Origin of the sequence: Serratia marcescens, assembly GCF_001902635.1 — a bacterium.
GTDB lineage: Bacteria > Pseudomonadota > Gammaproteobacteria > Enterobacterales > Enterobacteriaceae > Serratia > Serratia marcescens_F.
On sequence record NZ_MJAO01000008.1, the window covers coordinates 1 to 221,167 of the forward strand.

The 221,167-nt window shown below is 58.8% G+C and carries 218 protein-coding genes, 4 pseudogenes and 1 riboswitch; of the genes and pseudogenes, 140 read left to right on the forward strand and 82 right to left on the reverse strand.

Features of this window, described 5'->3' with window-relative positions; all coding sequences use genetic code 11:
* Both BHU62_RS09445 and istA read right to left on the reverse strand, forming a co-directional pair.
* Window positions 1-215: pseudogene (locus BHU62_RS09445) on the reverse strand (IstB-like ATP-binding domain-containing protein); the annotation flags it as partial.
* A 23-nt stretch (window positions 216-238) separates the two neighbouring features.
* Window positions 239-1,774, reverse strand: a complete 1,536-nt coding sequence (gene istA / locus BHU62_RS09450; protein ID WP_073531684.1) for an IS21 family transposase — start codon at window positions 1,772-1,774, stop codon at window positions 239-241.
* Between the two features lie 383 nt (window positions 1,775-2,157).
* Between istA and BHU62_RS09455 the strand changes: the two genes are divergently transcribed.
* The 6 genes from BHU62_RS09455 (at window position 2,158) to BHU62_RS09470 (ending at window position 6,572) form a co-directional block, all read left to right on the forward strand.
* Window positions 2,158-3,063 carry a hypothetical protein gene (locus BHU62_RS09455; protein ID WP_073531685.1) on the forward strand — a complete coding sequence of 302 codons (906 nt, stop codon included), beginning with the start codon at window positions 2,158-2,160 and terminating at the stop codon, window positions 3,061-3,063.
* A 379-nt stretch (window positions 3,064-3,442) separates the two neighbouring features.
* A complete protein-coding gene (locus BHU62_RS24895) occupies window positions 3,443-3,886 on the forward strand; it encodes a hypothetical protein (protein WP_139282267.1) in 444 nt (147 codons plus the stop codon).
* Window positions 3,879-4,199 (forward strand): hypothetical protein, encoded by a 321-nt coding sequence (locus tag BHU62_RS24900; RefSeq protein ID WP_139282268.1) that lies wholly within the window; start codon window positions 3,879-3,881, stop codon window positions 4,197-4,199. The genes BHU62_RS24895 and BHU62_RS24900 overlap by 8 nt, the downstream gene beginning before the upstream one ends.
* Window positions 4,172-4,930, forward strand: a complete 759-nt coding sequence (locus BHU62_RS09460) for a hypothetical protein (protein WP_073531686.1) — start codon at window positions 4,172-4,174, stop codon at window positions 4,928-4,930. The genes BHU62_RS24900 and BHU62_RS09460 overlap by 28 nt, the downstream gene beginning before the upstream one ends.
* 390 nt (window positions 4,931-5,320) lie before the next feature.
* Window positions 5,321-5,569, forward strand: a complete 249-nt coding sequence (locus BHU62_RS09465; RefSeq protein WP_073531687.1) for a hypothetical protein — start codon at window positions 5,321-5,323, stop codon at window positions 5,567-5,569.
* Window positions 5,570-6,320: 751 nt separating this feature from the next.
* Window positions 6,321-6,572: a helix-turn-helix domain-containing protein gene (locus BHU62_RS09470; RefSeq protein WP_073531688.1), complete on the forward strand. Its 252-nt coding sequence runs from the start codon at window positions 6,321-6,323 to the stop codon at window positions 6,570-6,572.
* Window positions 6,573-6,587: 15 nt separating this feature from the next.
* On the opposite strand, the gene BHU62_RS09475 is transcribed toward BHU62_RS09470, so the two are convergent.
* The 5 genes from BHU62_RS09475 to BHU62_RS09495 all read right to left on the reverse strand — a co-directional run bounded on the left by BHU62_RS09475 (window position 6,588) and on the right by BHU62_RS09495 (window position 9,256).
* On the reverse strand, window positions 6,588-7,520 hold the full coding sequence (locus BHU62_RS09475; protein WP_078062038.1) for a LysR family transcriptional regulator: 933 nt from the start codon (window positions 7,518-7,520) through the stop codon (window positions 6,588-6,590).
* A 138-nt stretch (window positions 7,521-7,658) separates the two neighbouring features.
* Window positions 7,659-8,153 (reverse strand): lysis system i-spanin subunit Rz, encoded by a 495-nt coding sequence (locus tag BHU62_RS24675; RefSeq protein ID WP_073531690.1) that lies wholly within the window; start codon window positions 8,151-8,153, stop codon window positions 7,659-7,661.
* Window positions 8,150-8,590 carry a lysozyme gene (locus BHU62_RS09485; RefSeq protein WP_073531691.1) on the reverse strand — a complete coding sequence of 147 codons (441 nt, stop codon included), beginning with the start codon at window positions 8,588-8,590 and terminating at the stop codon, window positions 8,150-8,152. Before BHU62_RS09485 ends, BHU62_RS24675 begins: the two co-directional genes overlap by 4 nt.
* A complete protein-coding gene (locus BHU62_RS09490; protein ID WP_073531692.1) occupies window positions 8,577-8,876 on the reverse strand; it encodes a phage holin family protein in 300 nt (99 codons plus the stop codon). The genes BHU62_RS09485 and BHU62_RS09490 overlap by 14 nt, the downstream gene beginning before the upstream one ends.
* Entirely contained in the window at window positions 8,873-9,256 is a 384-nt protein-coding gene (locus tag BHU62_RS09495) for a putative holin (RefSeq protein ID WP_073531693.1), read from the reverse strand. Before BHU62_RS09495 ends, BHU62_RS09490 begins: the two co-directional genes overlap by 4 nt.
* A 262-nt stretch (window positions 9,257-9,518) precedes the next feature.
* Here BHU62_RS09495 and BHU62_RS24680 point away from each other — a divergent pair.
* The 10 genes and pseudogenes from BHU62_RS24680 to BHU62_RS09540 form a co-directional block, all read left to right on the forward strand.
* Window positions 9,519-9,716 (forward strand): annotated as a pseudogene (locus BHU62_RS24680) (RHS repeat-associated core domain-containing protein); the annotation flags it as partial.
* Between the two features lie 37 nt (window positions 9,717-9,753).
* A complete protein-coding gene (locus BHU62_RS24905) occupies window positions 9,754-10,044 on the forward strand; it encodes a hypothetical protein (RefSeq protein ID WP_171971308.1) in 291 nt (96 codons plus the stop codon).
* Window positions 10,045-10,587: 543 nt separating this feature from the next.
* The gene (locus BHU62_RS09505) at window positions 10,588-11,136 is read left to right on the forward strand and encodes a fimbrial protein (protein WP_073531694.1); all 549 of its coding nucleotides are present in this window, start codon (window positions 10,588-10,590) and stop codon (window positions 11,134-11,136) included.
* A 58-nt stretch (window positions 11,137-11,194) separates the two neighbouring features.
* Entirely contained in the window at window positions 11,195-13,759 is a 2,565-nt protein-coding gene (locus BHU62_RS09510) for an outer membrane usher protein (protein WP_073531695.1), read from the forward strand.
* Window positions 13,756-14,508 carry a fimbria/pilus periplasmic chaperone gene (locus BHU62_RS09515; RefSeq protein ID WP_073531696.1) on the forward strand — a complete coding sequence of 251 codons (753 nt, stop codon included), beginning with the start codon at window positions 13,756-13,758 and terminating at the stop codon, window positions 14,506-14,508. The genes BHU62_RS09510 and BHU62_RS09515 overlap by 4 nt, the downstream gene beginning before the upstream one ends.
* The gene (locus BHU62_RS09520) at window positions 14,505-15,035 is read left to right on the forward strand and encodes a fimbrial protein (protein ID WP_078062041.1); all 531 of its coding nucleotides are present in this window, start codon (window positions 14,505-14,507) and stop codon (window positions 15,033-15,035) included. Before BHU62_RS09515 ends, BHU62_RS09520 begins: the two co-directional genes overlap by 4 nt.
* Before the next feature lie 10 nt (window positions 15,036-15,045).
* The gene (locus BHU62_RS09525; RefSeq protein WP_078062042.1) at window positions 15,046-15,555 is read left to right on the forward strand and encodes a fimbrial protein; all 510 of its coding nucleotides are present in this window, start codon (window positions 15,046-15,048) and stop codon (window positions 15,553-15,555) included.
* Window positions 15,555-16,130 (forward strand): fimbrial protein, encoded by a 576-nt coding sequence (locus BHU62_RS09530; RefSeq protein ID WP_236720660.1) that lies wholly within the window; start codon window positions 15,555-15,557, stop codon window positions 16,128-16,130. Before BHU62_RS09525 ends, BHU62_RS09530 begins: the two co-directional genes overlap by 1 nt.
* 98 nt (window positions 16,131-16,228) lie before the next feature.
* Window positions 16,229-17,209, forward strand: coding sequence for a fimbrial protein (locus BHU62_RS09535; RefSeq protein ID WP_073531697.1), 981 nt, complete (start codon window positions 16,229-16,231; stop codon window positions 17,207-17,209).
* Window positions 17,210-17,284: 75 nt separating this feature from the next.
* Complete coding sequence (locus tag BHU62_RS09540; RefSeq protein WP_073531698.1) at window positions 17,285-17,935, forward strand: helix-turn-helix domain-containing protein; 651 nt, start codon at window positions 17,285-17,287, stop codon at window positions 17,933-17,935.
* 50 nt (window positions 17,936-17,985) lie between these two features.
* Here BHU62_RS09540 and BHU62_RS09545 read toward each other — a convergent pair whose 3' ends face one another.
* Both BHU62_RS09545 and BHU62_RS09550 read right to left on the reverse strand, forming a co-directional pair.
* On the reverse strand, window positions 17,986-19,452 hold the full coding sequence (locus BHU62_RS09545) for a C69 family dipeptidase (RefSeq protein WP_073531699.1): 1,467 nt from the start codon (window positions 19,450-19,452) through the stop codon (window positions 17,986-17,988).
* 249 nt (window positions 19,453-19,701) lie between these two features.
* Window positions 19,702-20,331: a helix-turn-helix domain-containing protein gene (locus BHU62_RS09550; protein WP_073531700.1), complete on the reverse strand. Its 630-nt coding sequence runs from the start codon at window positions 20,329-20,331 to the stop codon at window positions 19,702-19,704.
* Between the two features lie 775 nt (window positions 20,332-21,106).
* Here BHU62_RS09550 and umuC point away from each other — a divergent pair.
* Window positions 21,107-22,114 (forward strand): annotated as a pseudogene (gene umuC, locus BHU62_RS09555) (translesion error-prone DNA polymerase V subunit UmuC); the annotation flags it as partial.
* Between the two features lie 97 nt (window positions 22,115-22,211).
* Here umuC and BHU62_RS09560 read toward each other — a convergent pair.
* The 5 genes from BHU62_RS09560 to BHU62_RS09585 all read right to left on the reverse strand — a co-directional run bounded on the left by BHU62_RS09560 (window position 22,212) and on the right by BHU62_RS09585 (window position 27,038).
* Window positions 22,212-22,628 (reverse strand): RbsD/FucU family protein, encoded by a 417-nt coding sequence (locus BHU62_RS09560; protein WP_073531701.1) that lies wholly within the window; start codon window positions 22,626-22,628, stop codon window positions 22,212-22,214.
* A gap of 49 nt (window positions 22,629-22,677) precedes the next feature.
* Window positions 22,678-23,442: an SDR family NAD(P)-dependent oxidoreductase gene (locus BHU62_RS09565; RefSeq protein ID WP_073531702.1), complete on the reverse strand. Its 765-nt coding sequence runs from the start codon at window positions 23,440-23,442 to the stop codon at window positions 22,678-22,680.
* Window positions 23,443-23,463: 21 nt separating this feature from the next.
* Window positions 23,464-24,771, reverse strand: coding sequence for an MFS transporter (locus tag BHU62_RS09570; RefSeq protein WP_073531703.1), 1,308 nt, complete (start codon window positions 24,769-24,771; stop codon window positions 23,464-23,466).
* Window positions 24,772-24,970: 199 nt separating this feature from the next.
* Window positions 24,971-26,002: a LacI family DNA-binding transcriptional regulator gene (locus BHU62_RS09580; protein ID WP_073531704.1), complete on the reverse strand. Its 1,032-nt coding sequence runs from the start codon at window positions 26,000-26,002 to the stop codon at window positions 24,971-24,973.
* Between the two features lie 160 nt (window positions 26,003-26,162).
* A complete protein-coding gene (locus BHU62_RS09585) occupies window positions 26,163-27,038 on the reverse strand; it encodes a cupin domain-containing protein (protein ID WP_073531705.1) in 876 nt (291 codons plus the stop codon).
* Between the two features lie 223 nt (window positions 27,039-27,261).
* On the opposite strand from BHU62_RS09585, the gene rclA reads away from it, so the two are divergent.
* The 3 genes from rclA to sbmC all read left to right on the forward strand — a co-directional run bounded on the left by rclA (window position 27,262) and on the right by sbmC (window position 30,080).
* Entirely contained in the window at window positions 27,262-28,599 is a 1,338-nt protein-coding gene (gene rclA, locus BHU62_RS09590; protein ID WP_073531706.1) for a reactive chlorine resistance oxidoreductase RclA, read from the forward strand.
* 147 nt (window positions 28,600-28,746) lie between these two features.
* Window positions 28,747-29,589 (forward strand): tryptophan 2,3-dioxygenase, encoded by an 843-nt coding sequence (gene kynA, locus BHU62_RS09595; RefSeq protein WP_073531707.1) that lies wholly within the window; start codon window positions 28,747-28,749, stop codon window positions 29,587-29,589.
* Window positions 29,590-29,612: 23 nt separating this feature from the next.
* Window positions 29,613-30,080, forward strand: coding sequence for a DNA gyrase inhibitor SbmC (gene sbmC, locus BHU62_RS09600; protein ID WP_073531708.1), 468 nt, complete (start codon window positions 29,613-29,615; stop codon window positions 30,078-30,080).
* Between the two features lie 238 nt (window positions 30,081-30,318).
* On the opposite strand, the gene BHU62_RS09605 is transcribed toward sbmC, so the two are convergent.
* Both BHU62_RS09605 and BHU62_RS09610 read right to left on the reverse strand, forming a co-directional pair.
* On the reverse strand, window positions 30,319-30,819 hold the full coding sequence (locus BHU62_RS09605; RefSeq protein ID WP_073531709.1) for a hypothetical protein: 501 nt from the start codon (window positions 30,817-30,819) through the stop codon (window positions 30,319-30,321).
* A 740-nt stretch (window positions 30,820-31,559) separates the two neighbouring features.
* Complete coding sequence (locus BHU62_RS09610) at window positions 31,560-32,492, reverse strand: LysR family transcriptional regulator (RefSeq protein WP_073531710.1); 933 nt, start codon at window positions 32,490-32,492, stop codon at window positions 31,560-31,562.
* Between the two features lie 98 nt (window positions 32,493-32,590).
* Here BHU62_RS09610 and pcp point away from each other — a divergent pair, with 98 nt between their 5' ends.
* Complete coding sequence (gene pcp / locus BHU62_RS09615) at window positions 32,591-33,238, forward strand: pyroglutamyl-peptidase I (protein ID WP_073531711.1); 648 nt, start codon at window positions 32,591-32,593, stop codon at window positions 33,236-33,238.
* A gap of 35 nt (window positions 33,239-33,273) precedes the next feature.
* Here pcp and BHU62_RS09620 read toward each other — a convergent pair whose 3' ends face one another.
* From BHU62_RS09620 to ydgT, 3 genes are all read right to left on the reverse strand, one after another.
* The gene (locus tag BHU62_RS09620) at window positions 33,274-34,305 is read right to left on the reverse strand and encodes an NADP-dependent oxidoreductase (RefSeq protein ID WP_073531712.1); all 1,032 of its coding nucleotides are present in this window, start codon (window positions 34,303-34,305) and stop codon (window positions 33,274-33,276) included.
* Between the two features lie 85 nt (window positions 34,306-34,390).
* A complete protein-coding gene (gene uspC, locus BHU62_RS09625; RefSeq protein ID WP_073531713.1) occupies window positions 34,391-34,810 on the reverse strand; it encodes a universal stress protein UspC in 420 nt (139 codons plus the stop codon).
* A gap of 194 nt (window positions 34,811-35,004) precedes the next feature.
* A complete protein-coding gene (gene ydgT, locus BHU62_RS09630) occupies window positions 35,005-35,220 on the reverse strand; it encodes a transcription modulator YdgT (protein WP_073531714.1) in 216 nt (71 codons plus the stop codon).
* A gap of 1,341 nt (window positions 35,221-36,561) precedes the next feature.
* On the opposite strand from ydgT, the gene flhD reads away from it, so the two are divergent.
* The 15 genes from flhD to BHU62_RS09705 all read left to right on the forward strand — a co-directional run bounded on the left by flhD (window position 36,562) and on the right by BHU62_RS09705 (window position 52,604).
* Window positions 36,562-36,912, forward strand: a complete 351-nt coding sequence (gene flhD, locus BHU62_RS09635; protein WP_033643537.1) for a flagellar transcriptional regulator FlhD — start codon at window positions 36,562-36,564, stop codon at window positions 36,910-36,912.
* Window positions 36,912-37,496, forward strand: a complete 585-nt coding sequence (flhC, locus tag BHU62_RS09640) for a flagellar transcriptional regulator FlhC (RefSeq protein WP_171971310.1) — start codon at window positions 36,912-36,914, stop codon at window positions 37,494-37,496. Before flhD ends, flhC begins: the two co-directional genes overlap by 1 nt.
* 145 nt (window positions 37,497-37,641) lie before the next feature.
* Window positions 37,642-38,532 carry a flagellar motor stator protein MotA gene (motA, locus tag BHU62_RS09645; protein ID WP_015378266.1) on the forward strand — a complete coding sequence of 297 codons (891 nt, stop codon included), beginning with the start codon at window positions 37,642-37,644 and terminating at the stop codon, window positions 38,530-38,532.
* A complete protein-coding gene (gene motB / locus BHU62_RS09650) occupies window positions 38,529-39,599 on the forward strand; it encodes a flagellar motor protein MotB (protein WP_073531716.1) in 1,071 nt (356 codons plus the stop codon). The genes motA and motB overlap by 4 nt, the downstream gene beginning before the upstream one ends.
* On the forward strand, window positions 39,596-41,614 hold the full coding sequence (gene cheA, locus BHU62_RS09655; RefSeq protein WP_073531717.1) for a chemotaxis protein CheA: 2,019 nt from the start codon (window positions 39,596-39,598) through the stop codon (window positions 41,612-41,614). Before motB ends, cheA begins: the two co-directional genes overlap by 4 nt.
* A 32-nt stretch (window positions 41,615-41,646) precedes the next feature.
* Entirely contained in the window at window positions 41,647-42,147 is a 501-nt protein-coding gene (cheW, locus tag BHU62_RS09660) for a chemotaxis protein CheW (protein WP_073531718.1), read from the forward strand.
* A gap of 196 nt (window positions 42,148-42,343) precedes the next feature.
* Entirely contained in the window at window positions 42,344-44,014 is a 1,671-nt protein-coding gene (locus BHU62_RS09665) for a methyl-accepting chemotaxis protein (RefSeq protein WP_073531719.1), read from the forward strand.
* Between the two features lie 76 nt (window positions 44,015-44,090).
* Complete coding sequence (locus BHU62_RS09670; protein WP_073531720.1) at window positions 44,091-45,716, forward strand: methyl-accepting chemotaxis protein; 1,626 nt, start codon at window positions 44,091-44,093, stop codon at window positions 45,714-45,716.
* A gap of 28 nt (window positions 45,717-45,744) precedes the next feature.
* Window positions 45,745-46,617 carry a protein-glutamate O-methyltransferase CheR gene (cheR, locus tag BHU62_RS09675; protein WP_073531721.1) on the forward strand — a complete coding sequence of 291 codons (873 nt, stop codon included), beginning with the start codon at window positions 45,745-45,747 and terminating at the stop codon, window positions 46,615-46,617.
* Window positions 46,617-47,666 (forward strand): protein-glutamate methylesterase/protein-glutamine glutaminase, encoded by a 1,050-nt coding sequence (locus BHU62_RS09680; protein WP_073531722.1) that lies wholly within the window; start codon window positions 46,617-46,619, stop codon window positions 47,664-47,666. Before cheR ends, BHU62_RS09680 begins: the two co-directional genes overlap by 1 nt.
* A gap of 101 nt (window positions 47,667-47,767) precedes the next feature.
* A complete protein-coding gene (gene cheY, locus BHU62_RS09685) occupies window positions 47,768-48,157 on the forward strand; it encodes a chemotaxis response regulator CheY (protein ID WP_004934862.1) in 390 nt (129 codons plus the stop codon).
* 10 nt (window positions 48,158-48,167) lie between these two features.
* Window positions 48,168-48,812 carry a protein phosphatase CheZ gene (gene cheZ, locus BHU62_RS09690; protein ID WP_073531723.1) on the forward strand — a complete coding sequence of 215 codons (645 nt, stop codon included), beginning with the start codon at window positions 48,168-48,170 and terminating at the stop codon, window positions 48,810-48,812.
* A 165-nt stretch (window positions 48,813-48,977) separates the two neighbouring features.
* Entirely contained in the window at window positions 48,978-50,129 is a 1,152-nt protein-coding gene (flhB, locus tag BHU62_RS09695; RefSeq protein WP_073531724.1) for a flagellar biosynthesis protein FlhB, read from the forward strand.
* A complete protein-coding gene (gene flhA, locus BHU62_RS09700) occupies window positions 50,122-52,200 on the forward strand; it encodes a flagellar biosynthesis protein FlhA (protein ID WP_073531725.1) in 2,079 nt (692 codons plus the stop codon). Before flhB ends, flhA begins: the two co-directional genes overlap by 8 nt.
* Window positions 52,200-52,604 carry a flagellar protein FlhE gene (locus tag BHU62_RS09705; RefSeq protein ID WP_073531726.1) on the forward strand — a complete coding sequence of 135 codons (405 nt, stop codon included), beginning with the start codon at window positions 52,200-52,202 and terminating at the stop codon, window positions 52,602-52,604. The genes flhA and BHU62_RS09705 overlap by 1 nt, the downstream gene beginning before the upstream one ends.
* Window positions 52,605-52,606: 2 nt before the next feature.
* Here BHU62_RS09705 and BHU62_RS09710 read toward each other — a convergent pair whose 3' ends face one another.
* From BHU62_RS09710 to flgA, 5 genes are all read right to left on the reverse strand, one after another.
* Window positions 52,607-52,909, reverse strand: coding sequence for a helix-turn-helix domain-containing protein (locus BHU62_RS09710; RefSeq protein ID WP_073531727.1), 303 nt, complete (start codon window positions 52,907-52,909; stop codon window positions 52,607-52,609).
* A complete protein-coding gene (locus tag BHU62_RS09715; protein ID WP_033647787.1) occupies window positions 52,906-53,277 on the reverse strand; it encodes a type II toxin-antitoxin system RelE/ParE family toxin in 372 nt (123 codons plus the stop codon). The genes BHU62_RS09710 and BHU62_RS09715 overlap by 4 nt, the downstream gene beginning before the upstream one ends.
* Before the next feature lie 229 nt (window positions 53,278-53,506).
* Complete coding sequence (locus tag BHU62_RS09720) at window positions 53,507-53,941, reverse strand: flagella synthesis protein FlgN (RefSeq protein ID WP_073531728.1); 435 nt, start codon at window positions 53,939-53,941, stop codon at window positions 53,507-53,509.
* Between the two features lie 40 nt (window positions 53,942-53,981).
* Window positions 53,982-54,293: a flagellar biosynthesis anti-sigma factor FlgM gene (gene flgM, locus BHU62_RS09725; RefSeq protein WP_019452957.1), complete on the reverse strand. Its 312-nt coding sequence runs from the start codon at window positions 54,291-54,293 to the stop codon at window positions 53,982-53,984.
* A gap of 127 nt (window positions 54,294-54,420) precedes the next feature.
* Window positions 54,421-55,074 carry a flagellar basal body P-ring formation chaperone FlgA gene (flgA, locus tag BHU62_RS09730; RefSeq protein ID WP_073531729.1) on the reverse strand — a complete coding sequence of 218 codons (654 nt, stop codon included), beginning with the start codon at window positions 55,072-55,074 and terminating at the stop codon, window positions 54,421-54,423.
* A gap of 160 nt (window positions 55,075-55,234) precedes the next feature.
* Between flgA and flgB the strand changes: the two genes are divergently transcribed.
* The 11 genes from flgB to flgL all read left to right on the forward strand — a co-directional run bounded on the left by flgB (window position 55,235) and on the right by flgL (window position 65,525).
* Window positions 55,235-55,648: a flagellar basal body rod protein FlgB gene (flgB, locus tag BHU62_RS09735; RefSeq protein WP_073531730.1), complete on the forward strand. Its 414-nt coding sequence runs from the start codon at window positions 55,235-55,237 to the stop codon at window positions 55,646-55,648.
* A 5-nt stretch (window positions 55,649-55,653) separates the two neighbouring features.
* Window positions 55,654-56,058, forward strand: a complete 405-nt coding sequence (gene flgC, locus BHU62_RS09740; RefSeq protein WP_004934826.1) for a flagellar basal body rod protein FlgC — start codon at window positions 55,654-55,656, stop codon at window positions 56,056-56,058.
* Window positions 56,059-56,070: 12 nt separating this feature from the next.
* A complete protein-coding gene (flgD, locus tag BHU62_RS09745; RefSeq protein ID WP_073531731.1) occupies window positions 56,071-56,748 on the forward strand; it encodes a flagellar hook assembly protein FlgD in 678 nt (225 codons plus the stop codon).
* A 54-nt stretch (window positions 56,749-56,802) separates the two neighbouring features.
* Complete coding sequence (gene flgE / locus BHU62_RS09750; RefSeq protein ID WP_073531732.1) at window positions 56,803-58,026, forward strand: flagellar hook protein FlgE; 1,224 nt, start codon at window positions 56,803-56,805, stop codon at window positions 58,024-58,026.
* A 12-nt stretch (window positions 58,027-58,038) separates the two neighbouring features.
* Window positions 58,039-58,794 (forward strand): flagellar basal body rod protein FlgF, encoded by a 756-nt coding sequence (locus tag BHU62_RS09755; RefSeq protein ID WP_073531735.1) that lies wholly within the window; start codon window positions 58,039-58,041, stop codon window positions 58,792-58,794.
* An 18-nt stretch (window positions 58,795-58,812) separates the two neighbouring features.
* On the forward strand, window positions 58,813-59,595 hold the full coding sequence (flgG, locus tag BHU62_RS09760; protein WP_073531737.1) for a flagellar basal-body rod protein FlgG: 783 nt from the start codon (window positions 58,813-58,815) through the stop codon (window positions 59,593-59,595).
* 83 nt (window positions 59,596-59,678) lie between these two features.
* Window positions 59,679-60,380, forward strand: coding sequence for a flagellar basal body L-ring protein FlgH (gene flgH / locus BHU62_RS09765; protein ID WP_073531739.1), 702 nt, complete (start codon window positions 59,679-59,681; stop codon window positions 60,378-60,380).
* Window positions 60,381-60,525: 145 nt separating this feature from the next.
* Window positions 60,526-61,626, forward strand: coding sequence for a flagellar basal body P-ring protein FlgI (locus BHU62_RS09770; RefSeq protein WP_073531748.1), 1,101 nt, complete (start codon window positions 60,526-60,528; stop codon window positions 61,624-61,626).
* Window positions 61,626-62,570: a flagellar assembly peptidoglycan hydrolase FlgJ gene (flgJ, locus tag BHU62_RS09775; protein WP_073531749.1), complete on the forward strand. Its 945-nt coding sequence runs from the start codon at window positions 61,626-61,628 to the stop codon at window positions 62,568-62,570. The genes BHU62_RS09770 and flgJ overlap by 1 nt, the downstream gene beginning before the upstream one ends.
* A gap of 286 nt (window positions 62,571-62,856) precedes the next feature.
* Entirely contained in the window at window positions 62,857-64,506 is a 1,650-nt protein-coding gene (gene flgK, locus BHU62_RS09785; RefSeq protein WP_073531753.1) for a flagellar hook-associated protein FlgK, read from the forward strand.
* A 59-nt stretch (window positions 64,507-64,565) separates the two neighbouring features.
* Complete coding sequence (gene flgL / locus BHU62_RS09790; RefSeq protein WP_073531800.1) at window positions 64,566-65,525, forward strand: flagellar hook-associated protein FlgL; 960 nt, start codon at window positions 64,566-64,568, stop codon at window positions 65,523-65,525.
* Window positions 65,526-66,431: 906 nt separating this feature from the next.
* Here the strand turns inward: flgL and sra are convergent.
* The 14 genes from sra to fliF all read right to left on the reverse strand — a co-directional run bounded on the left by sra (window position 66,432) and on the right by fliF (window position 77,672).
* Window positions 66,432-66,566 (reverse strand): stationary-phase-induced ribosome-associated protein, encoded by a 135-nt coding sequence (sra, locus tag BHU62_RS25310; protein ID WP_088776047.1) that lies wholly within the window; start codon window positions 66,564-66,566, stop codon window positions 66,432-66,434.
* A gap of 359 nt (window positions 66,567-66,925) precedes the next feature.
* Window positions 66,926-67,708 carry a flagellar biosynthetic protein FliR gene (gene fliR, locus BHU62_RS09800; protein WP_073531838.1) on the reverse strand — a complete coding sequence of 261 codons (783 nt, stop codon included), beginning with the start codon at window positions 67,706-67,708 and terminating at the stop codon, window positions 66,926-66,928.
* A gap of 2 nt (window positions 67,709-67,710) precedes the next feature.
* On the reverse strand, window positions 67,711-67,980 hold the full coding sequence (gene fliQ / locus BHU62_RS09805; RefSeq protein WP_004934803.1) for a flagellar biosynthesis protein FliQ: 270 nt from the start codon (window positions 67,978-67,980) through the stop codon (window positions 67,711-67,713).
* A 21-nt stretch (window positions 67,981-68,001) separates the two neighbouring features.
* Entirely contained in the window at window positions 68,002-68,763 is a 762-nt protein-coding gene (gene fliP / locus BHU62_RS09810; protein ID WP_073531839.1) for a flagellar type III secretion system pore protein FliP, read from the reverse strand.
* Window positions 68,760-69,164, reverse strand: a complete 405-nt coding sequence (fliO, locus tag BHU62_RS09815) for a flagellar biosynthetic protein FliO (RefSeq protein ID WP_073531840.1) — start codon at window positions 69,162-69,164, stop codon at window positions 68,760-68,762. Before fliO ends, fliP begins: the two co-directional genes overlap by 4 nt.
* Window positions 69,164-69,580, reverse strand: a complete 417-nt coding sequence (fliN, locus tag BHU62_RS09820; protein ID WP_038876868.1) for a flagellar motor switch protein FliN — start codon at window positions 69,578-69,580, stop codon at window positions 69,164-69,166. Before fliN ends, fliO begins: the two co-directional genes overlap by 1 nt.
* Window positions 69,573-70,577, reverse strand: coding sequence for a flagellar motor switch protein FliM (gene fliM / locus BHU62_RS09825; protein WP_004934798.1), 1,005 nt, complete (start codon window positions 70,575-70,577; stop codon window positions 69,573-69,575). The genes fliN and fliM overlap by 8 nt, the downstream gene beginning before the upstream one ends.
* Before the next feature lie 5 nt (window positions 70,578-70,582).
* A complete protein-coding gene (gene fliL / locus BHU62_RS09830; protein ID WP_073531841.1) occupies window positions 70,583-71,068 on the reverse strand; it encodes a flagellar basal body-associated protein FliL in 486 nt (161 codons plus the stop codon).
* A 165-nt stretch (window positions 71,069-71,233) separates the two neighbouring features.
* Complete coding sequence (locus BHU62_RS09835) at window positions 71,234-72,454, reverse strand: flagellar hook-length control protein FliK (protein WP_073531842.1); 1,221 nt, start codon at window positions 72,452-72,454, stop codon at window positions 71,234-71,236.
* Window positions 72,451-72,897, reverse strand: coding sequence for a flagellar export protein FliJ (gene fliJ, locus BHU62_RS09840; protein ID WP_073531843.1), 447 nt, complete (start codon window positions 72,895-72,897; stop codon window positions 72,451-72,453). Before fliJ ends, BHU62_RS09835 begins: the two co-directional genes overlap by 4 nt.
* Before the next feature lie 21 nt (window positions 72,898-72,918).
* Window positions 72,919-74,280: a flagellar protein export ATPase FliI gene (fliI, locus tag BHU62_RS09845; RefSeq protein ID WP_073531844.1), complete on the reverse strand. Its 1,362-nt coding sequence runs from the start codon at window positions 74,278-74,280 to the stop codon at window positions 72,919-72,921.
* Complete coding sequence (fliH, locus tag BHU62_RS09850; protein ID WP_073531845.1) at window positions 74,280-74,984, reverse strand: flagellar assembly protein FliH; 705 nt, start codon at window positions 74,982-74,984, stop codon at window positions 74,280-74,282. The genes fliI and fliH overlap by 1 nt, the downstream gene beginning before the upstream one ends.
* Window positions 74,977-75,969 carry a flagellar motor switch protein FliG gene (gene fliG / locus BHU62_RS09855; protein ID WP_073531846.1) on the reverse strand — a complete coding sequence of 331 codons (993 nt, stop codon included), beginning with the start codon at window positions 75,967-75,969 and terminating at the stop codon, window positions 74,977-74,979. Before fliG ends, fliH begins: the two co-directional genes overlap by 8 nt.
* The gene (gene fliF / locus BHU62_RS09860) at window positions 75,966-77,672 is read right to left on the reverse strand and encodes a flagellar basal-body MS-ring/collar protein FliF (RefSeq protein ID WP_073531847.1); all 1,707 of its coding nucleotides are present in this window, start codon (window positions 77,670-77,672) and stop codon (window positions 75,966-75,968) included. The genes fliG and fliF overlap by 4 nt, the downstream gene beginning before the upstream one ends.
* Before the next feature lie 314 nt (window positions 77,673-77,986).
* Here fliF and fliE point away from each other — a divergent pair, with 314 nt between their 5' ends.
* Window positions 77,987-78,301 carry a flagellar hook-basal body complex protein FliE gene (fliE, locus tag BHU62_RS09865; RefSeq protein ID WP_073531964.1) on the forward strand — a complete coding sequence of 105 codons (315 nt, stop codon included), beginning with the start codon at window positions 77,987-77,989 and terminating at the stop codon, window positions 78,299-78,301.
* Window positions 78,302-78,419: 118 nt separating this feature from the next.
* Here fliE and BHU62_RS09870 read toward each other — a convergent pair whose 3' ends face one another.
* Entirely contained in the window at window positions 78,420-79,019 is a 600-nt protein-coding gene (locus BHU62_RS09870; RefSeq protein WP_073531848.1) for an FMN-dependent NADH-azoreductase, read from the reverse strand.
* A gap of 127 nt (window positions 79,020-79,146) precedes the next feature.
* Here BHU62_RS09870 and BHU62_RS09875 point away from each other — a divergent pair, with 127 nt between their 5' ends.
* A complete protein-coding gene (locus tag BHU62_RS09875; RefSeq protein ID WP_073531849.1) occupies window positions 79,147-80,070 on the forward strand; it encodes a LysR family transcriptional regulator in 924 nt (307 codons plus the stop codon).
* A gap of 488 nt (window positions 80,071-80,558) precedes the next feature.
* Here the strand turns inward: BHU62_RS09875 and BHU62_RS09880 are convergent, their stop codons facing one another.
* The 4 genes from BHU62_RS09880 to fliD form a co-directional block, all read right to left on the reverse strand.
* Window positions 80,559-81,428, reverse strand: a complete 870-nt coding sequence (locus tag BHU62_RS09880; RefSeq protein ID WP_073531850.1) for a helix-turn-helix transcriptional regulator — start codon at window positions 81,426-81,428, stop codon at window positions 80,559-80,561.
* A 308-nt stretch (window positions 81,429-81,736) separates the two neighbouring features.
* Entirely contained in the window at window positions 81,737-82,105 is a 369-nt protein-coding gene (gene fliT, locus BHU62_RS09885) for a flagella biosynthesis regulatory protein FliT (protein ID WP_073531851.1), read from the reverse strand.
* Window positions 82,105-82,515, reverse strand: coding sequence for a flagellar export chaperone FliS (gene fliS / locus BHU62_RS09890; RefSeq protein WP_038876901.1), 411 nt, complete (start codon window positions 82,513-82,515; stop codon window positions 82,105-82,107). The genes fliT and fliS overlap by 1 nt, the downstream gene beginning before the upstream one ends.
* 25 nt (window positions 82,516-82,540) lie before the next feature.
* Entirely contained in the window at window positions 82,541-83,941 is a 1,401-nt protein-coding gene (fliD, locus tag BHU62_RS09895; RefSeq protein WP_073531852.1) for a flagellar filament capping protein FliD, read from the reverse strand.
* 280 nt (window positions 83,942-84,221) lie between these two features.
* Here fliD and BHU62_RS09905 point away from each other — a divergent pair, with 280 nt between their 5' ends.
* The 7 genes from BHU62_RS09905 to tcyN all read left to right on the forward strand — a co-directional run bounded on the left by BHU62_RS09905 (window position 84,222) and on the right by tcyN (window position 90,195).
* Window positions 84,222-85,277, forward strand: coding sequence for a flagellin (locus BHU62_RS09905; protein WP_073531853.1), 1,056 nt, complete (start codon window positions 84,222-84,224; stop codon window positions 85,275-85,277).
* A gap of 181 nt (window positions 85,278-85,458) precedes the next feature.
* The gene (locus BHU62_RS09910) at window positions 85,459-86,181 is read left to right on the forward strand and encodes an RNA polymerase sigma factor FliA (RefSeq protein ID WP_004934752.1); all 723 of its coding nucleotides are present in this window, start codon (window positions 85,459-85,461) and stop codon (window positions 86,179-86,181) included.
* Between the two features lie 55 nt (window positions 86,182-86,236).
* A complete protein-coding gene (gene fliZ / locus BHU62_RS09915; RefSeq protein ID WP_073531854.1) occupies window positions 86,237-86,746 on the forward strand; it encodes a flagella biosynthesis regulatory protein FliZ in 510 nt (169 codons plus the stop codon).
* A 122-nt stretch (window positions 86,747-86,868) separates the two neighbouring features.
* A complete protein-coding gene (locus tag BHU62_RS09920; RefSeq protein ID WP_073531855.1) occupies window positions 86,869-87,861 on the forward strand; it encodes a D-cysteine desulfhydrase in 993 nt (330 codons plus the stop codon).
* A 115-nt stretch (window positions 87,862-87,976) separates the two neighbouring features.
* Entirely contained in the window at window positions 87,977-88,777 is an 801-nt protein-coding gene (gene tcyJ, locus BHU62_RS09925) for a cystine ABC transporter substrate-binding protein (RefSeq protein WP_073531856.1), read from the forward strand.
* Complete coding sequence (tcyL, locus tag BHU62_RS09930; protein ID WP_033643498.1) at window positions 88,777-89,439, forward strand: cystine ABC transporter permease; 663 nt, start codon at window positions 88,777-88,779, stop codon at window positions 89,437-89,439. Before tcyJ ends, tcyL begins: the two co-directional genes overlap by 1 nt.
* Window positions 89,440-89,442: 3 nt before the next feature.
* A complete protein-coding gene (gene tcyN / locus BHU62_RS09935) occupies window positions 89,443-90,195 on the forward strand; it encodes an L-cystine ABC transporter ATP-binding protein TcyN (RefSeq protein ID WP_073531857.1) in 753 nt (250 codons plus the stop codon).
* 37 nt (window positions 90,196-90,232) lie between these two features.
* On the opposite strand, the pseudogene BHU62_RS25575 reads toward tcyN, so the two are convergent.
* Together BHU62_RS25575 and putA are read right to left on the reverse strand one after the other, a co-directional pair.
* Window positions 90,233-90,313 (reverse strand): annotated as a pseudogene (locus tag BHU62_RS25575) (type II toxin-antitoxin system HicB family antitoxin); the annotation flags it as partial.
* 208 nt (window positions 90,314-90,521) lie between these two features.
* On the reverse strand, window positions 90,522-94,493 hold the full coding sequence (putA, locus tag BHU62_RS09940; RefSeq protein ID WP_073531858.1) for a trifunctional transcriptional regulator/proline dehydrogenase/L-glutamate gamma-semialdehyde dehydrogenase: 3,972 nt from the start codon (window positions 94,491-94,493) through the stop codon (window positions 90,522-90,524).
* 571 nt (window positions 94,494-95,064) lie between these two features.
* On the opposite strand from putA, the gene putP reads away from it, so the two are divergent.
* The 6 genes from putP to lpxO all read left to right on the forward strand — a co-directional run bounded on the left by putP (window position 95,065) and on the right by lpxO (window position 102,751).
* The gene (gene putP / locus BHU62_RS09945; protein ID WP_073531859.1) at window positions 95,065-96,549 is read left to right on the forward strand and encodes a sodium/proline symporter PutP; all 1,485 of its coding nucleotides are present in this window, start codon (window positions 95,065-95,067) and stop codon (window positions 96,547-96,549) included.
* A gap of 244 nt (window positions 96,550-96,793) precedes the next feature.
* On the forward strand, window positions 96,794-97,639 hold the full coding sequence (efeU, locus tag BHU62_RS09950) for an iron uptake transporter permease EfeU (RefSeq protein WP_073531860.1): 846 nt from the start codon (window positions 96,794-96,796) through the stop codon (window positions 97,637-97,639).
* A gap of 20 nt (window positions 97,640-97,659) precedes the next feature.
* Entirely contained in the window at window positions 97,660-98,796 is a 1,137-nt protein-coding gene (gene efeO, locus BHU62_RS09955; RefSeq protein WP_073531861.1) for an iron uptake system protein EfeO, read from the forward strand.
* Window positions 98,797-98,807: 11 nt separating this feature from the next.
* Window positions 98,808-100,106: an iron uptake transporter deferrochelatase/peroxidase subunit gene (gene efeB, locus BHU62_RS09960; protein ID WP_073531862.1), complete on the forward strand. Its 1,299-nt coding sequence runs from the start codon at window positions 98,808-98,810 to the stop codon at window positions 100,104-100,106.
* Between the two features lie 718 nt (window positions 100,107-100,824).
* Window positions 100,825-101,613, forward strand: coding sequence for a phosphate starvation-inducible protein PhoH (gene phoH / locus BHU62_RS09965; protein WP_015378226.1), 789 nt, complete (start codon window positions 100,825-100,827; stop codon window positions 101,611-101,613).
* Between the two features lie 235 nt (window positions 101,614-101,848).
* The gene (gene lpxO / locus BHU62_RS09970; protein WP_073531863.1) at window positions 101,849-102,751 is read left to right on the forward strand and encodes a lipid A hydroxylase LpxO; all 903 of its coding nucleotides are present in this window, start codon (window positions 101,849-101,851) and stop codon (window positions 102,749-102,751) included.
* A gap of 36 nt (window positions 102,752-102,787) precedes the next feature.
* On the opposite strand, the gene chaA is transcribed toward lpxO, so the two are convergent.
* Together chaA and BHU62_RS09980 are read right to left on the reverse strand one after the other, a co-directional pair.
* Entirely contained in the window at window positions 102,788-103,891 is a 1,104-nt protein-coding gene (chaA, locus tag BHU62_RS09975; protein ID WP_025303229.1) for a sodium-potassium/proton antiporter ChaA, read from the reverse strand.
* A 294-nt stretch (window positions 103,892-104,185) separates the two neighbouring features.
* Entirely contained in the window at window positions 104,186-105,004 is an 819-nt protein-coding gene (locus tag BHU62_RS09980) for a siderophore-interacting protein (RefSeq protein WP_073531864.1), read from the reverse strand.
* Window positions 105,005-105,439: 435 nt separating this feature from the next.
* Between BHU62_RS09980 and BHU62_RS09985 the strand changes: the two genes are divergently transcribed.
* Both BHU62_RS09985 and cbl read left to right on the forward strand, forming a co-directional pair.
* Entirely contained in the window at window positions 105,440-106,135 is a 696-nt protein-coding gene (locus tag BHU62_RS09985; protein ID WP_073531865.1) for a gamma-glutamylcyclotransferase, read from the forward strand.
* Between the two features lie 300 nt (window positions 106,136-106,435).
* Complete coding sequence (gene cbl, locus BHU62_RS09990; protein ID WP_073531866.1) at window positions 106,436-107,389, forward strand: HTH-type transcriptional regulator Cbl; 954 nt, start codon at window positions 106,436-106,438, stop codon at window positions 107,387-107,389.
* 44 nt (window positions 107,390-107,433) lie between these two features.
* Here the strand turns inward: cbl and BHU62_RS25520 are convergent, their stop codons facing one another.
* Entirely contained in the window at window positions 107,434-107,556 is a 123-nt protein-coding gene (locus tag BHU62_RS25520; protein WP_265341101.1) for a hypothetical protein, read from the reverse strand.
* A 58-nt stretch (window positions 107,557-107,614) separates the two neighbouring features.
* A complete protein-coding gene (locus BHU62_RS10000) occupies window positions 107,615-107,911 on the reverse strand; it encodes a hypothetical protein (RefSeq protein WP_073531867.1) in 297 nt (98 codons plus the stop codon).
* Between the two features lie 100 nt (window positions 107,912-108,011).
* Between BHU62_RS10000 and BHU62_RS10005 the strand changes: the two genes are divergently transcribed.
* From BHU62_RS10005 to BHU62_RS10030, 6 genes are all read left to right on the forward strand, one after another.
* The gene (locus BHU62_RS10005; protein ID WP_073531868.1) at window positions 108,012-109,580 is read left to right on the forward strand and encodes an ABC transporter substrate-binding protein; all 1,569 of its coding nucleotides are present in this window, start codon (window positions 108,012-108,014) and stop codon (window positions 109,578-109,580) included.
* Window positions 109,580-110,635 carry an ABC transporter permease gene (locus tag BHU62_RS10010; protein ID WP_073531869.1) on the forward strand — a complete coding sequence of 352 codons (1,056 nt, stop codon included), beginning with the start codon at window positions 109,580-109,582 and terminating at the stop codon, window positions 110,633-110,635. The genes BHU62_RS10005 and BHU62_RS10010 overlap by 1 nt, the downstream gene beginning before the upstream one ends.
* Window positions 110,632-111,501 carry an ABC transporter permease gene (locus BHU62_RS10015; RefSeq protein WP_073531870.1) on the forward strand — a complete coding sequence of 290 codons (870 nt, stop codon included), beginning with the start codon at window positions 110,632-110,634 and terminating at the stop codon, window positions 111,499-111,501. Before BHU62_RS10010 ends, BHU62_RS10015 begins: the two co-directional genes overlap by 4 nt.
* On the forward strand, window positions 111,491-112,333 hold the full coding sequence (locus BHU62_RS10020) for an ABC transporter ATP-binding protein (RefSeq protein ID WP_073531871.1): 843 nt from the start codon (window positions 111,491-111,493) through the stop codon (window positions 112,331-112,333). The genes BHU62_RS10015 and BHU62_RS10020 overlap by 11 nt, the downstream gene beginning before the upstream one ends.
* Window positions 112,330-113,001, forward strand: coding sequence for an ABC transporter ATP-binding protein (locus BHU62_RS10025; RefSeq protein ID WP_073531872.1), 672 nt, complete (start codon window positions 112,330-112,332; stop codon window positions 112,999-113,001). The genes BHU62_RS10020 and BHU62_RS10025 overlap by 4 nt, the downstream gene beginning before the upstream one ends.
* Before the next feature lie 132 nt (window positions 113,002-113,133).
* A complete protein-coding gene (locus BHU62_RS10030) occupies window positions 113,134-114,717 on the forward strand; it encodes an ABC transporter substrate-binding protein (protein ID WP_073531873.1) in 1,584 nt (527 codons plus the stop codon).
* Between the two features lie 62 nt (window positions 114,718-114,779).
* Here BHU62_RS10030 and BHU62_RS10035 read toward each other — a convergent pair whose 3' ends face one another.
* Together BHU62_RS10035 and BHU62_RS10040 are read right to left on the reverse strand one after the other, a co-directional pair.
* The gene (locus BHU62_RS10035) at window positions 114,780-116,048 is read right to left on the reverse strand and encodes an EpsG family protein (RefSeq protein WP_073531874.1); all 1,269 of its coding nucleotides are present in this window, start codon (window positions 116,046-116,048) and stop codon (window positions 114,780-114,782) included.
* Between the two features lie 230 nt (window positions 116,049-116,278).
* The gene (locus tag BHU62_RS10040; RefSeq protein ID WP_073531875.1) at window positions 116,279-116,929 is read right to left on the reverse strand and encodes a prepilin peptidase; all 651 of its coding nucleotides are present in this window, start codon (window positions 116,927-116,929) and stop codon (window positions 116,279-116,281) included.
* A 426-nt stretch (window positions 116,930-117,355) separates the two neighbouring features.
* Here BHU62_RS10040 and BHU62_RS10045 point away from each other — a divergent pair, with 426 nt between their 5' ends.
* A complete protein-coding gene (locus tag BHU62_RS10045; protein WP_073531876.1) occupies window positions 117,356-118,867 on the forward strand; it encodes a YchO/YchP family invasin in 1,512 nt (503 codons plus the stop codon).
* Here the strand turns inward: BHU62_RS10045 and narL are convergent.
* Both narL and narX read right to left on the reverse strand, forming a co-directional pair.
* Window positions 118,864-119,514 carry a two-component system response regulator NarL gene (gene narL / locus BHU62_RS10050; RefSeq protein ID WP_073531877.1) on the reverse strand — a complete coding sequence of 217 codons (651 nt, stop codon included), beginning with the start codon at window positions 119,512-119,514 and terminating at the stop codon, window positions 118,864-118,866. The genes BHU62_RS10045 and narL overlap by 4 nt on opposite strands.
* Before the next feature lie 10 nt (window positions 119,515-119,524).
* Window positions 119,525-121,309 carry a nitrate/nitrite two-component system sensor histidine kinase NarX gene (gene narX / locus BHU62_RS10055; RefSeq protein WP_073531965.1) on the reverse strand — a complete coding sequence of 595 codons (1,785 nt, stop codon included), beginning with the start codon at window positions 121,307-121,309 and terminating at the stop codon, window positions 119,525-119,527.
* Between the two features lie 352 nt (window positions 121,310-121,661).
* Between narX and BHU62_RS10060 the strand changes: the two genes are divergently transcribed.
* The 28 genes from BHU62_RS10060 (at window position 121,662) to BHU62_RS10195 (ending at window position 155,083) form a co-directional block, all read left to right on the forward strand.
* Window positions 121,662-123,062, forward strand: coding sequence for a NarK family nitrate/nitrite MFS transporter (locus BHU62_RS10060; RefSeq protein WP_073531878.1), 1,401 nt, complete (start codon window positions 121,662-121,664; stop codon window positions 123,060-123,062).
* A 765-nt stretch (window positions 123,063-123,827) separates the two neighbouring features.
* On the forward strand, window positions 123,828-124,727 hold the full coding sequence (locus BHU62_RS10065) for a winged helix-turn-helix domain-containing protein (RefSeq protein ID WP_073531879.1): 900 nt from the start codon (window positions 123,828-123,830) through the stop codon (window positions 124,725-124,727).
* A 179-nt stretch (window positions 124,728-124,906) separates the two neighbouring features.
* Complete coding sequence (locus tag BHU62_RS10070) at window positions 124,907-125,869, forward strand: NAD-dependent epimerase/dehydratase family protein (RefSeq protein ID WP_073531880.1); 963 nt, start codon at window positions 124,907-124,909, stop codon at window positions 125,867-125,869.
* Window positions 125,870-126,041: 172 nt separating this feature from the next.
* Window positions 126,042-127,091, forward strand: coding sequence for a UDP-N-acetylglucosamine--undecaprenyl-phosphate N-acetylglucosaminephosphotransferase (gene wecA, locus BHU62_RS10075; RefSeq protein ID WP_073531881.1), 1,050 nt, complete (start codon window positions 126,042-126,044; stop codon window positions 127,089-127,091).
* Window positions 127,092-127,136: 45 nt separating this feature from the next.
* Window positions 127,137-128,270 carry a polysaccharide export protein gene (locus tag BHU62_RS10080; RefSeq protein ID WP_073531882.1) on the forward strand — a complete coding sequence of 378 codons (1,134 nt, stop codon included), beginning with the start codon at window positions 127,137-127,139 and terminating at the stop codon, window positions 128,268-128,270.
* Between the two features lie 27 nt (window positions 128,271-128,297).
* Window positions 128,298-130,466: a polysaccharide biosynthesis tyrosine autokinase gene (locus BHU62_RS10085; protein WP_073531883.1), complete on the forward strand. Its 2,169-nt coding sequence runs from the start codon at window positions 128,298-128,300 to the stop codon at window positions 130,464-130,466.
* A gap of 4 nt (window positions 130,467-130,470) precedes the next feature.
* Window positions 130,471-131,760, forward strand: coding sequence for a flippase (locus BHU62_RS10090; RefSeq protein WP_073531884.1), 1,290 nt, complete (start codon window positions 130,471-130,473; stop codon window positions 131,758-131,760).
* Complete coding sequence (locus tag BHU62_RS10095) at window positions 131,750-132,598, forward strand: ATP-grasp fold amidoligase family protein (RefSeq protein ID WP_073531966.1); 849 nt, start codon at window positions 131,750-131,752, stop codon at window positions 132,596-132,598. Before BHU62_RS10090 ends, BHU62_RS10095 begins: the two co-directional genes overlap by 11 nt.
* A gap of 134 nt (window positions 132,599-132,732) precedes the next feature.
* A complete protein-coding gene (locus BHU62_RS10100; RefSeq protein WP_073531885.1) occupies window positions 132,733-133,638 on the forward strand; it encodes a glycosyltransferase family 2 protein in 906 nt (301 codons plus the stop codon).
* 1 nt (window position 133,639) lies between these two features.
* On the forward strand, window positions 133,640-134,695 hold the full coding sequence (locus BHU62_RS10105) for a glycosyltransferase family 4 protein (RefSeq protein ID WP_073531886.1): 1,056 nt from the start codon (window positions 133,640-133,642) through the stop codon (window positions 134,693-134,695).
* 10 nt (window positions 134,696-134,705) lie between these two features.
* Complete coding sequence (locus BHU62_RS10110) at window positions 134,706-135,449, forward strand: glycosyltransferase family 2 protein (protein WP_073531887.1); 744 nt, start codon at window positions 134,706-134,708, stop codon at window positions 135,447-135,449.
* Window positions 135,446-137,329 carry a carbohydrate-binding protein CenC gene (locus BHU62_RS10115; RefSeq protein WP_073531888.1) on the forward strand — a complete coding sequence of 628 codons (1,884 nt, stop codon included), beginning with the start codon at window positions 135,446-135,448 and terminating at the stop codon, window positions 137,327-137,329. Before BHU62_RS10110 ends, BHU62_RS10115 begins: the two co-directional genes overlap by 4 nt.
* A gap of 12 nt (window positions 137,330-137,341) precedes the next feature.
* Window positions 137,342-138,328, forward strand: coding sequence for a glycosyltransferase family 2 protein (locus BHU62_RS10120; RefSeq protein WP_073531889.1), 987 nt, complete (start codon window positions 137,342-137,344; stop codon window positions 138,326-138,328).
* A gap of 45 nt (window positions 138,329-138,373) precedes the next feature.
* Window positions 138,374-139,276 carry a glycosyltransferase family 2 protein gene (locus BHU62_RS10125; RefSeq protein WP_073531890.1) on the forward strand — a complete coding sequence of 301 codons (903 nt, stop codon included), beginning with the start codon at window positions 138,374-138,376 and terminating at the stop codon, window positions 139,274-139,276.
* Window positions 139,277-139,554: 278 nt separating this feature from the next.
* Complete coding sequence (locus BHU62_RS10130; RefSeq protein ID WP_073531891.1) at window positions 139,555-143,316, forward strand: nitrate reductase subunit alpha; 3,762 nt, start codon at window positions 139,555-139,557, stop codon at window positions 143,314-143,316.
* Entirely contained in the window at window positions 143,313-144,857 is a 1,545-nt protein-coding gene (narH, locus tag BHU62_RS10135) for a nitrate reductase subunit beta (RefSeq protein ID WP_073531892.1), read from the forward strand. The genes BHU62_RS10130 and narH overlap by 4 nt, the downstream gene beginning before the upstream one ends.
* Complete coding sequence (gene narJ / locus BHU62_RS10140; RefSeq protein WP_073531893.1) at window positions 144,854-145,576, forward strand: nitrate reductase molybdenum cofactor assembly chaperone; 723 nt, start codon at window positions 144,854-144,856, stop codon at window positions 145,574-145,576. The genes narH and narJ overlap by 4 nt, the downstream gene beginning before the upstream one ends.
* A gap of 2 nt (window positions 145,577-145,578) precedes the next feature.
* Window positions 145,579-146,256: a respiratory nitrate reductase subunit gamma gene (gene narI, locus BHU62_RS10145; protein ID WP_073531894.1), complete on the forward strand. Its 678-nt coding sequence runs from the start codon at window positions 145,579-145,581 to the stop codon at window positions 146,254-146,256.
* A gap of 274 nt (window positions 146,257-146,530) precedes the next feature.
* On the forward strand, window positions 146,531-147,538 hold the full coding sequence (locus BHU62_RS10150; protein WP_073531895.1) for a 3-oxoacyl-[acyl-carrier-protein] synthase III C-terminal domain-containing protein: 1,008 nt from the start codon (window positions 146,531-146,533) through the stop codon (window positions 147,536-147,538).
* Complete coding sequence (locus BHU62_RS10155) at window positions 147,535-148,551, forward strand: NAD-dependent epimerase/dehydratase family protein (RefSeq protein WP_073531896.1); 1,017 nt, start codon at window positions 147,535-147,537, stop codon at window positions 148,549-148,551. The genes BHU62_RS10150 and BHU62_RS10155 overlap by 4 nt, the downstream gene beginning before the upstream one ends.
* Window positions 148,544-149,350, forward strand: coding sequence for an MBL fold metallo-hydrolase (locus BHU62_RS10160; protein WP_073531897.1), 807 nt, complete (start codon window positions 148,544-148,546; stop codon window positions 149,348-149,350). Before BHU62_RS10155 ends, BHU62_RS10160 begins: the two co-directional genes overlap by 8 nt.
* Complete coding sequence (locus BHU62_RS10165) at window positions 149,347-150,633, forward strand: F390 synthetase-related protein (RefSeq protein WP_073531898.1); 1,287 nt, start codon at window positions 149,347-149,349, stop codon at window positions 150,631-150,633. Before BHU62_RS10160 ends, BHU62_RS10165 begins: the two co-directional genes overlap by 4 nt.
* Window positions 150,630-151,247 carry a phosphatase PAP2 family protein gene (locus tag BHU62_RS10170; protein ID WP_073531899.1) on the forward strand — a complete coding sequence of 206 codons (618 nt, stop codon included), beginning with the start codon at window positions 150,630-150,632 and terminating at the stop codon, window positions 151,245-151,247. The genes BHU62_RS10165 and BHU62_RS10170 overlap by 4 nt, the downstream gene beginning before the upstream one ends.
* Window positions 151,244-152,377 carry a sterol desaturase family protein gene (locus tag BHU62_RS10175; RefSeq protein ID WP_073531900.1) on the forward strand — a complete coding sequence of 378 codons (1,134 nt, stop codon included), beginning with the start codon at window positions 151,244-151,246 and terminating at the stop codon, window positions 152,375-152,377. The genes BHU62_RS10170 and BHU62_RS10175 overlap by 4 nt, the downstream gene beginning before the upstream one ends.
* On the forward strand, window positions 152,370-153,452 hold the full coding sequence (locus tag BHU62_RS10180) for a fatty acid desaturase family protein (RefSeq protein WP_073531901.1): 1,083 nt from the start codon (window positions 152,370-152,372) through the stop codon (window positions 153,450-153,452). Before BHU62_RS10175 ends, BHU62_RS10180 begins: the two co-directional genes overlap by 8 nt.
* Window positions 153,449-154,534 carry an acyl-CoA desaturase gene (locus BHU62_RS10185; protein ID WP_073531902.1) on the forward strand — a complete coding sequence of 362 codons (1,086 nt, stop codon included), beginning with the start codon at window positions 153,449-153,451 and terminating at the stop codon, window positions 154,532-154,534. The genes BHU62_RS10180 and BHU62_RS10185 overlap by 4 nt, the downstream gene beginning before the upstream one ends.
* Before the next feature lie 106 nt (window positions 154,535-154,640).
* Window positions 154,641-154,865, forward strand: a complete 225-nt coding sequence (locus BHU62_RS10190) for a hypothetical protein (protein WP_073531903.1) — start codon at window positions 154,641-154,643, stop codon at window positions 154,863-154,865.
* On the forward strand, window positions 154,862-155,083 hold the full coding sequence (locus tag BHU62_RS10195) for a hypothetical protein (RefSeq protein ID WP_073531904.1): 222 nt from the start codon (window positions 154,862-154,864) through the stop codon (window positions 155,081-155,083). The genes BHU62_RS10190 and BHU62_RS10195 overlap by 4 nt, the downstream gene beginning before the upstream one ends.
* A 179-nt stretch (window positions 155,084-155,262) precedes the next feature.
* Here the strand turns inward: BHU62_RS10195 and BHU62_RS10200 are convergent, their stop codons facing one another.
* Genes BHU62_RS10200 through BHU62_RS10210 form a run of 3 tightly spaced genes read right to left on the reverse strand, consistent with a single transcriptional unit; the run spans window position 155,263 to window position 157,840 of the window.
* On the reverse strand, window positions 155,263-155,415 hold the full coding sequence (locus BHU62_RS10200) for a DUF2474 domain-containing protein (RefSeq protein ID WP_073531905.1): 153 nt from the start codon (window positions 155,413-155,415) through the stop codon (window positions 155,263-155,265).
* Window positions 155,416-155,429: 14 nt separating this feature from the next.
* Entirely contained in the window at window positions 155,430-156,437 is a 1,008-nt protein-coding gene (gene cydB / locus BHU62_RS10205; RefSeq protein WP_073531906.1) for a cytochrome d ubiquinol oxidase subunit II, read from the reverse strand.
* 2 nt (window positions 156,438-156,439) lie between these two features.
* Window positions 156,440-157,840 (reverse strand): cytochrome ubiquinol oxidase subunit I, encoded by a 1,401-nt coding sequence (locus BHU62_RS10210; protein ID WP_073531907.1) that lies wholly within the window; start codon window positions 157,838-157,840, stop codon window positions 156,440-156,442.
* 144 nt (window positions 157,841-157,984) lie between these two features.
* Between BHU62_RS10210 and BHU62_RS10215 the strand changes: the two genes are divergently transcribed.
* The 6 genes from BHU62_RS10215 (at window position 157,985) to BHU62_RS10240 (ending at window position 165,147) form a co-directional block, all read left to right on the forward strand.
* Entirely contained in the window at window positions 157,985-159,403 is a 1,419-nt protein-coding gene (locus BHU62_RS10215) for a PLP-dependent aminotransferase family protein (protein ID WP_073531908.1), read from the forward strand.
* 154 nt (window positions 159,404-159,557) lie between these two features.
* Window positions 159,558-161,246, forward strand: coding sequence for an ABC transporter substrate-binding protein (locus tag BHU62_RS10220; protein WP_171971311.1), 1,689 nt, complete (start codon window positions 159,558-159,560; stop codon window positions 161,244-161,246).
* Window positions 161,247-161,294: 48 nt separating this feature from the next.
* Entirely contained in the window at window positions 161,295-162,251 is a 957-nt protein-coding gene (locus tag BHU62_RS10225) for an ABC transporter permease (RefSeq protein ID WP_073531910.1), read from the forward strand.
* Window positions 162,252-162,255: 4 nt separating this feature from the next.
* Window positions 162,256-163,206, forward strand: coding sequence for an oligopeptide ABC transporter permease (opp4C, locus tag BHU62_RS10230; RefSeq protein WP_073531911.1), 951 nt, complete (start codon window positions 162,256-162,258; stop codon window positions 163,204-163,206).
* Window positions 163,203-164,189 (forward strand): ABC transporter ATP-binding protein, encoded by a 987-nt coding sequence (locus BHU62_RS10235; protein WP_073531912.1) that lies wholly within the window; start codon window positions 163,203-163,205, stop codon window positions 164,187-164,189. Before opp4C ends, BHU62_RS10235 begins: the two co-directional genes overlap by 4 nt.
* Window positions 164,179-165,147 (forward strand): ABC transporter ATP-binding protein, encoded by a 969-nt coding sequence (locus BHU62_RS10240; protein ID WP_073531913.1) that lies wholly within the window; start codon window positions 164,179-164,181, stop codon window positions 165,145-165,147. The genes BHU62_RS10235 and BHU62_RS10240 overlap by 11 nt, the downstream gene beginning before the upstream one ends.
* A 2-nt stretch (window positions 165,148-165,149) precedes the next feature.
* Here BHU62_RS10240 and BHU62_RS10245 read toward each other — a convergent pair whose 3' ends face one another.
* Window positions 165,150-166,124: an alpha/beta hydrolase gene (locus tag BHU62_RS10245; protein WP_073531914.1), complete on the reverse strand. Its 975-nt coding sequence runs from the start codon at window positions 166,122-166,124 to the stop codon at window positions 165,150-165,152.
* A gap of 675 nt (window positions 166,125-166,799) precedes the next feature.
* On the opposite strand from BHU62_RS10245, the gene BHU62_RS10250 reads away from it, so the two are divergent.
* The 6 genes from BHU62_RS10250 to ompC all read left to right on the forward strand — a co-directional run bounded on the left by BHU62_RS10250 (window position 166,800) and on the right by ompC (window position 174,613).
* On the forward strand, window positions 166,800-168,014 hold the full coding sequence (locus BHU62_RS10250; protein ID WP_073531915.1) for an aspartate aminotransferase family protein: 1,215 nt from the start codon (window positions 166,800-166,802) through the stop codon (window positions 168,012-168,014).
* Window positions 168,015-168,066: 52 nt separating this feature from the next.
* Window positions 168,067-169,101: an arginine N-succinyltransferase gene (gene astA, locus BHU62_RS10255; RefSeq protein ID WP_073531916.1), complete on the forward strand. Its 1,035-nt coding sequence runs from the start codon at window positions 168,067-168,069 to the stop codon at window positions 169,099-169,101.
* Complete coding sequence (astD, locus tag BHU62_RS10260) at window positions 169,101-170,573, forward strand: succinylglutamate-semialdehyde dehydrogenase (protein ID WP_073531967.1); 1,473 nt, start codon at window positions 169,101-169,103, stop codon at window positions 170,571-170,573. Before astA ends, astD begins: the two co-directional genes overlap by 1 nt.
* A 52-nt stretch (window positions 170,574-170,625) precedes the next feature.
* Window positions 170,626-171,966, forward strand: a complete 1,341-nt coding sequence (gene astB / locus BHU62_RS10265; RefSeq protein WP_073531968.1) for an N-succinylarginine dihydrolase — start codon at window positions 170,626-170,628, stop codon at window positions 171,964-171,966.
* Between the two features lie 10 nt (window positions 171,967-171,976).
* Window positions 171,977-172,960: a succinylglutamate desuccinylase gene (gene astE, locus BHU62_RS10270; RefSeq protein WP_073531917.1), complete on the forward strand. Its 984-nt coding sequence runs from the start codon at window positions 171,977-171,979 to the stop codon at window positions 172,958-172,960.
* Window positions 172,961-173,530: 570 nt separating this feature from the next.
* A complete protein-coding gene (gene ompC, locus BHU62_RS10275) occupies window positions 173,531-174,613 on the forward strand; it encodes a porin OmpC (RefSeq protein WP_073531918.1) in 1,083 nt (360 codons plus the stop codon).
* 79 nt (window positions 174,614-174,692) lie between these two features.
* Here the strand turns inward: ompC and BHU62_RS10280 are convergent, their stop codons facing one another.
* Window positions 174,693-174,917, reverse strand: a complete 225-nt coding sequence (locus BHU62_RS10280) for a biofilm development regulator YmgB/AriR family protein (RefSeq protein WP_073531919.1) — start codon at window positions 174,915-174,917, stop codon at window positions 174,693-174,695.
* Between the two features lie 120 nt (window positions 174,918-175,037).
* Entirely contained in the window at window positions 175,038-175,229 is a 192-nt protein-coding gene (locus tag BHU62_RS10285) for a YebW family protein (protein WP_073531920.1), read from the reverse strand.
* Window positions 175,230-175,457: 228 nt separating this feature from the next.
* Here BHU62_RS10285 and lysM point away from each other — a divergent pair, with 228 nt between their 5' ends.
* The 5 genes from lysM to BHU62_RS10300 all read left to right on the forward strand — a co-directional run bounded on the left by lysM (window position 175,458) and on the right by BHU62_RS10300 (window position 179,129).
* Window positions 175,458-175,904 carry a peptidoglycan-binding protein LysM gene (gene lysM / locus BHU62_RS10290; RefSeq protein WP_073531921.1) on the forward strand — a complete coding sequence of 149 codons (447 nt, stop codon included), beginning with the start codon at window positions 175,458-175,460 and terminating at the stop codon, window positions 175,902-175,904.
* A gap of 917 nt (window positions 175,905-176,821) precedes the next feature.
* A complete protein-coding gene (locus tag BHU62_RS24920) occupies window positions 176,822-177,109 on the forward strand; it encodes a hypothetical protein (protein ID WP_139282272.1) in 288 nt (95 codons plus the stop codon).
* Window positions 177,110-177,132: 23 nt separating this feature from the next.
* Window positions 177,133-177,297, forward strand: a complete 165-nt coding sequence (locus BHU62_RS25220) for a hypothetical protein (protein WP_019452857.1) — start codon at window positions 177,133-177,135, stop codon at window positions 177,295-177,297.
* Window positions 177,298-177,404: 107 nt separating this feature from the next.
* Window positions 177,405-178,346 carry a pirin family protein gene (locus BHU62_RS10295; RefSeq protein ID WP_073531922.1) on the forward strand — a complete coding sequence of 314 codons (942 nt, stop codon included), beginning with the start codon at window positions 177,405-177,407 and terminating at the stop codon, window positions 178,344-178,346.
* Window positions 178,347-178,775: 429 nt separating this feature from the next.
* On the forward strand, window positions 178,776-179,129 hold the full coding sequence (locus BHU62_RS10300) for a DUF1304 domain-containing protein (protein ID WP_073531923.1): 354 nt from the start codon (window positions 178,776-178,778) through the stop codon (window positions 179,127-179,129).
* Window positions 179,130-179,154: 25 nt separating this feature from the next.
* Here BHU62_RS10300 and BHU62_RS10305 read toward each other — a convergent pair whose 3' ends face one another.
* Both BHU62_RS10305 and BHU62_RS10310 read right to left on the reverse strand, forming a co-directional pair.
* Window positions 179,155-179,541 carry a helix-turn-helix domain-containing protein gene (locus tag BHU62_RS10305; protein ID WP_063990191.1) on the reverse strand — a complete coding sequence of 129 codons (387 nt, stop codon included), beginning with the start codon at window positions 179,539-179,541 and terminating at the stop codon, window positions 179,155-179,157.
* A gap of 447 nt (window positions 179,542-179,988) precedes the next feature.
* A complete protein-coding gene (locus tag BHU62_RS10310; RefSeq protein WP_073531924.1) occupies window positions 179,989-180,201 on the reverse strand; it encodes a YccJ family protein in 213 nt (70 codons plus the stop codon).
* A gap of 184 nt (window positions 180,202-180,385) precedes the next feature.
* Between BHU62_RS10310 and BHU62_RS10315 the strand changes: the two genes are divergently transcribed.
* Entirely contained in the window at window positions 180,386-180,625 is a 240-nt protein-coding gene (locus tag BHU62_RS10315) for a DUF2766 family protein (RefSeq protein WP_025303170.1), read from the forward strand.
* A 39-nt stretch (window positions 180,626-180,664) separates the two neighbouring features.
* Here the strand turns inward: BHU62_RS10315 and BHU62_RS10320 are convergent, their stop codons facing one another.
* A complete protein-coding gene (locus BHU62_RS10320) occupies window positions 180,665-180,898 on the reverse strand; it encodes a YobH family protein (protein ID WP_038877047.1) in 234 nt (77 codons plus the stop codon).
* A gap of 161 nt (window positions 180,899-181,059) precedes the next feature.
* On the opposite strand from BHU62_RS10320, the gene mgrB reads away from it, so the two are divergent.
* Together mgrB and BHU62_RS10330 are read left to right on the forward strand one after the other, a co-directional pair.
* Window positions 181,060-181,218 (forward strand): PhoP/PhoQ regulator MgrB, encoded by a 159-nt coding sequence (mgrB, locus tag BHU62_RS10325; protein ID WP_171971312.1) that lies wholly within the window; start codon window positions 181,060-181,062, stop codon window positions 181,216-181,218.
* Window positions 181,219-181,299: 81 nt separating this feature from the next.
* Window positions 181,300-181,578 (forward strand): YebO family protein, encoded by a 279-nt coding sequence (locus BHU62_RS10330; RefSeq protein ID WP_073531925.1) that lies wholly within the window; start codon window positions 181,300-181,302, stop codon window positions 181,576-181,578.
* 39 nt (window positions 181,579-181,617) lie between these two features.
* Here BHU62_RS10330 and fos read toward each other — a convergent pair whose 3' ends face one another.
* A complete protein-coding gene (gene fos, locus BHU62_RS10335) occupies window positions 181,618-182,025 on the reverse strand; it encodes a fosfomycin resistance glutathione transferase (RefSeq protein ID WP_073531926.1) in 408 nt (135 codons plus the stop codon).
* Window positions 182,026-182,193: 168 nt separating this feature from the next.
* On the opposite strand from fos, the gene BHU62_RS10340 reads away from it, so the two are divergent.
* The 3 genes from BHU62_RS10340 (at window position 182,194) to BHU62_RS10350 (ending at window position 184,345) form a co-directional block, all read left to right on the forward strand.
* Complete coding sequence (locus BHU62_RS10340; protein ID WP_073531927.1) at window positions 182,194-182,496, forward strand: phage protein NinX family protein; 303 nt, start codon at window positions 182,194-182,196, stop codon at window positions 182,494-182,496.
* Window positions 182,497-182,571: 75 nt separating this feature from the next.
* On the forward strand, window positions 182,572-182,808 hold the full coding sequence (locus tag BHU62_RS10345; protein WP_025303167.1) for a DUF4060 family protein: 237 nt from the start codon (window positions 182,572-182,574) through the stop codon (window positions 182,806-182,808).
* A gap of 175 nt (window positions 182,809-182,983) precedes the next feature.
* A complete protein-coding gene (locus BHU62_RS10350) occupies window positions 182,984-184,345 on the forward strand; it encodes an amino acid permease (RefSeq protein ID WP_073531928.1) in 1,362 nt (453 codons plus the stop codon).
* A 45-nt stretch (window positions 184,346-184,390) separates the two neighbouring features.
* Here the strand turns inward: BHU62_RS10350 and BHU62_RS10355 are convergent, their stop codons facing one another.
* A complete protein-coding gene (locus BHU62_RS10355; RefSeq protein WP_073531929.1) occupies window positions 184,391-184,681 on the reverse strand; it encodes a hypothetical protein in 291 nt (96 codons plus the stop codon).
* A gap of 222 nt (window positions 184,682-184,903) precedes the next feature.
* On the opposite strand from BHU62_RS10355, the gene BHU62_RS10360 reads away from it, so the two are divergent.
* The 3 genes from BHU62_RS10360 (at window position 184,904) to cspE (ending at window position 186,989) form a co-directional block, all read left to right on the forward strand.
* Window positions 184,904-185,899, forward strand: a complete 996-nt coding sequence (locus tag BHU62_RS10360) for an MBL fold metallo-hydrolase (protein ID WP_073531930.1) — start codon at window positions 184,904-184,906, stop codon at window positions 185,897-185,899.
* Window positions 185,900-186,621: 722 nt separating this feature from the next.
* Window positions 186,622-186,738, forward strand: a complete 117-nt coding sequence (locus tag BHU62_RS10365; protein ID WP_002211058.1) for a DUF2627 domain-containing protein — start codon at window positions 186,622-186,624, stop codon at window positions 186,736-186,738.
* A 41-nt stretch (window positions 186,739-186,779) separates the two neighbouring features.
* Window positions 186,780-186,989 (forward strand): transcription antiterminator/RNA stability regulator CspE, encoded by a 210-nt coding sequence (cspE, locus tag BHU62_RS10370; protein ID WP_002221949.1) that lies wholly within the window; start codon window positions 186,780-186,782, stop codon window positions 186,987-186,989.
* Window positions 186,990-187,041: 52 nt separating this feature from the next.
* On the opposite strand, the gene BHU62_RS10375 is transcribed toward cspE, so the two are convergent.
* Window positions 187,042-187,758, reverse strand: a complete 717-nt coding sequence (locus tag BHU62_RS10375) for a polyphenol oxidase family protein (protein ID WP_073531931.1) — start codon at window positions 187,756-187,758, stop codon at window positions 187,042-187,044.
* Window positions 187,759-187,919: 161 nt separating this feature from the next.
* On the opposite strand from BHU62_RS10375, the gene rlmA reads away from it, so the two are divergent.
* The gene (rlmA, locus tag BHU62_RS10380; RefSeq protein WP_073531932.1) at window positions 187,920-188,738 is read left to right on the forward strand and encodes a 23S rRNA (guanine(745)-N(1))-methyltransferase; all 819 of its coding nucleotides are present in this window, start codon (window positions 187,920-187,922) and stop codon (window positions 188,736-188,738) included.
* 61 nt (window positions 188,739-188,799) lie between these two features.
* Here the strand turns inward: rlmA and mntP are convergent, their stop codons facing one another.
* The 5 genes from mntP to manX all read right to left on the reverse strand — a co-directional run bounded on the left by mntP (window position 188,800) and on the right by manX (window position 192,970).
* A complete protein-coding gene (gene mntP, locus BHU62_RS10385; RefSeq protein WP_073531933.1) occupies window positions 188,800-189,369 on the reverse strand; it encodes a manganese efflux pump MntP in 570 nt (189 codons plus the stop codon).
* A 7-nt stretch (window positions 189,370-189,376) separates the two neighbouring features.
* A riboswitch (yybP-ykoY riboswitch) is annotated at window positions 189,377-189,564 on the reverse strand.
* A 218-nt stretch (window positions 189,565-189,782) separates the two neighbouring features.
* Complete coding sequence (locus tag BHU62_RS10390) at window positions 189,783-190,241, reverse strand: DUF986 family protein (RefSeq protein ID WP_073531934.1); 459 nt, start codon at window positions 190,239-190,241, stop codon at window positions 189,783-189,785.
* A gap of 54 nt (window positions 190,242-190,295) precedes the next feature.
* Window positions 190,296-191,138: a PTS mannose transporter subunit IID gene (locus tag BHU62_RS10395; RefSeq protein WP_073531935.1), complete on the reverse strand. Its 843-nt coding sequence runs from the start codon at window positions 191,136-191,138 to the stop codon at window positions 190,296-190,298.
* Window positions 191,139-191,153: 15 nt separating this feature from the next.
* Window positions 191,154-191,954, reverse strand: coding sequence for a PTS mannose/fructose/sorbose transporter subunit IIC (locus BHU62_RS10400; RefSeq protein ID WP_073531936.1), 801 nt, complete (start codon window positions 191,952-191,954; stop codon window positions 191,154-191,156).
* 56 nt (window positions 191,955-192,010) lie between these two features.
* Entirely contained in the window at window positions 192,011-192,970 is a 960-nt protein-coding gene (gene manX, locus BHU62_RS10405; RefSeq protein WP_073531937.1) for a PTS mannose transporter subunit IIAB, read from the reverse strand.
* Window positions 192,971-193,533: 563 nt separating this feature from the next.
* Between manX and BHU62_RS10410 the strand changes: the two genes are divergently transcribed.
* Window positions 193,534-195,078, forward strand: coding sequence for a TerC family protein (locus BHU62_RS10410; RefSeq protein WP_073531938.1), 1,545 nt, complete (start codon window positions 193,534-193,536; stop codon window positions 195,076-195,078).
* Between the two features lie 16 nt (window positions 195,079-195,094).
* On the opposite strand, the gene BHU62_RS10415 is transcribed toward BHU62_RS10410, so the two are convergent.
* The 4 genes from BHU62_RS10415 to pabB form a co-directional block, all read right to left on the reverse strand.
* Entirely contained in the window at window positions 195,095-196,681 is a 1,587-nt protein-coding gene (locus tag BHU62_RS10415) for an EAL domain-containing protein (RefSeq protein WP_073531939.1), read from the reverse strand.
* 268 nt (window positions 196,682-196,949) lie between these two features.
* Window positions 196,950-198,314 carry an L-serine ammonia-lyase gene (gene sdaA / locus BHU62_RS10420; RefSeq protein ID WP_073531940.1) on the reverse strand — a complete coding sequence of 455 codons (1,365 nt, stop codon included), beginning with the start codon at window positions 198,312-198,314 and terminating at the stop codon, window positions 196,950-196,952.
* A gap of 446 nt (window positions 198,315-198,760) precedes the next feature.
* Window positions 198,761-199,339, reverse strand: a complete 579-nt coding sequence (locus BHU62_RS10425; protein WP_073531941.1) for a CoA pyrophosphatase — start codon at window positions 199,337-199,339, stop codon at window positions 198,761-198,763.
* Window positions 199,336-200,709 carry an aminodeoxychorismate synthase component 1 gene (pabB, locus tag BHU62_RS10430; RefSeq protein ID WP_073531969.1) on the reverse strand — a complete coding sequence of 458 codons (1,374 nt, stop codon included), beginning with the start codon at window positions 200,707-200,709 and terminating at the stop codon, window positions 199,336-199,338. The genes BHU62_RS10425 and pabB overlap by 4 nt, the downstream gene beginning before the upstream one ends.
* A gap of 529 nt (window positions 200,710-201,238) precedes the next feature.
* Between pabB and BHU62_RS10435 the strand changes: the two genes are divergently transcribed.
* Both BHU62_RS10435 and BHU62_RS10440 read left to right on the forward strand, forming a co-directional pair.
* On the forward strand, window positions 201,239-202,240 hold the full coding sequence (locus tag BHU62_RS10435) for a glycosyltransferase (RefSeq protein ID WP_073531942.1): 1,002 nt from the start codon (window positions 201,239-201,241) through the stop codon (window positions 202,238-202,240).
* Between the two features lie 70 nt (window positions 202,241-202,310).
* The gene (locus tag BHU62_RS10440; RefSeq protein ID WP_073531943.1) at window positions 202,311-202,553 is read left to right on the forward strand and encodes a YoaH family protein; all 243 of its coding nucleotides are present in this window, start codon (window positions 202,311-202,313) and stop codon (window positions 202,551-202,553) included.
* Window positions 202,554-202,587: 34 nt separating this feature from the next.
* On the opposite strand, the gene purT is transcribed toward BHU62_RS10440, so the two are convergent.
* The gene (gene purT, locus BHU62_RS10445; RefSeq protein ID WP_073531944.1) at window positions 202,588-203,766 is read right to left on the reverse strand and encodes a formate-dependent phosphoribosylglycinamide formyltransferase; all 1,179 of its coding nucleotides are present in this window, start codon (window positions 203,764-203,766) and stop codon (window positions 202,588-202,590) included.
* A 246-nt stretch (window positions 203,767-204,012) separates the two neighbouring features.
* On the opposite strand from purT, the gene cspC reads away from it, so the two are divergent.
* The 5 genes from cspC to yebF all read left to right on the forward strand — a co-directional run bounded on the left by cspC (window position 204,013) and on the right by yebF (window position 206,944).
* Window positions 204,013-204,222, forward strand: a complete 210-nt coding sequence (gene cspC, locus BHU62_RS10450; protein WP_004927572.1) for a cold shock-like protein CspC — start codon at window positions 204,013-204,015, stop codon at window positions 204,220-204,222.
* Window positions 204,223-204,369: 147 nt separating this feature from the next.
* Window positions 204,370-205,752, forward strand: a complete 1,383-nt coding sequence (gene dbpA / locus BHU62_RS10455) for an ATP-dependent RNA helicase DbpA (RefSeq protein ID WP_073531945.1) — start codon at window positions 204,370-204,372, stop codon at window positions 205,750-205,752.
* Window positions 205,753-205,841: 89 nt separating this feature from the next.
* A complete protein-coding gene (locus tag BHU62_RS10460; RefSeq protein ID WP_073531946.1) occupies window positions 205,842-206,165 on the forward strand; it encodes a YebG family protein in 324 nt (107 codons plus the stop codon).
* Between the two features lie 39 nt (window positions 206,166-206,204).
* Window positions 206,205-206,513: a N(4)-acetylcytidine aminohydrolase gene (gene yqfB, locus BHU62_RS10465; protein ID WP_073531947.1), complete on the forward strand. Its 309-nt coding sequence runs from the start codon at window positions 206,205-206,207 to the stop codon at window positions 206,511-206,513.
* 71 nt (window positions 206,514-206,584) lie between these two features.
* Entirely contained in the window at window positions 206,585-206,944 is a 360-nt protein-coding gene (gene yebF, locus BHU62_RS10470; RefSeq protein WP_073531948.1) for a protein YebF, read from the forward strand.
* A gap of 56 nt (window positions 206,945-207,000) precedes the next feature.
* Here yebF and BHU62_RS10475 read toward each other — a convergent pair whose 3' ends face one another.
* From BHU62_RS10475 to mdtH, 5 genes are all read right to left on the reverse strand, one after another.
* Window positions 207,001-207,564: a lipoprotein gene (locus tag BHU62_RS10475; protein WP_073531949.1), complete on the reverse strand. Its 564-nt coding sequence runs from the start codon at window positions 207,562-207,564 to the stop codon at window positions 207,001-207,003.
* 153 nt (window positions 207,565-207,717) lie between these two features.
* On the reverse strand, window positions 207,718-209,358 hold the full coding sequence (locus BHU62_RS10480; RefSeq protein WP_073531950.1) for an ABC1 kinase family protein: 1,641 nt from the start codon (window positions 209,356-209,358) through the stop codon (window positions 207,718-207,720).
* Between the two features lie 38 nt (window positions 209,359-209,396).
* Complete coding sequence (gene grxB, locus BHU62_RS10485) at window positions 209,397-210,044, reverse strand: glutaredoxin 2 (RefSeq protein WP_073531951.1); 648 nt, start codon at window positions 210,042-210,044, stop codon at window positions 209,397-209,399.
* Between the two features lie 127 nt (window positions 210,045-210,171).
* The gene (locus BHU62_RS10490; protein WP_073531952.1) at window positions 210,172-210,420 is read right to left on the reverse strand and encodes a hypothetical protein; all 249 of its coding nucleotides are present in this window, start codon (window positions 210,418-210,420) and stop codon (window positions 210,172-210,174) included.
* 73 nt (window positions 210,421-210,493) lie between these two features.
* The gene (mdtH, locus tag BHU62_RS10495; RefSeq protein ID WP_073531953.1) at window positions 210,494-211,699 is read right to left on the reverse strand and encodes a multidrug efflux MFS transporter MdtH; all 1,206 of its coding nucleotides are present in this window, start codon (window positions 211,697-211,699) and stop codon (window positions 210,494-210,496) included.
* 345 nt (window positions 211,700-212,044) lie between these two features.
* On the opposite strand from mdtH, the gene rimJ reads away from it, so the two are divergent.
* From rimJ to murJ, 4 genes are all read left to right on the forward strand, one after another.
* Window positions 212,045-212,629, forward strand: a complete 585-nt coding sequence (gene rimJ, locus BHU62_RS10500) for a ribosomal protein S5-alanine N-acetyltransferase (protein WP_073531970.1) — start codon at window positions 212,045-212,047, stop codon at window positions 212,627-212,629.
* Between the two features lie 9 nt (window positions 212,630-212,638).
* Window positions 212,639-213,283: a YceH family protein gene (locus BHU62_RS10505; RefSeq protein ID WP_073531954.1), complete on the forward strand. Its 645-nt coding sequence runs from the start codon at window positions 212,639-212,641 to the stop codon at window positions 213,281-213,283.
* A complete protein-coding gene (locus BHU62_RS10510; RefSeq protein ID WP_073531955.1) occupies window positions 213,276-214,196 on the forward strand; it encodes a Gfo/Idh/MocA family protein in 921 nt (306 codons plus the stop codon). The genes BHU62_RS10505 and BHU62_RS10510 overlap by 8 nt, the downstream gene beginning before the upstream one ends.
* A 106-nt stretch (window positions 214,197-214,302) precedes the next feature.
* Complete coding sequence (gene murJ, locus BHU62_RS10515) at window positions 214,303-215,838, forward strand: murein biosynthesis integral membrane protein MurJ (protein ID WP_073531956.1); 1,536 nt, start codon at window positions 214,303-214,305, stop codon at window positions 215,836-215,838.
* A gap of 60 nt (window positions 215,839-215,898) precedes the next feature.
* On the opposite strand, the gene argS is transcribed toward murJ, so the two are convergent.
* A complete protein-coding gene (argS, locus tag BHU62_RS10520) occupies window positions 215,899-217,629 on the reverse strand; it encodes an arginine--tRNA ligase (RefSeq protein WP_073531957.1) in 1,731 nt (576 codons plus the stop codon).
* 841 nt (window positions 217,630-218,470) lie between these two features.
* Here argS and BHU62_RS10525 point away from each other — a divergent pair.
* A complete protein-coding gene (locus BHU62_RS10525) occupies window positions 218,471-219,037 on the forward strand; it encodes a VOC family protein (protein WP_073531958.1) in 567 nt (188 codons plus the stop codon).
* Here BHU62_RS10525 and BHU62_RS10530 read toward each other — a convergent pair.
* Window positions 219,034-220,182, reverse strand: a complete 1,149-nt coding sequence (locus tag BHU62_RS10530) for a MalY/PatB family protein (RefSeq protein ID WP_073531959.1) — start codon at window positions 220,180-220,182, stop codon at window positions 219,034-219,036. The two genes, BHU62_RS10525 and BHU62_RS10530, sit on opposite strands and share 4 nt — an antisense overlap.
* Window positions 220,183-220,283: 101 nt before the next feature.
* On the opposite strand from BHU62_RS10530, the gene cutC reads away from it, so the two are divergent.
* A complete protein-coding gene (gene cutC / locus BHU62_RS10535) occupies window positions 220,284-221,042 on the forward strand; it encodes a copper homeostasis protein CutC (protein WP_073531960.1) in 759 nt (252 codons plus the stop codon).
* Window positions 221,043-221,167: the final 125 nt, after the last annotated feature.

Genomic DNA, 221,167 nt, shown 5'->3' on the forward strand with positions numbered 1-221,167 from the left:
TCCGGGGCTGCCTGGTACTTTAGGTTGGCGTTTTTTCTCAGCCTTGCAACACGACCGTTTTCTCTGTTAAGCAACTCATCATCGGCCAGCAGGGTCAGCCGTTCCTCGAACGACAGCTCTTCGTAGGTCTGGGGCGTTTCTCGCTGGCGTATCAGGCTACCGGTCATCGCCGGAAGCTTCAGTTTGGTCAGTTTATTCAACAGGTTATCGCTCATACAGTCTGTTCCTTTTGTCTGTGTTAGTGGTAGTAGCCCGGGCCGCGCAGGTTTTCATGCTCGAGTGACGTTGCTGAGTGTTGCTCGCTATGACGGGATAACGGCAGCTCCTGGTTCTCCCGGTGGTGACGCAGCAGGTTGTCGATGAACCGTCTGTCTGGCGCGTTATAGTGCCAGGCGACGCAACTGGCTTTTTCCAGCCGCTCTTTGCCATATTTTTTCTGCAGCGCGGTCAGGCCAAGGATTGCGCGGTAGGCCAGCTCCGGATGGGCCTTTGCCTTCAGCATTGCGTCAACCACCTTGCCGGTGAACGGGCCGATGCTGCACCCTATCTCGAGCAGACGTTCCGGTGTCCAGGTACCGTGCCCCCGGTGCTGAGCCGGCATGTGAAGCGGATTAGAGGTGTGCTTATACTCATGCGAGCTGCGCGGATGTTGCGCCACGCACTGCCCCTTGTGCCAGACCTGAACCACCGACTGACCTGCCTTCAGCGACAGGCGCTGGCCAACCAATTCGTGTGGGACCGAGTACCAGTGACGGGCATATTCAACATGGTAGTCAGGACCGACCTTCACCGTTTTGTATTCGGTGTACTCATACGTTGCCAGAGGTAGCGGTGAGAGTGCCGGCGCATCGAGCATGCGGAAGCGCTCTGCGCGGGTCTGATTGCCGTACCCTTTCATTGGCCGATTATTCATGTCCGTCAGTAGCTCCCGAAGTCGGGTATTCAGCGCCCTGAGCGTATAGAAGGTTTCATTGCGGATGCGGGCAAGCAACCATCTTTCAACGATGAGGACGCCGTTCTCCGCTTTCGGTTTATCTTTCGGCTTATAGGGGCGAGCAGGGATGATCACGGTGCCGTAGTGCTCTGCCAGCGCCTGATAGCTGTCGTTGATGACCGGCTCGTAGCGATCGGCCTTTTTCACCGCATTTTTGAGGTTATCGGGGATGAGCAGCTTCGGCACGCCGCCGAGGAAGGTCAGGCAGCGGCTGTTGGCGTTCAGCCAGGACATCATGTCCTGGCCTTCGCACGCCTCGACGTAGGTGTAGTTGGATGCCCCCATCACAGCCACGAAGATGGCTACCCGGCGTATTTCTCCGGTATCCGGGTTGACGACGGGGATCGTCGGGCCACAGAAGTCGATAAAGAGCTTTTCGCCGGCGCGGTGCTCCTGGCGCATGGAGAGGCGGCGCGTTTTTTTCCACTCCCGGTAGCAGCGGCAGAAGTGGGAGTACCCCATCGCCAGTTCACCCGCCTGAGCCTTGTATTCCATCCACAGCAGTTGCCGTGTCACACCAGGCTTTCTCATCTCGGTGTCGAAGTGAAGCAGGTCAGGCATCACCAGTTCTGATGCGGATGTGCCTTTGGCCGGGAAGATGAGTTCTTCAAGGGCGTCGTGGGACATCCCTGCGGGGAGGGGCCATGACAGAGAGGTGGCTTTAAAGCGGGCGAGGACTTCAAAAACCGTCGAGGAGCTGATTTTCATTGTCAGCCCGATACAGCGGTTAGTCAGCTTCTGGTCGAACTTGAGCTGAAGGATCTTAAAACAGGTTTCCATGGAACTCCTGGCTTTTCTCTTTTTGGACATCGATGTCTCCATTGGCTTAAAAATCAGCAATGAAGACTGTGATGGAAAGAGTTAATTCCCGGAGTGAGCGACAGGATGCCAATCAGTGATCGGATGCGTGCCAAATCGTGATCGATTGTGATGCCAAACCGCGATCGGAGATGCATACCAAATCATGATCGATTCGAATGCCAAACCGTGATCGATTCAGATGCCATTTTGCATTATGAGCGGTTCGTGTACTTTTCCTCGAAAAGTACACGAACCCCGTATAATAGCTTAAATTTATAGCATAACGGACTGATAATATATACCCCTATAAAATATCACTTTTTTCTCGAAAAGTGCACGAAAACTAAAATGAGGACAGTATTATGAAAAATAATGAGTTAATAGAAATTGCTCAGAATTTTATTCTGAAGGAGCATATGGCTGCGATCTCGGCTGCAGCCAAAAAAGGAAAATTCTGCATCAGCTTTCGTGAAGCTGGCTCTTTCACCATCAATGCTCTCCGTCAAGGGGCTAAAGCAAAAGGGCACGACATACTTGAAAAAACTATTAAACCCAGCTCGCTGGCATCGAAATATAAAACCCAAGAAGAGTATGACGAAAAGCTAAAATGGGCTAAGGAGCTTAATCTTATTGGTTATGTCGGTAACTGGGATAGTACTGGTTTGAGGGGTATCTATGTAGGTGATGTCAGAAAAACAGCCATTGCTCATGTCGTATCGAATGGTATTCTTGATATCACAAACCCAGAAAATATAAATCTACTACAGTCTCAGAATGGATGGAGATCAATACCTTATACCGGTGATTACGATGCGCATGACATGATCACTTTCCGGGGGGCAGGACGTCCGAGAACCGTCATGGTTAACTCAAAAGAAGAAAAAGAAATCATTGATTGCATCAATCTCCAGGTCGCAAAAGTTGACCCTGCACGTCCTTTTAATGATATTGAGCACAATGTGGTTCGCCACGGAGCCCAAGTTAACTTCTCCTCTTATATGCTTTCACATGAAAAAAGTGTCGTTGACCGAGAAGGAGGATTTATTGGTACGGTGGCCAGGCCAGGTGAATTTCCACTTGCGGTTTGCGACCGTGGCAACTGGTTTATTATCAGAAATATTCACCAGCTGGAAGCCTTTTATGGCTCAATTGGAGCTAAAATAAAAGAGATGTGGTCGACGGAAGGGGTCCGAAATTACCACGATACAGAGAATGGACGGGTGCGCTATGCCAGAACTGTGCCGCGACCTACTTACATGACTCGATAAGGATTGTTGGGAAAATATTCTGCTCGGCGACTGAAGCATTTACTGGGATAGTCACAATTTTTGTGTTTCTCCAGTAATATACAATCAAAAAGGAATAATATATATCCCAGCCCTTTTATTTTGACAAAGTGCTTAAGGCACTCCAGTCCGGTCAGACATTAACGGGAAAGATGGGATCTTAACGTCGTTAATTTAATTAAAAAGCGAGTCAAAGCTTCCCTGTCTACGGAGCTTGACTCTCATCTGGCTCAGGATCTCGAAGCCAACCATCAAAGGCTCCCAGCAGGCTCCTTTAGCTTTTCTCAGCCAAAATCGCTTAACGTGAGTTTTAGTTCCACTGAGCGTCAGACCCCTTATATAGCTTTATCTGAGGTGAATTATGCGTGCTGTAGATATGTATGAAAAAAATAAAAGGAATCGCGATGAAAAGCGTACTAGTGATGGTGAGTTGAATGCTGAGCAGGATTTAACTGTGCATGTTATTGGTTCGATATTAGAACGCATTACAAATCAAAATGGGGAGGCAGTGAGCAGTCCGGCTGGTGTTTTATTTAGTCAAAAAACAAAAGACTTTATGTTCCACAATAAAATATTAGAGGCATATCTATCGATTAGTATTTTGAATGAACCGGGTGAAATTGGCTCTTATTTAGACCAGTTTTCGAATAAATTAGATCTTGTTTTTCAAACTCTTAATCAAGAGAGTATCGCGAGTCTACCGGTCTTCTTCAATGGAGTAGAAAGAACACTAAAAGACGTTTTTATCACTACAACGTTTAACCCGCTTTCTGCCAGTTCAGATTGGTCGGATGCCCTTGGATAGTCAAGACAATGTAGAGCGCTGGCTGAGCGGTGAGTTGAAAGCGTTTACAGGTTCGAATAATTTTAAACGTGTACTGACAAAAATTAAAGCTATCAGTTCATTTGGTACCACAATGTGGCAACTTCTTTCCAGTGGTAATCCGATGAATATTAGTGCTATACAGTGCTTACTTGAAGCATCAGGATTAAGTGAGTCTGTTAACTCGCGTGGTTGGTTTGAGGCGTTTCGCAAAAAACACGGTCGTCTCTGTTTGATGATCCGGTCACGCGCGCCCGAAGTGAAAGAATGCCACTGCTCAACGGTATTCCCGTGAAAGGAATCTATTCTGATGCAGCGTCTCATGGTCTGGGATTTGGCCAAGTGGTTCAGGAATCGGAGGATCTGGCTGAAACCGAACAGCTACGCAAATTGCTGGCCGGAAGCGGTGCTAAAAACAGCCAGATTAACGCCATACTTCGGCAGAATGCTCCTATTGGCGACCTTGACCGGCCATATATGCTGAGTGAGGACGAATACGAAAATATTCCAAAGGCATATAGCCAATTTAATATTAAAGATAAAATTATCGAACATAGATTTAACCATGGAGTTGGCATTAACCGTTGGCAACCTTACGGGAGTTATGGCACTCAGGCAAATCTGTCTGGCTTCCCATCTGCTGGAGCACAATCAGGAGGAACCACAGATGTTATGTTGGCTTTACAGATGCTATGTGGCGGAAAAGCATATGATATGGAGAACCGTGAGGCGATAGAAGCAATAACCTTAGCTGTAGGGGCATTTATGAACTTTGGTGGCTATCATACCTTCTCTGAAGTTTATCCGGTGGGTATGTCAGTAGCCAGCAATAAAATTATGGAACCGGCTACCACGGCAGCGGGTTTCAAACATTCCCCGCTATACCTGGAGATGCTAGCAAGTTATACCAAATTCAGTAATGGAATGGCTCATCGTGATACTTGGAAGTTTTTCAATAAATATAGAGAGCAGACTATATCTCACCGTAATTCGACTATTGCAGAGGAAGCAGAGGAAAAAGAATAAATGACATAATCAGAATTGAAACAGTGATGGTGGTTCAGTCTAGACTGGAGGCGTGGTGAGGTGAGGTGAGGTGAGGTGTGGGCTGGATGGCTCTTCTTAAATAGTGAAAATTTCCACACTGGAAAACTGTTGAATAATAAATGTCATTGCAAGAGATTATTTTACCTACAACACTGAGAGTGAGAATTTGGTCTTTATGTTTTGGTTAAGAGGTCAACGCATAGATTTACCGTGCATATCATGCTTTGTAGACGCTAATGATAAATTCCGTGCTTCTTTTATTCGGGGCATACTCTAATGACTTGATCTATTTTCATGAAAATTGACATGCTGTTTTTTTGAATTTAATTGACTTTACATTTTTACTTTCGATATAAATGAGGGCAGGCAATGCCAAAAGAACCACAGCTATTACAACAAGCAATCGACGAATTTAATAAAGCCATTGCCCGCGCGGCACAGTATGAAGGGAATATTGAAAATATCATTCGGGATAAGGTTGACAGACTTTTTTCCAACGCAGAGAAGTCTCTGAAAGAGAGCATAGTTGCCCAAGCGGTAGAAAAAATAGCTGAGGCAAACCAGGTATTTGAGTTTAATCATCTTATCGAACAGTTAAAACGCCTTCTTGCTGAGTAAGATGCGTTAAACCGTAACCTGCAGGCAAAACTTGAAGAGCGCGAGCGGGAAATCGACAGGCTGCTGGTACAACTGGCTAATCACTCTTTCCAGTCTCATGGACCTAGCTGCTCACTTCTTGGTTATATTCAGACGTCTTATGGCCCGCGCAAATTGCTCAGCGGGAAAATCCATTTTGAAATACCACTTCACCAGTTCGGACGGTTTAGATCAAACCTACACTGACTTGCTCCATAAAAGGAGGCCATTCGCCCATTCAAGGTGAGGGTTTCCGCGTCAACGGTCAGGAGGAATGCAGATAATTTTTGAAGGTTTGCTCGGCATAGTCGATTTGCATGCAATATCTACAATGCAAGTACTTCGGAGGTGTATGCAGAGGAGGGAAATGCCAGCGTTAGAGCGGCATTCTTGAGGTTCAGTCTGTGTATGAGTAGGCATATGGATAAGTGTGCATCATGCTGCTGTTTTCACCGTGGTAGCGAACAAAGATTGCGCATCTGGAGGTAAGGATGCGACAAAATAATCGGCAATTCCGATCAAATCCCCCTTGTTAAGTAGTTATTAACTATCAATTGGTTGTAATTAATCGTTTTTGCTGATCGTTTCAAGCGAATACAGTACAGTGGGAACGGTGACAACTGCCTATAAGATCGAAGTGGCAGTACGGGCGAACTTGCCCCCGTTGACTGCCGTGATGATGCTGAGTACGTTTTGCCACTGACCCGATGGCGAACCCAAGGAGCCTGTGACGATGCCGATGAGCTGGCTGATTACCCCGGAGGCGCAACTGTTCGCCGCCATTGTGCGCGCCGGCAGCATTAGCGGTGTGGCGCAGCAATGGCGGCTGTGCACCGATGAAGTCAGCCGCCGCTTGCTGCACTGGCAGGCGGCGCTGCCCGCGCCACTGTTTTGCATCCAGCAGGACTGGCTGTTGTTGACGCTTGAAGGACAGCAGCTGTACCACTCGCTGTGCATGTTGCCCGACGAAACGCCCGGTAAATAACGCGGCCTGCCGCTCTCAGACAGGGACGTGCAGCGCCGGGTTCAGCCAGTGTTCTAGGCTGGCGTCCAACAACGACAGCGGGTCTTGTAGCTGTGAGTAATTGCTCTGCAGGCAATAAACATAGCGCCGCAGCGCCGGGCCGCCGTCCGGCAAATCCAGCAGCCGTATCTCGGTATCCTGCAAGATGCGGCTCACCGAGTGTGGTACCAGGCTGACAGCCAACCCCTGGCGCACCATGCGCAGGCGCTGGGCCATTTCCGGGAAACGCAACACCTTCGGCGTGATCCCCACCTTGTGCAACCAGTCCAGCACACGCCGGGCATGGCCGTTGTCCGGCACTACGTTGTACTGCGCCAGCGGCAGTTCTTGCATCAGCGTGACGGCGCAAGCGCTCGCCAGCTCCGCCGACACGGCGAGTTTGAGCGATTCCTGCGGCAACGGTCGTTTGTGCAGCCCGCGTTCCTCCAGCAGCGGATCGGAAACGAGGCAGCAGTCTATCTGGTGATTTCTCAACGCGGTCAGCATCGCTTCCACCGGCAGGATTTGCATCTGCAGGTATTGGGCGGGTATTAGGGCTGACAATTTATCGGCCAGGGTGGTGCAAAAGCCGCTGTACAAACCGTCCGTCGCCATTTTCAGCGTATGCAACGGCGCGGCGACTCCGGTGCGATGCTGCTGTTCCAGTTCCAGCAGCCGTTGATAGAACGGATAAACGTCCTGGTATAGCGCTTCGCCCTGGGGCGTCAGGCGCAGCCCCTCCGGCAAACGAACGAACAGCTTATACCCCAGGCGCTCTTCCAGCTGCATAATGCTCCGCCCCAGCGGGGAGGGCGTTATGCACAGCCGTTCGGCGGCTTTGGTCAGGCATAACATTTGTGTAGTAGTAATAAAGTAATGCAGTTGTTTCGATGCGAACAACATGGCGATATCCTTCTCCGAACCCAACATGAAACAGAACAACTCTGTTTGTTACCCTGGAGAAAAAAGGCGGGCGGCCACTTCTGCCGGTGGCCTGCGTGCCTGAAAGTAATACCCCTTATCATAGCGGGGGATCGCGTTTTGTCATGCCCTGAATCTAGCGATTGCTTATCTCTTCGGCGTCGGGAGGGCGGTGGATTGTAAACGAATGTATGCCTGCAACCCATTGATTTGCGCTTGAATGCGCGCTATTCGCCGCCGGAGGGTGAAATAATGCCGTTGAGCGGCGTCAGTAAGTCGGGCACCGGTTGCATCAGCCATGCCGGCGGCGCCGGCAGCGGTGGCGACGGCAACGGGGCAGCGTGCATGGAGCTGCAGGCGGCGCTGGCCAAGACGAACGCGCTGCTCCAGAAGAGCAATATGGTTTTTTTCATCGGTCAATTTCTCGGTGAGTTGTTTATCCAGGCTGGCCACTTTCGCCTGTTGCGCCCGTTGCTGGGCCAGCTGCTGGCCAGCCTGCGTCAGTTGCTGTTGCAGATGCGCATTGGCCTGGCTGGCCAGGGCAAAGCGGCGATGGTAGTGGTTGGCGGCGGAGAGGCTGGCGATAAACACCACGCCCAGTCCGCCCCACCATAGGATGCGCAATGACGGTAACAGGCTCATGATAAGAACATCTCCCGTTCTGCACGCCGGCGGCGCGCCAGGCCCGGCAAGGGATGTCCTGCTGCCTTGTCCCAGCGCAGCAGCTCATCGGCGGCGCCGTGATAATCTCCGGTGTTGAGGCGTTTGAGCAGCGTGGAGCCAGCCAGCGCCTGAATGCCGGCGTTATAGGTAAAATCAACCAGCGCATCGAACTGTGCCTGGCTGAGCGCAACGTGTACCAGCGATCGAACCGCATGTTCATAGTCGTCCAGCCCTTGGCTCAGCAGTTGGTCAGCGCGTGCCTTGCTGATGGTCATCCTGGCATGTATCGACACGCCATCTACCGGCTGAGTCCAACCGTAGCCGATGGTCCAGACGCCGACACAGTCCTGATAAGCCAGCGTGCGGCAGGTCTCGAACTGTTTGAGCAGTGCCAGCCCTTTATCACTCATCTGCATGGTAGTTCCCCCGAGTTAGCGTCAGACGCATCACATTGCCGCGGGCGGACAGTACCGCCAGGCACAGCGCCACGTTAATCAGCGTTTCGCCCCAGTTGCCACGGGCGTGCAGCCCGGTCAGGGAACGAATGACTACCGAGCCGCAGGCGACGATCAACAGCCAGGCGAACCAGGCCGCCACCGGGCGGTGGCGTTTGCCGCTTTTGCTGAAGGTCAGCAGCCGAAGTACGATCAAAAAACAGCTGATGGTGTCCAGCATTACCAGATAATCGTTAAACAGTGTCATTCTGATTTACCTCCCCCCATCCATTTACGCAGTAACCCATTGCTGTGTGTGCTCAGCGCCAGCAGCAAACGTACAGCGAGTGTGGAGGCCACCAGGGCCCCAACCTCTGGAGGGGCGACGATCAAGGTGGGGGTGAGCGCTGAAATGACCGTCGCGGTGAACGGTGCCGTCACAATGCCGGCTGTTAACGATACGGCGAACAGCAGCGTTTTTTGCAACAGCGTCAGATCGTGGGCGGAAATCACGAAAATCACCGCACCGGCGAACGCACTCAGCAAAATACCGGTAGATACGCTGGGAAACAGACCTATCAGGGTCGTGCCGCCAAGCAGGAGCCCGCCGCCATGTGAGGAAAGCGAGGGCGATTGTGAAGTGACCATAGTATTCATCTCTTTGACTTTATCGGTGCGTTTACCCTAAGGAAGATTGTGGTACGAAGGAAAATGCCATTTTCGTCGACCGGGCGACCTAAAAGGCGGTGGTTATCTTTTATCCCCGCGGTCACGCTCCGATGACGGCCACCGGCAACCGCACTTTGCAGTTCGCCAGCGCTGGCGCGGGACGGGTGTTGCACTGATGGTGGAATAGCCGGCCGGGCTGGGCAATGACCAGACGCGCTACTGTTACAGCTGGCAGACCGGAGCGGTGTACAACACGCTGCGGTCATCGGGCAAGGAGCGAGACGCGACGGGGCTGTATTATTACGGGTACCGGTATTACCAGCCGTGGGCGGGCCGTTGGCTGAGCGTAGACCCGGCGGGGACGGTGGACGGGCTGAACCTGTTCAGGATGGTGCGGGATAATCCGGGGGCCCTGCAAGATGCCGATGGACGCGCTCCGGTTATGCCCAATGGCTTTAGTTGGGTAAAGGGGCCAAATGGCGAAAAGTTACCTATTGCGGTATGTCGTTATTTTCGGCGAACAAACATATCAATGGATGAAAGCACAATATAATGCGTTAGCAAGATATGCTGATTATTTGAAAAAAATCCCCTCGGCTCCAATAGCTACTCTGGGGGGGCTCTGGGACGAAGAACATGGTGAGGATGGCATGCAGTTTGACCCAGGGCATAAAGGAAATTCGATAAAGGTGGAGTATGAATATGACCCTGATATTTTCGCGATAGATAAGAGGTCACCGATTAACGATTCCCCTGTGTTTATATAACTTCCTGCTCCAGGCAATAAGGCGTTAGTACTTAAAAAAGGTGTTTTGAAAAATAAAACATCTGTTCATGCAATTCCTCCGACAAAAACACACCCTAAATTGACCATGGTGATGAGGAACCGGTAAAAAAGTGACCCATTTATGGATATATGGCCAGTATGAATTTATTCGTTTTGCTTGAAGTGCACGGAGCACGGCTGGGTCATGTGACCGCCGTAGTAACATTAATAGGGCTGTGATGGGATGGTTTGTGTGGTTATTATTCCCTGGCTTACGATGTAATACTCCTTTATTGATTTATTCACGGTGTTTAATTCTGTGGTTTCAGTTTTTTTTTCATTTTCTAGTTATAAATTCCTGCTTGCTTGATGGTTTTCGTATGATGACGAATTCCGTTATTTCTCCTGTAAAGTTTTTTTAGGGTGCGAACCTGTTAACACAAGTGCTGACTCGATAATCATTTTTACGAGTGCACTTAGTGCGGTAGGTCAACGCCTGATCCTCTATTAACATTTATGTGGACGGAAAAAGGAAATCAGCAGCATGTTATTAAGTAAATTGGCACGAGCAATAAGTGTAGGAATTATTCTCGTGAGCGGAGCGGCAACGGCTGCCGGAGATACGCCAACCAATATTAAAGACGAGGGACATGGCACCGTGACATTTGTTGGGGCGATTATCGATGCCCCTTGCTCCATCAGCCCGGAGACGGCTAATCAAACGGTCAATCTGGGGCAAATCGGCAGCAAGACGCTGGCCAATGGCAAAAGCTCAACGCCGCGTCCGTTTTACATCAAGCTGGAAGACTGTGATACCACCACGTCAAAAAGCGTGACGGCAACGTTTAACGGTAATCCGGCCAAAAGCAACCCGGACAATCTGGCAATGACAGGAACCGCCAAAGGCGCCTCCATCGTGCTGGCCACCGATGCGGGAGACCCGCTGAAGCTCGGCACCCCAAGCACCGCAGTGGGCCTGCATGACGGCAGCAACGTTTTATCCTTCGCCGCTTATTTGCAGGGGGATACCGGGGGAACGGTGACGCCCGGCGATTTCAGCTCGGTGGCCAACTTCGTTTTAGCCTATCCCTGACGACAAGGCCATTTTACAGGCGTGAAAACGCCTGTTTTCTGAATTGAGCGGCAAGAGGATGGGAAGGGTGTTTTCAGCACGATATTTGGCTGCTTGCGGCCTGTTGATGGGGTTTCCGCTGTGTATACCGGTGCCAGGCTGGGCAGCAGCCAATGTGGAGTTCAACACTGACGTGCTGGATGCCAGAGATCGTGCCACGGTCGATTTAAGTGAGTTTGCCCGTGCCGGTTATATTATGCCGGGCCGCTATCCGATGGCGTTGCGTTTAAACAACCAGGATCTGGCCGAGCAAACGGTGACGTTTTTGCCACCGCCGAGCGATCCAAAGGGCAGCGAGGCATGTCTGACGCCGAAGATGGTCAATTTGCTGGGCCTGAAAGCATCGATAAAACGCCAACTGACTTGGTGGCACCAGGGGCAATGTCTCAATCTGACCTCGCTGAAAGGCAGCCAGGCACGCGGCGATCTGGGTAGCGGCACGTTGTCGCTGAGCGTACCGCAAGCTTATCTGGAATACGTCGCGGATGACTGGGATCCTCCCTCGCGTTGGGACAACGGTATTCCCGGCGTTTTGTTCGACTATAACCTTAACGCGTTGAACACTCGCCAGGCGCAGGGACGGGATAGCCAATCGTTAAGCGGCAATGGGACTGCGGGCATGAACCTGGGGGCCTGGCGCCTGCGTGCCGACTGGCAGGGGCAGTACGATCATACGACCGGTAAGGCCAACAGCACGCAGCAACAATGGGACTGGAATCGTTTTTATATGTATCGGGCGGTCGCCGCGCTACGCGCCCGGCTGATGTTGGGGGAAAACTACCTCGACTCCAGCCTGTTTGACAGTTTTCGCTTTACGGGCGCAAGCCTGGTCTCCGATGACAATATGCTGCCCCCAAATTTACGCGGCTATGCGCCGGAGGTGACGGGCGTCGCCAAGACCAATGCCAAGGTGACGATAAGTCAGCAGGGGCGGGTGCTGTATGAAACTCAGGTTCCCGCCGGGCCGTTTCTGATCCAGGATTTGAATGCGGCGACGACGGGAACGCTCGATGTCAAGGTGACCGAGCAGGATGGCAGCGTACGTACCTTTCAGGTGAATACGGGCAATGTGCCTTATTTGACCCGCCCCGGTTTGGTGCGTTACACGCTTTCGGCAGGTAAACCGTCCACTTATCGGCATGAGGGGAAAGGGCCGAATTTTGCCGCAGGCGAATTCTCCTGGGGCGTCAACAACGGCTGGTCATTGTATGGCGGTTCGCTGCTGGCCGGGGAATACAACGCATTGTCGATGGGGGTGGGCCGAGATCTGCTGGCATTAGGCGCGCTATCGCTGGATGCCACGCAGTCGCGCGCCGATTTGCCGATGCAGGGGACGCGTCAGGGGAGCTCCTGGCGCTTGAGCTACTCCAAACGTTTTGATCAATACGACAGCCAGGTGACGTTTGCCGGATACCGCTTTTCACAGCGCAGTTTTATGAGCCTGCCACAATATCTGGATACTCGTTATCGCGGGCAAAACGTTAACAATAACAAGGCACAGTACACCCTGTCGCTGAGCAAACAATTCACCTCTTTGGGCGTGAGCGCCTATGTAAACTACAGCCATCAGACCTATTGGACACGGCCGCCTGCCGATAACTACAGCCTGTCGTTGTCGCGCTACTTCGATATGGGCGTATTCAACAATGTCAGCCTGAATCTATCGGCGTATCGCACCGTATTCAACAACCGGCGTGACGACGGCATGTATATGAACATCACCGTGCCCTGGGGGACGGCCGGCTCGCTCAGTTACAACACCCAATATGCCCGGGGTGGCAGCAGCCATAGCGTCGGCTACTACCGTCGTATTGATGACAACAACGCCTACAGCCTCAGTGCCGGCGTAGGCACTCAGGGTACCACCACGGGCAGCGGCTATTTTACGCATGATGGCGACAGTGCGCAGATCATCGCAAACGGCAGTATGCAAGAGGGGCAGTACAGCTCAATTGGCCTGTCCGCCCAGGGAGGAATGACTGCCACAGCGAAGGGGGCCGCGTTGCATCGGGTCAATACGCTGGGCGGTACCCGCATGATGGTCGATACCGATGGCGTCAGTGGTGTGCCAATTCGCGGGTACGGCGGTATCACGCGTACCAATGCGTTTGGTAAGGCGGTGATTAGCGATATCAACAGTTATTACCGCAATACCGTCAAGATAGATGTCAACCATTTGGCGGATAACGTGGATGCGCTGCGTTCGGTCGTGCAGGGAACGCTGACGCAAGGGGCCATCGGCTACCGGAAATTTAGCGTCATGGCCGGAGAAAAGGCGATGGCAACGCTGCGTTTACCGGATGGCTCTGCACCACCTTTTGGCGCCACGGTGTTCAACCGCAATCATATTCAAACCGGGATCGTCAACGATGACGGCAGCGTTTGGCTGACCGGCATTCGGGCCGGAGAGTCGATGGCGGTTCGCTGGCATGGCCGCGTGCAATGCCAAATCCATATACCTGCATCGTTGCCGGCAACGCTAACGTCAAACTTGTTGCTGCCGTGTCGTGCTCAGGAAGCGGCAGTGAAAAGCCAATCCCATTTTCTGAATAATCGAGAACATAAGGTGAAAACAACAGAATGAAACGAAAGGAAAGTCTGCTGGCCGTGGCGGTTATCGCGAGCGGTATGTTGATCGCGCAACAGAGTCATGCCGCCATCGCCTTGGATCGCACTCGCGTTATTTTTGACGGCGCCGGTAAATCAATGAGTCTGAGTATCCGCAACGAAAACACGACGCTGCCCTATCTGGCGCAGGGCTGGATTGAAGATAGCGCCGGAAAAAAAATCGAATCGCCGTTGATGGTTTTACCCCCGTTACAGCGTGTGGAGGCGGGCGCCGGCAGTCAGGTTAAAATCCAGGCAACCCCTGCAGCCGCAAAGTTGCCGCAAGATCGGGAGTCCCTGTTTTACTTTAACTTGAGGGAGATCCCGCCGCGGAGCAACCAACCGAATACCCTGCAAATTGCGCTACAAACGCGCATCAAACTGTTTTACCGGCCAAAAGCGTTAATCCAGTCTGGAGAGGCAATGGAAAAATTATGGCGAGAAAAGCTGACGCTGACCCGTCGGGGAGATGTCTATTGGGTGAACAATCCGACTCCATATTTCATCACGTTTGCGAGTGCGTCGGCGAGTAGGGGCGGCAAGGAGATCGCTGACTTCAAACCGGTGATGGTCGCACCGAAAAACAGCGCCGAGCTTGGCAGCCGCAGTGTGCAGCTGGGCGACACCCCGGTATTGCGTTACATCAATGACTATGGCGGCCGGCCGGCACTGATGTTCCGTTGTCAAAGCGGGCATTGCCGTGTCACGGACAGTCAGGCGGGATGAAGCGGGATGTGAAGAACCTCGGAGGCTGTGGCCGTTTCGTTGCGTGGGCTTGCCTGGGATGGGGGGCGCTGACAGGCACCGCCCTGTCAAGTACAGGCTCTCCCGGCAATGTCGATATTCACATCTCCGGCACGGTCGTGGTGAATGCTTCCTGCACCTTCAATGGGCAGCGCACTATCGATGTGGGTTTTGGCGATGTGTTTATCAGCCAGATTGGAAAGGGGGGGGATAAACAACCGCTGCCGTTTTCACTGACCTGCCAGGGCGATCCGGACGGTAAAACGATACAGATGCAATTAAGCGGCGATGGTGCAAGCTTCGACAGTCAATTGCTGCAGACCAATGCGGCTGGGCTGGGGATCCGTTTGCTCAACAATGGCGATGCCCAATCGCTTAACCAGTGGTTCGACATCGATCCCAACAGCCCGCCGCAGTTGGAGGTGGAGTTGGTCAAACAAGCTGGCGCAACGTTTCAAAATGGGCAGGCGTTTACCGCCGGTGCTACGTTGAAGGTGGCGTACAACTGAGGGCGTATTTATGACTGTCTTGGCAAAGATCTGCGTGATGTCAACGGTGACGATGATGTTGTTGGTTGCTGTAAGCGCTCCGGTCTTGGCGCAACAAACCGGCGATCAGCTGACCGTGAGATTCTCCGGGGTGTTGAAGAAAAAACCTTGCCATATCAATAACGACCGGCGTATCGACGTGGCATTTGGCAATGTGGGCGTTCTCAAGGTGGATGGAGAGCGTTACCAACAGAGTGTGCCGTACAGCATTGTTTGCGACGCGCCGGAACCCGGTGGCCGACTCATGCTTAGCGTGAAAGGCACAGCCGCCGGCTTTGATGACGTCGTGCTGGCCACCAATGCTGACGGTCTGGGTATTCTTATCCGGCAAAACGGGCAACGGATGCGGCTCAACACGCCGCTGCTCATCAACGTTGATCATCCGCCGCCGCTGGAAGCGGTACCCGTTAAAGCGCCAGGCATCGCACTGACTGGCGGGCGCTTTCAAGCTACGGCAACGCTGTTGGCGGAGTATGAATAATGGCGGGTAACCTGGCGATATGTCTGCGTAAAGGTTGGCATTATGGGGATCTTTTGCTGATGTGGTTGTTTATCAGCGTCATGTTGTCCCCAGCGGTCTGGGCTGCCCAGGCAGGGGATAACAACCTGGCATTCAATGGCGTGTTGGTGACGGATCCCTGCTCGCTGGATCCCGACTCTGCGCATATCACGTTAGATTTTGGCAATGTGGTCGACAAGTATCTGTACCGCAATACCCGCACTCGTGGGCAGTTATTTGAGATTCGGTTGCGGGGGTGTGATTTACGCTTGGGTAATACGGTGTCGGTGATGTTTAGTGGACCGGAAGATCCAGCTTTACCGGGCATGTTGGCATTGAGTGCCGGTTCGGCGCGCGGTATTGCCATTGGCATGGCATTGCCGGATGGCACGTCTTTGCCGATCAATAAAGCCACCCCCGTCTTACCGCTGGTTCAGGGAGTCACGACGTTGGCGTTTAAGAGCTATATACAGGGCGAGCCGACGGCATTAAGCACCCATACGATCACCCGAGGCCCATTTACAGCCGTTGCCACTTTCACCCTCAACTACGAATGAAACAGCGTCACCGTTGAGGGGCAAAGAGAGACCGGAAAGGATGGGGCGTGTGTCACAGCGGGTGCGTAAGAAAATGTGATTATATTTAAGGTTTTTATATGGTTAACGTGGTGAGAAACAAGCAACAACAGCGTATTCAAAGAAGCGTTTTGTTATTTTTGGCAGTATTCGGCTTACTGTCGTTTCAGGGTGTTGAGGCCAAAGAATGGGTCAAGGTGAGCTGCCCGGGCAATGTCTGCTCGGGAAGTAAAATGTATACACTGGGGACGATCGAAAGCGGTGCCACAACGAAGATTGACCTGCGTACAGAAAAACCATATGGCGCATCGATTGCCTACTATGTCTGTCCGTTTAAGAATGGCAGTCCGGTTGGGGGAATCGAAAATTGCACGATCGGACCGGCAAGCAATACATATCAGTTCACTTCCGACGAAATTCAGCATAATAATTTTACTTTTGACAATCTGGTGACGAGAATTGGCGGTGCTTCCCCCTTTACATCGAGTGGAGAAGCGCCCACTTGGGCAGATTATACGAAACATGGTAGGCAAGCATGTGGAACATTGGTGGCGATTCTGCGTACCTACGGTACGACGGGTTCCATTATTCCCTGGAACACACAGAGTGGAGTTTTTCCAAATCCGACTACTTGCGATACGTTCATACCTATCCCGCCCCCTCCAGCCCCCTGCACCGTCGCTGGAGGAGCGCCCATGGTGGTGAAGTTGGGCGAGATTGACAGAAACAGCATAGGCACGGAGCCCGGCAAGGCAAGCCCGGTGTGGCCGTTGACCATTCAATGTCAGGATATGACCCCTCATGATTTTATGATACGCCTCAGCATGACGCCCACCTCTTGGGCGAATGATCAGGTCGCGACCTCGAATCAGGCCTTGGGCGTGAATATTCGGGAAGATGGGAGCCCGCTGAGTAATAACGATACCTTTTCTCTCCCCGTCACGGGGTCGGCATCCAAACCGCTGACCTTCTATGTGCTAAAAAATCCGGCCGTTGCCAACAAGGCTATCCCGACCGGGGATTTCACGGCAGCGGCGACGCTGATCGTCACTGAACAATAATTTTTTGATAGTGGAGTGTACGGTTAGGCGGGATAATGTCGCCGTCTTCACTCCATATTGTATGACGAGTCATCCATGTCTTTAATGATGCGGCCTAAGCAGGCCCTTTATACCCTAATCGACGCGTTGGCGCCCTACGCTCAGGAAATTGATGAAATTATCGCCGCAGGCGTGACGGATGGGTTTATCCTGCGTAATGACAAGGAATACGCCAATATCTATTTGCTGCAGGCCGGCTACGTGAATATCCGGCGTGAGCCAGACGGACTGGTCGTTGCCACGGCTTTTGCACCCGATGTGATAGGGTTGGCGCATTATCCCGGGGTGGAGGCACATTTCTATTTTGAACTGGGGCCGCATTGTACGTTGCTCTCTGTTGCCAGAACGAAAGCCGTTGCCCAGGTGAACAGGCATGATCTCCACCGGGAAATGATGCAGGTCATTTCTTTCAAGATGGCGTTTCTCTATGAGCGGGATCGGGCTATCCAGCAGAGTAATGCCAATGACATTGTGTTGAGCATGTTGAAGCGTTTTGCACTGATACCGAGAGAGTTCAGGGATACGATCACCGTTTCACGGTTTATTGAACAGCGAACCACCCTGTCCAGAAGCAGTATTCAACGTGTGTTGTCGCGGCTGCGGCAGGAAAGCGTCATTACCTTACAAGAGGGGTTTCTGGTTGATACGGTGTTGCCGAGCACCAGGAAATATTCGATCAGCGAGTAAGGTAAATCCAGGTTGCGGATACCGCAACCTGGCTGAAATGGGGCACCGTATCAGGCCCCTTCAAAGTGATATTTCATATCGGTATCGTGGGTAAGTTTAGTGAAGACCTGATTCGTCAATGTATCGGTCAATGTCAGGGCGTCTTGCATCGTTTGATCTTCAAACTGTTGTAACAAAGCTTGCGCCTGTTTCGGCTGTGATTGATACAGTTTTAAATAGGTTTGTTCCATAGTGTGTTGGCGCTGCGCGGTTTGCTGTTCAAACGCGTGGTAGGCGCGCTGAACATCCGGTGCATAGGCATTGTAGTTTTGCATGACCAGGGTCTGTAACTTGCGATATTTCCAGTTAACCGAGTCGCCGCTCGCACGATCGGTTCCTTTTTCATAACCCGGCAAGTAATGCGCGATCCCTTGATAATAAGGCAGATAAACGCTGAGATCAGACATGCCGTAAGCCACATATTCCACTTCGCCAATGGCCTGAGGTAAACCAGGCCGCACCTGCAGGATATGCGATTCCTGCGTACGGAAGACGGAGACCGGACGATAAGGTTCTTTTGGATTATTGTTGGCATACGGATCGTGCCCGGTGCCCTGATAGTGGTTGCGCAACGCCTGTTCAACGCCAGCGATTGTCACCTTACTGGCCGGTGGCAGGAATTCCGGGAAAGCCTTGCCGTCATCGATAGTGGTCGTGAGATGTGGGCTAAACATATGTTGTAACGTCCACACGCGGGGATAGTTATAAACCACGTCGTTGGCCAGATCCTGCGAATAGGCCTTATGGAAGTCAAATGCTCCGTCCTGAGGATGATATAAGTGATGTTGTAAGGCAAAGGCAATCAGCGTCGGTGAAGCCATATAATTGGCGCTGTCTTTGGGGTCATAATGGCGCAGACGCCCCTGATTAGCGCTGATGAGCATCATATTTGCCGGCAGGCGAACGGCTATCCACTGGTGACCGCTGCCGGTTTCCAGGTACCACACTTCATGCTGATCGACGAAGGCTACGCCAAACCCTTCACCGGCCCCCTTTTGTTCGATAATCTTGCCCAATAATTCCGCCCCTTCACGGGCGCTGTGGATCTGCGGCAATAACACGGTTTGAATAGCATCTTCGGTGATCCCGGTTTTTTCAACGTACGGGTCGACCTTTAACGCCTGTTGGCCATTGTAGATGGTCTCTGTTGCGCTGATGCCCACACCCACCGAATTAAAGCCGGCTTCACCGGTGGACTTGTCGTGAGTATCAAAGTCATGAATGGCGGTATAGCGTAAGGCATCCTGTGGTAAAGGCCAGGTGAAGTCATTACTGTGCGCTTTGAATTCACCGGTCTGATTATGTACGGCAGGATGGATTAGCATATGTTTAGCATTGTTCGCCGAATAATCTTCGTTGCGAGCGATAATAAATGAACCGTCATTTGTCGCCTGATTTCCGACCAGAATAGTCGTGCAGGCTTGTGCTTGACCCATAATCAATAATGTGAGCGTTGATACGATAAATGACTTTTTCATGACTGTTCCAAATTTATTTGTATGATGATTGTGTTGTATAACTTTATGTCATTCTGGTGTGGGTTGCCAAATAACAAATGGGAGAGTGTGTTATTATTTGTAAGAAGAATTTTGTTATTTACATTAGTTTAATGAATCAAGAATTAAACGTTACGTTAACATCCTATTGCTAGCGAGGTTTTTAGGCCGGGAAAGGTAATTTAATGGGTGCTTCACGATTTTAGCCACCAGGAGGCGGTGGCGTATTTATTAATCCAGTAACTGATTTATTCTTTCTAATCTCCCATCAGTTATCTCTATGAGCCCGCGCTTTTTAAGCTGAAAAAGTACGCGCTGAATGCTGCTGCGGGAAAGCACCGTCCTTTGCTCTATATATTTTATCGCAGAGATATGTTCTCTGAAGTATTGAGGCAGGCTCATCAACCGCGTTAGCATCCTGCAAACAACCTCATGTGGGCGATGATGCAGTATGTCACGGTCTCTGGCGTAAAGAAAGGCCATCTTATAGGCGGCAATGTTTGTCCACTCGCGTTGTAAGTCGTATTTTTTCACCGCATTGAGAGCATGTACTCTGGGCAGCTGGCGCAACGAGCTGTGTGGCCCCAGCTCAATAGTATAAAATATCTCTGAGCCAGGATAAAATGATAAACCCAATATATATGGGGCGAACACCGTAGCCATGATTAAGCCATCGTCCACTCTTCTGAGATTGGCATAACCGCAGTCAAGCAAGAATATTTTTGCAAACTCTGTGTCATTAACGGCGGTGAGCCCTGCTGTTGATTTCCCTTGTTCGAACGGTGCGACTTTCTCTGACAGCGGTGCCAGTTTTTCAACTAACTTCAGAAAGGCATTCTCTGGTTTTTTCAACCCGCTCATGCGTTGACTTTTTCTCTATTAATGGCGATTTTTTTGGCACCCCAAGTAAGTGCGTTGGCTGTTATTTAAGCCATGTAGATGGAGGCGGTCATTATTGCAGTCCAAAAAAGGGTAAAAAAGAGTATGATTGCCAACCACGTATTACGGTGAGAAAGGTGTTTTTCCCAGGTTGTTACCGGAGGGTGTTCACACCCTTTGTCATTATTATTTTTTGACGGAGGACGATGGTATCTTCGAGGTTCATGTTTAGTGGATATGACCATTCGTATTTGCCTTAAATGTGAGCTTTGGTATAGAGCTATCCAATATTGTCGATATCATCAAACAATGCCTGTTGGCCCGGAATGGGAATATATTAAGAATATTCTTTATAGTGAATGTTTGTGTTTTGAAAATTGTGTTTTTATATTGAATAATCTGCTTTTACATGCGCAAATTAAGTCGCAATGACTGATTTTTTGATTTTTTCATTGGTAATTCGCTGTTTTAGCCGGCCTGTCGCCTGGTGGATAACTGCCGGTTGTTGTTGGTGTTTTGTTAATGACAGTCTCATTTGGTGGCGAAGGCGCGCAGATGGAAGCACGGAAGTTCTGAAAGATCATCTTGTCATCACAGGTTGAACATTTCGATGGTGCTGACGTAGAACTCCAGGTATGGACCTCATTAGCCCTATTTCCTGAAAAAGGGCTTCTTACTATGGACATGGGAACTCAAAGCTTGCATCTCGGAATACCTGGCCTAACTGCATATCCATGGCAGATCTTCTTTCCTTTACATCGACGAAGCCTTTTTGCGGTTGGGCGGTGTGGCGCACTGCGAAGCGCTGGAACCGTTCGGCTGCAGGGTGCGCGATCGCATTCGGCGCGAGCTGCATTTAACGGTCGGGGTCGGCATTGCACCGAGTAAAACGCTGGCCAAACTGGCCAACTTCGCGGCCAAGAAATGGCGCGGCACCGGCGGCGTGGTGGATTTATCCGATCCGGCGCGGCAGCGCAAGCTGCTGGCGTTGATCCCGGTGGAAGAGGTGTGGGGCGTGGGCCGCCGCATGACCCGCCAGCTGCAGGCGATGGGTATTCACACCGCGCTGCAGCTGGCGGACTGCGATACCCGACTGGCGCGTAAAACCTTCAGCGTGGTGCTGGAGCGCACGATACGTGAGCTGCGCGGTGAATCGTGCCTGCAGTGGGAAGATGAGGCGGCGGCCAAAGAGCAGATCATCTGTTCCCGCTCGTTTGGCCAACGGTTGACGCACTATCCGCACATGCGCGAGGCAATCTGCAGCTACGCCGAGCGCGCCGCCGAAAAGTTGCGGCAGGAAAAACGCTACTGCCGCAACGTGTCGGTGTTTATCAAAACCAGCCCGCATTCGGCGGGCGAGGGGTATTACAGCAATATGGGCACCGCCCGGCTGCAAACGCCGAGCAACGACAGCCGCGACATCATCGCCATGGCGGTGCGCGCGCTGGAGAGCATTTGGCAGGAAGGGCGGCGTTACCTGAAGGGGGGCGTGGTGCTGGGGGATTTCAGCGCCGCCGCCATGGCGCAGATCGACCTGTTCGACGACTGCCCACCGCGCCGCAACAGCGAACGGCTGATGGCGACCCTCGATCGCCTGAACCAGGAGGGGCGCGGGCGCGTGTGGTTCGCCGGGCAGGGGATCGTCAAGCCGTGGCAAATGAAGCGCGAAATGCTGTCGCCGGCCTACACCACCCGGCTGGCGGATATCCCGCGGGTGCGGCTGGGGGAGCGAGTAGAACCGAAGGAAGAAAAACGCCGCGGGTAAATCAGCAACCCGGTGTGGTCTTTTTGCAGCAGCTTGTCCCAGCCGCTGCCCCACAACACCGGCCAGCCGGCGGCTTTGAAGGTGCCTTCCAGCTTCTTCACACTACCGGCGCTACCGTCAGCAGCAAATTGGCGAAGCGGCGCTGTTCACCGGAGGCGATCACCAACAGCGTCCGATCCGACTTGGCCGCCGCGTAAAACGCCTCTCGCGGCAGGTGCTCGACCGGGCAATGTTCCGGCAGCAGCTGCCGGTATTCGGCTTCAATGGTGTTGGTGAAGTCCGGCGGGCAGGCCATCAGCGTGGCGCTTTCCACGTTGATGCAGGCCAGCAGTTTTTCCAGGATCGGCGGGGCGGCGAGCGTGCCGGGCGCCAGGTTCAGATAGATTACGGTGGCGTCTTTCGGCGCGTGCGTCATGCAGGCGTAGTTGCCGTCGGCGATCAGCACCTGGGTTTTATGCCCGCATTGCGCCAGTGCGGCGAGCAGCGGTGGGTGGGTGATGGCAGATTTGATCATAAAGCGGTTCCTGAATGGGCGGGCGGCAGCCGTGTCGCCCGCAGCTGAATTACATGCGGTAGATGCCGCCGTTGATGTCGAGGGTGGCGCCGGAAATGAAGCCGTCGTATTCCGCCGCCAGGAAGGCGATGGCGCGCGCCACGTCGTCCGGCGTGCCCGCGCGGCCCAGCGGGATGGCGCGAACGGTTTCCTCCGCCGATTCTTGGGTGGTGTGGCGATTATGGAAGCGGGTGCCGAGGATCAGGCCGGGCGCCACCGCATTCACCCGAATACCGTGTTCGCCCAGCTCTGCCGCCAGCGAGCGTGTCCAGGTGAGTACCGCGCCCTTGGTGGCGGAATAGACCAGCGAGCCGGAGTGCCCACCAGCGCGGCCGGCCTGTGAGGCCAGGTTGACGATGCTGGCGCCGTTTGCCGCCGCCTTCAGAAACGGCAGCGCGCTCTGGGTAACGTTCAGCATGGTGGTCATGTTCACGTCGATCACGGTTTGCCAAAAGGCGCGGTCGATCTCGCCCAACCATTTGCGCCCGACGATGCCGCCGACGTTATTGACCAGAATATCGATACCGCCGAGAAACTCGGCGCCGGCCGAGACGCAGCGCAGCGTTTCGTCGCTATCGATGAGATCGGCGTAGCCGTAAGCGGCCTTTTGCCCCAGAGAATGGGCCAGCGCCACCAGCGCCTTGGGGCCGCTTTCGTCGCTGTGATAGTGAAAATAGATGTCGCAACCGGCCTTGATCAGCCGCTCAGCGGTGGCGCGGCCGATGCCCTGTTCCGCCCCGGTGATAAAGACCTTTTTACCCGCAAGATCGCCCATGATTGACTCCTTCTTGGTTCGTTAAGAATTGATGACGCCTTCACGCTGTTTCGCGCAGTAGAAAATGCAGATCAACCCGGTTGCCAGCAGGCACGAGGCCAGGAAAAACAGCCCCGGCGCGCTGCTGCCGGTCAGATCGTTCAGCACGCCCACCGCATAGGGGGCGACGAAGCCGCCGATATTGCCGATGCAGCTGACCACCGCCAGCCCGGCGGCCGCGGCCGCGCCGGTGGAAATGTTGGCGGGCATGGATAAAAACGGCGGCACGGCGGTGTAGATGCCGATGGCGGCGATACACAGGAACGACAGCGCGACAAGCGGGTCGTATTTAAAAAACGTTACTGCCCCCATTAGGCCGATAGCGGCGACCACCATGCTGATGCCGGCGAACACGCCGAGTTTTTTGGTTTTGCTGGCCCACAGGCTCCACGGATACACCAGCAGCGCGGCCAGGCCATAGGGAATGAGCGCCAGCAGGCTGACACGGAAGATATCGCTGCCGGAAAGGGCGGTAATGATCGACGGCAGCCAGGTGCCGAAGCCATAAATGCCGCATACCATGCCGAAGTTGAGCAGCGCGTAGAGCAGGTATTTCTTGTTTTTAATCCCTTTCAGGAAGTCGGCCAGCGTGATTTTAGAGCCGGATTTGGAACGGCCGGCGTTGCTCATCAACCAGGCTTTTTCTTCCACGTTCAGATAGCCGACGTCCTTGGGCGAGTTCTTGATCAGGAACGGGATCAGCAGGCCGATGACGATCGGCGGCAGCCCTTCGAGAATAAACAGCAGCTGCCAGGGGGCGAACCCGAACCAGTCATGCTGAATATTGAGAATAAAGCCGGAAATCGGCGAGCCGACGGCGTTGGACAGCGGCTGGACGATGATAAACATACCGAGAATTTTGGTGCGGTATTTTTCCGGGAAGAAGACCGTGAAGTAATACACCACCGAGGGAAAGAAACCGGCTTCGCACACGCCCAGCATAAAACGGCAGATATACAGCTCCAGCGGCGTACGTACAAAACCGAGCAGGGTGGCGAAGATGCCCCAGGAAATTAATATTCGGGCGAACCAGATACGCGGGCCGAATTTAATGGTGCCGGCGTTGCTGGGTATTTCAAACAGAAAATACCCGATAAAGAAAATCCCGGAGGCGAAGCCGAAGGCCGAGGCGGTCAGGCCCAGGTTATCCTCCAGCGCCTTGGCGGCGTAGGCCATGTTATTGCGATCGAGAAAGGCCAGGAAATACAATAAGATCATGAGTGGGACAATATGCAGCGTCAACTTCCTGATAGCGCTGCGTTCAATATCCTGTGGCTTGCTTCTTTTCATCTTGATATTTCCAATGTGGTTAATCGGAATAATAGAGGCCCGGCTCATTACCCTGAGCTGAACGTTAAATAGCGAAATGACACTCATTAATTAGGTCGCGGGCATCCCTTAAGCGCGACGGCCTATTCCTCTGATTTTGGCTGACACCGATCCGGACGATGCCGCCTGCGCATCGTCTGGGGAAGACGTTTTTATTTCGTTAGTCGGCGGGTTTGACCGATCGCCGGCTGATGACCGTCGGCGAGAAGAGAAACTCGCCGGGCGGTTGCGAATCATTGTTGATGCGGCCGATCAGGCGCTCGACCATCAGCTGAGCCATCTCGGCCAGCGGCGGCCTGACTGACGTCAGCCCCGGCTCGGCCAGGCCGGCAAGTGCGATATTGTCGATGCCGATCACCGAGATGTCTGCGGGTACCTGGACGCCGGCGGCGCGCAAGCCCACCATCAGCCCGATGCCCAGCGCGTCGTTAATCGCCACGATGCCGTCCGGGCGCGGCGTCAACGCGAGAATGCGCGGTGCCAGCGTCAGCCCCAGTTCGAACATTTCCGTGTCGCCGTAGGCGCTGTTGGCTTTGCCTTCGATCACCCGCTGGCGTTCGCTCAGGCTATGCCCCAGCGCGCTCAGAAAACCGTCTATCTTGTGGCTGCGCCCGACGGTGAGCGTCGCTTCGGTGGCGAACACGATATGCCGGCAGCCGCGTTCGAGCAGGTGCTGCGCGGCCAGGCGCCCGGCAGCGATATTGTCCATCGACACGCTGTCGAACAGCCGGGTATCGGTGGCCGCCTGTTCGGGAAACGGATTGTCGTAGCTGACGATCTTCATGCCCCGCTCGGCGGCCCGGACAAAATGGGTCTGGCGAATGTCGCTCGCCGCCACGATGATGCCGCGCACGCCGTGCAGGAACATATCGTCGATAAACGCGGCTTCTTCCTGTTCCTGGCGGTAGGCGTTGCCGAGCAAGACGCGGTAGCGATAGGCCCGCGCCGCGCCGTCGACCGCATGCGCCAGCGCTGAAAAGCTCGGGTTGACGATCGACGGCAGCAGCAGGCCGATGATCTTCGCCTGCGGCGCGGGCGCCGCTCGGGCCGGCCGATAGTTCAGGGTCGCCATTGCCCGCTCGATGCGCTCACGGGTCTGCGCGCTCATCTGGTGGCTGCGATTATTCAACAGGTTCGACACGCTGCTGATGGAGACGCCGGCCAACCGCGCGACATCACGAATATTTGCCATTTGCCGATACCTTGCTGCCTGCCGTTAGCCTGCAATCTATAAGGGAAGCCGGCCGCAGGCAAGCTGCAACCGGGGCTCCGCGCGTATGGGATCGCGCATTTGTGAGAATCGTCAGGCGGCGGCGGTGTTGTTTACTAAACAGTAAGGTGGGGAGCAGGGGTTATGCCGAGATCGGGCAAACGTCCGGAGGCGCTTTGGCGGCTTGCCGGCGGAATTTCCCCGGCGTGATGCCGAAATGACGGGTGAAGGCTTTGTGCAGCGCCACCTCCGACGAATAGCCGGCCTGTTCGGCGATACGGGCCAGCGGCAACGCCTGGCGCGCCAGCAGCCGGGCCGCCAGCTGCATGCGGATGGTGGTGAGGGCCTGTAGCGGCGCTTGCTGCGTGACCTGACGAAAGACGCGGGCGAAGTTGGCGCGCGACATATGGGCCTGTTCGCTCAGCTCGATCAGCGTCCAGGGATGCTGCGGGCGGCGCAGCATCTGTTCGACCACGTTGCCCAGCTGAGGGTGCAGCAACGCGGCGACCAGATTGCCGCTTTGGTTAGGCTGCGCCAGCCAGGCGCGGATCGTCAGCGCAAACAACAGCGCCATGGTTTGGCTGACGATGGCGTTTTGCCCCTGGCCTTGCCGACTGAACTCATCGCTCAACAGTTGGCCGGTCGCCTGCACCAGCGCCAGGCGACCCTGTTGGCGGCTGTTGAACAGCAAACATTCCGGCAGGCTCGCCAGCAGCGGCGACGCGCTGTGGGGCAGGGTCTGCACGCCGCACAGCAGGTGTGTGGCGCTGTCAGTTGCTTCCGGCAGCAGGCGATGGGCGGAGTTGTGCGGCAAAAACAGCAGGCTGCCTTGCTCCAGCCGCATCGGCCGCCCGCCGGGGATCTCCAGCCGGCAACGGCCCGCCAGCACCATATGCCAGCGGATCTGGCTCCACTCCCCGGCGGCGTGCGCAGAGCGCCACTCGCCGCTGAAATGGCAATCGCGTGCCACATAGCCGTGCATGTCGTGAAGCATCAACAGTTGGCTGAGCGGATCCATTTTGAGACTCCTGGCTAAGAAGCTGATTGTTTCGGCAATGGGCCGGCGTAATGCGAAATAGTAAGATCGGTGCGATAGACGGCGGTATGGCGGGCGCCGCTGCGATACATGAGTTATCAAGGATATGGAGCCGGTAATGAAAATACTATTCTTTCTGAGTCAGGGCGACAAGCCGCAATACGCCGCTTGACCGGCGATGAACATCACGAGACGAGGCGACACAATGTACGATTATCAGGCGATTATTATCGGTTTTGGCAAGGCTGGCAAAACGCTGGCGGCCTTTCTGGCCGGTCAGGGATGGCGCGTGGCGATGGTAGAGGCGTCGGCGCAGATGTATGGCGGCACCTGCATCAACATCGGCTGCATCCCGACCAAAACGCTGGTGCACGACGCCGAGCTTTACGGCCCGGGCGAACAGGCGTTCAGCCAGGCGATGGCGCGCAAGCGGCAGGTGACCGACCTGCTGCGGGAGAAAAACTACCAAAACCTGGCGGGGCTTGAACGAGTCACGGTGATTGACGGGCGGGCGGCGTTCGTCGATCCGCACCGCATCAGCGTGCAGGGCGCGGCGGGAATGCAGGTGCTGAGCGGTGAACGCATTTTCATCAACACCGGTGCGACCAGCCGCCGACCGGCTATCGACGGGTTGGAGCGCTCGCAGCGGAGCTATGACAGCACCGGTCTGCTGCAGTTGACGCAGCGGCCCGCGCGGCTGGGCATTATCGGCGGCGGCTATATCGGGCTGGAATTCGCCTCGATGTTCGCGCAGTTCGGCAGCGCCGTGACGGTATTCGAAGAGGCGGGCGCGTTGCTGGGGCGTGAAGATCGCGATATGGCGCAGACGATACAACAAATTCTGAGCGACGCCGGGGTAAGTTTCATGTTCAACGCCGGCGTGAAGCAGGTGCGTGATGTGGAAGGCGGCGTCGAGGTGGTACATCAGGGCGGCGTACAGCGGTTCGATGCGCTGCTGGTGGCGGCGGGGCGCGCGCCGAACACCGCCGGTTTGCAGCTGGCGCGCGCCGGCGTTGAGACGGATGAACGCGGCGCAGTGCGGGTGGACGCGCAGCTGCGCAGCAGCGTGCCGCATATCTGGGCGCTGGGGGACGTCAATGGCGGGCCGCAGTTTACCTATATCTCGCTGGATGATTTCCGCATTGTGCGTGACGGCCTGTTCGGCGCGGGCAAACGCAGCACGGCCGATCGCGGTGCGGTGCCTTACTCGGTGTTTATCACCCCGAGCTTCTCGCGCATTGGCCTCAGCGAAGAGCAGGCCCGGCAGCAGGGGCGCGACATCAAGGTCGCTACGTTGCCGGCGGCGGCGATCCCGCGCGCCCGCGTGCTGGGCGACACGCGCGGCCTGCTGAAGGCGGTGGTCGATGCACAGACCGGTCAGATCCTCGGTGTGGCGCTGCTGTGCCGTGACGCCCACGAGATGATTAACATCGTCAAAACGGCGATGGACGCCGGGCTGCCTTATACCCGGCTGCGCGACCAGCTGTTCACCCACCCGACCATGAGCGAGTCGCTTAACGATCTGTTTGGGTTGATAGGGTAAAGCAGAGCGAGAGGTGCTTCGCAGATGAGTGAGATCTGCGAAGCACCTCTCGTTTATCGTCCTTCGCAGAGGCGGGTTCTGTACTATTGTTTTCTCTTTGCGGCACGTTCCAGGCCGACTTGGCGCTGGGCGCAACGGGGATCACAGATGAACAAACGGGAATTAGAAAGCGCGATTGTCACCGATTTTTCCAAACGCATGAGCTATGGCGACTACCTGTGCCTGGATCAACTGCTGGACTGCCAGCACCCGCTCTCCAACCCGCCGCATCATGACGAAATGCTGTTCGTGATTCAGCACCAAACCTCCGAGCTGTGGATGAAGCTGATGCTGCACGAGCTGCAGGCGGCGCTGCGGCTGGTGCAGCAGGACAAACTCAGCCACTGCTTCAAAATCCTCGCGCGCGTCAAACAGATCCAGCGGCTGTTGTTCGAACAGTGGGCGGTGCTGGAAACGCTGACGCCGTCGGAATACGTCGAGTTTCGCGATGTGCTGGGCAGCTCTTCGGGCTTCCAGTCCCACCAGTATCGGTCGATCGAGTTCCTGCTCGGCAACAAGAATGCGGCCATGCTGGCGGTATTCAGCAACGATGCGGAAAAGCACGCCGCGCTGAAGGCGATCCTCGAAGCGCCGAGCTTATACGACGAATATTTGCTGTACCTGGCGCGCCACGGTCTGCCGATCCCGCAGGAGTGCCTTGAGCGCGATTGGACGCAGCCTTACCAGCGCAACCCGGATCTGCTGCCGGCGTTCAAGGTGATCTACGACAACCCGCAGACCTACTGGGAAGCCTATGAAATGGCGGAGAAGTTGGTGGATATCGAAGAGAGTTTCCAACTGTGGCGCTTCCGCCATATGAAAACGGTGGAGCGGATTATCGGCTTTAAGTCGGGTACCGGCGGTTCCAGCGGCGTCAGCTTCCTGAAAAAGGCATTGGACCTGACCTTTTTCCCCGAACTGCTGGACGTACGTACCCAAATCGGTGCCTGAGATAACGAGCGAGGGAAAGGGCGATGAGCGTGAAGATTATCGATAAAGCGGCGGAGAACGTGGTGGGGGTGCGGGTGGTGGGGCCGTATCCGCAGACCATTCCGCAGGGTTCACAGCGGTTGCTGGAGTGGCGGCAGCGCCACGGCGTGCCGTTCGGCAAATGGCTGGTGCTGTATTGGGACGATCCGGCTGAGGTGGCGCCGGAAAAGCTGCGTGCCGACGTGGTGCTTACCGTAGCGGACGATTTCACCTTGCCGCCGGGTAGCGAGGGGCTAACCGTTCAGACGCTGCCCGCCGGGCAGTATGCGGTCTATCATGTGCGCATCAGCGATGGCGACTTCGCACGGGTGTGGAGCGATTTCTATCAGAAGCTGTTGCCGGCCAGCGGCTACCAACCGGTTGAGGGCGTGAGCTATGAGCATTACCTCAACGACTGCGAAGCCGACGGTTATTTCGACCTCGATATTTACCAGACGGTGAAGAAGTGGTGAGGCCGTCAGCGGTGCGGCGGGAATAGCATAACGGTTTTCCGTGCGCCGTCAGGCGGTCTTCTCATCCCCCTGCCTGCCATTGTGCAGCGATTCCTCTGGATATCGGCGAGCAGCCAGGCTGCTCACTCAACAACCAGCCGTTTTCGGTTTCATCGACATCCGGCGATGTCATAACGGATGCTGAAAACGATGCGGCGTCCCGGGCGGGCCACCGCCATCAAGGTGGGAAAATGGATTCTCAGGAGGGCAGCGCGTTGTCCTTGCCGCTTATACCCCGAACTAACAGTACGCAGGTGACGGACAGCGCTGCGGCGATCGCTTTGGCGATAAATTGGTCGGTGCTTTCCAGGTGGTAGGGCGCAAAGAAACCGATGATGGAGGCGCCCAGAATCAGCAACGCAGCGAGCAGCGCGAAACAACAGAGCTCCACTACCAACGTCAGTTTGTCGGGCACCGCCGCGCCCAGGTAAACCATCAAAAAGCCGGGCAGCGTCAAGAAGCCGATCAGTTCTGCGGGGGCGTTCACCGCGGATATCACTTGCTGGTTGTATTTCAGGAGCGCCAGCATCAGCACGACAAAGGCCAACAATCGCACGAGCAATGTCGCGGGCTTGTCCGCCGGTAAAATCGTCTTGCAAATCGCGGCAACCAACACACCGCCAATCAGGACGCCAAAGAGGGTAAACAGGAGTTGTCCCCAAAGACTATCTTGTGTCGAAAAGGCAATAAATTCGCCCATTGTGACATTTCCTTATGCAAGGTGATTAGCGGCCTGATGGACAGTCTGTCGTTTTCAGGCCTGGGTATTCCGCTATGGCCGCAGGGTGTTTCCTGCCTCGGGCGTTGATTGGCTGTCCCGGCTGCGCGGTTGATGACTCGAGCCGGCCGGCCAGTTTTTCACCCGTAAGGCGCCTGCACGGTGGCTGACCGATGGGCAACGGCGCATGCGAAATGTTAAGGCTGACGATGACACCCCCCATATTAGGCATCGCTACCGCACGAGAATTGACGCGCGAACCCAATGGCGTTTCTGTCACGAGTTGAGACAGGGGGGGGCGTAAAACTTAACAAATTTTACACAAAATCGCGATTTGCGCAGTCTACAACAGCGCCGAGCATTTGCAAAATAGCCTTTTCAACAGAGGTTAATTCATTTTCTTTCTGGTGAGTTTTGTTTTTTTTCATTTAAATCATCATGATGTGTGTATTTTGTTTTTTGCCTCAAGGTTTGGGAAGATTGGTATTGCCAAGAAACAAAAATATAACACTTAAGTTAAGTTGTTTATAAGACAACTCTTTTTTTTGCCAAAAAAAGTCACAAATTGTTTTTTATCCTTACCTCTCGCCAGCGAAAGATGACCGAATATATAAATTTATCGAATGTAATTTCGGGTGGTTCTTATTGAATGGGCGCGAAAGGGCCCGCGTGCGGGCCTTTGGCTGTGGGGTGAGCGGGTCAAAATGTCGCGAATGGCGAGGTTAACGCGGGCAGGGCGCGAGGGAGAGCTGGCCGATGAGGTCGCATAGCCAGATCAACGCCGGGTCGCGTTGCGCATGTCGGCCGGCAACCAGTTCGATAGGAAAAGGCGCGATGGCCAACTCGTCAGGCAATGGGAGAAATTGCACTCGCTGCCTATCGGCGAAACGGTGGGCCACGCTGGCGGCCAAGGTGGCGATCAGATCGCTGTCGGCGACCACGGCCGGCAGGGCGACAATATGCGAAAAGGTCGCAGCGACGCGCCGCTGGCCGCCGATTTCAGCCAGGCGTCGGTCGACCAGTCCTCTGGCGGAGCCGTCGTCAGCCGGCGCGTACAGCCCATGCGGCAGGCTGAGGTAGCGCGCCAAATCCCAACGGCCATCCGCCAGTTGCGGATGTGAACGGCTGGCGATACACACCAGATGTTCTTCAAACAGCGGGCGCACGTAGTGGCTTTCCGCTGCGGAAAGGTGTCCACCCAGCGCGATATCTATCTCGCCGCGATCCAGCTGTTGGTGAATATGGTGGCGGTCCAAACGCGAAACGCGGATATCAATGCCGGGCGCTGCCTGACGCAGCCGGCTGATGATGGTGGGCAGCAGCAAGATATCGGCATAGTCGCCGGTCGCCAATGTAAAACGCCGCCGGCCGGCGGTGGCCGGGTCGAAACGGGCGGGGGGCGCCAGCGCCAGGCGGATCTGTTCGAGCACCTGCTGTATCTGCGGCATCAATTGGTGGGCACGCGGAGTGGGCGCCATGCCGCTGCCGCTGCGCACAAACAGCGGATCGTCCAACAGGATGCGCAACCGCGCCAACGCGTTGCTGACGGAGGGTTGGGCACGATTGAGGTGCCGGCCTGCGGCGGTGACGTTCCGCGTCAGGTACAACGCTTCGAACACCACCAACAAATTGAGATCGACGCTGCCTAAATTCATATTATGAATACTCTATATACAGATAATCCATTTCCAGAATCATACTGCGTTCTCTAGGCTGGTATCACACGAATTTAGCCATTAATCAGGGGATAATAATGAACACAGTGTTGATCACCGGCATTGAGCCGTTTGATGGGGATGCGGTGAATCCTTCCTGGCAGGTCGCGCAGGCGTTGGCCGGTGAGCATATCGCCGGCGCGGAGATCGCGGTGCTCGAACTGCCCTGCATATTGGGCGTGGCCAATCGGCAGCTTATTGCGGCGATAGAGGCGCTGCAGCCGCGGGCGGTGATCTGTCTGGGGCTGGCCGGCGGCCGGGCCGAGATATCGCTGGAGCGGGTGGCGATCAATCTGATCGATGCCCGCATTCCCGACAATGCCGGCAAACAGCCGATCGATGTGCCGGTGGTTGCCGGCGGACCGGTGGGGTATTTCAGCACGCTGCCCGTCAAGGCCGCGGTGCAGCAGCTGCGCCGCCAAGGGATCCCGGCAGCGGTGTCTTACACGGCGGGCACCTATAACTGCAACCATATTTTTTACGGTCTGCGTCACTACCTGGAGACACATCTACCCGAAGTCAGAGGCGGATTCGTGCATATTCCGTACAGCCATGCGTTGGCGGCGGCGCACCCCGGCAGGCCGAGTATGGCGCTGGCGACGATGATTGAAGCGGTGCGCGTTATCGCGCAGGTAACGCTGACGGTAGAGGACGATGTGCGTTTCGGCGATGGCGCCGTACATTGAAAGACAGGGCGTGGTGCAGCACGCCCTGACGTGGGCTACTCGTCCGCGACGCGGATCACCAGTTTGCCGAAGTTTTTCCCCTGCAGCAGACCGATAAACGCCTGTGGCGCCTGTTCCAACCCGTCGACGATGTCCTCGCGGAATTTTATTTTGCCCTCTTCGACCCATTTGCTCATTTGCTGCAGAAATTCGTCGAAGCGTGAGCCGTAGTCATCAAAGATGATGAAACCTTGCATGCGGATGCGTTTGCGCAGGATCAGCCCTTCCAGCAGCGGCAAACGGTCTGGCCCGGCGGGCAATCCAGTGGCGTTGTAATGGGCGATAATGCCGCAAACCGGAATGCGCGCCTTGACGTTCAACAGCGGCAATACCGCGTCGAACACCGCACCGCCGACGTTCTCATAATAGATGTCGATGCCCTGCGGGCAGGCGGCGGCCAATTGCGCGGCAAAATCGGCGGCGTGGTGGTCGATACAGGCGTCGAAACCTAACTCGTCCACCACATAGCGGCATTTTTCCGCACCGCCGGCGACGCCGACGACGCGGCAACCTTTCAACTTACCGATCTGGCCAACTACTGAACCGACCGCGCCGCTGGCGGCGGCAACGACCAGCGTTTCGCCCGCTTGCGGCCGGCCGATGTCCAGCAATCCCATGTAGGCGGTAAAGCCCGGCATGCCCAGCACGCCCAGCAGCCGGGAAGGGTGTGGCAGGTGCGGGCCGAGGTTGCGCAGGCCGTCGCCGTCGGACAGACCGTAGTCTTGCCAGCCGTCATAACCCAGCACCCAATCGCCGACGTTGAAATCGGGATGTTGCGAGGCCGCCACGCGCGATACCGTACCGCCGACCATCACGTCACCGATTTCCACCGGCGCTGCATAGGAAGGTGCATCGCTCATGCGGCCGCGCATATAAGGATCCAACGACAAATACACGGTGCGCAGCAACACCTGGCCGGCACCGGGCTGCGGTACATGGGTGGTCTCGAGACGGAAATTCGCCGCCGTCGGTTCGCCGTGCGGGCGCGAGGCTAGCAGGATGCGACGGTTCTGTTGAGAAGGGGACATCGAAAGCTCCTTTGCGTTGCGACAAACAAGGTCCGTTAAGCCTAGTCCACGGGCGGCAAGGCAACGTTACCGAATGTGCTTAGCTTTAGAGCGGGACGATCAGCACGTCGATATGGCTGATGTTGATAAAGCGGGCGGCGGAACAGGAAACCTTGTTCATCATGCTGTCTCTGTGGTTGCCGCAGAGCAGCAGGTCGAACGGTTGTCGGCGGCTGGCGTATTCCAGGCTATCGCCCAGCTCGCCGTGCACGATCAGCATATCGGCGATCGGGTAACCGGCGCGCTGACGCAGTTCCTCCATAAATAACCGGGTTTCCTCTTCCATCAGTGCACGTAAATCACCCAGCATCGGCCCGGCGAAGTTATTGTACATTTCCGGGTTGGCGATGGTGCTCAGCAGGGTGATGTTGCCGCCGTAGGGGCGGACGATGGAGACGGCCTTCTCGACCAGGCGGTGGCTGTCGGGGGCGACGGCGACGGTGACCAGAACGTTTTGATACCCCATATTCCACTCCTTGTTGTATCCGTCGTCATTCAGGCTGCCGCGTCGGTGGCCTAACGTGAAATGCTACGGATAAAGGGTAGAACCTGGCTGGCGGAATAAATGTGTTTTGTATCACGCGCGGCAATAAAAACTGAATTTGCCCCGGTTATATAGCAATTAAAGATAAAACCGTTGCCGCACGTAATTTCGCTGAATTAAAGCACCTGCGCCCACAGCGTTTTCGGCACCTTGCCCAAATCGAACAATTTACCCGCAACCAGCTCGGCGCGGCGATGGTCGGCAGCGCGGTACATGTTGCTCATTTCTGTATCATTATCAATGGAATAATTGAGTTTGTCGTACACCTTTTCCAGGCTGTCCAAAGAGGAGCATTTACGGAATGTCATCAGATATTCGAGCGTATCGGTCATGATTAAAATATAGCCTGTTAATAGTTGAAAGCGGGTTGATAACACATCGGCGGCTCACGGCGGCGCAGCGATGTACGACCTGACAAAAATCATTTCAAGTAGATAAATTGCACTGGGTAAGAATGAGACACCGCCATCGGCGGCGCTTTGATGAATAATAATATGCAAGTGCGCCGCCAGCAATCTCATCCTGCTGATAAATGGAGAAATAGGGAAAGTCTCAGGGTGACGCTTCGCTCATGGGCGGCGGAAGCGTCGCTGTTCCTTTGCCCTCGGCGAGCACCGCACCCCCTCTATGACGCTGTTCTGCCCGCCTGGGAGCCCCGGCATGTCGTCAGGCGGTTTTTATCGTCGCCGCTTTGTGTTGAATCGCCGGCGGCCGGTGCCTGAGAGATAATGGGGCATAAAAACAAAACTGCGTTTTATTTATTGTTACGTGGCGGCGGCGGGCGTGTGATTTTAATAGCCGAGAGGTATAGGTGATAATTAAAGCGACGACGGGTGAGAAATAAAAAAGCATTAAAGTTTTGCAGTAATCTGCCGATATGTCGTTTTGGCGTGATTTAACTCAAAAAACGCATTATTGCGCCGTGCTAATACGGAAACATATCGTTACGTCTGTTGGCTTGTTCGCAACGCCGCTGAATCATTGATAAGCCATTATCACCTGATGTTGAAAATTAGAACAGCCCGAAGCGGGGTGATTAAGTCAAATCCGAAAGCTAATAACCTTATAGTTTACATTGGTTATTTTTCATCTTGAATATTTTTTAACACCGCAAATGGTTATTTGTACTGAGTTTGTCGCCGATATACAGATTTTTGTTCTGTTATTTTGGTTTGGTGATGCTTTTGTTCGAATTGATCTAAAAAAGATAATTTTTTGGCTGATAAACATTGTTTTTAAGACGTTTTTTTACCTATGGCGATTTTGTGAACAAAAATGCGGTCAATAAATGTACGCATTTAGGCATATTTGGCTTAAATATTTTTTATTTTTGTGATCTATGTCACATTGTATTTAAAATTGCCTCTCACTTACATTGTGTGTGCTAATGGTTCGGGGGTAGAGTTGCGCTGCTTTAGGAATAATCTTATTAAATTTGTAAAAATAGTTTCATGGTGACTAAACACTATCGAAGCAAAATGCTGTACATCCATACACGTTGGTTTACGCTCGTAGCAAATACTGAACAGTGGTCGAATTTAGCGATTGGCGAAATTTATAGCGGTCGTTTTTGAGAGATTAATTTGCCAACTTTGGGAAACAACCCAGGTCACGGGCGATAAAATTTATCACCCAGCGTATGTTTTTAAACATAGTCTGTCGGGATGGGGAATATGGGTACGTCTGAATTACTTAAGCATATTTATGACATTAACTTGTCATATTTACTTTTAGCACAGCGTTTGATCAACGATGAAAAAGCGTCCGCGATGTTCCGCCTTGGTATCGATGAAACCATGGCCGATGCGCTGGCGCAGCTGACTTTGCCGCAAATGGTCAAACTGGCTGAAACCAATCAGCTGGTTTGCCATTTCCGCTTTAACGATCACCAGACCATCGAGCGTCTGACCAAGGAGTCGCGCGTCGACGATCTGCAACAAATCCATACCGGCATTTTGCTATCAAGCCATTTACTGCAAGAGCTATCGAGTAAAGACGCTAGCCCGACGAAGAAAAGAGCCTGATGATGGTTGAGAAAAGTATTGTTCAAGAGGCCAAGGATATTCAGCTCGCTATGGAGCTGATTTCACTGGGGGCCCGTTTGCAGATGCTGGAGAGTGAGACCCAGCTCAGCCGCGGGCGCTTGATTAAGCTTTACAAGGAGTTGCGCGGCAGCCCGCCGCCGAAAGGGATGTTACCGTTCTCAACCGACTGGTTTATGACCTGGGAACAGAATATTCATTCCTCGATGTTTTACAACGCCTACCTGTTCCTGATGAAAAGCGGGCAGTGCAGCGGGGTCGAGGCGGTGATCAAAGCCTACCGGCTGTATCTTGAGCAATGCCCTCAGCAGGCCGGCGACGCGCCGTTGCTGGCATTGACCCGCGCCTGGACGCTGGTGCGCTTCGTCGACAGCGGCATGCTGCAGCTCTCCGCCTGCAGCTGCTGCGGCGGCGCATTTATCACCCACGCGCACCAGCCGCTGAACGGTTTCATCTGCAGTTTATGCCAACCCCCATCCCGCGCCGTAAAAAGACGTAAACTTTCGCCGCAACTGGCCGATATTATTCCTCAACTGCTGGACGAGCAGGTCAAACGCGCCATGTGAGCCGCATCATTGCCGGCTCACGGCAATGAACACCGACGTGTGATACGCAGGGGCGGCATGCCGCCCCCAGACAAGCAGCCTGGTCTGTCGCGCCAGGGCGCGTTTGCCCCACCTTCCATCCACATTGTTAATTTAAGGAATGCGTGTGCTAGTTATTTTGGGTTATCTCGTGGTATTGGGTGCGGTGTTTGGCGGCTACCTGATCGTGGGCGGTCATCTCGGTGCGTTGTATCAGCCGGCGGAGTTTCTGATTATCGGCGGGGCGGGGGTCGGCGCCTTCATCGTCGGCAACAACGGCAAGGCGATCAAAGCCACGCTGCGCGCGCTGCCACGGCTGATGCGCCGCTCCAAATACAACAAAGATCTGTACATGGATCTGATGGCGCTGCTGTTCCGCCTGCTGGCCAAATCGCGTCAGCAGGGCATGTTGTCGCTCGAGTTCGACATCGATAATCCGCAAGAAAGTGAAATTTTCTCTAATTATCCGCGCATCCTTGCCGATAACACCCTGGTGGAGTTCATTACCGACTATTTACGGCTGATGGTGAGCGGCAATATGAATGCGTTTGAGATCGAAGCGCTGATGGACGAAGAGATCGAAACCTACGAGCAGGAAAGTGAAGTGCCCGCCGGCAGTCTGGCGATGGTGGGCGACTCTTTGCCTGCGTTCGGTATCGTCGCGGCGGTGATGGGGGTGGTGCACGCCCTGGCTTCAGCCGACCGGCCGGCCGCCGAACTGGGGGCGCTGATCGCTAACGCGATGGTCGGCACCTTCCTCGGTATTCTGCTGGCCTACGGCTTCATCTCCCCGCTGGCGACCTTGCTGCGCCAGAAGAGCGCCGAAAACGTCAAGATGATGCAGTGCATCAAGGTTACGCTGCTGTCGAGCCTGAACGGTTATGCGCCGCAGATCGCCGTCGAGTTCGGCCGTAAAACGCTGTATACCACTGAACGTCCTTCTTTCGTTGAGCTGGAAGAACACGTGCGCCGCGTGAAAGCGCCGGCGCAGCAGGCGACGGAAGAAGAAGAAGCATGAAACAAAATCACCCGGTCGTTCTGGTCAGAAAGCGCAAGTCGCATCATGCCGCCCATCACGGCGGCTCCTGGAAGATCGCTTATGCCGATTTTATGACGGCGATGATGGCGTTCTTCCTGGTGATGTGGCTGCTGGCGATCGCCAGCCCGCAGGAGCTGACGCAAATCGCCGAATATTTCCGCACACCGCTTAAGGTCGCGCTCACCAGCGGCGACAAGAGCAGTTCCGAAAGCAGCCCGATCCCGGGCGGCGGCGACGATCCTACGCAACAGCACGGCCTGGTGAAAAAACAGGTCGACTCGCCGGACAAACGCGCCGAAGAGCTGCGCCTGAACAAGCTGCGCGAAAAGCTGGATGAGTTGATTGAGTCCGATCCGCGCCTGAAGGCGCTGCGTCCGCATCTGTTGATCAACATGATGGACGAGGGGCTGCGCATCCAGATTATCGATAGCCAGAACCGGCCGATGTTCAAAACCGGCAGTGCGCAGGTCGAGAGCTACATGCGCGACATTCTGCGGGCGATAGCGCCGATCCTCAACGATTTGCCGAACAAGATCAGCCTGTCCGGCCACACCGATGACATTCCTTACGCCACCGGCGAGCGCGGTTACAGCAACTGGGAACTGTCGGCCGATCGCGCCAACGCCTCCCGACGCGAATTGATCGCCGGCGGCCTGGCGGAAGGCAAAGTGCTGCGGGTGGTGGGCATGGCGGCCACCATGAGCCTGAAACAGCACGGCGCCGATGACGCAATTAACCGCCGCATCACCGTGCTGGTGCTGAATAAGCAAACGCAAGAGGGCATCGAACACGAGAACGCCGAAAGCAACGCGATGGATATCGCCCAGCCGGACAGCCTGAAGCAGCTGGCGCCGTCGGCGACCGCGCCGGCCAGTCAAGCGCCGGAGCCCCAGGCGGTAACGCCGACCGATCAAACGCCGCCGATGGACCCTGTCGGTCAATCGCAGGCATCCCCGGCGATAACCCCGGCCGGCCAAACGCCGGAACAACCGGCGGCCGCACCCGCACCGACTAACCGCGACTCACAGCCAGAGGTGACCCCGTGAGCATGGACATTAGCGATTTTTATCAGACCTTCTTTGATGAGGCGGACGAGTTGCTGGCCGACATGGAGCAACACCTGCTGGAGCTGGATCCGCTGGCCCCCGATATCGAGCCGTTGAACGCCATCTTCCGCGCGGCGCACTCGATCAAGGGCGGCGCGGCGACCTTTGGCTTTTCGGTGCTGCAGGAAACGACCCACCTGCTGGAGAACCTGCTGGACGGTGCCCGACGTCAAGAAATGAACCTGAGCACCGAGATTATCAACCTGTTTCTGGAAACCAAAGACATTATGCAGGAGCAACTGGACGCCTATAAAACCTCGCAGCAGCCTGACGCCGAAAGCTTTGAATACATTTGCCAGGCGCTGCGCCAACTGGCGTTGGAAGCGCAGCAGCAGGAGGCTCCCGCCGCTCAGCCGGCCGTTCAGCAACCCGTTGCTCAGCCTACGGCGGCACCGGCGGCGATCGAAGGCGGCATGCGCATCAGCCTGAACGGGCTGAAAACCAGTGAAATCCCATTGATGTTGGAAGAGCTGGGCAACCTCGGTGAAGTCAAAGATCCTCATCAGACGGAACATAGTCTGGATGTGACGCTGCTCACCTCTGCCAGCGAAGACGACATCAGCGCCGTACTGTGCTTTGTGCTGGAGCCGGAGCAAATCAGCTTCTCGACGCCGACGCCGACGCCGATGCCGAGTGCGCCGGCGGCGGTGGAGCCGAGCCAGCCGGAAGCGGTTGCCGTGGCGGAAGCCGCGCCTGCGCCGGCCGCGAGCGCCGCCAAACCGGCCGCCGCGCCGCCGGAAGCGCCGAAAGCGCGCGCCAAGGCGAGCGAATCCACCAGCATTCGCGTGGCGGTGGAAAAAGTGGATCAGCTGATCAACCTGGTGGGCGAGTTGGTGATCACCCAGTCGATGTTGGCGCAACGCTCCGGCACGCTGGATCCGGTGAACCACGGCGACCTGCTGAACAGCATGAGCCAACTGGAACGTAACGCGCGCGATCTGCAAGAATCGGTGATGTCGATCCGCATGATGCCAATGGAATATGTCTTCAGCCGCTATCCGCGTCTGGTGCGCGATCTGGCCAGCAAGCTGAACAAGCAGGTGGAGCTGACGCTGCAAGGCAGTTCCACCGAACTGGATAAGAGCCTGATCGAACGCATTATCGATCCATTGACGCACCTGGTGCGCAACAGCCTCGATCATGGCATCGAAGAGCCCGCCACCCGCATCGCCGCCGGCAAGTCGGCGGTGGGCAATCTGGTGCTGTCAGCCGAACACCAGGGCGGCAACATCTGCATCGAAGTTATCGACGACGGCGCCGGTCTGAACCGTGAAAAAATTCTCGCCAAGGCCGCATCGCAAGGGCTGGCGGTCAGCGACAGCATGAGCGACGAAGAGGTCGGCATGCTGATCTTTGCGCCGGGCTTCTCCACCGCCGAGCAGGTGACCGACGTTTCCGGCCGCGGCGTCGGTATGGACGTGGTGAAACGGAATATTCAGGAGATGGGCGGCCACGTCGAGATCCGTTCGCAGGCCGGTAAAGGCACCACCATTCGCATCCTGCTGCCGCTGACGCTGGCGATCCTCGACGGCATGTCGGTCAAGGTGAACGACGAAGTCTTTATCCTGCCGCTGAACGCGGTGATGGAGTCGCTGCAGCCGCAGGCGGAAGATCTGCACCCGCTGGCCGGGGGGGAACGCGTGCTGCAGGTGCGCGGCGAATACCTGCCGCTGGTCGAACTGTATCGGGTGTTCGAAGTGGAGGGCGCCAAAACCGACGCCACGCAGGGCATCGTGGTGATCCTGCAAAGCGCCGGCCGCCGCTATGCGTTGTTGGTGGATCAGCTGATCGGCCAGCATCAGGTGGTGGTGAAGAATCTGGAAAGCAACTACCGCAAAGTGCCGGGCATCTCCGCCGCGACCATTTTGGGCGACGGCAGCGTGGCGCTGATCGTCGATGTCTCGGCGTTGCAAACCTTGAACCGTGAAAAGCGTCTGACGGACGCCGCCGCATAATAATGAGTTTATTGATTTAAAAGGTGAATGATATGGCAGGATTGGCAGCCGTCAGCAAATTGGCTGGCGAAACGGTAGGGCAAGAGTTTCTGATTTTTACTCTGGGCAACGAGGAGTACGGCATCGACATCCTCAAGGTGCAGGAAATTCGCGGCTACGATCAGGTGACTCGCATCGCCAACACCCCGGCGTTCATCAAGGGCGTGACCAACCTGCGCGGCGTGATCGTGCCGATCATCGACCTGCGGGTAAAATTCTCGCAGCAGGGCGTTTCCTATGATGAGAACACCGTGGTGATCGTGCTGAACTTCGGTCAGCGGGTGGTGGGCATCGTGGTTGACGGCGTCTCCGACGTGCTGTCGCTGACCACCGATCAGATCCGCCCGGCGCCGGAGTTTGCGGTCACCCTGGCGACCGAATACCTTACCGGCCTTGGTTCGCTGGGCGAACGCATGTTGATCCTGGTGGATATCGAAAAGCTGCTGAGCAGCGAAGAGATGTCCTTGGTCGACAGCGTGGCGAAAAGCGTCTGATTAAAGACCCAAGGGGGCAGGACGCTGCCCCCTTTGCACATCAAAATCCCTAACCTATCGCGGCGCCGCCTGCCGTTCGCCGATCCCCCACTAAAAATAGTTACTTTCCCGCATAAAGTTTTACCGCGCTGCGCCGATAACTCTCTCATTCAACGTCATCAGAGCCTGTCTGCGCGGGCTTTCAACAAGGGAAATCATGTTAAATCGTATGAAGGTGGTCACCAGCCTGTTGCTGGTGTTGGTGCTGTTTGGCGCCTTGCAAGTGATTTCAGGCGGACTCTTTTTCTCCTCGCTGAAAAGCGATAAGGAAAACTTTACCGTCCTGCAAACTATCCGCCAGCAGCAGCTGCAGCTGAGTGAAAGCCGCGTTGACCTGCTGCAGGCGCGCAACTCCCTGAACCGTGCCGGTATTCGCTACATGATGGATACCAATAAAATCGGCAGCGGCGCCACCATTGATGAACTGCTGGCCAAGGCGAAAGAAGAGCTGGGCGAGGCGGAAAGACACTACGCCGCTTACGAAAAAATCCCTCAGGATCCGCGCCAGGACACCCAGTCGGCTGAACGCCTCAAACAGCAATACGACATTCTGTACGGCGCGCTCTCCGAACTGATCCAACTGCTGGGTGAAGGCAAGATCAATGCGTTCTTCGATCAGCCTACGCAGAGCTACCAGGACAATTTTGAGCAGACCTACAAGGCCTACCTGGAGCAAAACGGCCAGCTTTATCAGCTCGCGGTCGACGGCAGCAACAGTTCCTACAACTCGGCCATTTGGACGCTGATCGTTATCCTGATCGTGGTGCTGACGGTGATCGTACTGGTCTGGACCGGTATCCATCACATCCTGGTGCGTCCGCTGAACCGCATGATTGACCACATCAAGCAGATCGCCGCCGGCGACCTGACCCAGCAGATCGTCGTTTCCAGCCGCAATGAAATGGGCGTGCTGGCGGCGAGCCTGAAGCACATGCAAAGCGAACTGATCGAAACCGTCAGCGGCGTGCGTCAGGGGGCGGATGCCATCTACAGCGGCGCGTCGGAAATCGCCGCGGGCAACAACGATCTCTCCTCCCGTACCGAGCAGCAGGCCGCTTCGCTGGAAGAGACCGCCGCCAGCATGGAACAGCTGACCGCAACGGTGAAACAGAACGCCGAAAACGCCCGCCAGGCTTCACAGCTGGCGCTGAGCGCGTCCGAAACCGCGCAGAAAGGTGGCAAGGTCGTGGCGAACGTGGTGCAGACCATGCACGACATCGCCGGCAGCTCGCAGAAAATCGCCGATATTACCGGCGTGATCGACGGTATCGCCTTCCAGACCAACATCCTGGCGTTGAACGCCGCGGTGGAAGCCGCGCGCGCCGGTGAACAGGGCCGCGGCTTCGCGGTGGTGGCCGGTGAAGTACGTAACCTGGCGCAGCGCAGCGCGCAGGCGGCGAAAGAGATCAAAGGCCTGATTGAAGACTCGGTCAGCCGTGTTGACATGGGCTCGGTACTGGTGGAAAGCGCCGGCGAAACCATGGGCGACATCGTCAACGCCGTCACCCGCGTGACCGATATCATGGGCGAGATCGCCTCCGCGTCGGACGAGCAGAGCCGCGGCATCGATCAGGTTGGCCAGGCGGTGGCGGAGATGGACCGCGTCACCCAGCAGAACGCCTCGTTGGTGGAAGAGTCCGCCTCGGCGGCGGCGGCGCTGGAAGAGCAGGCCAGCATGCTGACCCAATCGGTAGCGGTATTCCGCCTGAGGTCGGAAGGCCAGGAAGAGTTTAAAGCGCCTGTCACCAGTAAGGCGACGGTAACACCGGTAATCAATCATAAAAAAATGAACGCCAGCGATCTGCAGGATAACTGGGAAACGTTCTGACCGGTATCGGGCCTCTCTCGCAGAGGCCCTTTTCCCTACGTAGGCCGGTCGCCGGCCGGCTGCAAGGAGGTTCACAGTGTTTAACCGAATCCGTATCTCTACCAGCTTGTTCCTGTTGTTGATGACTTTCTGCGTTCTGCAGTTGGCCAGCAGCGGCCTGTCGTATTCCGCGTTTCGCTCCGATAACCACAATCTTGACATCATCACGCTCGGCAGCCAGCAGCGCGATTCGCTCAGCCTGAGCTGGGTGTCGCTGTTGCAGGCGCGCAACTCGTTGAACCGCGCCGGTATTCGCGCGGCGCTGAAATTGCCGCAGGAGCAGGTGAACGAATTGATGAGCAGCGCCCGCAGTTCACTGCAGAAGGCCGATCTCTATTTCAATCAGTTTATGGCGGTTGAGCGCAGCAGTGAACAGCAGAGCCAGCAGACGGCAGCCACCAAGGCCAGCTACGATCGGCTGCGCGGCGCGCTGCGCGAACTGATCGACTTCCTGGAGAAAGGGGAGCTGCAGGCGTTTATGGACCAGCCGACGCAGAAAACCCAGGACCTGTTCGAAGCCGATTTCGTGCAGTACCTGCAGTTGGTGAACGGCGACATCAACCAGGCCAAGGAGGCCAACCAGTTCTCCTTCATGCTGGCGGGCCTGATGTTGGCGGGGGCGGTATTGATGCTGATCGTGGTGACCGGCAGCGCGATGTGGTGGTTGCGCACCATGCTGGTGCAACCGCTGAACCTGATCCGCAGCCACTTTGAACGCATCGCCGCCGGTGATTTGGCGACGCCGATTAAGGTGTCCGGCCGCAATGAGATCAGCATGCTGTTCGCCAGCCTGCAACGCACGCAGCAGTCGCTGATCGGCACCGTCGGCGCGGTGCGCGACGGGGCGGAGTCCATCCTGATCGGTCTGCAAGAGATCTCCGAAGGCAACAACGATCTCTCTTCCCGTACCGAGCAACAGGCCGCTTCGCTGGAAGAGACCGCCGCCAGCATGGAACAGCTGACCGCGACGGTGAAACAAAACGCCGACAACGCGCGGCAGGCCTCTCAGCTGGCGCGTGACGCCTCGGCCACCGCGGCCAAGGGCGGCGAGCTGGCCGGCGACGTAGTAACCACCATGCACGATATTGCCAACAGTTCGCAGAAAATCGGCGCCATTACCAGCGTGATCGACGGCATCGCCTTCCAGACCAACATTCTGGCGCTCAATGCGGCGGTGGAAGCGGCGCGCGCCGGTGAACAGGGCCGCGGTTTCGCGGTGGTGGCCGGCGAAGTGCGCAACCTGGCGAGCCGCAGTGCGCAGGCGGCGAAAGAGATCAAAGTCTTGATCGACGAATCGGTCAGCCGCGTCAAACACGGATCGGTGCTGGTGGAAAATTCCGGCGCCACCATGCAGGACATCGTGCGTTCGGTGACTCGCGTCACCGACATCATGGGCGAGATCGCGTCGGCGTCGGATGAACAAAGCCGCGGTATCGAGCAGGTCACGCAAGCGGTGACCCAGATGGATCAGGTCACCCAGCAAAACGCCGCGCTGGTGGAGGAGTCCGCTTCGGCCGCCACCGCGCTGGAAGAGCAGGCCATCACTCTGGCTGATGCGGTAGCGGTATTCCGTCTGGCGGACGATAACTTCGTCGCGCCAGGTAACAGCAACAACGCAGTTTTATCCGTGGTAAAGGAAGCCCCAGATTGTCAAACCGCATAAGCAGCACGTTTTTCCCCGGTGAGGCGGCATGAAACAGGCACCGTCAACTTCTAACCGGGATACTGCGTCGATGTTGACGCAAATGGTGCAGCGCCTGCCGCTGTCGGACGTGCATTTTCGCCGCATCAGCCAGTTGATTTATCAACGTGCCGGCATCGTGCTGGCGGAACACAAGCGCGAGATGGTTTACAACCGCCTGGTGCGCCGTTTGCGGCTGCTGGGATTGCACGATTTCGGCGACTACCTGGCGCTGCTGGAAAGCGATCCGAACAGCGCGGAGTGGCAGGCGTTTATCAACGCGCTGACCACCAACCTGACGGCATTCTTCCGCGAGGCGCATCACTTCCCGATTCTGGCGGAGCATGCGCGTTCGCGGCCGAACGGCTACAGCGTCTGGAGCACCGCGGCCTCGACCGGTGAAGAGCCGTACTCGATCGCCATCACGCTGAGCGATGCGCTGGGGCAACGCGCCGCCAACTGCCAGGTGTGGGCCAGCGACATCGATACGCAGGTGCTGGAAAAGGCGGATGCGGGCGTTTACCGCCAGGAAGATCTGCGCACCCTGACGCCGACCCAAATGCAGCGCTATTTTCTGCGTGGCACCGGGCCGCATCAGGGGCTGGTGCGCGTGCGACCGGAGCTGGCGGCGCGGGTGAACTTTCAGCCGCTGAACCTGCTGGCGCCGGAGTGGGCGTTGCCGGGGCAATTTGACGCCATTTTTTGCCGCAACGTCATGATCTATTTCGATAAGGCGACGCAGGAGCGCATCCTGCGCCGCTTCGTTCCCTTGCTTAAGCCGGGGGGGCTGATGTTCGCCGGCCACTCCGAGAATTTCAGCCAGATCAGCCGGGATTTCTACTTGCGTGGGCAGACCGTATATGGGCTGACCAAGGAGAAGTAATGAGTAAAATCAGAGTGTTATGCGTAGACGATTCGGCGCTGATGCGTCAGCTGATGACGGAAATCGTGAACGGCCATGCCGATATGGAGATGGTGGCGACCGCGCCGGATCCGTTGGTGGCGCGCGATCTGATCAAAAAATTTAATCCTCAGGTGCTGACGCTGGACGTCGAGATGCCGCGCATGGACGGGCTGGATTTCCTCGAGAAGCTGATGCGCCTGCGGCCGATGCCGGTGGTGATGGTCTCTTCGCTGACCGGCAAAGGCTCGGAGATCACGCTGCGCGCGCTGGAACTCGGCGCGGTGGACTTCGTCACCAAGCCGCAGCTCGGCATTCGCGAGGGGATGTTGGCCTACAGCGAGCTGATCGCCGAAAAGATCCGCACCGCCGCCAGAGCGCGCCTGCCGCAGCGCAACAACAGCCCGGCGCCGGCGATCCTCAGCCATGCACCGCTGCTGAGCAGTGAAAAACTGATCGCCATCGGCGCCTCCACCGGCGGCACCGAAGCGATCCGTCAGGTGTTGCAGCCGCTGCCGGCCACCAGCCCAGCGCTGCTGATTACCCAGCATATGCCGCCGGGCTTCACCCGTTCGTTCGCCGAGCGGCTGAACAAGCTGTGCCAGATCACGGTGAAAGAGGCGGAGGACGGCGAACGAGTGCTGCCGGGCCACGCCTACATTGCACCGGGGGACCGTCACCTGGAGCTGGCGCGCAGCGGTGCCAACTATCAGGTGAAGCTGCATGACGGCCCGGCGGTCAACCGCCATCGTCCGTCGGTCGACGTGTTGTTCCGCTCGGTGGCGCAGTATGCCGGCCGCAATGCGGTGGGGGTGATCCTCACCGGTATGGGCAACGACGGCGCGGCGGGGATGCTGGAAATGCACCGTGCCGGGGCTTACACCCTGGCGCAGAACGAGGCGAGCTGCGTGGTGTTCGGCATGCCGCGTGAGGCGATCGCCAGCGGCGGCGTGAGCGAAGTAGTCGATCTGGACAGAATGAGCCAGCGTATGCTGGCGCAGATCGCCGGCGGCCAGGCATTGCGCATTTGATTTTAGTCCGCAGGGTCTACCCGGCGGCGATATGACCACGGCCGCCGCGCGGTGGCCTGCGGTTTTGCATCATTAAACGGTTAACTATTTCAGGAGTAACAATGGCAGACAAGAACCTCAGATTTCTGGTTGTGGACGATTTTTCTACCATGCGCCGCATCGTCAGAAATTTGCTCAAAGAGCTGGGCTTCAACAACGTTGAAGAAGCTGAAGACGGCGCAGATGCGCTGAACAAGCTGCGCGCCGGCGGTTTCGACTTCGTGGTGTCCGACTGGAACATGCCGAACATGGACGGGCTGGAGCTGTTGCAAACCATCCGCGCCGATAGCGCGCTGGCCGCGATGCCGGTACTGATGGTGACGGCGGAAGCCAAGAAAGAAAATATCATCGCGGCGGCGCAAGCCGGCGCCAGCGGTTATGTAGTGAAACCATTTACGGCGGCGACGCTGGAAGAAAAGCTCAACAAGATTTTTGAAAAATTGGGCATGTAAGGAGAGGGCGATGAGAGACATTCCAATGCCTGCCAGCGATGCAGCGACCGCGGGAGAGATCATCTCCCGCATCGGCCAACTGACCCGAATGCTGCGCGACAGCATGCGCGAACTGGGGCTCGATCAGGCGATCGCCCAGGCGGCAGAGGCGATCCCGGATGCGCGCGACCGTCTTGACTATGTCGTAACCATGACGGCGCAGGCGGCGGAACGGGCGTTGAACTGCGTGGAGGCGGCGCAACCGCGCCAGGCGGAGCTGGAATCCGGCGCCAACGCGTTGAAAGGGCGCTGGGACGAGTGGTTCGCCAACCCCATCGAGCTGGACGACGCGCGTTCGTTGGTTAACGACACGCGCCAGTATCTGGAGCAGGTGCCGGATCATACGGCGTTCACCAACGCCCAGCTGTTGGAGATCATGATGGCGCAGGACTTCCAGGATCTGACCGGCCAGGTGATCAAGCGCATGATGGACGTGGTGCAGGAGATCGAAAAGCAGCTGCTGATGGTGCTGATGGAAAACATGCCGGAGCAGCCGGTGAAGGAAAAACGGCCGAACGACAGCCTGCTGAACGGCCCGCAGCTCGACCAGAACGGCGTCGGCGTGATCGCCAACCAGGCGCAGGTCGACGATCTGCTCGACAGCCTCGGTTTCTGACGCTTATCGGGGCGCGCGACGGCGCGCCCCGACAACATTCCGCGCAGTTTTCGTCTCATCCCCTAAATAACCCGCCTTTTTCCCCGTTGTTCCGCCAATGACATCGCCATTTTTTTGGCATGCTGACCGCCATTCTTTACCCTCCCGACACAGGAACGGCGTTTCGTGGCTGAAGACAGCGATCTGGAAAAAAGCGAGGCCCCCACGCCCCACAGGCTGGAGAAGGCGCGTGAAGACGGCCAGATCCCGCGTTCCCGTGAGCTGACCTCGGTACTGATGCTGCTCTCCGGCCTGGCGATCATCCTGATGTCCGGCAGCAACATGGCGCAACAGCTGGCGGCGATGCTCACGCAAGGGTTGAATTTCGACCACGGCATGGTCAGCAACGATAAACAGATGGTGCGCCAGCTGGGCATGTTGTTGCGTCAGGCGGTGCTGGCGCTGTTGCCTATCATGGCGGGGCTGGTTCTGGTAGCGCTCGCCGCGCCAATGCTGTTGGGGGGGATTCTGTTCAGCGGCAAGTCGATCAAGTTCGATTTTAAGCGGCTGAATCCATTGTCCGGCTTGAAGCGCATCTTTTCCAGCCAGGTGCTGGCCGAGCTGCTGAAAGGGATCCTGAAAGCGACGCTGGTCGGCTGGGTGACCGGCCTTTATCTGTGGCACAACTGGGCGGCGATGCTGCATCTGATGACCCAGCAACCGCTCGACGCGCTGGGCAATGCGCTGCAGATGATCCTGTTCTGCGGTTTTCTGGTGGTGCTGGGATTGACGCCGATGGTGGCGTTCGACGTGTTCTATCAGCTGTGGAGCCACTTCAAGAAACTGAAGATGACCAAGCAGGATATCCGCGACGAATTCAAAGACCAGGAAGGGGATCCGCACGTCAAGGGGCGCATCCGCCAGCAGCAGCGGGCGATCGCCCGGCGCCGCATGATGGCTGACGTGCCCAAGGCGGACGTGATCGTCACCAACCCGACGCACTATGCCGTCGCGTTGCAGTACAACGACAAGAAAATGAGCGCGCCGAAAGTGCTGGCCAAAGGGGCCGGCGAAATCGCCTTGCGCATCCGCGAACTGGGTGCGGAGCACCGCATTCCGATGCTGGAGGCACCGCCGCTGGCGCGCGCGCTGTACCGGCACAGCGAGATTGGACAACATATTCCGGCCACCCTGTATGCCGCGGTCGCCGAAGTGCTGGCCTGGGTGTACCAGCTGCGTCGCTGGCGGCGCGAGGGCGGCCTGATCCCGAAAAAACCTGAACGTTTACCGGTGCCGGAAGCACTGGATTTTGCGAGAGAGAGTGACTCTGATGGCTAATTTGGCCTCCCTGCTTCGTTTGCCGGGTAATTTTAAAGATACGCAGTGGCAGGTGTTGGCCGGCCCGGTGCTGATCCTGCTGATCCTGTCGATGATGGTGTTGCCGTTGCCGGCGTTCATCCTCGATCTGCTGTTTACCTTCAACATCGCGCTGTCGATCATGGTGCTGCTGGTGGCGATGTTTACCCAGCGCACGCTCGAGTTCGCCGCTTTCCCGACCATTCTGCTGTTCTCCACGTTGCTGCGTCTGTCGCTCAACGTCGCGTCGACGCGCATCATTTTGCTGGAAGGGCACACCGGCTCCGCCGCCGCCGGCCGCGTGGTGGAAGCCTTCGGCCACTTCCTGGTGGGCGGCAACTTCGCCATCGGCATCGTGGTGTTCATCATTCTGGTGCTGATCAACTTCATGGTGATCACCAAGGGTGCGGGGCGTATCGCCGAAGTGGGCGCGCGTTTCGTACTGGACGGCATGCCGGGTAAACAGATGGCGATCGACGCCGACCTCAACGCCGGTTTGATCGGTGAAGATGAAGCGAAGAAACGCCGCGCCGAAGTGACCCAGGAAGCCGATTTCTACGGTTCGATGGACGGCGCCAGTAAGTTCGTGCGCGGCGACGCCATCGCCGGTCTGATGATCATGGTGCTGAACGTGGTCGGCGGCCTGTTGGTCGGCGTGGTGCAACACGGCATGGAACTGGGAGCGGCGGCGGAAAGCTATACGTTGCTGACCATCGGTGACGGCCTGGTGGCGCAGATCCCGGCGTTGGTGATCTCCACCGCCGCCGGCGTTATCGTCACCCGCGTGGCGACCGATCAGGACGTGGGCGAGCAGATGGTCGGCCAGCTGTTCAACAACCCGCGCGTCATGCTGCTGAGCGCCGGGGTGCTGGGGCTGTTGGGCCTGGTGCCGGGCATGCCGAACCTGGTGTTCCTGCTGTTTACCGCCGCTTTGCTGGGCCTGGCCTGGTGGCTGCGCGGCCGTGAGCAACAGGCGCCGAAAGCGGTGGAGGCGCCGGCGATGCCGGACAACCCGCAGGCCGCCGAGGCCAGCTGGGCCGACGTGCAGTTGGAAGATCCGCTGGGGATGGAAGTGGGCTACCGGTTGATTCCGATGGTCGATTTTCAACAGAACGGCGAGTTGCTCGGTCGTATCCGCGGCATCCGCAAGAAATTTGCGCAGGACATGGGGTATCTGCCGCCGGTCGTGCACATTCGTGACAATCTGGAATTGCCGCCCGCCAGCTACCGCATCCTGATGAAAGGCGTGGAGATCGGCAGCGGTGAAGCGCAGCCGGGCCGCTGGTTGGCGATCAACCCCGGCAATGCCGTGGGCGATCTGGCGGGCGATAAAACCGTCGATCCGGCCTTCGGCTTGGCAGCGGTGTGGATCGACAGCGCATTGCGCGAGCAGGCGCAGATCCAGGGCTTTACCGTGGTGGAGGCCAGCACCGTGGTGGCGACGCACCTCAATCATCTGATCGGTCAGTTCGCCAGCGAGCTGTTTGGCCGCCAGGAAACCCAGCAGTTGCTGGACCGCGTGTCGCAAGAGATGCCGAAACTGACCGAAGACTTCGTGCCGGGCGTGGTGTCGCTGACCACGCTGCACAAGGTGCTGCAAAACCTGCTGACCGAGCGTGTTTCTATCCGCGATATGCGCACCATCGTCGAAACGCTGGCGGAGCATGCCCCGGCGCAAAGCGATCCGTATGAGCTGACGACCGTGGTGCGGGTGGCGCTGGGCCGGGCGATCACGCAGCAGTGGTTCCCGGGCAACGGCGAGATTCAGGTCATCGGCTTGGATACCCAGCTGGAGCGCCTGTTGCTGCAGGCGTTGCAGGGCGGTGGCGGTCTGGAGCCGGGGCTGGCCGATCGCCTGCTGGATCAGGCGCGCCAGGCGCTGCAGCGGCAAGAGATGCTCAGCGCGCCGCCGGTGCTGCTGGTCAACCATGCGCTGCGGGCCTTGCTGGCGCGCTTCCTGCGCCGCAGTCTGCCGCAGATCGTGGTGCTGTCCAACCTCGAGATTAACGACGATCGCCAGATCCGCATGACCTCGACTATCGGAGCCGCCTGATGAAGCGCTGTCTGTTCGTGTTGTGTTTGCTGGCGCCGTTGACTGCCGGCGCGGTGTCCGGTTCCTGGGTGGCTGATGGGGCGGGCGTGACGCTGGAACAGGGCGGCATGCGCGATGAGTCCGCCGGATTGCGGCCACCGAACGCGCTGCCGGATGCCAATGCGCGCATCACCAGCGTCAGCTGGCGCTACCGTTTGCTGGGGCCGGAGCCGGCCGGGCTGCAGGCCCAGCTGTGCACGGTGAACCGCTGCATTCCGCTGGGCGGCGGCAGCGGCAGCAGCAACGGTTTGCAGGGCGAACCGGCCAATGCGGAATTGCGCTTCGTCTATTACGTACAGTCGCAAGGCGGGTTGAACCCGCCGCTGCGGGTGATTGGCAATCAGGTGATCGTCAATTACCAGTAGGATCAGGCCAGAATTTGCAGGCCGTTGCGTTCCACCAGTGACAGCAGTTTCATTGCGGCGGAGTTCGGTTGCGCTTCGCCGCGCTCCCATTTCTGCACCGCCTTTTTGCTGACGTTGAGATACAGGGCAAACACCGGCTGACTGACGTTTTCCCGTTCGCGCAGCGCGCGGATCTCGGCCGGCCCGAACTGTTTCACTGGCCGCAGGCACAGCATGTCGAAGGTGCGCATGGTCACGTCGTCGACGAAACCGCCGCGGTGCAGGCCCTGAACTTCCTGGTGGATCGATTTCAGCATCTTGCTCATAGTTGTAACCTTATTAATTCCCCGCAGTTGACCAGCTGATACAGTCTGAATGGTGAATAATCCAGATACAGCGCCGCCAAATGCCGCCAGGAAATTAACTCATCCTGATTGATGTTGTCTCTTTCGTTTTTGGCAAAGCCATACATGAAAAAGATCCTGCCTTCATCTGCCGTTGCGATTAATACCCGATACCCGCGCCGTTTTCCACTCCCCATCCGGGCGATGCGTTTTTTGTAAACGCAACCACCGAGATTGGCGTCGTACAACTGATTTTGCATCTCTCGCGCCGCTTTCACTATCGTGGCGTCACTGATGCGTTCGTCGCCGGCAAATGTCTGGAAGGCTTTTGTGAGATAAATGTCGGTCATTCACTCTCCGTGTGAAAATATACCCTTAATGGGTACAGATCAAGATGTTTAACGACCGAGCTAAGATGACGAAATAGGGAGTGATGGGGAACAGGCAAATATCCGTTCTGCGCAGCTTGGCGCATAACGTTAAGGGAATTCAGAAAGCGATAAAGAGAAAATGCGAGAGGGGGCCAGAACCGGGTAAACCCGCGCCCGGCGGTGTGCACACCGGGCGAAAGCAGGGGCGTTAGACGCCGATTTTTCTGCCGAGCAGGCTGCCGGCGTGCGACTGGCCGTCCGGGCCATACAGCGATTTATTGTTCTTGCTGAGGATCGCCAGCGCCTGAGCGTTGTGATCGATCTGCTGATTGAGCAGCAGGCCGTTGTGCTGGTTCTTCTCACGCAGCGTTTGGCTCAGCAGCTGCACGCGCTGCCAGCGATCGGCCAAAGGCGGATGGCTGGCGTAGGGGGCGCGTTGCCCGCAGGTTTTTTCCAGCCCCAGGCGCTGTTGCTCTAGGTAGGCGACCGTCGCCAACAGTTGGCTTTTGGCGTCGGTCACGCGTTGCAGCGCCACGCCCGGCAACTGACCGGAGCACAGTAAATGGTGTTCTTCCACCAGTACGCTGTCCAGCGCCGCCAGCGCTTCCAACAGTTTATCCAGCAGGTGTGCCAGGTTTTCCATAGTGATGACTTATCCTTTACCGCTATTCGTCGCCGCGTCGTCAGTCGCGCCCGGCGATCCATTGAATATCGCTCTGTGCGTCTTGCAGCAGCGCGTCGGCGATTTTGCCGGCGTCCATCTTCAGCTCGCCGTTACGGATCGCCTGTTTGATGGCCTCGACCCGACCCATATCGATATCCTGGGTGCCCGGCTGCATCAGGCGCGCCTGTGCCTCGCTCAGTTTGACCTGCGTGCCGCTGACGGCGGTTTCGGCCACGGCGGCTTTACGCGGCTGGAGCGGGTTGTCGGCCGGGGTTTCACGCGGCTGCACAGTGGAAACCGGCTGTAACCGCTGGGTGCGATCGATACTCATGGTCCATCTCCGTTTACGCCGTTACCGCGCGGGCGACGACGCTGCAATGAAAGTTTTTCGGCCCTGATGGCCAATAAAATGCTGCTTAATTTGTCTTATCGGCAGGGTTGGCGAAACCTTTACTTTTTTATAACGTAATGCGAATCATGCCGTCGTCCCCGACCACGCCGCTAACGATTTGCCCGGAGGCCATGCGCACGCGCACGCTGTCCTCGGCGGCGGCATTGTTCATCGCCTTGCCCGCACCGCTGATGTTGAACCCCTCGCCCTGTGCGGTCACCTGCACCGGCTGCCCAGCCTTGATCACCCAGGCGCGGCGCAGCATGGCGAGCGTCAGCGGCTGGCCGGGGCTGATATTGCGCAGGCTGACGGCGCCCAACGCTTTGCCAGGTTCGGTCAGTGCGCGCGGCGGCAGGGTATCGAGCCGGCCTTCCTTCAGCATCAGATCCGCCGTCGTCAAGTGGCTGCCGGCGCTGATGCCGCGCGCCGCAGTGAGATAGTGGCCAAATACCTGCACCTGCGTTTGAATAAAACGCCGCTCCTGGCCGCAGCGCGCCGAAATGCTGATATTGCCGCCGATCCGCGCGTTGGGCGGCAGCGACAGCTGCGGCAACTCGCAGGCCGGCCATTGGTTCGGCGGCGTGCGCACCAGCACTTTCACCTGCACCGGATCGCCGCTGAATTTACCTTTGATGAAGCTTTCGATTTGCATCGCCAGATCGTCGGCGCGCGCGTTCAGGCTGCACAACAGGCCGATAAGCAGCAGCATTTTACCTTTCATCGTCATCTTCTCAAGCGTCATCGGAATACGCGTAAGTGTACCCGCAGCGCGCGCAGGCTAAGCAGATAAATAGCGCCCCATTTTGCGTTTATTCCCGCGATAGGGTGGCGCAGGGGGCGTTTATGCTGTCGGCTCCAAATTCTAACCTCGCGGAGGGAGCATGCTCGACAAACTGGACGCGGCTCTGCGCTTTGGCCAAGAGGCGCTGAACTTGCGCGCCCAGCGGCAGGAAATTCTGGCCGCCAACATCGCCAACGCAGATACACCGGGTTATCAGGCGCGGGATATTGATTTCGCCAGCCAATTGAACAAGGTGCTGGAACAGGGGCGCGTCAGCGGCAACGGCATGGCGCTCAACCTAACGGCGGCGCGCCATATTCCGGCGCAAAACATGCAGCCGCCGCAGCTCGATCTGCTGTTCCGGGTGCCGGATCAGCCGTCGGTGGACGGTAACACGGTGGACATGGATCGCGAACGCACCAACTTTGCCGATAACAGCCTGAAATATCAGACCGACCTGACGCTGATCAACGGTCAGATCAAAGGGATGATGTCCGTGCTGCAACAAGGATAAGGCGCATGTCTTTACTGAATATTTTTGATATCTCCGGCTCGGCGTTATCGGCGCAATCCCAGCGCATGAACGTTAGCGCCAGCAACATGGCCAACGCCGACAGCGTGACTGGCCCGGATGGTGAACCTTACCGCGCCAAGCAGGTGGTGTTCCAGGTTGCCGCGGCGCCGGGGCAACCGACCGGCGGCGTGCGCGTTGCGCAGGTGGTGGACGATCCGGCGCCCGAGCGTCTGGTGTATCAACCGGGCAACCCGCTGGCGGACGCCAAGGGGTACGTGCGCATGCCGAACGTCGACGTGGTGGGAGAAATGGTCAACACCATTTCCGCGTCCCGCAGCTACCAGGCCAACGTCGAGGTGCTCAACACCACCAAGTCGATGATGATGAAAACCCTGACGCTGGGTCAGTAACCGGAGGATCCCATGGCTATCGCCGCAACCACTAACGAGTCGTTGGACGACACCGTCATCGGCAACAACAGCAAAAGCACCAACAGCCAGGATCTGCAAAACAGCTTCCTGACGCTGCTGGTGGCGCAGTTGAAAAACCAGGATCCGACCAATCCGATGCAGAACAACGAACTGACCTCGCAGCTGGCGCAGATCAACACCGTTCAGGGCATCGAAAAACTCAACACCACCCTGGGTTCGATCTCCGGCCAGATCAACAGCAATCAGTCGCTGCAGGCCAGCGCGTTGATCGGCCACGGCGTGATGGTGCCGGGCAACAACATTCTGGTGGGCAGCAAGGATGGCAAGGTCAGCACCACGCCGTTCGGCGTGGAACTGGAGCGCGCCGCCGATCAGGTGACCGCCACCATCACCAACGCCAGCGGGCAGGTGGTGCGCACTATCGACATCGGCGGTCTGACCGCCGGCGTGCACGCCTTCACCTGGGATGGTTCGCTGGATGACGGCACCACCGCGCCAGACGGTGCCTACAAAGTGGCCGTCAACGCCAAAGGCAACGGCGAGCAGTTGGTGGCGCGCAGCCTGCACTTCGGCCTGGTCAACGGCGTGATCCGCGACGGCAAAGGCGCCAAGCTGGATCTCGGCCTGGCGGGCAACGCCACGTTGGAAGACGTGCGACAGATCTTATAACCCTAAGCATCAGGCTCAATCGGACGATAGCCTGACCACTATTCGGAGAATAACATGGCCTTTTCTCAGGCAGTCAGCGGCTTGAACGCGGCAGCAACCAACCTGGACGTGATCGGTAACAACATCGCCAACTCCGCGACTGCGGGCTTCAAATCCGGCAGCGTATCCTTCGCCGACATGTTCGCCGGTTCGCAGGTGGGGCTGGGCGTCAAGGTGTCCGGCATCACCCAGAACTTCAAGGGTGGCACCACCACTGGCACCAGCCGCGCGCTGGATGTCGCCATCAACGGCAACGGTTTCTTCCGCATGCAGGATAAAGATGGCGGCATCTTCTATACCCGCAACGGCCAGTTCAAACTGGACGAGAACCGCAACCTGACCAACATGCAGGGTCTGCAGCTGACCGGTTACCCGGCGGCCGGTTCCCCGCCGACCATCCAGCAGGGCGCCAACCCGGTGCCGTTGAGCATTCCTGAAGGCATGATGAACGCCAAGGCGTCGACTTCCGGCGAGATGGTCGCCAACCTGAAGTCCACGCATAAAGTGCCGGAGAACAAGACCTTCGATCCGACCAAACAGGACAGCTACAACTACGTCAACACCATCACCGCCTACGACTCGCTGGGTAACGCGCACAACATCAACGCTTACTTCGTGAAGACCGATGACAACAAGTGGCAGGTCTACACCCAGGACGGCAGCGCGGCCCCGGTCGATGCCGGCACCATGGAGTTCAGCACCAGCGGCAACCTGGTCAAAACCACCAGCACCAACGGCACGCCGGGCGAGTTCAGCATGGTGATCCCGATGACTGCCAAAGACGGTGCGCCGGCGCAAAACTTCACCCTGAGCTTCGCCGGCAGCATGCAGCAGAACGTCGGCAGCGACTCGGTGAGCAAAGTGGCGCAGGACGGCTATGCCGCCGGTGAATACACCAACTTCCAGATCCGGGACGACGGCACCGTCGTGGGCATCTACTCCAACCAGCAGACCCAGGTGCTGGGCCAGATCGTGATGGCCAACTTCTCCAACCCGGAAGGGCTGGCGTCGCAGGGCGATAACGTTTGGCAGGAAACCGGCGCTTCCGGTCAGCCGCGCGTCGGTCTGTCGGGCGGCGGCGGCTTCGGTAAGCTGACCAGCGGCGCGCTGGAATCTTCCAACGTCGATCTGAGCCAGGAGCTGGTGAACATGATCGTCGCACAGCGTAACTACCAGTCCAACGCCCAGACCATCAAGACGCAGGACTCCATCCTGCAGACGCTGGTTAGCCTGCGCTAATAAGGCCGAGTTATGGATCACGCGATTTATACCGCGATGGGCGCGGCGCGCCAAACGCTGGAACAGCAGTCCATCACCGCCAACAACCTGGCCAACGCCTCGACGCCGGGTTTTCGCGCCCAGCTCGCCGCGTTGCGCGCGGTACCGGTTGACGGGCCAAGCCTGGCGACGCGTACTCTGGTGACGGCCTCGACGCCGGGCGCCGACATGAGCCAGGGGGCGTTGAACTACACGGCGCGCCCGCTGGACGTGGCGCTGCAGCAGGACGGCTTCCTGGCGGTGAGCCTGCCGGGCGGCGGTGAAGCTTATACCCGCAACGGTAATATTCAGGTTTCCTCCACCGGGCAGTTGACGGTGCAGGGCCTGCCGCTGATGGGCGACGGCGGCCCGATCGAAGTGCCGCCGTCGGCGGAGATCACTATCGCGGCCGACGGCACCATTTCGGCGCTGAATGCCGGCGATCCGCCGAACACCATTGCGCAGATCGGCCGCCTGAAGCTGGTGAAAGCCGATGCACGCGAAGTGATGCGCGGTGACGACGGTCTGTTCCGCCTGACGCCGGAAACCCAACAGCAGCGCGGCAATCAGTTGCAAAACGATCCGCAGGTGCGGGTGATGCCGGGCGTGCTGGAGGGCAGCAACGTCAAGCCGATGGAGACCATGGTCGACATGATCGCCAACGCCCGTCGTTTTGAAATGCAAATGAAGGTCATCCACAGCGTGGATGAAAACGAACAGCGTGCCAACTCACTGCTCTCGGTGAGCTAAGCAGCAAGGAAATAACCGATGATTCCATCCTTATGGATTGCCAAAACCGGTCTGGACGCGCAGCAGACCAACATGGACGTGATCGCCAACAACCTGGCGAACGTCAGCACCAACGGCTTCAAACGTCAACGTGCGGTGTTTGAAGATCTGCTGTACCAGACCATGCGTCAGCCGGGGGCACAGTCCTCCGAGCAGACCACGTTGCCTTCCGGCTTGCAGATCGGTACCGGCGTGCGTCCGGTGGCGACCGAGCGTCTGCACAGCCAGGGCAACCTGTCGCAGACCAACAACAGCAAAGACGTCGCCATCAAGGGGCAGGGGTTCTTCCAGGTGATGCTGCCGGACGGCACCCAGGCCTATACCCGCGACGGGTCGTTCCAGATCGACCAGAACGGCCAGCTGGTGACCTCCAACGGTTTCCAGGTGCAGCCGGCGATCACCATTCCGGCTAACGCGCGGTCTATCACCGTCGGCCGCGACGGCATCGTCAGCGTCACCCAGCAGGGGCAAACCGCCGCCCAGCAGGTGGGCCAACTGACGCTGACCACTTTCGTCAACGACAGCGGTCTGGAGAGCGTGGGCGAGAACCTGTATCAGGAAACCGAAAGCTCGGGCGCGCCGAACGAGAGCACGCCGGGGCTGAACGGCGCCGGTTTGCTGTATCAGGGTTACGTGGAAACCTCCAACGTCAACGTGGCGGAAGAGCTGGTCAACATGATCCAGACTCAGCGCGCTTACGAGATCAACAGCAAAGCGGTATCGACCTCCGATCAGATGCTGCAAAAGCTGACGCAACTGTAATCTGTCATTGACGGGCCCGGCATGCCGCGCCCGTCATTCTCTTTCGTGAAACAAAGGCGATACCCGTGGTAACCACATATTCGATGGCACTCCTGCCGCGGCAGGGACAACGCTGGCTGGCGGGAATGGTGATGCTGACGCTGAGCGGCTGCGCTTATATCCCGCACAAACCGCTGGTGGACGGCGTGACCACGGCGCAACCCGCGCCGGCCAGCGCGCCGATGCCGAACGGTTCGATCTTCCAGACGGTGCAGCCGATGAACTACGGCTACCAGCCGCTGTTTGAAGACCGCCGTCCGCGCAACGTCGGTGACACCCTGACCATCGTGTTACAGGAAAACGTCAGTGCCAGCAAGAGTTCCTCCGCCAACGCCAGCCGCAACGGCGCCAGCAAGTTCGGCGTTGCCACCTCGCCGCGTTATCTCGACGGCCTGTTGGGCAATGCGCGTGCCGATATGGACATTTCCGGCGACAGCACCTTCGGCGGCAAGGGCGGCGCCAACGCCAACAACACCTTCAACGGCACCATTACGGTGACGGTCAATCAGGTGCTGGTCAACGGCAACCTGCACGTGGTGGGGGAAAAACAGATCGCCATCAACCAGGGCACCGAATTCATTCGCTTCTCCGGCGTCGTCAACCCGCGCACCATCAGCGGCAACAACTCGGTCACCTCGACGCAGGTGGCGGACGCGCGTATCGAATACGTCGGCAATGGCTATATCAACGAAGCGCAGACCATGGGTTGGCTGCAGCGCTTCTTCTTAAATGTTTCACCGTTTTGAGTACAGGCTAGTTTACTTGCCATTTTGAGGTTGGGCCGTGCTCGGAAACGTCACGTACTGCGTGTACGCTCCGTTTCCTGCGCGCTGTTCGCCCTCAAACTGCCTGCGACAATAACGCCTTTTGGCTAAGGCGAATGAGGTTCCAATGACAAAAAAAATCCTGATGGCTTTGCTGATCGGAACGATGTGCCTGCCGGCGGCGGCGGAGCGCATTCGCGATCTGGTGACGGTACAAGGCGTGCGAGATAACGCCCTGATCGGCTACGGCCTGGTGGTGGGGCTGGACGGCTCCGGTGACCAGACCATGCAGACGCCGTTCACCACCCAAAGCCTGAGCAACATGCTGTCGCAGCTGGGCATTACCGTGCCGCCGGGCACCAACATGCAGCTGAAGAACGTGGCGGCGGTGATGGTGACCGCCAAACTGCCGCCGTTCTCGCGCGCCGGGCAGAACATCGACGTGGTGGTTTCTTCGATGGGCAACGCCAAGAGTCTGCGTGGCGGTACCCTGCTGATGACGCCGCTGAAAGGCGTGGATAACCAGGTCTATGCGCTGGCGCAGGGCAACGTGCTGGTGGGCGGTGCAGGCGCGGCGGCCGGTGGCAGCAGCGTGCAGGTCAACCAGCTGGCGGGCGGGCGCATCAGCAACGGCGCCACCATCGAGCGCGAACTGCCGACCACCTTCGGCAGCGGCGGGGTGCTCAATCTGCAGCTGAACGACGAAGACTTCACGTTGGCGCAGCAGATCAGCGACGCCATCAACCGCCAGCGCGGCGGCGGCACCGCCACACCGCTCGACGCCCGCACCATTCAGGTGCTGGTGCCGCAGGGCAACAGCTCTCAGGTGCGTTTCCTGGCGGAGATTCAAAACATCACCGTCAACGTCGGGGCGATGGACGCCAAGGTGATCATCAACTCGCGCACCGGCTCGGTGGTGATGAACCGCGACGTGATCCTCGATTCTTGCGCCGTCGCACAGGGCAACCTGTCGGTGGTGGTCGATCGGCAGAACACCGTCAGCCAACCGACGACGCCGTTCGGCGGCGGCCAGACGGTGGTGACCCCGAACACCCAGATCTCGATGCAACAACAGGGCGGATCGCTGCAGAAGGTGAACGCCAGCGCCAACCTGAACAATGTGATCCGCGCGCTGAACGCATTGGGCGCCACGCCGATCGATTTGATGTCGATTCTGCAGGCGATGCAGAGCGCCGGTTGCCTGCGCGCCAAGTTGGAAATCATCTGATGGCCGGCGATCTGATGGCGATGTCGGGCGCGGCCTATGACGCCCAGGCGTTGAATAGCCTGAAGCGCGACGCGGCGACCGACCCGCAGGGCAACCTGAAGCAGGTGGCGCAGCAGGTGGAAGGCATGTTCGTGCAGATGATGCTGAAAAGCATGCGCGCCGCCTTGCCGCAGGACGGGGTGTTGAGCAGCGACCAAACGCGGCTTTATACCTCAATGTACGACCAGCAAATCGCCCAGCAGATGTCGCAAAAAGGGCTGGGGCTGGCTGACATGATGGTCAAGCAGATGAGCAACGCCAATGTGGTGCCGAGCGAAACGGCGGGCATGTCGCCGATGGCGCTGGACAACGAGGTGCTGCAGACGCTGCCGAATCAGGCGTTGGAGCAGATGGTGCGCCGGGCGATGCCGAAGGCGCCGCCGGCCGCCGCGCCGATGTCGCTCAACAATGGCAATTTCGTCGCCCGCTTGTCGATTCCGGCGAAGGTTGCCAGCCAGCAGAGCGGCATTCCGCATCAGCTGATCGTCGCGCAGGCGGCGTTGGAGTCCGGCTGGGGCCAGCGCGAGATCCCGACCTCAGACGGTACGCCGAGCTACAACCTGTTCGGCATCAAGGCCGGCGGCAGCTGGAACGGACCGGTGACGGAGATCACCACCACCGAGTTCGAACAGGGCGCGGCGAAGAAGGTGAAGGCGAAGTTCCGCGTTTACGGTTCTTACGTCGAGGCGATCGCCGATTACGTCAAGCTGTTGACCAACAACCCGCGCTACGCCGATGTGGCCGCCGCGCGCAGCCCGGAACAGGCGGCGCATGCGCTGCAACGCGCCGGGTACGCCACCGACCCGCAGTACGCCAGCAAACTGGTCAGCGTGATTCAGCAGATGAAGAACGCGGGGGAGCAGGCGGTCAAGGCGTATACCCACGATCTGAAAGACTTGTTCTAAATCCCCGTCATTCTTGACGCCGCAGCGGCCTTGACTGCACAAGCTCGGCCCCGGTCACTTGGCTTAACCAAGCTCCCGGGGCCGCCCTTGCTTGCCGCCTTGCTGCGACGCCAATTATTTAGGGGATAGGCGGTAATGGAGGCTAGCTGGATGTTGACTGCATTGCCGCTTTTTTTCCTCAAGTTCTTCCCATTTTTGCCGATAACCGAGACAGGCTGAGCGAACAGGCTCAGCAGCTCAATTAAGAACTCTGTGGGCCACCGGCGCCGCAGCATAAGGAATTCCGATGTCCAATAGCTTAATCAATACCGCAATGAGCGGGCTGAATGCGGCTCAGGTGGCGCTCAGTACCGTCAGCAACAACATTTCCAACTACAACGTGGCGGGCTACAACCGCCAGACCGCGATCCTGGCGCAGAATGGCGGCATGGCCACCATGAGCGGCTTCATCGGCAACGGCGTGACCGTGACCAGCGTCAACCGCGAATACAACCAGTTCATCACCAACCAGCTGCGCGGCGCGCAAAGCGCGTTCGGGGCGCAAAACGCCTATTACGAGAAGATTTCGCAGATCGACAACCTGTTGGCGAGCAAGACCAACCCGCTGTCGACCAACATGCAGGATTTCTTCACCAACCTGCAGAACCTGGTGAGCAACGCCGGTGACGACGCCGCGCGCCAGACGGTGCTGGGCAAGGCCAACGGTCTGGTGAACCAGTTCAACAACACCGACAAATTCCTGCGTGACATGGACAACGGCGTCAATCAGCAGATCAGTGATACGGCGCAGCAGATCAACAGTTATAGCCAACAGATCGCCAAGCTGAACGACGAGATCACCCGTTTGCGCGGCAGCGCCGGCGGCGAGCCGAATGCGTTGCTGGATCAGCGCGACCAGATGGTCACTGAGCTGAACCAACTGGTGGGCGTACAGGTCACGCAACAGGACGGCGACGCTTATACCGTCTCCTTCGCCAACGGTTTGACCCTGGTGCAGGGCAGCAACACCTATCAGGTGGAAGCCGTGCCTTCCAGCAGCGATCCTTCCCGTTTGACCATCGGTTATAACCGCGGCAATGGCGCCAGCGAAGTGCCGGAAGGCCAGATCACCAGCGGCAGCCTGAGCGGCGTGCTGAAATTCCGCAGCGAAACGCTGGACGGCGTGCGCAATCAGCTGGGCCAGTTGGCGCTGGCGATGGCGGACAGTTTCAATCAGCAACACCGCGCCGGTTTCGATCTGCACGGCGATGCAGGCGGCGACTTCTTCAGCTTCAGCGGCGGCCGGGTGGTGGATAACACCCGCAACACCGGCGACGCGTCGCTGTCGGTCTCTTACACCGACACCGGCAAGGTGAAGGCCAACGATTATCGCGTCGAGTTCGACGGCAGCAACTGGCAGGTCAGCCGCCTGCCGGACAATGTGAAAGTCAACGCCACGCCGGGCACCAGCGCCGATGGCAAACCGACGCTGAACTTCGACGGGTTGGAAGTGAGCATCGACGGCAATGCGAAGGCCAAAGACAGCTTTACCGTGAAGCCGGTCAGCGACGTGGCGGGCAACCTGAAAGTGGCCATCACCGACTCGTCCAAGATCGCCGCCGCCGGTAAAGACGACAGCGGCCGCGGCGATAACGAAAACGCCAAGAAGCTGCTGGATCTGCAGACCAAAAACCTGGTGGACGGCAAGGCGACCCTGAGCGGCGCTTACGCCGGCATCGTCAGCGGCGTCGGTAACCAAACCGCTGCCGCCAAGGCTGTCGCCACTTCGCAGGCCAAGATCGTGAAGCAGCTGGGTGAGCAACAGCAGTCGATGTCCGGCGTCAACCTTGACGAAGAGTACGGTGAGCTGCTGCGTTTCCAACAGTACTACATGGCCAACGCGCAGGTGATTCAGACCGCCAGCTCGCTGTTCGATGCGCTGCTGAACATTCGTTGATTTCATTGTTAACCGGCGCCGATAACGGCGCCGGTCGCTCAGAGTAAGGAACCCACAGCATGCGCATGAGCACCAGCATGATGTACCAACAGAACATGAACGGCATCACGGGCAACCAGTCGCTGTTCATGAAGGCCGCCGAGCAGCTTGCTACCGGCAAGCGGGTGATCAACCCGTCCGACGATCCGCTGGCGGCGTCGCGCGCGGTGATGTTGTCGCAGTCGCAGGCGGAAAACAACCAGTACACGCTGGCGCGCACCTTCGCCCGTCAGAGCGTGTCGATGGAAGAGACGGTATTGTCCGGCGCGACCTCCACCATCGCGGACATGAAGTCGCTAATCGTCAGCGCCGGCGGCACCGAAAGCGATAACGACCGCCAATCGTTGGCCACCCAGCTGCAGGGGCTGAAAGATCAGCTGCTGAACCAGGCCAACAGCACCGACGGCAACGGCCGCTATATGTTCGGCGGGTATGTGAACGACCAGGCGCCGTTCGTCGACAACGGCGGTACCGTCAGCTATCAGGGCGGCGACAAGACGGTTCAGCAGAAAGTGGACGCCAACCGCACCATGACCATCGGCCATACCGGCAACGCGGTGTTCATGTCGTTGACCAGCAATCCTAAGCCCGAGCCGGACGGCAGCGCGCCGGTCAGCAACGTGTTCGAGAGCATCGATATCGCGCTGAACGCGCTGAAAACGCCGCTGCAGGGCGCCGACGACGCCACCAAGCAGCAGGTGAACGATGCGCTGGCGAAAGCCAACCGCGGCCTGGACAACTCCTACAACAACGTGCTGAGCGTGCGCGCCGAACTGGGCAGCCAGCTGCAGGAGATGGACCAGCTGGACGGCATCGGTAAAGAGCGCGATATGACCAACCAGGTCCAGATGAGCGCGTTGACGGACGCCGATCTGGCCGAGTCTATCTCGTCTTACTTTATGCAGCAGGCGGCGCTGCAGGCGTCGTATAAAACCTTCAGCGATATGCAGGGCATGTCGTTGTTCCAGATGAATCGTTAAGAGCAATACCCCGTTGCCGACCGCGACGGGTTTCCCTTTAGTGCGCTTAGAAAATGCCATCTCCGCTCCGCGGGGATGGAGGCTTCTTGAAACCGGGCGCACTCGTTTGGCGCGTCACTCGTTCTCCCACTACAGGCTGAGTGACGCGCCTTTTTTTGTCTGCGTTTTCCGCCAGTCACCTTATGCGTCAGCGGAAAGGCACGCCGCGGCCCGAATGTCTATTGCATTGGCCGCCAGCATTGCCGCCGCCGACCCGTTGCATTTCTTCTCTGGTAAGTTCTCTCAACATAGGTCGATCTCCTGTTAACGCTATCAAGCGTTATTTTATGGTTGTTATTTTCGATTTGAGAATTGCGGCTTTCATTTAGCAGCCACCGTATTGGCTTATAGAGGCACTCGGCCAACTTCAATGAGCCAAATAAAGTAAACGGGATGATGACGAAACTATCGACGTCAGGCGGCAGAACAAATAACCCCCAGGAGAAACCCAGCGTATTTAAAATAGTGCTCATGATCAAAATGGCGATCCCGCTGATGAATAAATCACTCAGCTGAAATTTTATTTTCATATTTACACCGATTATGTTTTAGTGAGGCCTGCAGCATGCTGGCTGCAAGGTTGTTTTCAATGTAACGCTGGGGAGGCAAGGTGGGAAATCGATTTTTCTTGTCAGTGAATAAATAACTGGTATGAGTAAGTTAAATAATTAATGCACTATTTTTAAATTTGGCGCAGCAGCCAGGGTGATGTGGCGCGTTATTCCATCCCCAAGAATAAAATACACAATGATTTGCCGGTGAATGATGAGTGTCGTTACCGGGCTGCCGATCCGGCGCAACGTCGAATGGCGTTGCAGAGACCGGATACGGGCGCAACCCGGAGTTTTTGCTGAAATCCGCAAGGGGTTATTTCTTTTTCTTCACCACTTTCCATTCGCCGCCGGCGACCGTATCGGAGAAGGACACTTTAAACTTGTTGCTTTTCCAGTGGGTCAAGCCGAATAACCGGCGTGCCTTGCGGTTGCTTTTCGCTTTAATCATGATGTCGCTCCTGTGGTTAGCAAAGGTCGATGCTGCGCCCTGCAGCCGGCAGGCGCCGGACGCATTTATTCAAGATGTGAATTATCAGCCGTGCATTAAAATAATGCCTGGTTGAATGTTGTTAATTTTATCGCTAACGAATAGACGGCTTCTAATGCTGTTTATTCATGAAATAGCGGAGTGCGATATTTCGTTACCGGATCTATTCTAGGTCGGAGTTTTTTTTATTCAAGCCGTGGGGGATATTTGAACCTTAATCTGGATAAAAGGCATTTCTCAGGCTTTTGTCCCAAGAAAGCGCGTTTATTGCCATTTTGTCTCATACGGAAGAAGGGAAGGTGGATTGAGGGAGCAGAAGATCAGAAGGTCATGCCGCCGACAACCGCCGCCAGCCGATCGAAGATTTCACCGAACAGATGCTCGCAGAACGGGGCCAGCATCGGCATCATCATACCCAGCGTCATGATGCCGAAGGTCATGGTGACCGGGAAACCGATCACGAACACCGACAGCTGCGGCGTCATGCGGTTGAGCAAGCCGAGCGCCATGTTCAGCGTCAACAGCAGGCAGATCAGCGGCAGCGCCAGCATCATGCCGTTGATGAAGATCAGCGAGCCGACCTGGGTCAGCACCAGGAAGCCGTTGCCGTTCAGCGGCTGCGTTTGGATAGGCAGGGTGTGGAAACTGTCCGCCAGCAGCGAAATCAGCCACAGATGGCCGTTGAAGCTGAGGAACAGCAGCATCGCCAGCAGGTTGAGCAGGCGCGCCAGCACCGGCATGTTCGGGCCGCCGCTGGGATCGAAGAAGGTGGCGAACGACAGGCCCATCTGCATGCCGATCACTTCGCCCGCCAGGCGCACCGCCGCGAAAGCGAACTGCATGGTTAATCCCAGCGCTGCGCCGATCAGAATCTGTTGAATCGCCAACCACAGGCCGGCGGCGGAGAAGATCGGGATATTGCTGGCGGGCAGCGTCGGCGCGATCAGGATGACGATCAGCCCGCCAAGGCCGATTTTGACCTTTTTGCTGATCTGCTTCTCGTTGAATATCGGCGCGGTGCTTATCAGCGCCAGAATGCGCAGCAGCGGCCAGAAATAGTGGCTGAGCCAGACGGTGAGCTGGGCGCTGTCGAAGGTGAGCACGGTCAGCCGATCAGGGTAGGCAGGTTGCTGAACAGGGTGCGCATGTAGTCCAGCAGCAGGTTCAACATCCAGGGGCCGGCGATGATGATGGTGGCCACCACCGCCAGAATTTTGGGGATGAACGACAGCGTCATTTCGTTGATCTGGGTGGCGGCCTGCAGCAGGCTGACCACCAGGCCGCTGATCAGCGCCGCCAGCAGCAGCGGGGCGGCCAGCGCCAGCGCCACTTTCATCGCCTCGGTGCCGAGCGCCATAACCGATTCAGGTGTCATCTCGTTCTCTCCGGCTGCGGGTTAGGAATAGAAGCTCTGGGCCAGCGAGCCGAGCAGCAGCTGCCAACCATCGACCAGCACGAACAGCATCAGTTTGAACGGCAGCGAGATGGTGGCCGGCGGTACCATCATCATCCCCAACGCCATCAGCACGCTGGCGACCACCAGGTCGATAATCAGGAACGGAATGAACACCGTGAAGCCGATCTGGAAGGCGGTCTTCAGTTCGCTGGTGACGTAGGCGGGCAGCAGGATGCGCATCGGCACCGCTTCCGGGCCGGCCAGCGGTGGCTGATTGGCCAGTCTGGCGTACAGCGCCAGATCGGTTTCGCGCGTTTGCCGCAGCATGAACTCGCGCAGCGGCTGCGCGCCTTTATCCAACGCGACGTCCAGGCTGACCTTGTCTTGACTAAACGGCAGATAGGCGTCCTGGTAGACCTTGTCGAACACCGGCGACATGATGAAGAAAGTCAGGAACAGCGCCAACCCCAGCATCACCTGGTTCGGCGGCGCCGACGGCGTGCCCAGAGCGTTGCGCAGCAGCCCGAGCACGATGATGATGCGGGTGAAGCTGGTCATCATCAACAGCATGGCGGGCAGGAAGGTCAGCGAGGTCAACAGCACCAGCGTCTGCACCGGCAGCGACCAGCTTTGGCCGCCGTTGGCCAGCGGCTGGCTGATTAGCCCCGGCAGTTGCGCGCCGGCCGCCGGGCTGATCAACAGCAGGGCGGCAGGAAGCCAAACCGCCGGACGGCGGATAAGGGAACGAAGAGTCGAGGTCATGCCGATTTTTCCGGGCGTTTCAGAACTTTTTGCATCAGTTGGCGGAAGTCCGCCGGCGTTGCGGTTTCGGCCGCGCCGGTGTCTTGCGGCGGTGCGGGCAGCGTATGCAGCGGCGTGATCTGCTGGGCGGTGACGCCCAATACCAGCAGGGTATTGTCGACTTCCACCACCACCACGCGCTCGCGCTGCCCGACCTGGCAGCTGGCGCGCAGGTTGAGCAGCTTGTTGTTGCGCGCCTGCGGGGCGAACCCCAGCCGACGGAACAGCCAACCGGCCAGCAGGATCAGCAGCAGAATGCCGCCGAGCGCACTGCTGACCTGCATCAACACCGAACCGGCCGGCAAGGCCGGCGCGGCAGGGTGTTGGATGCTTTGGACGGTAACGGGCGCCGCGGCGGTCATCAGCGGCTCAGTCGACGCATACGTTCGGACGGGGTGATGATGTCGGTGATGCGCACGCCGAACTTGTCGGCCACCACCACCACTTCACCTTGTGCGATCAGGTAACCGTTGATCAGGATATCCAGCGGTTCGCCGGCCAGGCCGTCCAGTGCCACCACCGAGCCTTGCGACAGGCGCAGCAGCTCTTTGATGGTCATCTTGGTGCGCCCCAGTTCCACGGTCAGTTTGACCGGGATGTCCAGGATCAGGTCGATATCCTGCAGGCTGCCGAGCGCATCCTGAGCTTCCAGCGACTTGAACACCCCTTCGGTGCTCGCGCCGGATTTCTCTGTCGACTGCTGCTCGTTAAACGCATCAGCCCACAGATCGTCTACGGATTCCTTTCCTTCGCCAGACGGTTGCTTAGGATCACTCATTGGGCTGTTCCTCACTCAGAGCATTCAAAATAGGGTTAATCAAATGTTCAACACGCAGGGCATATTGCCCGTTCAATGTGCCGTATTGGCTGGTCAGAACCGGTACGCCGTCCACATGGGCGATCAGGCGTTCCGGCTTGTCTATCGGTAATACATCGCCCGGCTGCAGCTTCAGGACTTTTGACAGCCGCATCGGGATATCGACGAAGTTGGCGATCAGCTCCAGTTCGGAGTGCTGCACCTGCTTCACCAGCGTTTCACGCCAGTGGCTGTCTTCCTGCCGCGAGTTTTCCAGCGGTGGGTTGGTCAACAGCTCGCGCAGCGGTTCGATCATCGCGAACGGAATGCAGATGTTGAACTCGCCGGTCAACGCGCCGATCTCCACCTGGAACGGCGTGGTGACCACGATATCGTTCGGCGAGGTGGTGATGTTGGTAAACTTCACCTGCATCTCGGCGCGCACGTATTCCACGTCGATTTTATAGATGGCGCTCCAGGCGTCGCCGTAGGCGTCCAGCGCCAGGCGCAGCATGCGTTTGATCACCCGTTGTTCGGTCGGGGTGAACTCGCGGCCTTCGACCTTGGTCGGGAAGCGGCCGTCGCCGCCGAACAGGTTGTCGACGGCGATAAACACCAGGCTCGGTGCGAACACGAACAGGGCGGTGCCGCGCAGCGGGTTCAGATGCACCAGGTTCAGGTTGGTCGGCACCGGCAGGTTGCGGGCGAACTCGTGATACGGCTGGATCTTGATCGGGCCGACGGTAATATCCGGGCTGCGACGCAGCAGGTTGAACAACCCCATGCGGAACTGCCGGGCAAAACGTTCGTTGATGATTTCCAGCGCGTGCAGACGCTCGCGCACCACGCGGCGCTGGGTGTTAGGATCGTAAGGCTTGACCTCGCTCTCTTTGCCGACCACCGCTTCGGGTTCATCACCCGCGCTGTCGCCGTTGAGCAAGGCGTCGATCTCTGCCTGTGAAAGAATGCTGTCGCCCATAGTGATTACCGCAGTATGAAGGCGGTGAACAGCACATCGCTGACCACCTGCTTCGGTTGTCCCTTAACCAGCGGCGGGCTGAGCACGTCCTTAATCTGCGCCACCAACTGTTGCTTCCCTTGTTCATTGGCCAGCTGACCCGCTTCCTGACGGGAAAGCAGCATCAGCAGACGGCTGCGTACCTCCGGCAGAAAATCGTTCAGCTGACGGCGGGTACTTTCGTCCGGCAGACGCAGCGTGAGGCCGACGTACAGCACGCGATCCGGGTTGTTGTCCGGCGTCACCAGGTTGACGGTAAAGGTGTCGAGCGGCATGAACACCGGTGCGGCCGGCGGTTGCGCCTTGGCGGCGGCCGGTTCGGCGCCGTTTTTATGCTGTTGCAGCAGCCACCAGCTGTAGCCCGCGGCGCCACAGGCGACGACGCTGATCAACACCAGCAGGATGACCAGAAGGGGGCGTTTCGGTGCTGCCGGAAGGGTGTTCTGAGACATAGCCAAATCTAATTCCTGTTGTTCCACCCGCCGCTTGCGAGGCGGCGAGCATGGCGCGCGGCGAAGCCGCACGCATGACATGTAAAGGTATTATCGCGTCTATTGCGGCACGCAATAGCCTGAATAAACGCGATAATGCGTGCCAGCTTGGGCGTTTGCAGCGGCTCAGGCGAAAATATCGACGCCGTTGACTGCGCTTGCCATGCGCTGCAGCGCCACAGGCGCGCTGACGCTGTCGGCAGGTGCGTTGTCGCCGCCGTGATGTTCCGCATAGCTGGAACGGCCCTGGCCGTTAGAGGCCTGTTGTTGCGCCTGTTGCCACTGCGGAGTGGACTCGCCGCCCACACTGCTCTGCCCCAGGTTGATGCCGCTCTCCGCCAGCGCGTGGCGCAGCTGCGGCATCGCCGCTTCCACCGCCGCGCGCACCTGGCCGTGCGCGGAAGCGATGTGCAGCTGCGCCTGCTGATCGTCCAGTTTCAGGGTGATCTGCAAGGCGCCCAGCTCCTGCGGGTGCAGGCGCAACTCGGCGCTTTGCTGGCCGTTGCGGTGGAACATCAGCACTTGTTGGTTCAACGCCTGCTGCCATTCCGGGCTGCCCAGCTGCGCGTTTAACTGCGGCGCAGGCGGCGCGGTCACCAGCGCGCTGGCGGGGGCGGCGCTCTGCGTCGGGCTGGCGGCGGCCAGTCCGACGGCATGGTTGAACGTCGGCTGCTGCACTTCGCTCGCCGGCAGCGGCTGTGCTGTGGCGGTGCGTTCGCCAGCGGTCGGCTGCGGGAGCGTCGCTGTGGCATTGTCGCCGTCGGCGGGTGCCGGTGTTTTAGCGCTTGCTACCGTCGGGGAGGGGGACGCCGACGGGCGCGCGGCGGTGTTATCGCCGGCCGCCGCGATGTTCAGCGGGCCGTTGCCGGGTTGCAGCGCTGCCGCATCGTCGGCGGTTGCCGCCAGCGGCGGCTGTTGGCCCTCAACCGGCTGCACCTGAGCGACGATCGCCGCCGGCAGCATGGCGTACAGCGCCTGCAGCGTTGCGGCATCCAGCTCTTTGGCGGCGGCGAGCGGCGGTTGCGCCGGTTTGTCCCCGGCGGTGGGCGTATCGCCCTCAAGCGGGTGTTCATCGGCCGGCGCCGTTTGGCTCAGCAGCAGGCCGCCGCGTTCGCCGAAGGTGGCCAACAGTTGATTGAGTTGGTTGCGGCTCAGGGCTGGAGCGCCCTCATCGTCCGCGCTCAGCATGGCCGGCGGCTGTTTGCCATCGGCGGCGGGTGCGAAACGCGCGCCGAGCAGTTGAGCGAAAGCGGACGACAGCTGGCTTTCATCCAGCGCCGTCGACAGTTCGGTCAAACCACCGGCGTCGCCAGGCAGGGGCAGCCCCGGCAGGGCGTTCAGATTCATGGGTTGATATTCCTTTGTGCACTGCGTTGAGCGAACTCATCCATCAGTTTTTGGTCCCGTTTGTTCTCCTGCAATTGCTCCGCGTTCAGCGCGCGGGTATGCAGGGTCTCGAAAGCGTTCAGCCGCTGTTGTTTGTCTTGCCATTGCTTCACCGCATGATCCACTTTCTGCCCCCACTGCAGCAGCTGTTGGCGGTGCTGGTCGATGGCCTGCTCCAATGTGCCGATAAACTGCTGGTAGTTTTGCCAGCGTGAACTGTCCATGCCGTCGCAGAGCGTGTGATTCAGCTTCTGGCGATACTCGTCCTGGTAGTTGAGCAACATTGAAAGCTGTTGCTCTGCCGCCTGCTGGGCCTGTCGCACCTGGCCCAGCTGTTGTGCGGCCTGTTCCACCGCATCCTGCGCCAGATCGCGCAGGGTAATCAGGGGGGACTGTGATTTCATCGCTCTCAGCCTCTGGTGACGTTAAACAATCAACTGCTGCAGCTGTTGGCAGGCTTCATCGTAGCCGCTGCGTTCAAAGATACCCTGCTGCAGGTAAGCTTCCATTTGCGGATACAGCGTCATTGCCTTGTCCAGCAGCGGGTCGCTGCCTGCCGCATAGGCGCCGACGCTGATCAGATCGCGGTTGCGCTGATAGCTGGCCAGCATCTGTTTGAAGGTGCGCACCCGGCGATAATGTTCTTCGTCGATCAGTGACGTCATGGCGCGGCTGATCGAGGCCTCGATATCGATTGCCGGGTAGTGGCCGGCCTCCGCCAGGCGTCGGGACAGCACCACGTGGCCGTCGAGAATGGCGCGCGCAGAATCGGCGATCGGGTCTTGCTGATCGTCCCCTTCGGTCAACACGGTATAGAAGGCGGTGATGGAACCGCCGCCGCTGATGCCGTTGCCTGCGCGTTCCACCAGCGCGGGCAGCTTGGCGAAGACCGAAGGCGGATAACCTTTGGTAGCCGGCGGTTCGCCGATGGCCAGCGCGATCTCACGCTGCGCCATGGCGTAGCGGGTGAGGGAGTCCATGATCAGCAACACGTGCTGCCCGCGGTCGCGGAAATCTTCGGCGATGCGGGTGGCGTAGGCTGCACCCTGCATACGCAGCAGCGGCGACACGTCCGCCGGCGCGGCGATCACCACCGAACGTGCCCGGCCTTCGGCGCCGAGAATATTTTCGATGAAGTCTTTGACCTCGCGGCCACGCTCGCCGATCAGACCGACGACGATCACATCCGCCTGGGTATAGCGTGCCATCATGCCGAGCAGGACGCTTTTGCCGACGCCGGAACCGGCGAACAGGCCCATGCGTTGGCCACGGCCGACGGTCAGCAGGCCGTTGATGGTGCGCACACCGACGTCCAGCACCTGTTCAATCGGCGTGCGCTGCAAAGGGTTGAATGGCGCGGTGATCAGCGGCGCGCGGTAGCCGGTTTCCGGCGAAGGCAGGCCGTCGAGCGGTTTGGCGCTGCCGTCCAGCACGCGCCCCAGCAGCGCCGGGCCGAGCGGCAGCTGTTTACCGGCGCTTTGGCCTTCCGGCGTGGTGCGGGCATACACCCGCGCGCCCGGCACGATGCCTTCCACTTCTTCCAGCGGCATCAGAAACAGCCGCTGGCCGTTGAAGCCGACCACTTCGCTTTCCACTTCCTGCACCTCACCGGCGTCGTGCCGTTCGATCAGGCAGGTGGCACCGAGCGGCAGCTGCAGGCCGGTGGCCTCCAGCACCAGCCCGGTGGCGCGGGTCAGGCGACCGTAGCGGCGCACCGACGGCGCGCGGGCGATGCGCTTTTCCAGCGTATCCAGAGAACTCAGCCAGCGGCCGAGACGCGCGGTCATCAGACTTCTCCCGGTGCCGCCAGGCGGCACAGTTCATGCCAGCGCGTCGCCAGACTGGCGTCGAGATCGCCTTCTTCGGCACTGACCTTGCAGCCGCCCGGATGCAGTTCGCCGTCCGCCAACAGGCGCCAACCGTGCAGGCTGAGGGTGACCCCCAGCTGCTGCTCGACGCGCGGGTAGTCGTCCGGGTGTACCCGCAGCTGCGGCTTGCCGTTGAACATCGGTTCCTGCTGGATCAGCTGTTGGATCTGCGCGAGCAGGGCAGTGCCGTCGCACACCGGCGGCTGGCCCAACACCTGTTTGGCTGCGGTCAGCGCCAGCTGCATCAGCCGGGAAGCGATCACGCTGTCGAGTGCGTCCAGCGTGTGCTGGAACTCGGCCACCAGCTGTTGCCAATGTGCGGTCAGCGGTTGCTGTTGCTGTTGCGCTTCCAGCAGCCCCTGCTGACGGCCTTCCTCCAGACCGGACTGAAAACCGGCCTCATAACCTTTTTGCTGGCCGTCGGCATACCCCAACTGCTGGCCCTGTTGCTCCGCCTGCAGCCGCAGCGTTGCCAGCTGCTGCTGCAATTCGGCCTGCGCGTCCGGCGACGGATCGTCGAACTCGAGATCCGGCAGCGGCGGCAGTTCGAGCACCGGTTTCTGTTCGCCCAAATCGTTGAGCGACCAAGGCTGCCAGGGCAGGGTGTTAATGCGATCAGACATAGGTGTCCTCGCCGCCGCCGATGATCATTTCGCCGGTTTCCGCCAGGCGTCTTACCACCAGCAGAATGGCTTTCTGCTCGTTTTCCACCTGCGACATACGCACCGGCCCACGGTTGGCCAGGTCGTCGCGCAGGATGTCGGCGGCGCGTTGCGACATGTTCTTGAGGAACTTCTCGCGCAGCGGCTGTTCGGCGCCTTTCAACGCGATCAGCAGCGACTCGCCTTCCACTTCCTGCAGCAGGCGTTGGATACTGCGATCGTCGACCTCCACCAGGTTTTCGAACAGGAACATCTCGTCGATGATCTTCTGCGCCAGCTCGCCGTCGTATTCGCGCATGGCGTCGATGACCGCTTCTTCCTGCTGGGTTTTCATCAGGTTGATGATCTCGGCAGCGGTGCGCACCCCGCCCATTTTGCTGCGCTTGAGGTTCTGGCCGTCGAGCAGGTTGTTCAGCACTTCGGTCAGTTCCGCCAGCGCCGCCGGCTGTACACCACCGAAGGTGGCGATACGCAGCATCACGTCGTTGCGCAGGCGTTCGTCGAACAGGGCCAGGATATCCGCTGCCTGGCCGCGCTTGAGGTGCACCAAAATGGTGGCGATGATCTGCGGGTGTTCGTCGCGGATCAGATCGGCGGCGCTCTGCGGTTCCATAAAGTTGAGCGTTTCCATGCCGGTGGTGGTCTCGCGCGATTCGAGAATGTCTTCCAGCAGGCTGGCGGCGCGCTCTTCACCCAGCGCCTTGACCAGCACCGAACGCAGATAATCGCTGGCGTTGACGCTCAGCGCCGCGTATTGCTCGGCGTCGTCTTCAAACTCGGTCAGTATGTCGCCGAGCTGTTTGTGCGAAACCTGGCTCATGCCGGCCATGGTGCCGCTCAGCAGCTGTACTTCGCGCGAGGAGAGGTGTTTGAACACCTCCGCCGCGCGATCTTCACCCAGCGTCATCAGCAGGATGGCGCTTTTGTCGGTTCCGGTCAGGCTCATATCTCGTTACTCATCCATTGGCGGATTACCAGAGCGACCACGCGCGGGTCTTTGTCAGCCAGATCGCGGATCCGCTGGCTCTGGACTTCTGCACTGACGCGCTGCTGCGATTTACGGCGCTGCGCCAGCTCCTCGTTACTCGGTTTGCTGTTGTCGACCGCTTTGGCAGCAGGGGCGTTGGCGGCGGCGATGGCGGCCTGTTGCGCTGCCTGGCGCTGTTGCAGCTGCGGCCGCACCAGTTTGCGCCACAGCAGCCAGGCAACCAGCAGCACCAGCAGATAGCGGCCCGCGTCGATCAGGCGATCGATAAACGACTGGCTTTGCCAGAACGGCAGTTCGCCACCGGTCACCTGACTGTCGGTAAACGGCGTGTTGACCACGTTCAGGGTATCGCCACGGCTGCTGGAGTAGCCCATCGCTTCACGTACCAGTGCTTCGATCTGCGCCAGCTGCTCTTTGCTCATCGGCTGCGGCTTGCCGTCTTTGTCCACGCCGAGGTAGTTGACGACCACGGCGACCGACAGGCGCTGCACGGTCCCGGCTTTCTGCTGGGTATGACGAATGGTGCGGTCGAGCTCGTAGTTGGTGGTCGCGTCGCGACGGGTGTTCTGCGGTACGCCGCTGGCCGCCGCGCTGCGGGTGGTTGCGGTGTTTTGCGCAGTCGCGTTGGCATTGGCATTGCTGCCTGCCGCCGCGGCCGGCTTGGCGGTTTCAATCGGCGCCGTGGCCGGAGCGCTCGGCTGATTGGACAGCGCGCCCGGCACGCCGCCGACCTGCTGTCCGCCGATCTGCTCGCTCAGGCTGGTTTGCTGGGAACGGATGGCGGCCTTGTCCGGCTGTTGGTTCGGCTGATATTGCTCGTCAGTCTGTTCGCGGGTTGCGAAGTCGATCTGCGCCGTCACCTGCGCGCGCACGTTGGCGCTGCCGACCACCGGGGCGAGGATCGCCTCGATGCGGCGCTGGAAACCGTTCTCCACTTCATTGGCGTATTTCAACTGTGAGGCGTTGAGATCGCGACCGGTGCCGTCGGATTGGGTCAGCAGGCGGCCGGCCTGATCGACTACGGTCACGTTGCCCGGCGGCAGGCCGGCGACGCTGCTCGACACCATATAGACAATGGCGTTGATCTGACCGTCGTCCAGCGCGCGGCCGGGTTGCAGGGTCAGCGTCACCGAGGCGGAAGGGGATTTCTGTTCGCGCACGAACAGCGAAGGCTTAGGCAGTGCCAGGTGAACGCGGGCGTTTTGCACCGGCCCCAGCGACTCGATAGTACGCGACAGCTCGCCTTCGAGGGCGCGCTGATAGTTGATTTGCTCGCTGAACTGACTGATGCCGAATTTTTCCTGATCCAGCAGTTCGAAGCCGACGGCGCCGCCTTTTGGCAACCCTTGCTGTGCCAGGCGCAGGCGCGTTTCATGCACCTTTTCCGCCGGGATCAGCAGCGCTGCGCCGTTCTCGGCAAAGCGATAAGGGATATTCATCTGCGTCAGCTGGGTGACGATGGCGCCACCGTCGCGGTCGTTCAGATTGCTGTACAGCACGCGGTAGTCGGGACTTTTCACCCATAACAGCAGCGCGACGACGATAGCGATCGCGGCGGAAGCGGCGACCAGCAACGGAATTTTCGGGTTGGCGCGCAGACGGTTCCAGACGGCCTGCAGGCCGTTGTCGCGGCTTTCGCCGGCGGTTATCGAAGCACTCATTTTAGGTCGCGTCCTTCAATGGCGCTCACGATCCCGTATGGGCCGCTGAGCAGCTCCCTGCCAGGCTGATGAACGGTATGGTTAGCGTTGTGTGACAAAACAGACTCCCTGATACACATATCTTCTAAATAGCGGCGCTCCCATTTCTGGGCAGGCCATTATTCGCCTTATCAGACGATTCTGATTGCCCGATAAGCCGGGTTTTTTGCAGTTAATTAACCGCTTTAGGTCTGAAAACGCTGTGCTAGGGTGTGCATCATTGGAGAAGTGCAGGGTGAGTCTTCACCCGGCGAGACGAGATGATTGAGGATCAGATGGCGATTCAGGGCATTGAAGGGGTACTGCAGCAGATGCAGACCATGGCGGTTCAGGCCGGGGCGATGGGGCAAAACGCGGCACCGCAGGGCGCCAGCTTCGCCAGCGAACTGAGTGCGGCGCTCGGCAAGATCAGCGATACCCAGCAGGCGGCGCGCAAACAGGCGCAGGATTTCGAGTTGGGTGCGCTGGGCATCAGCCTGAACGATGTGATGGTCGATCTGCAGAAATCGTCGGTGTCGTTGCAACTGGGCGTACAGGTGCGCAACAAGCTGGTGGCGGCATACCAGGACATCATGAATATGCCGGTGTAATGTTCAGCCTGCGCCTCCGCTCAGAGACGGGTCCGTCGCCAAAAGCGACGGATTTCGACGGCTAACAGGAGGGCGCAAGGGCTGATGGCAAGCAGTAACAGCAGCAACGGCGCGGGCCTCAGCTCGCCAGTTCAGCGATCCGCTCATGGGCGTTCGCCAATCCCCGGTCGCGGCCGTGCGGTTTCATATCCAGCCCTTCAGCATAGATAAATTGCACGTCGTTGATCCCCATCAGCCCCAGCACCGAGCGCAGGTAGGGCGTTACCGCATCGGTCGGATGACCGGCATGCACGCCGCCGCGTGAACTGAACACCACCGCGTTGACACCCTCCACCAGACCGACCGGATAGGTGGCGGTATAGTTGAACGTCATTCGGGCGCGGGCCACCAGATCGAACCAGTTTTTCAGCTGGGTCGGCACGTTGAGGTTGTACATCGGCGCGCCAATCAACAGCAGATCGCTCCCTTTGAGCTCGGCAATCAGTCGATCGGAGAGCGCTACCGTCGCTTTGCCGCGTTGGCTGGTGTTTTCCGCGCCGCGCAGCGCGCTGAACAACTCGCCGTCCAGAACCGGCAGATCCAACGCCGTCAGATCGTGTTCGACGATCCGGTCTTCCTCCCCTTTGGCCCGACGCGCCGCCAGAAAGCGATCGATCAGGTTATTGGTCTGCGAGTCATTTCCCATAATGCTCGATTTGAGCACCAATATGTTTTTCATGATGTTTTCCTCTGATGCAAGCTGTGGTTTTCGCCGGGACTCCGGGATGACTGCAGGTTATCATTGCCTGATATTCATCAGTGGTGATAGGTTTTCACTTTATTGATTCCAAAATGGAACCGTTACGATGAAAAGCGATCTCAGCGCGCTGCCGGCCTTCGTCGCCGTGGCGGAAGGGGGCAGCTTCGCCGCCGCCGCAGAAAAGTTGCATCTGACGCGCTCAGCGATCAGCAAAATCGTGTCGCGCCTGGAGGAACGGCTGGGCGTGATGCTGTTTATGCGCACCACGCGCAGCCTTAGCCTGACGGATGAAGGGGCGCTGTACTATGAACATTGCCGGCAGGCGCTGGCGAGCATTCAGGCGGCGGAAAACCAGTTGGACAGCGGCAAAATGCGGGTCAGCGGGCGGCTCAGGGTCTCTGTACCGGTGTTGTTCGGCCATCTGTGCATTGCGCCCTTGCTGACGGCGCTGGCGAATGAACATCCTTTACTGACGCTGGAAATGTCGTTCAGCGACCGCATGACCGACCTGATCGATGAGGGATTCGATCTGGCGGTGCGTATCGGCGAACTGGCGGACAGCAGCAGTCTGGTTGCCCGGCGTTTGGGCGAGCATGGCATGATCCTGTGCGCCTCGCCTGACTATGTGCAGCGCTGCGGCGAACCGAAAACGCCGGAAGCGTTGCGCCGACATCAGGCGGTGGGGTATCTGCGCGCCGGCGTCGTGCTGCCCTGGCAGATTCGTGATGCCGGCGGTGAGCTACAGCCGTTCAGGCCGCCGGCCAAAATGATGATGGATGACATGCAGGGGATCGTCGACGCCGTGTCTGGCGGCGCCGGCATCGCCTGGCTGCCGGAATGGCTGGTGCGCGAACGACTGGCGGCGGGGACGTTGGTGGAGGTCATGCAAGGTTACTCCAGCCTCCGCTTCCCGGTGAACGCCGTTTGGCCTTATATGCCGTACCAGCCGCTGAAGGTGAGGTTGGCGGTGGATAAACTGGTGGCGGAGCTGCCGGGAAAGCTGGCGCTCGTTACGCCGGTGATGCCATAGGAGCAAGGCCGGTACTTGGTGATTAGTAGGAAATCATCGCGCAATTTGCCGAATAAGGGGAGAAAAACTGTGCTGTCAGACATATTGACCCACCGGGCGACCGTTTATTATGGCCTTATTAGTAAGGTTATTATTAGAGGTAGGTCAATGAGCAGCAAAAGTGAATCCCGATGGCGTCTGATCAGTATTTTAATGGTGGCGGTGTTAGCCGCATTAATTAGCGTTCTGGTAAGACTGGATTGAGATCGGACCAGGCACCAAAAAGCCTGGCCGTTTTTATTGCGCGGTAAGTAAGCGCATCATGTCTTCTTCATACACCAATGCCAACAGCCACAGGCCCAACAACATTATTGCCAGAGAAAATAATCGCTTTTCATTACGCATCGTTTAATTCGAACTTTGGTGGACGAATGTTGCGTAGCGTATCGCAGACTTGTTACAACCGTTAGTGACTTGTGCTAAATAAAGCCATTTTGTTGCGCGTCTATTTATGTCTCTCCGGCGGCCATCGCATCGACCCCTTGGGGATGTGCTCCGCCAGGTTCCATGATCCTCTGGTGACCGCGAATGGCGGTAGGGGCAAAACCGAAGCGCTTGCGAAAACGCTCGGCGAAACGCGATGCGCTTTCATAGCCGACATGCTGCGCGATAACGGAGATCGGCCAGTCGGTCGACTGCAGCAGGGCCAGCGCGCTGCTCATGCGCACGTCGATCATCAGGTTGCGCAACGCGGTATTCTCCATCGACAGTTTACGGCGCAACATCACTTCGCTCATCGACAGGCTTTCCGCCACCTTGGCTGCCGTCCAGATGCTGTGCGGATCGGTCGCCAGACAGCGGCGCACGCGCTGCGTCAGATCTTTCGCTTCATTGTGAATGAAGCGAATGCCGAATTGCGCCAGCCACAGCAGAATTTCCAGCATCTTGTGCCGCACGATGATGGTGGGAAAACGCTGCCGGAGCGCCAGCGCCAGGCTGGTGGTCTCAAAACTGTGTTTCAGGGCGCAGGGAGGATTGCGCAGTGCCAGTACGGCGTCGAACGGCATCGGCGCCGGCGATGCTTCCGCCGGGGGCTGGATAGTGAGCAACAGCGGATCGCAAGTCAGCAACTGGCAGCTGAAAACACCTTCTGCGGATGGGCCGTTAATAATATCCACCGTTTGACCGCCGTCGATAATCAACAGCTCGCCGGGATGAGCCACCACTTCGCGTTGTTGCCAGCGCACGCGCTTATGGCCTTGTTGTACCAGATACAGATGTGGTTGCTCAAAATAGACTGAAGGGAATAATAATTCAGTATGCTGAATGATGTGCGCTGAGGCGCCAATTCCAGGACAGAGATTAATTGTACGTTCCATCGATATTCATTTCGCAGCCATTATCTGAGAATATCTTTACGCTTTGATGGGCGTCGGAGCAACATTTTTCCATGAGCCGTGAAACACAGCTGCGTGTTTTATCTATCAAAAATCAATTTCCTGCTGAACAGAAAACGTCCGTGTCGGGATGATGTTTATCCATTAAAGTGAGAGCGAGGCTCGAAACGCGCATTTTACCAATTACCCATAAGCTGAATAATTCAAATGGCATAGATTAATATCCTAACGTAACCCGGGGGTAATAGCGCATAGTGCTATTTAATCCATTTTTGCCGTTATTGTCGAACTTATCGGACCTGTGGTTCCCCCAACAGCAGCGCGCGATCGTGAAACTGGCCGTAGGTCGTGTTGACGACGTTTTGGCGCGTTGACTGTTCGATCAGTTCTCTCAGCTCATCCATGCGCTGTTGCAGCAGGCGCTTGAGTTCGGTTTCGTTGTCGAGGATCTGCTGTAGCTTATTGCGCAACATTTCCTGTAGCGCCATCGACGGGCCGGCCTGGCCGGTAAAAGCGGCGGTTTTTTCCACCGCCGTTACGTAGGCGAATTCGAGCTCGACCAGCTCTTCCCAGCGCCCGGTCTGCGCCAGCGCGATCATCTGGCTGCTCAGGGCGTAAATTTTTTGATAGGCGGCTAATAGCTGCTGTTGACGTTCCATTACACGGCGTCCTGCGAAGGTTGGTAGTTGGGGCCGATCTGGCGCCAGGCGTCGGCGATGTTTTCCAGCAGTTTGACCACTTCGGCGATGGCCGCTTCGTCGTTGTGCAGGTTGGCCTGCATCAACCGACGCTTCATATAGTCGTACAACGCCGCCAGGTTTTCGGCGATCTCGCCGCCCTGCTGAGGATCGAGACCGCCTTTCAGGCCGTTATCGATGATGTTGATGGCTTTGGACAGCGCCAGGCCTTTGCCGGCGATATCGCCCTGGTTCATCAGGATGCGTGCGCGAAGCAGGGCGCTGAGCGCCCCGTCGAACAACATCACGATTAACTGGTGCGGGCTGGCGCTCATGGCGCCGCTTTCCAGACTGACCTGTGCATAGGCCTGAGTGCCGCTTCTGTTATACATGTTGTTTCTTTACCTGGTTAAGGGGTTATTTGAACTGTTGGGTCAAATAGTTACTGGTGCCGTTCATTTTCGACATCATGGTGTCCAGTTGAACGAACTGCTGCTTGTAGCGATCGATGGTGCTCTGAATGCTGGCCGTGACCGTGGTGATCTGGCTGTTCAGGCGATCGAGGTTGGTGTTGATGCTCTTGGTCGAGTTCTCGATGATGCCGCCGGATTTGATGTAGCTCTGGATCTCGTTGTGGATCTCGGTGGCCATGCCGGTATCTTTGCCGTTGCCGACGAAGAAGTTGCTGACCTGATCCGGTTTCTCATCCATCGCTTTTTTCAACTTGGCGCTGTCGATTTCCAGTTTGCCGGTTTTGGTGTTGGTGGAGATGCCCAGGTTGCCCAGGCCTTTCAACTCTGGGTTGTCCTGTACGGCGCTCAGGGCGCTTTTGATCGAGGACTGGATGCCGCGCAGGGTATTGTCGCCCAGCAGCGGGCCGTTGCTGGCGTTTGGTTTTTCGCCGCTCTTGACCGGGGTGTACTTGGTCAGCGAATTGAAGGTGTCCAGCAGCGAGTTATAGCTGTCGACCCACTCTTTGATCTTGTCGGTGGTGCCGGCGGTGTTGGTGCTGATTACCAGGTTTTGCTTTTCATCAGGTTTGGTTTTGGTTTTCAGATCGATGGTGACGCCCTGCAAGGCATCGCTGATCGAGTTGGTGCTGCGTTTAATGTCCGTGCCGTTCACCACCAGTTCCGCATCTTTCGGCTCTACCGTTTGTTTCATGGCGGTAGTGGTGCCGCGTGTGGCGCTGTAGTTCAGGATATCGCCCAGTTTGTCGTCATTGTCGACCTGGAGGGTAATCTTGTTGTTCTCGCCGGTGGAAGAGGAGCTGATCGCCAGCTGATAATCGTTGTCGCCGACGCGCATGATGCTGGCGTTCACGCCGGCCTTGGCGCCGTTGATGGCGTCGCGCAGTTCCACCAATGAGGTTTGATCGTCGCTGAGCGGGATCTTGGTCTCTTTCGGCGGATTGCCGGCGGTGATGGTCAGGGTACGGTCGGTGGCGCCGTCGGTGCCTAATTTAGCGGTCTGCTCGCTGATGGGCGCCTGGGTGGTCAGGGTTTGCGCCTGCGCCAGCTCCTTCACTTCTACCACGTAGTTGCCCGGCACCGCCTTGGCGTTGGTGGTGATCTTGAAGGCGTTGTGTTCGGTGGCGATGGTGGCCTTGAAGACGTCCTCTTTCGCCATCTCTTTACTGATATTGTCGAATTTTTCCAGTGCGCCTTTCAGCGTGCCGTAACCGGTCAACTGGGCGTTATAGCTGGATTGCTTGGTGGTGTAAGGGGTCAGGCGCTGTTGTTCCGCTTTAGTCAGCTTGTCCAGCAAGCCGTTGAGGTCGAGTCCTGAGCCGAGACCTAATGAACTGATCGTTGCCATTGGTAATTCTCCTTGATAATGACTTTATTCGCTTTACGCGTTATCGGCTCAGTGAAGAAAAAGTTTACCGAAAAAAACAAAAAACCGATGGCGCAATAGAAGAGGGAAAAAACGCGTTATTTCCGCCATTGCCGCAGACGCAAAAAAATTAAAAAATTTCTAAAGGTTGTTAGGGGAGGGCCGATACCTGAGGGGACGGTGGTTGACGCCGTGGGCAAACAAGCCCGAACCTTTTAACTGTGTTGCGAAGAACGCAACTGACTCGTAAGGAAAGCAAACAATGGCACAAGTAATCAACACTAACAGCCTGTCTCTGATGGCGCAGAACAACCTGAACAAATCTCAGTCTTCTTTGGGCACTGCGATTGAGCGTCTGTCTTCCGGTCTGCGTATCAACAGCGCTAAAGACGACGCTGCGGGTCAGGCGATCTCCAACCGTTTCACCGCTAACATCAAAGGTCTGACTCAGGCTTCTCGCAACGCCAACGACGGTATCTCTCTGGCGCAGACCACTGAAGGCGCACTGAACGAAGTTAACGACAACCTGCAGAACATCCGTCGTCTGACCGCACAGGCTCTGAACGGCTCCAACTCTACCAGCGACCTGAAATCCATCCAGGACGAAGTTACTCAGCGTCTGGCTGAAATCAACCGCATCTCCGAGCAGACTGACTTCAACGGCGTGAAAGTGCTGAGCAGCGATCAGAAACTGACCATCCAGGTTGGCGCTAACGACGGTGAAACCATCGATATCGATCTGAAAAAAATCGACGCTAAGCAACTGGGTCTGGATACCTTCGACGTTACAACTAAATCTGCAAAAGCTGGCGCTGAAATTACTGCTGGCACCAAGATTAACGTTGATAGCGATCCGACTAAACAGGCAGACGCTGATGTAACTGGTCTGGCTGCAGGCAAAACTTTGGTTTCCGGTACTGATGCAAACGGCAAAGCTGCTTACTTCATCGCGACTAAAGATGCAGCGACTGGTGCAACTTCTTACACCAAAGCAGCTGTTGCAGATGACGGTAAAGTGACTGACTCCGGTACAGACGCTGGCGTTAAGAGCCCACTGGATACCCTGGACAAAGCGCTGGCACAGGTTGACGGCCTGCGTTCTTCCCTGGGTGCGGTACAGAACCGTTTCGATTCTGTTATCAACAACCTGAACAGCACCGTTAACAACCTGGCTGCTTCTCAGTCTCGTATCCAGGATGCTGACTACGCGACCGAAGTGTCCAACATGAGCCGTGCCAACATCCTGCAACAGGCTGGCACCTCTGTTCTGGCACAGGCTAACCAGTCTACTCAGAACGTACTGTCCCTGCTGCGTTAATCGTCTCTCCCGATTAACTGTCGCATGAAACCCCGCTTCGGCGGGGTTTTTTTATGCTCGCGCATCGCGCGGTTATTACATGGCGCAAATAAAGCCCGTTTTGTGCGACTGTTCAGCCGATTGGCATTCCGCCCCCTACGCATAATAGCGCTGACTCTCTTATCCGCAGGTTTAAGACATAGTGAGCGATCTGTATACCGCCGAAGGCGTGATGGACAAAAATTCTCTCTGGCTGCGCTACGTCCCGTTAGTGCGCCACGAGGCGTTGCGCCTGCAGGTCAGGCTGCCCGCCAGCGTGGAGCTCGACGACTTGCTGCAGGCCGGGGGAATCGGGCTATTGAACGCCGTTGAGCGTTATGACGCCTTACAGGGAACCGCCTTTACCACCTATGCGGTGCAACGCATTCGCGGCGCAATGCTCGACGAGCTGCGCAGCCGTGACTGGGTGCCGCGCAGCGTGCGGCGCCATGCGCGCGAGGTCGCGCAGGTAATGCGGCAACTGGAACAGCGTTATGGCCGTCCGGCGAGCGAGACGGAAGTGGCGCAGACGCTGAATATCTCTCTGGATGAGTACCGTCAAATTCTGTTGGACACCAATAACAGCCAGCTTTTCTCCTACGACGAATGGCGCGAGGAGCATGGCGAGAACGCGGAACCGATGCTGGAAGGGCATGAAGAGGCCAATCCGCTGCATCACCTGTTGGAAGGCAGCCTGCGCCAGCGAGTGATCGACGCCATCGAGGCGTTGCCGGAGCGCGAGAAAATGGTGCTGACGTTGTATTACCAGGAAGAGTTGAATCTGAAGGAGATCGGCGCCGTGCTGGACGTTGGGGAATCCCGCGTCAGCCAGCTGCACAGTCAGGCGATCAAACGGCTGCGTGCGCGGCTGGCGAACGACACCTGACGGCGGCCCGCCGCCTCTCAACTCGATGACTCATGCGACAATCGGACTGCCCTTTATGCCAGGATTACTGTTGAAAAAACGGCCGCTTAGCCGTTACCTGAAAGACTACAAGCACAGCCAGACCCATTGCTCCCAGTGCGGCAAACTGTTGGACCGCATGGCGCTGGTGTTTCGCGGCAAGATCATCAATAAAGAAGCCATCGCGCGGATGGATCAGCCGATCGACGACGCGGTCTGGCAAAACGTGCAGCACGAGCTGACCGCGCTGTGCCGTTTTTGCAGCGAAATCTCCTGCAACAGCCACCCGAGCTATTTCGACATTATGGCGTTCAAACAGTACCTGTTCGAACAGACCGAGATGAGCCACAGCACCATCCGCGAGTACGTGGTGCGGCTGCGCCGGTTGGACGAAATGCTGGTGGCGCGCAACTACCCGGCGGACAAGTTCGCCAACAGCGCCAGCCATCAGCGCATCATCGACGATCTGCCTACCGCGGGGCACAACAACTATCGCATTGCGCTGCGTAAATACGACCAATACCTCGCCTGGCAACGCAGCTACTGAGGTCTTCCCCGGCCAGCCGGTCGGGGTCTGTGATTCCCCCGCGATAAAGGATGATTATTCGGTTCACATCTGATAAATCTATCGCTTATCAGACGTTGATACTCGATTCCCTGGGGGAAGTAGTGAACCTGCAACAGCAACTGGCGCAATTCCCGCGCCTGGATTTGGTTGGCTCTGCCACACCGCTCGAAAAACTGTCCCGTCTTTCCGATTACCTCGGCCGCGAAATTTACCTTAAACGTGACGATGTCACACCTGTCGCGATGGGCGGCAACAAACTGAGAAAGCTGGAGTTTCTGGCCGCAGATGCGCTGCGGCAGGGCGCAGATACGCTGGTGACCGCCGGCGCCATTCAATCCAACCACGTGCGCCAGACGGCGGCGGTGGCGGCGAAATTGGGCCTGCACTGCGTCGCGCTGTTGGAAAACCCGATCGACACCCGCGCAGAAAACTACCTGACCAACGGCAATCGCCTGCTGCTCGGCCTGTTCAACGCCGAAGTGGTGATGTGCGAAGCGCTGCACGATCCGCAGCAGCAGCTGGCGGAACTGGCGACGCGCCTTGAGGCGCAGGGCTTTCGGCCTTACGTGGTGCCGGTAGGCGGCTCCAATGCGCTGGGCGCGCTGGGGTATGTGCAGTGCGCATTGGAAATCGCCGAGCAGAGCCAACGCAGCAACGTGGCATTCAGCTCCGTGGTGGTGGCTTCCGGCAGCGCCGGTACCCACGCCGGGCTGGCGGTGGGCCTGCAACAGCTGTTGCCGGAAAGCGAACTGATCGGCGTGACGGTCTCGCGCACCGTGATCGATCAGCTGCCGAAGGTGGAGCAGATCCAGAAAGCATTGGCTTGTTCGCTGAATATCGATGAGCTGGCGCCGATCGCGTTGTGGGACGATTACTTCGCGCCGCAGTACGGCATGCCGAACGAAGAAGGCATGGCGGCGGTGCAGCTGCTGGCGCAGCAAGAGGGCGTGTTGCTGGATCCGGTGTACACCGGCAAGGCGATGGCCGGTTTGATCGACGGCATCGCCCAGCGGCGTTTCCGCGATGATGGCCCCATTCTGTTCGTTCACACCGGCGGCGCGCCGGCGCTGTTCGCCTACCATCCGCAGGTGTAAACACCGCTTGTTATTCCATTTTGAACTATATTTATAAAGTTATATTCCTTTATGCGGGCGGTCGCACTGTTAAAGTGCTGATATCAAAAAAGATAAACAACACACAGGGGTGTTTATGATATTTGCAAAAGTTCGTCGTCAATGGCTGTTGGGCGTGGTGGGTGTCGCGTTGGCCGCCGGTTTGACGACCCAAACCTATGCCGCCGACAATCTGCTGCAGCAGGTGAAACAGCGTGGCACGCTGATCGTCGGTCTGGAAGGCACTTATCCGCCGTTCAGCTTCCAGGGTGAAGACGGCAAGCTGACCGGTTTCGAAGTGGATTTCGCCAACGCGTTGGCGGAACATCTGGGCGTGAAAGCCAAGCTGAACCCGACCAAGTGGGACGGTATGTTGGCCTCGCTGGAGTCGAAACGCATCGACGTGGTGATCAACCAGGTGACCATCTCTCCCGAGCGTCAGAAGAAATATGACTTCTCCACCCCTTACACCGTTTCCGGCATTCAGGCGCTGGTGAAGAAGGGGAACGAAGGCACCATCACCAAGCCGGACGATCTGAAGGGCAAGAAGGTCGGCGTTGGCCTCGGTACCAACTATGAGCAATGGCTGCGTGCGAACGTGCAGGGCGTAGATGTGCGCACTTACGACGACGATCCGACCAAGTATCAGGATCTGCGCGTCGGTCGCATCAACGCCATTCTGGTGGATCGCCTGGCGGCGCTGGATCTGGTGAAGAAAACCGGCGATACGCTGGCGGTGGCCGGCCCGGCGTTCTCTCGCCAGGAGTCCGGCGTGGCGCTGCGCAAGAGCAACCCGGAGCTGCTGGCCGCAATTGACCAGGCGATCGCCGACATGCAAAAAGACGGCACGATGGCGAAGATCTCCGAGAAATGGTTTGGCGCGGACGTAACTAAATAATGCACGAAAGTATTCAACTGGCGCTGGATTCAGCGCCATTTTTATTGAAGGGCGCGATACTGACGCTCCAGCTCAGTCTGGGCGGCATGGCGTTCGGCCTGCTGCTCGGTTTTCTGCTGGCGCTGATGCGCCTTTCGCCGCTTTGGCCACTGTCGTGGCTGTCGCGCATCTATGTGTCGCTGTTCCGCGGCACGCCGTTGATCGCCCAGTTGTTTATGATCTATTACGGCCTGCCGCAGTTCGGCGTCGAGTTCGATCCCTTTCCGGCGGCGCTGATCGGCCTGTCGCTCAATACCGCCGCCTATACCTCGGAAACGCTGCGCGCGGCGATTTCGTCGATCGACAAAGGGCAGTGGGAGGCCGCCGCCAGCATCGGCATGACCCGTTGGCAAACCCTGCGCCGGGTGATCCTGCCGCAGGCGGCGCGCACTGCCTTGCCGCCGCTGGGCAACAGCTTTATCGGCCTGGTGAAAGACACCTCGCTGGCAGCCACCATTCAGGTGCCGGAACTGTTCCGTCAGGCGCAGCTGATCACCTCGCGCACGCTGGAAGTGTTCACCATGTACTTGGCGGCATCGCTGATTTATTGGGTGATGGCGACTCTGCTTTCCGCGCTGCAAAACCGTCTGGAAGCCCACGTTAATCGCCAGGATCAGGAGTAGCGCATGAGTGCCATCGAAGTTAAACAATTGACCAAGCAGTTCAAGGGTCAGACGGTGCTGCATGGGATCGATCTGGCGGTGGACGCCGGCGAAGTGGTGGCGATCATCGGGCCGAGCGGTTCGGGGAAAACCACCTTGTTGCGCTGCATCAACCTGCTGGAGGAGCCGGATTCCGGCACCATTCGCGTCGGCGATATCCTGATCGACGGCGGCAAACCGCTGAGCAAACAAAAAAATCAGGTGCGGGCGCTGCGTCAGCAGGTCGGTTTCGTGTTCCAGAACTTCAACCTGTTCCCGCACCGTTCGGTGTTGGAAAACATCATCGAAGGGCCGGTGATCGTCAAGGGCGAGGCGAAAGCCAGCGCCGAGCAGCGCGCTCGCGCGTTGCTGGCGAAAGTGGGGCTGAGCGGCAAAGAGCAGGCTTATCCGCGGCGGCTGTCCGGCGGGCAACAGCAGCGGGTGGCGATCGCACGCGCGCTGGCGATGCAGCCGGAGGTGATCTTGTTCGATGAGCCGACGTCGGCGCTCGATCCCGAGCTGGTGGGGGAAGTGCTCAATACCATGCGCTCACTGGCGGAAGAGAAACGCACCATGGTGATTGTCACCCATGAGATGAGCTTCGCCCGCGACGTGGCCGACCGCGTTATCTTTATGGACCACGGTCGTATCGTCGAACAGGGCCCGGCCAAAGCGCTGTTCGCCAATCCGCAGCACCAGCGCACCCAGCAATTCCTCGACAAGTTCCTGAATCAATAAGGCGGCGGGGGGCATTTCCCCCGACCGCGTTCGACCATTCATTTCGCGCAGCGGCGGCGAGAAACTCGCTGCGGCTGCCGTATCCCGGATGTTGCCGAACCCGAGAGTCAATGCGACTCGTAGCGTTCTGCCGCGGCTTGCAAGCAGACTCATCCGTTCTGAGCTCACCCTGTTGTTATCGCCCATGAGGCACCACATCCTCATGCAAGGATAACAAGACGCTAACGGTTGACCGGGCTGCGGGCAATAAAAAACCCTGCACAAGTGCAGGGTTTGCGTAGCGGTATGCAAATCAGGCGGCAACGGAGTGCCGCCTTGATGATGCGTTAACCGATGGTCATCAGGCTGGCATTACCGCCGGCGGCGGCGGTGTTGACGCTCAGCGAACGTTCGATCAGCAGGCGTTCCAACAGGATGTTGGTTTCACCGTGAGCGAAGCCCTGCACCGAGACGATGGCGCCGCCGCGCTGGGCGATCTGTTCGCACAGGGTGCGCAGCTGATCGGCATCGCCGTGGTAGATGGCGGCGTCGAACTCGACCTTGTCCTGCTGCCAGTCTTTGCTGAAGGCGATGCGCGCCTGCACATCGTTCGGCAAGCGGCGGAACAGATTGCGCTGCAGTTCCGCTTCCGGCCACAGCGCGCAGCTGCCAACCGCCAGCACGGCGGCCAGTTGGATCAGCGCGTCGGCTTCGTTGTCCGCCAGGCACAGCACGCGTTCACGCGGCAGCAGGGCATAGGTATTGCGTTCGCCGGTCGGGCCCGGCAGCGGGCGTACGGTACCGCCCTGACCCAGTTCCGCATAGCGCTGCGCCAACGTCGCCAGCTCGCCGTGTTGGCTGGTAGCCGCCCATTTCTCCAGCGATTGCAGCGCGCCCAGCAGCTGCGGCCGCGCGGTGGCTTCCATCGGGCGCTCGTCGTCCTGACGGTGCAGCGTGCGTTGCAGCGCGTCGTCCGGGCGGTTGGCCAGCAGGCGGTACAGGTACAGCGGGCCGCCGGCTTTCGGGCCGGTGCCCGACAGGCCTTCGCCGCCGAACGGCTGCACGCCGACCACCGCGCCGACCATGTTGCGGTTGACGTACAGGTTGCCGACTTTGGCGCGTTCGGTCACTCGAGCGATGGTTTCATCGATACGGGTGTGAATGCCCAGCGTCAGGCCATAACCGGCGGCGTTGATCTGATCGACCAGCGCGTCCAGATTGTTGCGCTGGAAGCGCACTACGTGCAGCACCGGGCCGAAGATTTCTTTCTGCAGCTCGTCGAAGCTGTCGAGTTCGATCAGCGTCGGCTTGATGAAGGTGCCGCGCGCCCACTCTTTCTCATCCTGCGTGCTGCCTTTGGCGGCCTGGTACACCTTGCGGCCTTTGGCGCGCATCGCCTGGATGTGGCGTTCGATGCCGGTTTTGGCTTCGGCGTCGATCACCGGGCCCACGTCGGTGGACAGGCGCTCCGGGTTGCCCATGCGGCACTCGGCCATCGCGCCGCGCAGCATTTGCAGCGTGTGCTCGGCCACGTCTTCCTGAATGCACAGGATGCGCAGCGCAGAGCAGCGCTGGCCGGCGCTGTCGAAGGCGGAGGCCACCACGTCGGTCACCACTTGTTCGGTCAATGCGGAGGAGTCGACGATCATGGCGTTCAGGCCACCGGTTTCGGCGATCAGCGGCGTTGGGCGGCCTTGCGGATCCAGTCGGCCGGCGATGCTGCGCTGCAGAATGCCGGCGACGTCGGTGGAGCCGGTGAACATCACGCCGCGGACGCGGGCGTCATTGACCAGCGTCGAGCCGACGGTTTCACCCTGGCCCGGCAGCAGCTGCAGCACGCCTTGCGGAATGCCGGCTTCCAGCAGGATGCGCACTGCCTGCGCGGCCACCAGCGGCGTTTGCTCGGCCGGTTTGGCCAGCACGCTGTTGCCCGCAGCCAGCGCGGCGGCGATTTGGCCGGTGAAGATCGCCAGCGGGAAGTTCCACGGGCTGATGCAGACGACCGGGCCCAGCGGACGGTGGCTGTCATTGGCGAAATCGTCGCGCACCTGGCCGGCGTAGTAGTGCAGGAAATCGACCGCTTCACGCACTTCGGCGATGGCGTTGTTGAAGGTTTTACCCGCTTCGCGCACCAGAATACCCAGCAGGTTTTGCAGCTGGCTTTCCATCAGCTCGGCGGCGCGTTCGAGGATCGCGGCGCGCTCGGTCGGCGGCGTGGCGAACCAGATTGGGCCGGCGGCCGCGGCGGCGTCGAGCGCGCGGCTGACTTCGCCTTCGGTGGCTTCACGCACGTAGCCGACCACGTCGCCCGGCTCGGCCGGGTTGATCACCGGTTGTTCCACGCCCTGATCCAACTCGGCGTCGATGATCGGTTCCGCACGCCACGGATGGTTGGCGCTGGTGAGCAGGGCGCTGGACAGCGAGGCCAGTCGCTGTTCGTTGGACAGATCCAGGCCGCTGGAGTTAATGCGTTTCTCGCCATACAGCTCGCGCGGCAGCGGAATGCGCGGATGCGGCAGGCCGATCTGCCCTTCGCTGGCCGCCAGCGCTTCCACGGCGCTGACCGGATCGGCCACCAGCTCGTCGAGCGGCAGGGTGGCGTCGGCGATGCGGTTGACGAACGAGGTGTTGGCGCCGTTTTCCAGCAGGCGACGTACCAGGTAGGCCAGCAGCGTTTCATGAGTGCCGACCGGCGCGTAGATGCGGCAAGGGCGGTTCAGCTTGCCGTCGGCCACTTTACCCACCACCTGTTCGTACAGCGGCTCACCCATGCCGTGCAGGCACTGGAACTCATACTGGCCAGGATAGTAGTTGTTGCCGGCCAGGTGATAGATGGCGCTCAGGGTGTGGGCGTTGTGGGTGGCGAACTGCGGATAGATCAGGTTCGGCACCGACAGCAGCTTGCGCGCGCAGGCCAGGTAGGAGACGTCGGTATACACCTTGCGGGTGTAAACCGGATAGCCTTCCAGGCCGTCCATTTGGGCGCGTTTGATTTCGCTGTCCCAGTAGGCGCCTTTCACCAGACGGATCATCAAACGACGGCGGCTGCGTTGCGCCATGTCGATCACCGCGTCGATGGCGAACGGGCAACGTTTTTGGTAGGCCTGAATGACGAAGCCGATGCCGTTCCAGCCGGCCAACTGTGGTTCGAAGCACAGCTTCTCCAGCAGATCGAGCGAGATCTCCAGACGATCGGCCTCTTCGGCGTCGATGTTGATGCCGATATCGTACTGGCGGGCTTGCAGGGTCAGCGACAGCAAACGCGGGTAGAGTTCTTCCATGACGCGTTCGTACTGCGCGCGGCTGTAGCGCGGGTGCAGGGCGGACAGCTTGATGGAGATGCCGGGACCTTCATAGATGCCGCGGCCGTTGGACGCTTTGCCGATGGCGTGGATCGCCTGCTGGTAAGAAACCAGGTAGGCCTGGGCGTCGGCTTCGGTCAGGGCGGCTTCGCCCAGCATGTCGTAGGAGTAACGGAAGCCTTTCTCTTCCAGCTTGCGCGCGTTGGCCAGTGCTTCGGCGATGGTTTCGCCGGTCACGAACTGTTCGCCCATCAGGCGCATTGCCATGTCCACGCCTTTGCGGATCAGCGGTTCGCCGCTTTTGCTGATGATGCGGTTCAGCGAGCGGGACAGATTGGCTTCGTTATGGGTCGACACCAGTTTGCCGGTGAACAGCAGGCCCCAGGTGGCGGCGTTGACGAACAGCGACGGGCTGCGCCCCAGGTGCGAGTGCCAGTTGCCGTTGCTGATCTTGTCGCGGATCAGGGCATCGCGGGTCGGCTTGTCCGGAATGCGCAGCAGCGCTTCCGCCAGGCACATCAGCGCCACGCCTTCCTGTGAGGAGAGGGAGAACTCTTGCAGCAGGCCTTGCACCATGCCGGCGCGGCCGTTTGCACTTTTTTGGTTACGCAACTTCTCGGCGATGCCGTAGGCCATTTTGTGAGTAGCCTGTGCAAGATCGGCAGGTAATCGCGCCTGTTCGAGCAACATCGGTACCGCTTCGGTCTCCGGGCGGCGATAGGCGGCAGTGATGGCGGCGCGGGTGACCGACTGCGGCAGAATTTGTTCGGCGAAATCGAGGAATGGCTGGTGTGACTCTTCCTGCGCTTGCGGCATAATGTCGTCCGCTTCAGGCTGGGCCGCAGCGGCCAGCGCTGGAATTTCAGGAATATCGGTACCGCTCTCGAGACGCTCGAGGTAATTAAAGATGGCCTGCTTGATGAGCCAGTGCGGCGTGCGATCGATGCGTTGCGCCGCGCTCTTGATCCGGTCGCGTGTTGCCTCGTCGAGTTTCACGCCCATTGTGGTAGTGCCCATGCCAATCCAACTCCTGTGTTTAGAACCTATCCCATCAGGCTAGACAGACAGCAGGCCGGAAAGCCTGTTGGGATAGGTTCGTGAGATGTGTGGTGTTAAGAATGCAGACAATATCCTGCATGTTGCAACTTTGTGCAACCTTGTTAAATCAGGCTGATGAGCGAAGTGTGAGTTTCATCGATTTTTTAACATGAGCAATTGGCATGAATGTTGCGTTATTGAGCAACGGCGGCGGCGTTTATCAGGCCGTATGCGCTTTACCTTGCGTTATATAAGGGTAATAACCAGGTGCAACTCATTTTGTTTGTCGTGAGTGCAACCATTGAGCCCGGTAAATGTGACGCAGGGTAAACTTTGTGTAACTTTGTTGTTAAATGTCTTGTTGGTTGATGAAAGCCTCATCTAGGATAACCGACGGTCAACAATTACGGGCAGAAACTATTTTACCTGCACTCGCTCGAGGGATGCGCCACGTTCCGGCGCAGCGGCCAGTGCAATGCATTGCGCGTCAGTTTCCGGCCGTCTTTGCGGCAGAAACGGAACGCGAATAATAATGAAAGTGGAGAATTAAATGACAATGAGCACACCTATGCTGGTGACCTTCCTGGTGTACATTTTCGGGATGGTGCTGATCGGCCTGCTTGCCTACCGGGCAACCAACAACTTTGATGACTATATTCTCGGTGGCCGCAGTTTGGGCAGCGTGGTGACCGCGCTGTCCGCCGGCGCTTCCGACATGAGCGGTTGGCTGTTGATGGGCCTGCCGGGCGCCATTTTCCTCTCCGGCATCTCCGAAAGCTGGATCGCCATCGGTCTGACCGTTGGCGCCTATCTGAACTGGAAGCTGGTGGCAGGAAGGCTGCGCGTGCATACCGAAGCCAACAACAACGCCCTGACGCTGCCGGACTATTTCACCAGCCGTTTTGAAGACAACAGCAAGCTGCTGCGGGTGATCTCGGCCATCGTCATTCTGGTGTTCTTCACCATTTACTGCGCCTCCGGCATCGTGGCCGGCGCGCGCCTGTTCGAAAGCACCTTTGGCATGAGCTACGAAACCGCCCTGTGGGCCGGTGCCGCGGCGACCATCCTGTACACCTTTATCGGCGGTTTCCTGGCGGTGAGCTGGACTGACACCGTGCAGGCCAGCCTGATGATCTTCGCGCTGATCCTGACGCCGGTGATCGTGATCTTCGCCGTCGGCGGTATCGATACCTCGATGCTGGTGATCCAGGCGCAGAACCCGGCCAACCTCGACATGCTGAAGGGCCTGAACTTCGTCGCCATTCTGTCGCTGTTGGGTTGGGGCCTGGGTTACTTCGGCCAGCCGCATATCCTGGCGCGTTTCATGGCGGCGGATTCTCACCGCACCATCCGCAGCGCGCGCCGCATCAGCATGACCTGGATGATCCTGTGCCTGGCCGGCACTATCGCCGTCGGTTTCTTCGGTATCGCTTACTTTGCCAACAACCCGGATCAAGCCGGCAACGTGTCGCAGAACGGCGAACGCGTGTTCATCGAACTGGCGATGTTGCTGTTCAACCCATGGGTGGCGGGCGTGCTGCTGTCGGCGATTTTGGCGGCGGTCATGAGCACCCTGAGCTGCCAGCTGCTGGTGTGCTCCAGTGCGATCACCGAAGATCTGTACAAGGCATTCCTGCGCAAAGGTGCCAGCCAGCGTGAGCTGGTGTGGGTCGGCCGCGTGATGGTGCTGGTGGTGGCGCTGGTGGCCATCGCGCTGGCGGCCAACCCGGAGAACCGCGTGCTGGGTCTGGTAAGCTACGCCTGGGCCGGTTTCGGCGCCGCCTTCGGCCCGGTCGTGCTGATCTCGGTGATGTGGTCGCGCATGACCCGCAACGGCGCTTTGGCCGGCATGTTGGTCGGCGCGGTGACGGTGATCGTCTGGAAACAGTACGCGTGGCTGGGCCTGTACGAAATCATTCCGGGCTTCATCCTGGGCTGCCTCGCCATCGTGGTAGTGAGCCTGATGGGGCGCCAGCCGTCTTCCTCCATGACCGAACGTTTCGATCAGGCGGAAGCCGAGTACAAAACGGTGTAACGCCGTTCGATGTCAGTCAGCAAGGGGCGCACAGAGCGCCCCTTCTTTTTGCCTTCCCGTCGCCGTTGCCGGCTGTAACACCTGGCGACATTTGATTAGAAAAAATCACTGTTGCGCCTCTTGTATTTCTTTTTGGCAGAATGATAATCACTCTCGTTGTATTTTACGTTTCTTTACATTGCCGCCGCTGCCCATCTCGAGACAACCGTCTCTGTCGCCGCGGTCTTTTCAGGGGTGATTATTTATGTTTGTTCCCTTTCTTATCATGTTCCGTGAGGGCCTGGAGGCCGCGCTGATCGTCAGCCTGATCGCCAGCTACCTGAAGCGCACGCAGCGCAGCCAATGGCTGGGCGCGGTGTGGATCGGCGTGATTGTCGCGGCGGCGCTGTGTCTGGCGCTCGGCATCTTCATTAATGAAACCACCGGCGAGTTCCCGCAGAAACAGCAGGAGCTGTTCGAAGGCATCGTGGCGGCGGTGGCGGTGGTGATCCTCACTTATATGGTATTCTGGATGCGTAAGGTATCCAAGTCGGTCAAGGTGCACCTGGAAGGGGCGATCGATCAGGCGCTCAGCGCCGGTAAAGGGCAGGGTTGGGCGCTGGTGGCGATGGTGTTCTTCGCCGTGGCGCGCGAAGGGCTGGAATCGGTGTTCTTCCTGCTGGCGGCATTCCAGCAAGACGTGGGTGCTGCGGCGCCGATCGGCGCGGTGCTCGGCCTGGTGGCCGCCATCGTGCTCGGTATGATGATTTACTGGGGCGGGGTGAAGCTGCACCTGGCCAAGTTCTTCAAATGGACCAGCCTGTTCATTCTGTTTGTCGCCGCCGGGCTGGCCGCCGGTGCGATCCGCGCCTTCCACGAAGCCGGTCTGTGGAACCACTTCCAGGACATCGCTTTCGATTTCAGCAGCACCCTGTCGACCCACTCGCTGTTCGGTACCCTGCTGGAAGGCATTCTCGGTTATCAGGAAGCGCCGACGGTCAGCGAAGTGGCGGTCTACTTCCTGTATTTGATCCCGGCGCTGATTTTCTTTTTCCTGCCGCAGCGTGCGGAGCCGGCAGCGGCTCCGGCGCAACGTAAAATCAATCATTAATGTTTAATAGGGAATCTCGTATGTCTACTCCACTATTTCGCCGCAAGGCGTTGCACGCAGCATTACTGGCTATCCCGGCGTTTGCGCTGAGCATCGACGCGTTGGCGGCGGACGTGCCGCAGGTCAAGGTCACGGTCAATGACAAGCAGTGCGAGCCGATGCAGCTGACGGTGCCGGCCGGCAAGACGCAGTTTGTGGTGCATAACACCAGCCAGAAAAACGTCGAATGGGAAATCCTGAAAGGGGTAATGGTGGTGGAAGAGCGTGAGAACATCGCGCCGGGTTTCACTCAGAAAATGACCGCCACGCTGGAAGCAGGCGAATATGACATGACCTGCGGGCTGCTGAGCAATCCGAAAGGTAAATTGATCGTCACTGCGGCCACCAACGGCGCGACCGACGGCAAGCCGAACGCGCTGGATCTGGTCGGCCCGATCGCCGAATACAAGGTCTACGTCACCAAAGAAGTGGACGGGCTGGTGAAACAGACCAAGCTGTTCACCGACGCGGTGAAGGCCGGCAATCTGGAGCAAGCGCGCAAGCTGTATGCGCCGACCCGCCAGCACTATGAGCGCATCGAGCCGATCGCCGAGCTGTTCTCCGATCTGGACGGCAGCATCGACGCCCGTGAAGACGACTACGAGAAGAAATCGGCGGATCCGAACTTCACCGGCTTCCACCGCCTGGAGAAGGCGCTGTTTGCCGACAACTCGACCAAAGACATGGGCAAATATGCCGATCGTCTGTATCAAGACACCGTTGAACTGCAAAAACGCGTGGGTGAACTGACCTTCCCGCCGAGCAAAGTGGTGGGCGGCGCGGCCGGGCTGATCGAAGAAGTGGCGGCCAGCAAGATCAGCGGTGAAGAAGACCGTTACAGCCGCACCGATCTGTGGGATTTCCAGGCCAACGTCGACGGCGCGCAGAAGATCGTCAACCTGCTGCGCCCGCTGTTGGTCAAGGCCAACAAGCCGCTGCTGGACAAGATCGACGCCAACTTCAAAACCGTGGATACCATTTTGGCGAAGTACCAAACCAAAGAGGGCTATGAGTCCTACGAGAAGCTGACCGATACCGATCGCAACGCGTTGAAAGGGCCGATCACCGCCCTGGCGGAAGATCTGTCCCAGTTGCGCGGCGTGTTGGGTCTGGACTGAGGCATACGGTTATGAGCAACAAGATCGGCCCGCATAACGGGCCGCATCCGCAATCGCAGGGGGCGGCGTCACCTTCTCGCCGCCGTTTGCTGCAGGGATTGGGGCTGGGTGCGCTGGCGCTGGGCGGCAGCCGCCTGGCGCAGGCGGCGGATAAAGCGGCGGCGCCGTCAGCCGCGCCGCAGGATGAGCGCTGGCAGAAACAGCCGTTTTATGGCCGCCATCAGGCCGGGGTGCTGACCCCGCAGCAGGCGGCGATGATGCTGGTGGCGTTCGACGTGCTGGCGACCAACAAGGCGGATCTGGAGCGCCTGTTCCGGCTGCTGACCGATCGCATCGCCTTCTTGACCCACGGCGGCAAGGCGCCGGAAGTGGACGCCAAGCTACCGCCGCTCGATTCCGGCATCATGGGGCCGGAGATTTACCCGGACAACCTGACCATCACCGTGTCGGTCGGCGCGTCGATGTTCGACGAACGCTTTGGCCTGCAGGCGCAAAAACCGCTGCGCTTGCAGAAAATGACCCGCTTCCCCAACGATGCGTTGGATGCCGCGCTCTGTCACGGCGACCTGCTGCTGCAGATCTGCGCCAACACCAACGAAACGGTGATCCATGCGTTGCGCGACATCATCAAGCATTCGCCGGATCTGCTCAGCGTGCGCTGGAAGCGGGAAGGGTTCATCTCCGCTCATGCGGCGCGCAGTAAAGGCAAAGAGACGCCGATCAACCTGCTGGGCTTCAAAGACGGCACCGCCAACCCGAAGGCCGACGACAAACCGCTGATGGATAAAGTGGTGTGGGTCGGCGATAGCGTCGGCGAGCCGGCGTGGACGGCGGGCGGCAGTTACCAGGCGGCGCGCATTATTCGTTTCCGCGTTGAGTTCTGGGATCGCACGCCGTTGCAGGAGCAGGAAACCATTTTCGGCCGTGAGAAGCACAGCGGCGCACCGTTGGGCATGAAGCACGAGCACGACGAGCCGAATTACGCCAACGACCCTGACGGTAAGGTGATCCCGATGGATGCGCACATCCGGTTGGCTAACCCGCGCACGCCGGAAAGCCAGAGCAGTCTGATGCTGCGGCGCGGCTACAGCTATTCCCTGGGCGTATCCAATTCCGGTCAGCTGGAAATGGGGCTGCTGTTCGTCTGCTATCAAGCCGATTTGGAGAAAGGCTTCCTGACGGTGCAGAAAAGGCTGAATGGCGAAGCGCTGGAGGAATACATCAAACCGATTGGCGGTGGGTATTTCTTCGTGCTGCCAGGGGTAAAAGATAATAGCGATCATCTGGCCAGCGGCCTGCTCAAGGCCTGAAAACTGAATGACGAGGCGGATCTTCCGCCTCGTTTTACTTTAGCCCGCATATCGCACGGGGTGATGAGCAGCAGGATTCAATTCATTTTTCATCCCCCGGATTAAAAAATCAGCGCGGTTCGTCGGTTTTTGTCTGTGCAAAATTTAATCTGGAAACTAAAGTGTCATCCCTGAACGATAATATTAACTAATTGATAGTAAAGATATATTATCTTTCTGTGGAATGACGTGGCGGGCGTGATATAGTGCTCTGGCGTTGGCTTAAAACAAAAGGTATTAACTTTTTTTACATTTTAGTAACGCTGCGGGTTTGAATGTCATTATACTGTAATCATCTGGCGGTAGTTTTCACACGGTGCACAGCGCTAAGCTGTAAATAACACTGCGGGGATCGCTAATGGTAAAGTCCTTGGTTGGGCTGGAAAGAAAAAATAACCTACCTCCCCTGATTTCTCGTTGTAACGAGGGTTCTCTCTCCGACTCTCTTTTACCGGCAACCCCGCCCGCTTATCGCTACCGATTCTCATCACTTTTTACTCCACGTTTAATTATGCAGTCCGCGTTGTCCCGTGAATCGACGGCACCGAAGCGTTGCCGTCGATTCACTTTGTCCCTTGGCTCTTATTGGCTCGGAGGAGGCCAAAACCTAATACGTGTGTGAAACATAATCGCGCGGCCTGGCCGTTGCGGTAGGTGAAACAAACTGTAAGGTGCCACTATGGGTAGACAAAAAGCAGTGATCAAAGCACGTCGTGAAGCGAAACGCGTTATTCGTCGTGACGCTCGTAGTCATCGCCAGCTGGAAGAAGAGTCTGTGACCTCGCTGGTGCAAATGGGGGGAGTCGAGTCTATCGGCATGGCGCGAGACAAGCGCGATAGCTCACCCATCGAGGCTAGAACCGAAGCTCAGGGTCATTACTTATCAGCCATAGAGAATAAGCAGCTGATCTTCGCCACCGGCGAAGCCGGCTGCGGCAAAACATTCATCAGCGCTGCCAAGGCGGCGGAGGCGCTGATCCATAAAGAGGTGGATCGGATTATCGTTACCCGTCCTGTTTTGCAGGCGGATGAAGACCTCGGTTTCTTGCCCGGGGATATCTCCGAGAAATTCGCGCCTTATTTCCGCCCGGTGTATGACATTCTGGTGCGCCGTTTGGGCTCTTCCTTTATGCAGTACTGCCTGCGCCCGGAAATCGGCAAGGTAGAGATTGCGCCGTTCGCCTACATGCGCGGGCGCACCTTCGAAAATGCGGTCGTTATCCTGGATGAAGCCCAGAACGTGACCGCCAGCCAGATGAAAATGTTCCTGACCCGCCTGGGGGAAAACGTGACGGTTATCGTTAACGGCGACGTGACCCAGTGCGACTTGCCGCGCGGCGTGAAATCCGGCCTCAGCGATGCGTTGGAACGCTTCGAAGAGGACGAGATGATCGGCGTCATCCGCTTTGAAAAACAGGACTGCGTACGCTCCGCTTTGTGCCAGCGCACGCTCAACGCTTACAGTTAACCTACTCGCTAATGAAAAGGCCGCTTCGGCGGCCTTTTTTTACCGCCGCCATTTCCCGCCTCGTTTAACCTTTATGTAAATTATTGTGGTTTTTTGTATAGATTTTCGTTGAGTTAACGTTAATGATTAATGGGTTCCAGATTGGCGCGTAACGTGCGTGCGCCGCCAAAAGGACACTATCTGGGGTGTGCGCCGCGCGGCGCATTGAGCGTGAGTTCCTTGAAGCGATTCAAACATGAAATATATCATTCTGATTTTGCTTATTTTATGCGTCGTCTATGTGCATTACCGCGGACGGGTACGCTACAACGTATGGCGTCAGCTGTCTGACCATTCCACCTTTACCGCACCGCTGAATGTCTTTATGTACCTGTTTTCCCGTGTGCCGACCACGCCGTACCTGAAGCCGGAGCAGTTCCCGGAACTGGCGGTGCTGCGTGATAACTGGGAAACCATCCGCGACGAAGGGCAGAAGTTGATGGAGATCCAGCAGATCAAAGCCTCCGATCAATTCAACGACGCCGGCTTCAACTCGTTCTTCAAGACCGGTTGGAAGCGTTTCTATCTGAAGTGGTATGAAGACAGCCATCCTTCCGCCATGACCCTGTGCCCGCAAACGACCGAGCTGCTGCGCGCTCTGCCTTCGGTCAAGGCGGCGATGTTCGCCGAACTGCCGGACGGCAGCCGTTTGCCACGTCACCGCGACCCTTACGCCGGTTCTCTGCGTTATCACCTGGGGCTGATTACCCCCAACGACGACCGCTGCTTCATCGAGGTGGACGGCGAACGTTACAGCTGGCGCGACGGTGAAGGGGTGATGTTCGACGAAACCTATCTGCACTATGCGGAAAACCAGAGCGGGCAGAACCGTCTGATCCTGTTCTGCGACATCGAACGGCCGATGCGCTACCGTTGGACGCAAGCGGTGAACCATTGGCTGGGGCGCAATCTGATGAGCGCGGCTACTGCACCGAACGAAGAGGGCGATCGCACCGGCGGCGTCAACAAGATGTTCAAATACATCTATGCAATACGCCGGGTGGGGAAACGCCTGAAGGCCTGGAACCGCACCGGCTATTACATCATCAAGTGGTTTTTATTCGGGGGGATCGCCGCGGCGATATTCTTCTCGGTATAAACGAAGACAGGGGCGCACGGGTGCGCCCCTTTTTGATCAGGCGAAGATCGTCATCATGTAAGCGGCGAACAGCGCCAGGTGGGCGGTGCCGTTCAGCACGTTGGTGCGGCCGGTCGAGAACGACAGCTGGCACAACAACAGCACCGTCAGCATCACCACGATGTGCGGCGTTTGCAGACCGAAGATCAGCGTTTGCCCGGTCAGGGTGGCGATGATGGTGACCGCCGGTACCGTCAGGGAGATGGTCGCCAGCACCGAACCGAAGAACAGGTTCATGGCGCGTTGCACCTGGTTGTTCAACACGGCGCGCAGCGCCCCCAACCCTTCAGGCGACAGGATCAGCAGTGCCACCAGGAAGCCGGTGAACTGCGCCGGCGCATTCATCTTGGTCAGCAAGCCTTCCAGCGGATTGGCGTTGAACTTGGTCACGGCGATAACCGCGATCAGGTGCACGATGAGCCAGGCGGCGTGCCAGGCGCTGCTGTGCGAAGAAGGTTTGCCGTGGTGCGGATCGCCATCGTCGTCTTCATGCTCGTACACGAACAGGCTCTGGTGGGTTTTGGTCTGGATCACCAGGAACACGCCATACATGGCGGCGGAGATCAGCGCCACCAACAGCGCTTGCCCGGTGCTGAAGTTGCCGCCCGGCAGCGCGCTCGGGAACACCAGCACGATCACCGCCAGCGGGAAAATCGCCATCAGATACTGTTTGATGCCGCCGAGGTTGACATATTGGGTGGCGAATTTGCGCCCGCCAAGCAACAGCGCGAAGCCGACCAGACCGGCGGAGACGATCATGATAATGGAGTACAGCGTGTCGCGCATCAGCGCCGGTGCGGCGTCGCCGGTGGCCATCAGCGCCGAGATCAGACTGACCTCGAGGATCACCACCGACAGGCTGAGGATCAGCGAGCCGTAGGGTTCGCCCAACCGGTGAGCCAGCACGTCGGCGTGGCGCACCACGCTGAATGCGCTGCTGAGGATCCCCACCAGCGCGAGAATATTGATGCCGACGATCAGCGGAAAGTTATCGGTGCTACCCCATAGATTTAACACCACCAGGGCGGCGATGGGGAAGATGAGCGAGTATTCGGTGTGGCGAGATTTGGTGGATCGGCCAGGATCGTGTTGCGACTTCATGAGGGTGGCACTCCTTCTCAAACAGCGTAGCCCGTCAGCGCCGGTCGCCGTAGCACGGCAACTCTGCGTTTCCAGTAGGTATTTTATATTAGAATACACCTGCGGCGCCGGTGTGATGTTGTTTTTATCTGGGAAAGCAATTGCTTGCTTTATGTGATCAGGGTAGCAAAAAAACCGCACGGGGTGCGGTTTTATTTACTTACTTTTACGCAATAACGCCAGCTTTTCGCGTTAGATTTGAGAAAGGTTGTGTTTACTTCTTTATGGCATGGTTAATCAAGGAAGACAGAACCATCATTCGTCAATGTTATCTAAAATTTCATGGCGTTTGTCGTGATAACCTTCTTCATTTAACCCCTCACGCCAGTAAGGTACGGCATAAAGACGATTACGATCACATTGCCGTTCGCGTCGCAGGTAACGGCGCAGTTCAACCACCAGACGATCCTCACCGGCGAGCCAGAATTGCGTCTCGCCCTGCGGTAAAGACTGTGCGCGGAATCGGGCGATCAATTCGCCGGTTTTCTCCGTGCCGCCAATGACCCAATGCAATTCAACCTCGGCGGGCTTTTTCAGATCAATCATGTCGGCGGCGCTGTCGACGCGGACAAATGCGCGCCCGGCGCTGTGCGGCGGCAGGTTTTCCAACAGTGCGGCCAGTGCGGGCAGTGAGGAGAGGTCGCCTGCCAGGCAGTAGAAATCGGCTGCCGGCAGCATCGGGTTAGGGCCGCCCGGGTAGCCGATACCGATTTGATCGCCGGTTTTCGCCTGGCGCGCAAAGTCTACCGCCGGGCCGCGGTGATCGTGGATGGCGAATTCGATATCTACTTCCGCCAGCTCTGGTCGCACGGCGCGAATAGAATAGGTGCGTATGATCGGGCGCACCGCGCCGGGGGCCCAAAGCGGGCCATTTTCGGTCAACGTCGGCAGATCCGGTTGCGTTTGGCCCTCGATCGGCAAAAGCACTTTGATATGTGCGGCGGCGGCGTTGGCCGGGTAATAGCGCAGGTCGGGCGCGGTAAAGGTGATGCGGCGCAGGTGCGGCGTAATGTCTTGCACAGCGCTGACGGCGACCAGGTAAGGCGCGCGTGAGCGAGGGGCTTCGGTAGTCACAGGGGATCTCCTCATGTCGTTTGGCGTGAGTATAACACGTCATTTGATAATGAGAATCGTTTGCTATTTAAGGGCCGGCTGAACAGGGGGCGACCACGGGATATCTATAAAGAAACGAGCGATGCGCCTGGCGATAACGGTGTGACCGGATAGGTGCGGCGACAAGCGCCGGTATAGGACGGCGCGCCTTTGCGGCGCAGGTAAAATTGTGCCGACGCTATGATGACCTCGGCAATTAATATTATTGCTGCTCAGTACAAATACTTTTTCACTTTAGCGACACTTTGCAACTTGATTGCGCGCCGGGAAAAGAATATGGTCATTATTAATAGGCGTGGTTATTGAATTAATAAAATTCCGCACTAAAGAATAAAATTTCAAAGGTTCAGCAGTGGCGAGGGAGGACGAGAGATCGTATTCCCGGGAGGTAATTAAGTGTTAACGCGAGATTTTCTGCAAAAAGCGGATTGCAAAACCGCATTCGGCGCTATTGAGGAGTCGCTGTTGCTGACGCCTGAACAGCGGGCAGCCTCGTTGGATTGCACCTTATCGCGCCGGCCGGATCACAGCCCGGTATGGATATTCGGTTACGGTTCGCTGATGTGGAATCCGGTATTCGAATCGGAAGAAGTGCGGCCTGCCACGCTGCAGGGTTGGCACCGTGCGTTCTGCATGCGCCTGACCGCCGGGCGCGGCACGCTGCACCAACCGGGGCGCATGCTGGCGTTGAAAGAGGGCGGCCAGACTACCGGGCTGGCGTTCCGCCTGCCGGAACACAAACTGCGTGAAGAGCTGGAACTGCTGTGGAAGCGCGAGATGATCACCGATTGCTACGTGCCCATCTGGTGTGAACTGCGGCTGGATAGCGGCGCGGCGGTTACCGCGCTGGTGTTCGTGATGAACCCGAAACATCCGCTGTTTGAAGAGGACACCAGCCACCAGGTGATCGCGCCGTTGATCGCCCGCGCCAGCGGCCCGCTGGGCACCAATGCGCAATATCTGTTTGCGTTGGATAACGAGCTGAAGCACCACGGCATGCAGGATGATTGCATCGGCGATCTGGTGCGCTACGTGCAGCAATGGTTGCAGCAGAACCGCCCCGGCGCTATCGGTGGTGAAGCCACCGCCTGAGACGCGAGTCGGACGTGGAACGCCAAGGGCTCAGCATGCTGAGCCCTTTTTATATATCTAATGCCTATAGTTAATAACTTTATTCTGCATGACTATTTAAGGCTCTTTCTTTGTATGGTTATCTATCTCTTTATTTTTAAAGCCATTAACGATTTCACCTCGATCTGATGCCCCGGGTATGGCGATAAATAATTCACTTAGCATTAAATTGCATAAGTAAAGGTTATTTCTTATTTGTTCAAGCTCGCAGGACTCCGTATCAATATTGCAGACGCTACCGCAAGAAACAGGGAGACGGGGATGAACTTTCAACAATTAAAAATTATTCGGGAGTCGGCGCGCTGCAACTACAACCTGACGGAGGTCGCCAATACCTTATTTACCTCACAGTCCGGTGTCAGTCGTCATATTCGCGAGCTGGAAGAAGAGTTGGGCATTGAAATATTCATTCGCCGCGGCAAACGGCTGCTGGGGATGACCGAACCCGGCAAAGAGTTGCTGGTAGTGGCGGAACGCATTCTCAATGACGCCAATAACATTCGTCGCCTGGCGGACGTCTTCAGCAGCAACGATTCGGGGCAACTGCATATCGCAACGACGCATACCCAGGCGCGCTACAGCCTGCCGGGGGTGATCAAAGAGTTTCGTGCGCTTTACCCACGGGTGCGGGTGGTGCTCAATCAGGGCAGCCCGGAGGAAATCGTCTCAATGCTGGCCGCCGGCGAGGCCGATATCGGTATTGCCAGCGAACGGTTGATGAGTGATGAGTCGCTGGCGGCGTTTCCTTACTACCGCTGGCATCACACTATCCTGGTGCCGGAAGGGCACGCATTGACGCGTCAGCCGCAGGTGACGCTGGAGATGCTCAGCACCTTGCCGTTGATCACCTACCGGCAGGGCATCACCGGGCGTGCGAAGCTGGATGCGGCCTTCAAGGCGGCGGGGCTGACGCCGGACATCGCGCTCAGCGCGCAGGACTCCGACGTGATCAAAACTTACGTCGAGCTGGGATTGGGCGTGGGGGTGCTGGCCGACATGTCGTATGAGAAGGAACGCGATCGCGGGCTGGTCAGCCTCAGCGCCGAGCACCTGTTTGAACCCAATACGGTATGGCTGGGCCTGAAACGCAGCCAGTTACAGCGTAACTACGCCTGGCGTTTTATCCAGCTGTGCAACCCGACGCTGTCGCTGACCGAAATCAAAGACAAGGTTTTCTCGTCGCAGCTGGATGCGGTCATCGACTACCAGATTTAATCGGGCAACTGGGCCCCGCCGGATTGCCACGGGGGAAGGGGGGATTAGTCGTCGGTACGTTCGATCAGGTGACGCTTGCTTTTTCTGAACGGGCCGATGGCTTCCCATTCCGGTAGTTCTTCGGGCGGACGCGGGTTGGCCATCTCCCAGCGATGGTGTTGACGCAAAATCTCGATGGCGATGCGTTTTTGCTCTTGAATGGAGAGCGTAGGGTCGGTCAGATCCTTATTTTCTATTTTGGCTTCCTTTCTGCTCGTTATTTATACGCGCTTTATCACATTTGGCCCCGTACTTTTCCAGCGATTGTATGTGCTGTTTCAGTGCGTTGAAGCTGGTTTTCCATTTTCCTGTCCCTTGGGTGACCGCGCTCACGTTAATCACCCAATGAAAAAGAATCAAACCCCGCCTTTCATCGCTGCGAACTGCGCCGCAAAGACAGTTATCCATTGCGGCCAGGTGCCGTGAGAATGCGATCTGGCGTGCAATACTCTCTCTAATAATCAAAATCCCATCTATATACATAAAAAGAATATCTATAGTGATTTAAGTACCTTCAGCTGCCGATCGTGCTCGCATACACTCGCGAAATTATTATAAATTCCATCCGCTTGGAGAGTTTCCGATGAAAGCGTTCGTTCCTTCTTTGCTGTTTTTAGCCGTGGCGGCCAGCGTAAACGTGCAGGCGGCGACGCCGGCCAACACGCTGGTGATCGCACAGTCTATCGATGACGTGGTCAGTTTTGACCCGGCCCAGGGATTTGAGTTAACCACGGTGCAGTCATTCAACAGCTTGTACCAACGTCTGATCCAGTCCGATCCCCATAACCCCATCGATCTCAAACCGACCCTGGCCAGCCACTGGCAGGCCGGCGCCGACAACCGCAGCCTGACCTTCAGTCTGCGCCCGGACGCCAGGTTCGCCAGCGGCAATCCGCTGCGGCCGGAGGACGTGATCTTCTCGCTCTCACGGGTGGTAAAACTGAATCTGGAGCCGTCGTTTATCCTGACGCAGCTGGGCTGGAACGCGAAAAACGTCGACCAGCACCTGACCAAGGTGGACGACCAGACGGTGAAAATCAGCTGGAGCGAAAACGTCAGCCCGGCCTTCGTGCTCAGCCTGCTGTCGGCGCCGGTATCGTCGATCGTCGACGCCAAAGAGGCGCTGGCGCACCAGCAGGGCGACGATCTGGGGCACCAATGGTTGAACAGCCATTCTGCCGGCAGCGGGCCTTACAAAATTCGCACCTATGTGCCGCATGAAGCGGTGGTGCTGGAGGCGAATCCCGGCTCGCCGGAGGGGGCGCCGACGCTGAAAACCATCCTGATCAAGAACGTGCCCGATCCGGCCGCGCGCCGCTTGCTGATCGAACAGGGCGATGCCGATATCGCGCGCAACCTGGGCGCGGACCAGATGGCGGCGTTAAAAGGCAAGCCGGGCGTCAAACCGTTGGCCATTCCTTACGCTTCGCTTTATTTCCTGCAGTTCAACGCCAAGGCGTCGCCGGCGCTCGGCAACCCGGCGTTCTGGGAGGCGGCGCGCTGGCTGTTCGATTACAAAGGCATCGCCGACGATCTGCTGAAAGGGCAGTTCCAAAGCCATCAGGCGTTCTTGCCGGACGGTTATCTCGGTGCGCTCAAGGCGCAGCCGTACAGCTTCAACCCGCAGAAAGCCAAAGACATTCTGGCCAAAGCGGGGCTCAGCAACGTCAGTTTCCGTCTGGACGTCAACAACCAGCCGCCGTACCTGGATATCGCTCAGGCGCTGCAGGCCAGCTTTGCCCAGGGCGGCGTGAAGGTGGAACTGGTGCCGGGCATCAGTTCGCAGGTCTCCACCAAGGTGAAAGCGCTCAACTACGAGGCGACGCTGACTTCCTGGGGGCCGGATTATTTCGACCCTAACACCAATGCCGCAGCCTTCGCCTACAACCCGGAAGACGGCAGCAAGACGCTGGCCTGGCGCGCTAACTGGCAGATCCCGGCGCTGAGCAAGCTGACGCTGGCCGCCACTGCGGAAAACGACACCGCCAAGCGGGTGGCCGACTACCAGCAACTGCAAAAACAGGTGCAGCAAAGCTCGCCGTTCGTTATCGGTCTGCAGGCGCGCAGCCTGATTGCGGTGCGCGACAACCTCAAGGGCTATGTGCAGGGCATCAACCCTGACATGGTGTTCTACAGCAAGGTCAGCAAGTAATGGCCGCTGAACTGTCCGCCAGCGCCGGGGCGGCCCGGCGGTATTGGCGCTGGGGCGGGCGGCTGCTCGGCGGCGCGCTGTCGCTGGCGCTGACGTTGCTTGGCCTGCTGCTGTTCACCTTTATGCTGTCGCACCTGGCGCCGATCGATCCGGCGCTGCAGGTGGCGGGCGATCACGCCAGTGAAGCCACCTATGCGCAGGTGCGGCACGAGCTGGGATTGGATCAGCCGTTGCCGGTGCAGTTTTGGCGTTATCTGGTGCACCTGGCGCACGGCGATTTGGGCATTTCGCGCATCACCGCCCAGCCGGTGTTGAGCGATCTGCTGCGTACCTTCCCGGCGACGGTGGAGCTGGCCACCTGCGCCATTATCCTCGGCGCCCTCGGCGGCATTACGCTGGCGTTTCTGGCGGTGCTCAAACCGGGCAGCTGGTTGGATAACGCGGCGCGTCTGCTGTCGCTGATCGGTTATTCGGTGCCGATTTTCTGGCTGAGCCTGCTCGGGCTACTGCTGTTCTATGCCACGCTGCACTGGTCGGCGGGGCCGGGGCGGCTGGACGACATCTATCTGTACAGCATGGAGCCGCGCAGCGGTTTCGTGTTGATCGACAGCTGGCTGTCCGGCGATCGCGAGATGTTCTACAACGCCATCAGCCACCTGTGGCTGCCGGTGGTGGCGTTGGCGCTGCTGTCGATGGCGGGTATCACCCGGCTGCTGCGCGCCGCGATGCTGGAAGAGTGCAACAAGGAATACGTGACGCTGGCACGCTCCAAGGGCGCCGGCCGCCTGCGCATTCTGCTGCGCCACGTGTTTCCCAACGTGCTGGGCACGCTGATCACCGTACTGTCTCTCTCCTATGCCAGCTTGCTGGAAGGGGCGGTATTGACCGAAACGGTGTTCGCGTGGCCCGGCGTCGGGCGCTATCTGACTTCGGCGCTGTTTGCCGCCGACACGCCGGCGATCCTCGGCGCCACGCTGCTGATCGGCACCTGTTTTGTGCTGCTGAATGCGCTGGCGGACGCCTTGACCTATTTAGTGGATCCGAGAACCCGATGAGCCAATATCTCTCTGAACACGAACCGCAAAGCGAGCCGGCCGTCGGCTATCGCATCGGTCGGCGGCTGACCACGCTGACGCTGGGCGCGGCGCTGGTGGCGATTTTGATCGTCACCGCGCTGCTGGCCCCGTGGCTGGCGCCTTTCGATCCCAATTTGCAGCATATCGAGCTGCGGTTGCTGCCGCCTTCCGCCGCGCATTTACTGGGCACCGACGGCTTCGGCCGCGATTTGCTCTCCCGCGTGATTTACGGCGCGCGGCCGACGCTGATTCTGGTGTCGCTGATTCTGCTGCTGACCATTCCCATCGGTCTGCTGGTCGGCATTTGCGCCGGTTACCTCGGCGGTTGGGTAGAGCGCATTTTGATGCGTCTGACCGACATTTTCCTGTCGCTGCCGAGCCTGGTGATCGCGCTGGCGTTCGTCGCGGTCATGGGGCCGGGGCTGATGAACGGCGCGCTGGCGCTGGCTTTGACCAGCTGGCCGGCCTTTGCTCGCCAGGCGCGGGCCGAAACCCTGGCGCTGCGTCGCAGCGACTATCTGGCGGCGGCGCGCATGCAGGGTATCAACGGGCTGCGGCTGATGGTCGGCCATATTCTACCGTTGTGCCTGCCGAGCGCGGTGGTGCGTGCGGCGCTGAGCCTGGGCGGCATCATCCTGTCCGCCGCCGGCCTGGGGTTCCTCGGCATGGGCGTCGCGCCGCCGACTGCCGAATGGGGCTCTATGGTGGCCGAAGGCAGCAAAGTGATTTTCGACCAATGGTGGGTCGCCGCCGCACCGGGCGGGGCGATCCTGTTCGCCAGCCTGGCCTTTAATCTGCTGGGCGATGGCCTGCGCGACAAAATGGATCCTCGTCATGGGCACTGATAACACCTTATTGACCGTCGAACGCCTGGCGATCGGCGTGCCGGGGCCACAGCCGGCAGCGCTGGTGAAGAATATTTCGTTCAGCATGGGGCGGGAGCGGCTGGCGCTGGTCGGTGAGTCCGGCTCTGGCAAGTCGTTGACCGCGCGTGCGCTGATGGGGCTATTGCCGCCGCCGTTACAGCTGCAGGCGCAGCGCCTGACGTTGGGCGATGAAGACTTAACGCGCCTGAGCGAGCGCCAGTGGAGCCGGCTGCGCGGCGACCGGGTAGCGATGGTGATGCAAGATCCCAAGCATGCGCTGAATCCCAATCAACCGATTGGCCGCCAGGTGGAGGAGCCGCTGGTGCTGCATGCGAAGCTGAGCCGCGCCGAGCGGCATGAAAAAGTGCTGGAGATGCTGGCGGCGGTGGGCTTGCCCGATCCCGCGGCGCTGTGCCGCCGCTATCCGCATCAGCTCTCCGGCGGCATGGGGCAGCGGGTGATGCTGGCCATTGCGTTGATTAACGATCCGCAGCTGTTGATTGCCGACGAACCGACTTCGGCGCTGGATCATCAGATGCGCGATCAGGTGCTGCAGCTGATAGACAATCTGGTGGCGCAACGCAATATGGGGCTGATCCTGATCAGCCACGATTTGCAGCAGGTGGCGCACCACTGCGAGCGGGTACTGGTGATGTACAAAGGCGAGCTGTGGGATCAGCTGCCGGCGGCAGAGCTGGCGCAGGCCACGCACCCTTATACTCGCACGCTGTGGGCGTGTCGGCCGAGCCGCGAGACGCGCGGCAAACCGCTGCCGGTGCTGGATCGCGCGCTGTTGGAGACGTTGAAATGAGCGTGATTGCACTGGAGAACCTGAGCGTCAGCCACCGCCAGGGCTACGAACTGCGCACCGTGGTGCATGAGGTTAACCTGCGTATCGAACCGGGCGAGTGTTTCGGGCTGGTGGGGCCTTCCGGCTGCGGCAAGTCCTCGTTGCTGTGGGTGTTGGCCGGGCTGAATGGCAGCTGGCAGGGCGGTTTTGAACTGCTGGGGCGGCGGCTGCAGCCGGAGCAGGTGTTTACCGGCGAACTGCGGCGCGAAGTGCAGATGGTGTTTCAGGATCCTTATGCTTCGCTACACCCTAAACACCGGCTTTTGCGCACGCTGGCGGAGCCGCTCAAACTGCTGCAGGAAAGCGATATCGAACGCAAAATCAGCGCGGGTTTTCGCCAGGTAGGGTTGGATCCGCGCCTGCTGGATCGCTACCCGCATCAGCTGTCGGGCGGTCAGCGGCAGCGCGTGGCGATCGTGCGCGCATTGCTGTTGCGGCCGAAGCTGTTGCTGCTGGATGAGCCGACCTCGGCGTTGGACATGTCGGTGCAGGCGGAGATCCTCAACCTGCTCAACGAGCTGAAGCAGGCGGGCGATCTGACCCTGGTGCTGGTCAGCCACGATGCGGACGTGATTGACCACATGTGCGATCGCGCGGTGGCGATGGCGCACGGCCGCATCATCGCTTGAATACATGCCCGCCAACGCGGCGGGCATATCCATCTTGGTAATAAATAAAGCAATTTATCGTCGTTCTTCTGTGAATTATTACCCCCTACACTCGAAAAACAGCGCAACCGCGTGATTGTGGAGAGTGTATCGATGAAACGGTTAATCCCAACCTTGTTGTCTGGCGCGCTAGCGGCCGCTTTCGGTGCGCAGGCTGCCACCCCGCAGGATACGCTGGTGATAGCGAGTTCGCTGGAGGGCATCATTAGCCTCGATCCGGCGGAGAGTTTTGAAACCGTCAGCTCGGCCAATCTGGTCAACCTTTATCAGCGCCTGGTGGCGCCGGATCGCGCCGCGCCGCAAAAGCTGGCACCGGACGCCGCAGGCAGCTGGCAAGCGGGCGCCGATGGCCGCAGCCTGACCTTTACCCTGAAACCGCAGCAACGCTTCGCGTCCGGCAATCCGCTGCGGCCCGAAGACGTCATTTTCTCGCTGGTGCGTGCGGTGAAACTGAACAAGGCGCCGTCGTTTATTCTCGGCGAGTTTGGCTGGACGCCGGATAACGTTGAGCAACAGCTGAAGAAAGTGGGGGATAACCAGGTGCAACTCCGTTGGCCGGCCAACATCGGCAGCGAGCTGGCGCTGCGGCTGTTGACGGCGAACGTGGCCTCGATCGTGGATGAGAAGCTGCTGAACGAGCATGCGCAGCAGGGGGACTACGGCAATGCCTGGTTGCGCAGCCATTCGGCCGGCGGCGGCCCGTATCGGGTGAGCAACTATGTGCCGCATGAGGCGCTGCTGTTTGGCCGCAACGACTATGCGCCGTTGCCGCCCAGGCTGAAAACGGTGTTGTTCAAGAACGTCAGCGATGCCGGGACCCGCCGCTTGCTGCTGCTGAAAGGGGATGCCGACGTGGCCTACGATCTGGGTGCCGATCAGTTCGACTCGCTGCGCAATGCGCAGGGTGTGCGCATCGAGCAGGCCGATGCGCCCCGGGTCTATTATCTCGGTTTCAACACCGGCAGCAAAGACAACCCGGCGCTGGGCAATCCGGCACTGTGGCAGGCGGCGCGCTGGCTGGTGGACTATCAGAGTATCGCCGAGCGGCTGTTGAAAGGGCAATATCGCGTGCATCAGGCCTTCTTGCCGCAGGGATTGGACGGTGCGCTCGACGATCGGCCGTTTAAGCTCGACGTGGACAAAGCCAAACAGATCCTGCGCGAGGCCGGAATCGCCGAAGGCACGCATATCAGTCTGATCGTCATCAACCAACCGCCGTATACCGACATCGCACAGGCGTTGCAGGCCAGCTTTGCGCAGGCCGGGTTACGGCTGGATATCCAACCGGTGGTGGAAAGCGATTTGTGGGGCAGGATGCGCGGCCGCGATTTTCAGGCGATCTTCACCTATTGGGGCGCCGACTATCTGGATCCGAACACCAACGCCAGCGCCTTTGCCTACAACGTGCCTGACGGGCCGAAAACCCTGGCCTGGCGCACCCAGTGGCGTATTCCCGCCATCAGCGCGGAAACGCGTGCGGCGGCGGCAGAGGGCGACAGCACGGTGCGCAGCACGCGTTATGTCATGCTGCAACGGAAACTGCAGGCCAGTTCGCCCTATGTGGTGGCGTTGCAGGGGCAAACGCTGGTGGCGTTGCGGGATAATGTCAAAGATGCCCAAGTGGATATCGCCAACAGCATGCTGTATCTGGATCGGGTGAACAAAGCGCTGCCGTGAGCGAGGCATATGCCCTCACCGTAGAGGGGAAGGGCATATAACAGCGCAGTGAAACAGGGCGCTCACCACGACGCACCGGCGATATTCAGCTTGTTGAGTATCGTCGGCAGGCTGTCGGTCACCAGTGCCTGCAGATCGCCGTACCAGAACTGCTGCACGCCGACCTGGTTGATATACAGATAGGACGCGATGCCCAGCGAGAAGCACAGCAGCGTCAACAGCACCCGACTCAGCGCATCTTTCAGGTTGCCGCACACCATCACCATAAAGATCAGCACGAAGATCATCATGTTGAATGAGTAGCGGTTGGCGACCTCTTCGAAGCTGATGGTGGCGAAGAACACCGCGCAGTTATAGAGGAACATCAGACGCACGGCATAGGCGGCTTGAACGAACTGAGGCGATGGCGTGCGGAACTTGTAGCGGGCGAATTGATAGAGCGCCTCCACCACGCCGACGTACAGCAGCGTGATCTGGATTTTACGCACCGGATTGTTGCCAAAATCGCCGCTGACATAGGCTTCGGCGCGTGAAGCCAGAAAGTCGTTGCCGACCACGGCGATCAATTTAGGCATCAGCACCGCGCCGCCGAGATAGCAAAAGGCGAACAGCGCCAACGCCGGCAAGGTGCCGACGGTGCGCCAGCGCGCGGGCAGCAACAGATAGGGCAAAAACAGGAAGGCGGAAAAGTGGCTGAAGGACGCCAGCACGATCCAGAGCAGCATGCGGCCACGGTGCTGTTCCGACACGGCCAGCACCAGGAAAGAGAGCGCCAGCCCTTGCCGCAGCAGGTTGCCGTACAGCCCCTGGAAATTGTACTGGCAGCAGAACAGAAACAGGATCACGGCGAAATAGGTGCGCGACAGGCGATAAACGCCCAGCGCCAGCAGCGAGAAGCTGATGAGGAAGAAGGCTGCGAACGCGCCGTTGCCGACGCCAAACCCGGTGGCGGTCAGTTTGAACAACAGGTGCGAGATAAAGTCGGTGCCGGAGAAATGCGCCAGCCAGTCCATCAGGCCGTAACCGTTGTACTGCTGCATCTCAAGGTAGTAGTTCACCTTGTCATTCATCACCGGATCGAGGTTCTTCGTCGCCAGCGGCATTACCGAGATCACGGTCAGCAGCAGGAACGCGGTGAGATTCAGCAGACGATTGGGTTGTTGGCGCAGCAGCATAAAGGCGGCGATCAAGCCGCTGCAAATCACCAGCGACAAATAAGGGGCGTACCAAACGCCGGTAATGGCGACGGCGGCCAGCAGCAGCCATTGCGCGGAAGTGTGCGCCTGTTCGCTGTCGGGAAGGGCGACGAGTGGCCTGACCGGGTTTTGCATGGGATGCTCCATGGCGTGATCCAGCTGGGGAAAATAACACCGGGGCCGGAACGGACAGAGTGAGTTTTGGTGAAATAGGCAAAATTTCACCGGATTAGCAAACCCTGCCGGCCGCGCAAAACCGGCTGTCGGCGAGGTGGCGCAATACCTGTTCGATGTGCTGAAAGCCGCGCTGCGCCTGGATTTCATGTCGGAGCATTCCTGTAAAATAAGTGAAATCTTACTGCGGCTCAGGGCGAACCGGCGCTCATCAGCAGGCACAGCCAACCGGCCGCCGCCAACCCGATGCCGAAAGGTTGTGGGGTTTGCCAGGTGCGCCGGTGGCGCAGGCCGTGCGCCACCGCCACGCCTAATCCGAACGCCGCCGCCAGACAGACTAGCAGCGGCAACGTCGTCCAGCCGAGCCAGGCGCCCAGCGCTGCCAACAGTTTGAAATCGCCCTGGCCGATGCCGTTGCGCCGTCGCACCTGCCGGTAGAGCGCGTTGAGCAGCCATAAAGCGCCGTAACCGGCCGCGGCACCGATGACGGCTTCGTCCAACGGCGCCCAGAGAGCGTCAAGGTTGCACAGCAGCCCGCCCCACAGCAGCGGCTGAGTCAGCCGATCCGGCAGCCACTGGTGGCGCCAGTCGAGCCAGGCCAGGGCGATCAGCAGCGCCGCGGCCGGCGGCAACCACAATCGGTGCAGGGCCGGTATATCGAAGGGCAGCGTCGCCAGAGCCAAACTACAGGCTGTCAGCAACAGGTTGCGGTGGCGCAATATCGGCAGGCGGGGGCGTATGGCCGCCGTTCGCTCCAGCCTGGTAACGATCGAGAAGGCGATCGTGCCTGCCGACAACAGAGCGCAGAAAAACAGTGCGTGCCACAGTAGAGAAAGGGGCATCCGGAACCCGCCAGTCGTGAAACAGGCGTTTAAAATAACGGCAAAATTCTCATTTCATCAGGGTGAAACGCGATTGCCTGCGGGGAATGCGCTGCTGCACGCAGCGTTACTTTGCGTATTGCATGGCGAAACAGCGCCATGCGCGGCGGTGCGCAGCTTTTACTGTGCTTTTTCTCGGCAAAATCGGCGATAAAATGGTGTGAATTTGTGTGGTGGCTGGGATAGACGAGAACGCGGATTAATGTGACGGCGTCACTCGAAATGATTGGGGTTTATCCTATTGTTTCTGTTCATTTAGCCGTTAGGCTTTAGGGGAGAGGCGCCCCGCCAGGCCGGGGGCGTGAGGTTTTTCAGATCTGTCGCGGGAAAGGCGGCGGCAAAGCAGTGGGTTGGTGTGATCCAGGATGGAAGGAAGCCAACGGTGTCATGAAAGACGTTATTCAGACTGTATTTATCAAGATCAAGAACAGGTTCTGGCGCCATCGCCAGCCTGCGTTGCTGGCGTGGCCGCTGTTGTGGCTGGCCGGCGTGGCGACTGTGCGCGCCGAATCTCCTCCGGCGCCGGATACCGTTATCGCCGCCGAGCAGAATGAGGCGGATCCGGCCAATGCCTTGCCGGAGCTGGGTGGTGCGCCCGATGACGCCGCACGCGAAAAGCAGTGGGCCGAGATGGCTAAGCAACTGGGCGAGAAAGATCTGAACAACGTTTCACGTCGGCAGATGCGCAGCCGCGCCGAGGATTATTTGCTGGGCCAGGCGACGGGGGCGCTGGAGCAGCAGGCGCAGGAACTTTTGTCGCCGCTGGGCACGGCGCGGTTGTCGCTGAAGATGACCGGCGAAGGCGATTTTACCGGCAGCAACGGGCAGTTATTCAGCCCGCTCTACGACGTTGACGGATTGCTGACCTACAGCCAGATCGGCTGGTTGCAGCAAAGCGCCGGGGCGTTGGGCAACGTTGCGCTGGGGCAGCGCTGGATCGTCGGCGACTGGTTGCTGGGTTACAACACCGCGCTCGACAGCGATTTTGCCCGCCAACGCAATCGCGGCAGCATTGGCGCGGAAGCCTGGGGGGACTACCTGCGTTTTTCCACCAACTATTACTACCCGCTGTCGGCGCTGTCGCAACAGCCCGGTGATGGGGTGTTTTTCAGTCGTCCGGCGCGCGGTTACGACATCACGACGCAAGGCTATCTGCCGTTTTACCGCCAGATCGGCGGCTTGTTCAGCTATGAGCAGTACCTGGGCGATCATGTCGACTTGTTCGGCAGCGGCAAAAAGCAAAGCGATCCGCGCGCCTTGCAGTTGGGGGTTAATTACACCCCGGTACCGCTGGTGACGATGAAGGCGTTGCATAAGATTGGCGCGGGCGGGCAGAGTCAGGATCAGGTCGAATTGGCGTTGAGTTATCGGCTCGGGGTGCCGCTGGTGAAACAGATTTCGCCGGAGTATGTGGCGCAGGCCAAGTCGCTGCGCGGCAGCCGCTACGATCCTGTCGAACGTAAAAACGTGCCGGTGCTGGAGTTCCGTCAGCGCAAGACGCTGCAGGTGTTCCTGGCTACGCCGCCGTGGAGCCTGCAGGCGGGTGAAACCGTGCCGCTGGTGGTGGAGATCAAGGCACTGCACGGCATTTCTCACGTCAGTTGGCAGGGGGATACGCAGGCGTTGAGCCTGACGCCGCCGCACGATGCCAACGATCCCCGGGGCTGGACGGCGATCGTGCCGCCGTGGGACGACACGCTGGGTGCCGACAACCGCTACCGGCTGTCGGTCACGTTGGAGGACGACAAGCAGCAGCGCGTGACCTCTAACTGGATAGAACTGAAAGTGACGCCGCCGCTGACCTCGACCGTCGGTGAGGGCGCCGAACTGCCGCCGATCAAAATTCTGACGCCGCCGGCCATCCCGGCGCAAACCGGGCCGCTGTATGGCGGGAACTAACCGTTTTTGCCCTGCAGCACCCACACGGCGGCCTCGACGCGGGATTTCAGCTTCATCTTCTTCAGCAGGTGTTTGACGTGGACTTTGACCGTGCTTTCGGTGATGGTCAGGCGGCGGGCGATCAGCTTGTTCGGCAACCCTTGGGCGATCAGCTTCAGGATATCCCGTTCACGCGGCGTCAATTGCTGAATATCGCGATCGGCGCTGGGGCGGTTTTCCCGCAGGCTGGCGGCGAGGATCGGCGTCAGCGTTTCGCTGAGCACCATCTGCCCGGCCGCCGCCTGATGCAGCGCCTTCAGCAGATCCTCCGGCTCCATGTCTTTCAGCAGATAACCGTCGGCGCCGCGCTTGAGCGCGCTGACCACGTCATCCTCATGATTGGAAACGCTGAACACCACGACACGTCCCGAAAGGTCGGTCTGGCGTAGGCGGTCCAGCGTTTCCAGCCCGTTGATGCCGGGCATGTTCAGATCGAGCAGGATCAGGTCAGGATCGTGCTGCTCCGCCAGCGTGACCCCTTGCTCGCCATTGCTGGCTTCGGCGATGACCTGCAGGCGAGGGTCCATGCCAATCAGCTGTTTTACGCCGTTGCGCAGCATCGGGTGGTCGTCGATCAGTAAGATTGTGGCGGCGGTTTCTGTCGTCATGGTGTCTCCGTTAGTCGATGGCGTGGTTATCCGGCGTGAAGCTGACTCGCACTTCGGTGCCGCCGCCGCTGCGCGGTAAAATGTCGCAGCGGCCATGCAGGCTCTTGGCGCGATCGCGCATGATGATCAAGCCGTAATGGTCGGGGCGAGACGTCTCGGCCGGCAGGCCGCGTCCGTTGTCGCATACGCTCAGGGTCACTTCGCCCCGTTTATTGATGACCTGAATGCTCACCTGGCTGGCAGCGGCGTGCTTAAGGATGTTGCTGAGCGCCTCGCGGGCGATCTGCAGCAGATGGATGGCCTGATAGGCGGGCACGGTGCGCGGCCCCAGTTGGTAATCGAGATGGATGGTCAGACCCAACTTGGGATTGAACTCCGCCACCGTCGACTGCAACGCCGCCAGCAGGCCCGGCTCGGTCAGCTGCAGGCGGAAGGTGGTCAGCAGCTCGCGCAGCTGGCGATAGGCGCCGTTCAGCTCTTCGCGCATTTGCTGTACCAGCGCCTGGCTGGCGGAAGAGAGCGTTTCGCCCTGCATCTGCAGGCAGGCGATCTGCATTTTCAGGCAAGAAAGCGATTGAGCGATAGAGTCGTGCAGCTCGCGGGCGATCGCCGCTCGCTCCTCCATCAACATCAGCTGCTGCTGGTGGTCGACCTGACGCTCGATGGCCAGCACGCTGGTCAACTGCTCCACCAGAGTGTTGATCAACTGGCGGTGCTCATCGTTCAGCGGCTGTTGCGGCGCATGCTGCGCCACGATCACGCCGTAGTCGCCGAGCTTGTCGCTCAGGCTCCAGCTCAGCGACGGGTTGTCGGGATGCTGGCGGTCGCTGTCGTTCAGGCAGGCGCTGCACACCGGGTTGTGGCAATGCTCCGGCCGCAGCGGCTGGTTGCCGCTCAGCTGCAGCAGCGGCTCCCGGCTGTCGTTTTCATACAGCCGCACCTGAATGGCGCGTAGCGGCGTCAGGGTTTGCAGTTGATTGAGCAGCGGCGTCAGGCGGCTGCACAGCGGCTCGCTGGCGTGCAGCAGGCGGCTGGCGCGATACAGGAAGCTCAGCACCTGATTTTTCTGCTGCAGATCGGCGGTTTTCTCGGCCACGCGCTGTTCCAGCCCGCTGTAGGTGGCCGACAGTTCGTCGGACATGGTGTTCAAGGCGCCGCCGAGCGACGCCATTTCATCCTGGTGGCCGCGCTGCGCAAAGCGGCGGCTAAAGTCGCCGCGGCCCACCGCCAACGCCATTTCCACCAATTGCCGCCAGGGATGCAGCAATCGGCGGCGCAGGTAGCAGGTGGTACCGATCAGCAACAGCAGAGTCAGCGCGATGAAGCCCGCCTGCACCAGCGTCACCATCAGCAGGCGGCGCTCGGTTTGCCGATCGATATCCGACACCAGCCTGTCCAGCAGCTGCACGAAGTGCGCCACCTGCGGCGCGGCATCGGCCGGTTGCTGCGCGGCGCGCAGGCGAGGCTGCAGGGTCTGTTGCCAATAGTCGCGCAGGGCGTCGAAGGGCTGCGTCAATCCTTCCTGTTCGACCGAACGCTGCAGATCGGGGCTGTTTTCGTCGCGTTCCAGCTCTTGGATCAACGTTTCATGCCGTTCATTCAGCGGCACCTGCGCCAGTAGGCGGTAGCTTTGCATGCGCAGCGAGCCGGCCTTGTTGATGGCGTGCGCGTTGCCCTGAATGCTCTGCGACATCCAGGCGGAAATCCCCATGCCGGCCACGCCCAACAGGCCCGACAGCAGCATCAGCAGGGCGACCTGATTCACGATTGAAAGTGGGGCCAACAGGCGTTTCATAAGCGCGGATTCCTGGCATTTGGCGCCGCGCAGGCGCAGGGGCATAGGCGGCGACGGGGATAAACAAGTAACGATTCAGCCGTATTTTTGATTATCCCTGAGCATAACCCCATACCTCGAATGAAGTACCCATTAGTTTCCATTGAGGCGAAAGGCCGGCGGGAGTGTCGTAATGGTGTTGGTTAATTGATTGATATTAATGGAATTAATTTTTATTTAACGCGTACCCCTAAGGGGATGAAGGGGACGGTTGCGCTGCCAACTACTTGCAGTCGGGTTGATATACATCAACTTTGCCGCCGGGGCCGCCCCCTAGGGTGTGCGAAATGATCCCCCCGTGTCTGAGGTTTTTATGTCGCAACTTGCAACGCCTTCATCAAAGAAAACCGGTGCGCTGATTCAGGACTGGCGCCCTGAAGACAGCGCTTTTTGGCAGCAAAGCGGTCAACGCATCGCCACCCGCAACCTGTGGATTTCCATTCCCTGTCTGCTGCTGGCTTTCTGTGTCTGGATGCTGTTCAGCGCCGTCGCGGTTAACCTGAATAAGGTTGGCTTCAACTTTTCCACCGATCAGCTGTTTCTGCTGACGGCGCTGCCGTCAGTCTCGGGCGCCATTTTGCGCGTGCCGTATTCATTCGTGATCCCGCTGTTCGGCGGCCGTCGCTGGACCGCCATCAGCACCTGTTTCCTGCTGGTGCCGTGCCTGTGGCTGGGATTCGCGGTGCAGGACAGCAGCACGCCGTTCAGCGTGTTCGTCATCATTTCTTTGCTGTGCGGCTTCGCCGGTGCCAATTTTGCTTCCAGCATGGCCAACATCAGCTTCTTCTTCCCCAAAGCGCGTCAGGGTGGGGCATTGGGGCTTAACGGCGGATTGGGCAACCTGGGCGTCAGCGTGATGCAGTTGGTCGCGCCGCTGGCGATCTCATTCAGCCTGTTCGGCCTGTTTGGCGGCACGGCGCAAAACCAGGCGGACGGCAGCCAGCTGTGGCTGGAAAACGCCGCCTGGATCTGGGTGCCGTTCCTGCTGGTCGCCACGCTGGCGGCCTGGTTCGGCATGAACGATCTGGCGGCGGCCAAGGCGTCGTTGCGCCAGCAATTGCCGGTGCTCAAGCGTGGGCATCTGTGGATGCTGAGCCTGTTGTATCTCGCGACCTTCGGTTCTTTCATCGGTTTCTCCGCCGGTTTTGCCATGCTGTCGAAGACGCAGTTCCCGGACGTGGTGATCCTGCATTACGCGTTCTTCGGGCCGTTCCTCGGGGCGCTGGCGCGTCCGGTCGGCGGCGCGCTGTCCGACCGTTTCGGCGGCGTGCGGGTGACGTTGATCAACTTTGTGGTGATGGCCGTTTTCGCCGCGCTGTTGTTCCTGACCTTGCCGGAAGCGGGTGAGGGCGGCTCGTTCATCGCCTTCTACGGTATCTTTATGGTGCTGTTCCTCACTGCAGGGCTGGGCAGCGGTTCGACTTTCCAAATGATCGCCGTTATCTTCCGTAAAATCACCGTCGATCGCGTTAAGGCAGCCGGCGGCAGCGACGAGAGCGCCCAGCGCGAGGCGGTGACGGACTCCGCCGCCGCGTTGGGCTTTATCTCGGCGATTGGCGCCGCCGGCGGGTTCTTCATTCCACAGGCATTCGGTACTTCCCTGGCGTTGACCGGCTCGCCGGCCGGTGCGATGAAGGTGTTCCTGGTGTTCTATGTCTTGTGCGTGGTGATCACCTGGGCGGTATACGGCCGTAAGAAAAAAGCCCGTTCGTAAACGACTTTTTATCCCTCCCGCCAGGGGAGGGATATTTCGTTCAGACCGAGTCATTTCCCCTCTCCCCATCAGTGAAATTTTCTGCCTTTAGGTAAAATTCTCACCCCCGCTTGCCGTTTTTTTCTTTTTTTATAGTTATATCTCTCAATGTATGAATGCTTTCTCGCAAAAGGATTATATTATTGGCACGGTTTTTTCGTTTTGTTGAGACTCTCTCCGCCATTAAAAAATTAATGTCGCGTCCGCCGGTTAAATGAAATTATTGTAGGGGAGGGAATAATTGGCGCGGTTGTCATAAAATCAGCAATAGGGATTTGTCTTAGATATGATGCGTTCGCCGAGTGGAATGATAACCGGAGTTAAATCAGATAACTCTCATTCTGTTTTTTCCGGCTTTTTGTAGTCTATCTGACCACCAGATTAGGTGGATAACCAGGATGAATTTACGGCGTGGAATGAAATTTCACAATTTTACTCGGTTAACAATCAAACAACACTGTTAGCTTTTTCTTTTTAAATCAATGAGGTGATCGTTTGAATTTTACGGTAACGGTGAAAGAAATCCATGTTGCCAACAGGGAAAAAGAGTCGTTTGGATAAACGGAACATCCTTAATAAGGCCTAATGTAAAAAATGAAATCAGAAAATTTTTATAAAAGCCAATATCCGATGAATGCAACCTGTTGAGTTTACATTTAATTTCTTGAACATTCTTTGATATTTCTATACAAAGTGTGCAGGACAGGCACGCTAAGGAAATTAAAAGTGAATCTTGATAAAAGAATAAAGATTAGGAATCTCGATGTTCTGACTCCTGCCGGGGAGAAATTCCGTCTGCGTTGGAAAGAGTATCAAATTCTTTCGCTGCTTGTCGCCAGATCCCCAGAACTGGTTACCCGAACGGAAATTATAGAAAATATCTGGAAAGGAACGTATTGTTCAGATTCGACGATAAATCAAACAATTAAATCCATTCGCCAGAAAATTAGCGACACGGAACATACGCTTATCAGAACTATTCCTCGTTTGGGTTACAAGGTGGAAAATCAAGCGGTTTTTCACTTTATATCCGAAGATGAAGACTACGCCGCTGATGATATATTAAATGCTGACGATGATATTAGCGTTGATATTCAAGCAGAACTTTCTGAAAGTGAAAGTGAATCGCCAGATGCAAACGACGAAAAAATAGTTAAGCCGCGAAAATCGACTATTGTCGCTGCACCTGTCGCGGCGGTGGAGCCACCCAAAGAACCGGTCAGTGAAAAGAAGTCGGCGGCGGCGCGTCGCTTTTTCAGCATCCCCGCCAGCCGTGTGGTGAAATACCTGACGGTATTCGCGTCTTTGCTGGTTATTTCACATTTTTCATATGTGCTGGGTAACCAAACCCGTCCACCGGTGATCAACGATATTCAGAACAACACGCGCGTCGTGTTGACGCTGACGTTGAATAACCCCCATACCAACAGCCCGCAAACCCTGTTCTGTCTTTACCAGGGGGAGAACATGGAGCAGGCGACGATCGAGTGTGTCGATCCCAAGCAAGGCCAGCTGAAATTGCCGGTAAAATATGAGGCATCTTCTACGCCGGGTAAAGGTCAGATTAATCTCATATTACCGAATAAAACCTTGCAATATCAAGTTGCTTACGATGTTAAAAATTAGCGCTGAATGAGGTTTTATCTTTGGCGATATTTTCACATGCGGTGAAATCTTTTATTTCATTATTTGTTATTTGAAAGCCAGGTTCGATTTGTCCAGTCTGGAACTCATTACCTAACGCGTATTAGCGTCCTGTCTCAACGGTGTGACGGGAATAATGAGAACCTGCTGAGTGACAAATTATGGATAAGCGTAAAGTAGCTATTATCGGGGGTTCCGGTTTTATCGGAACACGTCTGGCGAAACGTCTCAGTGCGCGCGATGACCTGACGTTGGTCATCGTCGATAAGCAACCCAGCGCACATTTTCCGGCGCTTTATCAGTATGGTGATGTGACTCAGCCCCAAACCTTGCAGCAGCCGCTGACGGGCTGCGACGCCATCATTAACCTGGCGGCGGAGCATCAGGACAATGTCGACCCTATTTCGCTCTATTATCAGGTCAATGTCGAAGGCGCGCGCCATGTTTGCATGACCGCCTCCGCGTTGAACATCCGCCAAATCATTTTTACCTCTTCGGTCGCCGTTTACGGTTTCGTTAAACAAGAAACCGGCGAAGAGGGCCGCTTCGAACCTTTCAACCATTACGGCAAGTCCAAGCTCGAAGCGGAATACGTGTATGAGGCATGGCGCAAGGCCGATGGCGAAAACAAATTGACCATCATCCGTCCGACGGTGGTATTCGGCGAAGGCAACCGCGGTAACGTTTATAACCTGTTCCGCCAGATCGCCAGCGGCCGATTCGTGATGATCGGCAGCGGCAACAATATGAAGTCGATGGCTTATGTCGAAAATATTGCCGCGCGGCTGGAACATGCGCTGGATCAGCAGTCGAGTTATCAAGTCAGCAACTATGTCGATAAACCTGACTTTACGATGAATCAACTGGTCGAGGTTATTTCCTCTTCTCTTGGCAGAGAAAATAAGACGATTCGCATTCCGTACGCCTTGGGAATATGCGGCGCAACCGCATTGGATGTCGTGAGTAAAATAAGTCGTAAAAAATTTCCAATCAGCCGCGTCAGGGTGCAGAAATTTTGCGCCAAAACGCAATTTAAAAGCAATGTGCAGAATAATTTCGTGGCGCCGGTCGAACTTGATTTGGCAATCGAAAAAACCATTAAGCATGAGTTTTCTGACAGATAACTTAACCACACGCTGACGTTATTTATATGTGCCCGCTGGCAAGCGGATAAATCTGCATTTTTCAGGATTAACTCGTGACGAATTATATCCTGGCAGGATCAATTTTGTTTTTTAGTAGCGCATTGGGAGCTGTAACTCAAGGGCGGTAGCGTGCTTATTCGCTGGAGGAACGATGTTATATCAACTGAGCGTGATATTTGTGCTGGCGGCGGCGCTGGTGGTGGTTGCCCGCCGAGCCGCATTGGCGGTGGGGTTGGTGGATAAGCCCAATGCGCGCAAGCAACATCAGGGGCATATCCCGCTGGTCGGCGGTATCGCCGTGTACCTGACGCTGATGCTGGTGACGCTGTGGCAACCCGCCTGGCTGCCTGACAGCACGGTTTACTTACTGTGCGTGACGGCATTAGTGGTGTTGGGTGTCCTGGATGACCGCTTTGATCTGCCCGTGGCGCCGCGCGTCATGGTGCAGGGAGGGATCGCGCTGGCGATGATGCTGGCGGCAGGGATGCAACTCTCTACGTTGGGGTCTGTCTGGGGGCATCAGGAAGTGATGCTCGGCTATGGTGCCTTGTTGCTCACGCCGCTGGCGGTGTGGGGAGCGATCAATGCCTACAACATGGTGGACGGCATTGACGGGCAGTTGGGCGCCTTGTCCTGCGTCACCTTTGTCGCGCTGGCCATTCTGTTCGGGTTGGGCGGCAGGGAAGACCTGGCGCTGTGGTGTCTGGGCCTGACTGTCGCTCTGGCGGCTTACCTGTTGTTCAACCTGAGCCTGTTCGGTGCGCGCAACAAGATATTCATGGGCGACGCCGGCAGCATGGTGATCGGCTTCAGCGTGCTGTGGCTGGTGTTGCTGGCGACGCAGGGGCCGCAGGCGGTGATGCGCCCGGTGACCGCGCTGTGGCTGATCGCCATTCCGCTGATGGATATGGTGACCGTGATGGTACGCCGCCTGCTGCGCCGCCAAAGCCCATTTAAAGCGGGGCGCGACCATTTGCATCACATCCTGATGCGCCGCGGGCTCAATGCGCGCCAGGCGCTGGCGATGAGCACGATGCTGGCGGTAACGCTGGCCTGCATCGGCATCTGCAGCGAAGTATTGAAGCTGCAAGAGAACCTGATGCTGGTGGCGTTCCTGCTCTGTTTCTGCGGCTATTTCGCCATGCTGCGCGAGCCGCGTCAGGCGACGGTGCTCAGCGATAATCCGACCGTTGGCCGTTAATCCTCTCACGGGCTGCGGCGGCAGCCCGTCTATCACGGTACTTCCATGAATTTTCATTTGCCCCTTTTGATGCCGTTGGTCTGCACCTCCGCGCTGTTGAGCGGTTGTACGGTGGTCCCCGGCTCGCATTTACCTACCAGCGGAAAAGCCATCGTCGTGCAGCAAGATGACGACTTCGATTTGAATAGCCAGGTACAGGTCTACCGCATGTCGCCGATGCTGCTACAGAAAATGCGGCGTGTAGAACCGGTCGCCCGGCCGAACCCGGCGCTGGACCAGCGGTTGCAGAATTATCAATACCGCATTGGCATCGGTGACGTGTTGAACGTCACCGTCTGGGATCACCCCGAGTTGACTACGCCGGCCGGGCAGTACCGCAGCGCCAGCGACACCGGCAACTGGGTGCATGCGGATGGCACGATCTTTTATCCCTATATCGGGCGAGTGGCGGTGATGGGCAAGACCGTCACCGAAGTGCGCAGCCTGATCGCCGGCCGTCTGGCGAAGTATGTGGAAAGCCCGCAGGTGGACGTCAGCATCGCCGCTTTCCGCTCGCAGAAGGCTTATGTGACCGGCGAAGTGAAAACCTCTGGCCAACAGGCAATCACCAACGTGCCGTTGACCATTCTGGACGCGATCAATGCCGCCGGCGGCCTGACGGACAATGCCGACTGGCGCAACGTGGTGCTGACCCATGCGGGCAAGGAGCAGGCGATCTCGCTGCAGGCGCTGATGCAACGCGGCGACATCAGCCAGAATGCGCTGCTGCAGCCCGGCGATATCCTCTACGTACCGCGCAATGACGAACTGAAAGTGTTCGTGATGGGTGAGGTCGGCAAACAAACGACGCTGAAGATGGATCGCAGCGGCATGACCCTGGCCGAAGCGCTCGGTTCGTCCGAAGGGATCAGCCAGACGGTGGCCGACGCGACCGGGGTGTTCGTGATCCGGCCGAGCGGCGGCAAACCACCGCAGCGGCTGGCGACCCTGTATCAGTTCGATCTCTCCGACGCCAGCGCGCTGGCGATGGGCGCCGAATTTCAGCTGGAACCTTACGACGTCGTGTACGTCACCGCGGCGCCGATCGCGCGCTGGAACCGTTTGATCAGTCAGCTGGTGCCGACCATCAGCAGCTTTAACGATCTCAGCGAGGCTACCTTGCGCGTGCGCAACTGGTAAGTCCGCAGGGTGAATAAGGAACAGAAGATGAAAAACAATGCGCTGTCCGTGGTGGTGGCCGAGCAAGATGAAAAGCTGGAGTGGGAGCGCCTGGTAGGGCCGCTGTGGGACAACCGCTGGCGGATCGCCATCGTGACCGGCGTGGCCGGCGCGCTGGGCGTCGCCTATGCCCTGTTGGCCACCCCGGTGTACCAGGCTACCGCGCTGGTGCAGGTGGAGAAGCAGTTGTCCGGCGATTCGCTGCTGCGTGACACGCTCGACAGCTCGCTGGGGCAAAACTCGGCGACGCAGGATGAGGTCACGTTGGCCAAGTCGCGCTATGTGCTCGGCAAAACGGTGGACACCCTCGGCCTGACGGTGCGCGTCAGCCCGGACTATTTTCCGGTGTTCGGCAAAGGATTTGCCCGCCTCAGCGGCGAGAAGCCGCCGGTGTTGAACATTGCCTCGCTGACGACGCCGCCGGACATGCAGGGCGAAGCGCTGACGCTGACGGTGCGTGATGGGCAGCATTACGAGCTGAGCCATGAAGGCGCCAAACTGTTCAGCGGCGTAGTGGGGCAGCCGGTGGCGCAGGGCGGTTGGAACATGACCGTCTCGGCGTTGGAGGCGGCGCCGGGCGCCAGTTTCACCGTGGTCAAAGTCGCGCGTCAAAAGGCGGTGGACGATCTGCGCAAGTACCTGGACGTGGTGCAGGGCGGCAAAGACAGCGGCATCATGACCTTCACGCTGCCAAGCGAAGATCCGCAGCGCGCCGAAGCGGTGCTGAAGAACATCACCGACAACTACCTGCAGCAGAACGTGGACCGCAAGACGGAAGAGGCGCAGCGGATGCTGGCGTTCCTGCAAGAGCAGCTGCCGCAAACGCAAACCTCGTTGAACAACGCGGAAACACAGCTCAATCAGTTCCGCCAGCAAAACGACTCGGTGGATCTGTCGCTGGAAGCCAAATCGGTGTTGGACACCCAGGTGCAACTCGAGTCCCAGCTCAACGAACTGACCTTCAAGGAAGCGGAGATCTCCAAACTCTATACCCGTGCGCATCCGGCCTACCGGGCGCTGCTGGAAAAGCGTGCCACGCTCGAAGCGGAAAAGGCGCGGCTGGGTAAACAGGTGCAGACGCTGCCGAAAATGCAGCAGGAAATCCTGCGTCTTACCCGCGACGTACAGGTGGATCAGCAGGTTTACATGCAGCTGATGAACAAGCAGCAGGAGCTGAGCATCAGCAAGGCCGGCACGGTGGGCAACATCCGCATCGTCGACGAAGCGGAAACCGCCATCCGGCCGATTCAACCGCAAAAGATGCTGATCGTGCTGCTGGCGCTGATGCTGGGCGCGGGGGGTGCCGCCGCCGTGGTGCTGCTGCGTGCGGCTTTCCATCGCGGTATCAATGACATCGATACCCTGGAGAAGCGGGGCATTAACGTCTACGCCACCGTGCCGCTGTCGCCGTGGCAGGTGAAGCGCAACCGCGAGCAGCGTCAGCTGCTGCCGAAATCCGGCGGCCGCCGTTTGCCGATCCTGGCGGTGGCCGAGCCGACGGATCTGTCGGTGGAGGCGATCCGCAGCCTGCGTACCAGCCTGCATTTCGCCATGTTGGAGGCTAAAAACAACATTCTGATGGTCTCCGGCGCCAGCCCGGAAAGCGGCAAGAGCTTTACCAGCACCAACCTGGCGGTGGTGGTGGCGCAGGCCGGGCAGCGGGTGCTGTTGATCGACGCGGATATGCGCAAAGGCTTCCTGCACCGCTGGTTGGCGGACGACGCGCATCAAGGATTGTCCGACATGTTAGTGGGCAACGTGATGGCGGAAGCGGCGGTGCGGAAAACCGCCATCGCCAATCTGGACTTCGTGCCACGCGGCCAGGTGCCGCCAAACCCGTCCGAACTGCTGATGCACCGTCGTTTCGCCGACTTCCTGCGTTGGGCCGGGCAAAACTATGATCTGGTGCTGATCGACACGCCGCCGATCCTGGCGGTAACGGACGCGGCGATCGTCGGCAATCACGCCGGTACGTCGCTGCTGGTGGTGCGTTTTGAGGTGAATACCGTCAAGCAGATCGAAACCAGCATGCGTCGTTTCGAACAGAACGGGGTGGCGATCAAAGGCGTGATCCTCAACGGCATGGTGAAAAAATCCGCCGCCGATGCGGGCTACTACGCGTTTGCCTATCCGAGCCATCAGGAAAAGGTGCCGTAACTGCATGAAAGCGATGCTGATGAACTCTTTGTGGTTGATGCTGGAGCGGGTATCACTGAGTCTGTCGGGGATTTTCGTTTCGGTGTATGTCGCGCGCTATCTGGGGCCGGCGCAATACGGCTTGATCAACTATCTGCTGTCGGTGATCGCCATCGCCGTGCCGCTGGTGCAGCTGGGGGCGGACGCGGTGTTGTTCAACCGCGTCGCCAAACGGCGCCGCAGCGGCATGCGGCTGATGCTGGCCTCGATGCGCATCCGCCGCCAGCTGTTCGCGCTGATCGCGCTGCCGCTGATGGCGTGGACCTTGCTGACGCAGGATCGCACCAGCCAAATCATGATGCTGCTGATGTTGATCAGCGCGTATTTCTCCGTGCAGGACGTGTACAAAATCTATTACGACGCCTTGCTGAAATCGAAGCTGAATACGCTGATCAACAACGTAGCGCTGGTGCTGTCGATCGTGATGCGGTTGGGGATGGTGTACGCGCAACTGCCGCTGGAATGGTTCGCGCTGCCCTACGTGCTGAGCAGCCTGCTGCCTTACGCGGTGCGCTGGGTGCTGTTTCGTCGCGAGCAGGAGGGGATGCCTGCGATCAACGGCAGGCACAAGCGGCGCTACGGCCGTTACCTGTTCAGCGTTGGGCTGCCGTTGGCCATTTCCAGCCTGTCGATCGTCGTCTATACGCGCATCGATCAGATCATGCTCGGCAATGCACTGGGAGAGCACAGCGTTGGGCTGTACAGCGCCGCCATTACGCTGAGCCAGGGGTGGGTGTTCGTGCCCATCGCGCTGATCATGTCGATGATGCCGAGCGTGGCGAATGCCGACTCGGAAGAGGAACAAGAGGAGCGCATCCGCCAGCTGTATCTGGTGGTGTTGGTGCTTTCCGTGCCGGTGATCGTGCTGCTGTCGCTGTTTCCGCAGCAGATCGTGACGCTGATGTTTGGCGAAAGTTACCGGCAAACGGCAACCATTCTGGCGTTGTGTGCGGTGACGTCGCTGTTCTCGGTGATGGGGACGGTGTCCTACCGCGCCATTGTGCTGTTCGGCGGTTATCGATTCATCGCCGTCAAAATGCCGCTGGCGGCGTTGGCCAATGTGGCGATGAATTTCATCCTGATCCCGCGTTACGGGATCCTGGGGGCGGCCATATCGACGCTGATCACGGAATTCATTTCATTCTTTGTGCTCAACAGTTTTTTCAGGAGAGGAAAAATTACGCGCTTGCAGGTGACTTGCTATCGGTGTTTACCGCAATTAATAGGAAAGGTACGAGAAATATATGTTAAATAATCTGGTGAAAGGGTTGTACCGGCGTATGCCCGATGCATTATATCATCAGTTAAAATATGCGATGTTTTTCCACAAGGTACCGCATTTGGCCAATCCGGTGGGGTACAGCGAAAAATTGATGCGTAGGAAAGTTTATCCACTGGCGATATATACGCAGTTATCCGATAAGTATCGGGTGAGAGAGTATATTGAACAGCTATGGGGTAAAGAGTATTTGATCGATCTTTACGCACACGGCAAAGAGCTGACGGAAGAAATGTATCAGCAGCTGCCAGACGCCTTTGTCATTAAGGCGAATCACGGCAGCGGTTATAACAAGCTGGTATTTGATAAAAGCCAAACCAGTTTCAATGAGCTGCGGGTGCTGACCAACTGCTGGTTGCGGCAAAGCTTTTATCAGGTTTATCGCGAACGTCATTATAAAGACATTCCCCCCTGCATCATGGCGGAAAGAATGTTGATTGACGAAGGGCAAATACCGAACGATATCAAGATCCACTGTTTCAATCTCGACGGCGAGGTACGCTTCTTTATTCAGATCGACTATCAGCGCTTTATCGATCATCGCCGCGATTTCTTTGATGCCGACTGGAACCGCACCGAGATCCGCATGGGCGTACCGAACAGCGACGTGCCGATGTCACGTCCCAGCCGGCTCGCGGACATGCTGCGGCTGGCGCGCCAGGTGGCAGAACAATTCTCGTATGTACGTGTCGATTTTTATCAGGTGCAGGATCGCATTTATTTTGGCGAACTGACATTCACCCCGGGGGCCGGGCTACAACGGCTGAAACCAGAAACGATTGAGCAAGAGTGGGGAGGGTATTTCCATACGTAGCTGAAACAGGCCGTTGGCTGCGCGTACTCGACCCGAGGCGGGGGAATAACCGGGCAGGGATATGCTGCGATAACACATTTTTTCTCTGGCATTAGTCTGTACTCGCCAGTTGATAATAGCTTTTGAGGTAATAAATGGACTTATCAATTGTTATTCCCGCTTTTAATAATTCAAATCACCTCGCCGCCACGCTGGCGCGCATGACCCATTACTGCGCCGGTTTTGATTATGAAATTATCGTGGTCGATTATTCGTCGGAAGCCGGTGAGTCCGAGCGCATACACGGGTTACTGGCGGCGAACCACCGCGCCCGGCTGCATGAAAGCCGAGTGCGCGGCAATATTGCCGTTGCCTGCAATATCGGTTTTCGCCTGGCGCGTTCCGAGGTGGTTTTTTTTCTTGAGCCGGAGGATATGTTTGGTACCAATTATATCATCCGGCGCTTGAGACGGCATGAGGACGCACGGATCGATATCGTGTTCGGTAATTACACCACGGTCAACGATAAGAACGTGCGCAGCTATGTGTTTAATTATCAGGAAGGCGTGGCCGGCGAGGATTTCTTATTTATCGAGATGGGCGATATTCGCACCTCGACCATCAGCGTGCGCAAGAAACAGGACCGGCGTTTTTTATTTCCGGAGTTTTTGGCGCGCTACCAGGATTGGGGGTTTCTGGTTAACGCCACCAACTTGGGGGCCAGGGTGGTTCACGATCAGGGCGGCGGGGTGTTTATCCGCTGCGGCGGCGAGGATCTGAACCGCTGTCGGCTGAACATCGACGCCAGCGAACGCTTTATCGATACCTATCTGCAGGCCAGCGGCCGCTACATCAGCGGTTTTGCCTGCAAACACCTGCTGGCTTCGCTGTACAGCGAAGATCTGCAGGCCTTTAACTACTACTCATCGCGCATGGAGCGCCACACCCTGAGCGGCAAATTCAAAGCGATCAAGCTGTATGGCGACTGTCTGGCCCGGCTAGGACTGTTTCCATTGGGGGGGCGACTGCTGCGCACGGCCCGCGAGGGATTACGGAGGTGACATGCAACCGCGGAAAATCGCAATTGTAATTGAAAACATCGCCGGCAAAGGGGGAACCGAGCGGGTGGCCAGCAGCCTGGCCAATGCGCTGGCCACTCGCTTCAGTCATCAGGTCGAACTGATATCGATCTGCGGCGAACAGGCATTTTATCCGCTGGATCCGACGGTGACGCTGCGTTTTATGCGCGGCAGAACGCTGCTGTGGCCGTGGCGTCTGGCGTGGTTCTTACGCCGCGGCCGCTACGACGCCATCATCACCGTGTCGATGGGAAAACTCTCGGTGATCATGGTGCCGTACCTGCGGCTGCTGTGCCCCGGCAGCCGGTTGGTGCTGAGCGAACATGTCAGCTTTCACCAGTATCCGTGGCCGATGAAGTGGCTGAAGGTGCTGATCTATCGGCTGGGCGACCGTACCGTGCTGCTGACGCAGAAGGATTTGGCGAATATCGGCCGCTGGGTGCCGGCACGCAAGTGCCAGGTGATCGAGAATGTGTCGCCGTTTCCGTTGCGGGCACCGCACCCGGAACAGCAGCGGCCGGTGGCGTTGGCCGTCGGCAGGCTGTGTCACCAGAAAGGATTCGATCGGCTGATCGCCGCCTGGCGCCTGGTGGCGCAGCAGGCGCCGGAATGGCGGCTGCACATCGTCGGCGACGGCCCGGATCAGGCGGCGTTGCAGCGGCAAATCGCCGATTACGGGCTCGACGACCGGGTGCAACTGCTGCCGGCCACTGCAGATATCGCCGGCCATTACCGGCAGGCGAGCATGCTGCTGATGACCTCCCGCTACGAAGGCTTGCCGATGGTGCTGATCGAAGCCATGAGCTTCGGCCTGCCGCTGGTGGCTTTCGATTGCCTGACCGGCCCGGCGGAGCTGATCGACGATCGCGAAAACGGTTATCTGGTGGCCGACGGTGACGTCGACACCTTCAGCCAGCGCGTGTTGGCGCTGATCGGCGACGGCGAACTGCGCCGCCGCTTTTCCCATCGTGCGTTGGAAAAGGCGCAGCGATTTGTGCCCGAACGCATTTATCCCCAGTGGCAACAGCTTATCGTCTGAGGTAATCATCATGGAAAAAGTGTCCGTCATCATGCCGGCCTACAACGCCGCCGGTTTTATCCGCGAGTCGATCCTCGGCGTACTGAATCAAAGTTATCAGGACTATCACCTGTATGTGATCGACGACGCCTCCACCGACAACACCGCCGAGGTGGTCAAACCGTTCATTCACGATCGGTTGACCTACATCCGCAACAACGTCAATCAAGGGGTGGCAGAAACGCGCAACATCGCCATCGAGGCGGCGCGTGGCGACTACATCGCCTTTTGCGACAGCGACGACGTCTGGCACCCGAACAAGCTGGCGCGCCAGGTCGGCATTCTCAAAACCCGCCGCTACGACGTGGTTTGCTCGCACTATTACACCTTCGAGAACGACATGGCGCAGGTGAAAAACTACCGCGGCGCCGGGGAGATCATCGCCTACCAGGACATGCTGAAAAGCAACTGGATCGGCAACCTGACCGGCATGTACAACCAGCGTCAGGTCGGCAAGATCTATCAGCGCAAGGTCGGGCATGAAGACTACGTGATGTGGTTGTCTATTCTGGAGCGCGCGCGCAACCGGCTGGCGTACTGCATTCCCGAGCCGTTGGCGTTTTACCGGCTGTCCGCCAACTCGCTGTCCGGCAACAAAATCCGCGCGGCGGACTGGCAGTGGCAGATCTACCGCCGTCATCTGGGGCTCTCTTATCAAAAATCCTGCTACCTGTTCTTCTCCTATCTGTACAGCGCGGTGATGAAAAGACAATGACCAGCAAAACTTTGAACGCAGCTTGTGCGCTGCTCGGCTGCGGCCTGGCGGCTCAGGCCGCTGCGGCGGTCTGCGAGACCAATCTGTTGACCAATCCCGGCTTTGAACAGGGCCAGGCGGGTTGGTCGGTGCCGCCGGCCAAGGTGGTGTCCGGCGGCCGCAGCGGCCGCGCCAGCCTGTATTACAGCAACCCCAATCCGGCGGAATATCACCAGATGCGGCAAACGCTGCAGGTCAAGCCGGGGCAGTCGATCGCGTTCGGCGTGTGGGTGCGCGGCGACAACCTGCGCGGCAAAGGCGATCAGCCGGGCGCCGGGGTGTATGTCGAAAGCTATGACGCCAAGGGCCGCCACCTGGCGGGCAGCTACCCGCAAGGCCTGCTGGGCAGCAGCGGCTGGCAGCCGGTGGAGGGCAGCTTCACCGTGCCGGAACAGGCGGCGACCACGGTGCTGGGGCTGTATCTGCGCAAAGGCACCACCGGCAACGCCTGGTTCGACGACGCCTACGCCTGCAGCCAGCCGGCGGCGCCGGCGTTGTATCAGATGCGCGCCGGCGGGCAGTCGGCTTCCAGCCTGATCGAAGTGCAGCACCCCCAGGAGGTGCAGGTAGAAAGCACGCTGCTCGACGGCAACCGCACCGCCGTGCGGCAGGAGAGCCGGCGCTATCACATCGCCGAGCGCCAGCGCGTGGAGTTCGCGCTGCCGGCCAACCTGGCCGCCGGCGAGTATCGCCTGCAGCAGCAGGTGACGGACGTGGCGTCGAAGCACAGCCAGAGCAGCGAAATGCCGGTCAGCATCGGCGATGCGCCGCCGAAAGTGGCGCTGGACGAGCAGGGCTATACGCTGCGGCAGGGCAAGCGCTTCTTTCCGCTGGGCATCTATATGTACGGCAATATGGCGACCGATGAACACCTGGCGCGCATCCGCGACGCCGGTTTCAACACCGTGCTGAATTACAACTACGGCGCGGGCCGCGATCCCTATGCCTACTTCCGCAAGACGCAGCAGTATGGGCTGCAGGTGATTTTCTCGCTGAAGGATTTCTACCCCGGCCTCAGCTCGGCGCCGAAAACGCGCCTGAGCTACCCGCAGCTGACGGCGTCTTACGTGGCGAAGTTTAAAAGCCAGCCGAACCTGCTCGCCTGGTACATCAACGATGAACTGGGGCCGAAGTACGCACCGCAGATAGAGCAGATGCACCTGCAGGTAAAACAGCAGGACCCGGATCATCTGACCTTTCAGGCGCTGAACCAGACCGGCGCGTTCAACGCCTATTTCAACAGTTCCGACGTGCTGGCCAGCGATCCTTACCCGGTCGGGCGCGACGCCGACATGACGCGCACGCTGGAATACTCGCGCCTGACGGTGCAGGTGGCGCGTCAGGCGAAGGGCGCGTGGCTGGTGATGCAGATCATGGATCACGCCGCCTATGAGCCGCACCGCAAACCGCGCCAACCGAGCGAAGCGGAGATCCGCAATCAGGCCTGGCTGGGGCTGATCGGCGGCGTCAAAGGGCTGCTGTTCTATTCCTATACCGATCTGTTCTACAAACGCCGCAGCGGCGATTTCAACCAACAGGAGTTCGACGACATCTGGCAGGGCGTCGCCCGCGTGGCGCAGCAGATAGACAGCTTCACGCCGTATCTGCTCTCCGGTGAAGGCGCGTCGCTGTCCGGCAACAACACCGCCGTTCCGGCACGGCTGTTTATCGACGGCAAGCGCGGCCTGGTGCTGATCGCTAACCCGTACTACCGGCCGATGTCCGCCCGTTTCGACCTGCCGCCCGGCTGGCGCTGGCAGGGGCAGCCGCAGATCGACGCCCAGTTGCCCGCAGTAGGCAGCAGCGCGCTGTGGGTGCAACGAGATGCAAGCAATCAATAAGGATACCCGTTCATGACAACCACACTAAGCCTGATCGTCCCGGTGTATAAGGTGGAAGCCTACATCGAAGCGTGCCTGGACTCGGTGCTGAGTCAATTGCCCGACTGGGCGGAAGTGATCATCGTCGATGATGGCAGCCCGGACGGCGCCATCGCCGTCGCGCAAGAGGTGCTGTGCCGCTATCCGACGCTGAGAACGCAGGTCAGCATCCTGCGTCAGGAAAACCAGGGTCTGAGCGCCGCGCGCAACGCCGGGATCGCCCATGCCGAAGGCGAGTATCTCGGTTTTCTGGACTCCGACGACGTGCTGCTGCCGGGCTACTTCGGCATTTTGGGCCGCCTGCTGGCAGATAACCCGCAGGCGGAGATCGTCGCGTTCAACGCCCAGCGCTTTTCGCGGCTGAAAAACGGCAAGATAGAACCCGATGGCCTGATGGCGATCGTGCCCGGCAACGCCGCGCCGCAGGAGCGCGAGCCGCATATGGCGCTGCTGGCGGACAGCTTCAACCGCAGCATGTGGTTCGCCTGGGCGCGGATCTATCACCGTTCGCTGTTCAACGACGCGGCGTTTCCGGCGGGGCGCAACTTCGAGGATATCCAGCTGATCCCGCAGCTGTATCTGAAAGCCAACCGCATCGTGGTTTGCGATACGCCGCTGGTGGGCTATCGCGCCAACCCGAACGGCATCACGCGCGCGCCGAAGCGGCGCGATTTGGACGATCTCGACTACGCCATCGAACGGGCCGACAGGGGGCGCCGTCACGAGGGGGGGAAGGGGTTTCACTCGGTGCTGTTCGTCACCACGCTGAAGGCGCGTCTGCTGGTTGGGCTGGACTTCTTCGGCCTGCGCGACGCGCTGCGGGAAACCGCCGAACTGAAGCGGCGCTATGCCCGGCTGCGGGCGGAGGAGCGGCAGATGCTGAGCCGCAAGAACCGCCTGTTCTACCGCAGCCCGCTGGCTTACTACCTGGTGGCCAGCCTCTACAACCGCTTCGGGTAAAGCCGTTATCGCCCGAACGACGATGAATCAGCGTGGAAGCAAACTATGAGTATCAAAGTCAGCGTCATTATTCCGACCTATGGCCGCAGCGAACTGCTGGCGCGCGCCATCGACAGCGTTCTGGCGCAAACCCACCGCCCGGTGGAGATCGTGGTGGTGGACGATAATCCGCCGGATGACCCGCAGCGCCAAGCCACCCGCGAACGGCTGGCCGGTTATATCGCCGCCGGGCAGATCGTCTATTGCCCGCGCGCGCGCAACGGCGGCGGCGCACGGGCGCGCAACAGCGGCATTCTGCGTGCCACCGGGGAATATCTCACTTTTCTGGACGACGATGATTTCTACCACCCGGAGAAGATCGCCCGTCAGCTGGCCTTCATGCAGCGCGGCGATTACCCCGTCAGCCTGTGCGACATGGATATTCTGCAGGCGGGCCAAATCAGCGCTGAGCGCTATTATCGCGCCCGTTGCGATGGCCTGGAGGACTTTATGCTGGCCGGCGTCGCCTACACGCCGATGATCATGATGCGGCGCGAGGCGGCGATCGCGGTGCGCGGATTCTTCAATACCCCGCGTTATCAGGATCATATCTTCCTCTATCGCCTGTTGGCGGCGGGCATGCGCATCGGCACGCTGCATGAACGCCTGGCGGTGCATAACGACCACGACGGCGAGCGCATCACCTCCAGCCCGAAAGGCATCCTCGGTTACCACAACAAAATGCAGTTCGAACGCCGGTTGATGCCGCAGATTTCGCCGCGGGCGCGCAAAGTGATGCGGTTGCGCCACACCTGCATCACGTCGCGCATCATCACCGACAGTCAAAGCCGCCTCGGCGGCGTGTTGCACGGCATGAAGGGCATCATCTACGTCAACAGCGGATTGATGGCCGGCGTTTACGTGAAAAATATCCTCCGCAACGTCTTCTTCCGCGGCGTTCCTTTCTGAAACCTGGCGCGGGGTGTTCCCCGCGTCCTACCCCCAAATACCCCGTCTTGCTTCCCGCCCGTCTGCGCTTGCCATGAAATTCTTATTTATTCATTTTAATTCAATAAATTAACATTATTTTACGCACCTATACTTTGGTGGTATTTCTCACCTGGCGCGCGCGTCGCCTCCCGCTTTCTCTTGATCGCAATCAATTTGCCGCCGGTTGGCCGTCAGTAGGCTGGCGGCAGATTGAGCATGTCTTCTTATAACGACAAGAGCCTTCAGGAGCATTCCGGATGAGCAAATTTTTAGACCGTTTCCGCTATTTCAAGCAGTTGGCGGAGCCTTTTTCTGGCGATCACGGCCAGACCTTGAACACCAACCGCGACTGGGAAGACGGCTATCGCAGCCGTTGGCAGCACGACAAAGTGGTGCGTTCCACCCACGGCGTGAACTGCACCGGTTCTTGCAGTTGGAAGATCTACGTGAAGAATGGTCTGGTGACCTGGGAAACCCAGCAAACCGACTATCCACGCACCCGTCCCGACCTGCCCAACCATGAACCGCGCGGCTGCCCGCGCGGCGCCAGCTACTCCTGGTATTTGTACAGCGCCAACCGGTTGAAATACCCGCTGATGCGCAAGCGCCTGCTCAAGCTGTGGCGCGAGGCGAAAGCGCAGTACAGCGATCCGGTCGAAGCCTGGGGCTCGATCGTCGGCGATGCGGAAAAAGCCAAAAGCTACAAGGTGGCGCGCGGCCGCGGCGGTTTCGTCCGCTCCAGCTGGCAGGAGGTCAATGAGCTGATCGCCGCCGCCAACGTCTATACCGCCAAAACCTTCGGCCCGGATCGCATTATCGGCTTTTCGCCGATCCCGGCGATGTCGATGGTGTCCTACGCCGCCGGCGCCCGTTACCTGTCGCTGATCGGCGGCGCCTGCCTGAGCTTCTACGACTGGTATTGCGATCTGCCGCCGGCCTCGCCGATGACCTGGGGCGAACAGACCGACGTGCCGGAGTCCGCCGACTGGTACAACTCCTCCTACATTATCGCCTGGGGTTCCAACGTGCCGCAGACGCGTACCCCGGACGCCCACTTCTTTACCGAAGTGCGCTACAAAGGCACCAAAACCGTGGCGGTGACGCCGGACTATGCCGAAGTCGCCAAGCTGTGCGATCACTGGCTGAATCCGAAGCAGGGCACCGACAGCGCGATGGCGCTGGCGATGGGCCACGTGATGCTGAAAGAGTTCCATCTGGATCGCGAAGTCGGCTACTTCCGCGACTACGTGCGCCGCTATACCGATATGCCGATGCTGGTGCTGTTGGAGCCGCGTGAAGGCGGCCACTACGCCGCCGGCCGTCTGCTGCGCGCCGCCGATCTGGTGGACGGGCTGGGCCAGGAAAACAATCCCGAGTGGAAAACCGTCGCTATCGACAGCCGCAGCGGCGAGCTCGTGGCGCCGCAGGGCTCGATCGGTTTCCGCTGGGGCGAGAAGGGCAAGTGGAACCTGGAACAGCGCGAAGGCAAGGCGCAGCAGGACGTCGAGCTGCAGCTCAGCCTGTTGGGGGGCCATGACGATGTCGCTGAGGTGGGCTTCCCGTATTTCGGCGGCGCCGACAGCGAGCATTTCAACAGTGTGGCGCTGGACGAGATCCTGCTGCACAAACTGCCGGTGAAGCGCCTGCGGCTGGCGGACGGCAGCGAAGCGCTGGTGACCAGCGTGTACGACCTGACGCTGGCCAACTACGGCCTCGAACGTGGGTTGGGCGACGCCAACTGTGCCGCCGACTATGACGAGGTCAAAGCTTACAGCCCGGCCTGGGCCGAGCAGATCACCGGCGTGTCGCGCCACAACATCATCCGCATTGCCCGCGAGTTCGCGGAAAATGCCGAGAAGACCCACGGCCGTTCGATGATCATCGTCGGCGCCGGCGTCAACCACTGGTATCACATGGACATGACCTACCGCGGCCTGATCAATATGCTGATCTTCTGCGGTTGCGTCGGCCAGAGCGGCGGCGGCTGGGCGCACTACGTCGGCCAGGAAAAACTGCGGCCGCAAACCGGCTGGCTGCCGCTGGCGTTCGGCCTCGACTGGCAGCGCCCGCCGCGCCACATGAACAGCACCTCGTTCTTCTACAACCATTCCAGCCAATGGCGCTATGAAACCGTCGGCACCGACGAGCTGCTGTCGCCGCTGGCGGACAAGTCGCGCTTCGGCGGCAGCCTGATCGACTTCAACGTGCGCGCCGAGCGCATGGGCTGGCTGCCGTCGGCGCCGCAGCTGGGCACCAACCCGCTGCGCCTGGCGGAGCAGGCCCGTGCCGCCGGTCAATCGCCAATCGAATTTACCGTCGACAGCCTGAAGAACGGCACGCTGGGCTTCGCCGCCGAACAGCCGGACAATCCGCAGAACTTCCCGCGCAACCTGTTCGTCTGGCGCTCCAATCTGCTGGGCTCCTCCGGCAAGGGGCACGAGTACATGCTCAAATACCTGTTGGGCACCGAAAACGGCATTCAGGGGAAAGATCTCGGCCAGCAGGGCGGCGTGAAGCCGCAGGAAGTGGAATGGCGCGAGCAGGGTGGCGAAGGCAAGCTGGATCTGGTGGTGACGCTCGATTTCCGCATGTCGAGCACCTGCCTGTACTCCGACGTGGTGCTGCCGACCGCCACCTGGTACGAAAAAGACGACATGAACACCTCTGATATGCACCCGTTCATTCACCCGCTGTCGGCGGCGGTCGATCCGGCCTGGGATTCGAAGAGCGATTGGGAGATCTACAAGGGCATCGCCAAGGCCTTTTCCGAGGTGTGCGTCGGCCATCTGGGCCAGGAAACCGACGTGGTGACCCTGCCTATCCAGCACGACTCCGCCGCTGAACTGGCGCAGCCTTACGGCGTGCAGGACTGGAAGAAAGGCGAATGCGACCTGATCCCCGGTAAAACCGCACCGCATATCATCGCGGTGGAACGCGATTACCCGGCCACCTACGAGCGCTTCACCTCGCTGGGGCCATTGATGGACAAACTGGGCAACGGGGGTAAGGGCATCAGCTGGAACACCCAGACCGAAGTCGATTTCCTCAAGCAGCTTAACTACGTCAAGGCTGATGGCCCGGCGGCGGGGCGGCCGAAGATCGAGAGCGCGATAGACGCGGCGGAAGTGATCCTGTCGCTGGCGCCGGAAACCAACGGCCAGGTGGCGGTAAAAGCCTGGGAAGCCCTGAGCAACGTCACCGGTCGCGATCACCGCCACCTGGCGCTGAACAAGGAAGACGAGAAAATTCGCTTCCGCGACATTCAGGCGCAGCCGCGAAAAATCATCTCCAGCCCGACCTGGTCTGGCTTGGAGGATGAACACGTTTCCTACAACGCCTGCTACACCAACGTGCATGAGCTGATCCCGTGGCGCACCCTCAGCGGCCGTCAGCAGCTGTATCAGGACCACGAGTGGATGCGCGCCTTCGGTGAAAGCCTGCTGGTCTACCGGCCGCCGATCGACACCCGTGCCGCGCAGCCGCTGCTCAACAGCAAGCCAAACGGCAACAAGGAGAAGGCGCTGAACTTCCTGACGCCGCACCAGAAGTGGGGCATTCACTCCACCTACAGCGACAACCTGCTGATGCTGACGCTGTCGCGCGGCGGCCCGATCGTCTGGCTGAGCGAAGACGATGCCAAAGATCTGGGCATCGCGGACAACGACTGGATCGAGGCCTTCAACGCCAACGGCGCGCTGACGGCGCGTGCGGTGGTCAGCCAGCGTATCCCGGCCGGCATGACCATGATGTACCACGCGCAGGAGCGCATCGTGAATCTGCCGGGCTCGGAGATCACCCGCCAACGTGGCGGCATCCACAACTCGGTGACCCGCGCCTGCCCGAAGCCGACCCACATGATCGGCGGCTATGCGCAGCTGGCCTACGGCTTCAACTACTACGGCACCGTCGGCTCCAACCGCGACGAGTTCGTGGTGGTGCGCAAGATGAACCGCATTGATTGGTTGGACGATGAAGGCAACGACTACGCGCAGGGCAGTCAGCAGGAGAACAGCAAATGAAAATTCGTTCGCAAGTCGGCATGGTGCTGAATCTGGACAAGTGCATCGGTTGCCACACCTGTTCGGTCACCTGCAAAAACGTCTGGACCAGCCGTGAAGGCATGGAATACGCCTGGTTCAATAACGTGGAAAGCAAGCCCGGCGTCGGTTATCCGCACGCCTGGGAAGATCAGGAAAAATGGAAGGGCGGCTGGATCCGCAAAATCAACGGCAAGCTGGAGCCGCGTATGGGCAACCGCGTCGGCGTGCTGTCGAAAATCTTCGCCAACCCGGACGTGCCGGCGTTGGACGACTATTACGAGCCGTTCGATTACGACTACCAGCATCTGCACACCGCCAAACAGGGCAAGCACCAGCCGGTGGCCCGCCCGCGCTCGCTGATCACCGGCCAGCGCATGAACAAGATCGAAAGCGGCCCGAACTGGGAAGAGATCCTCGGCGGGGAATTCGAGAAACGCTCGCAGGACAAGAACTTCGACAATCTGCAGAAGGCGATATACGGCCAGTTCGAAAACACCTTCATGATGTACCTGCCGCGCCTGTGCGAGCACTGCCTCAACCCGGCCTGCGTCGCCACCTGCCCGAGCGGGGCGATCTACAAGCGCGGCGAAGACGGCATCGTGCTGATCGACCAGGACAAGTGCCGCGGCTGGCGCATGTGCCTGACCGGCTGCCCGTACAAGAAAATCTACTTCAACTGGAAGAGCGGCAAGTCCGAGAAGTGCATCTTCTGCTACCCGCGCATCGAAGCCGGGCAGCCGACGGTATGTTCGGAGACCTGCGTCGGCCGTATCCGCTACCTCGGCGTGCTGCTGTATGACGCCGATCGCATCGAGCAGGCGGCGGCGGTGGAGAACGACAAGGATCTGTATCAGAGCCAGCTCGATATCTTCCTCGATCCGCATGACCCGGCGGTGATTGCGCAGGCGCTGGCGGACGGCGTGCCGCAGGGCGTGATTGAAGCCGCTCAGCAATCGCCGGTATACAAAATGGCGATGGACTGGAAGCTGGCGCTGCCGCTGCACCCGGAATACCGCACGCTGCCGATGGTGTGGTACGTGCCGCCGTTGTCGCCGATTCAGTCCGCCGCCGACGCCGGCGAGCTGGCGCACAGCGGCGTGCTGCCGGACGTCGAGAGCCTGCGCATTCCGGTGCAGTATCTGGCGAACCTGCTGACCGCCGGCGATACCGAACCGGTGCTGCTGGCGCTGAAGCGCATGTTGGCGATGCGCCACTACAAGCGGGCGGAAACCGTCGACGGCGTGGTGGACACCAGCGCGCTGGAACAGGTCGGGTTGAGCGAAGCGCAGGCGCAGGAGATGTATCGCTACCTGGCGATTGCCAACTATGAAGATCGTTTCGTGGTGCCGTCGAGCCACCGCGAACTGGCGCGCGAAGCCTTCCCGGAAAGCAAAGGGTGCGGCTTCAGCTTCGGCGACGGCTGCCACGGCAGCGACGGCAAGTTCAACTTGTTCAACAGCCGCCGCATCGACGCCATCGACGTGACCGCGAAAACCGCGCGGCCGGAGGACGCCTCATGATCAGCCTGAAAGTGATCGCCCGCCTGCTGGATTACCCGGAGCAGGCGCTGTTTGACCATCAGCAGGCGCTGATCGAGGCGCTGGAACCGGCCAGCGAGCTGGATCTGCACCACAGCGCGCAGCTGATTCTGTTTATCCGCCGCCTGTGCGCCCGCCCGCTGCTGGATGCACAGGCCGACTATTGCGAGCTGTTCGATCGCGGCCGCGCCACCTCGCTGCTGCTGTTTGAACACGTGCACGGCGAGTCGCGCGATCGCGGTCAGGCGATGGTCGACCTGATGGCGCAGTACCGCGCCGCCGGGCTGGAGATAGACAGCCGCGAGCTGCCGGATTTCCTGCCGCTGTATCTGGAGTATCTGGCCAGCCGCAGCGCGGCGCAGGCGCGCGAAGGGCTACAGGACATCGCGCCGATCCTGGCGCTGCTGGGCGCGCGCTTGCAACAGCGTGAAAGCCCGTACGCGGTGCTGTTCGATCTGCTGCTATTGCTGTCCGGCGGCGAGGTGCAGGCGCAGGCGCTGGAGACCCAGGTGGCGCAAGAGGCGCGCGACGATACGCCGCAGGCGCTGGATGCGGTGTGGGAAGAGGAGCAGGTCAAGTTTCTCGGCGAACAGGGCTGCGCCTCCGCCCAGCAGACGGCGCACCAGCGGCGCTTCGCCGGCGCGGTGGCGCCACAGTATCTGGATCTGACGGATGCGTTAACCGGAACCAAAGGACGCTAATCATGCAATTTCTGAATCAGTTCTTCTTCGATATCTACCCTTATCTGGCCGGCGCGGTGTTCCTGATCGGCAGTTGGCTGCGCTATGACTATGGGCAGTACAGCTGGCGCGCCGGCTCCAGCCAGATGCTGGATAAAAAGGGCATGCGGCTGGCGTCCAACCTGTTCCACATCGGCATTATCGGCATCTTCGTCGGCCACTTCCTCGGCATGCTGACGCCGCACTGGATGTATGAGGCCTTCCTGCCGATCGACGTGAAGCAGAAGCTGGCGATGATCGCCGGCGGTGCCTGCGGCCTGATGACGCTGATCGGCGGCGCGCTGTTGCTGAAGCGCCGGTTGACCAACCCGCGGGTGCGTGCCACCAGCAGCTTCGCCGACATCATGATCCTGACACTGCTGGTGGTGCAGGTGTGCCTCGGCCTGCTGACCATTCCGTTCTCCGCCCAGCATATGGACGGCAGCGAAATGATGAAGCTGGTGGCCTGGGCGCAGGCGGTGGTGACCTTCCACGCCGGCGCTTCTGCGCACCTGGAAGGGGTGGCGTTTATCTTCAAACTGCACATGGTGCTGGGCATGACGCTGTTCGTGCTGTTCCCGTTCTGCCGCCTGGTGCATATCTGGAGTGCGCCGGTGGAGTATCTGACCCGCCGTTATCAGCTGGTGCGCAACCGCCGCTGAGCCTGACCCCGCCGCCGCTGGAAGCCAGCGGCGGCGCAATTCCGATAATTTACCCGCCGCCTGCCTATTCTCACCGCCTTGCCGTAAACTGAATATCTCAGTAATGTTACGCTTATGCTTCCGCCGACGGACGTCGGCTCGTGGTAACCGATAACAAAAGATACCGCCTTGATACCAGGCATTTTGGGATATAAAAACCGGGGATGATCCGCTGCGGCCATAGCGCCGTGCGGGGGAATCGCTTTATGGATAGTCAGGTTAATCAATAACAATAATGACCACACAATTTCGCTCACCGGCGTTGCTGCCTCTGAAAGTCATCGCCACCGGGGCCGCTTTGCCGCCAAACTGCGTGGCTTCCACCACGCTCGATGCTCGCCTGGGGAAACCGGCTGGCTACGTTGAAAAACGCTCGGGCATCGTTTACCGCTTTCACGCCGCCGACGACGCCAGCCAGGCCGAGCTCGCCGCCGCTGCGCTGCAAGATGCGCTGACCCGCAACGCGATCCCCGCTTCGTCGATCGACCTGCTGATCTCCGCCTCGGCGATAGCGGTGCAGGCGTTGCCGTGCAGCGCCGCGCACATTCTCAAGGTGGCCGGGCTGGCGCCGGGCACGCCGGGCTTCGACATCAACAGCAGCTGCGTCAGCTTTATCTCTGCGCTGCAGGTGGCGGCGGGGTTGCTGAACGTCGGAAGCTATCGGCGTATCGCCATCGTTTCGGCGGATCTCGCTTCGCGCGGCATCGACTGGCAGCACGAAGAGTCGTCGCTGATCTTCGGTGACGGCGCCGCCTGCGCCATCGTGGAGCGCGGCGACGGCACCAGCGGCATCCTCGCCAGCCTGGTGGAAACCTACCCCGCCGGCAGCGAACTGTGCGAGATCCGCGCCGGCGGTACGCGTCGCAACCCGCGCGCCGGCATGTGCGAGCAAGATTTCCTGTTTCATATGCAGGGCAAGCCGCTGTTCCGGCAGGCGTCGGCGCTGATCGAGGACTACCTCGACCGGCTGCTGAGCGCCAGCGGCTTGACCCTGGCGCAGATCGCCACCGTGGTGCCGCACCAGGCCAGCCATTTGTCGCTTGAGCATATGCGCAAGCGGCTGCACGTCTCCAGCGAGGCGCTGGTGGATATCTATCGCCATCACGGCAATCAGGTGGCGGCGTCGATCCCGACCGCGCTACATGCCGCCGTGACCACCGGGCGCTTCAACCCCGGTCGGCCGACGATGCTGATCGGCACCGCCGCCGGGCTGACGCTGGCCGGCATGGTGCTGCTGCCATGAGGGTGCTGGTCACCGGGGCGACCAGCGGGCTGGGGCGCAACGCGGCGCAGTGGTTGCTGGAGGCCGGGCATCAGGTGCGCGCCACCGGCCGCGATGAGCGTGCCGGCGACGCGTTGCGCCAGCTGGGCGCCGAGTTTTACGCGCTCGATCTGGCGCAGGCCACGCCGCAGCAATGTCGGCAGTTGGTGGCCGACTGCGAGTGGGTATGGCACTGTGCGGCCAAGTCTTCTCCCTGGGGCGGCAAGGCGGAGTTTCACCGCATCAACGCCGCGGCGACGGAGAGGCTGGCGGAGGCGGCGGGGCGCTGTGGCGTGCGGCGCTTCGTGCATATCTCCACGCCCGCGATCTACTTCGATTTTCAGCCGCATTACGATCTGGACGAAGGCTACCGCGCCCGGCGCTTCGCCAATCACTATGCCGCCAGCAAGCACGCCGCCGAGCAGCGGTTGTTGGCGCAGGCGAAGATCTACCCGCAAACCACCTACATTATTCTGCGGCCGCGCGGCCTGTTTGGCCCGCACGATCGGGTGATCGTGCCGCGGCTGTTGCAGCAGCTCGAACGCGATCGCGGCGTGCTGCGGTTGCCCGGTGGCGGGCAGGCGTTGCTGGATCTGACCTTTGCCCCCAATGTGGTGCACGCGATGGATCTGGCAAGCCGGCAACGCGGGTTGCCGTCCGGCGCCGTTTACAACATCACCAATCACCAACCGCAGCGGCTGGCGGAAATGCTGGATGCGTTGCTGCGTCAGGAATTGGGGCTGCATTATCGGCTGCAGGCCGTGCCTTATCCGCTTCTGCACGCGCTGGCCGGCGGTATGGAGCTGTGGGCGACGCTGAGCGGCAAAGAACCGCTGCTGACGCGTTACAGCGTGGCGGCGGTGCATTTCGACATGACCCTGAGCCAGACCCGCGCGATCGAAGAGCTGGGCTATCGGCCGCGTTACTCGATGGAAGAAGGGATTCGCCTGACCGGCGAGTGGCTGCGGCGGCAAGGGGGCGTACAACATGGCTAAAGTCACCGTTTTTGAAGTGGGCTATTGCACGCATATCGGCTGCATGGCGCTGCGCGGCGCCGGGTTCCGGGTGTGTAAATTCCCGGCGCGCGCCTATCTGCTGGAGGTGGGGGAGCGCCGCTGGCTGTGGGATACCGGCTACGCGCATTATTTTCAGCAACAGACGCAGTCGGGGGTGTTCAGCCTTTACCGCCGCATGACGCCGGTCTATTTCGATCCCGCCGAGTCGCTGGCGTACCAGCTACGTGCCGCCGGTTACGCCGAAGGCGACATCCAGGCGCTGATCGTTTCGCATTTTCACGCGGATCACATCGCCGGGCTGCGTGATTTCAGCCAACTCGACTTTATTTGCTCCGGCGAGGGCTGGCAGCAAACCCGTGGGCTGCGCGGTTTTGCGGCGCTCAAGCGCGCCTTTATTCCCGGCCTGATCCCAGAAGATTTCGAGAGCCGCCTGCAGTTTATGGAGGCTTTCCCTGCGGTGGCGTTGCCCGCGCTGCTGGCGCCGTTCGAACAGGGTTACGCGCTGCCGGGCAGCGAAGGGCAGATCGTGCTGGTACCGCTGCCGGGGCACGCGGCCGGCCATATCGGCGCCTTTATTCTCACCGATGCCGGTTGGACGCTGTTGGCCAGCGACGCCGCCTGGTCGCCGCAGAGCTACCAGACGCTGCGCGGGCCTTCGCGCCTGGCCCATCTGGTGATGGACGACGCGTCGGCGTACACCCGCACGCTGGAGCGGCTCAACCAACTGTGGGCGGGCGGCCAGGTTAACATCCTGCTGTGCCACGAGGGGGACCTGTGATCCCCTTCATGACCCTTTGGCACTATTTCCGCGCTCGGCGCCTGCGCTTTGGCGATCGTGCGGCGCTGGAGGCGCATCAGGCCCGGCAGCTTGCGGGCTTTGCCCGCCGGGTGTTGAGCAAGAGTCCCTATTTTCACCGCTTCAGCCGCCTGCCGTTCACCGAATGGCCGCAGATGGACAAGGCGCTGATGATGGCGCAGTTCGACCGGATGAATACCGCCGGGCTGCGCCGCGATGAGGTGCTGGCCTGCGCGCAGCGCAGCGAAGCGGATCGTGATTTCACGCCGAAGATCGGCCGCTACAGCGTCGGGTTGTCGTCCGGCACTTCCGGGCAGCGCGGCGTATTTGTCGTCAGCCCGCGCGAGCAGCAGGTGTGGGCCGGCGGCATGTTGGCAAAAATGCTGCCGGACGGGTTGTCGGCCGGCGAACGCGTCGCGCTGTTTCTGCGGGCGGACAATAATCTCTATCACAGCGTGAACAACCGTTGGCTGAGCCTGGCGTTTTACGATCTGCTCGCACCGTTCAGCGGGCATCTGCCCGCACTGGAACGCCAGGCGCCCAGCATCATCGTGGCACCGGCGCAGGTGCTGCGCGCTTTAGCGCTGGCGGTGCTGGCCGGGCAGGTAACGCTGCCGGTCAAAAAAGTGATCTCGGTGGCCGAGGTATTGGAAGCGCAGGATCGCCGCCTGCTGATGCAGGTGTTTCCTGCGGTCGGTGAAGTGTATCAGGCCACCGAAGGCTTCCTCGCCGCCACCTGCACGCACGGCACGTTACATCTCAACGAAGAGTTTCTGCATATTGAGCCGCAGTGGATCGACGAACAGCGTTTTACGCCGCTGATCACCGATTTTACCCGCCGCACTCAGCCGATCGTGCGCTATCGGTTGGACGATGTGCTGGTGCTGCGCAAGGAGCCGTGCCCGTGCGGGCAACCGACGCGGGCGATCGCCCGCATCGAAGGGCGGCGCGACGATCAGCTGATGCTGCCCGATGCGCAGCGGCAACCGCAGGCGGTGTTCGCCGATGCCTGCAGCCGGACGATCGCCAATGCGCTGCCGCTCACCAGCGATTACCGCCTGATCCAGCACGGCGAGCAGCGGCTGGCGCTGATCGCCGATTGCAGCCAGGCGGAATTGGCGCATTGCCAGGCGCAGCTGATCGCGCTGTTCGCTCGCCAGGGTATCGCCACCGATCGGCTCGAATGGCAGTTGACGGCGCAAGCGGTGCTGCCGCAGTTCGATCGCAAGCGGCGGCGCATTGTGCGCCGGGCGGAGGACGCATGAAAAACGCACTGTTCAGGCTAGGGCACATGTTGCTCGGCTGGGGGACGGTCGGGGTGGTGTATAGCGTGACCGATCGCTTACAGGGGGCGGGAACCCTGTTGCCGCCGTTGGCGATCGATCGGTGGATCCCGTTCAGCCCGACGGCCATCTGGCTCTATCTGTCTTTTTTCCTTATCGTCCCGGCGGGCTATTTGCTGGCACCGCGACAGCGGATCAAATGGTTGACGTTGGCGATGCAGCTGACCGCGCTGGGCGCTGGGGCCGTTTACCTGCTGTGGCCGACCACCATGGCCTATCCGCAGAACAATGGCGTCGGGCTCAGCGCGCAGCTGCTGGCGGCGTTAACGCAGGTGGATTCGCCGCAAAACTGCCTGCCTTCGTTGCATATGGCGCTGACGGTGCTGGCGGTGTGGGCGCTGAGCGACGGGCAGCGCAAAGTCCGGACGGCGTTGTGGATGCTGTGGGGCGTGGCGATCGCCTTCTCCATTCTGCAACTGCGTCGCCATTTGTTTATCGATTTGGCCGGGGGGGCGCTGCTGGCGTTGTTCGCCGGCTGGTTGGCCCTGCACGTGACGGCCCTGCGCCGCAACGTTGTTAAAGGAGAGATAGGATGAGCGATCTGGCGTTGCCGATAGTGTTCATGCTGTTCATCGTGGTGGCCGAGGCGGTGGCGCTGCAGTGGGGGCGCAGTGAGCCGGTCAACTGGCACGATCTGGTGTTCAACCTGAACTCCGGCCATATCATGCTGTGGCTGTTTCGCGGGCTGGAAATCACCTGTTACGGCTACGTGGCCGCGCACTTCAGCCTGGGGCTGCTGGACACCTGGCCGCCGCTGCTGATGTGGCTGTTCGCCTTGCTGGCGTGGGATTTCGGTTTCTACTGGCTGCATCGCTTGCACCACCGTTTCCGGGGGCTGTGGGCGGTGCACGTGGTGCACCATCAGGGCGAGCACTTTAATTTGTCGCTGGGGGTGCGCAACTCCTGGTATTCGTCGTTGACGTCGATCCCGTTCTTTTTACTGCTGGCGCTGGCGGGCGTGCCGCTGTCGGTGTTCGTCACGGTGTCGATTTTTCACTACAGCATTCAGCTGTTTAACCATAATGCGCTGACGCCGAAGCTCGGCGTGTTGGAAAAAATCCTGGTCACGCCGGCGCACCACCGGGTGCACCACGTCAAGGACATGGCGTATTCCAATAAGAACTTCGGCGGCAGCTTTATCTTCTGGGACAAACTGTTCGGCACCTTCTGCCCGGCGTTGCCGACCACGCCGTTCAGCTACGGCGTCAGCGGCGATCGGCCGTCCGCCAACCCGTTCTGGGCGAGCAACCTGCCATTCCTGCGCTATTTAGGTATGACATGGCGCCCTGCGCCGGGCCGGCCACGCGACCGCCGTTCGGCACTCAGCGTATTCAGCGGCGCAATGCTGTTGTTCTCGCTGGTGGTCGGTTACGTCTACCAATACGGTTATGGCTACGGCGACGTCGGCTGGCCGCAAATGGCGCTGCTGGTGCTGTTGGCGTTGGGCTCGGTAGCGCTGGGGGGCATGACGGAAGGGCGGCCGTGGGCGAGCGCCGTCTGGTTGCTGATCGCGCTGGGCATGCCGCTGCTGTTCATCGGCTATCTGGGGTGGTCGCAGCGCTATTGGCATTTCGCCATGGCCGCTGTGGCGCTACATGCCTTGTGCATAACGCTGGGCTGGGGGCGAGTGGCCGCGCCGGCCGCCGTGGAGGAACCGCATGGCTGACTCACTGCCGCCGCTGCGTTTTCCCGCCGATGGCGAGCAGGCGTTTCACCGCGATCTCAAGCGCGCGGCGCACGCCTGCCTGGCGGGCGATCATCGCTATGCTGATACCGCGCGGCTGGCCAAGGCCGCGCTGCTGCTGGCGTTGTGCGCCGGGTTTTATGCCCTGAGCCTGATGCAGCATCAGCCTTGGGCGTTTTTCCTCTGCTATTTCTTGTTCGTGACCATGGGCATGTTGCTCAACGTCAACGTCAATCACGACGCTTCGCATAACGCTTTCTTGCGCGCACCCTGGGCCAATCGCCTGGTGGGGCGGCTGGTGACGCTGCCGCTGGGCGTCGATCCGGACTACTGGCGCACGCGGCACGTGGATTACCACCATGTTTACGCCAACGTCGAACACTACGATCTGGACACCGAAGAGAACGGCTTTTTCCGCCAGACGCCGTTCCAGCGCTGGCAGCCGCATATGCGCTATCAGCACCTGTACTGGCCGCTGATCGCCGCGCTTTCGCTTCCCTACATCGCCTGGATTTTCGATTGGTCCGATCGGCGCGGTAAAACGCCGCTGCGGGAGAAACGCGTGCTGGCGGGGCGGGGCGGTTGGGCGCTGTTCGTGCTGTGCAAGTTGCTCCATGTGGCGCTGGTGCTGGTGGTGCCGCTGATCCTGTGCCACCTGCACGGCATCGGTTGGGGCTGGGTGCTGCTGGCCTATGCGATTAGCCAGATGTGCGCCTCGCTGCTGGTGGTGTTCCTGCTGCTGGGCACCCACTGGGCGCAGGCCGAGTTTTACCCGGTGCCGGCGGGCGACAGCATGCCGCACGGCTGGTACCGGCACAATTTCGCCACCGCCTGCGACTGGCAGCCCGAGCCGCGTTGGTTAGAGCACCTGACCGGCGGGCTGAACTATCACCTGACCCATCATCTGTTCCCCGGCTGGAATCACCGCCACTACCCGGCGCTGGCTGCTGCGGTGGCGGAAGTGGCGCAGCGGCACGGCATGGCATATCGCTGCATCGGCTATCGCGAACTGCTGGCGCAACAGCAGCGTTTCTTGCGCCGGATGGGGCAGCCATGAAACCGCTGCGCCCGTTAGCCTATCGGCGCGACGACAGCGGGTTGCACCGCGCGTTGATGCAGGCGGCTCAGCATTATCTGGCAGCCAACGGCGATCACCGCTTCGCCGACGGTGGCATGTTGGTGAAGCTGGCGTTGCTGTTGGCGCTGTGCGGCCTGTGTTACGGGCTAAGCCTGCAGCAGCAAAACGGCTGGGCGTTCTTTGCCTGCTATTTCGGCTTTATCTTTATCGGCATGTTCCTGACGGTGAACGTGGTGCACGACGCCTCGCACAACGCGTTTTTCCGTCGGCCTTGGGCCAACCGCTGGCTGAACGCTCTGGTGAGCGTACCGTTGGGGCTGGATCCCGACTGCTGGCGCGTGCGACACGTGCTGTTCCACCATGCCCATAACAATATCGAACACTACGATCCCGACATCGATGCCAACGGCGTGCTGCGGCAGACGCCGTTCCAGCGCTGGCGGCCGTTTATGCGCGCACAGCGTTACTATTGGCCGCTGGTGGCGGCGCTGACCTTCCCGTACTACATCTGGCTGTTCGACTGGCTGGATCGGGCGGGCCGAACCCGGGTGGCGGCCCGCATGGCGCAGCAGGGTATACGTGGCTGGATCGGGTTTCTGGCGGGCAAGGCAGCGCACCTGTTGTTGGCGCTGGCGATCCCGTGCTGGCTACTGCCGCCGGCCATCGGCATCGGGCACATTCTGCTGGTCTATTTGCTAAGCCAGATGCTTTCTTCATTGCTGTTCGTGATGTTGATCATCGGCACCCACTGGGCCAAGGCCAATTTTTATCAGGCGCCGGCGCAGGGCGCGATGCCGCACGGCTGGTATCACCACGTGTTCGCCACCACCTTCGACTGGCTGACCCGGCCGCGCTGGCTGGGATACTGGCTCGGCGGGGCGAACCTGCATTTGACGCATCATCTGTTCCCGCACTGGAGCCACCGCCATTATCCGGCGCTGAGCCGCATCATCGGCGAGGTGGCGCCACGTTTCGGCATCGACTACCGCCTGTTGGAACTGGAGGAGCTGTTGCGCCTGCAGCAGCGCTTCCTCAGCGCGATGGGGCGCAAACCGCATTAGCGTTACATGCGGATTGTGCGAGGTGTTACGCAGTTCACTAATTGAACGATATTTGCCCTTCCAGTAGACTTTCCCCCTGTGAATCAACGGCCACAGGAGGTGGAGTATGCGCAGTTTGCCGATTCGGTTATCCAATGAAATCGACGACAGTTTGAACGATATTGCCCGGCGTCACGGGATGGCAAAAACCGACGTCATTCGCCTGGCATTTTCTTTAATGACGATTGCCGACCGTGAGTGGATGAAACAGGACGGTTCCCGTCTTGGGATCGTGCGTGAAAGCGACGAGGGGCTGGAGGCGGTCGCCGTGGTGGTGGGGATTTTTCCATGAAACCGCAAAATGAGCGCCCGCAGGTTGATGCTGATACGTTGTATTTGGATCCGTCGCTGGTCTTTGACGAAATGGAGCGGCTGCGCCTGGCGCGCCAGGTGCTGTGCGGGATATTCGCGGTCAGCGTGGGCGTATTTGCCGCCCACGCCGCTCCTCTAAATAATTGGAGTTGCTTCCCGGCGGCAAGAGCGCTCATCCCCGGGAGCTTACTCAGGTAAGTGACCGGGGTGAACGCTTGCAGCCAACACAGAAGCAACTTCAAGTATGACGAGGATATTGGGAGAGAAACGAAGCGCTGAGTCAAGCGTTCGAGCTGGTGAAGATCGGCGCCTTGCCGCTGGTCACGCTGGTGGTGTCCTTCTACTTTCCCAACAGCGCGGCCAGATAAGGCGCCATGTCAATGTGACTTCATACCCGCCGTGGTCATCAGCAGGCGGAACAGCGAGGCAACCACGAACAGCCCCAGCACGCTGGCGCTCCAGATGATCACCAGCCAGCCGATGCGTTTCCACCAGGGCGCCGGGGCGGCGGTTGCCGTTTTATCTTGCATAGCGTCCTCCCTTCTCAGTGATAGCCGTGCTCATGGCTGATCTTGCCGCGGAACACGTAGTAGCTCCAGAAGGTGTAGACCAGAATGATCGGGATGATGAACAGCGCCCCCACCAGCATAAAGCCAAGGCTCTGCGGTGGTGCGGCGGCGTCCCACAGGCTGATGGTCGGCGGGATCAGATTTGGCCAGATGCTGATGCCAAGCCCGCTCAGGCCGAGGAACACCAGCAGCAGCGTCAGCATGAATGGCGAGTAGTGCGCGCCGCGTTTCACCCCGCGCTGAATCCCCCAGGCGCTGAGCAGCACCAGCACCGGCACCGGCAGCAGCCAGAACAGGTTAGGCAGCGTAAACCAGCGCGCGGCGATTTCCGGATGCGCGATCGGCGTCCAGATGCTGACCGCAGCCAGCACCAGCAACAGGATCGCCAGCAGCGGCGTCGCCAGGTGATACATGCGCGCCTGCAGGTCACCGGCGGTTTTCATCACCAGCCAGGTGCAGCCGAGCAGGGCGTAGGTCACCACCAGCCCCAGCCCGCAGAACAGCGCGAACGGCGTCAGCCAGTCCAACGCGCCGCCGGCGTAGGTGCGGCCTTCGACCGGGAAGCCGTTGATCACCGCGCCCACCACCACACCCTGGCTGAAGGTCGCGAAGAGAGAGCCCCAGATGAACGCTTTGTCCCAGATATGACGTTTCTCCGGTTTGGCCTTGAAGCGAAACTCGAAGGCCACGCCGCGGAAAATCAACCCGATCAGCATCAGCGTCAGCGGGATCGCCAGCGCGTCGAGGATCACCGCGTAGGCCAGCGGGAAGGCACCGAACAGCGCCGCGCCGCCCAGCACCAGCCAGGTCTCGTTGCCGTCCCATACCGGTGCGACGGTGTTCATCATCAGATCGCGGTCGTCGCTCGCTTTCACCCACGGAAACAGGATGCCGATGCCCAAATCGAAACCGTCCATCACCACGTACATCATGGTGCTGAACACGATGATCACAAACCAAATCAGCGGAAGATCGATGCCCATGTTCAGCTCCTGTCGTCCAGAGTGTCGTTGACCGCGGACAGCGGACGCGCCGGCCGGCCCTCGGTATTGTCTTCTTGGTGTTCATGCGGCTGCGGCCCTTTGCGGATCAGGCGCATCATGTAGGAGTAGCCCACGCCGAACACCGAGCAGTAGACGACGATAAACGCCAGCAGGCTGATGCTCATGTGCAGATCGCCGTGTGCCGAGACCGCATCCTTGGTACGCAGCAGGCCGTACACCACCCACGGCTGGCGGCCGATCTCGGTGGTGAACCAGCCTGCCAGCAGCGCCAGCAGCCCGGAAGGCCCCATCCACAGGATGAAATACAGGAATGGACGCGACTGATACAGCCCGCCGCGCCAGCGCAGCCACAGGCTCCACACCCCGGCCAGAATCATCAGCATCCCCAGCCCGACCATGATGCGGAACGACCAGAACACCACGGTGGAATTGGGGCGATCCTCCGGCGGGAAGGATTTGAGCGCAGGCACCTGCTCGGTCAGGCTGTGCGTCAGGATCAGGCTGCCGAGGTAAGGCACCTCCAGTTTGAAGCGGGTCTCTTCACGCTGCATGTCCGGCCAACCGACCAAGATCAGCGGGGTGGCTTCGCCCGGCGGGTTTTCCCAGTGGCCCTCGATGGCGGCGATCTTTGCCGGCTGGTGTTTCAGGGTGTTCAGGCCGTGCGCATCGCCGATCAGCGCCTGCACCGGCGCGACGATCAGCGCCATCCACATCGCCATCGACAGCATCTTGCGCATCGCTGGGGTATCGCGGCCGCGCAGCAGATGCCAGGCGGCGGAAGCGCCGACGAAGAACGCCGAGGAGAGGAAGGCGGCGGTAGACATGTGCAGCAGGCGGTACGGGAAGGACGGGTTGAAGATCACCTTCAGCCAGTCGACCGGCACCACTTGGCCGTTGATGATTTCATGCCCTTGCGGGGTCTGCATCCAGCTGTTGGAGGCCAGGATCCAGAAGGTGGAGATCAGCGTGCCGAGCGCCACCATGCAGGTGGCGAAGAAATGCAGGCCGGGGCCGACGCGGTTCCATCCGAACAACATCACACCGAGGAAACCGGCTTCGAGGAAGAAGGCGGTCAGCACTTCATAGGTCAGCAACGGCCCGGTAATGCTGCCGGCGAACTCGGAGAAGAAACTCCAGTTGGTGCCGAATTGGTAGGCCATCACCAGTCCAGACACCACGCCCATGCCGAAGTTGACGGCGAAAATCTTTGACCAGAAGTGGTAGAGCTCACGGTAGGCTTCATTGTGCGTTTTCAACCATAACCCTTCCAGCACCGCCAGGTAGCTGGCTAAACCGATGGTGATGGCGGGGAAAATGATATGGAAAGACACGGTGAAGGCGAACTGTATTCTGGCGAGTTCCAGTGCATCAAGACCCAGCATGGCGCCTCCTAGGGTTGAACATAAATTAACCTCTTGAGTATAGCTGTCATTTTTATGTGAAAAGCTTGGCGTTAAGTTAATCACGAAGTACAGTGACTATAATAGTGACAGTTATTTTACTTTTTCATATAACAGTTAAGAGCTATGACCCGATACGAACAGCTTGCACAGCAGATTAGAGAACAGATCCAGAACCGGGTGTGGCGGGCGGGCGACAAGCTGCCTTCGCTGCGTGAGAGCGGCAAGCGCGCCGGGTTGAGCCTGATGACGGTGGTGCAGTCTTACCAACTGCTGGAGAGCCAGGGGTGGATCGTCGCCCGGCCGCAGTCGGGCTACTATGTGGCGGCGCGTCCGCAGCCGCTGCCCCAGCCATCGCGCGGCGAGAAGCTGTTGCTGAGCGAGCAGGTGGACATCAACGCCTTTATTTTCGACGTGCTGCAGGCCTGCAAGGATCCGGACATCGTGCCTTTCGGTTCGGCCTTTCCCGACGCCACGCTGTTCGCCCAGCCGAAGCTGGCGCGGGCGCTGAGCAGCGTGGCGCGCAAGTTCACGCCGCACAGTTCGCTGGCCAACCTGCCGCCGGGCAACGACGCACTGCGGCGGCACATTGCGCAGCGCTATGCGCTGAGCGGCATGCAGGTGGCGCCGGACGAGATCGTTATCACCGCCGGGGCGATGGAGTCGCTCAGCCTCAGCCTGCAGGCGGTGACCCAGCCCGGTGACTATGTGGCGATCGAGTCGCCGGCGTTTTACGGCGCGCTGCAGGCGCTGGAGCGGTTGCGGCTGAAGGCGGTGGCGATTGCCACGCACCCACAGGACGGTATCGATCTGGACGCGCTGCAGCAGGCGGTGGAACAGTATCCGATCAAAGCCTGCTGGCTGATGACCCATTTCCAGAACCCGCAGGGCGCCACCATGTCGGAGGCCAACAAACAGCGCCTGGTGGCGCTGCTGCGCGAACGCCAGATCTCGTTGATCGAAGACGACGTTTACGGCGAACTGTACTTCAGCGCCGAACGGCCGTTGCCGGCCAAAGCGCTCGATAGCGGCGGCCAGATCCTGCACTGTTCGTCATTTTCCAAATGTTTGGCGCCGGGCTTTCGCGTCGGCTGGGTGGCGGCGGGGCGTTATGCGCAACAGATCCAGCGTTTGCAGCTGATGAGCACCGTTTCCACCAGCGTGCCGACCCAGATGGCGCTGGCGGATTATCTGCTGCACGGTGGCTACGACACCCATCTGCGGCGGCTGCGGCGGCTGCTGGCTCAGCGCCAAAGCGCAATGCGCCAGGCGATCGCCCACCATTTCCCGCCGACGGTGAAGGTCAGCCAACCCGATGGCGGTTTCTTTTTGTGGCTGGAGCTGGATCCGGCGCTGTCGTCGATGGCGCTGTATCGGCGTGCGCTCTCACGGGGCATCAGTATCGCGCCGGGGCGCATGTTTACCACCGGCGACCATTTCAACCACTGCTTCCGCCTCAACGCCTCTTTTGAATGGAGCGATCGTTTTGAAGAGGCGATCAAAACCTTAGCCAAACTTATTCGGGGGCTGGAGCCGGCAGGCTGAACCGCGCTTTGCGCGGCGCTTCGCCCCAGAAAAATTCATAATGCTTTTTTCGGCAATGGAATGCCGGTTTCGTTGTTAGACAGCCATCCAGCCGCCTATTACTCTGCGATAAATTTTGTCACATTTTTATCAACGGGAAGACGAGGGGCTGTGGGTGAGTGGAATAAAAAATAAATTAAACAAACTGTTGCGCTATCGGCTGACGCCGTTGGCGCTGGTCTGCGCGCTGGGCCTGAGCGCCGGCGTTCAGGCGGAAACGCTGGTTGAAGGCATCACGCCGGCCAGCGATGCCGCTCGGGTGCCGGCCGCCGCCAAGCTGCGCAAAGATACCGTGGTGGCAGGCATCTCGGAGCCGCAGGGCATTTTCAATCCGTATCTGTTTACCAACGGCTGGGACGAAAACGTGACCGACGTGATCTTCAGCCGACTGATTGGCCTGGACAGCCAGGGCAAGCCGGAAGGGCGGCTGGCGGAGTCCTGGCAGGTCAGCCCCGATAATCTGACCTATACCATTAAACTGCGGCCGAACCTGGTCTACAGCGACGGCTCGCCGCTGAAAGCCGATGATATTGCCTTTACCCTGACGCTGCTGCACGATCCGGCCTATGACGGCGACACCGATATCACGCCGGCGCATATTCAGGGTGGCGCCGAGTATAAAAACGGCACCGCCGCCGCCATCAGCGGCCTGAAAGTGATCGACGATCGCACGATACAGATCGTCACCACCCAAGCGGGCGCGACCACGTTACAGCTGATAGGCGGGCCGGTGCTGTCGCGGGCTTACTACGGCAAAGACTATCAGCGCGGCAAGCTCGACGGTGTGCGCGCCTTCAACGGCAAGCCGCTCGGCAACGGCCCTTATGTTTACGACAGGTACGTGCCGGGGCAGGAGATCCGCTTCCACGCCAACCCGAACTTCTACCTCGGCCCGCCGCCGATGGCGCGCTTTATCTACCGCGTCACCAACCCGGCCACCAACTTCCAACTGTTCCAGACCGGTGAGACCGACTACGACGCTTTTACCGCTAAGTCGGACGATATCGAACAGCTCAAGCTACTCGGTTTCGCCAATATCAACCTCTACAGCTCAAGCGATTACAGCCGCATCGATTTCAACCTCAAGCGCCCGGCGCTGCAGGATAAGCGGGTACGTCAGGCGCTGATCTACGGCCTGGATCGGCAAAGGCTGATCGCCGTGGTCTACCAGGGATACGGTAAGGTCGCCAACCAGCCGATCTCGCCGATCTCCTGGGCTTACGATCCTAACGGCATCAATCCTTACGCTTACGATCTCGATAAGGCCGGAAAGCTGCTGGACGAGGCCGGCTGGCGTGTGGGCGCTGACGGCATTCGGCAAAAAGACGGTAAAAAGCTGGAGCTGACGCTGCTGGTAACCAAAAAGCTGATCAACGATGCGCTGGTGCCGATCGCCAAGGACAACTACCGCCGGCTCGGGGTGGTGCTGAAACCGCAGGTATTGGATTTCAATGCGCTGCTGGCGCAGCGTAAGGCGGGCAATTACGACCTGGCGTCTCTCAGTACCAGCACGTTGAACGATCCGCACGACGGCGTGCGTAATTTTATCAGCCGCGAGAGCGAAACCGGCTATCACAACCCGCAGGTGGACTCTCTGATCGCCAGGGCCAACGCGACGTTGGATATCGAACAGCGTAAGCCGCTATACCATCAGCTGTATCAGGCGCTGGCGGAAGATCCGCCGGTGATCTTGCTTGGCAACCGCGAGATATTGAGCGCCAGCAGCGCGCGCGTCACCGGCTTTAAACCGGATATCTACAACGGGTTGGTCGGTAGCCTGCCGAACGTCAAACCGGCGCCGTAACGCCTTGACGCCGCCGCACCGGTCCGGGCGGCGGCGATGGAAACCGCAATGAGAAACTTTATCCTGCGCCGTCTGTTGCAGACCATCCCGATGCTGTTGTTGGCTTCATTGCTGATTTTTTGCATCTTCGCCCTGGCACCCGGCGACTTTATCGACGGCAACATCAACCTGACCGCGCAACGCGCCGCCGAACTGCGGGCGTTGTACGGGCTGGATCAGCCGTTGTTCAGCCGTTATCTGCACTGGCTCGGCCGGCTGCTGCAGGGCGATCTCGGTTTTTCGCTGCAGTATCAGATTCCGGTCAGCACGCTGCTGAACCAATACATCTGGAACTCGTTCCTGCTGGCGGCGGTGGCGATGGTGCTGTATTGGGGCATCGCGCTGGCGGTGGGGGTTGTTTCGGCGATGAAACCCTATTCGCTGTTCGATCATCTGATCACCGTGGTGGTGTTTGCCGCCATGTCGTTTCCGACGTTCTTCCTGTGCCTGTTGCTGATCAAATGGTTCGCCGTCGATTTGCACTGGCTGCCGGCGGGCGGCATGTTGCGCACCGGCAGCGAGGCGAGCGGGCTGGCCTGGGCGCTGGAGGTGGCGGCGCACCTGCTGTTGCCGGTGTTGGCGCTGGTGATGCTGCAGGCCGGCAGCCTGACGCGTTATTTCCGCGCCAGCATGCTGGAAGTGATCCGCATGGACTATATCCGCACCGCGCGCGCCAAAGGGCTCAGGGAGAAAACGGTGATCCTCAAACACGCGCTGCGCAATGCGCTGTTGCCGATCATCACTCTGCTGGGGTTCGAGCTGCCGGGATTGTTCTCCGGTGCGTTGATCACCGAAAAAATCTTCAACTGGCCGGGCGCCGGGCATATCCATATCGATTCGCTGGCGGCGCGTGATTACCCGGTATTGATGGGCTTCACGCTGTTCCTGGCGGGGCTGACTATTCTCGGCAATCTGCTGGCGGACATTCTGTACGCCTACGCCGATCCGCGCATTCGCTTGAGGTAACGCTATGTTGGCTACGCTGTTTTTCGGCCGCCGTCGCCGCTGGCGACAGGCGCAGCTGCCGGCGCTGGCGCAACTGTCACCGCCGCCCGCCGCGCAGGCCTGGCGACGGCTGCGCCGCCACCGGCCGGCGATGATTTCGCTGGCGTTGCTGGTGCTGTTGGCGTTGCTGTGCCTGATTGGGCCGTCGCTGTCGCCGTGGCGCGACGACGCCGGCGATGTGCTGAATATCAATCAGGCGCCGAGCGGCGCGCACTGGTTGGGCACCGACTTTCTCGGCCGCGATATCTGCACCCGTCTGCTGCTGGCGGGGCGGATATCGCTCACCATCGGTCTGGTGTCGATGCTGCTGTCGGTGACGTTGGGGTATCTGCTGGGGGCGCTTTCCGGCTATCTGGGCGGCGTGACGGACCGGCTGATCATGCGTTTCGCCGATCTGCTGATGACCATTCCCGGCCTGCCGCTGCTGATCATCATGGGGGCGATGCTGACCGAGCTCGACGTCTCGCCGGACTACCGCATTTACATGGTGATGATCATGCTGAGCCTGCTGGGATGGCCGTCGCTGGCACGGCTGGTGCGCGGCCAGATCCTGTCGCTGCGCGAACGGGACTTCATGCTGGCCACCGAGGTGCTGGGGCTTTCTACCCGGCGGCGCCTCTTTGGCCACCTGCTGCCCAACACCGTGCCGATTTTGGTGGTGGTGGCCACGATGGCGGTGGCCAACGCCATCCTCAGCGAATCGGCGCTGAGCTACCTCGGGCTGGGCGTGGTGCCGCCGACGCCATCGTGGGGCAACATGATGGACGCCGCCAACAGCCTGATCGACTTTCAGCGCCGCCCCTGGCTGTGGATGCCGCCGGGATTGGCGATCTTCGTCACCGTGGTGGCGATCAATATTCTGGGCGACGGCCTGCGGGACGCGCTCGATCCGAAAATGAACGGGGTAAAACGATGAGTCAACCGCTGGTGACGTTCGATCGGCTGTCGGTGTCGTTTCAGGGCGAGCAGGGGCCGGTGCGGGCGGTGCAGCAGGTCAGCCTTGAGCTGCAGGCCGGGCAAACGCTGGGGATTGTCGGCGAGTCGGGCTGTGGAAAAAGCGTGACCGCCATGGCGCTGATGGGACTGCTGCCGCAGCCGCTGGCGCAGGTCGACAGCGGTGAGATTCGCTTTGAAGGACAAGACCTGCTGCAACTGCGGCCGTCGCAGATGGCCGATCTGCGCGGCAATCGGCTGGCGATGATCTTTCAGGAGCCGATGAGCGCGCTCAATCCGGTGCTGACCCTCGGCGAACAGCTGGTGGAGCCGCTGATTCGCCATCTGGCCCTGTCGCCGAAAGCGGCCTGGCGTCAGGCGGTTCAACGGCTGACGGAAGTGGGGCTGGCGCGTGCGGAGGCGTTGATGCGCTGCTATCCGCACCAGCTCTCCGGCGGCATGTTGCAGCGCGTGATGATCGCCATGGCGATCGGGTGCCGCCCGGCGCTGCTGATCGCCGATGAACCGACCACGGCGCTCGACGTCACGGTGCAGGCGCAGATACTGGCTTTGCTGCGCGAACAGAGCCGACGGCACAACATGGCGATGATCTTGATCACCCACGATCTCGGGGTGATCGCCCAGATGGCCGATCGGCTGGCGGTGATGTACGCCGGGCGCGTCGTCGAGCAAGGGGCGACGGATGACCTGTTGGCCGAGCCGCGGCATCCCTATACTCAGGGGCTGATCGCCTCGCGGCCGGTGCCGGGCCAGCGGCTCCGCCGTCTGTATTCCATTCCCGGCCAGGTGCCGGATTTGGCGCGCTTGCCTGAACACTGTGCGTTTGCCGAGCGCTGCGTGCAGGCCTCCGCTCGCTGCCGCGATGGCATCCCGCCGCTGTACGGCACACCGCAGCGCCAGTCCGCCTGCTTCCTCAATGCCGGAGGGCGCCCGCATGTCGACTGAACCTCTGGTGGAAGTGAAAGGATTAAAGAAATATTTCCCGCTGCGCGACGGGCTGTTCGGGCGCACGACCGGCCAGCTGAAGGCGGTGGACGACGTCAGCTTCAGCATTCGCAAGGGCCGCATTTTCGGGCTGGTGGGCGAGTCCGGCAGCGGCAAAACCACCGTTGGCCGTACGCTGCTCGGCCTGCACGACAAAACCGCCGGCGAGGTGATGTTCAAAGGGCAGGCGTTGGATAGCCTGAGCAAAGATGCGTTGCGCGCCCTGCGACCGAAAATGCAGCTGGTGTTTCAGGATCCGTACAGCTCGCTGAACCCGCGCCTGCGTGTGGGCGACGCCATCGGCGAAGCGCTGTTGCAGCACGGCCTGGCGAGCAAGGCGGAACTGCGCGAGCGGGTGCTCGACACCCTGGCGATCTGCGGGTTGTCCCCACAGCATTACGGGCGGTTTCCGCACGAGTTTTCCGGCGGCCAGCGCCAGCGCATCGGCATCGCCCGCGCGCTGATCCTACAGCCGGAATTTATTGTCGCCGACGAACCGATATCGGCGCTGGATGTGTCGATTCAGGCGCAGATCATCAATCTGTTTTCCGACTTGCAGGAACGGCAGGGGGTGACGCTGCTGTTTATTTCACACGATCTCGGCGTGGTGGAGCACCTGTGTCAGGATGTGGCGGTGATGTATCTGGGGCAGATTGTCGAGAGCGCCGATCGCGATACGCTGTTTCGTCAGCCGCTGCATCCCTACACGCAGGCCTTGTTGGCGGCAGTGCCGACGCTGGATCCGCATCGCTCGCCGCCGTGGGCGGCAAGCGGCGAACCGCCCAATCCCGCCGACCCGCCGCGCGGCTGCCGTTTTCACCCCCGCTGCCCGCAGGCCACGGCGCAGTGCCGTGAACAGGCACCGCCGCTGCGCCGCGTGGCACCCGGCCATCGGGTGGCCTGTCACGTTGTGGCCTAGCGTCAGGCTAGGTAGTGCTTTAACGCGCGCCCGGCCTGGTGGATCGCCGAATGCACCGCCGGGACGTGGGCGAGCTGATTCAGCAGGCCGTAGTCGTGGATCAGTCCGTTGTAGCGGGTGGACGTGACCTCGACGCCGGCGGCGTCGAGCAGTCGCGCGTAGGCTTCGCCTTCGTCGCGCAGCACGTCCAGCTCGGCGGTCTGCACCAGCGCCGGCGGCAGGCCCTGCAACTGCTCCGGCGTGGCGTTGAGCGGCGAGGCGTAGATCTCTTTGCGCTGCCCCTTATCGGGCGCGTAGTTGTCCCAGAACCATTTCATCATGTTGCGGGTCAGGAAATGGCCTTCGGCGAATTGATGATAGGAGTCGGTATCAAAATTGGCGTGGGTGACCGGCCACAGCAAAATCTGGCAACGCAGGGCCGGCGTGCCTTTTTCTTTGGCCATCAGGCTGACTACCGCCGCGATATTGCCGCCGGCGCTGTTGCCGACCACCGCCAGCCGCGTACCGTCAACGTTGATCTTTTCACCGTACTCGGCCACCCATTCGGTGGCGGCGTAAGCCAAATTGATCGCCACCGGGTAATGCACCTCCGGCGAACGGGGATAATTGACGAACACCGCCGCCGCGCCGGCGCTATGCACCAGATCGCGCACTAACCGTTCATGGGTAGGGAAATCCCCCAACACCCAGCCGCCGCCGTGAAAGAACATGAATACCGGCAGTTTCTCCTTGGCCCTGGCCGGCCGCACCAGCTGCAGCAGAATATCCTGACCTTCTACGTGAATGGTTTTCTCGCTGATCTCCACCTCACGCAGCGGCACGTCAACGCTGCTTTGCAATTTTTCCATCACTTTGCGGGCATCTTTCACCTTCAACGCTTCAAGCGGTTTGCCGCCCTCGGCGTTACCCGCGGCGAGAAACTGGCTGATGTCGCGCTGGGCGGCAGGCTGGCTGAGATCGACGGTTTTCTTGGACATGGTGACTCCTTGTGCGCAGAAGAAAAAGTGCGGTCAAGATCACAGTGTAGTCGTTGGCGGGCAAAGGTGAGATGGAGGAGGCATGAAGGTAATTCACCGTTTTCATATGGGTATTTCAGGGGGGCTCCCCTCATCGGGGGGGCGTTGCACACCGCTGGGGCATCCCTGCACCGGATTGGGGCGGAAAGTGTGATGGTGCGCAAATCGGGCGAAATTATTTTTGCGAGCGCGATCAGAAATCCTGAAGTTTTTCGTAATTGAATAGGATTTCGCGCGCAATGATGATTTTAGGCCTTATTTTTTCATTTATTCATTAGCAATGCATAATCAATGAATAAATATGCAGTATAAGCCGTTGTTTTAACGAAAAAAATGGCAAAATTCGGCAAAAATCCCGTTTTGGCACGATAGCTGCTCTACACTCTTTATCAAACGGCATGTATTTTAACTGCTCGTTAACATTTACTCCCCGCTCAGGGACCGGATATACGCCATAAATAGTGAAAAACCGATTTTATGTAACAGATTTGTTTCTAAAACAGCGGTGTGAGACAGCGTTTTCTCCGCCGAAAAAGTCGGTTTTTAACAGCGGTTTTTTTGCGTTGTGGCGGCCTAGCCGGGCTTGAGCGGTCCTTACAGTCAAAATTCAGCCTTTGCTGAGATTATGAGGTCACTATGGAACAGCCAATCGCAGTTACCCGCCAGTCTTTCGATGACTGGATGGTCCCGGTTTATGCCCCTGCCGATTTTATTCTGGTGCGGGGAGAAGGATCGCAGGTTTGGGATCAGCAGGGTAAGTCCTACATCGATTTCGCCGGCGGCATCGCGGTCAACGCGTTGGGCCATGCACACCCGGCGGTGAAGGCGGCGCTGGTGGAGCAGGCGGGCAAACTGTGGCATCTGGGCAATGGCTACACCAACGAACCGGTGCTGCGTCTGGCCAAAAAATTGATCGACGCGACCTTCGCCGACAAGGTGTTTTTCTGTAACTCGGGCGCCGAAGCCAACGAAGCGGCGCTGAAACTGGCGCGCAAATATGCGCACGACCAGCACGGCGCCGGTAAAGATCAGATCGTGGCGTTCAACAATGCGTTCCACGGCCGCACGCTGTTCACCGTGTCCGCCGGCGGCCAACCGAAATACTCGCAAGACTTCGCGCCGCTGCCGGGCGGCATCACCCACACGCCGTACAACGATCTGGCCGCGGCGGCCGAGCTTATCAACGACCGCACCTGTGCGGTGATCGTCGAGCCGATCCAGGGCGAAGGCGGCGTGCTGCCGGCGGAAGCCACTTTCCTGCAGGGGCTGAGTGAGCTGTGCGATCGCCACAACGCGCTGCTGATCTTCGACGAAGTGCAGACCGGCGTCGGCCGTACCGGCCACCTGTACGCCTACATGCAGTACGGCGTGGTGCCGGACGTGCTGACCACCGCCAAAGCGCTGGGCGGCGGCTTCCCGATCGGCGCCATGCTGACCACCGATGCGCTGGCGAAAACGCTGGGCGTCGGCACCCACGGCACCACCTACGGCGGCAACCCGCTGGCGACGGCGGTGGCGGGGGCGGTGTTCTCCATCATCAATACCCCGGAAGTGCTGGAGGGCGTCAAACAGCGTCACCAGTGGTTTATCGACGGGTTGAACGACATCAACCGCCAGTACCCGATCTTCGCCGAAATTCGCGGTGGCGGTTTGCTGATCGGCTGCCAACTGAAGAAAGACTATGCCGGCAAAGCGAAGCAGATCACCCAACTGGCCAACGAAGAAGGCGTTATCGCGCTGATCGCCGGCCCGGACGTGGTGCGTTTCACGCCGTCGCTGATCATCCCAGAGCAGGATGTGAAAGAGGGGCTGGCGCGATTCGCGCGTGCCGTGGCGCGCATTTGCAGCTAATCAGCGGGCTGCGCCTTCACCGGCGCAGCCTGATTCAGAAGAGGTTCGCATTATGATGATTATTCGCCCTATAGAGCGTCGCGATCTGGCCGATTTACTGACGCTGGCCGGCAAATCCGGCATCGGTCTCACTTCACTGCCGCAAAATGAAGATACCCTGTCGGCACGCATTGAGCGGGCGTTAAAAACCTGGCAAGGCGAACTTCCGCAAAGTGACCAGTGTTATTTGTTCGTGCTGGAAGACAGCGAGCGCCGGCAGGTGGTGGGCGTTTGCGCGATCGAAGTGGCCGTGGGCCTGGCGGAGCCCTGGTACAGCTTCCGCGTCGGCACGCAGGTGCATGCTTCCAAACAGCTGAACGTCTACAAGTCGGTGCCGACGCTGTTCCTCAGCAACGACCATACCGGCCATTCGGAGCTGTGCACGCTGTTCCTCGATCCGGACTATCGCCATGGCGAGAACGGCAAGCTGCTGTCGAAGGTGCGTTTCCTGTTTATCGCCGCGTTCCGCGAGCGTTTTTCCCGACGGCTGATCGCCGAGATGCGTGGCTACTCCGATGAAAATGGCCGTTCGCCGTTCTGGGAGAGCGTCGGGCGCCATTTCTTCTCCATCGAGTTCGCCAAGGCGGACTACCTGAGCGGCACCGGGCAAAAGGCGTTTATCGCCGAGCTGATGCCGAAACACCCGCTGTATGTCGATTTCCTCGCCGAAGATGCGCAGAAGGTGATCGGCGAAGTGCATCCGCAAACCCTGCCGGCACGCCGGTTGCTGGAAGCGGAAGGCCTGAGCTATCAGGGCTACGTCGATATCTTCGACGGCGGCCCGACGCTGGAAGCGGAGATCGACCACATCCGCGCGGTGAAACAGAGCCGCCTGGTGAAAGTGGTGCTGGATGACACGCCGATGCGCGCCGATGCGCCGGTGCATCTGGTGGCCAATGACAATTATCAGAATTACCGCGCACTGCTGGTCAATGCCGATCTGTATGACGACCGCCTGCATATCAACGCCGCTACCGCCGCGGCGCTGGGCGTCGAGCAGGGCAGCCCGGTGCGGGTGCTCCCCCTTATTGCACAGGAGAAAGCATGATGTCTCATCCTGCACTGTTGATTAACGGCGTTTGGCGGCAGGGCCGCGGTGCCGAGTTCGCTAAGGCCGACCCGGTCGGCAACCAACCATTGTGGCGCGCCAACGCCGCCGATGCCGATGACGTCGCCGCCGCCTGCGAGGCCGCGCGCGCCGCGTTCCCTGCCTGGGCACGCACGCCGTTCGAACAACGCGAACAGCTGGTAAAGCGCTTCGCCGCCTTGCTGGAAGAACACAAACAGTCGCTGGCGGAAACCATCAGCCGCGAGACCGGCAAACCGCGCTGGGAAACGCTGACCGAAATTCAGGCGATGATCGGCAAGGTGGGTATTTCGCTGCAGGCTTATCAGACGCGCACCGGCTTCAGCCAGACGGCGATGGCCGACGGCGCGTCGGTATTGCGCCATCGTCCGCACGGCGTGTTGGCGGTATTCGGGCCTTACAATTTCCCCGGCCATCTGCCGAACGGCCATATCGTGCCAGCGCTGTTGGCCGGTAACTGCGTGGTGTTCAAGCCGAGTGAGCTGACGCCGTTGACCGCCGAGGAGACCCTGAAGCTGTGGCTAAAAGCCGGTTTGCCGGATGGGGTGATCAATCTGGTGCAAGGCGGCCGGGAAACCGGCGAAGCGCTGGCGGCCAGCGCGGATATCGACGGCCTGCTGTTCACCGGCAGCGCCGGCACCGGCTACCACCTGCATCGCCAATTGGCGGGGCAGCCGGAGAAGATCCTGGCGCTGGAGATGGGCGGCAACAATGCGCTGATCGTCGATGGTTTCGAGGACCGCGACGCGGCGGTCAACCTGGCTATCCAGTCGGCGTTTATCTCCGCCGGCCAGCGCTGCACCTGCTCACGCCGCATTCTGGTGAAGCAGGGGGCGGAAGGCGACGCTTTCATCGAGCGTTTGGTACAGGTGGCGGGCGAACTGCGGGTCGGCCGTTGGGATGCCGAGCCGCAGCCGTTTATGGGCGGCGTGGTGTCGTCCGCCGCGGCGGAAAATATGCTGAAAGCGCAGCAGCGCTTGCTGGCACTGGGCGGTAAATCGCTGTTGACAATGCGTCTGTTGGAGCCGGGCAGTTCGCTGCTCAGCCCGGGTATTATCGAGCTGACCGGCGTGGCCGGGGTACCGGACGAAGAGTATTTCGGGCCGTTGACCACCATCGTGCGTTACCGTGATTTCGACGAGGCGCTGCAGCTCGCCAACCGGACGCGCTATGGCCTGTCGGTGGGGCTGGTGTCGCCGCAGCGCGCGTTGTTCGATCGGTTGTTGCTCGAAGCGCGCGCCGGCATCGTCAACTGGAACAAACCGCTGACCGGAGCGTCCAGCGCGGCACCGTTTGGCGGCGTGGGGGCATCCGGCAACCATCGCCCAAGCGCCTTCTACGCGGCGGACTATTGCGCCTGGCCGATGGCTTCGCTGGAAAGCGAAAGCCTGTCACTGCCGGCTACGCTCTCGCCGGGCTTGTCGTTCCGTTAATCGTCTGCGGCGGCGCGATGCCGTCGCCGCACGCTCTCCCCAGGGGATGAACATGTCAGGATATGAAGTCAATTTCGACGGTTTGGTGGGGCCGACGCACCACTATGCCGGGCTGTCGTTCGGCAATGAGGCGTCGACGCAGCATCAAAACAGCGTATCGAACCCGAAGCTGGCGGCGAAGCAAGGCCTGCTGAAGATGAAGGCGCTGGCCGATCTCGGTTTCCAGCAGGGAGTATTGCCGCCGCAGGAGCGGCCGCATTTGCCGATGCTGCGGCGTTTGGGCTTCAGCGGCAGCGATGAGGCGGTGCTGGCGCAGGCGATGCGTCAATCGCCGCGCTTGCTGTCGGCGCTGAGCTCGGCGTCGTGCATGTGGACCGCCAATGCGGCCACGGTGTCGCCCTCGGCGGACAGCGCCGACGGCAAGGTGCATTTCACCGCCGCTAACCTGAACAACAAATTCCACCGTGCCATTGAAGCGGAAACCACCACCGCCGTGCTGCGGGCGATGTTCAACGACGAGCGGCATTTCGCCCACCATGAGGCGCTGCCGCAGGTAGCCTTGTTCGGCGACGAAGGGGCCGCCAACCACAACCGTTTGGGGGGCGAGTACGCCAAGCGCAGCGTGCAGGTGTTCGTCTACGGCCGCCAGGAGTTCGGTGGCGAAACGGCGCCGGCGCGTTATCCGGCGCGCCAGACGCGCGAAGCCGGTGAAGCGATCGCTCGTCTGCATCAGTTGGACGAACGGCATACGGTCTTTGTGCAGCAAAATCCGGCGGTGATTGATCAGGGGGTGTTTCATAACGACGTGATCGCGGTCAGCAACCAAAACGTGCTGTTCCACCACCAGCAGGCGTTTTACCGCCAGCAACAGGCGCTGGATGAAGTGCGCCGCAAGATGGCGACGCTGGACAGCGAACTGGTGGCGATCGAAGTGCCGACGGAGCGCGTCTCGGTCGCGGATGCAGTGGCGACCTATCTGTTCAACAGCCAAATTCTCACCAAGCCGAACGGCAAGATGATGATCGTGGTGCCGGAAGAGTCGCGTCAACACGCCGGCGTCTGGCGGTATCTCAACGACATGATCGGCAGCGGCGGCCCGATCGATGAGATCCGCGTGTTCGATCTGCGTGAAAGCATGCGCAACGGCGGTGGCCCTGCCTGCCTGCGGTTGCGGGTGGCGCTTAACGAGCAAGAACTGCGGGCGGTCAATCCGCGCGTGATGATGAACGATCGGCTGTTCGCTACGCTGAACGAGTGGGTCGATCGCCATTACCGCGACCGCCTGACGCAGGATGACCTGGCCGATCCGTTGCTACTGCGCGAAGGGCGTGAAGCGCTGGATTCACTGACGTCGATCCTGGGTCTCGGTTCCCTCTATCCGTTCCAACGCTAAGGGAGGCTGCATGATCGATCTATTGCCTCTGACGCTGGAAGGGAGCGAACCCGTAGAATGGCAGGGTGAAACCCCACAATTGCGCTGGCGCTGGCAGGGAGAAGGGCTGCTGGAGCTCACGCCGCGGCAGCATTACCGCCAGGCGGTGGTGGTATCGGCGGGCGTGCACGGCAACGAAACCGCGCCGATCGAACTGCTTAATCAGCTGGTCGGCGATCTGCTGACCGGCCGCGTGCCGCTGACGGTGCGGCTGTTGGTGGTGTTGGGCAATCCGGCGGCGATGCGGGTGGGTAAACGTTATCTGCACAGCGACATGAACCGCATGTTTGGCGGCCGCTACCGCAACTTCGCCGCCAGCGGGGAAACCGCGCGGGCTCAGCAGTTGGAGCGGGCGCTCGCTGCCTTTTTCGACGGGGAACCGGCGGCGCGTTTTCATTACGATCTGCATACCGCCATTCGCGAATCGCATCTGCCGCGCTTCGGCATTCTGCCATTCCAGAAACGCCCATACAGCGAACCGATGTTGCAGCTGTTGGATGCGGCCGAGCTGGATGCGCTGGTGGTGCACAGCGCGCCGGGCGGCACTTTCAGTCACTTTTCCAGCGAGCATCTCAATGCGGCGAGCTGTACGCTCGAGCTGGGCAAGGCGCGGCCGTTCGGCAGCAACGATCTGCAACAGTTCGCCGCCATCGATCGCGCTCTGCGGGCGGCGGTCAGCGAGGGAGCGTTGCCGAGGCGGGCGGGCGACGATATTCGGGTATTCCGCGTGATGCACTCGTTGATCAAGCACAGCGAGGACTTCAAGTTGCACCTGGACGATGACACCGCCAACTTCACCGAGCTGCAGCCGGGTATGTTGCTGTGCGAACAGCCGCAGGAGGAATACCGCGTGGGCCAAGAGGGCGCCTGGATACTGTTCCCCAATCCCAATGTGGCGCTGGGGCTGCGCGCCGGCATGTTGTTGAACGAAGTTCCCCGCTCTACGCTGTATTGATAAATAATGGCGGCGCCGTTTGGTGCGCCGCCATTATTCCTCATCGTTATTTCAACTCGCTATTTCCCGCTATTTTAATTGCCGTCAGGCGAATTTTATTCGTCGTCAATGTCTTCCTTTACGGTAATGAATAAAAGACCGCGTAAAGTCGTTATCTGTCGCCCTTAATTGCCCAATGACGTTGTTAAGATAAAAATGTGAAATAAGTAACGTTTTTAATAACCATGCTAATTTTGTAGTTACTTTTGAATCGCGCAGAAAGCACGCAAAACGAAACAGAGATGCACCATTTTGGTGCTGTGCACCATTTTGGTTATAACTTATGTGATAAAATATTCATATATTCAATGGCTTGTGCGTTATGTTGTTTGCAATATTTGTTTACAAATAAACATGCTTTCTCCTCGTTGTTTTATGAACTTTTTTGATTTTAAGTTTTGATTCATGATGCTAATGTCACATTACCCCAACATTAGGGGAGCTCATAAAATACCAAAAGATAAAATCACAGCCCAAATCATAAATTGGGCGTGACGGGCAGGGTTTTAATTATAATATCTAGGAAAATAAATGATGAAACGCAGTGTACTAGCCTTAGCTGTCGCCCTCGGGGCGATCACCTCCTTCGCCAACGCGGCTGAAATCTATAATAAGGATGGCAATAAACTCGACCTGTACGGTCGCGTTGCTGCCAAACACGTTTTCAGTAAAGACAAAGATGAAGACGGGGATAAAACTTACGTTCGTCTGGGCTTTAAAGGCGAAACCCAGATCAACGATCAGCTGACCGGTTACGGCCAGTGGGAATATCAAGTCGCCGCCAACCACGACGAAGCGCAGGGCACCACCGGCACCAAAACGCGTCTGGGCTTCGCCGGCCTGAAGTTCGCCAACTACGGCTCGTTCGACTACGGCCGCAACTACGGCGTGGTGTATGACGCCGAAGCTTACACTGACATGCTGCCGGAATTCGGCGGCGACTCCTACAGCTACACCGACAACTACATGACCGCCCGTTCCAACGGCCTGGCAACCTACCGCAACCGTGATTTCTTCGGCCTGGTGGAAGGCCTTAACCTGGCGTTGCAATACCAGGGTAAAAACGACGGCGACAAGCGTAGCGTGACCAAGCAAAACGGCGACGGTTACGGTATGTCTCTGGACTATCAGGACATCGGCGGCACCGGCATCGGCGTAGCGGCGGCATTCTCTGATTCCAATCGCACCAGCGACCAGAAAGCGCTGACTTATGGTAAAGGCGACAAAGCTACCGCCTGGACCACTGCGATTAAATACGATGCCAACCAGGTCTATCTGGCAGCAATGTATGCTGACACGCGTAACATGACGCCGATCAGCGTCAACGGCACGTCGGGCTTTGCCAACAAAACGCAAAACTTCGAAGTCGTGGCTCAATACCAGTTCGAAAACGGTCTGCGTCCTTCAGTGGCCTACGTGCAGTCGAAAGGCAAGGATATCGAAGGTATCGGCGATGCCGATCTGGTGAAATACGTGGAAGTGGGCGCGACTTACTACTTCAACAAAAACATGTACACCTATGTTGACTACAAGATCAACCAGCTGAACGACGACAACAAACTGAAGCTGAACACCGACGACATCGTTGCCGTCAACCTGACCTACCGCTTCTAAGTTTCCATCATTACCTTCATCCTGTGTCGGGATCGGTAATCAGGCAGGGCGCAAGCCCTGCCTTCGTTTTATCAGGGGCTCAGCCTTTGGGCGCCAACCCAACCAGCTCAATGGCGGAACGCAGCGCGGCGAAACGTTGCTGATCCTGCTCAAGTTCTATCTCCGTGACCAGCTGCGAAAGAATATTTCCGCCGGATACCTTCTTGTTGTTTTTGATTAACTGCAACACCGCGCCGCCTAATGCCAGGCTGACGTTGCGCAGCAGAGTTTCATAGTGCTCGTTGGAATGAGCCGATGGTGACATGACCTTTCTCTGTCTCTCTTCTTCGGGAGCCGCAATTTAGCAAAACGGCGGCCTAAAGCCTCTGAGCAAGACGAAATTTCCGGTGAAATCAGAAATTCCTCAGCCATTAGGGGGAAGGGATCAAAAATCCGAGTATTCGCTGGCCGGTAACCAGAAACCATCGATAAACGTTTCCATAGGGTAGCAGCCGGCATGGCGCAGGTTCTGTTCTTTCATTGCGACCAGGCATTGCGGTTCGTCGCGCAGTATGTCCACCACCATTTCACTGCAGCCGCCATCGAGATAACAGACAAACATCACCAATGCGTACATCGTTGCGCGCCTCCTCCGTCGAGCAGCCTTGTCTGCAACAGTGTAGGCAAAAAAGCGCGATTTTTCAGCATCATTGCGTGTTAAACCACCACTTCGCCGCCGCCGACGGCATTTTCGGAATACTCTAACCGTTTCAGGTGTCGGGCGCGGATGGCATATCCATTTGACGATGCTAAGCTTAACAAGCCTTACGTCAATGCATGATTGCAACCATCAAAAGGAGTGAATATGGGATTGTTTAACTTCGTCAAAGAAGCGGGCGAAAAACTGTGGGATACAGTCACCGGCAACGCCTCAGCCGAAGATCAAAACGCCAAACTGAAGGCGCATCTCGATAAGAGCGGCCTGCCGGGCACCGACAAAGTCGATGTGCAGGTGGTCGACGGGAAAGCCGTGGTGACCGGCGATGCCGTCAGCCAGGAGTTGAAAGAAAAGATCCTGGTGGCGATTGGCAACGTGGCGGGCATCAGCGGTGTGGAAGACAACGTGGCGGTGGCGCAACCCGCTGCTGAGAGCCGCTTCTATACCGTGAAGAAGGGCGATACGCTGAGCGCGATTTCTAAAGAGATGTACGGCAACGCCAATCTGTACAACAAGATTTTCGACGCCAACAAGCCGATGCTGTCGCACCCGGACAAGATCTATCCAGGGCAGGTGCTGCGCATCCCGCAATAACCCGTCAGTTCATCGGTCCGTTAGAGCCCGGTTACGCGCCTAATGCTTGTCAGTTAGCGTGTTTTTGAAGTACTCGTGACGTTTTCGGTCGATAAAAGCGAGATACTACATGTGGCTCACGCACCTCGACCGAGCCAGGGGCCGAGGCGCGGCCCCTGGCAACCCGCGCCTTCGGCCTATCAGACGGTTGGCTTTGCCAACGTTACTCGGCCCATCCCTGGGCCTCACCCCTTCGGGGCCGCTGCAAGCAGCGTTCAAATCTGCTCCTGGCAGATTTTTCCTCCCTCCGCCATACCGCATTGAGGCCGGTTGCGACAGGCGTCCCTGCCTGTCTCACCTGAAACCGCCGTCCATGGCGGTTTCGCCTAATGCGCTATGCCTGTGTTCGGCGTCTTCAAGGGCGCCCAACATCGCGCTCATCTCCACCTTCTCTACCGTAACCTCATAAGCGACAGGTTGCCCGGTAGCCGCCAGCGCGGGTGTTGACCTTTGGCGCGCATCTCCGGCTGCCGAGCAAGACAGCGTTGTCAGGGGCAACCGGCCAGGGAAGGCCGGTTGAGGCGAGACTAACAGGGACGTTTGTCGTAGCCGACCCGCCCGACAATGCAGACGCGGCGAGGGTATCCGCACAGCGGACAGACGGTGTTAAGCGAAGGCGCGGGTGAAGGGGCCGCGCCTTCGGCCCCTTCAATTGCCGTTCATTGCAGTAACAGAGAAATTCGGGGTTTTTACGGCCATTCATCCTGCACGTCACGTACAGAGACTGGATAAAAAAAAGCCAGTCAGGATTAACTGACAAGCATTACGGTTACGCGCCGGGCTTTTTTTGCACTTTGCTATAAGCGTCTCTGATTTCTTCTCAATCTAAATAAAAGTTGCACCTACCCTGTGTTCCCGCTCTCTGGCCGGCGGGGGCAGTGTTGACCCTGAAGGGGAAAGTTGATAGCGTCATGCCCCGGTTGAGGCCTGAGCAGCCGAAAGGGGATATCTTCAACCCCATTCTGAAGGGGCGCCTTGCCCCAGTAAACCGCAATGCAGCAGTTGAACGAGTGAAAACCGATTTAGTGAAACAACAGCGTAACGCCTCAACGGATAAAAACTATCGAGAAACCTTGGGTGATGCGCAATTTGCGGTCGTCGTGTTGGCGGTTGCGTCCTGCTCACTGATTATTTTTACGCTGGCGGTCACGCTATGGCTGACCTGACGCGATTAACTAGGGGAGATCAAATGGAGCCTAATCTCCATGACGAAACCAAACTGCTGGCGATTATTGGCCTGTTGGTTTCCGTGCTGCTGGTGGTATCAATTCTCTTCGGGGTTACCTATTTCTCCGATCTCAGGCATGCGCAAGACGATATTGATATCAAAAGCTGCTATATCAAAGCGCCATAATCTGCGCGCAAGCGCCTGAGCATCGCCGGGATCCGCTGCCGGTTGCCCTGTGTTAAGCTGGGGGTGATTATCATCGGCGAATCGGCGCCATTCAGGAGGTCTTTGCGATGAGCCAGTCCCGTCCTACGTTCTCTCCATCTTCACGCGAGTGCCCTATCGTTGACGGTGTGCGCCAGATCCAGCGCATTGCCGTACGCAATGCCGAAGTGGGCGGCATTCCCATCAACCGTGCATTGCCAACCCGTGAGCGGCGTACCGTCGGCGCCTGGTGTTTTCTCGATCACGCCGGGCCGACGGTATTCAATGGCGCTTCGCCCGGCATGGATGTGGGGCCGCATCCGCACACCGGCCTGCAAACCTTTACCTGGATGATCGAGGGGGAAGTGTTGCACCGCGATAGTCTGGGCAGTGAGCAGCTGATCCGTCCGGGCCAGGTCAATCTGATGACCGCAGGGCGCGGCATCGCGCATTCCGAACAGTCGGTCGGAGAAGAGCGGCGGTTGCACGCTGCACAGCTGTGGATCGCGCTGCCGGCTGAACATGCCGATATGGCGCCGCGTTTCGATCATTATCCCGAATTGCCGCAGTGGCTGAATAATGGCGTAAATCACCGTTTATTGGTGGGGGAATTTGGCGCTTATCGTTCGCCGGTGTTTACGCTTTCGCCATTAATCGCTATTGATATGGAATGGCAGGAGGCGGCGACGGTGCAATTACCGCTGCGCGATGATTATGAAATCGGCTTTTTGCCCCTTGTTGGTGCATTTGAACTGAATGGCGACGCGTTTTCACCGGACGAGTTCGCCTATTTGGGCATGAAGAATAACTCTATTGAGTTAAATGCAGAGCGGGGCAGCCGGGGATTATTAATCGGCGGAGCGCCATTAGAGGAAGAAATCCTTATCTGGTGGAATTTCGTTGGCCATACCAAAGCTGACATTATTCAGGCGCAGCGCGATTGGGAACAAGGGACAAGCCGCTTCCCGGCGGTCAAAGGCTATTCTGGCGAGCGAATGACCGCGCCGCGCCTGCCGTGGGGGGATGCCTGATAGCATTAGGATATAATCGCCGCGATGATATTGTTTATTTCGTTCTAATAGCACGTTCTTAATGTGATCGCGGCACCAGCTTTGCTGATAATATAGGATTTTTCTGCGAAACAGTGATCTGACGCATATAATGATAAAGAGAAGAAGATTAGGATAATCCTCAGGATGTCAGGTTGTCTCCCCGTTAGTCAGATGTCAGTGAGGTCATTATGAGCCAAGTACTTTATCGTGCAAGACTGTCCCATGTCGTGATTGCCACGGCGCTGTTTTGGGTCTCTGTCGCGGCATTGTTGGTCGCCGTATTAAACTAACCTCAGAAAATGACTCCTGCATAAACCCGCTTCGGCGGGTTTTTTTATCTTCATCCGCGGGGGATGATGGCTGTACGCTTATACTTGATGGCATCCTCCATGAACCAAATGCACAATCATGACGCTATTTGCCGATATTCTGTTGCTGCTCATCGTCGCTCTTCATATTTATATCCTGGTGCTGGAAATGTTCCTGTGGCGCACGCCACGCGGCAGGCGGATATTTGGCACGACGGCGGCGTTTGCCGACGCTACGCGGGTATTGGCCGCTAATCAGGGGCTGTACAACGGCTTCCTGGCGGCAGGGCTGGCGTGGGGCTACTGGCGTGGCGATGCGGCGCTGCAGCTGTTCTTTCTCGGATGCGTGCTGGTGGCCGGCGTGTTCGGCGGGCTTACCGCCAGCCGCAAGATCCTGTGGGTGCAGGCATTGCCGGCTTTGCTCGCGATTCTGGCGGTGTGGGGAGCGCGTTAACCCGCCGCTTTAAGGCGGGAGGGCGTCAGGCGGATTTTTGGTGAATGACGTGCAGCGGCGGAGCGATGTGCAGGTCGACGCTCAAGTCCTGGCGAAAATCATAAGGCGTAATATTAAAACGCTTTCTGAACATGTAGGTGAAGTGGGACTGTGAGCCGAAACCAAAGTCCAGTGCGATATCGAAGATCGACGCTTCACTGCTGCGCAGTTGATAGACCGCGCCGGCCAAGCGGCGTTCGCGAATGTATTTGCCCAGCGAAATCCCTGTCGCTTCTTTGAACAGCTTCTGCATGTGCCACAGCGAGTAACCGGAGTATTCGGCCAGCTCTTCGAGATGGATCACTCGTCCGAGGTGAGTTTCGACCCATTTGCTGAGGGCGCAGACCAATGAGAGATGGTGTTCTTGTATCATCAGTGCGTCAGTGTGAGATCTACATAGCGGTGAAGTATACACAACTTGCCGCCGTGGACAAAAACGCCGCCGGTGACGGCGGGCAATTATTCGGAAAAACCGTTCAAACGCCGCTTGTCAGTCGAAAGGAAAAGCGGCTAATCTGAGACTGTCGTCGCCGCAGTGAATGCTGCGGAAACGGCCACAGCAAGTAACCGCCAAAACAGAGTCAGCCGTAACAACTCAACGTTGATGGGGTGATCGCATGTTAATGACAGTGATTATTACTCTGGTTGTAATCGTGGGCGTCGGCGCTTTTATGGCGACGCCGGTGATAAGCATGAAAAATGCGGAAGGTGTGGGAGGTGAAGAGCCGTGATAGCAGAAGACGTTGCACGCCGCCGAGCGGGGTGAGGGGCAATCGGGAAAGCCTGGGTCAGAAACCCGGGCTTTTTGCTGGGTGCTGGTTCACACGTTTTTCCGCTCGACGGTCTCTTCTCCCCAATAGAGCTGGTCGGCGGTGGTTTTGGCGAAGGCCTTCTCCAGGGCTTCGTCACTGCCTTCCTCCCAGATTTTTTGCGCCAACGCCTCGTCGTTCCCTGCCAGTTCAAAAATAGCTTCGGCGATTTCCACCGAAGTTTCACGCACTGTTGCCCAGGATTTCACATTGTGATTTGCCATAACTTTCTCCTGTTGGTTGTGGCTTGCGGGTGGGGTTTTACTCGCATCATGCTGCAAGTATAGGCCAATCCGCCGCGGGCTTTTGCCCGGCGATGCGCAGAATGGGAAAAAGGCGGGGAGAGCGGGCAATGGCGAGGGCGGCGTGCTATTCTGTGCGGCGTTTGAATCAAGAGGGAAGGTTATTATGTCTGACATGCTGAGCAACGAGCAGGAACTGGCTTCCGATCTGGTCGCTTGCCAACTGGTCATCAAACAGATTCTGGACGTTATCGACGTGATTGCGCCGACCGAAGTGCGCGACAAGATGGCGGGGCAGCTCAAAAGCATCGATTTCTCCACGCATCCCGCAGGCGCCGATCCGGTGACCCGCAGAGCGATAGACAAAGCGATTGCGCTGATCGAGATGAAGTTTACCCGCAGTTGATGCGGAGCCGCCGCAGAGCGGCGGCGTCGGGCGGTGGGGTTAATCCACCACCGTTTCGATTTTCTTGAACAGCGGGCAGTCGGCTACGCCGATAAAGCCGTTGTCGCCATTGACGTACTGGGCGATCGCCACGTTGCGCGCCGTCAGGTATTTACACTGCAATCCCAACCCGCCGACATTCTTGTTGCTGCCGATCAGCACGCCGTAGCCCGAGATCAGAAATCCGCCGTAAATAACCGCCAACACCAGTACCCACTTAATCAATCTGCTCATTGTACTTCCTCGTTGTTCTTGATGATTCGATCTAGCCACGGCGCCAGCGCGGCGGCAAGGGTAACAGTCTGAAACCGGGCGATAGCCAGATATCTAAACGGCAAGTTAAACTTCGTTTAACTTGTCTGTGATAACATGCGCGATAGATTACCTAGATAACAATGAGGCTGCTAAAGTTGTTGCGAAAAAAAATCCTCGTGATAATGACGGCTGTCGCTGCCTGCCTGTTTTTCTACCTGTTGGCGCTGGACAGTTATTGCGACGATGGCGGAAACTTTGCACTGGGCATCTGTTCGGTGACGCGCTTCGTGCCCTGGTAAGCAATGTGGGGCGGGGATGTTCGCACTACGGCCGCGAGTGTTAAGATGACGGCCTGAATTTCGCAGTAGATAGGATTGTCCATGTACGATTTAGGTTTTGGCCAGAATGGCCTTCTGTCACTGGGCCTTGCCGCCGTGGCGTTGCTGGCCGGGCTGTGGGTTTGGTTCCTGGTGAACCGCGCCAGCGTGCGCGCCAACGAGCAGATTCGTCTGCTGCAGGAAATCGCCGAGCAGCAGCGCCAGCAAACGGCGCTGTTGAAACGGCTGGCGCACAGCGCGCGCGGCGACAACGGCAGTGCCGATGACGACGACGATCTCAGCCCCGCGCTGGATTTCAAAGGGTTTATCCCCGAACGTTAAGCATGATGCTCCGGTCGGCGGCAGCGCCGCCGGGGCGTCTCAGTAAAACACCATGCCCTGATACGGTTTTTCCCGACACGCCGCGAGGCGGCTGGCCAGATCGCCGGCATGGATCTCCAATTGATGCCCATCAGGATCGAGAAAATAAAGCGATTCGCCTTCACTGCGGTTGCTTTTCCACTCTTCGACGCCGTTCTGGCGCAACCGCTCGCTGACCCGCTCAATGTGCTCCGGCGCGACGCTGAAGGCGTAATGGGTGTAATCGCGCGCGCTTTGCTGCGTGCGCGCCTCATCCAGCGACAGGCACAGCCACAGCGCCCCCAACGAGAGATAGCCGCCGCCTTGCCAGCGGGCGTGCGGGGTAAACCCCAACAGACGATGATAAAAATCGAAGCTGCGATCGAGATCGCTGACGGCGAGCGTCAGGTGATTGAGGCCGGTCAACATGCGGGGTTCCTGGGCGGTAAACAGGCAAAAAGTGTACTCAGGCGGAAGGGAAAGATAAAGGGGGAAAAGCATTAGTACAGATAATGTGAAAACCGGCATCGCTGTCATAAAACTGTCGTACAGACATCGTAATGTAGCGCGAACCTTACAAAAGATGGATGAAGCCGAATGATTAAATGGTATGAAGAAAGCGATGCCGAAGTGAACCGCAGCATCGCGTTGCTAACCGGAGAGAACCCGGATAAGTGGTATCCCTACGGTGGTGTGAAAGGTAAAGATTACTGCAAGAACCCCTCCGATGCCTGGCCGATCATCTGCGCCAATAAAATCAGCCTGAACCCCGACAACCACAGCGACAACCCGCAATGGCAGGCGCGTATGAGCACCCAAGGCGGTGAGTGGCAGGCGGACAGCGTCAGCCCGCTGCGCGCGGCGATGATCTGTTTTCTGATGAGCCGGCAGGCTAACTGATTCGAAAAAATACCGGTGATTGGTAAGAGTTTCTCCTTTTTCTAATAACAGAACTGTCGTTGGCGGAGGCTGTTTATGAAGCGCATTATCAAAGGTGATAAAAACTTGTCTCATCTGGTGATTGCCCACGCGGCGATCGATCGTCACGCCGAAAGCTTCGGCCAGCGCCGTCAGGGCTGGCCCTCAACCTACCTGATAAAATATCAAAACGATCGCGTGGCGGTGGAAGTGGTCACGCGTCGCCAGTCTTACGTCGCCACGCTGATGATCGGCGCACGCAACCTGACCAAATTGTGCGGTATGCCGGGCTGAACGCTGCCGTTTCAAACATTTCATCCGTAAAGAAATCGCGCTCCGGCTCACCGTCTCGGGGCGCTACTCCTTGATGCTTACGGGGTTAAGTGTTAAAAAGCCGCCCGCAGATACATTTATTGATTGGTGAAATCTTGGCCGATAACGGCAGGGGTGTACGCCATATGAGGATAAGATGGGCGGTCAGCATCAGGATACTCCGCTAAAACGCGGCTTAAAAAACAGACACATACAGCTTATTGCCCTCGGGGGCGCCATCGGCACCGGTTTATTTCTCGGCATTGCGCAAACCATAAAAATGGCCGGCCCCGCGGTGCTGTTGGGCTACGCCATCGGTGGCTTTATCGCGTTTCTGATCATGCGCCAACTGGGCGAGATGGTGGTGGAAGAGCCGGTCGCCGGATCGTTCAGCCACTTTGCCCATAAATATTGGGGCGATTTCGCCGGTTTCCTTTCCGGCTGGAACTACTGGGCGATGTTCATTCTGGTCGGCATGGCGGAACTGACCGCCGTCGGCATCTACATTCAGTATTGGTGGCCGGAGATCCCCACCTGGGCCTCCGCCGCGCTGTTCTTCGTGCTGATTAACCTGATCAATTTGGTGAACGTGCGCCTGTACGGCGAAACCGAGTTTTGGTTTGCCATCATCAAGGTGGTGGCGATTGTCGGCATGATTGTGTTCGGCGCCTGGCTGTTGGTCAGCGGCAACGGCGGACCGCAAGCCAGCATCACCAACCTCTGGCAACAGGGCGGCTTTATGCCGCACGGCATCTCCGGGCTGGTGATGGCGATGGCGGTGATCATGTTCTCGTTCGGCGGATTGGAAATGGTCGGCATCACCGCAGCGGAAGCGGCCGATCCGCGCCGCAGCATCCCCAAGGCTACCAATCAGGTGGTGTACCGTATTCTGATCTTCTATATCGGTTCGCTGACCGTGTTGCTTTCGCTCTATCCGTGGGGGCAAGTGGTGGAGGGCGGCAGCCCGTTCGTGCTGATCTTCCATGCGCTGAACAGCAATCTGGTGGCGACCGTGCTCAACGTGGTGGTGTTGACCGCTGCGCTGTCGGTTTACAACAGCGGCGTTTACGCCAACAGCCGTATGCTGTTCGGCCTGGCCAGCCAGGGCAATGCGCCGAAGGCGCTGACGCGCGTCAACAAACGCGGCGTGCCGGTGTTGTCGATCGCGCTGTCGGCGCTGATTACCTCGATCGGGGTGCTGATCAACTACCTGATGCCCGGCAAGGCGTTTGAGCTGCTGATGGCGTTGGTGGTTTCCACGCTGGTGATCAACTGGGTGATGATCTGTCTGGCGCACCTGAAATTCCGCGCCGCGAAGAACCGCCAGGGCGTTATTCCCAGTTTCAAGGCGTTGTGGTATCCGTTCGGCAATTACCTGTGCCTCGCGTTCCTCAGTCTGATTCTGGTGATTATGTATTTCAGCGAAGGGATCCGCATCTCGGTGTTGCTGATGCCGGTGTGGATTGCGGTGTTGTGGGCCGGGTTTATGCTGACGCGTCGCAAAGGCGCCAAGCGTTAATCTGCGTGTGCGGAGGCGTATGGCGCGCCTCCGCTTCTCTTCTCGTCAGCTGCGCGGCATAAAGGCGCGCCCCTCACCGTTACCCCGCCCCAGCAGTTTCCGGCACAGCAGCAGCAGGGTGCTTATCACGTCGATGGCCACCACGCTGAGCATCATCAGCGTCAGCATGAAGAAACCGAGCAGCGAACCGGCCAGCAGCACCAAGGGTGTGGGCACGCGCAGACGGCGCCATTTCATGGCGAAATACATTTTCCAGTATTGCTTCTGTGCCAGCAGCGCGCTGCGAATACGGCGGCCCAGGCCGGCGCCTGATTTACGGGATGTCGAACGACTCATAACCTCTCCTTTTCTGTATGCCCTATAAGTCAATCACAAAGATCTTAAGAGAGGCTTAACGGGCTCTTGGCGGCCCTGGCTTTCTCACCGGAGTGAGACAACAAAATCCGGCAAAAGCTCCCTCGATGCTGCGCACGGCTGACGAAGTGCGGGCTTCGCCGGGTTTGTTACACTGAAAGTCATGCCCGTGCAGGGCGCGCAGCGGCTGGGAGAACGAGCAGGATGAAGAGAATCAATCGTTATTATGACGCGGCCAAGGCGCATCACACGCCGGAGGGCTTTCGCAACCCGGAGCCTTCGCAGCGCCGGGAGGGCGACCTGCAGCGCTGGCAGGACGAGCGCAAGCGGCAGGGTTTGCCCAAGCCGCCGCAGTTGGGCTACGCACAATTTACCGAGCGCTGGTGGCAACCCGCCGATCTCAGCGGCAGTGACGACAGTATCTGGTGGCTGGGGCATGCATCGATGCTACTGCGGTTGGGCGGCCGTTATACCCTGATCGACCCGGTGTTGTCCGAGCGCGCCTCGCCGCTAAGTTTTTATGGCCCGAAGCGCAGAACGCCAACGCCGCTGACGGTGGAGCAACTGCCGGCGGTGGAGGCGGTGCTGATCTCCCATAACCATTACGACCATCTCGACAGGCGTACCGTGCGGCAGTTGGCGCGGCGCTTCCCGCAGGCCGAGTTCATCGTGCCGCTCGGGTTGAAGCGTTGGTTCCGCCGCTATCGGTTGAAGGTGCATGAACTGGACTGGTGGCAGAGCCTGTCATTGGGGGAACTGACGGTCTATGCCACCCCGGCTCGGCACTGGAGCATGCGCACGCTGTGGGACCGCAATCGCTCTCTGTGGTGTGGTTGGGTGATCCATCATCCGGCGCTGCGGTTTTATTTTTCCGGCGACAGCGGCTATTCGGAGAGACTGGCGGAGATTGGCCGGCGGCTGGGGCCTTTCGATGTGGCGGCGCTGCCGATCGGCGCGTATGCGCCGCGCTGGTTTATGCAGGAACAGCATATGGATCCGCAGCAGTCGGTCACGCTGTATCGCGAGCTTAATCAACCGCGAGCGATCCCCATCCATTGGGGGGTATTCGAATTGGCGGACGAGTCGCTGGACGAGCCGCCGCAGCAGTTGAACCTGGCGCTGAGCGAAGCGGGGCTGGAACAACATCAATTTCACCCGCTGAAGATTGGCGAGCGCATCGCGTTGCAGGATTCGCGTTAAAGTTATCTCACCAGCCTGGCTGACGAGGCGAGGGATGAATAATGCCAACGGTTTGAAAGCGAGGCAGTAATTAGAGGAATTGATAAGCGCGGGTGGTGATTAAAATAACCACCCGGTATTCAGGATTTAATTCAACGTCAAACTTTCACTGTTCGTAACATTATTCCGGCTATTGAAGTTTACGGCATTCGGATTATTTATGATGAACGACAGACGAACCTGAGATGCCGCCGGGTACTGCATGCTTATGCAGTTGCCGCCGCAATGGCAAGCGCGGCATCGCGTCGCCCCGCGGTTACGTTTTCGCCGGTTGGCGGCGGGGCTGGCGGCAGACGGTGAACACGCTGGCCGGCGGTAAATGGTCGGATGAGCGCAGAATAAATTGGCCCCCGTTCATCGATATTCAAATGTTGCATATCAAATTCCATAAAGATTCAAATTTTTTAACGTTATAAGCGGCAGGGCGGCCGAAATGTCGTGGTGGGCATACGTCAGAACGATGAAAGTTTTGTTAAAATACCGTCAGAATGCGGGGTTTAGCGCGGCGATTTCAGTAAGCAGAAAATAGCCGATGCTTCAACATCTTTTGGCCTATTTAAGCAAATGTGGCTCTCGACCGTTTCAAATATGTGCGACATGTCGTTCGGTGATTAAAAATGGCTTGCCATCGCATACAGAGTATGTGATAACGCATCTGGGTAAAACGAGGTACAGTTCTGTATATGTGTGGCATTTTCAGTAAAGAAGTTCTGAGTAAAGACGTTAGCGTTGAATACCGCTTCTCTGCCGATCCTTATCTTAGTGCCTCAAGCAGTAACGACTCTAGTTTGTCTATGTAACGCCCTCGGGCGGTTTAAACAATCCAAAGGAAATACTCAAGATGGCAAAGATCAAAGGTCAAGTTAAGTGGTTCAACGAGTCTAAAGGTTTCGGTTTCATCACCCCGGCTGACGGCAGCAAAGACGTGTTCGTACACTTCTCTGCAATCCAGGGTAACGGCTTCAAAACCCTGGCTGAAGGCCAGAACGTTGAGTTCGAAATCCAAGATGGCCAGAAAGGCCCATCTGCAGTAAACGTTACTGCTATCTAATCAGCGTCAGCTGTACAAAAAGCCCGCCTTCGAGCGGGCTTTTTCGTTTCCGTCATCCGGCGGCGATAACGATGCCGGCGTACTGGTTGCGGCCTTTGATCCCAGGATGCGTCGGATCCAACGCACGCCGGTGGCTGTTGCGGCGATAGCTGGTGTATTTGAAGCGCTGCGGCCGCTGTGGGTCGACGTCCGGCGTGCAGATGGTGCAACTGCCGGCGCGGTCAACGGCGGCGAAGCCGAGCGTCGCCAGCTTGTATTCGGCGATGGCGGCCAAATCCAGATGTCGGTAATGTGGGCTGATCAGCGTGGCGGGCAGCGGCAGGCGTTGTTTAAAATTCGCCACCAGCGCTTCGTCGACCTCGTAACAGCACGGACCGGCGGCGGGGCCGATAGAGGCCACCCAATCGGCGGTGTCGTCGTCCTGGCGAATACGTGCCGCCATGTGTTCCAGAATGCCGTCCAGCAGCCCGCGCCAGCCGGCATGGACCGCCGCGATGGCGCTGCCGTCACGGCGGCTGAACAGCACCGGCAGGCAGTCCGCCGTCAGCACGCTGAGCAGAATGCCGGGCTGGCGGGTGTAGAAGCCGTCGGCGTCACCGCACGCCTGCGCCGGCTGCAGCACGTCGACGATGCGGGTGCCGTGCACCTGCTTTTTTTCCGGCAACGTGGCGCTGTAGGGCAACAAGTGCCCGGGCAGCAGCGCGATTTTGCTGCCGAAGCCGTGTTGAATGTGAGGCACCGCATCGAGCAGCGCGGAACGATCGCTCATAACTTATGTTCACCTGCGTGAGAAAACAGACTCTCAGTGTAGCCAGCTTTTTCCCCGCTTGACCAGGCGTTGTTGGTGACGAAAGCGAGCGGGGATGCGCCTTGCATCGCACCGGCGCCTTCTTTAGACTAGCCGCGCCCTGTCTTTCTGGAAGCCCATTCATGTCTTATCAATGTCCCCTGTGTCATCAACCGTTGCATTTTTCATCACAACAATGGCGTTGCGACGGCAACCACCAGTTCGATCAAGCCAAAGAAGGCTATGTCAATTTGCTGCCGGTGCAGCACAAGCGGTCGAAGCAGCCGGGGGACAGCGCGGAAATGATGCAGGCGCGGCGCGCGTTTCTCGACGGCGGTTATTATCAGCCGCTGCAACAGCGGGTGGCCGAGTGGCTGGATTCGGCGCTGGCGGCCGATGCAGGCGCGTTGTTGGACATAGGCTGTGGGGAAGGGTATTACACCGCCGCCGTGGCCGCACGGCTGGCGCAGAAGCGCAATATGACGGTCTATGGGCTGGATGTCGCCAAAGTGGCGATCCGCTACGCCGCCAAACGTTATCCGGCGGTCTCGTTCTGCGTCGCCTCCAGCCATCGTCTACCGTTCGCCGACGGGGCGTTGGATGCGGTCTTGCGCATCTACGCGCCTTGCAAGGCGGAAGAGCTGGCGCGGGTGGTGAAGCCGGGTGGCGTGGTGGTGACGGTCTCGCCGGGCCCGCGTCACCTGTACCAGCTGAAAGAGCAAGTGTATCAGCAGGTGCAGCTGCATGCCGAACAGGACGAACAGTTCGAGGGGTTTGACTGCGAACGTAAAGAGGCGCTGGCCTATACGATGACCTTGCCGGGCGCGCAGGCCGCCAACCTGCTGCAGATGACACCGTTCGCCTGGCGCGCCACGCCGGAGGTGCAACAGCGGCTGGCCGACGGCGGGGAGTTCGTGTGCGAGACGGATTTTGTCATCGCGTTGTACCGTCGGCGCGCCTGAGAGGCACTGAGTCCAGCAATAAAAAAACCTGCCGCGGCAGGTTTTTTGCAGAGCGAGCGCCTCAGGCCAGATAGCCGAGGTGATCCAGCAGGATGTTGACGCCGATACCGATCAGCACTACGCCGCCGAGGATCTCGGCGCGTTTGCCAAGCAGCGGGCCGATAAAGCGGCCGATCATCATGCCCAGCGTCGCCATGATCATGGTGGCGCAGCCGATGGCCATCGCGGTATGCACGATATTCACCTGCAGGAAGGCCAGACCGACGCCGATGGCCATGGCGTCGAGGCTGGTGGCGATGGCGGTGGCCACCAGTATCCAGAAGCCGTGGCGTTTGACCTTCTCTTCTTCATCGGGCCTGTTGCGTACCCCTTCGACGATCATGCGCATGCCGAGAATAAACAGCAGCGAGAAGGCGACCCAGTGGTCCCATTCCATGATGTATTGGCTGGCGAACAGGCCGATGGCCCAACCGATGAGTGGGGTGATCGCTTCCACCACACCGAAGATCAGGCCGGTACGGATCGCTTCGCGAAAGCGGGGCTGATGCAGGCTGGCGCCTTTGCCGATCGAAGCGGCGAAAGCGTCCATGGACATACCGAAAGCGAGAATGAGTGTTGCTGAAAGGTTCATGCGAAATAGCCTCGGCCGGGTGGCTCCATATACACGTAACCCACCCCCAACCAAACGACGGAGTTACGTGTCTATGGTCTCGCCAACCTTACCTGGCTGCCCGCACCACGTTTCATACGGCGAAACGAGTATGTTGATACGGGCGTTTCTGGATCGTTATTCCCCAGAAACCGGCTACTCCCCAATGACGGCGCAACCATACCATATTATTTCCGCCACCGACAACCTTATTCGATGGCAATGTTTGTTCTTAATTGAGACTCGTTTTCATTAATCTAAGTTCATGCGGGAATATAATGTAGACGTGGGTAACAATGTTGCGGAAATAATAGTCAGAAAGGAAATCGCACTGCCGATTAAATATCCATAAGCAGCGCAATGTTTGAGCGACAATCGAACGGAATGTGATTTATTCATTGATTATCAACGAAAAAATGATAAATCCGCTCCAGGTCGTCCAAGTGAGTTACCTGAACCAACAGCCTGCGCTGTTCCAGGTCGACGGCCAAAATACCGTCCTCCGATAAATTCATGGCTTTAATGCGGTTATATTCGACAAACACATTGGCGAAGAAAAAGCCTTGCGCTTTAAACACCATCTTGGGGGAACGAATATAAGAGATATAGATTGCGATCAGCGCCAAAGAAATAAGCAAATAGGTGGTTAATATTGCACCGTTGGCGGTGACATTGCGGTAAATCAGAATGGCGATCAGGCCGACGAAAATCAGGCTGTCGATGCGGTTGCGGCGTTTCAGCGGCACCTTGAGCCGCGTTTTGCCTTTCAGTAGATCCATGCCGAATTCGTCATACAGCGAATACAGCAACAGCAGGGCGATAAACAGCATCAGTACGGCGTCGGTCAGCGACATCTTTTACTCCACACATAAAAAAACCGGGGGTTGCCCCCCGGCCGTTTCGCACAATTACAGGCCCAGCAGGCCAACCCAATAGCCGAAGATACCGATGACGAAGAAGCCGATGATGATCCACAACGCGTTGACTTTCTTGCGCAGCAGCCACATACAGGCGAAGGTCAGCAGCAACGGCACCAGGCCCGGCATCAGCTGGTCGAGGATGGTTTGTACCGTGGTGACGTTGGTATGCCCGGTCTGGTCGGTGATCTTGGATACCACCAGCGGGATATTTACGTGCGTCCACTTGTTGACCAGCGCCCCCATGACAAACAGGCCGAGAATGGACGCCCCTTCCGTCAGTTTCTGCAGGAAGCCGCCGCCCATGTCGTTGACGATATCCACCCCTTTGCGATAACCATAGGCCACGCCGTAGTAGCGGGTCAGCAGGCGCACCAGGTTGAACAGCACGAAGAACAGGATCGGCCCGAGCAAGCTACCGCTCATGGCGATGCCGGCACCGAGCGCGGCGAACACCGGCCGCACGGTGCCCCAGAAGATCGGGTCACCGACGCCGGCCAATGGCCCCATCAGACCGACCTTGATGCCGTTGATCGCGCCGTCGTCGATCGGCGCGCCGTTGGCGCGTTGCTCCTCCATCGCCATGGTGACGCCGAGCACCGGCGCCGCCACGTAAGGGTGGGTGTTGAAGAACTCAAGGTGGCGCTTGATCGCCTGTTTGCGATCGTCATTGTTTTCTGGATACAGGCGGCGGATCACCGGCACCATCGAGAAGCAAAAACCCAACGCCTGCATGCGTTCGAAGTTCCACGACCCCTGGAACAGGTTCGAGCGCAGGAATACGCCGCGGATATCGGCCGGCGTGAGTTTCTTTTGAGCAGTTGTATCAACCATTTCTCTCACCTATTCCTAGTCGAGTTCGTTATCGAGATCGTTCGCGCTAGCCGGGCCGGCCTGCACAACCTGAGACTTGTTGTATTTCGGGCTGAGCTGGATATACAGCACGGCCATCACCACACCGATGACGCCGAGCGCCACCAGGTTAAAGTTGGTGAAGGCGGCGGTAACGAAGCCGAGATAGAAGAACGGCATCAGGTAGCCGGCGCGCATCATATTGATGACCATTGCGTAACCGACCACCACGATCATGCCGCCCGCGATGTTCAGACCGCTGGTGACCACTTCCGGGATCGAGTTGAGCAGGGCGTGTACCCCGGCGGTGCCGACCGAGATGGCGACGATGACCGCCGGGATGGCGATGCGCATCGCCTGCAGCAGCAGGGCGCCGATGTGGATCCAGGTGATGGCGCGCAGGCTGCCGCGCTCCGCCGCGCTGTCCGCCGCGTGCTGGAAGGCCACGGTGAGGGTACGCACGATGATGGTCAGTACCTGGCCGGCCGCCGCCAGCGGAATAGCCAGGGCGATGCCGGCGCCGACGCTTTGCCCGCCGGCGATGACCAAAATGGTCGAGATGATGGACGCCAGGGCCGCATCCGGCGCGACCGCCGCGCCGATGTTCATCCAGCCCAGGGCAATCATTTCCAGCGTACCGCCGATGATGATGCCGGTTTTCATATCGCCGAGAATGAAGCCGATCAGAGTACAGGCGACCAGCGGACGGTGGAACTGGAACTCGTCGAGGACGGAACCCATCCCGGCGATACAGGCAACGATAAATATCAGCACAATCTGAAGAGTGGTGATCTCCATTGCACTTCTCCTATGACCAAGAAAGCTCTGAGTAAAATAATCAGCGGCGGGTGCCGTTAATTGAGTTTGTTAATCAGGTCCATCATTTTTAGCCGGCTGTCGGACGAGACCTTACGCACCTCCAGCTCGATACCGCGATCGTTTAGTTTCTTAAACGCTTCGATATCTTGTTCATCGACGGAAACGGCGTTGTTCACCTGGGTTTTCCCCTGGCGGAACGCCATGCCGCCGATATTGACGGATTTAATCTCTACGCCGCCTTCCACCAACCGCCAGACATCGGTCGGGTTGGTGAACAGCAGCATCACGCGATCGTTGGCGTATTTCGGGTTGTTCCAGACGCGGATCGCCTTCGCCACGTCCACTACGTGGGCGGTGACGCCCGGCGGGGCGACCTGGGTCAGCAGCGTTTTGCGCACGTGGTCGGCGGCGACTTCATCGCTGACGACGATGATGCGGCTGACGTTGGTCTCTTTGGTCCAACGGGTGGCGACCTGGCCGTGGATCAAACGGTCGTCGATGCGCGCCAGGCCGATTTTCATATGGTCGTTCGGCCCCAGCGGCGCTTGAGGGGCCGCGGCTTTGGCGACGGGCGCTACGGGTTTGGCGGGTTCTTCCTGCGGTTTTTTCAGCGCTTTCACGCCTTCACGGCCGGTTTCCAACGCCAGCGCCACCAGTTCATCGAAAGCGGGGTTGTCGTCCCGCGCCATGAAGGTTTCCACCAGCATGGGAATGTTGACCCCGGTGACGACCTCATAGTTTTCTTTATCGACCGCGATGCGGCTGGCGGCGTTGAACGGGCTGCCGCCCCAGGTATCCACCAGGAACAGCACGCCGCCGCTGGTATCCAACCCACTGATTTTTTCGTTGTACTTGACGATTAACGTTTCGGCATTCTCACCGGGAACGAAGTCTATAAAGGCGACGTTGTCCTGCTCGCCCAATAGCATCTCCGCCGTTTTCAGCAGTTGTTCCGCTGCAGCCCCGTGTGTGCCGATGATAATAGCTATTGCCACTCGCTACCTCCTCGTTGAACTCCAGGCGCGGTTTGTGTCGTTCTTCCGCGCCGTCTTGGCAGTCACTTCCGCGGTTCAGATACATTATGGTAGAAAAAAAGAAACGCACGCCTAACATTTCTCACGCAGTTTCAAATGCCTGTGCGCGATACTTCACGAACGCGTCATTTATTTTAGTGAGTGAAAAAATATTTTTTGTGACGCTGCTCCGCTATTGAATGCTCGGATAAACCTTAGCCAGCGCGGGGGGAATGGCGCTGCATCGCTCTCAACCGCGGTTGATAAAAGCCGCTTTGTCCTCCAGAAAAATCCTGATACAGTAATTTCCTCTTTCATCACTAAGGAGTGAAGGGCCTCAGCCCTCCCTATGGACTGTCACCGAAGTTACTGTTTTTCAAGGTTCCACCCGCCACCTGCTGGCGTTGCACAACATGTTCGGCCGCTCGGCCATCCCCCGGTAAGCCAATCCCGTAACCTTGCTATTGTCGACTGCGTTTATGCGGCGGCGGCATCGTCACGTCTGAGCCACGCGCGCTCATCCCGTCTTTGTTCTGGAGTCTGATATGGAATTTTTAATGGACCCCTCTATTTGGGCGGGGTTGCTTACGCTGGTGGTGCTGGAAATCGTGCTGGGCATCGACAACCTGGTGTTTATCGCCATTTTGGCCGACAAGCTGCCGCCGAAGCAGCGCGATAAAGCACGCATTATCGGTCTGTCGCTGGCGCTGGTGATGCGTTTGGGACTGCTGTCGGTGATCTCCTGGATGGTGACGCTGACCACGCCGCTGTTTAGCGTCGGTGAGTTCAGCTTCTCCGGCCGCGATCTGATCCTGCTGTTTGGCGGGGTGTTCCTACTGTTCAAAGCCACCATGGAGCTGCACGAACGGCTGGAAGGGCAGACGCATCAGGACGGCGCCAATCGCGGCTACGCCAAATTCTGGGCGGTGGTGGTGCAGATCGTGATCCTTGACGCGGTGTTCTCGCTCGATGCGGTGATTACCGCCGTGGGCATGGTGAACGACTTGCCGGTGATGATGGCGGCGGTGGTGATCGCGATGGCGGTGATGCTGCTGGCGTCCAAACCGTTGACCAACTTCGTCAACGCGCACCCGACCATCGTGGTGCTGTGCCTGAGCTTCCTGTTGATGATCGGCCTGAGCCTGATCGCCGAAGGCTTCGGTTTGCATATTCCTAAAGGCTATCTGTATGCCGCGATCGGCTTCTCGATCCTGATTGAACTGTTCAACCAGATCGCGCGCCGCAACTTCATTAAGCATCAGGCGCGTCGCCCGATGCGCGAGCGCACCGCGGAAGCGATCATGCGCCTGATGGGGCAACAGCGTGCGCAGCAGACGGACGACGCGGTTGCATTGCCGAGGGATGAAACCTTCGCGGCGGAAGAGCGTTACATGATCAGCGGCGTGTTGACGCTGGCCTCGCGTTCATTGCGCAGCGTAATGACGCCGCGCACCGATATCTCCTGGGTCGACTGTGAGCGCTCGCGCGAAGAGGTGCGTGAGCAACTGCTGGACACGCCGCACAGCCTGTTCCCGGTGTGCCGCGAATCGGTGGATGAGATCGTCGGTGTGGTGCGCGCCAAGGATCTGCTGGTGGCGCTGGAGCGGGGCGAGGATATCGCCGAGTTCGCCGCCCGCACGCCGCCGATCGTGGTGCCGGAAACCATGGACGTCATCAAGCTGTTGGCGGTGCTGCGCCGCGCCAAAGGCCGTCTGGTGGTGGTCACCAACGAGTTCGGTGTCGTGCAGGGGCTGGTGACGCCGCTGGATGTGCTCGAAGCGATCGCCGGTGAGTTCCCGGACGAAGACGAAACGCCGGACATCGTGGCGGAAGGCGAAGGTTGGCTGGTGAAAGGCGGTACCGATCTGCACTCGCTGGAACAGGCGTTGGCCTGCGATGATCTGGTTAGCCCAACCGCCGACTACGCCACCCTGGCGGGGTTGCTGTTGGCTCACTACGGCCAGATGCCGGTGGCGGGCGACAGCATCGAGCTTAACCGTCTGCGTTTCGACATCGTCGAGGTGTCCGAATACCGTATCGAACTGGTGCGCATCACCCGCGTCGTCTTCGACGAACAGGCGCATTCGTAATAACGCCGCCGGAGGCTTAGGCCTCCGGCGGGTTCTCTTCCGCTTTCCTGACGCGCGATTCGTACTGCTGCAACCACAGCGGGAAAACATGGATCGGCATCGGTTTGGCGAAATAGTACCCCTGCAGAGCATTGACCTCGCGCGCGCGCAGGTAGTCGGCCTGTTCCGCTGTTTCCACCCCCTCGGCCACCAGTTTCAGCTTCAGCCGCTGTGCCAGCATAATGATGGTGTCGGTCACGGTGGCGTTCACCGCGTCGGTGCCGATGGCGGCGGTAAAGCCGCGATCGATCTTCAACACGTCCGGGCTGAGGTTTTTCAGGTAGCTCAGCGAACTGTGGCCGGTGCCGAAATCGTCGATGGCCAGCATGATGCCCATGTCTTTCAACGTGCGGATCTGGTCGTACTGGATTGCCGACAGCGCGGTGCGCTCGGTCAGCTCCAGCATCAGCGAAGGCATCGGGTGCGCCGGCAGCCAAATCTGTCGGATATCGTCGATGATATTGAGCGTTTTAAAATGCTCGGCGGCGACGTTGATGCTGATGTAGAACGAGGGGCGCGGCGGGAATAGCCGCAGGTTTTCCGCCACGGTGCTCATCAGATAGCGGGTGAGCGGAATGATCAGCTCATGCTGCTCGGCCAGCGGGATAAACACGTCGGGCGAGATCCAGCCTTGCCGCTTCTTTTTCCAGCGCAGCAGCATCTCGACGCCGGCGCAGCGCCCGGTATCGCTGTGGATGATCGGCTGGCAGTAGACGCGGAACTCCCGGTGGGTGATGGCATGACCGATATGGTAAGACAGGCTCATGCGGTTGGCGGTGAGCAGATAGACCACATAGGCCGCCAGCAGGCTGATCAACAGCGCCAGCGGGATATGGCGTGGCAGCGCGGAAAGCGCCAGCATGCCGATCTGCGGGCCGAACAGCGAAATCGAGAATGGGTAGAGCGCAGAGCCGGCGGTGTAGCGCAGATCGTTGGTCAGGGTATCGCGGCTCAGGATTTCGCGGCGGCCATACTCCAGGCTGCTGTCGGCCACGTTCAGCACCACCCGCTGAACATAAGGCTCCTGCGGTTCGAGTAAAAAGTTGGACAGCAGTTCGATATTGAACACGTGCAGCACGCCGCTGGTCTTGTCGGCGGGGGATGGTGTCCACATCACCAGCGTGGGCAGGCCTTTGCTGACCGCCAGCGAGGGGCGTAGCGCCAGCCGGGCGTTATTGTTGACGAAGGTGGGCATCACCGCCGCCAGTTGATAATGGCGGGCGCCAAACAGGCTGGAGCAATAGATGATACCGTTTTTTACCAACAGCATGGCGCGCAGCGCCTGATTTTGTGCGGCGCGAAAGCGCAGGGTCGATGAGACGTTCTCGCAGGGTTGTTCCAGCATCTCCATACTGCGTTCCGCCTGCCGCTGCGCCGGGATCAGCAGCTGGTTGATCTTGCCGACGGTGCGGGTGGCCAGCGTCTGCTGGCTCTGCTCGATGCTTTTGACCTCTTGATAGTAACGGGTATACAGCGATACCAACAGAATAGCCGCGCCCACCGTTCCGGCCAGCAGCCAACGGTAGTAGCGATATCGAGACGCGGCGAGATGGGTCATCAACATCCGGTAAATCCTTGTTCGGTAATCCAGCTCCGAGTCACAGTCAGGCTATAGGTCCTTAAATTGCGCTCGGCTAATTCTAGCCTGAGGTTATACAAGATTGATGGTAACTCAGTAAATTATTTCAGTTTGGTAAAACAGAAAGCCAATTTGCAGGTTAACTGGCGGATCGATGAGGAAAACGCAGGATATTTTTTGGTGACGGCGTCACTAAGCGCCGCCAATGAATTGATTATCCATAAAAAACCCCGCCTGGCGGCGGGGTTGTCTGTCAGTCGCATTGTACCTTGATCGCCAGGCCGCCGCGGGAAGTTTCGCGGTATTTGGCGTTCATGTCTTTGCCGGTTTCGTACATGGTCTCGATCACCTTATCCAACGAAACACGCGGTTCGCTGGTGCGGCGCAAGGCCATGCGGGCGGCGTTGATCGCCTTGACCGATGCGATGGCGTTGCGCTCGATGCACGGCACCTGTACCTGGCCGGCGACCGGGTCGCAGGTCAGGCCCAGGTTGTGTTCCATGCCGATCTCCGCCGCTACGCACACCTGCTCAGGGCTGCCGCCCAGCAGTTCGGCCAGGCCGGCCGCCGCCATGGAGCAGGCGACGCCGACTTCACCCTGACAGCCGACTTCGGCGCCGGAAATGGAGGCGTTCATCTTGTACAGCGCACCGATGGCGCCTGCAGCCATAAAGTAACGGATGTAGATGTCCGGGCTGACGGACTCGATGAAGTGATCGTAGTACGCCAGCACTGCCGGCACGATGCCGCAGGCGCCGTTGGTCGGTGCGGTCACTACACGGCCGCCGGCGGCGTTCTCTTCGTTAACCGCCAACGCGAACATGTTGACCCAATCGATCACGTTCATCGGATCGCTGGACAGCTTGTCCGACGCAACCAGCATGCGGCGCAGTGCGGAAGCGCGGCGCGGTACGCGCAGCGGCCCCGGCAGCACGCCTTCGGTGTTCAAACCGCGGTCGATACAGGCGCGCATGGTCTGCCAAACGTTGCCGAAATAGGTGTCGATGTCCTGCTTGCTGTGCAGCGCCAGTTCGTTCTGCATCACCATGCCGGACAGCGACAGCCCGGTCTCGCGGCAATGGTCGAGCATTTCACGCGCGGAGTTGAACGGATACGGCATTTGCAATTCTTGCTCGCCGTCCTTACCGAAGTTCTCTTCGTCGACGATGAAACCGCCACCGATGGAATAGTAGGTCTTGCTGTACACTTCTTTATCGCCGGCGAAGGCGTGGATCTGCATGCCGTTTTCGTGCAGCGGCAGGTTGTCGCTGCGGAAGACCATGCCGCCGTCGCGCGGGAAATCGACTTCATGCAGGCCGTTGGCCAGCATCAGGCGTTGACGTTGCTCTACATCGCGAATAAAACCCGGAATGCTATCGATATCGACGGTGTCCGGCATGTTGCCGGCCAGGCCGAGAATGATGGCGATATCGGTATGGTGACCTTTGCCGGTCAATGAGAGTGAGCCGTAAACGTCTACGGCAACACGCGTGATAGAAGGCATCAGGCCTTTATTTACCAGATCGTCGACAAACTGTTTGCCGGCTTTCATCGGTCCAACCGTATGAGAGCTGGACGGGCCGATGCCGATCTTAAACATGTCGAAAACGCTAATCACGCTAAAACTCCTTAAAGAGACGTATTGTTATGGCTGCAGCGGTTAAAAACCGCGCAGGGAACAGCGATATTGTAAAAGGGCCGTGCGGGTTCGGCTGCCTTTTTCGCATGAAATTAAATAATCCTTGGTGTCGCTTTTTTTACTGATTACCCGGGGCGAACCCTTGTGCGTGGCATCCGCTTTCGCCCAAGCTCCATTAGCGGTAATCGCGCCAGCTTTCCTTGCTGAACGCCGCCGGCTTAATCCCTGTTTCTACAGTGGTTTATCTCGGACGGTGGTATTTTACAGGTATTTCGTAAGGTTTAAGAGAGGGTTTACAGTTTTTTTAAAACCATTCAACCGGAACGGTAGTTGAAAAAGCGAACAAATGAAGTGATATCGATCGCTTTACCTGCAGCGGAAACCGACGGCCGCGCCAGATTGAGAGTCAGATCACGCTATGGCGGCTAAATGCTGACCTGCTGCGCCAGACGCCGAATAATGGCGGCGGTCAGCCCCCAGATAAACTGGCTGTGATACCAGGAAAGGTAAATGCGGTGCGTGTGGCCGGCGCGATGGATGTCCAGCGGATAGTAACGCGACAGGGTTAAGGCTTCGTGCAGCGGCACTTCGAACACGTCCGCCACTTCGCCTTCATTGGCGTGGAACTGCACGTCCGGCGGGATCAGACCGACGATCGGCGTGACCTGAAATCCGGTGCTGCTGTCGAGCGGCGCCATTTGGCCGAGTACGGTCACCGCCTGGGGCGGTATTGCCACTTCCTCCTGCGCCTCGCGCAGCGCCGTGACGATCGCCGAGCCGTCTTCGGCATCGGTTTTACCGCCGGGGAACGCCACCTGGCCGGCATGTTTGCGCAGCGAATCGGCGCGGCGGGTCAGCAGCAGCGTCGGTTCAGGGCGGCAGACGATCGGGATCAGCACCGCCGCCGGCCGCACATTGTGCGAGGTCTGCGCCGCCTGCGGCAACTGCAGTTGAAAACGGCTGATAAAGGCGTGCAGCGAGGCCGGCGAGTTCGATGGGATCACGACAGGGCACACTCCCCGAGCAGCGGCAGAATGCGGCCAACCTTGTCGAAGGTTTCCTGATATTCCGCCTGTTCTTGACTGTCCGCCACGATGCCGCCGCCGGCGGAACAGTAGATACGGCCGTTTTCGGTAACGAGCGTGCGGATGGTGATGTTGGTGTCCATCGTGCCGCAGGCGCTCAGATAACCGATGCTGCCGCAGTAGGCGTTGCGCCGCTGCGGCTCCAGCTCTTCGATGATTTCCATCGCCCGTACTTTGGGGGCACCGGTGATCGATCCGCCGGGGAAGCAGGCGCGCAGCAGTTCGGTCGCCGACGCGTTGTCCGGCAGGGTAGCGGTAATGGTGCTCACCAGGTGGTGTACCGCCGGGAACGGCTCCACGGCGAACAGCTCCGGCACGCGGACGCTGCCGGGTTGGGCGACGCGGCCGATATCGTTGCGCAGCAGATCGACGATCATCAGATTTTCAGCGCGATCCTTGGGGGAGTCTGCCAGACGGCGAGCCTGGGCGGCGTCTTGTTCCGCATTCGCCAGCCGCGGCAGCGTGCCCTTGATCGGGCGGGTTTGGATGCGCTGTTGCTCCAGCCACAGGAAGCGCTCGGGAGAGACGCTCAGCACGCTGTTGTGAGGCAGGCGCAGGAAGGCGGAGAACGGCGCGCGGTTGCTGGCGCTCAAGCGGCAAAATGCCTGCCACTCATCCCCCTGATAGTCGGCGGAGAACCGCTGCGCCAGATTGATTTGGTAGCAGTCGCCGCTATGCAGGTAGTGTTGAATGCGTTGGAATTTCTCGCCATATTGCCGCCGGCTCATGTTGGCGCGCCAGTCGCTCAGCAGGGTGAAAGCCCCCACCGGCGGCGCAGATTGTTCATTGAGCCAACGCCAGCGCTGTTCCACATCGCCATAGCTGAGCAGCGTCAGGGTTTGCTGCCGGTGATCGGCGATCAGCGCCCAGTCGTAAATGCCCACCGCCATGTCCGGCAGGGCGAGGTCGGCTTCGGCCGACTGCGGCAAGGTTTCTACCCTGCGCCCGAGATCGTAGCCAAACAGCCCGAGAGCCCCCCCCTGAAACGGCAGGTCCGGGTTAAAGCGCGGTTGCCAACCTTGCGCCGACAACTGCTGTTGCAGCAGGCTAAACGGATCGGCCGCCGACGGGGTCATGACGCCGTCACGACTGATTTCGGTAGTGTCGCCACGGGTGATAAGGGTAACGCGTGGCTCAGCGACCAGGATATCGAAACGGTTATGCGAATGGTCGGCATGCCCCGAATGCAGCAGCATCGCCCAAGGTTGCGATGAAAGCGGGGCGAAAAGCGTCATCAGGGCGCTGCGGCTGTAGGGCAAAGGCTTTATGTTTGGGGCGGTTACGCTCATGAACGTCAATAAACCTGGCTGTGAAGACGGCGATATCTGGCGGTTAGTGTGCCATAGACGGCGGTAGCATGCATGTTTTGCCATGCGGGACATGCAGCACAGTTCACATAAACGGTAGTTCAATAAACCTGAAATAAGGCATTTTTTGCGCCATTCATTATACTTCGATATGTTAAAAATTTAACGTCAAAATGAACTGGAAGCATTATTTATCGAGGGCGTAAGACCCGAGAAATATAAAAACGATTCGTTAATTTCACAATCTTATTGTTTCCTCTTGTTATTAAATTCAGGAGGCGGGGTGGTCTTGCCTGATAATGGGTCGCATCGCCATTCTTTGAAATTAACGGCTTAATTATTCAACACTTTTCTTGCTGAGGGCATGAAAAGTAAAAATAAGATTAGTCCCATTTCAGCGGTTGCGGAAGTCTGAATGCTTTATTCATTTTCCCAAAGTGCGCTGAACGGATTGATATTATTTTAAAAAATAAAATTATTATTTTGTTACATTATCATTGAAGAGCTGCCTATGTCGTTAATGCTGAGCGTCATCGTCCCGATGCACAATGCGGGAGAATTATTAGAGCCTTTCCTGGCCTCATTGCTGGCCCAACGGGAGCGCCGGTTGGAGGTGATCATCGTCAATGACGGTTCTACCGACGGTTCAGGAGAGGTCGCGCACCGTTACGCGGCCGCGCATCCGCATATTCGGGTGATCGATCAGGCGAACGCCGGCGTTTCCAATGCACGCAATGCCGGATTGGCCGTCGCCCGGGGTAAATACGTGGCGTTTCCCGATGCCGACGATCTGCTGGCGCCGGATCTGTATTCCACGCTGTTGGATCAGGCGGAACAGCATCAATTAGACGTGATGCAATGCAATGGCGAACGTTATTTCGCCAGCGAAGATGAATTACAGCCGATTTTTCCTCCTGAACGCTTACGCAGCACCGGCGTTATCACCGGCGTAGAATGGTTTGAGCGCGCGCTGAAATCGCGAAAATTTATTCACGTCGTGTGGCTGGCGATATATCGCCTCGATTTTATTCGCCAACATCGGCTCTATTTTGAGCCGGGGTTGCATCACCAGGATATTCCCTGGACGACTGAGGTCATGTTTAATGCCCGGCGGGTCAAATATTTAAGTACGCCGCTGTATCGCCAGCGGGTACACGATAAGTCGATCAGCAATCGCCGCCGCACCGGCCTGGCGAACGTAAATTATCAACGTCACTATATGAAAATCGTCGAAATGCTGGAACGGCTCAATCTGCGTTATGCGGGCACGATCGCCATTCGCCCGGCTTTCCATTGGCAGATCACCCGTGAGGCATTAGGCATTTGCCACAGTATCCGCCGTGAACCGGAGCTGGCGGCCCAGTGTCAGATTACCGAAGAGTTCTACCAGCGCGGCATCGACAGGGCGATGTTCGGCAATGCGCGTGGCCTCAAGCAGGGGTGGCACGTCATGCTGTGGCGGCATCGCCTGAAGCAATGGCGCAACGACAACGGCTGTTCACAGCCTGCCTGAGACACAAGACGTTGGGATCCGCCGCGTTAGCGCGTATACTCCTTCTCCCTTTTGCCGGAGAGAACGACACATGCATGCAGGTATGCCATTACTGAGTCACGCGGAACAGCAGGAAGCGGCGGATCGCATCCATCAACTGATGGAACAGGGCATGAGCAGCGGCGAAGCCATCGCTCGCGTTGCGCAGGAAATCCGTGAGAAGCACCAGGGTGCCCAGGTTGCGGTGTTGTTCGACGACGAAGACGAGCAGCATGAAGCCGAACTGGAAGCGCCGCAGGACGACGATGCGGAAGAAGAAGACGAAGACTATTGATGTTATCGGGGCCGCGTAAGCGGCCCCGTCAGTTTCAGCGTTCTACCGCCACGGCGGCGGCGGCCTGTTTCGCCAGCTCCACTGCGTGTTCCGTGGTATCTGCCGTCGCTAACGCCACGCCGAGGCGACGTTGCCCAGCGATCTCCGGTTTACCGAACAGACGCAGCTGATTGTGCCCGCGCAGCGCGTTTTCCAACCCGCTGAAACGCACATCGGCGCTGGTGAGCTGCGGCAGGATCACCGCCGAGGCGGAAGGGCCGAATTGGCGGACGGCGCCGATCGGCAAGCCGAGAAACGCGCGAACGTGCAGGGCGAACTCAGACAGATCCTGTGAAATCAACGTCACCATACCGGTATCGTGCGGGCGCGGTGAAACCTCGCTGAAGATCACTTCGTCGCCGCAGACGAACAGCTCTACGCCGAACAACCCGAAACCGCCTAGGGCTTTCACCACTTTCTCCGCGATGGCCTGCGCGTGGCTCAGCGCGGTCGCCGACATACGCTGTGGTTGCCAGGATTCGCGATAATCCCCATCCTCCTGACGGTGCCCGATCGGCTCGCAGAAGTGAACGCCGTCCACCGCGTTGATGGTCAACAGCGTGATTTCAAAATCAAACCTCACCAGCCCTTCGACGATCACCCGGCCGCCACCGGCGCGCCCCCCCTGTTGGGCGTAATCCCAGGCGCTTTGCAGCTGTTCAGGCGTGCGGATCAGGCTTTGTCCCTTGCCGGAAGAACTCATCACCGGTTTGACGATGCACGGGTAGCCGATATGCTCGACCGCCTGACGGAAGGCCGTTTCGCTGTCGGCAAAGCGGTAGCTGGACGTGGGCAGGCCGAGCTCTTCCGCCGCCAGGCGGCGGATGCCTTCACGATTCATCGTCAGGCGCGTGGCTTCGGCGCAGGGCACCACGCGGTGGCCTTGGCGTTCCAGCTCGACCAGCATGGCGGTGGCGATCGCTTCGATCTCTGGAACGATATAGTTCGGACGTTCTTGTTCGATAACGGCTTTCAACGCATCGCCGTCCAGCATGTTGATGACGTGGCTGCGGTGCGCCACGTGCATGGCGGGGGCGTCGGCGTAGCGATCGACGGCGATCACTTCCAGGCCGAGGCGCTGGCATTCAATGGCGACTTCTTTACCCAGCTCGCCGGAGCCGAGCAACATGACGCGGGTGGCGGATGGGCGCAGGGCGGTTCCAATCGTTAACATAGTTTCGTACCTGGATCGGTGAAAGTAAGCGGATTGATGATCGGCGGGCAGTATATACGAAAACGATTGCGTGCACAGCCGTCGTGCCAGGTTTGTTGCTAACTTACTGTTTTTATAACAAGCAGAAATATTTGCCCTACATGGACGATTGTGCGTTAATAAGCGACGGCGAAAGAAGGCCTATATATAGCAGGGTTTTCGCGTCTCGTGCCGTCAAGGCAGGTTTATCAAGTAAAGGAAACACAAATGAGCAAGATCACTGGTCACGTTAAATGGTTCAACGAAAGCAAGGGTTTCGGCTTTATCACGCCTGCCGACGGCTCTAAAGACGTTTTCGTTCATTTTTCCGCTATCGTTAGCGATGGTTTCAAGACCCTGGCTGAAGGCCAGCAGGTTGAGTTCTCCATCCAGGACAGCCAGCGTGGCCCAGCCGCAGCCAACGTCGTTGCCATTTAACGACCGAGCCGCCAAGAAACCCGCCGCCGGCGGGTTTTTTTATGCCCGCTGCCCGTTATGCCGCCCATCTCTGTTATCATTTACCGCTGATTCGGCGCCAGCCTGCGGGCGCGCCGCCATTCCATTCGTCATATAAGAGTTATCGCCGTGAGCACAGTTTCTTTTTCTTCCCTGCCGCTGCCAGCCGAACAGTTGGCCAACCTCAACGAACTGGGGTACGCCGAAATGACGCCGGTGCAGGCCGCCGCGTTGCCCGCCATCCTGCAAGGGCGGGATGTGCGCGCCAAGGCGAAAACCGGCAGCGGCAAAACGGCGGCGTTCGGCATTGGTCTGCTGAATAACATCGTTGTCAATCAGGTCGCCACACAGGCGCTGGTATTGTGTCCCACCCGCGAACTGGCCGACCAGGTGAGCAAAGAGCTGCGCCGTCTGGCACGCTTCACGCAAAACATCAAGATTTTGACGCTGTGCGGCGGCCAGCCGATGGGGCCGCAGCTCGACTCTCTGGTGCATGCGCCACACATCGTGGTGGGGACGCCGGGCCGTATTCAGGAGCATCTGCGCAAGAAAACGCTGCTGCTGGACGAATTGAAGGTGCTGGTGCTGGACGAAGCCGACCGCATGCTGGACATGGGCTTCGCCGACGACATTGACGATGTGATCAGCTACACGCCGCCACAGCGTCAGACGCTGTTGTTCTCCGCCACTTACCCGGCAGGCATCGAGCGCATCAGCGAGCGCGTTCAGCGCCAGCCGCAGAGCGTCGAGGTGGACGATGGTGAAGCGCAGGCTACCATTGAGCAACGTTTCTACGAGACCACGCGCGATCAGCGTCCGGCGTTGTTGGTGTCGGCCATTCGCTATCATCAACCTGCTTCCTGCGTGGTGTTCTGCAATACCAAACGCGATTGCCAGACGGTGCTTGAGGCCCTGGAGGCCCGCGGCATCAGCGCACTGGCGCTGCATGGCGATCTGGAGCAGCGCGACCGCGATCAGGTGCTGGTGCGCTTTGCCAACCGCAGTTGCCGGGTGCTGGTGGCGACCGACGTCGCCGCGCGCGGGCTGGACATTAAAGAGCTGGAGCTGGTGGTTAACTACGAGCTGGCGTTCGATCCCGAAGTGCACGTGCACCGCATCGGCCGCACCGGCCGCGCCGGCATGAGCGGGCTGGCGATCAGCCTGTGCACACCGCAGGAAATGGCGCGGGCGCACGCGATTGAAGATTATCTGCAGATGACCGTCGATTGGGCGCCACTCTCCGAGCTGAGCGGGGCGGCGAACGGCTCACTGGAAGCGGAAATGGTGACGCTGTGCATCGACGGCGGCCGCAAAGCGAAGATCCGTCCCGGCGATATCCTCGGCGCGCTGACCGGCGATGCCGGGCTGACGGCGGCGGAAGTGGGCAAGATCGATATGTTCCCGGTACACGCCTATGTCGCGATCCGCAAGGCCAGCGCGCGCAAAGCGTTGCAACAGCTGCAACAGGGTAAAATCAAAGGCAAAAGCTGTAAGGTACGGCTGCTGAAATAAGCCGAAAGCGGGGGGGCGGTTTGCCTTCCCGCCGACATCTATTTATACTGTATATAATTACAGTTATTTGAGTATTTGAGGACGCACGCATGGCGGTAGAAGTTAAATATGTGGTGGTGAGAAACGGTGAGGAAAAAATGACTTTCGCGAGCAAGAAAGAAGCCGACGCCTACGACAAAATGCTGGATTTGGCGGATAACCTCGGTGAGTGGCTGCAGCAGGCGCCGCTGAACCTGGATGACGAACAGCGCGAAGGGCTGAGCTTCTTCCTGGCGGAGCATAAGGAGGCGCTGGGCCTCATTCTGCGCGGCGCAACGCCGGCGGAAACCCTCAAAAAACCGACGGAAGCGAAAGCGAAAAAAGCGGTATCTAACTCAAAAGAGGGATCTGCGTCAGAAAAGCAAGCAGCATAATGGCTTATGTTGCGGTGTTGTGATGAAAAAGGATCTAAAATGAGCCGTGAAATAACTTTCTTCAGCCGCTTTGAGCAAGACATTCTGGCCGGGCGCAAAACCATCACCATTCGGGATGCCAGTGAGTCGCATTTCCAACCGGGTGAGGTAGTGCGCGTGAGCCGAAATGAAGACGGCGTATTTTTCTGCTTTATCGAAGTGCTGTCGGTAACGCCGGTGCGCCTGGATGCGCTGACCGAACGCCACGCACAGCAGGAGAACATGTCGCTCGGTGAACTGAAGCAGGTGATCAAGGAGATCTATCCGGGCCTGGATGCGCTGTTTGTCATTGATTTCGTCAAACGGTAACCCCTTGCCGACTGCCCTGTTGTGATCCAGGGATGGGCGCCCGGATAGCGCAAATCACAACTGGAGGGCATATGAAAAAAACGGGTTTGGCCATCGCCTTGTTGGCCATGATGGGGGTATCGACGGCGGCGTGGGCGCAGGATCAGGAGCAACGTACCGCCAAGGTGGGGCAGTGCGCAGGCCTGCAGCCGGCGGATATTGCCGCTCAGGTGAAGCGCGATTTCTTGCAGAACCGCATCACGCGCTGGGAGGCGGATAAAAAACTGCTGGGTACCGCGACCCCGATCGCTTGGGTTAGCCCGGATGCCATCAGCGGCAAGGATCAGGTGTGGCAGGTGCCGTTGACGGTGCGCGGCACCAAGGTGGATAAGACCTACAACGTGACGCTTAACTGCAACACCGGCGAGATCGCCTACAGCACGCCGCAGTAATTCTTTCCGGCAATAAAAAGCCCGCCGGTCGGCGGGCTTGATGCGTCAGCGCTGCATCAGTCGCTGAACGGGATCACCAGTTCACCCGGCTTCACTTCCAGCCCTTTCGCCAGTTTTTTCGCCAGCGCTTCGGTTTTGCTGTTGTCCGGATTCAGCACATAGGCCGGCTTTTGGTCGAAATAGGATTTCAGCGACTGGTTCAGATACGGCGTCAGCGCTTTCATCACCGTCTGCATTTTTTCCGGCTGCACGCTGTAATCGGTCAATTCCATGTCCTTCAGGTAAATAGCACCCTGCTCACGATCGTAAACCGGCTGCGCTTTCAGCGTCAGCTTCAGGTCCGCCGTCTGCGGGCCGAGGATCGAGGTGATGTTGACTTTGGCGTCGCCGGAAAGAGTGACTTTACCCGGTTCACTGCGGCCGATCTGGCTCTGCAACTGTGTCAGCACGATGTTGGCGTCCAGCAGGCCGGGTACGCCGATCTGTTTCTGATAGTCGTTGTGTTTCTGCAGGTAATCATTCACTTCCTGCTCGCTGAGGGTGTACTGGGTCAGTTGATTACAACCGGCCAATATGCCGGCGAACAGCAGGGCGGCTGCGCCCATCAGGATCTTCTTCATTAATGCCTCATTGCGACTGCTGGCGAAAAGTGCTGCAGATAATTGATTAATCATTATAAACGTTCCGTTGCCGAGTGAAAACGGCGGGCGGACGGTGTGCCAGGGATAGTGCGCGCAAATGGCCACGAGGCCTATCGGATAACGCCGAAAGCGTCAACGCCGCAGCCTCAGCGCCAAGAGAATCACGCCAGCCAGGCAAACCGCGCCCCCCAACAGCGGGAACAGAGGAATGCCCCATAACTGCAGCGACGAATGCGTCAGATAAGGCGCCAGCCCCAGGGCGAAAGCCGCAGTGACGATGGCGATGGCCAGGGTGACGGCGGCGCGTTCCAGCGCTTTGCTCAACTGACTCAGGTTCTTGACGTTGATCTCGGCGTTGAGCGGCCCGCGTTTCAGGCGGCGTACCAGCAAACGCAGGGTCTGCGGCAACTCTTCTCCGGCGTCGAGCGCTTCACCGCTCAGGGCCAGCAGCCGTTGACGCACTGCGTCGGGGGCGTAGCGTTGCAGCACCGTTTTTTGCAGCATCGGCTTGAGCGTGGCGACGATGTCGAAGGCTGGATCCAGGCGGTGCAGCACGCCGTCGGCGGTGATTAAAGCCTTGAACAGCAGCACCAGATCGGGTGGCATCGCCAGCTGGTGTTCACGTGCCATCACCAGCAGATCGGTCAGGGCCTTGCCCAGCGTCAGCGTGGCGGCAGCCTGTTTGTCGAGAAAATTTTGCGCCGCCAGCTCCAGATCCATCAGATCCAGCGGCTCGCTGTCCGACCAGGCGATCAGCGTGTTGACGATGCCGTCGGACTGGCGGTCGGCGATGGCCTGCAGCAGCAGGAGCAGCTGGTTGCGCCGCCGCTCTGACAATTGCCCCACCATACCGAAATCAATAAAGCCGACGCGGTCGCCGCTTAGCGCCATCACGTTGCCGGGATGCGGATCGGCGTGATACAGCCGGTGTTCCAGCACCATGCTCATAAAGGCGCGGGCGCCGCGTTGTGCCAGCAGCGGGCCGTCAAAGCCCGCCGCCGCCAACTGCTGCGGGTTTTCCGGCGCAGTGCCGGGCAAGTATTCCTGCACTAACAGGCGCGGGGAAGACCACTGCCAGAAAATTTTCGGCACCACGACGTCGGGCTGACGAGCGAACATCTCGGCGACGCGATCGCAGTTGTGCCCTTCGTGGGTCAGATCCAGTTCGTGATTGAGCGCCGTCGCCAACGCCCTGACCATTTGCCGTGGCCGATAGCGCGCCAGCGCCGGGCTTTGCTGCTCTATGGTTTCCGCCAGTGAGGCCAGCAGCCGCAGATCGGCATGGATGGTTTTCGCCAGACCGGGACGCAGCACCTTTACCACCACCTGTTCGCCGCTGTGCAGACGCGCGCGGTAGATTTGCGCCATTGACGCCGCGGCCAGCGGTGTGCGGTCAAATTCGGCGAACAGATGCTCGGGGGCGTCGCCCAGATCGGCGCTGATTTGCGGCGCCAGCGTTTCCCACGGTAACACCGTCGCCCGACTGTGCAGGCGATCCAGTTCGTCGGTCCAGGCGGGATCCAGCAGATCCGAACGCGTCGCCAGGATCTGGCCGAATTTGACGAAGGTGGGGCCCAGCGCCTCGAGCGCTTCGCGTAGCCGTTCAGGCAGCGTTTGCTCGTCCTGCCGGGCGTGCTCGCTGCGCACGCCGCGTAACAAAGCCCCCAAGCCCAGCAGGCGCAGAAGGTCTTGCAGGCCGTAATGAATCAGAACGGAGGTTATTTCTTTCAGCCGCGCCCGATCGCGAGCGGTGGCAATCACCATTTTCAACATCAGTACGCCATGTCCTTATTGTTTGTCACTGTCGAACGTTATTGTTCCATATCCAGCAGCAACGGCACCTCGCTGCGCTGCGCCATGCGGTCGCGGTAGGCCTCCACGTTGTCCGGCAGCGCAACCCCGGCGACGATCGATAACGAGCGCAGCAGCGGGAACAGCTGGATATCATCTTCGGACAGCTCGCCGTTCACCGCTTCGACGGAGACGATCAGCGGGGACAGCGTTTGCAGGTCGGCCTCCAGTTCGGCGATCAGATCGGCACTGTTGGCGAGATGGTCGGAGAAATCGCCGATCGTCGCCTGCTTTTTATCGATGAAGTAGCGGCGGGCGCTGTCGGTGGCGAACTCTTCGAAATCGGCTTGCGCGACGCGTGGCAACAGCAATTTTGCACTGTAGCCGCCGACCCGTTGCAGCCACTCGGCGATGGCCGGGTTGGTGTGGCCAGTCAACACCGGCTTGCCATCCAGGCCGTCGACATAGCGCACGATATCCAGGCTTTCCGGCATCGCTTCACCATCATCTTTGACCAGAATCGGCACCATCTTTTTGCCGATCAGGTTGAACGGGGTCGTCTCATCGTCGTTGAGCAGCGTGACCAGGCGAACAGGCAGATCCTTCAGGCCGAAAATCATGCGGGCTTTAACGCAGAATGGGCAATGATCGTAAATGAACAGTTTCATGCTTGCTCCGGGTTGTCAGGTTTTGGCAGCAATGGTTACCACAGCTTATCGAGGCTGTCTTGAAGCGTGTTAGTTGGATGGTGCGTTATTGCGATATTGCCCGCGCAATAGGCGCGGGCGAGGGGCGTTATTTCTTTGCTGGTACCGAGTTGATCACATCGATCAGGTGAATGCGCGCCTGCTCCAGATCGACCTGGTCGCGCTCGTTGGCGGCGGAGACGACCTGCAGCTGTTTGATGACATCGCTTTTTAACGCGCTGTCGCCGGCGATGATATGGGCCAGCGCCTTTTCCACCAGGGTGGAACGCGCATAGATCATACGAAGGTTCAATATCATATGTTCCAACAGTTGCGGTAACTTTGCTTCTTCAATCATGCCGACGGGCTCCTGTTTGTGTTTTTACTAACAGGATAGCAGCTGCCGCCGATTCGGCTGGATTTCTATGGCGTTAGCCGCCGCGCAGCATCACCGAGGCGTCGCGTCGAGGGCTGAATTGCCAGTACAGCATCAGCAGCGTCGCGAACCCCACCGCACCGAGCAGCAGCCAGGGCAGTTCCGGCATGTTCATCGCCCGTCCGGTATCGTACATCCAGCCGCCACCGGTATAACCCAGCGCGCCGCCCAGCGCCAGGCCAAGGCGGCTGAAGCCCATATAGCTGCCGCGCGCGCGCGGATCGGCCAGCGAAGCGCTCAGCGTTTCGCGCGCCGGTTCGGCGATGATTGAACCCAGATAGAAGCAGCAGATCAGCGTGAATACCCCCTGCAGGCTGGTGGCGAGACCGATAGGCAGCAGACTGAGCGTCATCAGCAACAGGCCTGCCATCAGGCGCTGCTCAAGCCGGAAGTGTTTTTCTCCCCAACGCGCCAACGGATAGAGCAGCGATAACGACAGCGCCGCTTCGATTGCATACATCCATTTTACCGCCGCCGGCGAACCGGCGATTTCGTTGACCACGATCGGCAGCATCAGCATCACCTGCACCGCCAGCATGTAATAGCCGGTCAGCGTGAGAACGTAGGTCAGGAAACGGCGATCGCGCAGCACCCGCATCATGCCTTCTTTCATCGGCACGCGGACGGTAGAGATGCGGTAGGCCGGTAGCAGCCAGGCGTTCCAACCGGCGGCCAGCACGAAAATCGCCGCGCCGACCCAGCAAACGAAGTGGAAATCGTACTGCAGCAGCCAACTGCCGATCAGCGCGCCGATCACCGCGCCGGCGCTGTCTTGCATCATCAGCAGCGAGAAAAAACGGCCGCGCTCATGCGGGCGGGTCAGTTTGATCACCAGGGCGGTGCGTGGCGGATCGAACAACGTGCCGCCGAGGGCGGAAAGCGCGCAGGAGAACCACAGGATCCAAGGCTCATCGGCCATCGCCATGGTGGCGAAACCGGCGGCGCGCAGCAGCATGCCGGTGACGATCATCGGCTTGGCGCCGAAGCGATCGGCGATCGCTCCGCCAAAAATGCCGAGCCCCTGTTGCAACAGCTGACGCAACCCCAGCGCGATACCGACGATCAGCGCCGCCCACCCCAGCTGATCGACGAAGCGAATCGAAATAAGCGGAAAGACGACGAAGAAACCTAAAACCACCAGCAGGTTGTCGAGTAACAGAAAATATTTACCCAAGCTGCGCGCTTGCGACACCAGAGACATGCTTCACCATGAGCAATTAAAAAAGAAAGGGAGACAGCCCCTCCATTCTCTACCCAATTCCCGCACGCCGACAGGGGCGGAGTAGATAATATTTTTTTATCGTCAAGGTGTTACCTGAGCTGCAAAATTGGCTGAAAAACGCCGTAAAGCGCCTATTCGACTATTTACTGAGCGACCGGGATTTTACCTTGGGGGCGGGCTACGGTTATATTGAATGCAGGGAAGTGCGGTTCTGTGGCGCTGTTGGCAAAATAATGCTGCGGAATAAGATCGACTCAGGATAATTATCCGCACGGGCTCCCAATAAATACTTCTTATCGAACCGTTTTGACTGCGGGGGAAATGATGTTCGGCTACCGCTCTGCATCGCCAAAAGTACGTCTTACTACCGACCGGATGGTGGTCCGTTTAGTGCATGAACGGGATGCCTATCGTCTGGCGGAATATTATGCCGAGAACCGGGCCTTTCTGAAGCCCTGGGAGCCGGTGCGCGACGAAAGCCACTGTTACCCTTCCGGTTGGCAGGCGCGCCTGGGCATGATCACCGAAATGCAAAAGCAGGGCAGCGCCTACTATTTTATTCTGCTCGATCCGGAAGAGCAGGAAGTACGCGGCGTGGCGAACTTCAGCAACGTGTTGCGCGGTTCGTTTCACGCCTGTTTTCTCGGCTATTCGCTGGGGGAGAAATGGCAGGGGCAGGGGCTGATGTTCGAAGCCTTGCAGTCCGCCATCCGTTATATGCTGCGCCAACAGCGCATGCACCGCATCATGGCCAACTATATGCCGCATAACCAGCGCAGCGGCGCGCTGTTGACCCGTCTGGGGTTCGAACGCGAAGGTTACGCCAAGGATTACCTGCTGATCGACGGCAAGTGGCAAGACCACGTTTTGACGGCATACACCAATAAAGAGTGGCTACCACCACGTTGAGGCCAAACGATGAAATATGAATTGAACGCCAGAGAGGCCCGGGTCATCGGCTGCCTGTTGGAAAAACAGGTCACGACCCCGGACCAATACCCGCTTTCGCTCAACGCCATTACCCTGGCATGCAACCAAAAGACCAACCGCGAGCCGGTGATGGATCTGAGTGAAAGCGAGGTGCAGCAACACCTCGATCTGTTGCTGCGCAAACATTTCCTGCTCACCCTCAGCGGCTTCGGTAACCGGGTGGTGAAGTACGAGCAGCGGTTTTGCAACTCCGAGTTCGGCCAACTGAAACTCTCACCCGCCGAACTGGCGGTGATCGCCACCTTGCTGCTGCGCGGCGCGCAAACGCCGGGCGAGCTGCGCACCCGCACCAATCGGATGCACGAGTTCAGCGACGTCAGCGAAGTTGAACAGGTGCTGCAGCAGCTGACTGCGCGCGAAGATGGCCCGTTCGTGGTGCGCCTGGCGCGCGAGCCGGGCAAGCGTGAAAGCCGCTTCATGCACCTGTTCAGCGGCCAGATTGATGAGGCGCCGGCGGTACTCGAATCTGAGGACGACGGCGAACTGAGCGCCCGGATCAGCGCATTGGAAAACGACGTGGCGGAGCTGAAACGGCAGGTGCAACATCTGTTGGCGAGGGACGCGAATGACTAAATTACGCGTCGGCGTGGTGGGGCTGGGCAGCATTGCGCAGAAGGCCTACCTGCCAATCCTCGGCCAGGCGGCGGACTGGACGCTGGTGGGCGGTTTCTCACCTAATCAGCAAAAAGCGCAGCCGCTGTGCGACAGCTACCGCATGGCCTGTTTCTCCCGGCTGGACAGCCTGGCCGAACAGTGTGATGCCATATTTGTCCACAGCAGCACCGTCAGCCATTTTTCGGTGATTGGCGAGCTGCTTAACCGCGGCGTGCACGTTTACGTCGATAAACCGCTGGCGGAAACGCTGGAACAGGGCGAGCAGTTGCTCGAACTGGCCGAGCGGCGCGGCAAAACGCTGATGGTGGGGTTCAACCGCCGTTTCGCGCCGCTTTACCGGCAGCTCAAACAGCACATGAACCAGCCGGCCTCCATTCGCATGGATAAACATCGGGCGGACAGCGTCGGCCCGCACGATCTGCGTTTTACCCTGTTGGATGACTACCTGCACGTGGTGGACACCGCGCTGTGGCTGGCTGGCGGACGTGAGCAGCTGCTGAGCGGCCGTTTGCACGCCAACGCCGCCGGCGAAATGCTGTACGCCGAGCACCACTTCGCCTGCGGAGACACGCAGGTGACGACCAGCATGCATCGCCGGGGCGGCAGCCAGCGTGAAAGTGTGCAGGCGGTGACCGACGGTGCGCTGTATCAGTTGACCGATATGCGGCACTGGCTGCGCGAAGACGCGCAGGGCGAGCTGGAACAGCCGGTGCCGGGCTGGCAAAGCACGCTGGTGCAACGCGGATTTGACGGGGCGGTGCGGCATTTCCTTAGCGCCGTCGCCAATCAAAGCGCGCCGGAAACCGGCGGCGAACAGGCGCTGGTCGCCCAGAGGGTGGTCGAGCGCTTGTTGCGGGATAACTCTATGTAACATATGGCGGTAGCTATTCTTTTCCGGATGCGTAAACTGAGCCGATTGTTTCACTGACGCCTGCTGTTGCAGGCGTTGACATTTACGGTACCTATCAGACAACCACATGAACCTACTCAAATCCTTGGCTGCCGTCAGCTCGATGACGATGTTTTCGCGGGTGTTGGGCTTTGCCCGCGATGCGATCGTCGCGCGCGTGTTCGGGGCCGGCATGGCAACGGACGCCTTCTTCGTGGCGTTCAAACTCCCTAACCTGTTGCGCCGTATCTTTGCCGAAGGGGCGTTTTCGCAGGCCTTCGTGCCGATCCTGGCCGAATATAAGAGCCAGCAGGGTGAAGAAGCGACGCGCACTTTTATTGCCTATGTCTCCGGGCTGCTGACGTTGGTGTTGGCAGTGGTGACGGTGCTGGGGATGCTGGCCGCGCCCTGGGTGATCTACATTACCGCGCCGGGCTTTACCGATACGCCCGACAAGTTTGCTCTGACGTCGGCGCTGCTGCGCATCACGTTCCCCTATATTCTGTTGATCTCCTTGGCGTCGCTGGTGGGGGCGATACTCAATACCTGGAACCGCTTCTCGATCCCGGCCTTTGCGCCAACGCTGCTTAACGTCAGCATGATCGGCTTTGCGCTGTTCGCCGCCCCGTATTTCAATCCACCGGTGCTGGCGCTGGCCTGGGCGGTGGTGGTCGGCGGCGTGCTGCAGCTGGGTTATCAGCTGCCGCACCTGCGCAAGATTGGCATGCTGGTGTTGCCGCGCCTCAAGCTGGGCGACGCTGGGGTTTGGCGCGTGATGCGGCAGATGGGGCCGGCGATCCTCGGGGTGTCGGTCAGCCAAATCTCTCTGATCATCAACACCATTTTCGCTTCATTCCTGGTGTCCGGTTCGGTGTCCTGGATGTACTACGCCGACCGCCTGATGGAGTTTCCTTCTGGCGTACTGGGCGTGGCGTTGGGCACCATTCTGCTGCCGTCGTTGGCCAAAAGTTTCTCGAGCGGCAACCACGACGAGTATTCGCGCCTGATGGACTGGGGGCTGCGTCTGTGTTTCCTGCTGGCGCTGCCGAGTGCCATCGCGCTGGGTATTTTGGCCAAGCCGCTGACCGTCTCACTGTTCCAGTACGGCAAGTTCAACGCCTTTGACGCGGCGATGACGCAGCGCGCGCTGGTGGCCTATTCGGTGGGGCTGATGGGGTTGATCGTGGTTAAAGTGTTGGCGCCGGGTTTCTATTCGCGGCAGGACATCAAAACGCCGGTCAAGATCGCCATCATTACGCTGATCATGACGCAGGTGATGAACCTGGCGTTTATCGGCCCGCTGAAGCATGCCGGCCTGGCGCTGTCGATCGGTTTGGCGGCCTGTCTGAACGCTTCGTTGCTGTATTGGCAGCTGCGTAAACAGAAAATTTTCCAGCCGCAGCCGGGCTGGGCGCTATTCCTCACCAAGCTGGTGATCGCCGTGCTGGTGATGTCGGCAGTGTTGATTGGCGCGATGTGGCTGATGCCGGCCTGGGATCAGGGCAATATGCTGGAGCGCTTGCTGCGCCTGGCAGCGGTAGTGGTAGCCGGTGTGGTGGCGTACTTCGGCGTGCTGGCCGGGTTGGGTTTCCGCCCGCGCGATTTCGCGCGCCGGGTGGCCTGAGCCGCATGAAAGCATAAAAAAAGGTCGCCTTGGCGACCTTTTTGCTTTCCGCGGCGCGGTTTACATGCGCTCGACGGTTTCGATACCCAGCGTATCCAGACCGGTTTTCAGCGTTTTCGAGGTCAGCAGCGCCAACTTCAGGCGGCTCTGACGCGCTTCTTCGCTGTCGGCGTTCAGGATCTGGCAGTGTTCGTAGAAACCGGAGAACAACCCGGCCAGATCGTACAGGTAGCTGCACATGACGTGAGGCGTGCCTTCACGCGCTACGGTGGTGAGCACCTCTTCGAATTGCAGCAGGCGAGTGGCCAGCGCGATTTCACGTGCTTCGGTCAGCGCCAGCGGCAGCGTCAGGCTGTTTTCGTCGATCCCGGCGCGTTTGAATACCGATGCCACGCGGGTATAGGCGTATTGCATATAAGGCGCGGTATTGCCTTCGAAGGCCAACATGTTATCCCAGTCGAAGACGTAATCGGTGGTGCGGCTTTTCGACAGATCGGCGTATTTTACCGCGCCGATACCGACCACGCGGGCGACGGTTTTCATCTCGTCTTCCGGCATGTCCGGGTTTTTGCCGGCGATCAGCTGTTCGGCACGTTCGATAGCCTCATCCAGCAGATCGGAAAGCTTCACCGTACCGCCTGAGCGGGTTTTGAACGGCTTGCCGTCTTTGCCCAGCATCATGCCGAACATGTGGTGTTCCAGCGAGACGGACTCCGGCACGTAACCGGCCTTACGCACGATGGTCCAGGCCTGCATCAGGTGCTGATGCTGACGGGAGTCGATGTAATACAGCACGCGGTTGGCGCCCAGGGTTTCATAGCGATACTTGGCACAGGCGATGTCGGTGGTGGTGTAGAGGTAGCCGCCATCCTTTTTCTGGATGATGACGCCCATCGGGTCGCCGTCCTTGTTCTGGTATTCGTCGAGGAACACCACGGTGGCGCCTTCGCTTTCCACCGCCAACCCTTTGGCCTTCAGATCGGCGACGATGCCCGGCAGCATCGCGTTATACAGGCTTTCACCCATCACGTCGTCTTCGGTCAGCGTGACGTTCAGGCGGTTATAGGTCAGCTGGTTTTGCGCCATGGTGATGTCGACCAGCTTGCGCCACATTTTCAGGCAGTACTGATCGCCGCCCTGCAGCTTCACGACGTAGGCGCGCGCGCGTTCGGCGAACTCGGCGTCTTCATCGTAATGCTTCTTGGCTTCGCGGTAGAACTGTTCCAGATCGGACAGCCCCATGTCGCTGGCGTTTTCATTCTGCATTTTTTCCAGGTAGGCGATCAGCATGCCGAACTGGGTGCCCCAGTCGCCGACGTGGTTGGCGCGGATCACTTTGTGGCCCAGGAATTCCTGGGTGCGCGCGGCGGCGTCGCCGATGATGGTGGAACGCAGGTGGCCGACGTGCATCTCTTTCGCCACGTTCGGTGCGGAGTAGTCGATAACGATGGTTTGCGGCTCAACCGGGGCGATGCCCAGTTTCGGCGCGTTCAGCACCTGATCGGCCTGGCGGGCGACCCACTCGCTGTTCAGGACGATATTGATAAAGCCGGGGCCGGCGATTTCCACTTTACCGGCGACGTCGCCGAGATCCAGCAGTTGCACCACTTTTTCCGCCAGCTGGCGGGGGGGCATGCCCAGTTTTTTGGCGACCGACATCACGCCGTTGGCCTGATAATCACCAAACTGCGCTTTGGCGGATGGGCGGACCTGCGCTTCGCAATCGGCTGGCGCGCCAGCGGCGATCAGCGCCTGGCTGACTTTATCTGAAAGAAGAACCTGAATATTCACCGGGTTACCTTAATGACGAACGAGGGGCCGAAGCCAGCCCCTGCGGGATTCAACGGTGGCGGCCGCCAGCGCACGGATGGCGACGGCCCCCACAAAACAGCCTGCAATTGTAACCGATCTGACGGGGCCCGTCAGCAGTTGGCGCGGTCGCAGCGATGAAACTGTTGGCGGATGCGGCGCGTTTATTGCTGAAGGGGGAGGGGGGCCGTGAGGGAAATAAAGTGAGGGATAAAAATAAACCGCTCAGTGTTTTTTATGGCGGCGCCCTGAATCCAGCGTTTTACCGCTGCGTGATTTTAAATGACGGTAGATGGCGTATACGGCGATAATGATTAACACCAAGGATATCGTCAACAATAGCATAATGATGCCTCTAAATTGATTTTTTACCAAAGTAGCGTAGTTGGAGGGATAGAATCAATTGGCTGGGGGTAAATTAAGATAATCCTTAGATTTTTCTTCTGCGCGCTCCACTTATCTGTTTGATTGATCAGGGTTTTGTAGTCATCGTGTCGCCGTGCGGCTGCTCTGTTTTTCTTGTTTTTTTTAGGAGGAAGTCGTCGATTTAAAAAAGAACGCAACATGAAATATATCATAAACGATAACGTCATAAGAAAATGTCATAATGAGATGAGAAAGATCCCATCTATAAATTAACTTATTGTTTAATAAACTGGTGACTTAATAAGCGTTCGTTTTTTCCATGTGCGCTGAAATTGCATAGCTTGCGCATCATTTCATTGGTGCTTTGATGTAAGCGCGCCATGCCGTCTTGGCGAGTGTGCCTGTCACAGTGTAAATTACGGCGTTTAATTTTACCTTTCGCCGTTTTGAGGTTCTTATGACCACCCCCTTGCAGGCTATTGCCGAACTGAACGATCTGGCGCTCGACCTGCCACGTTTCGAACAGGCGTTGCAACAATTTGCTGCCCGGCTACAGCTGGATCTCTCCTTGTTTACGGCCGATCACATTTCGGTGCGCTGCCATCAATACGCCACCGCCGAACGCTGGCGTCAGGGATTAATGCAGTGCGGTGCACTGCTGTCCGAATCGATGATCAACGGGCGGCCTATCTGTCTGTTCGATCTGTCGCAGCCGCTGGCCGTGGGGCCGTGGCGCATAGACTGCATCGAACTGCCGTATCCCGGGGAAAAACGCTATCCGCATGAGGGCTGGGAACACGTTGAACTGGTGCTCAGCGGCGATCCGGCTACGCTTCATGCGCGAGCACTGAGCCACCTGGCCGATGAGGCGCTGTTGGCGCCGGGGATCAAGCTGAAGCAAAGCTCGCCCAAGGGCGAGGGCGAGCGGTTGCCGAACCCGACGTTGGCCATCACCGACGGTACGGTGACGATCAAGTTTCATCCTTATTCCATCCGGGAAATCGTCGCCAGCGAACAAGGCTAGCGGGGCAGCGTAGCGCAGGCTCGCGCCATGCGGTCGAGCGCTTCTTCGAGCAGCGCGCGCCGACAGCCGAAGTTAAGCCGCACGAAGCGCCGGTCGCCGAAATCCAAACCGGCGCTTAACCCGACGCCCGCAAGCTCGAAAAACTGATGCGGGTTGTCCACCGGCAGAGCGCTGCAGTCGATCCAGGCCAGGTAGGTGGCTTCTATCGGCAGCAGCGTTAAGCCGGGCATGGCATTGATGCGCTCGGTCAGCCGATCGCGATTGGCGCGCAGATATGTCAGCTGTTCATCCAGCCAGGTTTGCCCGTGTTGATAAGCCGCCTGCGCTGCAACCAACGCCAGCAAATCGACTTCCGGCACGATGCCACTGCGAGCGCGTTTCATCTTCTGCCGCAGCGCATCGTTGGGCACGATCGCCATCGAAGCGCCTAACCCCGCGATATTGAATGCCTTTGACGGCGACATCAGCGTTACGCTGCGTTGGGCGGCGTCGTCGTTCAGGGTGGCGAAAGGGATATGCCGCACGCCGGGCTCAAGCAACAGTTCACAGTGGATCTCATCCGAACAGACGATCAAATCGCGCTCGCGAGCAAACTGATGGTGCTGCAACAATTCTTCTCGGCGATAGACGGTGCCGCCGGGGTTTTGCGGATTACACAGCAACAGCAGCTTTTCGTTGCCGTCGAGCCGTTCATGCATTGCGGAAAAATCCAACACCCAGCGTTGATTCACTGCCGCCAACGGTACGGAGTGATGTCTGCGCCCGGCGAATTTCGCCGCTTTGCGAAACGGCGGGTAGATGGGCGAGGGCGCCAGCGTGCTCTGATTTTGTTCGGTGAACGCGCGCACGCATAAATTCAGGCCACACACCAAGCCGGGCAGGAAAATGATCCACTCGGGCTTGATGCGCCAACCATAGCGCTCTACCATGCGGCGGGTAAAAACTTCAGTAAGATCAAGGGATGGATGGGTGTACCCGAAGACACCGTGCGCCACGCGCCGCTGCAATGCTTCGATCACCGCCGGCGGTGAGATGAAATCGCTGTCGGCGACCCACAGCGGGATCACGTCGCGATCGCGATATTTATCCCACTTAACGCTGTCACTGTGACTGCGGTCTACCCATTGATCAAAATTGAATGCCATAGTTACAACCCTGAGCCGGTTTATGCCTAAGCATGAGCCTACGTGAGAAATGAAGAAATGAACAATTGCCGCCGCATGTTGGCTGTTATCTGGGGGTGACAATGATAAAACTGGAAGTTTGTTGCTTTAGCGTCGACTGTGCGCTGACGGCTGAACGGGCGGGCGCCGATCGCATCGAGTTGTGCGCCAGCCAGAGCGAAGGGGGATTGACGCCGAGTTATGGCACGCTGCGTCTGGCGCGCGAGCAGGTTTCGATCCCGGTGCATCCGATCGTGCGTCCACGCGGCGGCGACTTTTGCTATGGCACGGTGGATTTCGAGGTGATCAAGCAGGATATCCGCCAGATCCGTGAGATGGGCTTCCCCGGCGTGGTGGTCGGCATGCTGGACGAAGAAGGGCATATTGATCTGCCGCGCATGCGTGAAGTCATGAAGCTGTGCGAGGGCATGGCGGTCACGTTCCATCGTGCGTTCGACATGTGTCAGAACCCGATGGTAGCGCTGGAACAACTGACCCAGCTGGGTGTGGCGCGCATTTTGACCTCCGGCCAACAGCAGAGCGCCGAACTGGGCCTGCCGTTGCTGCGCGATCTGCGCCAGGCCAGCCAGGGGCCGGTGATCATGGCCGGCGCCGGCGTGCGGCTCAGCAATCTGCATAAGTTTGTCGATATTGGCCTGCATGAATTGCACAGCTCTTCCGGCCACCTGGTGCCGTCGACCATGCGATACCGCAAGGCGGGCGTCACCATGTGTTCCGACAACGAGTTTGACGAATTTAGCCATTATTGCGTGGATGGCGAAATGGTGGAGGCGATGAAAAACGCGCTGGCCTTGGTTGATCCCTTGGCGCAAAGCGCATAAACACGCAGCTAACCGCGTTTGACAACCGGTTTCCGGGCCGTAAGACCCCTTAGCGTGTCACTGAGCCCTCGGCGATCACGCGAGTACCAGGCCCCGGCGTTTTGCCGGGGCTTTTTTTATGTCTT

Coding starts and splice junctions, on each gene's coding strand:
- istA (WP_073531684.1), bottom strand. CDS start 1,774: ATGGAAACCTGTTTTAAGATCCTTCAGCTCAAGTTCGACCAGAAGCTG.
- BHU62_RS09455 (WP_073531685.1), top strand. CDS start 2,158: ATGAAAAATAATGAGTTAATAGAAATTGCTCAGAATTTTATTCTGAAG.
- BHU62_RS24895 (WP_139282267.1), top strand. CDS start 3,443: ATGCGTGCTGTAGATATGTATGAAAAAAATAAAAGGAATCGCGATGAA.
- BHU62_RS09460 (WP_073531686.1), top strand. CDS start 4,172: ATGCCACTGCTCAACGGTATTCCCGTGAAAGGAATCTATTCTGATGCA.
- BHU62_RS09465 (WP_073531687.1), top strand. CDS start 5,321: ATGCCAAAAGAACCACAGCTATTACAACAAGCAATCGACGAATTTAAT.
- BHU62_RS09470 (WP_073531688.1), top strand. CDS start 6,321: ATGCCGATGAGCTGGCTGATTACCCCGGAGGCGCAACTGTTCGCCGCC.
- BHU62_RS09475 (WP_078062038.1), bottom strand. CDS start 7,520: ATGTTGGGTTCGGAGAAGGATATCGCCATGTTGTTCGCATCGAAACAA.
- BHU62_RS24675 (WP_073531690.1), bottom strand. CDS start 8,153: ATGAGCCTGTTACCGTCATTGCGCATCCTATGGTGGGGCGGACTGGGC.
- BHU62_RS09485 (WP_073531691.1), bottom strand. CDS start 8,590: ATGCAGATGAGTGATAAAGGGCTGGCACTGCTCAAACAGTTCGAGACC.
- BHU62_RS09490 (WP_073531692.1), bottom strand. CDS start 8,876: ATGACACTGTTTAACGATTATCTGGTAATGCTGGACACCATCAGCTGT.
- BHU62_RS09495 (WP_073531693.1), bottom strand. CDS start 9,256: ATGGTCACTTCACAATCGCCCTCGCTTTCCTCACATGGCGGCGGGCTC.
- BHU62_RS24905 (WP_171971308.1), top strand. CDS start 9,754: ATGGCGAAAAGTTACCTATTGCGGTATGTCGTTATTTTCGGCGAACAA.
- BHU62_RS09505 (WP_073531694.1), top strand. CDS start 10,588: ATGTTATTAAGTAAATTGGCACGAGCAATAAGTGTAGGAATTATTCTC.
- BHU62_RS09510 (WP_073531695.1), top strand. CDS start 11,195: ATGGGAAGGGTGTTTTCAGCACGATATTTGGCTGCTTGCGGCCTGTTG.
- BHU62_RS09515 (WP_073531696.1), top strand. CDS start 13,756: ATGAAACGAAAGGAAAGTCTGCTGGCCGTGGCGGTTATCGCGAGCGGT.
- BHU62_RS09520 (WP_078062041.1), top strand. CDS start 14,505: ATGAAGCGGGATGTGAAGAACCTCGGAGGCTGTGGCCGTTTCGTTGCG.
- BHU62_RS09525 (WP_078062042.1), top strand. CDS start 15,046: ATGACTGTCTTGGCAAAGATCTGCGTGATGTCAACGGTGACGATGATG.
- BHU62_RS09530 (WP_236720660.1), top strand. CDS start 15,555: ATGGCGGGTAACCTGGCGATATGTCTGCGTAAAGGTTGGCATTATGGG.
- BHU62_RS09535 (WP_073531697.1), top strand. CDS start 16,229: ATGGTTAACGTGGTGAGAAACAAGCAACAACAGCGTATTCAAAGAAGC.
- BHU62_RS09540 (WP_073531698.1), top strand. CDS start 17,285: ATGTCTTTAATGATGCGGCCTAAGCAGGCCCTTTATACCCTAATCGAC.
- BHU62_RS09545 (WP_073531699.1), bottom strand. CDS start 19,452: ATGAAAAAGTCATTTATCGTATCAACGCTCACATTATTGATTATGGGT.
- BHU62_RS09550 (WP_073531700.1), bottom strand. CDS start 20,331: ATGAGCGGGTTGAAAAAACCAGAGAATGCCTTTCTGAAGTTAGTTGAA.
- BHU62_RS09560 (WP_073531701.1), bottom strand. CDS start 22,628: ATGATCAAATCTGCCATCACCCACCCACCGCTGCTCGCCGCACTGGCG.
- BHU62_RS09565 (WP_073531702.1), bottom strand. CDS start 23,442: ATGGGCGATCTTGCGGGTAAAAAGGTCTTTATCACCGGGGCGGAACAG.
- BHU62_RS09570 (WP_073531703.1), bottom strand. CDS start 24,771: ATGAAAAGAAGCAAGCCACAGGATATTGAACGCAGCGCTATCAGGAAG.
- BHU62_RS09580 (WP_073531704.1), bottom strand. CDS start 26,002: ATGGCAAATATTCGTGATGTCGCGCGGTTGGCCGGCGTCTCCATCAGC.
- BHU62_RS09585 (WP_073531705.1), bottom strand. CDS start 27,038: ATGGATCCGCTCAGCCAACTGTTGATGCTTCACGACATGCACGGCTAT.
- rclA (WP_073531706.1), top strand. CDS start 27,262: ATGTACGATTATCAGGCGATTATTATCGGTTTTGGCAAGGCTGGCAAA.
- kynA (WP_073531707.1), top strand. CDS start 28,747: ATGAACAAACGGGAATTAGAAAGCGCGATTGTCACCGATTTTTCCAAA.
- sbmC (WP_073531708.1), top strand. CDS start 29,613: ATGAGCGTGAAGATTATCGATAAAGCGGCGGAGAACGTGGTGGGGGTG.
- BHU62_RS09605 (WP_073531709.1), bottom strand. CDS start 30,819: ATGGGCGAATTTATTGCCTTTTCGACACAAGATAGTCTTTGGGGACAA.
- BHU62_RS09610 (WP_073531710.1), bottom strand. CDS start 32,492: ATGAATTTAGGCAGCGTCGATCTCAATTTGTTGGTGGTGTTCGAAGCG.
- pcp (WP_073531711.1), top strand. CDS start 32,591: ATGAACACAGTGTTGATCACCGGCATTGAGCCGTTTGATGGGGATGCG.
- BHU62_RS09620 (WP_073531712.1), bottom strand. CDS start 34,305: ATGTCCCCTTCTCAACAGAACCGTCGCATCCTGCTAGCCTCGCGCCCG.
- uspC (WP_073531713.1), bottom strand. CDS start 34,810: ATGGGGTATCAAAACGTTCTGGTCACCGTCGCCGTCGCCCCCGACAGC.
- ydgT (WP_073531714.1), bottom strand. CDS start 35,220: ATGACCGATACGCTCGAATATCTGATGACATTCCGTAAATGCTCCTCT.
- flhD (WP_033643537.1), top strand. CDS start 36,562: ATGGGTACGTCTGAATTACTTAAGCATATTTATGACATTAACTTGTCA.
- flhC (WP_171971310.1), top strand. CDS start 36,912: ATGATGGTTGAGAAAAGTATTGTTCAAGAGGCCAAGGATATTCAGCTC.
- motB (WP_073531716.1), top strand. CDS start 38,529: ATGAAACAAAATCACCCGGTCGTTCTGGTCAGAAAGCGCAAGTCGCAT.
- cheW (WP_073531718.1), top strand. CDS start 41,647: ATGGCAGGATTGGCAGCCGTCAGCAAATTGGCTGGCGAAACGGTAGGG.
- BHU62_RS09665 (WP_073531719.1), top strand. CDS start 42,344: ATGTTAAATCGTATGAAGGTGGTCACCAGCCTGTTGCTGGTGTTGGTG.
- cheR (WP_073531721.1), top strand. CDS start 45,745: ATGAAACAGGCACCGTCAACTTCTAACCGGGATACTGCGTCGATGTTG.
- BHU62_RS09680 (WP_073531722.1), top strand. CDS start 46,617: ATGAGTAAAATCAGAGTGTTATGCGTAGACGATTCGGCGCTGATGCGT.
- cheY (WP_004934862.1), top strand. CDS start 47,768: ATGGCAGACAAGAACCTCAGATTTCTGGTTGTGGACGATTTTTCTACC.
- cheZ (WP_073531723.1), top strand. CDS start 48,168: ATGAGAGACATTCCAATGCCTGCCAGCGATGCAGCGACCGCGGGAGAG.
- flhA (WP_073531725.1), top strand. CDS start 50,122: ATGGCTAATTTGGCCTCCCTGCTTCGTTTGCCGGGTAATTTTAAAGAT.
- BHU62_RS09705 (WP_073531726.1), top strand. CDS start 52,200: ATGAAGCGCTGTCTGTTCGTGTTGTGTTTGCTGGCGCCGTTGACTGCC.
- BHU62_RS09710 (WP_073531727.1), bottom strand. CDS start 52,909: ATGAGCAAGATGCTGAAATCGATCCACCAGGAAGTTCAGGGCCTGCAC.
- BHU62_RS09715 (WP_033647787.1), bottom strand. CDS start 53,277: ATGACCGACATTTATCTCACAAAAGCCTTCCAGACATTTGCCGGCGAC.
- BHU62_RS09720 (WP_073531728.1), bottom strand. CDS start 53,941: ATGGAAAACCTGGCACACCTGCTGGATAAACTGTTGGAAGCGCTGGCG.
- flgM (WP_019452957.1), bottom strand. CDS start 54,293: ATGAGTATCGATCGCACCCAGCGGTTACAGCCGGTTTCCACTGTGCAG.
- flgA (WP_073531729.1), bottom strand. CDS start 55,074: ATGAAAGGTAAAATGCTGCTGCTTATCGGCCTGTTGTGCAGCCTGAAC.
- flgB (WP_073531730.1), top strand. CDS start 55,235: ATGCTCGACAAACTGGACGCGGCTCTGCGCTTTGGCCAAGAGGCGCTG.
- flgC (WP_004934826.1), top strand. CDS start 55,654: ATGTCTTTACTGAATATTTTTGATATCTCCGGCTCGGCGTTATCGGCG.
- flgD (WP_073531731.1), top strand. CDS start 56,071: ATGGCTATCGCCGCAACCACTAACGAGTCGTTGGACGACACCGTCATC.
- flgE (WP_073531732.1), top strand. CDS start 56,803: ATGGCCTTTTCTCAGGCAGTCAGCGGCTTGAACGCGGCAGCAACCAAC.
- BHU62_RS09755 (WP_073531735.1), top strand. CDS start 58,039: ATGGATCACGCGATTTATACCGCGATGGGCGCGGCGCGCCAAACGCTG.
- flgG (WP_073531737.1), top strand. CDS start 58,813: ATGATTCCATCCTTATGGATTGCCAAAACCGGTCTGGACGCGCAGCAG.
- flgH (WP_073531739.1), top strand. CDS start 59,679: ATGGCACTCCTGCCGCGGCAGGGACAACGCTGGCTGGCGGGAATGGTG.
- BHU62_RS09770 (WP_073531748.1), top strand. CDS start 60,526: ATGACAAAAAAAATCCTGATGGCTTTGCTGATCGGAACGATGTGCCTG.
- flgJ (WP_073531749.1), top strand. CDS start 61,626: ATGGCCGGCGATCTGATGGCGATGTCGGGCGCGGCCTATGACGCCCAG.
- flgK (WP_073531753.1), top strand. CDS start 62,857: ATGTCCAATAGCTTAATCAATACCGCAATGAGCGGGCTGAATGCGGCT.
- flgL (WP_073531800.1), top strand. CDS start 64,566: ATGCGCATGAGCACCAGCATGATGTACCAACAGAACATGAACGGCATC.
- sra (WP_088776047.1), bottom strand. CDS start 66,566: ATGATTAAAGCGAAAAGCAACCGCAAGGCACGCCGGTTATTCGGCTTG.
- fliQ (WP_004934803.1), bottom strand. CDS start 67,980: ATGACACCTGAATCGGTTATGGCGCTCGGCACCGAGGCGATGAAAGTG.
- fliP (WP_073531839.1), bottom strand. CDS start 68,763: ATGACCTCGACTCTTCGTTCCCTTATCCGCCGTCCGGCGGTTTGGCTT.
- fliO (WP_073531840.1), bottom strand. CDS start 69,164: ATGACCGCCGCGGCGCCCGTTACCGTCCAAAGCATCCAACACCCTGCC.
- fliN (WP_038876868.1), bottom strand. CDS start 69,580: ATGAGTGATCCTAAGCAACCGTCTGGCGAAGGAAAGGAATCCGTAGAC.
- fliM (WP_004934798.1), bottom strand. CDS start 70,577: ATGGGCGACAGCATTCTTTCACAGGCAGAGATCGACGCCTTGCTCAAC.
- fliL (WP_073531841.1), bottom strand. CDS start 71,068: ATGTCTCAGAACACCCTTCCGGCAGCACCGAAACGCCCCCTTCTGGTC.
- BHU62_RS09835 (WP_073531842.1), bottom strand. CDS start 72,454: ATGAATCTGAACGCCCTGCCGGGGCTGCCCCTGCCTGGCGACGCCGGT.
- fliJ (WP_073531843.1), bottom strand. CDS start 72,897: ATGAAATCACAGTCCCCCCTGATTACCCTGCGCGATCTGGCGCAGGAT.
- fliI (WP_073531844.1), bottom strand. CDS start 74,280: ATGACCGCGCGTCTCGGCCGCTGGCTGAGTTCTCTGGATACGCTGGAA.
- fliH (WP_073531845.1), bottom strand. CDS start 74,984: ATGTCTGATCGCATTAACACCCTGCCCTGGCAGCCTTGGTCGCTCAAC.
- fliG (WP_073531846.1), bottom strand. CDS start 75,969: ATGAGCCTGACCGGAACCGACAAAAGCGCCATCCTGCTGATGACGCTG.
- fliF (WP_073531847.1), bottom strand. CDS start 77,672: ATGAGTGCTTCGATAACCGCCGGCGAAAGCCGCGACAACGGCCTGCAG.
- fliE (WP_073531964.1), top strand. CDS start 77,987: ATGGCGATTCAGGGCATTGAAGGGGTACTGCAGCAGATGCAGACCATG.
- BHU62_RS09870 (WP_073531848.1), bottom strand. CDS start 79,019: ATGAAAAACATATTGGTGCTCAAATCGAGCATTATGGGAAATGACTCG.
- BHU62_RS09875 (WP_073531849.1), top strand. CDS start 79,147: ATGAAAAGCGATCTCAGCGCGCTGCCGGCCTTCGTCGCCGTGGCGGAA.
- BHU62_RS09880 (WP_073531850.1), bottom strand. CDS start 81,428: ATGGAACGTACAATTAATCTCTGTCCTGGAATTGGCGCCTCAGCGCAC.
- fliT (WP_073531851.1), bottom strand. CDS start 82,105: ATGGAACGTCAACAGCAGCTATTAGCCGCCTATCAAAAAATTTACGCC.
- fliS (WP_038876901.1), bottom strand. CDS start 82,515: ATGTATAACAGAAGCGGCACTCAGGCCTATGCACAGGTCAGTCTGGAA.
- fliD (WP_073531852.1), bottom strand. CDS start 83,941: ATGGCAACGATCAGTTCATTAGGTCTCGGCTCAGGACTCGACCTCAAC.
- BHU62_RS09905 (WP_073531853.1), top strand. CDS start 84,222: ATGGCACAAGTAATCAACACTAACAGCCTGTCTCTGATGGCGCAGAAC.
- fliZ (WP_073531854.1), top strand. CDS start 86,237: ATGCCAGGATTACTGTTGAAAAAACGGCCGCTTAGCCGTTACCTGAAA.
- tcyJ (WP_073531856.1), top strand. CDS start 87,977: ATGATATTTGCAAAAGTTCGTCGTCAATGGCTGTTGGGCGTGGTGGGT.
- tcyL (WP_033643498.1), top strand. CDS start 88,777: ATGCACGAAAGTATTCAACTGGCGCTGGATTCAGCGCCATTTTTATTG.
- tcyN (WP_073531857.1), top strand. CDS start 89,443: ATGAGTGCCATCGAAGTTAAACAATTGACCAAGCAGTTCAAGGGTCAG.
- putA (WP_073531858.1), bottom strand. CDS start 94,493: ATGGGCACTACCACAATGGGCGTGAAACTCGACGAGGCAACACGCGAC.
- putP (WP_073531859.1), top strand. CDS start 95,065: ATGACAATGAGCACACCTATGCTGGTGACCTTCCTGGTGTACATTTTC.
- efeU (WP_073531860.1), top strand. CDS start 96,794: ATGTTTGTTCCCTTTCTTATCATGTTCCGTGAGGGCCTGGAGGCCGCG.
- efeO (WP_073531861.1), top strand. CDS start 97,660: ATGTCTACTCCACTATTTCGCCGCAAGGCGTTGCACGCAGCATTACTG.
- efeB (WP_073531862.1), top strand. CDS start 98,808: ATGAGCAACAAGATCGGCCCGCATAACGGGCCGCATCCGCAATCGCAG.
- phoH (WP_015378226.1), top strand. CDS start 100,825: ATGGGTAGACAAAAAGCAGTGATCAAAGCACGTCGTGAAGCGAAACGC.
- lpxO (WP_073531863.1), top strand. CDS start 101,849: ATGAAATATATCATTCTGATTTTGCTTATTTTATGCGTCGTCTATGTG.
- chaA (WP_025303229.1), bottom strand. CDS start 103,891: ATGAAGTCGCAACACGATCCTGGCCGATCCACCAAATCTCGCCACACC.
- cbl (WP_073531866.1), top strand. CDS start 106,436: ATGAACTTTCAACAATTAAAAATTATTCGGGAGTCGGCGCGCTGCAAC.
- BHU62_RS10000 (WP_073531867.1), bottom strand. CDS start 107,911: ATGTATATAGATGGGATTTTGATTATTAGAGAGAGTATTGCACGCCAG.
- BHU62_RS10005 (WP_073531868.1), top strand. CDS start 108,012: ATGAAAGCGTTCGTTCCTTCTTTGCTGTTTTTAGCCGTGGCGGCCAGC.
- BHU62_RS10010 (WP_073531869.1), top strand. CDS start 109,580: ATGGCCGCTGAACTGTCCGCCAGCGCCGGGGCGGCCCGGCGGTATTGG.
- BHU62_RS10015 (WP_073531870.1), top strand. CDS start 110,632: ATGAGCCAATATCTCTCTGAACACGAACCGCAAAGCGAGCCGGCCGTC.
- BHU62_RS10020 (WP_073531871.1), top strand. CDS start 111,491: ATGGGCACTGATAACACCTTATTGACCGTCGAACGCCTGGCGATCGGC.
- BHU62_RS10025 (WP_073531872.1), top strand. CDS start 112,330: ATGAGCGTGATTGCACTGGAGAACCTGAGCGTCAGCCACCGCCAGGGC.
- BHU62_RS10030 (WP_073531873.1), top strand. CDS start 113,134: ATGAAACGGTTAATCCCAACCTTGTTGTCTGGCGCGCTAGCGGCCGCT.
- BHU62_RS10035 (WP_073531874.1), bottom strand. CDS start 116,048: ATGCAAAACCCGGTCAGGCCACTCGTCGCCCTTCCCGACAGCGAACAG.
- BHU62_RS10040 (WP_073531875.1), bottom strand. CDS start 116,929: ATGCCCCTTTCTCTACTGTGGCACGCACTGTTTTTCTGCGCTCTGTTG.
- BHU62_RS10045 (WP_073531876.1), top strand. CDS start 117,356: ATGAAAGACGTTATTCAGACTGTATTTATCAAGATCAAGAACAGGTTC.
- narL (WP_073531877.1), bottom strand. CDS start 119,514: ATGACGACAGAAACCGCCGCCACAATCTTACTGATCGACGACCACCCG.
- narX (WP_073531965.1), bottom strand. CDS start 121,309: ATGAAACGCCTGTTGGCCCCACTTTCAATCGTGAATCAGGTCGCCCTG.
- BHU62_RS10060 (WP_073531878.1), top strand. CDS start 121,662: ATGTCGCAACTTGCAACGCCTTCATCAAAGAAAACCGGTGCGCTGATT.
- BHU62_RS10070 (WP_073531880.1), top strand. CDS start 124,907: ATGGATAAGCGTAAAGTAGCTATTATCGGGGGTTCCGGTTTTATCGGA.
- wecA (WP_073531881.1), top strand. CDS start 126,042: ATGTTATATCAACTGAGCGTGATATTTGTGCTGGCGGCGGCGCTGGTG.
- BHU62_RS10080 (WP_073531882.1), top strand. CDS start 127,137: ATGAATTTTCATTTGCCCCTTTTGATGCCGTTGGTCTGCACCTCCGCG.
- BHU62_RS10085 (WP_073531883.1), top strand. CDS start 128,298: ATGAAAAACAATGCGCTGTCCGTGGTGGTGGCCGAGCAAGATGAAAAG.
- BHU62_RS10090 (WP_073531884.1), top strand. CDS start 130,471: ATGAAAGCGATGCTGATGAACTCTTTGTGGTTGATGCTGGAGCGGGTA.
- BHU62_RS10095 (WP_073531966.1), top strand. CDS start 131,750: ATGTTAAATAATCTGGTGAAAGGGTTGTACCGGCGTATGCCCGATGCA.
- BHU62_RS10100 (WP_073531885.1), top strand. CDS start 132,733: ATGGACTTATCAATTGTTATTCCCGCTTTTAATAATTCAAATCACCTC.
- BHU62_RS10105 (WP_073531886.1), top strand. CDS start 133,640: ATGCAACCGCGGAAAATCGCAATTGTAATTGAAAACATCGCCGGCAAA.
- BHU62_RS10110 (WP_073531887.1), top strand. CDS start 134,706: ATGGAAAAAGTGTCCGTCATCATGCCGGCCTACAACGCCGCCGGTTTT.
- BHU62_RS10115 (WP_073531888.1), top strand. CDS start 135,446: ATGACCAGCAAAACTTTGAACGCAGCTTGTGCGCTGCTCGGCTGCGGC.
- BHU62_RS10120 (WP_073531889.1), top strand. CDS start 137,342: ATGACAACCACACTAAGCCTGATCGTCCCGGTGTATAAGGTGGAAGCC.
- BHU62_RS10125 (WP_073531890.1), top strand. CDS start 138,374: ATGAGTATCAAAGTCAGCGTCATTATTCCGACCTATGGCCGCAGCGAA.
- BHU62_RS10130 (WP_073531891.1), top strand. CDS start 139,555: ATGAGCAAATTTTTAGACCGTTTCCGCTATTTCAAGCAGTTGGCGGAG.
- narH (WP_073531892.1), top strand. CDS start 143,313: ATGAAAATTCGTTCGCAAGTCGGCATGGTGCTGAATCTGGACAAGTGC.
- narJ (WP_073531893.1), top strand. CDS start 144,854: ATGATCAGCCTGAAAGTGATCGCCCGCCTGCTGGATTACCCGGAGCAG.
- narI (WP_073531894.1), top strand. CDS start 145,579: ATGCAATTTCTGAATCAGTTCTTCTTCGATATCTACCCTTATCTGGCC.
- BHU62_RS10150 (WP_073531895.1), top strand. CDS start 146,531: ATGACCACACAATTTCGCTCACCGGCGTTGCTGCCTCTGAAAGTCATC.
- BHU62_RS10155 (WP_073531896.1), top strand. CDS start 147,535: ATGAGGGTGCTGGTCACCGGGGCGACCAGCGGGCTGGGGCGCAACGCG.
- BHU62_RS10160 (WP_073531897.1), top strand. CDS start 148,544: ATGGCTAAAGTCACCGTTTTTGAAGTGGGCTATTGCACGCATATCGGC.
- BHU62_RS10170 (WP_073531899.1), top strand. CDS start 150,630: ATGAAAAACGCACTGTTCAGGCTAGGGCACATGTTGCTCGGCTGGGGG.
- BHU62_RS10175 (WP_073531900.1), top strand. CDS start 151,244: ATGAGCGATCTGGCGTTGCCGATAGTGTTCATGCTGTTCATCGTGGTG.
- BHU62_RS10180 (WP_073531901.1), top strand. CDS start 152,370: ATGGCTGACTCACTGCCGCCGCTGCGTTTTCCCGCCGATGGCGAGCAG.
- BHU62_RS10185 (WP_073531902.1), top strand. CDS start 153,449: ATGAAACCGCTGCGCCCGTTAGCCTATCGGCGCGACGACAGCGGGTTG.
- BHU62_RS10190 (WP_073531903.1), top strand. CDS start 154,641: ATGCGCAGTTTGCCGATTCGGTTATCCAATGAAATCGACGACAGTTTG.
- BHU62_RS10195 (WP_073531904.1), top strand. CDS start 154,862: ATGAAACCGCAAAATGAGCGCCCGCAGGTTGATGCTGATACGTTGTAT.
- BHU62_RS10200 (WP_073531905.1), bottom strand. CDS start 155,415: ATGCAAGATAAAACGGCAACCGCCGCCCCGGCGCCCTGGTGGAAACGC.
- cydB (WP_073531906.1), bottom strand. CDS start 156,437: ATGGGCATCGATCTTCCGCTGATTTGGTTTGTGATCATCGTGTTCAGC.
- BHU62_RS10210 (WP_073531907.1), bottom strand. CDS start 157,840: ATGCTGGGTCTTGATGCACTGGAACTCGCCAGAATACAGTTCGCCTTC.
- BHU62_RS10215 (WP_073531908.1), top strand. CDS start 157,985: ATGACCCGATACGAACAGCTTGCACAGCAGATTAGAGAACAGATCCAG.
- BHU62_RS10225 (WP_073531910.1), top strand. CDS start 161,295: ATGAGAAACTTTATCCTGCGCCGTCTGTTGCAGACCATCCCGATGCTG.
- opp4C (WP_073531911.1), top strand. CDS start 162,256: ATGTTGGCTACGCTGTTTTTCGGCCGCCGTCGCCGCTGGCGACAGGCG.
- BHU62_RS10235 (WP_073531912.1), top strand. CDS start 163,203: ATGAGTCAACCGCTGGTGACGTTCGATCGGCTGTCGGTGTCGTTTCAG.
- BHU62_RS10240 (WP_073531913.1), top strand. CDS start 164,179: ATGTCGACTGAACCTCTGGTGGAAGTGAAAGGATTAAAGAAATATTTC.
- BHU62_RS10245 (WP_073531914.1), bottom strand. CDS start 166,124: ATGTCCAAGAAAACCGTCGATCTCAGCCAGCCTGCCGCCCAGCGCGAC.
- BHU62_RS10250 (WP_073531915.1), top strand. CDS start 166,800: ATGGAACAGCCAATCGCAGTTACCCGCCAGTCTTTCGATGACTGGATG.
- astA (WP_073531916.1), top strand. CDS start 168,067: ATGATGATTATTCGCCCTATAGAGCGTCGCGATCTGGCCGATTTACTG.
- astD (WP_073531967.1), top strand. CDS start 169,101: ATGTCTCATCCTGCACTGTTGATTAACGGCGTTTGGCGGCAGGGCCGC.
- astB (WP_073531968.1), top strand. CDS start 170,626: ATGTCAGGATATGAAGTCAATTTCGACGGTTTGGTGGGGCCGACGCAC.
- astE (WP_073531917.1), top strand. CDS start 171,977: ATGATCGATCTATTGCCTCTGACGCTGGAAGGGAGCGAACCCGTAGAA.
- ompC (WP_073531918.1), top strand. CDS start 173,531: ATGATGAAACGCAGTGTACTAGCCTTAGCTGTCGCCCTCGGGGCGATC.
- BHU62_RS10280 (WP_073531919.1), bottom strand. CDS start 174,917: ATGTCACCATCGGCTCATTCCAACGAGCACTATGAAACTCTGCTGCGC.
- BHU62_RS10285 (WP_073531920.1), bottom strand. CDS start 175,229: ATGTACGCATTGGTGATGTTTGTCTGTTATCTCGATGGCGGCTGCAGT.
- lysM (WP_073531921.1), top strand. CDS start 175,458: ATGGGATTGTTTAACTTCGTCAAAGAAGCGGGCGAAAAACTGTGGGAT.
- BHU62_RS25220 (WP_019452857.1), top strand. CDS start 177,133: ATGGAGCCTAATCTCCATGACGAAACCAAACTGCTGGCGATTATTGGC.
- BHU62_RS10295 (WP_073531922.1), top strand. CDS start 177,405: ATGAGCCAGTCCCGTCCTACGTTCTCTCCATCTTCACGCGAGTGCCCT.
- BHU62_RS10300 (WP_073531923.1), top strand. CDS start 178,776: ATGACGCTATTTGCCGATATTCTGTTGCTGCTCATCGTCGCTCTTCAT.
- BHU62_RS10305 (WP_063990191.1), bottom strand. CDS start 179,541: ATGATACAAGAACACCATCTCTCATTGGTCTGCGCCCTCAGCAAATGG.
- BHU62_RS10310 (WP_073531924.1), bottom strand. CDS start 180,201: ATGGCAAATCACAATGTGAAATCCTGGGCAACAGTGCGTGAAACTTCG.
- BHU62_RS10315 (WP_025303170.1), top strand. CDS start 180,386: ATGTCTGACATGCTGAGCAACGAGCAGGAACTGGCTTCCGATCTGGTC.
- BHU62_RS10320 (WP_038877047.1), bottom strand. CDS start 180,898: ATGAGCAGATTGATTAAGTGGGTACTGGTGTTGGCGGTTATTTACGGC.
- mgrB (WP_171971312.1), top strand. CDS start 181,060: ATGAGGCTGCTAAAGTTGTTGCGAAAAAAAATCCTCGTGATAATGACG.
- BHU62_RS10330 (WP_073531925.1), top strand. CDS start 181,300: ATGTACGATTTAGGTTTTGGCCAGAATGGCCTTCTGTCACTGGGCCTT.
- fos (WP_073531926.1), bottom strand. CDS start 182,025: ATGTTGACCGGCCTCAATCACCTGACGCTCGCCGTCAGCGATCTCGAT.
- BHU62_RS10340 (WP_073531927.1), top strand. CDS start 182,194: ATGATTAAATGGTATGAAGAAAGCGATGCCGAAGTGAACCGCAGCATC.
- BHU62_RS10345 (WP_025303167.1), top strand. CDS start 182,572: ATGAAGCGCATTATCAAAGGTGATAAAAACTTGTCTCATCTGGTGATT.
- BHU62_RS10350 (WP_073531928.1), top strand. CDS start 182,984: ATGGGCGGTCAGCATCAGGATACTCCGCTAAAACGCGGCTTAAAAAAC.
- BHU62_RS10355 (WP_073531929.1), bottom strand. CDS start 184,681: ATGAGTCGTTCGACATCCCGTAAATCAGGCGCCGGCCTGGGCCGCCGT.
- BHU62_RS10360 (WP_073531930.1), top strand. CDS start 184,904: ATGAAGAGAATCAATCGTTATTATGACGCGGCCAAGGCGCATCACACG.
- BHU62_RS10365 (WP_002211058.1), top strand. CDS start 186,622: ATGTGTGGCATTTTCAGTAAAGAAGTTCTGAGTAAAGACGTTAGCGTT.
- cspE (WP_002221949.1), top strand. CDS start 186,780: ATGGCAAAGATCAAAGGTCAAGTTAAGTGGTTCAACGAGTCTAAAGGT.
- BHU62_RS10375 (WP_073531931.1), bottom strand. CDS start 187,758: ATGAGCGATCGTTCCGCGCTGCTCGATGCGGTGCCTCACATTCAACAC.
- rlmA (WP_073531932.1), top strand. CDS start 187,920: ATGTCTTATCAATGTCCCCTGTGTCATCAACCGTTGCATTTTTCATCA.
- mntP (WP_073531933.1), bottom strand. CDS start 189,369: ATGAACCTTTCAGCAACACTCATTCTCGCTTTCGGTATGTCCATGGAC.
- BHU62_RS10390 (WP_073531934.1), bottom strand. CDS start 190,241: ATGTCGCTGACCGACGCCGTACTGATGCTGTTTATCGCCCTGCTGTTG.
- BHU62_RS10395 (WP_073531935.1), bottom strand. CDS start 191,138: ATGGTTGATACAACTGCTCAAAAGAAACTCACGCCGGCCGATATCCGC.
- BHU62_RS10400 (WP_073531936.1), bottom strand. CDS start 191,954: ATGGAGATCACCACTCTTCAGATTGTGCTGATATTTATCGTTGCCTGT.
- BHU62_RS10410 (WP_073531938.1), top strand. CDS start 193,534: ATGGAATTTTTAATGGACCCCTCTATTTGGGCGGGGTTGCTTACGCTG.
- BHU62_RS10415 (WP_073531939.1), bottom strand. CDS start 196,681: ATGTTGATGACCCATCTCGCCGCGTCTCGATATCGCTACTACCGTTGG.
- pabB (WP_073531969.1), bottom strand. CDS start 200,709: ATGAGCGTAACCGCCCCAAACATAAAGCCTTTGCCCTACAGCCGCAGC.
- BHU62_RS10435 (WP_073531942.1), top strand. CDS start 201,239: ATGTCGTTAATGCTGAGCGTCATCGTCCCGATGCACAATGCGGGAGAA.
- BHU62_RS10440 (WP_073531943.1), top strand. CDS start 202,311: ATGCATGCAGGTATGCCATTACTGAGTCACGCGGAACAGCAGGAAGCG.
- purT (WP_073531944.1), bottom strand. CDS start 203,766: ATGTTAACGATTGGAACCGCCCTGCGCCCATCCGCCACCCGCGTCATG.
- cspC (WP_004927572.1), top strand. CDS start 204,013: ATGAGCAAGATCACTGGTCACGTTAAATGGTTCAACGAAAGCAAGGGT.
- BHU62_RS10460 (WP_073531946.1), top strand. CDS start 205,842: ATGGCGGTAGAAGTTAAATATGTGGTGGTGAGAAACGGTGAGGAAAAA.
- yqfB (WP_073531947.1), top strand. CDS start 206,205: ATGAGCCGTGAAATAACTTTCTTCAGCCGCTTTGAGCAAGACATTCTG.
- yebF (WP_073531948.1), top strand. CDS start 206,585: ATGAAAAAAACGGGTTTGGCCATCGCCTTGTTGGCCATGATGGGGGTA.
- BHU62_RS10475 (WP_073531949.1), bottom strand. CDS start 207,564: ATGAAGAAGATCCTGATGGGCGCAGCCGCCCTGCTGTTCGCCGGCATA.
- BHU62_RS10480 (WP_073531950.1), bottom strand. CDS start 209,358: ATGTTGAAAATGGTGATTGCCACCGCTCGCGATCGGGCGCGGCTGAAA.
- grxB (WP_073531951.1), bottom strand. CDS start 210,044: ATGAAACTGTTCATTTACGATCATTGCCCATTCTGCGTTAAAGCCCGC.
- BHU62_RS10490 (WP_073531952.1), bottom strand. CDS start 210,420: ATGATTGAAGAAGCAAAGTTACCGCAACTGTTGGAACATATGATATTG.
- mdtH (WP_073531953.1), bottom strand. CDS start 211,699: ATGTCTCTGGTGTCGCAAGCGCGCAGCTTGGGTAAATATTTTCTGTTA.
- rimJ (WP_073531970.1), top strand. CDS start 212,045: ATGTTCGGCTACCGCTCTGCATCGCCAAAAGTACGTCTTACTACCGAC.
- BHU62_RS10505 (WP_073531954.1), top strand. CDS start 212,639: ATGAAATATGAATTGAACGCCAGAGAGGCCCGGGTCATCGGCTGCCTG.
- BHU62_RS10510 (WP_073531955.1), top strand. CDS start 213,276: ATGACTAAATTACGCGTCGGCGTGGTGGGGCTGGGCAGCATTGCGCAG.
- murJ (WP_073531956.1), top strand. CDS start 214,303: ATGAACCTACTCAAATCCTTGGCTGCCGTCAGCTCGATGACGATGTTT.
- BHU62_RS10525 (WP_073531958.1), top strand. CDS start 218,471: ATGACCACCCCCTTGCAGGCTATTGCCGAACTGAACGATCTGGCGCTC.
- BHU62_RS10530 (WP_073531959.1), bottom strand. CDS start 220,182: ATGGCATTCAATTTTGATCAATGGGTAGACCGCAGTCACAGTGACAGC.
- cutC (WP_073531960.1), top strand. CDS start 220,284: ATGATAAAACTGGAAGTTTGTTGCTTTAGCGTCGACTGTGCGCTGACG.